This window comes from Phycisphaerales bacterium, from assembly GCA_029268515.1.
Taxonomy (GTDB): domain Bacteria; phylum Planctomycetota; class Phycisphaerae; order Phycisphaerales; family SM1A02; genus JAQWNP01.
In genome coordinates this window covers 1-175473 of sequence record JAQWNP010000014.1, presented here as the reverse complement: position 1 = coordinate 175473, position 175473 = coordinate 1, and the positions used below count along the sequence as shown (strand labels likewise).

At 50.9% G+C, this 175473-nt stretch carries 140 protein-coding genes, 4 tRNA genes and 1 other RNA gene; 71 read left to right on the top strand and 74 right to left on the bottom strand.

Annotated features, from left to right (window positions below):
* Window positions 1-77: 77 nt before the first annotated feature.
* Window positions 78-151, bottom strand: a tRNA-Val gene (locus tag P8J86_09930).
* A 275-nt stretch (window positions 152-426) separates the two neighbouring features.
* Here P8J86_09930 and P8J86_09925 point away from each other — a divergent pair.
* The gene (locus tag P8J86_09925; GenBank protein MDG2055013.1) at window positions 427-813 is read left to right on the top strand and encodes a hypothetical protein; all 387 of its coding nucleotides are present in this window, start codon (window positions 427-429) and stop codon (window positions 811-813) included.
* On the opposite strand, the gene P8J86_09920 is transcribed toward P8J86_09925, so the two are convergent.
* Both P8J86_09920 and P8J86_09915 read right to left on the bottom strand, forming a co-directional pair.
* Entirely contained in the window at window positions 810-1268 is a 459-nt protein-coding gene (locus P8J86_09920; protein ID MDG2055012.1) for an MOSC domain-containing protein, read from the bottom strand. The two genes, P8J86_09925 and P8J86_09920, sit on opposite strands and share 4 nt — an antisense overlap.
* A 111-nt stretch (window positions 1269-1379) precedes the next feature.
* Window positions 1380-1790, bottom strand: coding sequence for a hypothetical protein (locus P8J86_09915; protein ID MDG2055011.1), 411 nt, complete (start codon window positions 1788-1790; stop codon window positions 1380-1382).
* Between the two features lie 396 nt (window positions 1791-2186).
* Between P8J86_09915 and P8J86_09910 the strand changes: the two genes are divergently transcribed.
* From P8J86_09910 to rpmB, 7 genes are all read left to right on the top strand, one after another.
* Window positions 2187-2474 (top strand): MazG nucleotide pyrophosphohydrolase domain-containing protein, encoded by a 288-nt coding sequence (locus P8J86_09910; GenBank protein ID MDG2055010.1) that lies wholly within the window; start codon window positions 2187-2189, stop codon window positions 2472-2474.
* Window positions 2475-2548: 74 nt separating this feature from the next.
* Entirely contained in the window at window positions 2549-3346 is a 798-nt protein-coding gene (gene trpA, locus P8J86_09905) for a tryptophan synthase subunit alpha (GenBank protein ID MDG2055009.1), read from the top strand.
* A 233-nt stretch (window positions 3347-3579) separates the two neighbouring features.
* Window positions 3580-5736 carry a glutamine synthetase III gene (locus P8J86_09900; GenBank protein MDG2055008.1) on the top strand — a complete coding sequence of 719 codons (2157 nt, stop codon included), beginning with the start codon at window positions 3580-3582 and terminating at the stop codon, window positions 5734-5736.
* A gap of 177 nt (window positions 5737-5913) precedes the next feature.
* Complete coding sequence (gene tig, locus P8J86_09895) at window positions 5914-7461, top strand: trigger factor (protein ID MDG2055007.1); 1548 nt, start codon at window positions 5914-5916, stop codon at window positions 7459-7461.
* 28 nt (window positions 7462-7489) lie between these two features.
* Window positions 7490-7792 (top strand): SHOCT domain-containing protein, encoded by a 303-nt coding sequence (locus tag P8J86_09890; GenBank protein ID MDG2055006.1) that lies wholly within the window; start codon window positions 7490-7492, stop codon window positions 7790-7792.
* 347 nt (window positions 7793-8139) lie between these two features.
* Complete coding sequence (gene clpX / locus P8J86_09885) at window positions 8140-9597, top strand: ATP-dependent Clp protease ATP-binding subunit ClpX (GenBank protein ID MDG2055005.1); 1458 nt, start codon at window positions 8140-8142, stop codon at window positions 9595-9597.
* A gap of 107 nt (window positions 9598-9704) precedes the next feature.
* Complete coding sequence (rpmB, locus tag P8J86_09880; GenBank protein ID MDG2055004.1) at window positions 9705-9983, top strand: 50S ribosomal protein L28; 279 nt, start codon at window positions 9705-9707, stop codon at window positions 9981-9983.
* A 235-nt stretch (window positions 9984-10218) separates the two neighbouring features.
* Here rpmB and P8J86_09875 read toward each other — a convergent pair whose 3' ends face one another.
* Window positions 10219-10629 (bottom strand): hypothetical protein, encoded by a 411-nt coding sequence (locus tag P8J86_09875; GenBank protein ID MDG2055003.1) that lies wholly within the window; start codon window positions 10627-10629, stop codon window positions 10219-10221.
* On the opposite strand from P8J86_09875, the gene dnaG reads away from it, so the two are divergent.
* Complete coding sequence (dnaG, locus tag P8J86_09870; protein ID MDG2055002.1) at window positions 10548-12410, top strand: DNA primase; 1863 nt, start codon at window positions 10548-10550, stop codon at window positions 12408-12410. The genes P8J86_09875 and dnaG overlap by 82 nt on opposite strands.
* An 87-nt stretch (window positions 12411-12497) precedes the next feature.
* Complete coding sequence (rpoD, locus tag P8J86_09865) at window positions 12498-14336, top strand: RNA polymerase sigma factor RpoD (protein ID MDG2055001.1); 1839 nt, start codon at window positions 12498-12500, stop codon at window positions 14334-14336.
* Window positions 14337-14394: 58 nt separating this feature from the next.
* Here the strand turns inward: rpoD and P8J86_09860 are convergent, their stop codons facing one another.
* Window positions 14395-15516, bottom strand: a complete 1122-nt coding sequence (locus tag P8J86_09860) for a hypothetical protein (protein MDG2055000.1) — start codon at window positions 15514-15516, stop codon at window positions 14395-14397.
* A gap of 179 nt (window positions 15517-15695) precedes the next feature.
* Between P8J86_09860 and P8J86_09855 the strand changes: the two genes are divergently transcribed.
* The gene (locus P8J86_09855) at window positions 15696-16097 is read left to right on the top strand and encodes a hypothetical protein (protein MDG2054999.1); all 402 of its coding nucleotides are present in this window, start codon (window positions 15696-15698) and stop codon (window positions 16095-16097) included.
* On the opposite strand, the gene P8J86_09850 is transcribed toward P8J86_09855, so the two are convergent.
* Together P8J86_09850 and P8J86_09845 are read right to left on the bottom strand one after the other, a co-directional pair.
* The gene (locus P8J86_09850) at window positions 16094-16714 is read right to left on the bottom strand and encodes a flavoprotein (GenBank protein ID MDG2054998.1); all 621 of its coding nucleotides are present in this window, start codon (window positions 16712-16714) and stop codon (window positions 16094-16096) included. The two genes, P8J86_09855 and P8J86_09850, sit on opposite strands and share 4 nt — an antisense overlap.
* Before the next feature lie 5 nt (window positions 16715-16719).
* Complete coding sequence (locus tag P8J86_09845) at window positions 16720-16950, bottom strand: DNA-directed RNA polymerase subunit omega (GenBank protein ID MDG2054997.1); 231 nt, start codon at window positions 16948-16950, stop codon at window positions 16720-16722.
* A gap of 299 nt (window positions 16951-17249) precedes the next feature.
* On the opposite strand from P8J86_09845, the gene P8J86_09840 reads away from it, so the two are divergent.
* From P8J86_09840 to P8J86_09825, 4 genes are read left to right on the top strand one after another with little or no spacing between them, the layout of a single operon-like run.
* The gene (locus P8J86_09840; GenBank protein ID MDG2054996.1) at window positions 17250-19076 is read left to right on the top strand and encodes a chloride channel protein; all 1827 of its coding nucleotides are present in this window, start codon (window positions 17250-17252) and stop codon (window positions 19074-19076) included.
* A gap of 4 nt (window positions 19077-19080) precedes the next feature.
* Window positions 19081-19506 (top strand): ribonuclease P protein component, encoded by a 426-nt coding sequence (gene rnpA, locus P8J86_09835; protein ID MDG2054995.1) that lies wholly within the window; start codon window positions 19081-19083, stop codon window positions 19504-19506.
* Entirely contained in the window at window positions 19479-19841 is a 363-nt protein-coding gene (gene yidD, locus P8J86_09830) for a membrane protein insertion efficiency factor YidD (GenBank protein ID MDG2054994.1), read from the top strand. The genes rnpA and yidD overlap by 28 nt, the downstream gene beginning before the upstream one ends.
* Window positions 19838-20512, top strand: a complete 675-nt coding sequence (locus P8J86_09825) for a fumarylacetoacetate hydrolase family protein (protein MDG2054993.1) — start codon at window positions 19838-19840, stop codon at window positions 20510-20512. Before yidD ends, P8J86_09825 begins: the two co-directional genes overlap by 4 nt.
* A gap of 4 nt (window positions 20513-20516) precedes the next feature.
* Here the strand turns inward: P8J86_09825 and P8J86_09820 are convergent, their stop codons facing one another.
* From P8J86_09820 to P8J86_09795, 6 genes are all read right to left on the bottom strand, one after another.
* Entirely contained in the window at window positions 20517-22550 is a 2034-nt protein-coding gene (locus P8J86_09820) for a hypothetical protein (protein MDG2054992.1), read from the bottom strand.
* A 10-nt stretch (window positions 22551-22560) separates the two neighbouring features.
* Entirely contained in the window at window positions 22561-24612 is a 2052-nt protein-coding gene (locus tag P8J86_09815) for an ABC transporter permease subunit (GenBank protein MDG2054991.1), read from the bottom strand.
* Window positions 24612-25805, bottom strand: a complete 1194-nt coding sequence (locus P8J86_09810) for an ABC transporter ATP-binding protein (protein ID MDG2054990.1) — start codon at window positions 25803-25805, stop codon at window positions 24612-24614. The genes P8J86_09815 and P8J86_09810 overlap by 1 nt, the downstream gene beginning before the upstream one ends.
* A gap of 70 nt (window positions 25806-25875) precedes the next feature.
* Window positions 25876-27348 carry a hypothetical protein gene (locus tag P8J86_09805; protein ID MDG2054989.1) on the bottom strand — a complete coding sequence of 491 codons (1473 nt, stop codon included), beginning with the start codon at window positions 27346-27348 and terminating at the stop codon, window positions 25876-25878.
* On the bottom strand, window positions 27341-28336 hold the full coding sequence (locus tag P8J86_09800; protein ID MDG2054988.1) for an SPFH domain-containing protein: 996 nt from the start codon (window positions 28334-28336) through the stop codon (window positions 27341-27343). The genes P8J86_09805 and P8J86_09800 overlap by 8 nt, the downstream gene beginning before the upstream one ends.
* The gene (locus P8J86_09795) at window positions 28333-30573 is read right to left on the bottom strand and encodes an SPFH domain-containing protein (GenBank protein MDG2054987.1); all 2241 of its coding nucleotides are present in this window, start codon (window positions 30571-30573) and stop codon (window positions 28333-28335) included. The genes P8J86_09800 and P8J86_09795 overlap by 4 nt, the downstream gene beginning before the upstream one ends.
* Before the next feature lie 272 nt (window positions 30574-30845).
* Between P8J86_09795 and P8J86_09790 the strand changes: the two genes are divergently transcribed.
* Both P8J86_09790 and uvrA read left to right on the top strand, forming a co-directional pair.
* Entirely contained in the window at window positions 30846-31979 is a 1134-nt protein-coding gene (locus P8J86_09790; GenBank protein MDG2054986.1) for a hypothetical protein, read from the top strand.
* Window positions 31980-32046: 67 nt separating this feature from the next.
* Window positions 32047-34950, top strand: coding sequence for an excinuclease ABC subunit UvrA (gene uvrA, locus P8J86_09785; GenBank protein MDG2054985.1), 2904 nt, complete (start codon window positions 32047-32049; stop codon window positions 34948-34950).
* 7 nt (window positions 34951-34957) lie between these two features.
* On the opposite strand, the gene P8J86_09780 is transcribed toward uvrA, so the two are convergent.
* The 8 genes from P8J86_09780 to P8J86_09745 form a co-directional block, all read right to left on the bottom strand.
* A complete protein-coding gene (locus tag P8J86_09780; GenBank protein ID MDG2054984.1) occupies window positions 34958-35767 on the bottom strand; it encodes a WecB/TagA/CpsF family glycosyltransferase in 810 nt (269 codons plus the stop codon).
* Entirely contained in the window at window positions 35767-36723 is a 957-nt protein-coding gene (locus P8J86_09775; GenBank protein MDG2054983.1) for a glycosyltransferase family A protein, read from the bottom strand. The genes P8J86_09780 and P8J86_09775 overlap by 1 nt, the downstream gene beginning before the upstream one ends.
* Window positions 36720-37766 carry a glycosyltransferase gene (locus P8J86_09770; GenBank protein ID MDG2054982.1) on the bottom strand — a complete coding sequence of 349 codons (1047 nt, stop codon included), beginning with the start codon at window positions 37764-37766 and terminating at the stop codon, window positions 36720-36722. The genes P8J86_09775 and P8J86_09770 overlap by 4 nt, the downstream gene beginning before the upstream one ends.
* Window positions 37763-38740: a glycosyltransferase family 2 protein gene (locus P8J86_09765; protein ID MDG2054981.1), complete on the bottom strand. Its 978-nt coding sequence runs from the start codon at window positions 38738-38740 to the stop codon at window positions 37763-37765. Before P8J86_09765 ends, P8J86_09770 begins: the two co-directional genes overlap by 4 nt.
* 45 nt (window positions 38741-38785) lie before the next feature.
* On the bottom strand, window positions 38786-40144 hold the full coding sequence (locus P8J86_09760; protein MDG2054980.1) for a hypothetical protein: 1359 nt from the start codon (window positions 40142-40144) through the stop codon (window positions 38786-38788).
* Window positions 40129-41346 carry a glycosyltransferase family 4 protein gene (locus P8J86_09755; protein ID MDG2054979.1) on the bottom strand — a complete coding sequence of 406 codons (1218 nt, stop codon included), beginning with the start codon at window positions 41344-41346 and terminating at the stop codon, window positions 40129-40131. The genes P8J86_09760 and P8J86_09755 overlap by 16 nt, the downstream gene beginning before the upstream one ends.
* Window positions 41347-41535: 189 nt before the next feature.
* Window positions 41536-44643: a right-handed parallel beta-helix repeat-containing protein gene (locus P8J86_09750; protein ID MDG2054978.1), complete on the bottom strand. Its 3108-nt coding sequence runs from the start codon at window positions 44641-44643 to the stop codon at window positions 41536-41538.
* 177 nt (window positions 44644-44820) lie between these two features.
* A complete protein-coding gene (locus P8J86_09745; protein ID MDG2054977.1) occupies window positions 44821-45615 on the bottom strand; it encodes a 2-C-methyl-D-erythritol 4-phosphate cytidylyltransferase in 795 nt (264 codons plus the stop codon).
* 268 nt (window positions 45616-45883) lie between these two features.
* Here P8J86_09745 and P8J86_09740 point away from each other — a divergent pair, with 268 nt between their 5' ends.
* From P8J86_09740 to P8J86_09705, 8 genes are all read left to right on the top strand, one after another.
* Window positions 45884-46939: a hypothetical protein gene (locus P8J86_09740; GenBank protein MDG2054976.1), complete on the top strand. Its 1056-nt coding sequence runs from the start codon at window positions 45884-45886 to the stop codon at window positions 46937-46939.
* Between the two features lie 60 nt (window positions 46940-46999).
* A tRNA-Leu gene (locus P8J86_09735) sits at window positions 47000-47084 on the top strand.
* A 185-nt stretch (window positions 47085-47269) separates the two neighbouring features.
* Window positions 47270-49144 carry a hypothetical protein gene (locus P8J86_09730; protein ID MDG2054975.1) on the top strand — a complete coding sequence of 625 codons (1875 nt, stop codon included), beginning with the start codon at window positions 47270-47272 and terminating at the stop codon, window positions 49142-49144.
* Window positions 49145-49566: 422 nt separating this feature from the next.
* Window positions 49567-52161: a lamin tail domain-containing protein gene (locus P8J86_09725; GenBank protein ID MDG2054974.1), complete on the top strand. Its 2595-nt coding sequence runs from the start codon at window positions 49567-49569 to the stop codon at window positions 52159-52161.
* A 91-nt stretch (window positions 52162-52252) separates the two neighbouring features.
* On the top strand, window positions 52253-53947 hold the full coding sequence (locus P8J86_09720) for a hypothetical protein (protein ID MDG2054973.1): 1695 nt from the start codon (window positions 52253-52255) through the stop codon (window positions 53945-53947).
* Window positions 53948-54754: 807 nt separating this feature from the next.
* On the top strand, window positions 54755-57184 hold the full coding sequence (locus P8J86_09715; protein MDG2054972.1) for a hypothetical protein: 2430 nt from the start codon (window positions 54755-54757) through the stop codon (window positions 57182-57184).
* Between the two features lie 199 nt (window positions 57185-57383).
* On the top strand, window positions 57384-57827 hold the full coding sequence (locus P8J86_09710; protein MDG2054971.1) for a YtoQ family protein: 444 nt from the start codon (window positions 57384-57386) through the stop codon (window positions 57825-57827).
* An 87-nt stretch (window positions 57828-57914) separates the two neighbouring features.
* Window positions 57915-59126: a SpoIIE family protein phosphatase gene (locus P8J86_09705; protein MDG2054970.1), complete on the top strand. Its 1212-nt coding sequence runs from the start codon at window positions 57915-57917 to the stop codon at window positions 59124-59126.
* 49 nt (window positions 59127-59175) lie between these two features.
* Here the strand turns inward: P8J86_09705 and P8J86_09700 are convergent, their stop codons facing one another.
* The 6 genes from P8J86_09700 to P8J86_09675 all read right to left on the bottom strand — a co-directional run bounded on the left by P8J86_09700 (window position 59176) and on the right by P8J86_09675 (window position 69460).
* Window positions 59176-59565 carry a RidA family protein gene (locus P8J86_09700; protein ID MDG2054969.1) on the bottom strand — a complete coding sequence of 130 codons (390 nt, stop codon included), beginning with the start codon at window positions 59563-59565 and terminating at the stop codon, window positions 59176-59178.
* On the bottom strand, window positions 59562-61469 hold the full coding sequence (locus P8J86_09695; protein MDG2054968.1) for a CRTAC1 family protein: 1908 nt from the start codon (window positions 61467-61469) through the stop codon (window positions 59562-59564). Before P8J86_09695 ends, P8J86_09700 begins: the two co-directional genes overlap by 4 nt.
* Window positions 61470-61490: 21 nt before the next feature.
* Window positions 61491-64388 (bottom strand): multiheme c-type cytochrome, encoded by a 2898-nt coding sequence (locus P8J86_09690; protein ID MDG2054967.1) that lies wholly within the window; start codon window positions 64386-64388, stop codon window positions 61491-61493.
* A gap of 237 nt (window positions 64389-64625) precedes the next feature.
* Window positions 64626-65081 (bottom strand): hypothetical protein, encoded by a 456-nt coding sequence (locus P8J86_09685; GenBank protein MDG2054966.1) that lies wholly within the window; start codon window positions 65079-65081, stop codon window positions 64626-64628.
* A 21-nt stretch (window positions 65082-65102) separates the two neighbouring features.
* Window positions 65103-68474: an FG-GAP-like repeat-containing protein gene (locus tag P8J86_09680; protein ID MDG2054965.1), complete on the bottom strand. Its 3372-nt coding sequence runs from the start codon at window positions 68472-68474 to the stop codon at window positions 65103-65105.
* A 32-nt stretch (window positions 68475-68506) separates the two neighbouring features.
* A complete protein-coding gene (locus tag P8J86_09675; protein MDG2054964.1) occupies window positions 68507-69460 on the bottom strand; it encodes a nitrilase-related carbon-nitrogen hydrolase in 954 nt (317 codons plus the stop codon).
* A gap of 176 nt (window positions 69461-69636) precedes the next feature.
* Here P8J86_09675 and P8J86_09670 point away from each other — a divergent pair, with 176 nt between their 5' ends.
* The 8 genes from P8J86_09670 to P8J86_09635 all read left to right on the top strand — a co-directional run bounded on the left by P8J86_09670 (window position 69637) and on the right by P8J86_09635 (window position 78484).
* Window positions 69637-71061, top strand: a complete 1425-nt coding sequence (locus P8J86_09670; protein ID MDG2054963.1) for a tetratricopeptide repeat protein — start codon at window positions 69637-69639, stop codon at window positions 71059-71061.
* A 23-nt stretch (window positions 71062-71084) separates the two neighbouring features.
* Window positions 71085-72809: a CRTAC1 family protein gene (locus P8J86_09665; protein ID MDG2054962.1), complete on the top strand. Its 1725-nt coding sequence runs from the start codon at window positions 71085-71087 to the stop codon at window positions 72807-72809.
* 93 nt (window positions 72810-72902) lie between these two features.
* Window positions 72903-73472: an RNA polymerase sigma factor gene (locus P8J86_09660; protein ID MDG2054961.1), complete on the top strand. Its 570-nt coding sequence runs from the start codon at window positions 72903-72905 to the stop codon at window positions 73470-73472.
* Complete coding sequence (locus P8J86_09655) at window positions 73469-74296, top strand: hypothetical protein (protein MDG2054960.1); 828 nt, start codon at window positions 73469-73471, stop codon at window positions 74294-74296. The genes P8J86_09660 and P8J86_09655 overlap by 4 nt, the downstream gene beginning before the upstream one ends.
* 18 nt (window positions 74297-74314) lie before the next feature.
* Complete coding sequence (locus P8J86_09650; GenBank protein MDG2054959.1) at window positions 74315-75136, top strand: type II secretion system protein; 822 nt, start codon at window positions 74315-74317, stop codon at window positions 75134-75136.
* Between the two features lie 53 nt (window positions 75137-75189).
* The gene (locus P8J86_09645) at window positions 75190-76821 is read left to right on the top strand and encodes a glycosyltransferase (protein MDG2054958.1); all 1632 of its coding nucleotides are present in this window, start codon (window positions 75190-75192) and stop codon (window positions 76819-76821) included.
* Window positions 76776-78131, top strand: coding sequence for a hypothetical protein (locus P8J86_09640; GenBank protein ID MDG2054957.1), 1356 nt, complete (start codon window positions 76776-76778; stop codon window positions 78129-78131). The genes P8J86_09645 and P8J86_09640 overlap by 46 nt, the downstream gene beginning before the upstream one ends.
* Window positions 78132-78277: 146 nt before the next feature.
* Complete coding sequence (locus tag P8J86_09635) at window positions 78278-78484, top strand: hypothetical protein (protein MDG2054956.1); 207 nt, start codon at window positions 78278-78280, stop codon at window positions 78482-78484.
* A 28-nt stretch (window positions 78485-78512) separates the two neighbouring features.
* Here the strand turns inward: P8J86_09635 and P8J86_09630 are convergent, their stop codons facing one another.
* Together P8J86_09630 and P8J86_09625 are read right to left on the bottom strand one after the other, a co-directional pair.
* The gene (locus P8J86_09630) at window positions 78513-79031 is read right to left on the bottom strand and encodes a response regulator (GenBank protein MDG2054955.1); all 519 of its coding nucleotides are present in this window, start codon (window positions 79029-79031) and stop codon (window positions 78513-78515) included.
* An 11-nt stretch (window positions 79032-79042) separates the two neighbouring features.
* Window positions 79043-79843, bottom strand: a complete 801-nt coding sequence (locus tag P8J86_09625) for a DUF2064 domain-containing protein (GenBank protein MDG2054954.1) — start codon at window positions 79841-79843, stop codon at window positions 79043-79045.
* A gap of 175 nt (window positions 79844-80018) precedes the next feature.
* On the opposite strand from P8J86_09625, the gene P8J86_09620 reads away from it, so the two are divergent.
* Complete coding sequence (locus P8J86_09620; protein MDG2054953.1) at window positions 80019-80480, top strand: hypothetical protein; 462 nt, start codon at window positions 80019-80021, stop codon at window positions 80478-80480.
* Window positions 80481-80531: 51 nt separating this feature from the next.
* Here the strand turns inward: P8J86_09620 and P8J86_09615 are convergent, their stop codons facing one another.
* Genes P8J86_09615 through P8J86_09580 form a run of 8 tightly spaced genes read right to left on the bottom strand, consistent with a single transcriptional unit; the run spans window position 80532 to window position 90677 of the window.
* On the bottom strand, window positions 80532-81308 hold the full coding sequence (locus P8J86_09615) for a hypothetical protein (GenBank protein MDG2054952.1): 777 nt from the start codon (window positions 81306-81308) through the stop codon (window positions 80532-80534).
* Window positions 81301-84279, bottom strand: a complete 2979-nt coding sequence (locus P8J86_09610) for a hypothetical protein (GenBank protein ID MDG2054951.1) — start codon at window positions 84277-84279, stop codon at window positions 81301-81303. Before P8J86_09610 ends, P8J86_09615 begins: the two co-directional genes overlap by 8 nt.
* A complete protein-coding gene (locus P8J86_09605; protein MDG2054950.1) occupies window positions 84276-86924 on the bottom strand; it encodes a hypothetical protein in 2649 nt (882 codons plus the stop codon). Before P8J86_09605 ends, P8J86_09610 begins: the two co-directional genes overlap by 4 nt.
* Window positions 86908-87327, bottom strand: a complete 420-nt coding sequence (locus P8J86_09600) for a biopolymer transporter ExbD (GenBank protein MDG2054949.1) — start codon at window positions 87325-87327, stop codon at window positions 86908-86910. Before P8J86_09600 ends, P8J86_09605 begins: the two co-directional genes overlap by 17 nt.
* Entirely contained in the window at window positions 87324-87758 is a 435-nt protein-coding gene (locus tag P8J86_09595) for a biopolymer transporter ExbD (protein MDG2054948.1), read from the bottom strand. Before P8J86_09595 ends, P8J86_09600 begins: the two co-directional genes overlap by 4 nt.
* A complete protein-coding gene (locus tag P8J86_09590) occupies window positions 87755-88525 on the bottom strand; it encodes a MotA/TolQ/ExbB proton channel family protein (protein MDG2054947.1) in 771 nt (256 codons plus the stop codon). Before P8J86_09590 ends, P8J86_09595 begins: the two co-directional genes overlap by 4 nt.
* Window positions 88522-89664: a hypothetical protein gene (locus P8J86_09585; protein ID MDG2054946.1), complete on the bottom strand. Its 1143-nt coding sequence runs from the start codon at window positions 89662-89664 to the stop codon at window positions 88522-88524. The genes P8J86_09590 and P8J86_09585 overlap by 4 nt, the downstream gene beginning before the upstream one ends.
* Window positions 89661-90677, bottom strand: coding sequence for a VWA domain-containing protein (locus tag P8J86_09580; protein MDG2054945.1), 1017 nt, complete (start codon window positions 90675-90677; stop codon window positions 89661-89663). Before P8J86_09580 ends, P8J86_09585 begins: the two co-directional genes overlap by 4 nt.
* Window positions 90678-90852: 175 nt before the next feature.
* Between P8J86_09580 and pyrH the strand changes: the two genes are divergently transcribed.
* Entirely contained in the window at window positions 90853-91608 is a 756-nt protein-coding gene (pyrH, locus tag P8J86_09575; protein ID MDG2054944.1) for a UMP kinase, read from the top strand.
* A 109-nt stretch (window positions 91609-91717) separates the two neighbouring features.
* On the top strand, window positions 91718-92284 hold the full coding sequence (gene frr / locus P8J86_09570) for a ribosome recycling factor (protein ID MDG2054943.1): 567 nt from the start codon (window positions 91718-91720) through the stop codon (window positions 92282-92284).
* A 28-nt stretch (window positions 92285-92312) separates the two neighbouring features.
* Here the strand turns inward: frr and rpoN are convergent, their stop codons facing one another.
* From rpoN to ffs, 5 genes are all read right to left on the bottom strand, one after another.
* Entirely contained in the window at window positions 92313-93842 is a 1530-nt protein-coding gene (rpoN, locus tag P8J86_09565) for an RNA polymerase factor sigma-54 (GenBank protein MDG2054942.1), read from the bottom strand.
* 115 nt (window positions 93843-93957) lie between these two features.
* On the bottom strand, window positions 93958-94620 hold the full coding sequence (gene recR / locus P8J86_09560) for a recombination mediator RecR (GenBank protein MDG2054941.1): 663 nt from the start codon (window positions 94618-94620) through the stop codon (window positions 93958-93960).
* Window positions 94621-94636: 16 nt separating this feature from the next.
* On the bottom strand, window positions 94637-95044 hold the full coding sequence (locus P8J86_09555) for a YbaB/EbfC family nucleoid-associated protein (GenBank protein MDG2054940.1): 408 nt from the start codon (window positions 95042-95044) through the stop codon (window positions 94637-94639).
* Window positions 95041-96855, bottom strand: coding sequence for a DNA polymerase III subunit gamma/tau (gene dnaX / locus P8J86_09550; GenBank protein MDG2054939.1), 1815 nt, complete (start codon window positions 96853-96855; stop codon window positions 95041-95043). Before dnaX ends, P8J86_09555 begins: the two co-directional genes overlap by 4 nt.
* A gap of 45 nt (window positions 96856-96900) precedes the next feature.
* An RNA gene (ffs, locus tag P8J86_09545) (signal recognition particle sRNA small type) lies at window positions 96901-96997 on the bottom strand.
* A gap of 217 nt (window positions 96998-97214) precedes the next feature.
* Between ffs and P8J86_09540 the strand changes: the two genes are divergently transcribed.
* The gene (locus P8J86_09540; protein ID MDG2054938.1) at window positions 97215-98468 is read left to right on the top strand and encodes a hypothetical protein; all 1254 of its coding nucleotides are present in this window, start codon (window positions 97215-97217) and stop codon (window positions 98466-98468) included.
* Between the two features lie 231 nt (window positions 98469-98699).
* On the opposite strand, the gene P8J86_09535 is transcribed toward P8J86_09540, so the two are convergent.
* Both P8J86_09535 and guaA read right to left on the bottom strand, forming a co-directional pair.
* A complete protein-coding gene (locus P8J86_09535; protein MDG2054937.1) occupies window positions 98700-99668 on the bottom strand; it encodes a class I SAM-dependent methyltransferase in 969 nt (322 codons plus the stop codon).
* 66 nt (window positions 99669-99734) lie between these two features.
* On the bottom strand, window positions 99735-101351 hold the full coding sequence (guaA, locus tag P8J86_09530) for a glutamine-hydrolyzing GMP synthase (protein ID MDG2054936.1): 1617 nt from the start codon (window positions 101349-101351) through the stop codon (window positions 99735-99737).
* Between the two features lie 176 nt (window positions 101352-101527).
* On the opposite strand from guaA, the gene P8J86_09525 reads away from it, so the two are divergent.
* Genes P8J86_09525 through P8J86_09510 form a run of 4 tightly spaced genes read left to right on the top strand, consistent with a single transcriptional unit; the run spans window position 101528 to window position 103619 of the window.
* Complete coding sequence (locus P8J86_09525; protein ID MDG2054935.1) at window positions 101528-101845, top strand: hypothetical protein; 318 nt, start codon at window positions 101528-101530, stop codon at window positions 101843-101845.
* A gap of 37 nt (window positions 101846-101882) precedes the next feature.
* A complete protein-coding gene (locus tag P8J86_09520; GenBank protein MDG2054934.1) occupies window positions 101883-102392 on the top strand; it encodes an ATP-binding protein in 510 nt (169 codons plus the stop codon).
* Window positions 102385-102735 (top strand): STAS domain-containing protein, encoded by a 351-nt coding sequence (locus tag P8J86_09515; GenBank protein ID MDG2054933.1) that lies wholly within the window; start codon window positions 102385-102387, stop codon window positions 102733-102735. The genes P8J86_09520 and P8J86_09515 overlap by 8 nt, the downstream gene beginning before the upstream one ends.
* A 23-nt stretch (window positions 102736-102758) precedes the next feature.
* Window positions 102759-103619, top strand: a complete 861-nt coding sequence (locus P8J86_09510; GenBank protein MDG2054932.1) for an ABC transporter permease — start codon at window positions 102759-102761, stop codon at window positions 103617-103619.
* A 128-nt stretch (window positions 103620-103747) separates the two neighbouring features.
* Here the strand turns inward: P8J86_09510 and P8J86_09505 are convergent, their stop codons facing one another.
* The gene (locus P8J86_09505; protein MDG2054931.1) at window positions 103748-105469 is read right to left on the bottom strand and encodes a hypothetical protein; all 1722 of its coding nucleotides are present in this window, start codon (window positions 105467-105469) and stop codon (window positions 103748-103750) included.
* 81 nt (window positions 105470-105550) lie between these two features.
* The gene (locus P8J86_09500) at window positions 105551-106528 is read right to left on the bottom strand and encodes a trypsin-like peptidase domain-containing protein (protein MDG2054930.1); all 978 of its coding nucleotides are present in this window, start codon (window positions 106526-106528) and stop codon (window positions 105551-105553) included.
* Between the two features lie 149 nt (window positions 106529-106677).
* Between P8J86_09500 and P8J86_09495 the strand changes: the two genes are divergently transcribed.
* Complete coding sequence (locus tag P8J86_09495) at window positions 106678-108993, top strand: VCBS repeat-containing protein (GenBank protein ID MDG2054929.1); 2316 nt, start codon at window positions 106678-106680, stop codon at window positions 108991-108993.
* Between the two features lie 3 nt (window positions 108994-108996).
* Here P8J86_09495 and P8J86_09490 read toward each other — a convergent pair whose 3' ends face one another.
* A complete protein-coding gene (locus tag P8J86_09490) occupies window positions 108997-110151 on the bottom strand; it encodes a citrate/2-methylcitrate synthase (protein ID MDG2054928.1) in 1155 nt (384 codons plus the stop codon).
* A 250-nt stretch (window positions 110152-110401) separates the two neighbouring features.
* On the opposite strand from P8J86_09490, the gene P8J86_09485 reads away from it, so the two are divergent.
* The gene (locus tag P8J86_09485; protein ID MDG2054927.1) at window positions 110402-111619 is read left to right on the top strand and encodes a rhomboid family intramembrane serine protease; all 1218 of its coding nucleotides are present in this window, start codon (window positions 110402-110404) and stop codon (window positions 111617-111619) included.
* Entirely contained in the window at window positions 111619-112296 is a 678-nt protein-coding gene (locus P8J86_09480; GenBank protein ID MDG2054926.1) for a phosphoribosylanthranilate isomerase, read from the top strand. Before P8J86_09485 ends, P8J86_09480 begins: the two co-directional genes overlap by 1 nt.
* On the opposite strand, the gene moaC is transcribed toward P8J86_09480, so the two are convergent.
* Window positions 112293-112751, bottom strand: a complete 459-nt coding sequence (gene moaC / locus P8J86_09475) for a cyclic pyranopterin monophosphate synthase MoaC (protein MDG2054925.1) — start codon at window positions 112749-112751, stop codon at window positions 112293-112295. The two genes, P8J86_09480 and moaC, sit on opposite strands and share 4 nt — an antisense overlap.
* Window positions 112752-112757: 6 nt before the next feature.
* A complete protein-coding gene (locus P8J86_09470; GenBank protein MDG2054924.1) occupies window positions 112758-114287 on the bottom strand; it encodes an amidohydrolase family protein in 1530 nt (509 codons plus the stop codon).
* Between the two features lie 103 nt (window positions 114288-114390).
* On the opposite strand from P8J86_09470, the gene P8J86_09465 reads away from it, so the two are divergent.
* The gene (locus P8J86_09465; GenBank protein MDG2054923.1) at window positions 114391-115230 is read left to right on the top strand and encodes a hypothetical protein; all 840 of its coding nucleotides are present in this window, start codon (window positions 114391-114393) and stop codon (window positions 115228-115230) included.
* A 21-nt stretch (window positions 115231-115251) separates the two neighbouring features.
* On the opposite strand, the gene P8J86_09460 is transcribed toward P8J86_09465, so the two are convergent.
* From P8J86_09460 to P8J86_09445, 4 genes are all read right to left on the bottom strand, one after another.
* Complete coding sequence (locus tag P8J86_09460; GenBank protein MDG2054922.1) at window positions 115252-115704, bottom strand: hypothetical protein; 453 nt, start codon at window positions 115702-115704, stop codon at window positions 115252-115254.
* A 110-nt stretch (window positions 115705-115814) separates the two neighbouring features.
* A complete protein-coding gene (locus tag P8J86_09455) occupies window positions 115815-116903 on the bottom strand; it encodes an alpha/beta hydrolase (GenBank protein ID MDG2054921.1) in 1089 nt (362 codons plus the stop codon).
* A gap of 60 nt (window positions 116904-116963) precedes the next feature.
* Window positions 116964-117599, bottom strand: a complete 636-nt coding sequence (locus tag P8J86_09450) for an aminodeoxychorismate/anthranilate synthase component II (protein MDG2054920.1) — start codon at window positions 117597-117599, stop codon at window positions 116964-116966.
* A gap of 90 nt (window positions 117600-117689) precedes the next feature.
* Window positions 117690-118484, bottom strand: coding sequence for a DUF1444 family protein (locus tag P8J86_09445; protein ID MDG2054919.1), 795 nt, complete (start codon window positions 118482-118484; stop codon window positions 117690-117692).
* A gap of 391 nt (window positions 118485-118875) precedes the next feature.
* Here P8J86_09445 and P8J86_09440 point away from each other — a divergent pair, with 391 nt between their 5' ends.
* The 5 genes from P8J86_09440 to P8J86_09420 all read left to right on the top strand — a co-directional run bounded on the left by P8J86_09440 (window position 118876) and on the right by P8J86_09420 (window position 123530).
* Window positions 118876-120000: a sulfotransferase gene (locus P8J86_09440; GenBank protein ID MDG2054918.1), complete on the top strand. Its 1125-nt coding sequence runs from the start codon at window positions 118876-118878 to the stop codon at window positions 119998-120000.
* A 35-nt stretch (window positions 120001-120035) separates the two neighbouring features.
* Window positions 120036-120941 carry a hypothetical protein gene (locus tag P8J86_09435; GenBank protein ID MDG2054917.1) on the top strand — a complete coding sequence of 302 codons (906 nt, stop codon included), beginning with the start codon at window positions 120036-120038 and terminating at the stop codon, window positions 120939-120941.
* A 105-nt stretch (window positions 120942-121046) separates the two neighbouring features.
* Entirely contained in the window at window positions 121047-121877 is an 831-nt protein-coding gene (gene kdsA / locus P8J86_09430; protein ID MDG2054916.1) for a 3-deoxy-8-phosphooctulonate synthase, read from the top strand.
* Between the two features lie 92 nt (window positions 121878-121969).
* On the top strand, window positions 121970-122473 hold the full coding sequence (locus P8J86_09425; protein MDG2054915.1) for a UvrB/UvrC motif-containing protein: 504 nt from the start codon (window positions 121970-121972) through the stop codon (window positions 122471-122473).
* 1 nt (window position 122474) lies between these two features.
* Window positions 122475-123530 (top strand): protein arginine kinase, encoded by a 1056-nt coding sequence (locus tag P8J86_09420; GenBank protein MDG2054914.1) that lies wholly within the window; start codon window positions 122475-122477, stop codon window positions 123528-123530.
* Window positions 123531-123541: 11 nt separating this feature from the next.
* On the opposite strand, the gene P8J86_09415 is transcribed toward P8J86_09420, so the two are convergent.
* Complete coding sequence (locus P8J86_09415; protein ID MDG2054913.1) at window positions 123542-123829, bottom strand: 4a-hydroxytetrahydrobiopterin dehydratase; 288 nt, start codon at window positions 123827-123829, stop codon at window positions 123542-123544.
* A 107-nt stretch (window positions 123830-123936) separates the two neighbouring features.
* Here P8J86_09415 and P8J86_09410 point away from each other — a divergent pair, with 107 nt between their 5' ends.
* The 3 genes from P8J86_09410 to P8J86_09400 are packed head-to-tail and all read left to right on the top strand — an operon-like array spanning window position 123937 to window position 126665.
* Window positions 123937-124902: a glutamate--tRNA ligase family protein gene (locus tag P8J86_09410; GenBank protein ID MDG2054912.1), complete on the top strand. Its 966-nt coding sequence runs from the start codon at window positions 123937-123939 to the stop codon at window positions 124900-124902.
* On the top strand, window positions 124872-125372 hold the full coding sequence (locus P8J86_09405; GenBank protein ID MDG2054911.1) for a DUF192 domain-containing protein: 501 nt from the start codon (window positions 124872-124874) through the stop codon (window positions 125370-125372). Before P8J86_09410 ends, P8J86_09405 begins: the two co-directional genes overlap by 31 nt.
* A gap of 51 nt (window positions 125373-125423) precedes the next feature.
* A complete protein-coding gene (locus P8J86_09400; protein ID MDG2054910.1) occupies window positions 125424-126665 on the top strand; it encodes a PP2C family protein-serine/threonine phosphatase in 1242 nt (413 codons plus the stop codon).
* An 8-nt stretch (window positions 126666-126673) separates the two neighbouring features.
* Here the strand turns inward: P8J86_09400 and P8J86_09395 are convergent, their stop codons facing one another.
* Window positions 126674-127291, bottom strand: coding sequence for a riboflavin synthase (locus tag P8J86_09395; protein ID MDG2054909.1), 618 nt, complete (start codon window positions 127289-127291; stop codon window positions 126674-126676).
* A gap of 236 nt (window positions 127292-127527) precedes the next feature.
* Between P8J86_09395 and P8J86_09390 the strand changes: the two genes are divergently transcribed.
* The 3 genes from P8J86_09390 (at window position 127528) to P8J86_09380 (ending at window position 131129) form a co-directional block, all read left to right on the top strand.
* On the top strand, window positions 127528-128664 hold the full coding sequence (locus P8J86_09390; GenBank protein ID MDG2054908.1) for a PQQ-binding-like beta-propeller repeat protein: 1137 nt from the start codon (window positions 127528-127530) through the stop codon (window positions 128662-128664).
* A 116-nt stretch (window positions 128665-128780) separates the two neighbouring features.
* Window positions 128781-130367, top strand: a complete 1587-nt coding sequence (gene purH / locus P8J86_09385; protein MDG2054907.1) for a bifunctional phosphoribosylaminoimidazolecarboxamide formyltransferase/IMP cyclohydrolase — start codon at window positions 128781-128783, stop codon at window positions 130365-130367.
* A gap of 129 nt (window positions 130368-130496) precedes the next feature.
* The gene (locus tag P8J86_09380; protein MDG2054906.1) at window positions 130497-131129 is read left to right on the top strand and encodes an HNH endonuclease; all 633 of its coding nucleotides are present in this window, start codon (window positions 130497-130499) and stop codon (window positions 131127-131129) included.
* Window positions 131130-131149: 20 nt separating this feature from the next.
* On the opposite strand, the gene nuoB is transcribed toward P8J86_09380, so the two are convergent.
* Entirely contained in the window at window positions 131150-131719 is a 570-nt protein-coding gene (gene nuoB, locus P8J86_09375; GenBank protein MDG2054905.1) for an NADH-quinone oxidoreductase subunit NuoB, read from the bottom strand.
* 208 nt (window positions 131720-131927) lie between these two features.
* On the opposite strand from nuoB, the gene P8J86_09370 reads away from it, so the two are divergent.
* Window positions 131928-133130, top strand: coding sequence for a DUF1570 domain-containing protein (locus tag P8J86_09370; GenBank protein ID MDG2054904.1), 1203 nt, complete (start codon window positions 131928-131930; stop codon window positions 133128-133130).
* Window positions 133131-133137: 7 nt separating this feature from the next.
* Here P8J86_09370 and P8J86_09365 read toward each other — a convergent pair whose 3' ends face one another.
* Window positions 133138-134334: a hypothetical protein gene (locus tag P8J86_09365; protein ID MDG2054903.1), complete on the bottom strand. Its 1197-nt coding sequence runs from the start codon at window positions 134332-134334 to the stop codon at window positions 133138-133140.
* Between the two features lie 161 nt (window positions 134335-134495).
* Window positions 134496-135839: a YhjD/YihY/BrkB family envelope integrity protein gene (locus tag P8J86_09360; protein ID MDG2054902.1), complete on the bottom strand. Its 1344-nt coding sequence runs from the start codon at window positions 135837-135839 to the stop codon at window positions 134496-134498.
* Window positions 135840-136068: 229 nt separating this feature from the next.
* Here P8J86_09360 and P8J86_09355 point away from each other — a divergent pair, with 229 nt between their 5' ends.
* Entirely contained in the window at window positions 136069-136992 is a 924-nt protein-coding gene (locus P8J86_09355; GenBank protein MDG2054901.1) for a pseudouridine synthase, read from the top strand.
* Window positions 136993-137028: 36 nt separating this feature from the next.
* Here the strand turns inward: P8J86_09355 and P8J86_09350 are convergent, their stop codons facing one another.
* The gene (locus tag P8J86_09350; protein ID MDG2054900.1) at window positions 137029-137871 is read right to left on the bottom strand and encodes a segregation/condensation protein A; all 843 of its coding nucleotides are present in this window, start codon (window positions 137869-137871) and stop codon (window positions 137029-137031) included.
* Window positions 137872-138059: 188 nt separating this feature from the next.
* On the opposite strand from P8J86_09350, the gene P8J86_09345 reads away from it, so the two are divergent.
* From P8J86_09345 to P8J86_09330, 4 genes are read left to right on the top strand one after another with little or no spacing between them, the layout of a single operon-like run.
* The gene (locus P8J86_09345; protein MDG2054899.1) at window positions 138060-139148 is read left to right on the top strand and encodes a KpsF/GutQ family sugar-phosphate isomerase; all 1089 of its coding nucleotides are present in this window, start codon (window positions 138060-138062) and stop codon (window positions 139146-139148) included.
* 29 nt (window positions 139149-139177) lie between these two features.
* Complete coding sequence (locus P8J86_09340; GenBank protein MDG2054898.1) at window positions 139178-139744, top strand: hypothetical protein; 567 nt, start codon at window positions 139178-139180, stop codon at window positions 139742-139744.
* A 52-nt stretch (window positions 139745-139796) separates the two neighbouring features.
* Entirely contained in the window at window positions 139797-140336 is a 540-nt protein-coding gene (locus P8J86_09335; GenBank protein MDG2054897.1) for an HAD hydrolase family protein, read from the top strand.
* A complete protein-coding gene (locus tag P8J86_09330; GenBank protein ID MDG2054896.1) occupies window positions 140333-143680 on the top strand; it encodes a hypothetical protein in 3348 nt (1115 codons plus the stop codon). Before P8J86_09335 ends, P8J86_09330 begins: the two co-directional genes overlap by 4 nt.
* 22 nt (window positions 143681-143702) lie before the next feature.
* On the opposite strand, the gene P8J86_09325 is transcribed toward P8J86_09330, so the two are convergent.
* The 3 genes from P8J86_09325 to queD all read right to left on the bottom strand — a co-directional run bounded on the left by P8J86_09325 (window position 143703) and on the right by queD (window position 145389).
* Entirely contained in the window at window positions 143703-144281 is a 579-nt protein-coding gene (locus P8J86_09325; GenBank protein ID MDG2054895.1) for an NADH-quinone oxidoreductase subunit C, read from the bottom strand.
* Window positions 144282-144352: 71 nt separating this feature from the next.
* On the bottom strand, window positions 144353-145024 hold the full coding sequence (locus P8J86_09320) for a hypothetical protein (GenBank protein ID MDG2054894.1): 672 nt from the start codon (window positions 145022-145024) through the stop codon (window positions 144353-144355).
* Window positions 145021-145389, bottom strand: a complete 369-nt coding sequence (queD, locus tag P8J86_09315; protein MDG2054893.1) for a 6-carboxytetrahydropterin synthase QueD — start codon at window positions 145387-145389, stop codon at window positions 145021-145023. Before queD ends, P8J86_09320 begins: the two co-directional genes overlap by 4 nt.
* Window positions 145390-145526: 137 nt before the next feature.
* Between queD and P8J86_09310 the strand changes: the two genes are divergently transcribed.
* From P8J86_09310 to smpB, 3 genes are all read left to right on the top strand, one after another.
* Entirely contained in the window at window positions 145527-146213 is a 687-nt protein-coding gene (locus P8J86_09310; protein ID MDG2054892.1) for a radical SAM protein, read from the top strand.
* An 87-nt stretch (window positions 146214-146300) separates the two neighbouring features.
* Window positions 146301-146386, top strand: a tRNA-Leu gene (locus P8J86_09305).
* A gap of 83 nt (window positions 146387-146469) precedes the next feature.
* Window positions 146470-146958, top strand: a complete 489-nt coding sequence (gene smpB, locus P8J86_09300; GenBank protein ID MDG2054891.1) for an SsrA-binding protein SmpB — start codon at window positions 146470-146472, stop codon at window positions 146956-146958.
* A gap of 7 nt (window positions 146959-146965) precedes the next feature.
* Here smpB and P8J86_09295 read toward each other — a convergent pair whose 3' ends face one another.
* The 8 genes from P8J86_09295 to P8J86_09260 all read right to left on the bottom strand — a co-directional run bounded on the left by P8J86_09295 (window position 146966) and on the right by P8J86_09260 (window position 161189).
* The gene (locus P8J86_09295; GenBank protein ID MDG2054890.1) at window positions 146966-148150 is read right to left on the bottom strand and encodes a diguanylate cyclase; all 1185 of its coding nucleotides are present in this window, start codon (window positions 148148-148150) and stop codon (window positions 146966-146968) included.
* 6 nt (window positions 148151-148156) lie between these two features.
* A complete protein-coding gene (locus P8J86_09290) occupies window positions 148157-148318 on the bottom strand; it encodes a hypothetical protein (GenBank protein ID MDG2054889.1) in 162 nt (53 codons plus the stop codon).
* A 153-nt stretch (window positions 148319-148471) separates the two neighbouring features.
* Window positions 148472-150592 carry a site-2 protease family protein gene (locus tag P8J86_09285; protein ID MDG2054888.1) on the bottom strand — a complete coding sequence of 707 codons (2121 nt, stop codon included), beginning with the start codon at window positions 150590-150592 and terminating at the stop codon, window positions 148472-148474.
* 42 nt (window positions 150593-150634) lie between these two features.
* Window positions 150635-151822, bottom strand: a complete 1188-nt coding sequence (gene dxr / locus P8J86_09280) for a 1-deoxy-D-xylulose-5-phosphate reductoisomerase (protein ID MDG2054887.1) — start codon at window positions 151820-151822, stop codon at window positions 150635-150637.
* A gap of 3 nt (window positions 151823-151825) precedes the next feature.
* Window positions 151826-154261 (bottom strand): translation initiation factor IF-2 N-terminal domain-containing protein, encoded by a 2436-nt coding sequence (locus P8J86_09275; protein MDG2054886.1) that lies wholly within the window; start codon window positions 154259-154261, stop codon window positions 151826-151828.
* A gap of 380 nt (window positions 154262-154641) precedes the next feature.
* Window positions 154642-156402: a phosphoenolpyruvate--protein phosphotransferase gene (gene ptsP, locus P8J86_09270; protein ID MDG2054885.1), complete on the bottom strand. Its 1761-nt coding sequence runs from the start codon at window positions 156400-156402 to the stop codon at window positions 154642-154644.
* Window positions 156403-156489: 87 nt separating this feature from the next.
* Entirely contained in the window at window positions 156490-159768 is a 3279-nt protein-coding gene (locus tag P8J86_09265) for an efflux RND transporter permease subunit (GenBank protein ID MDG2054884.1), read from the bottom strand.
* Window positions 159765-161189 carry an HlyD family efflux transporter periplasmic adaptor subunit gene (locus tag P8J86_09260; GenBank protein ID MDG2054883.1) on the bottom strand — a complete coding sequence of 475 codons (1425 nt, stop codon included), beginning with the start codon at window positions 161187-161189 and terminating at the stop codon, window positions 159765-159767. Before P8J86_09260 ends, P8J86_09265 begins: the two co-directional genes overlap by 4 nt.
* Before the next feature lie 175 nt (window positions 161190-161364).
* On the opposite strand from P8J86_09260, the gene gatC reads away from it, so the two are divergent.
* Both gatC and gatA read left to right on the top strand, forming a co-directional pair.
* Window positions 161365-161700, top strand: coding sequence for an Asp-tRNA(Asn)/Glu-tRNA(Gln) amidotransferase subunit GatC (gene gatC / locus P8J86_09255; GenBank protein ID MDG2054882.1), 336 nt, complete (start codon window positions 161365-161367; stop codon window positions 161698-161700).
* Between the two features lie 18 nt (window positions 161701-161718).
* Entirely contained in the window at window positions 161719-163182 is a 1464-nt protein-coding gene (gatA, locus tag P8J86_09250) for an Asp-tRNA(Asn)/Glu-tRNA(Gln) amidotransferase subunit GatA (protein ID MDG2054881.1), read from the top strand.
* On the opposite strand, the gene P8J86_09245 is transcribed toward gatA, so the two are convergent.
* Window positions 163162-163845: a hypothetical protein gene (locus P8J86_09245; GenBank protein ID MDG2054880.1), complete on the bottom strand. Its 684-nt coding sequence runs from the start codon at window positions 163843-163845 to the stop codon at window positions 163162-163164. The genes gatA and P8J86_09245 overlap by 21 nt on opposite strands.
* 177 nt (window positions 163846-164022) lie before the next feature.
* Here P8J86_09245 and P8J86_09240 point away from each other — a divergent pair, with 177 nt between their 5' ends.
* Entirely contained in the window at window positions 164023-166362 is a 2340-nt protein-coding gene (locus tag P8J86_09240) for an HDIG domain-containing protein (GenBank protein MDG2054879.1), read from the top strand.
* Window positions 166363-166367: 5 nt separating this feature from the next.
* Here P8J86_09240 and mutY read toward each other — a convergent pair whose 3' ends face one another.
* Entirely contained in the window at window positions 166368-167435 is a 1068-nt protein-coding gene (mutY, locus tag P8J86_09235; protein ID MDG2054878.1) for an A/G-specific adenine glycosylase, read from the bottom strand.
* Window positions 167436-167542: 107 nt separating this feature from the next.
* Here mutY and P8J86_09230 point away from each other — a divergent pair, with 107 nt between their 5' ends.
* The 3 genes from P8J86_09230 (at window position 167543) to P8J86_09220 (ending at window position 172213) form a co-directional block, all read left to right on the top strand.
* Window positions 167543-171337 (top strand): S41 family peptidase, encoded by a 3795-nt coding sequence (locus P8J86_09230; GenBank protein MDG2054877.1) that lies wholly within the window; start codon window positions 167543-167545, stop codon window positions 171335-171337.
* A 124-nt stretch (window positions 171338-171461) separates the two neighbouring features.
* Window positions 171462-171980, top strand: a complete 519-nt coding sequence (locus P8J86_09225; protein MDG2054876.1) for a hypothetical protein — start codon at window positions 171462-171464, stop codon at window positions 171978-171980.
* Window positions 171981-172141: 161 nt separating this feature from the next.
* Window positions 172142-172213 (top strand) — tRNA-Gly (locus P8J86_09220).
* A gap of 415 nt (window positions 172214-172628) precedes the next feature.
* Here the strand turns inward: P8J86_09220 and P8J86_09215 are convergent.
* Both P8J86_09215 and P8J86_09210 read right to left on the bottom strand, forming a co-directional pair.
* Window positions 172629-174182, bottom strand: a complete 1554-nt coding sequence (locus P8J86_09215; GenBank protein ID MDG2054875.1) for an FAD-binding oxidoreductase — start codon at window positions 174180-174182, stop codon at window positions 172629-172631.
* A 474-nt stretch (window positions 174183-174656) separates the two neighbouring features.
* Entirely contained in the window at window positions 174657-175235 is a 579-nt protein-coding gene (locus P8J86_09210) for a hypothetical protein (GenBank protein MDG2054874.1), read from the bottom strand.
* Window positions 175236-175473 lie beyond the last annotated feature (238 nt).

The window sequence follows — 175473 nt, the reverse complement described above, 5'->3', positions numbered from 1 at the left end:
TCACATCGCTTGGGATGGGAAACATGGACCATGAAAAAAGCGGCGCTGGAATCGAAGATTCACAGCGCCGCTTTAAGTGGGCCATACTGGGCTCGAACCAGTGACCTCTTGTGTGTCATACAAGCGCGCTAGCCAACTGCGCCAATGGCCCTACAGGCAAGTAAAATAGAATATCCACTCCAGCCAGTGATGCAATGCCCCCACCCTGCCACAGTGACAGGCTTCTTAAGAATCGACTGGCTAAAGCTGCTCACTGAGCCACTCCTATCTTGTTTAAAACGGGATCAGCCCTTCTAAAGCATTGCGGCCTTTGGGCATAGCCATTGCAGCAATGAGGGGGACAAGCTTCTTGAGAGACTGTGGTTCTACCCAGGCCTCACAAGATGCAATAGAGATCTACCTATAGAGGATATAAGGAGCATTGGCATGGAAACGACCGAAAAAACAAACGCCGCTGAATTCTGCACATCTGGTCCTCGCAAGACACATACGCATGGCCCTCACTGCGGCCATACCGCGATTGGCCACCAAAATCATGTTGACTACCTTGTCGACGGCCGCCTTGAGCATCAGTTCGATAGTGGCTGCGTTGCACACCAGATTGAAGTATCAGAGCTCAATCCAGATGTTTGTTGCCCGCTCAATGACTGCCAGTTAGAAGAGCATATCCATGGACCTAGCTGCGGACACGAAATGGTGCCCCATGGCGATCACTTCGACTATCTCGTCAACGGCAACCTTCATCATCCACATGAAGACCACTGCGACGACCACGGCCCCGTCAAAATTGGCATGGACGAACAAGCCAACTAGTGACCGACAATTTGATCCCCGAGTTTGATGACACCAGCTGTTAAAATCTCTGCGCAGAGACCGCCACGGTTGAGATAGCCCTCAACCACTGGCAGACCAGTGAGTTGTTGGAGATACTTACAAGGCTCACACAACATGGTGCCGCGCATACGAACTGAGCCTACGCTGAACTCACGATCGACCAGATCGTTGAGTGAAATGCCCTGCGTGACCACATTGCGTCGGGTCTCGGCGGGTGTCATAGAGGCCCCATAGACCTCATTAAAACGATCGACTTGTTCCTTCTCGATCAATGTAATCTGACGAAGATAAGCGCCGGGGCTCTCCCCCGCTGCATCTTTAAGTTTGCGATCTCCATGAATACCCTGGCCAGGAACCACTTGGGCCTGTTCATAGGCAATGGCTGGAACCCCTTGATCTGAAGCGAGATTGATCTCAATGATCTGACCGGCCATGTCCTGACTCCGATATGTTGCGCCCATACGTGCAGACAGATGAGCTGAACGACAGCAGACCGACTGCAGACCGACTGCAAATCAAACAGATTTTATCATGAAAACAAGCTTTTAGAGCGCTGGCGAAGTGAGCTTATTGAGATCACCTAATGCCAGTTCAGGAGGCGGCGCAGCGTCTGAGCTCGGCGCTGGAGACATAATCTCAAGCAGTGGCTCAAGGTGGCAGATTCGAGCGACGGTCAGCACTGCGGCAGAAGCGTGTACTTCAATGGCCACGTGCTCGTCACGCCCCAGTTGATAAAGACCTGCCAAGCACGCGATGAGCTTTGTGTCAGCCCGGACCACCTCTGCGAGATCAATCACCAAGACGCTCGGCTTGGATTCCAGGGCCAATCGACATCGGCGCCAAAAACGCCGTACTGAAGCCTCACTCGTCATATCCTGATCACTTGATGCCCGCTGGCTTTGGCACGTTTTTTCAGTGACGCCTCTTGATTCTGATGCCCGAAATCGCACTTCCATGTGTCCTTACTTTTTACGCGTCATTGACCGATCTCAGCGACCAAGTCAAAATGAAATAGGCCGCACTGGCCATCGGCGCCGTACGTCTAATGTACTTTTCGGCAAGATGACCATTCCACGCCAAGAAAACTTGGAGCGCCTCGGTGACACAACTGATGAGCCGTGTATAAGACCCCGCCCAGATTCCCTGACCACGCTTCTAGTATGACAGCGAACTGAGCTGTTACCAATGTTCATCTCGGGAAATAGCAGAGTTGTTGTGCTGTTCTTTGTTATCACACGGACCAGATAGACAACAACCGCCATGGATGCGAACATACGCCCGTAGGCAAGGTCTTTTGGAGGCGTTCCTGCGCGACCAAGGCAAAGAAATCCTGACAGAAAGGCTCCTCCAATATGTTCACGCTTGAAACTTGGCAGGCCTATATCGATGAACGCTACGGCGCCACTGATCTGGCACGCGGCCCATCCAAGACGTTTCTGTGGTTTATGGAGGAGGTCGGCGAACTGGCTGAAGCGCTGGCCCGACTCGAGCGTGGCGAAGAGGTCGAGAGCCTCTTGAGTGAAGAATTTGCTGATGTATTGGCCTGGTTAACCACCCTGGCCAATATCACCGGAGTTGATTTGAACAAAGCTGTCACAGATAAGTACATTGAAGATGGTGGACCTCAGGGCGTGAAATAGTAGTGAGCCTGCCCCATCAACAGAAGCAAACCTTGACTTGTCGCACAAGTCACACAAATGAATCGAATCAATAAATGGGACTTAAGAAGATCCAAGCTACTTTCACCGAGCTGAATTCTCAGTCGCGTGGGGGATTAATTCCGTTCGTGACAGGTGGCTACCCCACACTAGACGTGACTTCCAAGGTACTCCCTGTACTCCAGCAGTCAGGAGCCAGTCTGATCGAAGTCGGATTCCCCTTTTCAGATCCGATCGCCGATGGCCCCACGATTGCGGCGACCATGGCCGAGGTCCTCGACGCAGGCGTTCGCATCAGCCAAATAATGGATGCGGTGGCCACCGCCCGTCCCCATGTCAGTTGCCCCATTATTGCGATGGTTTCTTCATCACTTGTCTATCGCCACGGTCCCGAACCATTTCTTGCCGACTTAGTTAAGGCTGGATTTGATGGCCTGATTGTTCCAGATCTCGATCTCACCCAAGCACCTCGCTTGCGAGCCATGACTGACCAACATGAACTGGGCCTGATTCTTCTTGCTTCGGCAACAACCAGTGAAAAGCGGCTAGAGCAGATTGCACGAAGTAGTACGGGGTTCATCTATCTCCTGGCAAGGACTGGACTAACTGGAGAGCAGACCGAGGCCCCTGATATCAAACAGCCTCTATTGCGCCTCAGAGCCATCACCAAGACCCCAATTGCTGCTGGATTTGGTATCAGCACGCCTGATCATGTCAGTGCTGTTGTTGAGCATGCGGATGCGGCGATTGTCGGCTCTTCTCTGGTGCGAAGAATGGCTGAGGCAGAAGACCCACTTGCTGAGTCCGCTCAATACATCACTTCCCTCGCTTTGGCCGCTGCTGCGAAACAATAGGCAAATCATGGCCTCAAAAATTGCCTGTGGCCTTCAAGTCGGTTGCCGCCAGGCCCTGCAGAACGTACAAATATCACATCGCCAGAAAATAGCTTCCCCAGGAATGAGTCGGGGGCCATTTGAGCGACTGATGCCTGATAGGGTAAGCCCTGGTATCTGAAATCTCGGGGGGTACTCAGACGGCATTTCAAAATAGCCCAGAGACCACCTGCAAATCAAGGAGAGAAGCGAAGGTGAACCAACAAACCATGACTGATCGACATACTTCATTCGAAAATTTCGGTGATCAATTCGGCGTACTTACCTTTACTGGCGATGTCATGCTCCGGTGCCTTGACGCCAAAGTATTCGAGAAGCTCAATCGCACCATGGAACATGGCACTGCCCTGGATCCCGCCATTGCTAATCAGGTTGCTGACTCGATGAAAGAGTGGGCCCTCGAACACGGCTGTACACATTATTGCCACTGGTTCCAACCACTCAACGGCGCGACGGCAGAAAAACATGACGCGTTCTTATCTCCTCGCGCTGGTGGCGGTGCCATTGCAGAATTCTCTGGCGATATGTTGATTCGCGGCGAACCAGATGCAAGTTCTTTTCCAACTGGAGGCATCAGAGATACCTACGAAGCACGCGGCTATACCGCCTGGGATGCGACCAGCCCAGCCTTCATTCGAAAAACCGACACCAATTCAACCCTTTATATTCCAACCGCCTTTGTGAGCTGGACTGGAGAGGCACTGGACGAAAAGACACCCCTGCTGCGATCGATTCAAGCCATCAACTTACAAGCCATGCGCCTACTGAAGATCTTCGGGAGCGACGAAGGCGTGAGCAATGTGATCACCACGCTTGGTTGTGAGCAAGAGTATTTTCTGGTGGATGCCGAGCTTGCAGCAATGCGACCAGACCTCGTGATCTGTGGGCGCACGCTCCTTGGCGCTGCCGCACCCAAAGGGCACCAGCTCGATGACCACTACTTCGCTCATATTCCAGAACATGTACTGGCATTCATGGCTGATGCTGAAGAGAAGCTTTATCAACTGGGAATCCCGGTCAAAACCCGGCATAACGAAGTCGCCCCCGGCCAATTCGAGGTCGCTCCCAGTTTTGAAAATGCCAATGTGGCCGCAGACCATCAGATGCTGTTGATGCAGGTTTTAGAACGCACTGCACTCCAACACGGCTATCTTTGCTTACTTCATGAAAAGCCCTTTGCGGGCGTCAATGGCTCTGGAAAGCATAACAATTGGGCTATTGCCACTGACACTGGTAAAAACCTGCTCAAACCACGTACTGAACCCCATGACCAGCTTCAGTTTCTGACATTCTTAACGGCCGTGATACGCGCTGTTGATCTTCATGCTGACATGCTTCGCGCATCAATTGCCTCTGCCGGCAACGACCTGCGACTCGGTGGCAACGAGGCACCCCCTGCAATCATCTCTGTCTTCTTAGGCGAGATGCTCACAACGCTTCTTGATGAACTTCAAGCCGAGAAACCGCTGACAATGATCGGCAAGGGCCTGCTTGATCTTGGGCCAACCACCATGCCCGATCTGCCTCGTGATTCCGGAGATCGCAATCGCACCAGCCCATTTGCCTTTACGGGAAACAGGTTTGAATTCCGAGCAGTGGGATCAAGTGCATCAGTTGCCTGGCCAAACACGATTCTCAATACCATTATTGCTGAATCACTTGACTACATGGCCACTGAGCTTAGTAATCGCGTTAGCGAGAATGCCTCAAAAGAAGAGCTTCACAAAGTAGCGCTGACACTTCTTCGCGAGGTTCTCAAAAAGCACCGCGGCGTGTGCTTTGACGGAGATAACTATTCCGAAAAGTGGCACAAGGAAGCGGCCAAACGAAACCTGCCTATTCTTGAGGGCACCGCCGATGCACTACCAGTCATCGCCTCGAAAAAGTCTAAAGATCTATTCAATAAATACGAGGTACTCACGCCCCGAGAAGTCGATGCTCGAGTCAATGTGCTCTACGAAAGATTCTGCGGAATCGTCAATATTGAAGCCCGCACGTTGCTCTCGATGCTTCGCACCATGGTCATTCCGACGGCCGTTCGCCAACAGGCTGAGATTGCAGAAGCCGTAGCTGCATGTAAGGCTGCAGGCGTTGATGCCGCTGCATCGTCCACCGCCTTGGAACGAATCACGAACCGGATGTCTGACTTGAACACAGCAATCGATGAACTCCATAAGGCTGAAGAGACTGAAATCAGTTCTTTGGATGCGTATGCTCGCCATATCCATGATGTCTTGCTGCCAGCCATGGAGAAGGCACGAATCATCTCAGATAGCCTGGAAGAAATCGTCTCATATGACCTGTGGCCCTTACCAACCTATGCACAGATGCTCTTGTCGCCGAATGCCTAAATAAGGATGAGCGTTTTTGAACCTGGCGATAGCAAGGCACACGTAGGGAGGCCTCAGGCTGGAAGTATTGGGCGTTTTTGATCCAAGATAGACTTTTCTGTTACTTTTCCCCATTCTTGATTGGGCGGCGTGCTCAGATCATGTCCGATTCATCTCTGTTAATAGCTGAAGAAAACTATGACCGACGCCCCAGCCACCGAGAGTACCACCGAGACCACTGACGCCTCTGTCCCCGAAGTAAAGATCGAGGATCAAGGCCCTGCTCGCAAACGTCTGACGATTACGGTTTCAGCAGAAGCCATCCAAGACAAGATGCAAGACTCGCTGTCAGCAATGTCTCAGCAAGCGCAAGTTCCTGGCTTCCGAAAAGGCCATGTTCCCGCCAAACTTCTTGAAAAGCGGTTTGGAACTGCGATGCGCGACGAAACCAAAAATCAGGTCATCGCTGATGCCTATTCGAAGGCATTAGAAGCCAATGAACTTGAGCCGGTTGGAGAACCAGAACCAGATGATGCGATGAAGGAGCTTGCCATAGAAGATGGCAAACCCTTGGTCTTTTCAGTCACGGTTGAAGTGACCCCTGACTTCACGCTTCCAGCAATTGATGGCCTGAAATTACAGCGACCACTTCTTGAAATCAATGACAAACACATCGATGAAGAGCTCGAACGTCAGGCACTTCAGTCTGGCAGCGCAGAGCAGATCAATGATGGCATTGGGCCTGGTGACCGCGTACTGGGTCGCGTCTCAGCGACAATCAAGGATGCTGAAAAACCGTTCTTCAGTCATGATTCAGTTCCTGTACTGCTTCCCCGTGATGAGAAAAATGGACCACTGCTTGGCTTGATGATTGAAAATCTGGTTGATTTGTTTGCTGGGAAGAAAACTGGTGACGAAGTCATTATTGAGACCATCGGCCCCGAAGCCCACGAACAGGAAGAGCTTCGAGGCGCCGCCATCATCATTACATTCAATATTAAGGATGCACATCGCATCCATCCTGCAGAGATACAACAGATTGTTGATGCTTATGGCCTGGCAAGCGAAGCTGTTCTACGTGAGCAGATCCAACTTGCCCTAGAGCAGCGTCGTGATCAACAACAAGCTGCCGCACTACGCGATCAGGCAACCAAACAGTTCAGCGAACAAGTTGACTTTGAATTGCCTGAGGCGATGGCTGGCCGCCAAGCCGCTCGCTTGCTTGAGCAACAAGAAATGGAATTGCTACATCGCGGCGTACCTCAGGATGAAGTAGACATACGCATTGCTGAGCTTCGTTCAGAAGCTCAAGAGGTTGCTCGCAAGCGGCTCAAAACCTACTTCCTGCTGCGTCGACTTTCGAAGGACCAGGGCGTTGAGGTGTCGGAGTCTGAAATAAATGGCCGGATCGCTTCAATTGCAATTCAGCGGGGTCACCGCCCAGATCAGCTTCGCACTGAGCTGACCAATGCGGGCCGAATGGGCGAACTCGAAGAGACGCTCCGCCATGAGAAGGCTGGTGATGTACTTGTTGAGAAGGCAGATATCACGGATGTGACCATCGAGCAATGGCGTGAAATGAACGCAGAAGATGGTGCCACCTCTACAAAGAAAAAGACATCCACAACTGCGAGCAAGAAAAAGACCTCCGCAACTGCGAGCAAGAAAAAGACCACCGCAACTGCAAGCAAGAAAAAGACCACCAAGAAGACCACAAAGAAGACCACCAAAAAAACTGCTGACTGATCTCCATTATCACTGAGTGCAGGCATCAATGATGGGAGCTGCTACATCTCCGACTCCACCACCAAATGACGCCAGTACGTTGATTGGTCAGATTGTGCCATGGGCAATTGTGCTCATCGTGCTCCTTGTGATCGCTTTTTTTGGCCTCACTTGGCTGAGCCGTAGATTGGGACCAGACGACAGCCCTACTGAAAACATCGGATTCACCCTTCAAGATCTCAGGGCCATGCGAGATCGTGGAGAGCTCACTGAGCAAGAATTCCTGAAGGCTCGTAGCCATATGATTGAACAAGTTGACCCCCCTGCTCCTGCATCGAAGGATCCTGAATAAAAATAGCCATAGCAGGCGCAACGCTTCTTGAGTTCTAAGGGGATCTCTTGCTCAACTAACCCCGGCTGATAACGTCTGCTTATGAGTCATTTCGGCCAATAAACCATGCTGTAAGGCCTCATCCCATGCAGAAAGCCACTTTCTAGGCACCCGATCTGCCGCTCCGAGTTGGACATAGGGCTTACCTGTGGCACAATGAGCTAGATACTGGTGAAAAACAGCGATCCAGCGGCGACAGAGGTAGACTACGGAACATTGAGTCAGACTTTCGAACTTGGCGCTAGCAGGCCAGGGTGAATTTGAGATATCAGCAGCTTGCTGCTGTGAAGTGAGAGGGCTATCTAAAAATGTCACATGAAGACCTACTAGAGGCGCTCAATCGCCTGTCTCCCGGTGGCGAAGCTGTCGAAGCGGAAGCTGCAGGAGGCGATGGCCCACTCGGCTCAGGTCTGAAACCGAGTGGAGGCGGCGGAGATTCAGGTGACTCAGGTGGTGCCGGGGGCGGCAATGATGGTGATGATGGTGGCTTCCGTGGCCGCAAGGTGACCACTTGCTCCTTCTGTGGCAAGACTTCTCGTGAAGTTGGGCCAATGGTCGAAGGCCCCAATGACATCTACATCTGTTCGAATTGCACAGATCTTTGCCAGAACATCTTCCGGCAAGAACGCCGCCGCGTCAGTAGCGCACGCCCGTTGTTCTCTGCGATCCCCGTGCCTCGTGAGATTAAAGAGTTCCTAGATCAGTATGTCATCGGACAGCATCATGCAAAGAAAGCACTGTCTGTCTCAGTACATAATCACTACAAGCGCCTGACCCAGCTTGAAAACGAAGATTGCACTGTTGAGCTAGACAAATCAAATGTGTTATTGATCGGCCCAACTGGGACGGGAAAGACACTTCTAGCCAAGACGCTCGCACGCATACTCAATGTGCCCTTTGCAATCGGTGATGCCACCACGCTGACCGAGGCTGGCTATGTCGGTGAAGACGTTGAGAATCTACTACTCAAGCTGCTGCAGGCAGCTGACTATGACCTTGAAGCCGCTCAGCGTGGCATTATTTACATCGATGAAATCGATAAGATTGGCAAGACCTCCCAAAATGTCTCAATCACGCGAGACGTGTCGGGCGAGGGCGTACAGCAATCCCTGCTTAAAATGTTGGAAGGCGTTGTTGCCAATGTCCCGCCTCAAGGTGGCAGAAAACATCCTGAGCAGCAGTATATTCAGATGGACACGACTCAAATCTTGTTCATCTGTGGCGGCTCTTTCGATGGACTCACCGATCTGATTAGTCGTCGATTAGGACGGCAACGGATTGGTTTCAAATCTCTTACCAATGATGACCGGCAAGTCTCACATGACGACAAGATCCTGCATGAATCTGAGCTACTTTCACAGGTCGCAACAGAGGATGTGCTTCAGTTTGGACTCATTCCCGAGCTGATTGGCCGCTTGCCAGTGATTACACCACTGATGCCCCTGTCTGATGATGCCTTGGTCAGAATCCTCACGGAGCCCAAGAATGCATTGATCCGGCAGTACTACCACCTCTTCCATATCGAGGGAGCTGAACTGGAGTTCACCGATGATGCCCTGACCCTCTTCGCCCGAAGAGCTGTCGAGAGAGGAATGGGGGCTCGAGCTTTGCGAGCGATCTTGGACGAATTCATGCTCGATCTGATGTATGACCTGCCCGAGACTGGCAATAGTGGCCAGCGCTATGTAATCGATGCTGCGGCAATAGAACGCGAAGCTGATCTAGCCTCGCTGGCCGTACCCACTAAAGCCAAGGAATCGGCCTAGGATTGCTGAGATCAGCGCCGGGCCTTGCTCCAGACCAATCTGCCCCTATACTGCCAAATCGCAGTCAACCGACCACCCGATCGCCTGGGTGACCTGAGGAGCATGCTATGCCACGCCGATGCCATTTTACGGGCCTAAAGACACAATCTGGTGGACGCCGCATCTACAGAGGTCGTCCCAAGTATCAGGGCGGTATCGGCCTGAATGTGACGTCACGCACCAAGAGAACATTTAAACCAAATTTACAAAATGTTCGTGCGATCGTTGATGGCAAGCCAATGCGAGTTAAGGCCTCCACAAGAGCCATAAAGGCGGGCCTGGTCATCAAGCCACTTCGCCGTAAATATGGCTACACCAGACAACAACAGCAACAAGCTGCCGACTAAAAGCCCGCTTTTAGAGGCACCTCTTCTACGCTAACTCAACAAGTAAACATCTGGCATTTTGGCCAAGGACCGATATTTCTGGGCCTAAGTGAAGAAGATGTTCAAAAAATACGCCTCCTCAAGTTGACCTGAGCCGTGTTGGGCGTACCGTTGGAGTAAGAAAACCGCAATCCGACCCTAGGAGTCTTTGCCTCGGTTCAGCTGGTAGTTGATCTACCCTTTCCGAATTGGCTGCTCAAATACGATCGACGGTGCGGTTTATCAATCGAACGAACAGGGAGAAGTAAGCGTCATTGACGCGTCCGTGGGTACCACTTAGGTGGCATGGTTCGCGTGGTTGGTTTGTTCGATACAAAGAGCGTACTTGTTTGTAAATGTGATGATCGGATTCATCAAAACTAGAAACAGGTGTGGGGCGAGTTGGAAGCAAGCATTGGCATGGATGGTACCGAGCATGTTCCAGGGTTCTTGGCCAGATGGCCATATCGAGGTAGCTAAGCGTTGAGTTCTGAAACGGCACAGTCGGACGTTGATCGGGTTCGGCAAGCCACTGACTTAGTCCAGTTGATTGGCGAGCACGTTGCACTGACCCCCAAAGGTCGTGAGCACGTTGGCCTATGCCCTTTTCACGAGGATTCACGTCCATCGATGGCTGTTGTTACGCACAAAGGCAATGCATTTTATAAGTGCCATGCCTGCGGCGCCTCGGGCGATGCATTTACCTTCGTGACAGAGTACCTTCGACAGGATTTCCGAACCGCGTTGAAGATGCTGGCCAGCCGTGCTGGAATTCCACTCACAGATCGAGCAACACACCGTACCGCAGACACTTCTGCTCGGGACATGAAAGATACGCTTGAGAAAGCAGCCAAATTCTTCCAACGCAACCTTCGCGATAAAGTCTCTGGCGAAACAGCAAGAAAACATCTTGAAGCCCGTAGTGTAAGCAACGAGATGATTGAACAGTTTGGCATCGGAGTTGCTCCAGATGCCTGGGACGGCTTGATAAAGGCGGCAACCAGAGATGGCGCCACCCCACAACAATTGGAAGCTGCTGGACTTATTCGTGCCCGCAAAACCGGCTCTTCAGGCGGCCACTACGACACTTTCCGAAATCGTCTGATGTTTCCTATTCGCGATGAACTCGGAAACGATATCGCTTTTGGCGGCCGAATTCTCAACAAAGATGACGAACCCAAATACGTCAACAGCCCTGAGACTTCACTATTCAAAAAGTCACGCACACTCTACGGACTTGATTTGGCTCGCCGCAACATCATCAATATGGGCCAGGCCATTGTCACAGAGGGATATACCGATGTCATCGCTTGCCACCAAGCAGGCCTCACGAATGCGGTTGGGACCCTTGGAACGGCGCTGACGACTGAGCATGCAACGACATTGGCTCGACTGGCACCTCGCGTCGTGCTTATTTTCGATGGAGACCAAGCCGGACAGCGAGCTGCTGACCGAGCCGTTGAGGTATTCTTCTCCGCACCGGTCGATGTCTTCGTGTGCGAGCTGCCATCAGGCATGGATCCAGCAGACCTTCTGGAAACACCAGGTGGACAAACTCAGTTCCAAAAGCTGATCGATGATGCACAAGATGCATTGTCATTCAAGCTCAACCGACTCGACCATGCACTGACCGACGAACAATCGCTCTCAGGAAAACAACAGCTCATTGAACGTTCTATTGATGAACTCGCCAATCTTGGGCTTGCAAAGATGGCAGGCGTGCGACGGCATCTGGTGCTTGAACGTCTGGCTGAAATCATTGGCCTACCGACCAAGTCAATTGATCAGATGCTCGCTCAAGGGATTTCGAAGATACGCCCGTCAAATAAATCTGCCATTGACGTCAATACACCCAAGTCTCTGCTCACTGAACCCACGGCCAATTCAATTGACAGACCCCTCTCTCGAGCCCGCCGCGTCGCTGAACGCGAGCTCATTGCCAACCTGCTCTTCGAAACAGAGCTTGGATTGGACCTGATTTCGATTGATGATCGTGAAGACCGCGCCTTAGCAATCTTCCCTCCTGAGACCTTTGGTGATGAGATTATGAGAAGAATTGCCAGTGCATTAGATCGACTACTGAAAGTAGGCGTGCCTACGATGCAGCAGATCCTTGCCGATCTCGCCGAACATGATGACGACGCGGGACGAGCATTCGCTTCAGAGCTCTACTTCGAAGGCCAGCTTCAAGCCGATAGTTTTGAAGGCACCAGTCAAGAGCGGCTCGCTGCATGTATTGAAGCACTGGCCATGAGAATCCAACGCGATCAGATCGACCAACGCGTTGAACAACTGCATAGCACAGCCACTGCTGGAGCCGATAGCCCAGCAATGGCTAGAGAAGTCCTTAAAGAACTCCGCCGTCGCGGCCCTGACGCGGCAGCTATTTCACGAGGTGTAAGAACCTGACCTTTGATCCTGCCGTTCCCTGCCCCGTTCCTTGTTGGACCGGGAGCATCCGGCTCACTCTAGTTCGAACAACAAGGGAGTGCCCACGTGTCCGTAACGATTCCCGCCTTACATCCATCGCTTGCTCTACTCATTCAACGAAGTGTTGATCGAAAATGGGTAAGCTACGAAGAGCTCAATACCAGCTTACCTGACGAAATGGTTGATCCAGATTCACTGGATGAGATGATTGTCATAATGGAAGCATTGGGTGTTGAGTTTGTCGATCAGGAAACTGTTCGACTCAAAAACCTGGACACTGTCCTGGCCCCACTTCAGACCAACTTGAAATTTAAGCGTGACGTGCCAAGCCGTATTGGCGAAGAAGAGCCCGCCGCTTCGAATGAAAGTGAGGATACTGATGAGTCTTCCACAAACGAAAATCGCAGCAGCGATGATCCTCTGGCTGCCGAAGAAGAAGCCGTAGAACTTCTTGATGAAGCCGAAACACGGGCTGTCATCGAAGAGGCGATAGGCGCCAGTGGATCCAAGCGCATTGACGATCCAATCCGAATGTATCTCACTCAGATGGGCACCATCCCACTCCTGACCAGAGAAGAAGAAATTCGACTGGCCAAGAAGATCGAAACAACTCGAATGATCTTCCGTCGTCGCGTTCTAGAGTCTGACTATTCTGTTCAGCAAGCAGTAGATACGCTACAGCAGGTCCATGAAGGCCAACTGCCCTTTGACCGAACAATGCGAATCTCAACTGCAGAAGCAAATGCAAAAGAGAAAATTGCACGCCGGATCCCCGTCAATCTCAAGACCATCCGTCGCCTCTTAGAGATCAACAGAGTGGCATGGGACAAATTGCAATCCGAGAGCCTAAGTGCTCGGCAACATTCGCAACTTGAAATGGAAATCTTGTCTAGACGACGACGCATGGCGGTACTTGTTGAAGAGTGCTACTTACGGACCGCACGAATTCAACCGTTGCTCAGGCGGCTTCAATCATTGAACCGAAAAATGCATCAGCTCAAACGAGATCTTGCTAAAGCTGAGCGATATCCAAATCGCTTTGATCCTGAAGATGTACTCGTGATGGAAGAGGAACTGGCTGGAATCAGCGATATGATTCTTGAGACGCCAACAACTCTTATCTCTCGAATTGCTCGCATCGAAAGTGTCTTTAATGAATATGAGCAAGCAAAGCGAGATCTTTCTGGCGGCAACCTTCGACTGGTTGTCTCTATTGCCAAGAAGTATCGCAACCGTGGCCTGCCCTTCCTTGACATTATCCAAGAGGGCAACACTGGACTGATGAGAGCTGTGGACAAGTATGAATACAGACGAGGCTATAAGTTCTCAACCTACGCAACATGGTGGATTCGCCAGGCAATTACACGAGCAATTGCAGATCACGCGCGAACGATTCGTGTTCCAGTACACATGATTGAAACCATGTCAAAGTTACGCACTATCCAGAAGCACCTGCTTCAGGAAATGGGCAGAGAACCAACCATAGAAGAACTTGCCCTGCGAGCGAAGATGAACGTTGACGAAACTCGTCGCGTTATGAAGATTTCTCGCCACCCGATCAGCCTTGATCGACCGGTGGGTGAAACAGAAGATTCACACTTTGGCGATTTCATTGAGGATGAGCGGCAAGAAACACCTTCTGATACAGCCACCAGCGAAATGCTACGTGAGCGAATCAACGATGTCCTCAAGACATTGACTTACCGTGAACGTGAGATTCTCAAGCTGCGTTATGGCATCGGCGATGGTTACACCTACACGCTAGAAGAGGTAGGCCGAATCTTTAAGGTCACCAGAGAACGCGTTCGACAGGTGGAATCAAAAGCGATCCGAAAGCTTCAACATCCGGTCCGAAAACGCCGTCTGGCAAACTTTCTTGGTGGGCCTGGAGAAGAAACCGAATAGATCCAGTGACAACTTTCATAAAAAAACGACGCCAACCGGCGTCGTTTTTTTTATGCCTTTAGCGAGATACAGGAATAGTGAGTACGGGCGCCGCACCTTGAACACTTCCTGATTGCAGATCCATAAAGAGATCAACTAACAAGAACGTGGTCTTCGAATCCAGATCATCATCTGCAATGTAGTACCAGTTACCTCGGTAAAAAACAGCCACATAGGCGTTTTCCGGCTTGGTCGGACTCCAACGAATATCTATCAAGTCTCCACTCAGTTGATCCCACTCAAATACTTCACCATCTAGGTTCCGCGTGACTGTCACAAGACCATCTTCAATCGCCTCTGGTGGCACCTCAACTGACTGAGACACGTAAAACAGAATGTCATTCATTGACCGAGTGACCATCGTAAGTGTCTGATTATCTGCATAACCCACGGCATAAATGACCGGTATATCAACGGCATCGCCAGAGATACCCAGAAGATCTCGCAGCATGCGCAATCGCTGAAGATCACCAGCCTTTTCATGATTAAGAACAAGTCGCAATTGAGCCTGCCCTTTTGTTCCGTAAGACCACTCAATCACACGATTACGCTGAAGTACTTCAAGCAGCTTTGACGCACGCAAGAAGTCCTCAAACGCTGGCTGAAGATCTGGCGTTGGCCCAGCTGCAGGCGAAGCATTTTGAAGATCATTGAGCTCTTGGACCGCCAAGCGCATAACTCGATCGACTGACCAGCCAGACTGCAAAAGAAGAAGCATCGTCTCGAGCGGAACCGGCGTTAACATCTGGCGAACAAAAGCCTCGCCAGAAAGTGGTGAGTAGGTAATGGTCGGATTCTCAGAATAGGTGCCACCCAAACTCAAAGGCACCAGGTTTCCGTTCACTGTTTGTGGTGAGGCGCCCGCTCGAAAATTGAGCCCCATGGTCCCTGAGAACTGTGGATTGGAAGAGATGCTGGTGATCTGCAGAAAACTGGGACGATCACGGTACCGCATCCTCACTAAGTTCAATAAGAGCATCGAAGACTGGCTATCACCGACTGCTCTGTTGAACTTCTCACGACCATCGGAGATCGCCCGGGGACCAAGTTCACAGCCCGCAAATAGTGCCAAGACGAAAACAACTACACCCGTTTTAAGGGCTGCCCCTGGTTTCCGGTGGCAATCTCTACTGCTACGCATAGATGGGTTCCTATTCCAGAAAAGTCTGTATGCTGCGAGGAAAGTCCCGACGCTAGGGCGAGATACGACCAGTCTAACCAGCCTTTCTAGCGGCCTGCAAGGCGATGAGACCCTCCAAACTCATGAAACTGAAAGACTGCTAGACTCTGGACAATACAGAACCCCCTGAGAACACGAATATGCCAGACTGGAAAATGCTTATCGACTTCAAGATCACCCTGGAGCACAAGCCCGGAGCGGTCGCCTCATTTGCTGCTCGGCTTCGTGAAGCGGATGTCATTTTACTTGGGCTCAGTGGGCATGCCGAGCAAGAATCAACGGCGGTTTTTCACTGTATTCCTGAGCGAGCTGATCAATTCCGCAGCTTCCTGCGATCAACTGATATTCCCCATGAAGAAGGATCTGTCCTTTTTATTGGTGGCGCCAACCGCGGCGATGCCATGATTCGGACACTCGAGATGATCGCCTCTGCAAACTTGAATCTCGTGGGGCTTGATGCCGTCACGATCGAGGGAGAGTTCGGATACTTTATCTGGGCTCAGCCACAAGATTGGGCGAAACTACGCGAGGTCCTTAGCTAGCAGGTTAAATCCATTGCCGCGAGCTGCTCAACAATGACCGAAACCAGTGACTCCGGCTCTGGCATCCGACCTGGGCCAACAGCACGGCAGGCCTGCCACCCAATTTCTGGCTCGATGACTATAAAACCATCCTCACGCAAGACCGCTAGATTCCGTTGAGTTGCAGGCTGATTGAGCATGACTTCATTCATTGATGGCGCAACAAGAACCCGCTGCTGCCTACGGTCAATAGCTGAACAAACAAGACTCACCACATCATCTGCCTGCCCATTTGCCAGACGCGAAAGCATATTCATGCTACACGGTGCAATCAACATCACCGCAGTTTCTCGAGCTAATGCAATGTGCTGTGGATCATGTGATTCGACTTGACTCCAAGGGTCGGTGTAAACAGCCCTACCCGAGAGCGCTTCGAAAGTCAGCGGACCAACAAAGTGGGTTGCTGCTGGCGTCATTAACACCGTGACATCTGCGCCGCCTTGTACAAGACGACTGACCAGAGCAGCGGTCTTATATGCTGCAATGCCACCACACACACCAACCAGTACACGACGGCCGATGAGCGACTCATCAATTTGAGCTGCAGTATGACTAGTAGTTCGACCAGCCGCTGCCATGAGGGCTACTCACTCACTGCCACTTCTATGACTTCGCCGGCCGACCAGTCCATCGTGATCTTGTCCTGCATAATCTCTTCGATCACGAGTTCTAGATCCGTGCGACCGTCGCGCTCGATCAAAGGCCGAGCCCCATCAATCACCAATTCACGGAGCCGTCGTTGGATGAGGGCGCAGAGTTTGAATCGGCCACCGACTTTTTTTACGATCTCATCGCTTTTGAGCGCTTCAATCATCGGAGATATCGCTCCAGTTAAGTTCCAAGGGACCGCTCAAAATGCCAATCAACAAACAGAAGATCAGCAGCCTTGGGCTATTGAGCCCGATAGCCCGGTCCAAAATAAAGAATTCAATTCAATCAAGAATCAAGCAGTGTATCGCCCAAATCCAGTTCAGTCGACCCCTACGGCCTCTCATGGCCTAAAAACGGATTTCTCAGAGTAACTCTCCACCCCCAGGCACCCCACCTGCCGATATCGTCAGCTGAGCCACAAAAGTGGCCAGGAACCACCCTTTTTCAGACTGCTAGCCAAACATGCATATCACCCTATCAAGCAGACTTCGCCGGATAGGTACGCGTCTCCATCTACGTCGCGATTGGTACCTAGTTCTCCTGGCCACGCTCATTGGCCTTCTGATGGCGTGTGTATCAACTGCCTTCATCTATCCGCTGAGAGTGGTTGAATCCTGGGGTAATCCCCTGACCAATGAGCACACGCTCAAGGAAGGCTTTAATACCGGACTCCTTTTGTTTGTCATCTTTGCACCAACCGTTGGCGGCCTTATTACAGGATGGCTCACCTGTGTCATCGTTCCCAGCCTTGCCGGACCTGGCGTACCAACAGTGCTCTATGCCATTCACCGCCGCAGAGCTCGGCTTGATCCGCGCCTCGCACTTCGCAAATGGTTAACCGCAACCAGTACCATCGCAAGCGGTGGCTCGGCAGGTGCTGAGGGTCCGATTGTCACGATTGGCTCTGCGATTGGATCCGGCATTGGAAGGTTGATGCGCATAGGCACCCAGAATACGACAACGCTTATCGGCTGCGCCGCTTCTGCCGGCATCGCCAGTGTATTTAATGCACCTATTGCAGGCATCTTCTTCGTGATGGAAATTCTGTTACGCGACTTCTCGCTCAGAACATTTACACCAATTGTCATTGCATCAGTAATGGCATCTGCGCTGACACAATACTGGTTTGGCACGGGGGCGCTATTCGATCCAGGTGAAGCCCTCAGTGAAGTACAGCTTGGCTTTGCAATGTGGGAACTGCCCAACTATCTCATTCTTGGTTGCCTTTGTGGCCTCATTGCATCCTGCTTTATCCGTGCATTGGTCTGGTCGGAGCAGAAGTTCGGAAAAGCACCCGTACCCGCCATGCTTCGTCCAGCCATTGGGGGAGCCTTGCTCAGCATTCTTGGAGTCACATACATCTTGGTCACTACCGAGAATGCTGAGATGCCACCATTTTTTGGCAATGGCTATCTTGTTATTGATGACGTGCTGAGTCACGCCTCCCAGGTGCCTTCCCTTATGTGGAAGGTGCTGGGACTCTTACTCGCATTAGGCGCCCTAAAATTCATCGCAACCTGTCTTACTGTCGGCTCTGGCGGTAGCGGCGGCCTCTTCGCTCCATCACTTCTGATTGGCGCTGCAATAGGCGCTGGCATCGGCATCCTCGTGAATCTACTTGGCTTATCTGAAATAGGCATTCCACCTGCCAACCCAGTGAATTATGCACTGGTAGGCATGGCGGCCATGCTCGCTGGAACGACCCATGCACCTTTGACCGCCATTCTCATCGTCTATGAACTCACACGTAGCTATGAGATTATTTTGCCACTCATGTTTGCGGCGGTCATTAGCACCATTATTGGAAGACTCTTGTTTAGCGAAAGCATGTATTCTGTTCGACTTACGCAGCGTGGCGTGCGCCTCGGACGCATGAGTGACCTGACGCTTTTAAGAAGACTCTGCGTCGATGACGTCGTCATACCAAAGGCAACAACAGTGCTCATCGACGATACAGCCCAAACGCTTATTGAGCTGACCGAGCAAGATGGCACCACTGACTTCATTATCACGGATAAAGATGGACACTATCGAGGCATTGTGACCGGAGACGACCTCCGTGAGACACTTGTATACCGAGAAGCCATTCCGCTCTTACAAGTCAGTGAAATCATGCGACGCGATCTACCCACTGTTGACCCTAGCGAGACGCTTGATGTAGTGATGGCTAAATTTGCCAGATATGAAGTGGATGCACTTGCCGTCATCGGCGATCATGAAGAGCCTCTTGGACTACTCTCTCGTGCCCAGCTCATGACGACTTACCAAACGGCGCTTAGCCAGGACTGATCTCATGGCCGCTTCACCACTCGATAATCTATCTGATACAGCGTCGTCGCCCCCCCACCGACCCTCGCCTTGCTTTCCTAAATCCAAGCGATTACTTCATAAGCGAGACTTTGATCGAATTTATAAAGAGGGGCAAGGCATGACCTGCCATCCCCTTCGCATCATCACTCAGCCTAACGAACACCCAGACAATCGCTTAGGGCTTGCCGTACCAAAACGAATCATTGGCGGCGCTGTTGCTCGCAACCGCATCCGTCGATGTCTTCGCGAGGCCTTTCGGCATCTCCAATGGGATTGCCAGACCCGGTATGATGTCATGATTATTGTTCAAGCCAACGAGACCTTGGCACCTCATGACTACCAAAGACTTATTATTCACGGCATGACCAAGCTGCATCAACGATGGAACAAGAAGAACAAGTCAATCTGACCAGTGGCAAGATTGTCTTACCAGAGCTTCAGCACAGCCAGAACACGACATCAACACCTGACGGGTGGTGTGCTCGCATGCTGATCTCGATGGTGCGAGCATACCAAGCAACATTTGCTAGTTTTATGGGTGGGCACTGCCGCTTCCAACCAACCTGCTCTGTGTATTCCATCGATGCCCTCAAGACGCATGGGGCAAGGCGGGGCGTTTGGCTCACGATCAAGCGGCTCTGCCGCTGCCATCCTCTTGGTGGATTTGGATATGATCCCGTCCCCCCCAACAAACAAACTTCTTCCGCTGATCTGAATTCTCACGAAGGAACAAACACACCATGACCTGGTCACTGCCTCCGGCTATATTTGCGATCGGAAAAAACTACGCCGAACATGCCAAAGAGATGGGCGGCACACCTCCAGACAAACCAACTGTGTTCATGAAGAACCCAGCATCTGTGATCTCAAATGGCGAAGATATTGTAATCCCATCAATCTGCCTCGAACCACACACACAAACTGATTATGAAGGCGAACTTGCTGTCATCATTGGAAGAGATACAAAAGACGTCAAAGAAGCTGACGCACTGGATTGCATAAGTGGCTATGCGGTCGCCAATGACGTGACCGCACGCTGGTGGCAAAAACAAGGGAGTGGTGGCCAATGGGTCCGTGGCAAAAGCTTTGATACATTCTGCCCACTCAGTGAACCGGTACCTGCCGCCCACATTGCACCCCAAGATCTGACGATTACAACGCGGGTGAATGGCGTCATGGTTCAGGACGATTCCACAAACAATATGATCTTCTCTGTGGCAGCACTGATTGCAACGCTTTCAACAGGAATCACGCTCCTCAAAGGCACCGTCATATTAACTGGCACACCAGCTGGCGTTGGCCATGCGAAGTCACCACCAAGCTATTTAGAAAACGGTGACGTTGTTGAGATTGAAATTAAAAAGATCGGACTTCTTCGAAATACCGTCCGCTCAGCCGCCAGCGTCAATAAATAGATCATCAGTTGCGCTGAATTGCCTGAATTTCACTTTCGGTTTCCCGCTTCTTCTTGCTCTCCGCAGCTATCTTAGCTCTTACAAAATCCAGATTAGGTGGCGCTGTAAAAGCCTCAACGAATGGGAATCTGTCCTTACCATTCTCATCAATCAATTGGCCCAAACGATAGTTCGCCCACTGCGATTCTATAACCGGCATAATTCTATCGTAGGTACGAGCACGCAATTCTGGTTGGTACTTATCGACCATTGACCATATCGACATTCTTTCTTCCATTGTAATACTGGGATCAGTCATCACTTGAGCGAAAGCAATGACGAGCGCATCTTCAAGCGGCCCAAGCAAGTCTGTAATGCGACCACCAAACTTTGTCTCATAGTCATACCACTCATTGGACTTAAAGAACTCTCTCACCTGATCCGCAAACGCCACCGAATCCTTGAACACCTGCGGTCGATCTCGGCCAATTCCTACTCGAATACCATATCGCAACGATTGGATGACTTCACCGGGCGCAATGTGAGGCTGAGCCTCGTACTGCTCCTTGGTTTCCCGCATGACGTAAACATCCAGAGGCAGATTATAAAAGTTGTTTGGATCCATTGCTCCGGCACCAAATAGGTCATTGAGACGGCTCAGGCATTGCTCTGCCTTCTCTCGTTCTCCCGAGCGATAATACATACGCACAGCGTCATCCATAAAGTTCACCATAAAGTTGATGAACGTCTCACCACCGCCGCCACGAGCATTAAAGTGCTTAATGTAAAGTTCTTCAAACGAGTTATCAATTGAATCGATCCAGCGCGGATCCGGAGCACGCGTCGGAAGCTCATTTGAAAAACGATCAATTGTCATGAGGCCCGTACGTGCAAGCCCAGACATAGCTTGCGTGAGAATTCGATCATTGTTCATGATCTTGTAGACATCCTCATCCGGGATACGCTTCTCATTCTTATATTCAAAAGAGATATTGCCGTTATCATCCTTCACTTCAATGCGATCACCAGAGCCCATTCTCGCCCAGTAATAGGCATGAGACTGTGGGTGACGCCAATCAAACGGGCCAATTTCCCGCGTCATCTCAGCCATCTTCTCTGGCTTCATGTTGTAACGATCAATTAGCTGGCGCTTTCGAATATGTGCCAGCAGAGGCTTCCATCCCGCATCGAGCGATGGATCTGCTCTCAATTTCTTGAAGATGCGTAATTCCAACGGCGCATGTTCAAATTTATTGGCCAGTCCAACCTGGCCCGCTAAAAAAGAGCCGCCAGTAACTGCTTCCCAACGCGCCGAAAGAGTCGTGAAGTCTGTATAGAGATCAATTTCCTGCCTCCCAGCAATCCCCAGTTCTTCCTTAAGTCGATCTACAATTTCACCGGCTTCTGGGGTCTGCACAATTAATTCAGCGTATCGATTGGGCGCATCCGCGATTTCTTGCATCCAATCAGCTCGCTCTTCTTGCTCTCGGGGTGGCTCGCCAAGAAGCTTATCCCATTCATCAGCAAATCTCTGCTTGTAATAGTTGTGAGCATCATCTGAAGTGCCGTCGATTTTATGAGCAAACCACCAGGCAAGTTCGCGATGCAAATTAAGGTCTTCTGGATTCGCGCGAATACCGTCCCCTCGGACGAGATCGATCCCAGCGTTGACCCACTCCCAACGTTCCTCGAGCGTATGTGTAGCAACCGAAATGTTGTAAGCCATGTTATGGCCATGAAATGCCCATACAGGCGCGAAGCGGGGTTGCAGTTTCGTAATGAGATCGGCATCAGCCATGACCTCATAGAACTGCCCTGCTTCCTTCATCATATTCACCCTCACCCAGAGAATATCAACGATCAGACCGCGTAACGCCCCCATCGCCGTACCCAACGCGACAAAGGGTGGAGCACCCTCTACCGAAATATCCGTATACCTCAATGATCGCTCTGCAGATTGCTTGAGAATCCCAGGCAACATCATTCCACCAATAGCCAAACATATGACTGTAAAGCCGACGGCTAGAAACTGAATTAGACGATCTCGCGTCACGCTCATTGCCCTTTCTTTATGAAGAACCGCTATACACAGCGAGCTGCCGTTGCCGCAACACAAGGAAGCCAAGCAAAAGGCTGATTCCACACCAAACAATACCGATGCGAAGAATTGAACTGCCTATCGACATCCAAGTGATATACCGTCCCTCAACTAAATCTTCTCGAGGCTGATACTCACCAAACCAACTGAGAGCAAAAACAATCGTATTGGCGATACCCTGAATTGTGCGATCAAATAGCCAATGTACCATCCCACCAATACTCGACGTATCAAAGGGAACAAATACCGAGGGGGCATAGGTCCACAGTGATCCCGCAAGGTAGGGTGTCATCACTGCTCCAAGAAAAATCGTGAATGACATGAGGCAAGCAACTGGAAAATTCAGGAAGGTTGCACAAGCCACAGCCAAAGCAGCGAGAAAACACAGCTTGATCCATGTCTGTAATACTGCTTTTAGAAAGTTAGGTTCAAAGTTTCCCACTTTATAGAGCAATCTGAGGTCATTTGGTGAGAAATTAATGGCACCGGTGCCCCGACTCCCTGGATTGGGCCTGTTGATATTCATGAGCTCAACCAAAAGCTCGCCCTCTGGACTGATGTAGTCACTTGGAATGTGCAACACATGAGTCTGAGCAGGCACATAGGTGACTGGCCGCAGCGTCCGATCATCGTTGTTAAATCGGAATGCAACCTGATAGGTTTTGTGCTCATCAACCGCATCAATAAGAAAACGAAACTGCACTGTCGCTGTTGGAGAGAGCCGCCTGGCGTCACCGAGTCCTGAGAACATATATGCACGAGCCAATCCTGGGGCGACCGATCGAAGGCCTCGTCCAAAGTTCTGAGAAATCTCGTATCGAATTCGTCGCATGTCACGAGGTGCCATTGCATCTTGATCACCCAAGGCTGGGTCAGTAGCAAACATCACATCAACTCGGTCTTGCACTTCCTGCGAGGACAACTTTGGGTAGTCAGGATAAGACGGAAGTCGCGCCGTTAAAATCTCGTCTGTAATGGCCAGTCGATCCAGTTCTCCCTGAAGTCCATCTGCAACAGGCTGACTTCGCAAATACTGAATGAAGATAAAAATCGACAACATCGCAACCATAACCAGAATCAAGTTTACAGTGATAATACCGAGCCATTTCCCGAGCAAGTAACGCCCTCGAGCGACTGGCTTAGACATCACCTGCCAGATCTGCCGATCTCGAATTTCAAAAGAAATGGTCGCACACCCAAGGATAAGTGTTAAGCATGCTGCAATTGCAAATGTCAGCTGCATACTATGACTAATAAATGTCTGAACCTGGTACCGCAGCGGGCTTTCCGAATCAAGTGCCATTGGAAGCAACGGCAACAACACCAAGAGAATAATGATGAAGAGCAAACTAAGCCTTGTTCGGCTCGCTTCTCGCAGTACCCCACTTGCAATCGCAGCCAGTGGGCCCTGCCCGCCCCAAAATAAGATCGCCAAACGCATGAGTAAGGCAAATGTAAATGTTAACAGCCCGATTCCGGCGAGGCCCACGACCATTGAGGGAAGTCCACATAGAGCCGCCAACAAAATGGCTGCCGCTGTGACGACAACGACCGTCAATAATTGGATCACTAACTCCAGCCAGATCACCAAAAGCAGCCAAAGAAAGATACAAAACAACAATAGCCAGGTCGTCCCCGGATTAACCAACAACCAACTAGGCATCCATTCGGGAATTGAGCGCGTCAGCAGAAAAGTAGCAAGAGAACCAGGATCTACAAACTCGCCTCCCGGCGTAAACTGCGTCTTTGCAAACTCAATAAACTCAGGCCCACCATAGGTGACCCCCTGAAACACGTACTCACCAGTCTCCAGGAAGATGGCCGGAGACTCATCCTCTGCAGTCGAGGAATACATTTCCTGCATCAAAGGAATCATTCGACCACGAAAAGAATATGACTCAACCAATATGGGAACAAAGATTGCAGCAGAAATACCTGCAACCAATATTGACAGCGTGAGCTTCACCCACAATTCAGACTGAAAGCGTGCAGCCCGTTTATATCCAGAGGAGAAACGACCCATTAACTATCCCGATCTTCTGCGTCATTCGAGCCCATCAACTCATCAATTAAACCACGATTGATATTGTCGTCGGCCTTGGCGGTTGGCTCTTTCTCTACAACTTCAGTGACTTGTTGGGGCGGCTGCTCATCCATCAAGTCCTCAAGCACATCTGGCTCCTTTGGCATCTCAGGCTGTTCATCAATCTCAGTCGAGAGTTCAACCGGAACCTCTGCCTGGCTTAAGGTATCAATCAAATCGTCGCCTTCAGCCTCACTATCTGCACGCAGAAATTCCGCTGTCGCACCACCCGATTGAGCCCCGGAAGTCTCCACCTGCTCAATGCGGGCTTTCTCAACAATTTCCATGAAGAGCGACTCAAGTCTCTGTCGCGGTGCATGAACCTTCTCAATGGCCTTGCCCTCACGTTCATTAATGACGGCGTCAATACGAGAAATCGTATCAACGCTCAATCGAGGCGACTGAATAACGGTTCGCTCGGTGTCACAGAGAAGTTCGTCGGCAGTTCCTTCAGCACGAATCTTGCCGCCATACAGGACAACCATCCTGTCACAAACATCTTCAACATCAGAGAGTAGGTGCGAGCTTAGGAGAATCGTCTTTCCTCTTCGCCCCAACTCGACAATAAGATCTTTAACCTGGCGTGTACCAATAGGATCCAACCCTGAGGTAGGCTCATCCAAAATCAGAAAATCTGGGTCGTTGATGAGCGCCTGCGCCAAACCAATGCGGCGCATCATGCCCTTAGAAAATTCACCGACAGCTCTGTAAGAAACCTGTGAGAGTCCAACCATCTCAAGCAGTTCTTCAGTACGCCGAACACGCGTACGTCGATCTTGACCAAAAAGCCGTCCGTAATAGTCAAGCGTCTCTCGTGGGTTCAAGAACCGATAAAGATATGACTCTTCTGGGAGAAATCCGATATGACGCTTGATACCCACATCGGTGGGCGCCCGACCAAATACCAACAGGCGACCTGAAGTGCGATAGAGAAGACCAAGCACCATCTTTATGATGGTGCTCTTACCAGAACCATTGGGCCCTAGCAGCCCAAAGATCTCTCCACGATTGATTTCAAGATCAACGTTGTCGACAGCGCGAGCCTTCGTGCGCATCCAAAAGTCCCGAAAGACCTTTGTCAATCCAATGGCCTCAACCAGCTTGTCTGTTGTTGGACCGACTGATGACTTCATGCTATCTCCCTGATCGCTTCAATTGTGGCTCACATTGCATCGATGCTCTGATTTCTACCCTGAGTCTATTTTATTTGTCACCAAGACCTTTGAGCTGACCTGTTTGACTGTCGATACGCAACTGACGGCCTGGACCGTCTATGTTCTGATCACTCGCACGAAGAATATAAGGAAAGTCGGTCTCAATACCATCGAACATAGATTCTGCAAATCTTCGTTCTAATAAGTTTTTACGGCGAAGTTCCTGAATGGCATCCAACCCTTTGATGTTTAGCTTCATCGTCTGAAGCGAATCGGGCACATAAACGATCTCGACATCCGGACGATCCATCACTTTCTCATAAGCATCTTGCCAAAGATTCCAGATCACAAGTTCAGGGCTCTCTTGATAGGCCGGAAGCAGGCTCATAAACCGCCGAGCTTCACTACCGACGGATGATTCGATATGTGATCGATAACCACGAGCAGCAGAAATGCTGCTTGCAACCACCCCAGCCATTTTGTCGCTTTCAAGCAGATCATTTACCTCGAGAATAATTGAATCTGCGGATTCTTCATCATAGGTATCGAGCGCATCTTCATAAGCTTCAATTAGGGATGTCACCTTGGCATGCTGACTACCAGCAACCCGAATAAGCATTTCTTGTGCGTCCTGTTTCGCCCTTTCAATCTCAACAGATGATTGAACCCGGTCTGCCTGAAACTGCTCAAAGTCCTTCTGCAGCACCATCGGCGCCTGCGGCGCATCAGTAAACTCCACTTTCACAATCTGAATGCCACTGCCCAGAGAGTTCAACATCTTTTGCATGTTCGATTGAATCTCTTCTTTCACCGTTTCTCGAACCACCTCGTCAGCGAGCGACTCCATATCGTAAAGCGCGTGAACCTGTATTGCTGCTCGGCGAAGTGCCAAGGCGACAATTGGAGAAGCGAGTGCATCTGATACTGAGTTGAGGTATTCCACTGGCTCCCTGATCACCCAATTAGCCTCAATTCGCATATGCACAATGTCCCCATCTGATGAAAGGACATACCCACCCTCACCTGGCCGCAAACGATTATGCGTCGACGCTTCAGAGAGCTGCTCAGAATCTGTCATGCCTGCCTTGCGTTTTATTGGCCAGAAATCTTCGTTAATGGCAACTTGCTTGGCAGTCTCTCCCAGCACAATAAAACGGCCAATAGGTTGGGGCCAGGCGACATGCACACCAGGGTCTAATGATGAATCTGTGATACGCCCCCATGTCGTAGCGACCCCGATATCTCCATCCCCAACTCGGGTAATGCCCGAGATCAGAAAAAGTGCGATCAAAATAATGATGACAAACTGAAGCACTCGGTAAGTAAGTCGCATTGCATCTGCAAGCGACTGGTTTGCCGGATCCATTGCTTCACGGAGAGCAGCTTCTGCACCGATGTCCGACTTGACTGAAAACTGAGCTGAGGCCTCTCTCCGCGGCGATTCCTTTTCAGTCTCCTCGATAAGAACGTCTTCGGATAGCACCGGTGAATCATTATTGTCATGATCTTTCGGATTAGTCATTCGTCACCCCACTGGATAACGCATTCGCACCCGAAGACGATGAATCTGCTGTACCACTCGCTTGTGGAAGCGTCGGTGTGTTCATGGGACGACTTGGCTGTGGAATTCCACCACCGGGTCCATCCATCAGATGCCACGGCGCAAAGTCTGTCTCTAAAATGACGGTTGTATTGTCAGACAGGGCTGTCTTAAGGGCATCCAGCCAGACCAAGAAGATTGCCAACTCTTCATCCTGACTCATCTGAGCCAGATACTCCGCGGCTCTCTCATTTGCCACAGCCTGAATTTCCTGAGCCCTCTGAAGCGCAAAAGCTCTGATCTTATCTGCCTTCGCTCTGGCCTCAGAACGAATGCGCTCTCCTTCAGCTTTACCGCGATTGCGTTCAGATTCCGAAAGTGCATCGCGTGATGCTTGCATACGTGTCAGAACAGCACGAGCTGTTTTGGTCGGCAGTGATATCTGATTAACACCAACGGCGACGGGAAGAATACCACCCTCTTTAAGGAAAGATAATTTTTCAAGTACCTCATTCTCTGCTTCCGCAAGCCTGCTATTTGAGCCAAGCAGTTCATCGTATTCATATTGGCTAATAACAGACAACGCATCACGAAACTGACTCTTGAGCATCTGCTTGGCAGTGTCCATGTTTCCGTCGTAATTCCGGAAGAAATTCAAAGGCCCATCCGGGTCTTCAGTATCAACCTTCCAGAGCAAAAACGCCTGGACAACAATTTGCTGACCATCACTGGTCTGAACCGTGTCGTGGGGTGCGTCATGAAGCTGAAGGCGGCGATCTATTTTCGTAACAGTGCTAAAAAAGGGAATCCGAAACTTTAGCCCTGGCTCAGTTTGAACACCTTTTGCATCGGATTGACCAAACTGTGTCTGCACTGCGACTTCGTGATACGAAACCTGATAGGTAATCGCATAGAGCACCAAGACAAGTACCAGTAGCACAGCAACACAAATTCCTATGATCTTGCTCATTCGCTGGATCCCTCTTCTGAATCTTCCCCTAATGCATCACTAAAGTTAAGTAAGGGGTTCATTTCTGTAAGTGACAGATCTACATTCAAGCGATCTGCTTCAAGCCCAATAACATATTTTCGGACACCACCAAGATTCTGTGTAAGCGCCCCCATCATTCCACGTTCTCTATAAAGCGACGGGGCTGCCGCATAGGCCTTCTGCTGCCCTTGAACGCGCGTCGCTTGCGTGCGGCTATCCATGAGGGCAACCCATCGCTCAGTTTCTGCGTCTGCAATCCGCTGAGCTGCTAAGCCTCCACCCTCAAAGAGAATCGCCTCGATCTCTTGACGGGCTTCAATAATGTCCTTCTTCGCCACAGGCAATTCTTCCTCATTGTTCCGAAGCGCGTCTTCATAGGCCATTTTGAGGTCGTTATATTTTTCGATTTTCTCAATGAGCTCATCAGCGAGATCAGAGCCACCTATCTGGTTAGTGAGCAATCGAGACGAGTCTCTACGAGCCAACGCAATCTGTTCCCGCTGTGCCTCGCGGCTCAATGCGAGTTCCTCAAATGCCTCACCGACTGTACCACTTGGGCGAACAAGTGCCATCGTCACATCAAGTACATTAATCCCTGCATGCAGTTCGTCTAGACGTTCCTGAATTCGGCGACGTAGTTCACTGGAAATGGCACCACGATTTCCAGAAAGCGCCTCATCTAACGTCTGGTCAGCAAAGAACCTGAATGCTTCACGCATTGCCACACGTCTCATAATTCGCTCACGTGTAGACAGCTTGGCATTGCCTTCGAATTTATCTGAGGCGAACATCAAGTAGTCAACCAGAGACGATTCGGATTCTGTTTCCAGCTTCTTTATCTGATATCGCATTTCGAGTTCAGCATCAACAAGCGCCCAATTATCGCCTAACTCGCTGCTCCGCTCATCTTCAGAATTACTGTCACTATTACCACTCGCGGCATCCTGAAGGTTAGAGCTACGCACAAGGAATGGTTCAAGCGGCTCTTCATAGTAATCACCGATCTTGTCGGACCATAGATTGACATAATTGAGATACTGCTGGCCATTCTTATCCATCTTGAGCCGAGGTGTTATCGAAAGGATTTGGACTTTATCAACGTTCCGCGACTCAGTTGATTCAAGGGGCCAGGGCAACTTCCAAAGAAGGCCAGAGTCAGCAACACGATCAGTGCCCTCACCCACAATGGCACCTGACCTCAGTCGAATAGCTTGATCTTGTGGACCCACAACAACAACCGTGTTTAGCACAATCAAGGCGCCAATCGCCAGTGCAATCAACCAAATGAAACTACGAATTAAAAGCTGGTAGCCCCAAGTACTCGATACATCGAAACCAAACTGATAATTGACTGCTTCGTTCATTGAACGAACGAGAGAATCGGGGGCAGCGAGCAGGCTATGTACTTTAGAATCGAATGCCGCGCGAGGTGTTTCACCGGGCATACGCGGCCGATATAAGTTCATTACGAAATTCAGGCAGATCTCGGCCGCCACCAAGAGCATGTAGATGGGGATCGCCCAGGCAATAGCAACAATAACGTCGACATCATTAAAGAAGCGAAACAGAATTCCAATAACAACGGCGGTAAGCACCAACCAGTTGCCCACCATATATGCAGCGCCACCCCGTAGGTTTTGCCATGCCTGCAATTTTGCCATACCCGCTACGAATCTAGAGAAGACAAAACCAATCGCGGTAAAAGCAATTGTGATTGCAATCGCCCAACCAGTATGCGCAGTGAGCTTTAGATTACTGGCAGTACCACCACCCAGACTTGGTTCGCTTAGGTAGAGAAGCATCCCCCAAGCAAGAAGTGCCAGAATAATTGCGAGTAAAATACTCACCGCTGGCATGAGCCATCGGTACATCTGTTTGAGTCGCCGTCCGGCAACACGAACTTCAGATCCCGCGGCGTCAAACACGGATGCCACACTGGGCCTGTTCGCAGTAAGCTCATCCTCTTCAAGCGCTTCAAGCCGTTCGAGCTTGTGCTGATAGAAAACAACTAAGAGCCCAAGCCAGACAATGATGCCTGCCAGCACGTAATACGATGTGAACAGAAACGCTGTATCACCTGCCACTAGGCCAAAAACCAGGAGCGTCACACCCATCCCAGCCTGCAAAAAGAAGCCCAGTGCACTGACACTTACTGCTCGCTGAAAAGAATGGTGGTCCACCCGAACCTGATTGGCGGCATTATTTGAATCAGCCATAGTTGTCTTAGCGACCTATAATTAGAGAGAAGAGGATGAACCGGATTTGATCCAGCGAGTGAGATGCTATCCAACGTTCTGGAGATGTATAGCCGATAGAACCATAGATGGAATATATACGTAAGAAGCGATATCGAATGTTCACGCCATCATCGTGATAATATCGGCTCTAATCCTTGGACTGGCGGGATACGTCACCAAGAAACAGGTATGGTTCTAAGTTCAGTACGTCACCTCCGCCTCCCATAATCCTCTTATTTGGCAGCTAAACCATGTTCTCACAGGCCTTTGCGATAACTCGCAACACCTTCTTCGAGAGCATTCGCCAGCCCATTGTGTTCATCCTTATTGTGATTGGAACACTATTGATTGTGGCCAGCGGCCCACTTTCAGCATTTACAATGGATGAGGACCAGCGAATGCTGGTTGATATCTCGCTTGCATCAGTTTTTCTGACTGGAACACTACTCAGTGCGTTCATCGCAACTTCGGTTCTCGGTCGAGAAATTGAGTCTGGCACAGTACTTACAGTCGTTTCAAAGCCCGTCAACCGGCCAATTTTTGTCATTGGCAAGTTCCTAGGCGTTGCTGGGGCGCTCATCATTACCACCCTTCTGCTCGGTCTGATCTTCCTGCTCATGGAGATCTACGGCACCCATCAAACTGTCCGCCATCCTGTACATGAGCCAATCGTCCTCTTCGGTGTTGGAGCTGCGGCCATTGGAATCTTGGCGGCTGTTTGGTGCAACTATTTCTATGGATTGGTATTTACGAGCACGGTGATATGCATCACTACCCCACTGATGATTTTGGCTTATATCCTCTGCCTCAACTTCAATCATGACTTTACCATCCAACCAATCAGTACCGACTTCAAAAGTAGCCTGTGGATCGCACTCATCGGAGTCATTGCCGCAGTCCTGGTGCTTAGCTCCGTCGCCATTGCATTATCAACTCGATTTGGCCAACTCCTGACCATCACACTGACAATCGCGATCTTTTTCTCGGGGATGATGTCGGACTGGGTCTTTGGACGGCATATAGAAGCCGTGCAGTCAGTTTGGATGGAACGCGCAGCGGCTGCTGGCAATACCACTGATGAGGTGAGTTTCCGAACTGTGGAATGGGTCACCGGCGAGGTGGAGCAAGTGGAGCATATCACCGAGGTCGCCACGGTGCCGCTCACAACCTATGCAGCATTATCTGAGCAGATTGATCTGGGCGCTACTTGGGTTGCCTATGCAATCATCCCTAATTTTCAGGTCATGTGGCTCGCTGATGCCCTGACGCAGGGGCGGCTCATACCCGGCAGCTATCTGGTGCGCATCCTCATCTATGGAGCCTTCTACATTCTTGCTGCACTTGGCCTAGCGACCATTCTCTTTCAGCGCCGCCAAGTCACGTAACTTCCAGCCCTTTGTTTTCCCAAGATGACGGCCGGCCCTATGATCTTTTCAGCAGGGGCCTATTTTTATGACAATACATCGCTCAATTAGAGTCCATGGCGCCCGAGAGCATAATCTCCGCAATGTTAATGTCGAGATCCCTCGCGATCAGTTGATCGTGATTACCGGTGTTTCTGGTTCTGGTAAAAGTTCACTTGCCTTCGACACCATTTTCGCTGAGGGCCAGCGCAAGTACATGGAGTCTCTGAGCGCCTACGCACGACAGTTCCTGAATCAGATGCACAAGCCTGATGTCGAGACAATAGACGGCCTACCTCCAACGATTGCCATCGCACAACGCTCTTCCGGACATAACCCCCGTTCCACAGTGGCAACGACCACTGAAATCTATGACTACCTTCGACTCATGTTCGCTCGCTGTGGCCAGCCTTACTGCTGGCATAGTCACGCCGGCAAAAAGAATGCCGTCTGTGGAAAGGCAATCGATGCCACGAGTGCAACACAAATTGTTGATTCACTCCTGAAATTCAAAAAAGACACCCGCGCGATTATCTGCGCTCCAGTCATACGTGGACGCAAGGGATACCACCGCAATGTCGCAGAAGACCTCCAGCGCCAAGGCTTTGTCCGCATTCGAGTAGATGGTGAAATCCAAGACTTACGAGATGCACTCAAAGAAGGCGGCGACAATCCGCTTCAACTCAAACGCTATGCAGCACACGACATTGAAGTGGTCATTGATCGTCTTTCGATTAATACAGAGTCACGCGACCGACTCGCTGATTCGATTGAAACTGCTTTACGAATTGGGGAAGGCAACTTACTGGCCTTGGTTGAGTCAGGAAAAAAATGGAAATCCCATAGCTACAACGAGCGGCTGGCATGCCCTGATCATCCAGACTGCAGTATTGAAGAAATGGAACCACGCCTCTTCTCATTCAACTCACCTTACGGCGCTTGCAAACATTGCGATGGGCTCGGCACGGTTGGCCAGTTCAGTGAGTCCCTGGTGATCCCTGATCCTGATGCAGGTGTCGCTACAGGCGCCATTCATCCATGGCGACGCAATGGGCGAAGGATGAACACCTACTACAGCCGGCAGCTTCGGCGCTTCTGCAGCAGCATGGAGATCGATCGCAACACTCCCTTTAAGACGCTCACCAAAACACAACGCCGCATACTTCTCGATGGAACGACCACTCAAGACACAACTAAATATGGCTTTAAGTTCGAAGGTGTTCTTCCGAACCTCATGCGAAGGTACCGCCAGTCGAAGAGTGAGTTGGTCAAACAACGAATGGCTGCTTACTTGCATCGCCAAACTTGCCCCACGTGTGACGGCAACCGCTTAAGAGTCGAAGCAAGCAATGTTCGACTAGAAGGTCCCGATGGGCCTCGTTCAATTGGTGATGTGTGCAATATGACTATTGAAGAAGCATCCGTGTTCTTCAATAAACTCAAACTCACGAAGGAGCGGATGCAAATTGCTGAACCTATGTTGCGTGAGATTAGCAGCAGACTCGGCTTTCTGGTTTCAGTTGGACTCTCCTATCTCACACTCAATCGAACGACATCCACCCTATCAGGTGGCGAAGCTCAGCGTATACGGCTTGCCACACAAGTTGGCGCTGGCCTTGTAGGTGTCTGCTATGTTCTTGATGAACCAACCATCGGCCTTCACCATCGCGACAACGCGCGGCTGATTAAGACACTTCGCCATCTTTCCGATATTGGCAATACCGTCATAGTTGTTGAACATGACGAGGGCATGATTAATGCCGCAGATCATATTGTCGACATTGGGCCTGGGCCAGGACGATTTGGCGGAACTGTCGTTGCTACTGGAACCATTGAAGATATCACCTCTGCCTCAGAGTCGATTACTGGCGCGTTCCTGAGCCGAAAAAGGAAGATTGAACTACCTCAATCACGTCGACCGTTAAAGCAAACTAAGGCGATTACAATTGTTGGCGCAGCTGAGCACAATCTCAAGAATATTGATGCAGCATTTCCAATTGGCGGACTCATCTGCGTAACTGGCGTCTCAGGATCAGGCAAATCTACATTGGTTAATGAGATATTACTGAAATCTGTTGAACGATCATTGGGCAGCACGCGATCGATACCTGGCAAGCACAAACGTATCAAAGGGCAAGATTTCTGCGACCGCGTGATTCAGGTCGACCAGTCACCTATCGGCCGCACCCCGCGTTCTAATCCCGCAACATACACAGGCATCTTCGACGCCATTCGGGCAGTGTTTGCAAAGACGAGCGAAGCTGGAATTCGTGGCTATCTGCCCGGCCGCTTCAGCTTTAACGTCAAAGGAGGTCGATGCGAATCATGCCAAGGCCAAGGCGTCAAGAAAATTGAGATGCACTTCTTGCCTGATGTTTTTGTTACCTGCGAATCTTGTCGAGGGACTCGATACAATCCTGAAACACTTGAAGTACGCTATCGAAGCAAGACTATTTCTGACGTCCTGCAAATGACTGTTGATCAGGCTGCCGAATTTTTTGAAGCGCATCCTAAAATTGCCAATATGCTCAATTGTCTTACTGCTGTGGGATTGGACTACATCCAATTAGGGCAGGCTTCTACAACACTCTCTGGCGGTGAAGCCCAGCGAATCAAGCTCGCTCGTGAACTTGGTGTGCCGACAAGATCGACTTCTTTATATGTACTAGATGAGCCAACAACTGGCCTTCACTTTGCTGACATTCAGAAGCTACTTGCAGTGCTTCAAAGACTAGCGGACCAAGGACATTCGGTTGTCGTGATTGAGCACAATCTGGACATTATTAAGTCGGCCGATTGGATTATTGACTTAGGCCCAGAAGGTGGCGCGGGCGGTGGAGAGATTATTGCACAGGGCACTCCGGAAGAAGTTGCTAAAAACCGGCATAGCCATACGGGAAAAGTGCTTAAGCCATTACTTCGAAAGAAGAGACCACTCGCCACCAAGCCATAACCATTAATCAACGTCGCCTCAATGCACGAGCGCCTGGCTTAAGCCAACAAAGCACTGACTGGGCCATGAGTACAACCGCAAATGGAAGGCCATGAATAATGTAGCGACGAAAGAGCCGACGAGGTTCTTGCACCAGTCGATGGACCCACTCCAAGCCACATCTTTGTACCCATTTTGGTGCGCGAGCCACATCACCAGTAATAAAGCTAAAACTAATACCAATGCCAATCCACCAGGCTTTGGGCAGTTGCGATCGAATTTCCTGGATAAGTTGCTCTTGCTTCGGAGAACCCAGAGCGACATAGACGATGTCGGGCTGCGCTTCTTCAAGCCGCTTTCGTATCGCCGTAACTTCCTTTTGATCATGCTCAAAACCAAACGGCGGACACTCCGTGCCCACAACTTCGAGCCCCGGATAGCGTTCCTGTAATATCGCTGAAGCTCGATCAGCTGTGCCAGGATCACCGCCTAGCAAGTAAATCGAACATCGCCCTGCCGAAGCGGCCGCCAAAGAGTAAACCAGATTAGAACCAGCCACTTGACCGGGAAGTGGCGTCCCCTGAAGCCGCGCTGCCCATAACAATGGAACACCATCACACACACAAAGAGATGCCTGCTCAGCAAGTACTTTGTAGACGGGGTCATTGGCTGCCCGTCTTAGATGATCAAGATTAACCGTGATGATCCAACCGCCCTCACCTCTTTGAATCGCTGACAACACGTAGTCCACAGCTTCTGATTCAGTGATGGCATCAAACCATAGTCCATGCAGAGCAACGCCGCGCAGGGATTGTGCTTCACTACGATGCACCTCCATCACGATAGTAAATCCCGCTGAGATAAAGTCCTTCTTTTTTCACTACTCCAAGTAACTACCTGACTCCGATCAATACTTTCGGTAGCGCGGCTCTTGCCCTGCCAAATACATCGACGCTGATACCGTCGCAAGAACTTCCGAAAACTAACATCGGGGTATCGAGGCTTTCTGCGAACAGAGGCTCCCAAATAACCCCTCACAGTTGCCAATGAGCCCCTGATCACTGGCGGCCACTTCAACCGATAAATGGCGCTTAGAAAAAGATAGACGAATCCTGTGCCCATAAAATACTGCCCAGCACCATGACGACGACGTCCTCTCAAAACACCTCGGTCACTTGAGCCCATTGGCCTCATATGCTGCACTTCCAAGTCTAAGCTCGGCAAACTGCAGGCGCGCCAGCCGAGCATACGACAACGATGGCAGTCAATTCCATCCCACATCACTTCAGGAACAAATCCACCAATCTGCTCGAAGCACTCCCGCCGATAAAACTTCACTGCACCTAACGACATTTCGTCGCCAACTTTCTCGCTCACCCGATAGCCTGCACTTGTTCGGTAATATGCTTTTCCGCTGCAAGTTCCGAGCTTTGGATCTGCTTCCATCTTTTGAACCATGATTTCGAAGTACTGCTCTGGCAAACTAATATCACCATCTAATTTGCATATATAGTCGTACTTAGTCCAATCAACTTGATCCAGTCCGTTATAGAAAGCATGAATAACGGCGGCTCCAAGAACCCGCCCACCCGATCGATTTATCTTATGTAGTTGAATCCAATCTAGACTTTGACACGATCGTTCAATGATAGGCAACGTGTTATCAATAGATCCATCGTCGACAATGATCCAACATGCTGCTTTCAGGGTCTGTGCGGCCATCGATCTAATCGTTTCACCAATGAAAGATGCCTCATTATGGCATGGTGTAATGACGAGGATTTTATGACTCACAGAGACGACCTACCTTCTGTGCAACTCGGGGATGGCTTATGCTCAATCAACGTCGGTCGCTGACCGCTTATTCGGCGCCAATGATACAAAGCAATGCCCAGGACTCCAGAAAACTTTGAAACCACGCACGCAACTGCATAGAGCATTGCCGCCTTTTTTCCAATGCCTCTAGCCCGCATCCTGCGACGAATGCGGTAGCCCAAGAGCGGGTACAACACCAACAAAACAACACCAATGCCAGCTGTTATGAGCGATAAGATAATGATAAAACAAGGTATAAAAAGCCCCCACAAGAGTGCGGACAGAACCGCGCGACGACGAAAATGGCCTGGTCGCCCACGATGCTTCCACTGGCTCGCTGCATCTGCATAGCCTCCTCGCAAACAACGCTTCCACCACTGTGAAAAGTGATGCATATCAGCATCATGGAGAACCATTTTTGCATCTATTCGCAGAATGGATCCACCTTGTGATCGTAAACGAAAACACAATTCCGGCTCTTCACCGGCAACCAATGTGGGGTCGAATCCCCCAACATGCTCGAATGAGCTGCGCCGAATCATCACGTTCCCCCCCGTCGCCTCAATGAGACCAACAGGACCATCCCACTCCATATCGCAGAGCTTGTTGTAGATTGAGGCCTCGGGATACATTTCCTGGCAGCGACCACAAACCCCCACCATATCTGGGCCATCCATTGCAGAGATGGCCCTGGGCAGCCATTGTGTATCCATCAGACAGTCACCATCTATGAACTGGAAAAACTCGACCTCTGGATACATCTCACTTGCCCACCTAGCGCCCGCATTCCGTGCCTTTGCAGCTGATAACCCCTGCGAAGAATCTAATTCAAGAACAGGAATACCCATCGCCGACGCGTCCTCAACGCTACTGTCGCTAGAGTCGGAATCAACATACACCACTGGACAACCAATACGCTTGAGCTGCTCTAAAGCCAAGGTGAGCCGCTGCCCTTCATTACGACCAATGACAACAACCACGCATCGAGCTAGGGCATGTTTTTGGCTTACTTGACTCATCATGTCGCACGGCCCTTGCTATGAATGCTTGGCGGTCGCAGAGGACGTAAGCTACGAATCCAAATATCTCTCGCTTCTGAACAACGACAGTGCGAGGGCCGACCTGAGGTAACCTGTCGAATCAAAGATAGTCCTTTACCAAGCGTCCAGAGTATATTGGCACACCACAGACCGGCAATGCCATAGTGCTTACAAAAGTATCGAGCCCTGGCCTCATAAAAATACCTTGGACCACGGGGCCGCGATCCCCCACCCGCCTGACCATCCGCAGAAGATCCACCGCCTAAATGCGTGACCTGCGACCTTTCGGCATAAGCAATCTCCCATTCTGCTGCCTCCACGCGATGGCCATAATCAATATCTTCAAAGTACATGAAGAAACCTTCATCCATCGGTCCGACTTGCTTGAATGTCTCTCCTCGCAATAGCACTGCCGCAAAACTGAGCCACATCCCACGAGTTGGCATACTCGAATCTGTGTCTGTAATCACATGTTGCCTAAACATGCGATCAATAACTGACAAATGGGCGCCACGAACCAGTTCCGAAAGCGGCCTAGGCATTCGGAATACGCTGTCATCCACACTTCCGTCGGGCTGCAGAATTTTTGGCCCAACCATACCTGCATGCGGACATTCATCTGCTCTTTTTAGTAGTTCTGACAAAGCGCCTGGATGGACGATCGTATCTGAATTCAATAACAGATAGAACGATGCCTCATAAAACTCCATACCCCTATTATTGCCAGCAGAAAAACCACCGTTGACCTTTGCTTCTCGAAGCTCACACCATGTAGACCATTCATGCTCTTCAATCGCACTCTGGATTTTCTGGCACGACTGATCGCCAGAGGCATTGTCTAGAACGACGACATGTACGCCGTCCATGAACAGCACTTCATCCACCATAGATGACAGGCAGTCAATCACCAATTCCGGAGTCCGGTAGTTTAATATCACAACAAGAAGCTGCATCATCACATTCCAAATTTAGGCTCTAGCGAACTCGACAATACCTCGTCATTATCTACCAGATCTTCGCAACGTTCGCCCCTTCGAATTCGCCTTCTGCCAACTCGGGTGCACCACAAAGCCGGCCACTGCACCAATCGCTAATACATAGATAGGATTAAACATTGCGTTCGAAATAGAATCAAATGTGAATGCAATGATCACAGTAACAAGAGCCAATCCACCAGCAGCCCAAGGCTCACGCCAGCAACGAACCCGCACCCGATACGCAAAACCATAAACGGGCACCACTAAGACCGCTAAAAATGCAACTAGACCAAGCAAGCCCTGCGAAGATAAGACAATAATCCAGTAGCTATCTGTGATCGACAAATCTCTGCCACTTTCAGAATAAATTCGACCCCGTCCCCACCCACCATATCCAAGCAGTGGCCGACTTCCCATCGTCTTATCAATCATCAGTCTTTCATTGTCTACCCGAAATTGAAATGAGCTGGCTCTTGCCGTACTCACATATTTATCAACTCCTTCAACGAACACCGTCGGCTCCCAAGAAAGAATCACACGAGCAAGCGTGTAAGTAGGTACCACTGACACCACTAACACCAGCACCATAGTCCACCTTGTGGCCCGCCCCAGAAGCACGGATGCGACAAGCCCAAGCAAAATGAGTAGTGATCCAAAAGAATTGCTCAGAAATACAAATAGAGCATCGGTAGCAGCGATAAGAATTGCTGGCACACCTGCTATTTGCCGCCTTGCCTTCCCCTGCCAGAGACAGAATGCCGCCAAACCTCCCGAAGTAATCCACAAAGAAACCATGAGCCCATGCTGCATGAACACCGCAGGTCGATACGCCCCCGAACCTCGACTCAACTGACTCCATCCAAGAGGGCTATACCCATACAACATTCGATGGAGCTGTGGGCTCATTCGAATTTCATACGCAACAAATGGCAGGTAAACGAGAACCCAGATAACTATTGACTTTGCAAGAAAACGCATCCCCTCTGGCGTCGAAAAATAAATCCGCCCAACAAAGTATGGAACCATCCAGATCATGAAATTGTTTTGAAGACCTGAAATACCGTCATATACACCAAGACCATTTGAGATTGATGACATGAAGGCCGAACAGGCATAGATAATGATCGGCGCATCGATCCATTTCAATCGAAAGGTCATGATACGCATTGAATCAAAAAGAACTACACCCAATAACACACCTAAAGAGGCAGAGTTGTACTTATTGAAATTAACGAATCCAGAGAACTCAATGCTTCCCATTGGAAGGAATAACACTGCAAAGAAAACAGATACAACCACTGCAGTCCGAGCCCGCAGCAACAAGAAAAACATGAGACATAAAACAGGCCAAGCCAGTAGCGAGGCTGTTACAAGACCGGCCATGATGAACTTTCCGTTACAGATTTGCCACGTAAATAGCTATAAACACCTTCCTCAAAGCGCTTGGCCGTCTCATCCCAACTAAACTCTGAGGCGCGTGCAGCACCAGCAGCACTCATCGTGGACCATTGGTCTGATGAAAACTCGATAACACAACCGATGGCACTCGCCATGGCAACTGGATCATCCACGGGGACCAAATAACCATTCACACCATCATCAATATAGTCCTCGGGGCCACCACAAGCGGTTGACACGATTGGACAACCACAAGCATTGGCCTCAAAGCCAGGAAGCCCGAACCCTTCTGAACGAGACGATGCTACCCAGCATGAACTCTGCTGATACAGCGAACGCAATTGAGAAATGCTCGGCAGAATAAAGTGGCGATGATTCCTCAGCTTTTTAGCATATTTTTTATTAAGGCCACGCATACCGTAAGAGATCACGCGAGTATCAGGATATCTTTGCTGCACAATTCGCAACGCGTCAAATGCAACTTCTGGAGCCTTAATATCCATCGCTGAATACAAGAAGCCAACGAGAGGGCACGCAGGCTTCTCACGCACTCCAGTAAAGAATTGCTTCGGGTCAATTGCATTAGGAACATAAGTAACATCTTTCGCTTGATACAATTCTTCAAGCAAAGAGACAAGCCATTTAGAAACCACAAATTTCTTTATCGGCAATCGATATATTTCGGAGATCCTATTGAGGATCTCGCCGCGCGAATTCTTATAGGCATCAGCTGCATATGCATCATGGCCCTGGACATAATGTGCCTTAAGACCCTTCGATGCAGGCCACCCATTAATCTCTTCTACTGACTGCCACCAGGTGCCTAAGACAAGATCTGCGTCAGGAACATCCCTGAAATCCACCGAATCCTCCTGTGAGATAAAGCAGGAAACACCAAGCGATTTCAAATGACCATCTCGCTTATTCAGACGTGCTATCAACTCTCGATATTTGGTTTTGATGTGAGCGGGGCGTTTAGGCCACCATTTGCTCCGCTTTTGTTTACCGGCAACAAGAACAACTTTGTGCCCCCGTTCAGTAAGAGCACGGGACAATTGACCAACACAACGGACTCCCCCAGACAGCCCCAGGCCACTCAAGACGATTGTGATACGCAATTGCCGATCGCCAGATGCAACTGGGCAATGGTCCGCCACCAACTGATCTTTTCTTTTCGTACCTCGCATCCTGAATATTGCTACTCCCTGAGACCTATCAACGATAACCATCAACCGATTTGCTGGATGCCGAGTACAAAGGCGGCGGGTTCAGGCGAATACTCCGAGAGGATCCGCCCAGCCACCATACTCTTCAATGACTCCATCGGCATGGGCGGCAGATAGGATCGAGAAGTTCTGCAAAACACTGCCGCTTCTTTAGTGGGATTGAATGATGCTAGCTCGCTCCTGAAAGAGGTAATCCAGTACAGCTTCAGGGGAATAACGATCGTCCCAAGATCCTTTTTGCTGATTACGCGCCTTTGAAATAAATGCATTAAGCGATGACGTCTTTCCAATAGAGGACTGATATGCCTCGATCGTTAGGCTGTCCCATCGACCGGCAAGGTGAGCTTCATTAACGCTACCAACATCATTCGCAGAGGCCTGCCACTGGCCATAATCTAGCCACTGGTTCCCAATCCAAGAGAAGACCGAAACGGAATCGACATAGTATGTGTTGTCCTGGAATGCAATCTCGCTTGCAAGTTCAGGCTCAGATAATCGCAGCATAAAGCTCTGGCCAGCGCCAGTTTGGTGACTCCCGGCAAAATGATTACGTTTGATTTTTAAATCATAATCGATCTCGTCATTCAAGTTAACTACCATCGCCATACCCAACCATTTAAGGACGTAGTTATCAATAATCTTCACATTGTCACAGGCAATTCCATCAGCGATTTCAATACTGATACCAAAGCCACTTTGTGATGTCATATTTGCAAGCACGTTGTCCTCAACAACCGTGTCTTTACAATTTGCAAGTTGAATACCATAGCCACGAGGCGTCGATGAATTGATTGGCTGACTACCAAGAATGGCATTGTTTCGAATCGTTGACGTCGTCGCGCCAGGGACAGGATTGTCACTGTAATATGCGAATGAAGCGTCTGAAATACCACAGAGCAGGTTCATTGGATTTTTCAAGAAGAGGCAATCCTCTACCATACCACCGCCAAGCAACTTCAGGGCATGACTACCTGCATTTGCGAAGATTGAATCACGAACGACAATATTTTTCGTGTTCAGCTGACAGTACACATTGTGACCATGTATGCCTGAGATATTTAGATTGGGATCCTGCGAACGACCATTGTGATCAAAGACACAGCGCTCAATCAATGCACCATCAATATGATTTAGAAACAGGCCCTGCGTCGTGGTGCCTGTGCCTTGGGTACCATCCTGTAACAATCGCACCGCATCGACACTCACCACGCCTCGTATTCTGAGATTCCTAAACACAAGGCTTTCGTTTACTGCAGACAAGCCAATGTTTGGATCAAATCCCGAGATATAAAGATCTTCGAGCAATAAATCTTCACCATCGCTACCACTTAAGTGCATATATACACCACTGCCATGCTGCGAGTATTCCGTTCTCGTAATGCGCAAACTCGTGATCCACAAGTGTTTTGGACTTCCCAGTAGATAGAACCCTTTACTTGGCGGCCGAAGATGGGGCCGCTCGGTTCCAGACCCGTAAGCGCCAACGATCATTGGCTCACTCTCAGACCGACCACACAATGTCCAAGCACCGAAACCTTCGTCCCAAACGTCACCTCGCTTAAGCAACAGCCAATCAGGAAAACCATCACGCATTCGCGACTCCGCTTTCTCAAGCGTACGCACAGCATCGTTTTCACTAAAACCACTGTTTGAGTCATCGCCCTCTGATGAGCTGACATAGACCACTCTGGTGTCTGCACTTGGTTCGGCCTCAGACCAGAAGCTCGCATTGTCATCTTGCCCTGCTTCATTGTCCTGATCAGAATCATCTGAATCGTCATCGTTGCCGGCTGAATCATCAGACGAATCATCACCAGAACTGTTCCCGCCACCACCATTCGTGTTACCGCCAGAACCATTGCCACCAGACGTATCAGAATCACCACTTGAGTCACCACTTGAGTCATCACTTGAATCATCACTTGAATCATCACCACTATCTGACTGCTCATCATCATCGCCAGATCCAGCATCTTCTTCAGAATCAATAATTTCTAAAGCATGCGAAATTGTCTCAACAACATCACCTTCAATACGCACTAAGGCCTGCGCAGTTACAAAACCTGGCTCAATCAGATCGATCGCTTCACTTGGATACTCAAAGGGTTTTTGATAATCAACATACAAGCCCTGCGATGCACTTATGCCTGACCTCGTTGATCGAAACACCACGGACATGCCTTGAGATTCATGCTGACCACTGACATCAAGGCGCAAATCTTCGCCATTTCCGATGATATGACTGGAAGGCGCATCTAAGAACATCGAAGGACTTGGATCCACGCAATCTGGAATACCGTTGCCATTGAGATCAACATCTTCGTTGCCGCAACCACAATCAGCTGGCTCGAACTTATTCTCATCCTTTGGGCAAAGATCCTTCCAATCAGGTCGCCCATCACCATCACGGTCCCGGTCTTTTAACTTTGGCCATCGCTTCCATTCAATAATAAACGCTGACCAGTCATCACTACTGACTACCCCATCGGCATCAAAATCCCAGAAACAATGATCACTGCCTATTGCTGATTCGTAATACGCTTCGACGCGATCTGAAATTTGTTTCTCAAACGCCTCGCTGGCATTGCGCTCAAAACGATCTTCCTGTCTCTGACGCTGCTCTTCTTTTGATGGATACCAACAGCGCCACTTATTGTTGACTTCGACCATAATGCCACGGTCTCCAGCAAGCTCCGTTGCATATCCCTTTTTATCAAGAAAGTAATTCCGCACACTTCTCGAGCCCGAACGAGCAGACGATGGGTGAGGAACAAATACGTCTAAAATTTTTATAGCTTTATGGAGCTTGTGATTGATCCGCGTCGCTGCAGCCTGAGACATCGAGCCTCTATCTTTCGCCGGCAAACCGTAGACACTTAGCTTTACGTTTCCAGCTTGAGCCTTGGTCTTTTCAAGCATGCTCACGAGATCGCGTTCTAATCGAGCTAATTTTTGCGTTGAGTAGTCTGCTGCAGCCAAAGGAAGTGCATCAACAAGAATTAATATAACGCGATCAGGATTGCTTGCTGCTGCTGCAGAAATCGTTTGCGCTGAAGTTGAAGTAGAAGTAGGATCTACTTGAACCATGATCGGCGATTTTACGTTCTTAACTGTTGACACGAAATCTTGGCCATGAACACTGCATGCCATGAAAGACACAGCCACAATCATTGCCACAACAGAACTTCTCGATAGACAGACATTTCGGCTTGCAAACCGCTGATGACCGCCTAAAAACAAAGACATTGGCAATAGCATCTTGCTGTTCCTCCCACAATGGAAACTTCAATAGAAAACTTATTCAGACAAATAGGAGTGTCGGCTTCACCAGCGATCACCTAAAGCGGGATGTCTTTAGGCTCCCATGTTTTTTAAAAATGGTGTTTTTTTGCCGATAAAAAGGCTTTTTAAGTCAATGCTAGACAGTGTTTGCCGCTAGAACCGCTTATGGGTCGGACGCTGAGCGTCTGGCTTTAAGCCCATCAGCGATATAACAAGATCAACATCTGCGCGGGTTGTGACTTTTAGATTTCTCGCCTCTCCATCGATCGTATAAACCCTTGCTCCAGCACGCTCAACGGCCTGAGCATCATCAGTTGTGTCTTGAGCATGCCCTTCGCTATAAGCTCGATGCAATAACGCTGCCTTAAACACCTGAGGCGTTTGAGCCAAAACAAGCCCAGTCCTGTCTACCGTCTCTTCAATTGCGGCCGCTTTGATTGAGCTATCTGAGGATCCACCAAGAATAGAATCCGCCAACACTTCAAGCTCATCTTCTCGTCCACCAACATCTTCTAATTGCCCAACTCGCTTAACGGTGGCATTAACTTTCAACACTGGAATGACCGCATCAACATACAATGCTGTTTCGAGAAGACGATTGAGCAACCCTTCAGTCAGCCCAGGGCGAGCCGCATCATGCACTCCAATATGAGTCGCATTTTCACTCACCGCCTTTAACCCTGCAGCAACACTCTGCCATCTACTCTCTCGCCCACCAGGAACAATTTGCACACCATGAAAACTCAGCGCAGGACCAAACCTCTCTCGAAATTCTGGCAAGTCATCTGGTGGCCCTACAACAATAATCTGATTAACAGCTGCGCTCGCTGCAAAAGTCTCAATGGTCCTCACCAATAGAGGTCGGCCACCTATTTCCTCACGAAGTTTGTCGCGGTTGCCAAAACGCGTACTGCTACCAGCCGCAGGAATGATGATTGACAAATTCATATCGCCAGATTCTCCATGTGATCCTGATACAATACTCAAACACTACCTGCCAAGACGGGTATAAGGATAACGGATCTACGCCCGTCGCCAGGCACACACCTCTCAACAAGGTCGAATCTTTCCACTAAAGTAAGCTGGGTTTTCTGGACGATGGGGCTTACTCGTTCAACCTGAAACAGCCCCGACACAAGTGTTTTTTACTGGTCAAATATGTAGGATTCAATTCACTTTGGAAGGAAAATATTCATCTCGATTTCGGCATGTCACCGTGAAGTTTGTCCGCGGCTTACTGCGAAAAGTGTTATCACCTTTGGTTAAGTGGGAACCTGTCGAGAATCCTGAGGAAGGCTACACAATACTCATTGGGGCGGTATCTAGACTTGCTCCAATTGCGACGGCCAACGTTAAAAATCTAGCGAAACAAAACTTTAAAAACCTCAATGAGATCATTGTCGTTTTTGATTCGGTCCGTAATTCCCAACATGTAAATATTGAAAATATAATTGCGGCGCAATTGCCTGATCTGCCTGTGCGGTTCTGTTATTACAGTGCATTACAGGCTCGTCTCGCCATGACCATCAATTGGGGCTGGGTTTATGCATGGATGTCATGGACCATTGGTTTGAGTAAATGCAAGAGTCGTTACGCCATACTCCATGATCTGGATGCGCTCTTAGTAAATCCTGATCTGATGGAACAAAGATTTCTCACCATTACAAAGAACAAAGACAAATTCGTTGGCATTCGCTGGTACTTTGGAAATGGAGTTAAGGAGGAGGATGAACTCGTCACAACCTTTGAAATGATCTTTGATGCAGCTCACGTCCGTGAACATTTCAAGCCCTTAGATGTATTCAATCATGTCACTCGTTACAAAGATCGTTCTGTTGACTTTGACACTTTTCTTCAAGTCCAGTCTCAGACACATGGACGATCGATCGCACCGATCGACGCCCGACAGATGCTGCATCCCAGTCAAATGCTTTGCCAATACACCTATTACATGAGTAAGAAAAACTGGGTGCCTGTAGAAAACAACACGCTGTTGATGATCCCCTACTACCTCTTCCTTGCTGGCGATGACATGGCCATGTTGGATCTCACTGCCGACATTCAAAACAGTGATTCCATTCGCCTGCCGCTTCTAGGCAAAACAATGGATGCCAGAAACATCACTGTTGTATGGGCAGCCTGGGTCAGGGAGCAGATAGAAAATTTTGAAACCAAAACCCGCCAAGAGCCTGATGAATCCGTGATGGAATATCTCAACGCGATCGATCTGTTGACTGAACGGGTCATAGGCCTTCAGAGCGGCAGCAGTTGACCTGCTCCATCTACATATAGACAATACGTCCCGCTGGTCGCCTCTAAGGAAGTCGACTAAGCCGAAGTGGCGGAATTGGCAGACGCGCCGGATTCAAAATCCGGTGCCCGTTTAGGGCGTGTGGGTTCGAGTCCCACCTTCGGTATTGCCCCTATTGTCGGGCCTCAACCAAAGCGAACCTATCCTCATTCTGGGAATTTGAGTGCCGATCTTCAAATACTGGTGGTAGTATTAAAGGGCTCCTGAGCGGTAGAAAGAGGACCTCGGCTGGTAGGTGATGGATGCGACAACAGGCCCACGGGCTCTTGTCGTGCCCTGGAGGCTGGATTGATGTATCGAATCCCCTGCTTCGGCAGGCTGATGAAGACGCTAGTTGTTACGTGCGCGATGCTTGTTGTGTCCCCAACAGCATGGTGCCAGGTTCGTGTTGCGAGCTACAACATCGCCCAGTTCAATGGCGACCAAAATGATATCCAGGCAGTCCTGGACGCGATCTCAAGTGATGATAGCCGTGGATTCCCCTCTGATTTGGGAATCATTGTCTTCCAAGAGGTCACCAATGACATGGTGAGCCCGATCCAGACCATGCTGGGGTCTTCCTACTCTCGGGGAACCTATTCCAATCAAGGCGAAAGTGCATTTGCTGGCGCTCAGTTGATGTTCTACCGCGCGGACATTTTTGTCGAGGATGTATCGGAACATAGAGACATCTACACCGCTGCCGGACGATATACGGACCGCTGGAAGCTCGATCTTATCAATTTTGATGATCCCGCCATCAGCATCTATGTATACAGCGCTCATCTAAAGTCGGGCTCAAGCACAGACAACAAAGAAGATCGAATTTTTGGAGCCAACCAGATCCGAGAGGATGCTGAAACGCTACCCGCTGGATCAAACATCATCTATGCGGGCGATTGGAACATCAGTACTTCATCCGAAGAGACCTATAGCATCTTTACTGATGGCGGGAATAGTGCCCAAGCAATTGACCCTTACGGTAATGGGAGTTGGTCAGGATCTTCCAACGCCTACAAACACACGCAATCCCCACGACAGGTCGCCGCTGGTGGCCTCATCGGGGGCTCAATGGATGATCGCTTTGACTTTTTACTACCCAATCTCAACCTCAGTAATGGTGGTGGCCTTGACATCATTCCCGGCACCTATCGACCGCTCGGGAACGATGGACAACACTATGACGTCGCCATCAATGACGGCAATAACTTCTATTTTTCAGGGGAGATAACGAGATCGAATCAATTAGCCGATGCGCTCCATGATGCATCAGATCACATTCCCGTAGTCCTCGACCTACAATTCCCCGCATCTTCACTCCTGTTTGCAATCGTTGATAACCCCCAAGTGATCCAGGGTGGATTAGCGACGGCCTCCGCATATATATCGAACGAAAGCCCTGTCACTGTTCCCGAGGGCGCTGCCCTTCTCCAATGCCAGGTCACGGGCAGTGGCGCATTGCTGGGGCGAACAACTGTGACAGATGAGGCGCTTGGTGGCTTTGGCATCACTTCACTGAGCTTTGATACCAGCACACCTGGCATTGCAAATGGAACTATTGCTATCACACCCCTTGGAGACGACGTACAAGGGAGCCCAATGACCCAATCGGTCTCAACCAACGTCCTACGGCCCGCTGAGCCATCATTGAGTGCAGACATGACAAGTACCGTCCGCACCATCGATGTGCCTGTCCAAGCAGATTCGGGCATCCATGAAGTTCATGTTGATGTCTTCAATCGAGCCTATGACAGCCAACAAGCCCTGCTGGATGTTGACTCCATCACTGGCATGACCACGCCGGTATCACTCCTGAGCAGTCCAGCTTCACAAATTGCGGCCTCAGCGGGCACCATTGTCTTTGCCGTCGACTCGGCCATGCTGCCATCGAGTGGAACTCAAGAAGTTCAAATTGTGGTGACGACCAGCGATGAAGATCTCCCTGGTGCAACAGCAACCAATCTCACTGTTGTGCTAGAGATCCGCGATGAGAATTCCCTGCCCTGTACGGCTGATTTCTTGCCAATAGGCGGCGATGGCCTGGTCAACTTATTCGACTTTTCAGGGTTTTTGGTCGGCTTTGGATCCTCTGACCCAACGTACGACATCGCGCCTTCAGGTGGCGATGGCATTGTTGACCTCCAAGATTTCTCCGAGTTTTTGGTTCAATATGGCCCCTGCCCTTGACCAAGCTGAGGCGTGTAGCTCGATCTCTACGACTGCCTCACCAGACCTTTTGAAGTCCTGGAGGCCCAAAGAAGGTATATGGGATATCCATGGTTTTGTACTACTCAGCCGCCCGAGATTGCCGTAAAGTGGTAGTGGAGAGAGGACTTGCAGGAAAGCTCACGCTTATTCTGCAGTCAGGAATTTGCCCACATACGCTGGTCAAGACAGAGAGAGGGAGGAACATCTGGCGATCGGTCATGAGAGTCTTCACATAAGCCAGAGAAGCCTTAACGAAAAATTTCACTATTTCTTGCTGTTGCAGAACATCGATCTGCCAGCATCAGTGAGTCGTACTTCATCGCACAGAATGTCCACGAAGCAATGCCCACAGTCACCGCCTATCAAAAATAGGTGGACCGGAGAGAAAGAGGAATCCAATCATGTTCAGCAAAGTTCGAGGCCACAAGAGCATCGTTAATCTCTGTTTGACATCAGCAACCGCTGCTAGCCTTTGTGTCATGCTCGGCGCAGCAGACAGAAGCAACAGCATCGGCCATCGCCACCAAGCCAACACTTACAAAAGCCTAGGCAGTGAACCATTTATCCTTAACGAAATTCACGCTGATCCGGCAAGTGGAATTACTGGCGATGCCAACAATGATGGCGTACGCGACTCTAGCCAAGACGAGTTCATTGAGATCGCGAACACAAGCTCCGTCGACCTAGATGTCAGTGGCTGGGTGATTTCTGATGCCGCTCAAGCTCGCCATGAATTTCCAGAGGGTTCGATTATCGCGGGGAACTGTGTAGCGGTCGTCTTTGGTGGCGGCTCACCCACTGGCCCATTTGGTAACGCGTTAGTACAAACAGCCAGTGGCAATAGCCTGGGCTTGACCAATGGCGGCGACACCGTCACGATTTCAGATGAAAATGGAATTATTCTTAGTTCAGTCTCCTATGGCTCAGAAGGTGGCCAAAACGCCTCTATAACGTTAGATCCGGATATCACCGGCTCCACCTATGTGATCCATACTGATGCAACCAATAGTGAAGGATCCTTATACAGCCCAGGAAAACTGGTCGATGGCCAACAATTCTCGGGTTGCGAGGCGATCGGCCTCGATACCGATGGTGATGGCATTCCCGATGACACGGATAACTGCCCCACCATCTTCAATACAAATCAAGCTGACTGCGATGAAAATTCCATCGGTGATGTGTGTGACATACAGGCAAATCCAAGCCTTGACTGCGACAACAACAGCGTCCTTGATAGCTGTGAGATTGCTGGCAATGACTGTAATAACAATAGCATTCTAGATAGCTGCGACATCGCTGCTGATCCAAGCCTAGATAGTGATGCCAATGGCATTCTCGACGGCTGCGAAGGCGTCTGGGTCATTAATGAGATTCTGGCCGATCCTGGCTCAGTCAATGATGCCAACAATGACGGGAACAACAGTTCAACTCAAGATGAGTTTATCGAGCTCGTCAATATCAGTGGCGTTGACCAAGATATCTCTGGCTACCAAATCACTGATGCTGTTTCTGTTCGTCATGTATTTGATGCAGGGACAATAGTGACTGCTGACTGCGCGGTTGTTGTCTTCGGCGGTGGATCACCTGTTGGACAATTTGGCGGCGCTACCGTGACAACTTCTTCCAGCGGTTCTTTGGGCTTCAATAATGGTGGCGACACTATCTCATTGAGTGATGCTGGCGGCGCTGTCCTGGCAACCTACGCTTATGGAGGCGAAGCTAACGGCGACCAATCCGTCACACGCGATCCAGATATCACGGGGCTCGATCCATTGGTCCAACATAGCTCTGCAAGCATGAGCAGCGGATCAACTCACTCCGCTGGCACGATGCAGGATGGCACTCCATTCGCTGGATGCTCCGTTGAAGCCGATGCTGATGGCGATGGTGTTCCTGATGCAACTGATAACTGCCCCACCATTCCCAATGCAGACCAAGCGGATTGTGACCAAGACTCTATTGGTGATGCTTGCCAAATTGATGCTGATCCGAGCCTTGACTGTGATGGCGATGGCAAGCTTGATAGCTGCCAACTCGCTGGCAATGACTGCAACCTCAACAACGTTCTGGACAGCTGTGACTTTGCCTCTGGAGTGCTGACCGATGGCAATGGCAATGGCCTGGCAGATCAGTGTGAAGTAACTCCGCCAGAAAGCTTGCAGCTCAGCGAGCTTCGTATCGATGAGCCAGGCAGTGGAGACCCACAGGAATTCTTCGAACTCCAAGCTGATTCAGGCACGTCACTCACAGGTATTGCCTTCATCGCCATTGGCGAAGGCACCAGCACGACCGGCAACGGCGTTGTTGAGTGTGTGGTCCGACTTGATGGCATCACTGTCCAGTCTGATGGCCTCGTCCTCGTAACTGAAGACACACATGACAGCGCCGGAATCGCTGACTTAGTACTGTCTTCAAACGACAATGAACTGAACTTCGAGAACTCTGACAACTTGACTTACTTCTTAGTCGCCAACTTGGTCACAAGTGTGGTGCCTGGTACGGATCTTGATGTCGATGAAGATGGCGTGATCGATATGATGATCGATTCAGATGGTGATGGCACCGCTGACATGGCCCCCTATACCGATATCGTCGACTGTATTTCAGTGGTTGAATCGCCAAATGGATCTGATCCACCTGGTGACTTTTACTACTGCGGAGTTGTGATCGGACCAGATGGTGATTTCATGCCCAGTCATGTCTACCGCTGTTCTGATACTGGAACTTGGGCTATTGGTCTTTATGACGTCAATGATCCAGCCAGTGTTGATACTCCTGGCAGTGTCAATCCTGAGTGCGATGGTGGACCAAACGATTGTCCTGGAGATTTCTCCGGGGATGGCGTCGTCAACCTGACTGACTTCTCGGGCTTCCTTGTTGCCTTTGGCTCAACCAATCCAGCCGATCTTCCAATCTATGATCTGGATGACAGCGGGATTGTGGATCTTGGAGACTTCTCAGCATTCTTAGTCGCATACGGCACCGTTTGCGATTGATGCCCAGCCTTACCTAAAGGTCTTTGCATTTAGATAAACAGAGCCCCTGTTGATACGGACACGTTCCACTATGCTTTATAGGAATCTATCGGTGACTCCCAACCCAACATTTCTCATTGCATCTGCATTGAGCTGCATGCTCAGTAGCGCTTCAATCTGCTTGGCAGCGGGCACGGCGCCTGTAATGGAACAAATTTCGGATCGTCCGATGACTGTTCCTGAAAATGGACCTCAATTCTCCAAGTCAAGCAGCGCATTTCGACATGCAAAACCGAAACGGGATACCCAAAACACTGCGTTTCGCTCCATGGGAACTTGCAGTGATTTTGTCTATACACAGAGCACTGATCCAACATCAGTAGAGGCAGACAACTCCGTCCTCTGTAGCACTGGGCTAGGCCACTATCAACACTGGTTTGGCCGCCATCATGATCTTTCCGTTGGCCCAGCTGCTGGACAACCAACACTTCTAGATTGTGTGACTCTTGGAGCTCAGTCAAACAATCAGGACATCACGCTTACAATCAACGCCTATCTTGATGACGATGGCATTGAAAGACCTAATACAGATAGTATGACACTCCTTGGCAGCACTGATCTCACCTTCCTAGAGGCTGATGGATTTCCCAAGATCAGTACTGCGACCTTCAATCCACCGGTGAGCCTACCTCCAGATACGCGGCTTTTCATCGAGATCATTGTCCCTGAACAACGAAGTCCCGAATTCCCAGTGCCAGGGTTTTTCCTCATTGGCAGCAACAGTGCTGGTGAATCTGACAACTCCTGGGTTCGCACAGAAGCCACACAGTGTGGCCTCACCGATTGGGCTACAACGTCAGAGATTGGTTTTTCATCGATGCATCTGGTTGAATCTGTTGGTATTTCGATTAACGATGACTTCGACCCCTGTGATCTGACAGTTGCCGAAGAATGTGGTGCTGATACTTCAGGAGATGGCCAACCTGGCGAGCCTGATGGAATCGTAAACCTTTCAGATTTCAGCTTACTCCTGGTTGAATTTGGCACTGCCGGCGACGGGACCTTCCGACCGCTTTCAGATTTCGCGCCCTTACCCAATGGTGATTGCCAAGTCGATCTCCAAGACTTCAGCGCTATGCTGGTCCAATGGGGCCAAGTATGTGAACCAGAAGTCACTGGAGCATGTTGCTATGTCGCCATTGGGGATACTGAAAACTCTTGCGATGTGATGACAGAAGCACAATGCGGCAGCTTGATAGGGTCATACCTCGGCGACGATGTCACTTGTGATGGCGACCCCTGCATCGAACCAGTCGAGCAGGCATGGCTCAATGAACTTCACTATGACAATGCCGGCGGTGACACAGGAGAGTTCCTAGAAATCTACATATCTGATGGCCTCAATCCTGCGGATGTAGAGGTCTACCTTTATAACGGAAGCGGCGGCACCACTTATCAAGGCCCCTGGACGCTCTCAAGCGACTTTATTGCTGGTGACAACGTGGGTGGCGGAAGGCTCTACCACCGCAACCAGGCAGGGATCCAAAATGGGAGCCCCGATGGCATCGCTATTCTGATAGATGGCGTTGTGTCACAGTTTTTAAGCTATGAGGGCCAATTTACGGCAACCGATGGCCCTGCGGATGGCCAAAATAGCATTGCTATACCAATTGCTGAATCGGGCTCAAGTGGACTGGGTTCATCTATTGGACTCACCGGCTCGGGCAGCGCCTATGAAGACTTCACCTGGACGACCTTTACAGCCAGCACACCCGGATCCCTCAATGATGGACAGACAAGTCCCTAGATGAGGCTCTATTTGGAGTCAGTAACCATATTGGCTCTCTTACCCAAAAGTGCATGCCTCAAACATTCTTTGGCCAGGGCGTGGCTAAGATATATCTCCCAGAACGGGCTATCTAGCTCCTAAACCTGATTTTATCGCTCAATAAGCCAAGGTACGGCTGCAAAGCGTCAAGAAAACACCCTCATGCCCCTTTAAAACGAAGAAGTGGACCAAATCTGCGTAGGCAGATCCGGCTCAGATGCGCGTAATAAGGCAGGTCTGAGAGATTTACCTGCATTTTTGTGCATGGTTTCTCTGGCCGGACCGCCTCATAGCGGTCATACTGAAGGCATAAGAAATCGTCTTAATTTAGCGGCATCTTTTCACTTGCAAGATGTGCCCCTAAAGGAAGATAATGCAAAGAGTGTTTCTGGGAGGGGACGTAGGTCCAGGAAGCTAAACATTCTTCCCTTTGCCTATAAGAACCATGGTACTTATCCCCTATGGTAAGGATCTGGCTAGGGTCTCGATAATAATGCTTCTCACAGTCGCATTATTGGGTAAGACGTTTGAGTAGGAGAGGTTGCGACTAGCTCATATCACCCCCATGCTGGTCGCTTGACAACTTAGGAAGTTTGCAACAAGCAAATGCTCCGCTAACGGTTTTGGAAGCTACGAGAGGAAGAAACTTCCAACACCAAAGAATCGAAGTTATCAGCACTCTATGCTCGTTGCATGGGTGCTCAACTTAGACGGATAGATCACATATCGGTACATCGTCCGCTTTTTTTGTTTGGAAACAGAAGAGAAGAAGGAGGCTGGAAAGCCATGAGAAATAAGACAGTGACTCTTGTTGCACCAGGAGTCGTGACAATTACTATGGTTCTCGGAAGTTCACTCGCTAGTGACCACAACGAGGACATGGCTGGTGCGGAATTCTGGGACGGCCAGGGTTCTACGAATAATGAAACTCGAAGTATTGACCTTGGCATAAACTCACTTGTGACGCATCTCGGTTACACCGATATCGTTCTATGCACAGAGAGCACTAGCTGGGTCAATGAGGCTACAGTCTTGTTTGGTAACAATGCTGAAGGAGGCCTGGTAACACTCGGCCTCTATGATGGCAGTTGGACCAATACTTCTGGTGACGGCAGTGGCTTGCAAGCACAATGCACCACTGGTGACCCAGCGGTAGACAATGGCCCTACGACTCCAATGAACCTTGCGTTGATTGAGCTTGAAGGCGCAGGCATTCCAGCTATTGCGTTGGCTGACGGCTTCTTGAACTTAGAGTTCTATGAAAGTTATGACGATGGCGTAGGCGCACTTGATGCGACTTGCGTTTCAGGAAGCTTGAACTTTCTATACCAAGCAGAGGGCGAAGAAGCACTTTGTGGCCCAAGCCTAAACCCTTTATGTACCATGGACCAAAGTGGTTCAGGCGCATATAGCAACGGCGATGGCCCAGATGGCTTGCCTGATACTGGCGACGAAATCAACATCCCAGACCGTGCTGACGGCAGTGTCGATCTTAGTGACTTCAGTGCGATGCTCGTTTCATTCGGCGCTGCTGTTGACCCAGAAACAGATCCTCGACCAGTAGGTGACGGTGCTCCATGTCCTGATCCTGATAACTCTGATGGCACCTTTGATTGCTCAGGTGACTGTGCTGTAGACCTGGCAGACTTCTCTGCCCTGCTCGTTGATTTTGGTAAGAGCGGCGCCAGCTGTGGCGATCTAGGCTTCTGCCTCTACGTAGATGGTTCTTGTGTTGAGCAAACATTCGATGAATGTTCTGCCCAAGCACAGCCTAATGATCCACTCATCGCTTCCTACTGGATCAATGCTTCAGCAGTAAACGATATTAACACTGATGGTGTTGTCGATTGCGCTGATGCATGGCCAGACTGGTCATGTTGCGATAGCTCAACAGGCACTTGCAGTGACACGAATCTTGCCTTGTGTGAAGCAAGTGGCGGAAACTTCTCAGACGGGCTTCCCTGCTCTGATCCTTCACTCGTTTGCGCAGCACTTCCAAATGACAATTGCGATGCAGACCTAAGTGCATATGCACTGACAATGGATTCGTCCACCTCATATGACACAACTGGTGCCACTACTGACGGCACAGCACTGTGTGATGAGTATGACGGTCAGACTTACCAAGACCTTTGGTACAAGACGACAGCAGTTGCAGATGGTGGCGTTCGCATAACAACCTGCGCAACTCCAGGCACAACAAGCTATGACACGGACCTCGTGGCATATGTCTTCTCAAGCGAAGCAGATTTCCTAGCTCGTGACTGTGCAACCATGGTTCCAGCAGGCTGCAATGACGATAGCGCAACCTGTGACGATGGCGTCGATGTCAGCAGCACGTATCACTCTGACCTCACAGTCGGAGCTGTTACTGGCGACGTTGTTCTTATCCGCGTCGGCGGTTGGAATGATGGCGATCAAGGTGCAGGCATACTTACTGTTGAAACGTTCCTATGCGATCCTGCATATGAGCGACCAAGTAGTTGTGGCAACGGTAGCCCTTCATACCCAACAAATGTTGTCAACAATGGCCTTCACGGCAACACTGCATTCTTCATGGATGACCGAGATCCCATCGACACCGATGGCGACGGCACCCCTGACATGCAGTACAACATGTCTGTTGAGTTCAACTCAGGCGCAACTGGCGTAACTTTCCAGCAAGCTCGTTTGATGTGGGCTGACCTTTCATCCGCACCCGGTTCCGGTACAGGAACTCCAGGTGTAGATGGACGAGTTCGTTTCTACGACATCACTGGAGTAGATCTTGAAACCATCAGCTGGTGTGATGCTTCAACACATCCAACACTGCTTCTGGAACAAGAATTATTCACTGGCCTGGGTACCCTAGGATTCCAGTGGACTGGCAATGCCTGGAATATTGGTGAAACAGTAGAGGTATCTTTGACTCTTGATACTGCTCTCACTGTTGCTCCTAATATTCAAGTTCTTATGGTTCCAGAATTCGATGATCTTCCATTTAGTGCTTACAACGACAACAATGGCGACGGCGTCATTGATACCTTGGATGACCAAGAGCACTTCCTTTGGAATGTTGAACTCGATGATTTCTGCGCAGCTTCTGCAGGTCCTTTCCACCGCGTGGGACCATATCTGGAAGACACTGATGGAGATGAGATTGGCGACACTTGTGCCAACATCCCTGATCTAGAACCAGATGGCTTTACTAGCTTTGCTTATCAGCTCTGCGACTAAGCAATCGCTGTACCGATTCCTTACTCCTTCTGGAGTAGGGCTCTCGTAAGAGAGATAACAAACCCCCCGGCCTTCTGGTCGGGGGGTTTTCTTTTTGCACTCGACAATTGAATACAGCCAGACGATGGATCGATGAACTCAACTCAAATAGCGAGCAGTACCCCTGCTCAGAAGTAGACAGAGTCACTACAATCAGTTCATGAATTGGACTATCTACCTCTCTGGCGAGATCCATACATCGTGGCGCAATGTGATCTTTGATGGCATCAACAGCCTAAAGCTACCCATCGATGTATGCACGCCTGTCACTGATCACGAAGCGAGTGATAACTGCGGCGAAGCAACGCTCGGCACTGAAACACAAACATTCTGGAAAGATCACAAGGCGGCTAAAATCAATGCGATGCGTACACGCAAAATGATTGATCATGCAGACGTTGTGGTCATACGGTTTGGTGAGCAATACAGACAGTGGAATGCAGCTTTTGATGCTGGCTATGCCGCTGCGAAGGGTAAAACGATCATTACCCTCCATCCAGAAGAACACGATCACGCACTCAAGGAAGTCGATGCTGCCGCTTTAGCGGTCGCCAGAACCCCTGAGCAAGTCGTCAAAATTCTCAAATATGTGACGAGTTCGTAGTGTATTCGCTTAGCTGATCATCGAATCAACCTCAATCTCAACCAAACTACCCTCTGGACCATTCAATGTGTTACCGGAAAAGCCAACATGCCTCCTGAAAACCACCCATTGCGTTCCGCCTTGAGTGACAAAAACGTCATGGAGCAACTGCTTTTAAAAGACCGCGCTTTTGATGCCGCAGCAGAGGGAATTACCATTGCCGACGCCCTGGCTGAAGACCGGCCACTGATTTACATCAATGAGGGTTTCTCACGCCTGACAGGGTACAGCGTGGAGGAAACTTTGGGTTCCAACTGTCGATTTCTTCAGGGGCCTAAAACAGATCCAGATGCGGTTCGGGCAATACGCAATGCGATTGAGGAAGATCGTAATTGCGAAGTCGAACTGATCAACTATCGCAAGGACGGAACCCCGTTTTGGAACCGTCTGTCTATTACGCCTATTCGGGATTCCTCCGGAAGAACGACTCATTTGATTGGAGTTCAATCAGATGTGAGTCGTCGCCGACGGGCAGAGCAAAACCTCATTGAATCCAATGCCAGCCTTGCTGCAGCCAATCTTCGCATGAAAAATGAGCTTATGGCAGCGGCCAAAATCCAGCAGGCTCTTTTGCCAACTTCCATTCCGCAACTCGACGACATCCAGGTTGCTTGGGCGTTCCGACCCTGTGACGAATTGGCCGGTGACATTCTGGATGTGCTGACAATGAAAAACAACCAGTTTGCTTTTTACCTTTTAGATGTCTGCGGGCATGGCGTTGCAGCCGCTCTTTTGTCCACGACCTTAAGTTGCTGGCTGTCCAGAATGCCGTTGGAATTGCGCCAAAATCCGGTCGCCGCGGTGGAACAATTGAACCAATCATTTCAAATGAATCGAGATTTTTCGAAATTTTTCACCTGTTGCTATGCGGTGCTGAACCCAAACAACCAAACGTTGCAATTTGTTTCCGCCGGCCATCCAGCACCGATCCTGGTACGGAACAATGAGGCGATAGAAATCAAGTCCACCGGCTTTCCGGTTGGAATCGTACCGGACCCCAATTACCATTTGCAGGAAATTTCTTATCAGCATGGCGACCGCATCTACCTCTACAGCGATGGTGCGATTGAACAGGCAGATACCAACGGCGAGATGTTTGGGATGAAGCGTCTTATGGCAGAATTGATACGTCACCGTGCGATCACTTTACAAGCAAGTATCGATGAAACGATGCAAGCAGTTCTCCAGACGGCCAGCAACAATAAAAATGATGATGATGTTTCCATCTTGGGGATACAAATTGGGAAGGACAGTTGTTGACATGTCATCCCCCTTCTTCCAGGAGGTGACGAGTTCGTAGTGCATTCGCTTAGCTAATCACCGAATCAACCTCGATCTCAACCACACTGCCCTCTCCCCAGAGCCCGCTTACACAGACCATTGTTGTGGCTGGCCGAATATCACCCAGCAATTCTTTGTGAGCCCGCCCCACTTCATCTGCGTAAGCCATATCGGTGATGTAGATTCGTGTTCGCACAACATCTTTTAAACAACTTCCAGCCTCAGTCAGGGCTGATTCAATTTTTCTTAGTGCATAGCAAGTCTGCTCAAACGCATCGCCTGGGGCATACACTTGACCATGCTCATCAGCGGCAAGGGTACCGGTAACAAAGACCATATGGCCAACACGAATCGCCCGCGAGTATCCGACCTGTTCTTCCCAAGGTGTACCAGATGAAATGTACTGCCGGTCCTTCATGATGCTGGCTCTTCTTTGGAGATCACATGAAAACGATCGATCTCCAGACCTTCGATGAACTGCTCATAACCGTCGGGCCATGTAATCAGAAGAGAGTCAATGTGATCCGCATCTTCTAGGCCAAAGGTAATAGGCAACTCTACTTGAGAGAGGTAGCTTCGGGTTGGCATGACTTGACGTCGCTGAGTGACACCATTGGCTGTCAGTTCAATGCGAGCACCAATTGCATCTGGATTCTTTCCATCACCGGCCAAACGCAGCCGAATCCAATGGTGCCCCAGTTCCTGGTCATTACGCATCAAGATTGGACGGTCACCAGTCTGCGTAATCAAAATATCTAGATCGCCATCCCCATCGATATCTGCATATGAAGCCGCTCGACCGACGGTCTTAATGGCCAGATCCCCTGTTTTCTCGGCAGGCACAATCTTGAATGTCGAACGTTGGCCAGGCCCCGAGTTCCAGAATAACTGACTTGGCTGCCGGTAAAACTGGCTTGCTTGAACTTCATTGATCGTCTCCTCCAAATGACCATTCGTCTGAAAGAGATCCAAGCGGCCATCCAGGTCATAATCAAAGAAGAAAAGACCAAATGACAAGAGCGGCCGCGTCGGCGATCCAATGCCCTCGCCAATGGCCTCATCAGCAAAGAAACCATCTTGCCCTTGCGTGACATACAGCGAGGTCATTTCGTTGGCAAAGTTTCCGATTCCAACTCCCAAAGACCCATCATTTCGATAATCTGCCGCGTCAATACCCATGGCTCCAGTCGCCTGGCCATCTGATGCAAATGCTAATCCTGATGCAGCACCACGTTCTAAAAAAGTGCCATCCCCTTGATTATCAAAAAGAAAGTTCTGAACCGTATCGTTCGCAACAATCAGATCGATATCCCCATCTAAATCATAATCAACTGGCATGACGGCTAACCCTTTTCCCATAGCACCACTGCCGTGCGGGCTGTCAACCTGGATTCCTGCTGCCTGCGAGACATCTACAAACGTGCCATCCCCGCTGTTCTGATAAAGATTTGAGTGGCTTCCCTTATAGAGGGTTGGCGGACCATAAGCTCGATCAACACCATTGAGTGAAAAATGAAGGGAGCGATCAATCTCCTCAGTCCATTGCACATAGTTTGTGACAAAGAGATCGAGATCTCCATCATTGTCATAGTCAACAAAGGCGCCACTGGTACTCCATGCATCTCCTGAACCTGACACACCCGCCTGTTCAGAGACATCCTCAAACTGACCATTCCCTCTATTACGAAAGAGGACATTTTGACCAAGAGATGAAACAAAGATGTCAATTTGGTTATCTCCGTCGTAGTCACCCGCAGTAACACCAACGCCATAAAGAGGGACGTTCAAACCACTGCCATCAGTAACATCTGAAAATTGGCCGGCACCATCATTCTCATAAAGAGCCATTATTGATGGCACTTCTGAAGAATCGCCTTGTGTATGGGGCCACGGCCGAGCATTAATGAGCAATAAATCTTGGTCTTCATCGCCGTCAAAATCAAAAAATGCTGCGCCACTTCCCATTGTCTCAGGAAGTAATTTCTCCCCACGAGCACCGCTGGTATGTATGAAGTCAATACCAGAGGCCGCTGTAACATCTTTAAATGCAACCTCAGGCAGAACAGTTACATCTGCAACTAATGGCTTGATAGCTCCAACGTCTTTGTCCTGAATAATCTCTTCAGGCGCTGGCCAAAAATTGATTACCAATACCACGATCACAATAACCAACCCGACACCTATAAAGCACGACAGTGACCACCAGAAAAACGTGCCAATAATGGCATCGTCTTCTGGCACATACTGCTGGCTGCCGTCTGTGTCAGGGGTATCTCTTGCCGATGACTCTTTGGGGTCAATAGAATTTTTGACATTGGTCATGAAAGTGCTCTGCCCAAGGGCTCAAGGCCCTGTTGATTCATCGTTCATGGTTTCTCTGTCAAGGTCATAGATGACTACTGATTCGGCCGCATGGTCCGCTGCTGGATACTTCATGCGAGCAGCAGTAATCGCTTGCTCTCGCGCATTATCATCAACCTTATAATATGCGTGCTTTTCAGCATGCACCATGGCTTGTTCATCATTGCCCAGATCGGTGTAGATCTGCTTCAGAAGATAGTGACTTGTTGCATTCTCTGGGTCATATTCCAAGGCTAAGAGCAGATAACCGAGCGCCCTGTCCATAAGTTTGACCCGCTGATCTCGACGGGCGGGACCCCGCTCCTGCTTTGCTCGCTCATAAAGTGTGCCAGCCAACTCGTTGAGCATCCGGTAATCTTTCGAAAAATCGAACCCACGGCCAGCCGCTTGTTCAAATCCCCCATCGACAATCTGTTGAAAATTGTTGATGGCCTCATCAAGATTCCCATTTTGCTTATTAACCAAACCACTAAACCAGAGCAGGGACCATTCACGTGCAGGTGGATCAAAATCTCTAGCCCGCTGTAGCGCTGCTGGTGCATCTTCTGTCACACGCCCCTCATTGAGATACACACGAGCCAAGTTGATAGGCCCATCAGGACGGCCTAGCGATTCTACTTGTTCGAACGCTTCTTCAGCTTGACGCAACTGACCTTGATCGGGCTTTCGCAGCAGGCCAATTCCATAGTCATTCCATCGTTGCCATGTTGGAATCAAGGGCTCGTCCTGAGATGCAATGTCGCCCTGGCCTGCGACCGGAAGCGTTATTCGATCAGTGGCGAGAACTGTAATTGGCAACTCATTGCGAAAATCATAATCGCCATGAATCAACGCCATGTATTCAGTATCAAACTTCCGGTACAAGAGCTTGACATCTAATTCAATGGCGCCGGTAGCATCTTCTGGAACATGCAAACGATAGTGAACCGTATCAGCAGCCCCTGGAGGTATCTGGTGATTGTATAGAGCAGTAAAAATATCCTCAGCATTTCGCCGATTAATCCTATTTCCTTCTCGGTCTAACACAAACGAATTCACGAAGTGCGACCATGGATCTACCGCATTGTTTACTGGATCCAGCGAACCACTTTGACCAATCACTTCTTCATCGATTGATGCCGTCACATCAAGCCAGACTTCATTCGAGTCCGCCGTCCCCTGTGTAAATGTATGACCCATTTTGACTGTACGTATGACAATCTCAAAGAGGTAATCTCTACCTGGCTCCAGTATTGGAATTTCAGGACGCAAGGGCGCCACAAGTTTTCCATCAATCTTGCCGTTCTCTCGCACACCAAAGATGTCCACTCGCAATACACCGTCTAAAAACTCTTGATGAGCTTTTATTGCTGCATCAGGGTCACGCATCTCCAGTCCCTGCGGATCCCGCGCTGCAATCATTGCAGGAATAGCGGTGTTCGCTGAGGGGAACATGTGGTCATGCACCTTCATCTCACCTGATTCATCTCGATCTGGCCGTGCACCAAAGTCATCTGAGGCTACCAAAGGCATATGACAGCTATTACAGTTGGTCTCCGCGACCTGTGGATAATAGAAACTGGAAACACCCTGGCCTGAGACACCACTGAGATAAAAGGCATCGTAGTGGTTCTGCCCACGCAGCCATTTGTAGTCATTGACTTCAGGCGGCAAGTGCACTTTATGACAGGTGCCACAAAACTCCGTCGAGCTATGCAATGGCTTAAGAAATGTCTTTTTATGAAATGCGGGCTTGGCTTTAATTAACTGCCTATTGACCCATTGTAGAAAACTATTCTTGGACGTTGCGAAGGGGTAGTGAACAGGTTCGTCGATCGTATAGTCAGCATTACCTTGCACAGAGTTCACATGAGAAATGCTATGACAGACTGTACATGTGATACCCGCTTGAGAGGTTGGATCGTTTTCATCGTCGTAGTTTGGATCGTTAAACGACCCCGAAAAGAAAGGCACAGGATCATGACAACCGGCACAAAAGCGGGAGCCATTGACCGTGCCATCACGTTCGAGCATATGCTCACGAGTTTGCCGAACTGAGAATAAGTAGGCCGGATTATTAAACGAGCTAAATCGATGAGCACTATGCGACCACGCATCATGAACATCAGCATGACATTCCAAACAATATTCATCATTCTGAAGTACTTCTTCATGAATAAAGTCGCCGCTCACGGTTCGAGCCAGAGACGGGAAGAAGTACTGATCTCCGTCAGGATTTCCCTCAACATTCCAAGCGCGCGGATCCTGTGCCTGAAAGATCAACACCAGTACAGCAAAACACGCCGCAACGGCAGCCACAACGCCACCGACCCTCCAGCGAATTCCACGACCCGCAAGACGATGTAACGTAAAGAGCCAAACAACCGCCAGCGGTGAAATGACATGAGCCCAATAGGCCACAGCGCGAATAGTGGGATTCTTGATGACAATGACGCCATCGATCCGCATGAGCACAATCCCACTGATCAGAAGCAACAGCGCTGTCGCAAACAACGCGTAACCAGCTCGGACCGCCCTACGATTGGGGCGATTGCGAGCATTCTTCATGTGAATGAGCCCAAAGACAATCACCGGCACCACAATGATCAAACCCAGGATCAGGTGGACCAGGAACATAATCAGGTAGAACCAATTCTCGTAGGACTGCCCTGTTGTCCAACCCAGAACTGAAACACTGACTAAATACACAGAATTGACTGCCAGGAGCGCAAAGAGCGCAAAGATGGCCATAAGGACGACCCGCAGCCGCGGCCCAACCACTGGCACGTATTTCCGACGAGCTCCAGTCGGCTTGCGTCCCACCGTTGGACTTCCTGCTGCCATATCAATCTCACCTTGTGTGGTGTTCTGTGGGCCTAAATTCCATGCCAACGATGACATCAAGGGCCATCACTAAGTTGCCCAAAAAGGCAGCTTCTCATCAGTTTGCTCGCCATTTTACTCAGATGAGCGAGCCCAAAGTGCTTATTCACTTCAAGTAAAACCAGATCGTCACCAGGACGGCTTATTCAAGAGATAATACGGCTAGACCCATTTTAGACGAGTTAAGTGAGCAAATTATGCATATATTCATGCTTTATCCACTTGAGAAACTGCTGTATTCAGCAATCAAAGGGCTTAAAGCCGATCCGCCCCCCAGCGGCTGAGATGACGGCATAAATCCAAGGCCTGGCCTGGCGAGGATGTCGCAATAAAGACGGTATCTTGCCCCGCAACAGTGCCGAGAACATCTGGGAGGCTGAGGCTATCAATTGCCTGCGCCAGGTCGCCAGCCTTGCCTGCCTCTGTCAACATGACCACCATCATTCCGGTAGTGCGGATGCTCTGGCAATGGCCCCTGAGCATTTTGGTGAGCTGCCGACGCTCGCCCCGCTCAAGCCGACTCAAACCACTGGCTGCATAGCCTCTCTCGCCCTTTCGGTACCCCAGTACCTCTAAGTCTCTGGATAAGGTGGCCTGAGCGATCTGAATGCCCTCAGTTTCAAGCAGTGACTGAAGCTGTTCTTGACTGTCAATCTGATTACGATCCAACAGGTCAGTCATTGTTTGATGTCGCTGTTCACGGGTGGTCATCAGCTCGGCTCCAGCTCCGTGTTATCGCCCTGAACGGTAACGCGAATTAAAACGCTCATGCAGACCATCAACGTGAGCGGCATCAAATTGCTCAAGTGATGGTAATGGCAGAACCGTTTCACCATCATGTGTATAGAGATCCATGTCTTTACACCAACCATCTGTCTCTACAACAAAGTATCTGTGATAACCATCGGGAACATCAGGCAGAAGATCGAAACACAGCTCAACCTCCTCACCTGTTCCGATGATCGCAACAGCACTATCTTTTGACTCCAGCAGAGGCTCGACTGACCCCAACTCGGTATACCAGCCGGCCTGCGCCTTCGTATCCCAAAATGGCACTCGCTTCATATCATCGTATCCAGGCAAACGCTGATCGCCTGTCGTTCTCTCTGGAAAACCACTGGACATCAAATCTGCACGACTAAGCAAGGCAGTATTTTGATCACAAGATTCGCAAGGCTCAGCCCAAACAACCTGAACTCGATCAAGATAGATCTCTTGTGTTGTACTGAGCCTAAGAGCAGTGCTCCCCTGAGGAATACCCATAAGTGGAATTGATGCTAGACGAGGCATACCTGCTGGATAACCAACTTTGTCATGCAACAGATACCACTGGCCATCAGCACCACGCGCCTCAATTGTCAATGACTCATATTTCAGTCCCGCTTGCCAGGCCGCAAAGTGTGTCTGTGAGTAAGGATATTCAATCCAGCCATCAATTAAGAGCCATGGATCACCGACCTGACCATCAAGCGGCTCACCGAACTCAATTGTGACACACGCTGGCTCCTGCAAAAGACCAATAAACCGATCATCGAGCGCACCTGGCGACACTGCCTGCTGATCGGCCTCTGCCAACAATGATGTGACTTCATCTCCATCTTTCGATGTCGCATGCACCGGCAACTGAGGGTGCTTGTAAAACAATGCCTTTCCTGTTGGCAATGGCTTACCCGTGCCCATTCGCTCATCCAGGAACATAGAGACACCATCGGGAACGTCATAGGCAACAAGGCGTACGGCATCTAAGTAACAAACTTCTTCCATTGGTTCACCGATTTTGATGCGATATCCTGATCCATCTGATTTCAACAGGTCTGGTGGAAGCAGAAAATTCTCGAATGAACGAAACGGTGCTGTTTGATTTGGCCCAACCCAGAAGCCCAAGCCAGCGACTCCCAGTACATCGCTTACAAATTGGTATGACTCACCATCAAACACAAAGAGAACTGGGCAAGATGCCAGCTGCCGCTGCGTTTCAACAATCTTGTGCTGCTTACCAGGCGCAAGATCAAGTTCCGTTTGATAGACCCCATCCGACCAATCAATAGACACAAAGTCCACGCGATCGGCACCACCAAGACCAATTGGAATCGGCTGGAGACTCTGGCCAGGCCCAGAACTCGAACGCAGTACATGGTTGATAATCCATGAACTTCCGACGCGAGCTGCCATAAGAGAGCCAATACCAGAGGCATTCGATCTCATCGAGCTGGCGGTATCTTCACGGCCACTCAGAGACACGGTGACAAATGGGAAGCGGCCTGGTCCCGGCGACCAGATGATCGGCTGGCCCTCAGCCGGTAAACCAATGATAGATGGGCCCTGAGAAGCATCAAGTACTGCCAATGTCCAACCAACTAACAAAGGCCCATGAGGTGTCCCTGCCAAAAGTCCCTGATTATCTGACTTCAGAAGACCACGCCCTTGCACACTCCATGCTCCACTGGCATCTGGCCCCACAATGTCCATCACGCCATCTCCATTGACATCGGCAATGGCTAATCGAAGTGGAGCAAGGTGGGTTTCGTCCAGTGGACCAGATCCGCCGCCAGCTCGCCAGACACCTGAGTCGTCGGGTTGCCAGCGACGCAAATTTCCCGAAACATCCATGGTAAGAAGATCAATTTCACCATCAGCATCAATATCACCGGCAACAGCTGCATCAACTGCTGATGACTCAAGATATTGAAAACCATCGGCAGGTCGATAAGACCACCCCAGATCATTGTAGAAGACCTCATGAGGCGGCTCGTCATAAAAGACTGCAATGTCTGTATCTCGATCTGCATCGAGATCTGCAATCAGCACCTGCCGGCCACCCTGCCCCCTACCTGCCAACTCCTGACTCTTACCCAGCGCTCGAAAAACACCCGTTCGATCATTGTTCAAAAGTTCACTGGGACCATCAACATTAACTAAGAAAAGATCGAGGTCTCCATCATGATCAGCATCAAACAGTGCACCATCGACCGTATTGAAATCACCACCTTCCGTCTTGGACTCTTCAGTCACATTCTCAAACACACCAGCGTTGACTTGTAACCAGAGTTGATTTGCGCCCTCGCGCAATAGATAAGCATCCGTGAGCCCATTACTGTCAACATCACCCCATAATGCCGCATTAACTTGATCAACATTGCTCAGTGGAGAGACACCAGGAGCCAGTGTCCCATCTGGCTGCTGCAGATAAACAAGATTGGTATTCGAATCAACACCGCGGGCGCCAGCAATAAACAGATCTACCCGACCATCTCCATTCATATCAGCAAGCGTCATACTGACACTAGGTCGACCGGGCAACACGGACCACTTCTGTATGTTGCCCTGATCCAAAGAGCCCAGAGCGACTGGTGACGCAAAGATATCGCCGGATGGCGCGGGCGCCTTCTCAAAACCCGAGAAATCGACGACCTCTGCTTCGGCCTTCGGACCCATCCGTGTGTATTTAATCTCAGCCAACATCGACCGTGGATTGTTCGCAAGGTCGTTAAAAATGACTAACGCCTGCGCAGCCTCATCAGTTTGACGCAGTCTCTGATAAGCCTGCACCTTTCCATAGTATGTACTTCTCAGGTATGGATCTGTTTGAGATGCGCGATCAAACCACTTAAGTGCCTCGCGGTAATTCCCTGCCTCCATCGCACACTGACCTAAGTAATACGCGGCAAAAGCATCTGATGGATCAGCGTTCACAACACGCTCGAAGTGTTCTTTCGCAATCTCAACATCTCCCACATACCATGCAAGAAGTGCTGCCGTGTACCGAGCACGAAGTAGTTTTGGATCATCCAACAACACCCGATCGAGTCGCTGTGAAGCTGCTTCTTCATCGCCTGGTGTCTGACGATTCATTTGGGCGATAGCCAAGTTAACCTCAACCTCTGGCCAACCTGGATACTGCTCAATCAGAGTAGCAAACTCGTCATAGGCAGCCTGATACTGATACTGCCCCATCAGCGCAACACCACGATTGTTTGCCGCTACTGCATCGGCATCTGCCTGCCCATTAATCGCCGACTTTTGAGAGCTGGGCGATTCTGATTGCTGCTGACTGTTTTTAGACGAGTCACAACTCGCTAGCAGCAATTGCCAAGAAAAAATCATTAAAAACAGCCCTAATGCGTGCACTGTCTCTTTCAAGTTGATTCTCCGATCACCTGTTCTTTGGTTGCGGCTGGGAAGACTGGTTTCTGCATGTATGTATGAACCTCTGAACGTAGGTGCTCATTCATGAGGTGACCGCGGCGACGAGCTCTCTCTTGACGCAAGACATCAATCGCAATTGGTGCCACCACAACACGCTCGCCCGGACCTGCCTCTGCCTGCTGCAAGATGCGCCCGTCATAATCTAAAATCATGCTGCCGCCAGGCCAACTAAAAGGCGGGTAACTTGACATCGATGCGCCTTGATTGGCGGCCACCACAAACGCTGTGTTTTCAGCAGCTCTTGCTCGATTAAAAAGAGTCCACCAATCCATCGGTGGCGATGCGCCCCAAGGATCCATGTATGCGGATACGCGGCATATGACTTCAGCGCCATTCGATGCAATCTGTCGAATGGTCTCTGGAAAGAGCCAGTCGTAACAAATGGCGACGCCCAATTTGCCCAGCGGTGTCTCAACCACTGGAAAAACACACTCCTCATAGGAAGCAAGATCATGTGGACTGGTATGAACTTCCCAGGGCAACCATGGATTTACTTTTCGATACTTTGACAGCACGCCATCAGGACCGATCAGAAGCGTCGTATTGAAAAGCACATCAGAACCATAATTGGGATCGATCTCAAGAAAAGTACCTGTCTGGATATAGCATCCCCAGCGGCGACAAACGTCTTCGTATTTTCGAGTGTGCTCGTTGGGTAACTCAACAGCTAGATGCTCTCTCAAACGAGCAATATCTGGGTAACAAGGCGGGGTGTGGGCAAATTCCGGAAAAACAAAGAGCCGCACATCAAAGAACGGTTCGTAGCCCGTAACCGTTTGCTCCACGATCTCACACATACGGTCGGTACGTACCGCAATCTCCTCTCTGCTTTTTGGTGATTCAAATGCAGTCTGGCATGCTGCTGCGTAGTAGAGCCCGGTCATGATAATTTACCCTTGCGTTCAAACAGTCCTGAAGCCCCTTGTATCTCATGATGATACCCCACTAGAACGATGAAAAGCTCAATATCGCGAGCGTTTTCATAAGCTCACACAACCCAAATCCTAAGCCACTCGCTGTCAGATTGGTCGCCAGAAGGTCGGCCTCGTATCATCGAAGCATGGACTGTCGCCTGACCATCCTCATTCTCTTCGTGCTGGCTGTACTCAATGGAGGCGGCTGCAGCGATGTAGGCCGATCCGACCCCTCAACACAGCTCCCCAAACTGACTTCAAACAAAACCTCAGCATTGCCCGCTGATACCCGTCTCGACCCCCAAGCGGCCGCACTGATCAAGCAATGCCTCAATGCGGTTAATACGAATGCTAAGGATCCATTCTTACGTCTTAGGCTGGCCCAAGCTTATAACGCCAACGGCTTTGATCGGCTCGCCATGGAGACCTATATCCAGACGCTTCACCTCGATGCCCAGATACCAGAGGCTTGGTATTTACTCGCACTACTTGATGCCGAGCAAGGCAAAACAAAACAAAGCTTAAGCTACCTCTCACAAGCCGAGCACTTAAGACCTGACTACCTACCGATCTACTATCGAAAGGCAATGATTAATCTTGATGCCGGCAATCCTGATGCGGCTGAGCGCGAGATTGCCAAGGCCCAGGCGCTTGACGACAAGAACCTTGAAGTACGAATGATGCGAGCGAGAATGGCACTGCAGACAGGGCAACCTCAATTGGCTCGTGACATTCTGGAGCAGCTCTGTGCCGATGGTGCCGACCATCCCTACATTCATCAGCTATTAGGCACCGCTTACCAGCGCACCGGCCAGCCTGAAAGAGCGCGCATGGAGCTGGCTCAGGCAAGCGGCGAAAAGATCAGATTGAATGATCCCTGGAAAAAGGAAATGCTTTCTCTAAAACGCGGCTTCGAAACTCAGTACACAGGCGCACTCAATCACCTATCCCGAGGTGAAGTCACGCAAGGCATTGATATTCTTCGTGCCCTCCAAGAAGAAGGCCAGCAACCTGTCGAAATAGCGAATGCACTTGCTGCAGCCTACGCTGCAACCAACCGTTTGAATGAGGCTATCGAGGTGCTTCGCACAAACGCTCGCGCTCATCCTGATGCAGGCGTTACCCATATCAATCTATCAGTCATGTACAGTAAACAGGATCGACTCCAGCCAGCACTTAACCATGCACAATTCGCAATCAAGCTCATGCCCCATCTGCCTGCCGCATATCTTCAGGCTGCCAGAGTTTATCTCCGCAGTGACCAACAACCCCAAGCCATTGATGCGCTTGACAGGGCGTTTTCACTGGGTGCTGACCAGAACAATGACAGAATCATGTATGGACAAGTACTTCTCACTAACGGACGCTTCGAAGAGGCTCGTAGCCAACTAAGAGCCGCTACTGATTCTGCTCCAGAATCATCCACTGCTTGGGCTGGCTTAGCACTTGCTGTCATCAATCTCGGTGATGAGCAAGAAGGCAGGGACTATCTCAAAAGAGCCCAGATGCTTCGTCCCAATGACCCGTTTGTTATTCAAGTTCAAGATATTCTCAATCGCAATAGAAGATGAGCTCAATTTTGTTAGCCCTATTAATGAAACTCATAAGAATGCGCCCTGCGTCGCTATGCTCAATCACACTTGCTCTTCTGTGCTGCCTTGGTGCGGGCTGTGACAAAAAAGATCCGATCCCCGCCACCCAACCACGCCCCACGAAAGCCGAAGTAGATTCTCCACCCTGGTTCGAAGAAGTGGCCAAAGCAAATGGACTTGACTTCACATGGCATTCGGGCCACAACGAAGATTTCTTGTTACCCGAAATCATTGGCGGCGGTGTCGCCGTATTCGACATGGAGGGAGATGGCGATCTCGATGTCTATTTCGTGCAAGGCGGCAATCTACGCGAAGGCCGTACGCAGTCAATTGGCAATGCGTTGTTCCAAAATGATGGGCACGGGAATTTTCAGAATGTCACGGCAAATAGTGGCGCTTCAGACACTGGTTATGGAATGGGCGTCGCCACCGGAGATTATGACCAAGACGGTGATATTGACCTCTATGTCTCAAATCTGGGCCCCAATGTGCTTCTCAATAATGATGGCACTGGACATTTCACAGACGTCACCGCACAAGCTCAAGTCGGGCATCCCGGCTGGGGCACAGGTGCCACTTTCTTTGATGCCGACAATGATGGTGACCTCGATCTATTTCAAGCCAACTATCTGAACTGGACCGTCGACGGTGAACGCGTCTGCTTCAATACTGCTGGCGCCGTGGACTTCTGCCTACCAGCCGAATACAACGCGCCTGCAATTGACACGCTTTACCTCAATCAAGGCGATGGCACCTTTGCAGATGTCACCAGCGAGGCAGGAATCCATATCAAGCCAGGCACTGGACTCGGCGTGGTCGCTGCTGACATCAATCATGATGGACTGATCGATCTGGCCGTTGCCAATGATGGCCTACCCGACCGCCTTTGGATGAATATGGGCAACGCACATTTCAAAGATGTCGCAATGCAACTTGGTACCGCACTGGACGAAGAAGGAAAAGCAAAGGCGGGCATGGGCATTGACATTAAAGATATTGATGCCGATGGTGATCTAGACTTACTCATTGGTAATCTCGGTGGAGAATCGGATTCCCTCTTTTTTAATCAGGGCGACTACTTCACTGATGCAACAGGCAAGACGGGACTGCGACCACTCACTCGCCCCTACACACGGTTTGGTCTTGGCCTGTTTGATTTCGACAATGATGGCTTGCTTGATCTCTACGAAGCCAATGGCACTGTCACTGCGACACCCGATTCGCTGGCTGATGATGTCTATGCAGAGCCAAATATGCTGCTTGCTGGCGATGGCAAAAGGTTCAAGCCTGTGATGCCCCTTGGCGGTACAGCAGAACCGATATACGCCACGAGTCGAGGGGCCGCATTCGGTGATCTAGATAATGATGGAGGCATTGATGTAATTGTGGTCAATCGTGATGCCCCAGCATCTTTTCTCCGTAATCAGGTGGCACAACGTGGCAACTGGGTCGATCTTGTCATCCTTGATCACAATGGTGCTCCAGCCCTAGGGGCTCAAATTCTTGCTTCAAGTGGCCGAGGAAAACAACTCATTTCGGTTCGCACCGACGGTAGCTATCTGGCTGCCAATACCCCCATTACACACCTGGGCTTAGGAGAAGAAACCGTTTTGAAAGAGGTCCAGATTCGCTGGCAAGATGGCTCGCAAGCGACCTTCGGCCCTCTCAAAGCCAACCAAGTGCATCGACTCAGGCAATCTGAAGCACCTGGAGATCAGAATAAGTGAAAAAGCCCTCTAAAAACTGCAAGGATCTAGCAACAAGGGCACATTTGCCTATGGAGGCCAGGTCTGGCCAGCAAAAACGCGGAGCCCACCTCCATGCCTAGGAGAGGAGTATTAAGTGAAGATGACTTTGCCACGCGGTTTCAGGAAGGAGCCAGATTTTTGTGGTGCATCGCCTATGGCATTCTCATGGACCGAAACCTCGCGGAAGACGCGGTCCAGGAAGCTGCATTGGTTGGATTGCGTAAGCTTAAACAATTCGATCCAGACACTGAATTCAAGGCCTGGATGGGCCAAATTGTACGGTTCTCAGCACTCAATATGGCACGTCGAAAGAAACGACAGAGAGCCTCAGCCGATGCTTTAGAATTCATCGAAGCGGATACTCATTCGAGTCACCTCCATCCGCATGCGATTATTAGTGGTAAGGGACAACTCTTTAGTGATATTGAATCATTTGATGATCAAACTCGAGCCGCCTTGCTGCGGCTGGAAAGCGATGCTCGGGCATGCCTTCTACTTCGGACCGTGGAAGACTATTCCTACCGGAAGATTGGACAAGTATTGAATATGGCGGAAGGAACTGTGATGAGCCATGTTCACCGTGCACGAAAACGAATGAGATCCTGGTTGACTGAAACATCAACCAAGGAGGCAACTGTATGACGCAAACACCTCAATCACCATCGAATCCTCCTCATGGCATGTCTGCTCACGAAGCCCGTGCTCTGATGGATGATTATCTTGATGGCTTGCTGAGTGCAGAGCAGGAATCAGCATTCTTACAGGTAGTCAGTGAAGACCAGACACTTCAAAATGAGATCGACATTCAAAATCAAGTGAATGTATCAATAAGGAGGATTGCTGAACCACCTTCGTCTGAGCATTTTGCGCTGATGTGCAAGAAGGCTCAGGATGAAGCGGCTGCTCCATTGAAATTCTCAATCTCAGCCGGAGGAGGTCGGCGTGCCATCATTGGAGCCGTTGCAGCCCTGCTCATGGCAGCAGTTGGAATTGCCCTGATATGGGATGCCTATTCCATCACTCAAACCAACAACAATACGTATCCCCCCCAAGCCTGGCGAAGCTTGGCCACGGTCTACACCGAGAGCCTCGATGAAGGCTTTGAACCGACCTGGATCTGTGCCGATGACGCAGAGTTTACGGACACCTTTGAGGACCGCTACGGCCAGGGACTGCTTATGGCGGCCCTTCCAGAGAATATGCAGGCACTGGGCCTGGCCTATTCCAACACCCTTTCGCCAGATACGATCCAGCTGCTTGCCCGGGTGGATGGAGAGCCTTTGCTCGTGTTTATAGACCGATCTGGCCAAACCGCAGAGATGCCGCCAGAGACGCTGACGGTCCAAAAACCCCTCCACCTCCATCGCCGCACCATCGATAACCTCGTTCTTTATGAACTATCACCCTTTGAGTCGCCCTACCTGCTGGACTCGTTCTACAATCCAGTAGAAGCCAGGGACCCCTGACTCTAAGGAATTAGCTCGATGAGACAACAACTGTTATTGGATCAGAAGCTCACCACCCATGTGAGCAGCTATCACGCAACCCGAAAAGCTTTCACACTTATTGAACTACTCATTGTGGTTGGCATCATTCTCCTGCTTGCCGGCATCACACTTCGAGTCGGTTCGGCTATTTGGCAGCAATCTGAAATCAGGCGAACACAAGCTGCCATGGAGCTACTTGAAACCGCGCTATTAGAGTGGGAAGTAGAGTCGGGCCGAAGCTTGACTTGGCAAAGTGCTGACTATGGTGCAAATGGCTCTAGAGATGACTTTGACATGAGTGATCCTTGGCTCAACTTTGGCCAGTGCGAAGACTCTACTGATGTTTACTTGATTAGTGACTTGCTGGAGGTACTCAACCGCAATCCCAAGTCACGAGCGATTCTTGCCAAGATCGATTCTGATCTTTTGTTTCGCTATCCTGAATCAGGACAACCCAGGCCAAATTGGATTACACCAAATTCACAGGCCGATTCAGAACTCAGTAACTATGGCGGCCGGCTGGCCTTGCTCGATGCATGGGGATCACCGATCTATACCACGCATCCTGGTGTTGCGCTTCCATCCACTGTTACACCAGTTGGCACAGTGGATACCGACGGTACTGAGCAAACACACTTAGAACTGAAGTATGGCCCAGCTCTCAATCGACGCATTCGTTTTGTATCAGCCGGACCAGATGGAAAATTTGGCCATCTCTCCCCTGCAGCGTCTGTGTGCGGACTTGATTCCAGCACACACGATGCGTTGATTGAAGCAACGAAAGACAATCTGCTGAGCGACGTCAATACAACGAACTGACAAAACATAACTGCGGTTGCTAAGACGCTCGTCGCCGGAAGATGATAGATCTGATGCAAGTAACACATCTGATCTTGGCTTGCCTTTATATTCCTCCAATGGTTGCAATATGCCTCTTTGGTGCGCATCGCCTCACTGTATTGCTGAGCCTACTGGCCAGACCAAAAGAGTCTCAAACCATTGACCCGCAATGGTGGGCATCCAAAAGACCAGCTGATTTACCACGGGTCACGGTACAGCTGCCAATGTACAACGAGGCGAACGTGGCGCAGCGCGTCATCAATGCTGCCTGCCAACTCGACTACCCAGCCCAGAGGCTTCAGATCCAGGTTCTTGATGACTCAAGTCAACAAGATGCACAACAGATCGCCGCCGCTGCAAATCACTTTGCTGCAAAAGGCCACCCCGTCAATTATCGACATCGTAATCACCGCCAGGGCTACAAAGCTGGCGCACTGGCAGATGGACTACAGCATGCCACTGGCGAGCTCGTGGTTATCTTCGATGCTGACTTTGTACCCAAGCCCGACTTCTTACATCAAATGCTTCCTGAGTTTGATGATCCAAAGGTTGGAATGGTTCAAGCTCGCTGGTCACACATCAACGCCGAGATGAACTGGCTGACAAGAGCCCAGGCAACATTGCTTGACGGTCACTTCTTACTCGAGCAACGATTCCGCGCAATGACTGGTCGATGGTTCAACTTCAACGGCACTGCTGGCATTTGGCGAAAAACTTGCATCGATGATGCTGGCGGATGGCAACAAGATACGCTGACAGAGGACACAGACCTTTCTTATCGTGCACAACTAAAGGGATGGAAGTTTATGTACCGGCCAGACGTCTCAGTGGCCGCTGAATTGCCTCCAACCGTCAGAGCCTTCTGCAACCAACAACGCCGCTGGAACAAGGGACTCACCCAAACAGCGATTAAACTTGTGAGGCAGATCGTTCTGTCTCCGGCGCCAATTCGTTGCAAAACTGAAGCAGTTCTACACCTCACATCACCAGTGCTTTACATCGCCATCGCCTTTCTAGCCTTGATTGCCATCCCAGCCACTGCCACACTTGCCACACTGTCAGAGATCCCTCAATGGCTGGCTTTGACCCTTGGGGTCGGCTCTCTCACTCTTGGCATGGGCGCTGTAGGCCTTTTCTATCTGGTGACCCAAGTCAAAAATCAGCAGCGAGGTCTGCGAGCTTTACTCAATCTACCGATCCTGCTCGGACTGGGCATCGGCATTTGTTTAATTGTTACCCGTGGTGTTTTTGAAGCGGTGGTTGGTCACGACACTCCGTTTGTGCGAACCCCAAAGTTCAATAGTCAGCACCCACTTACTTCAGCAAAGACCCATGCTCTCTCGACTCAAGGAATAAGTGAGATACTCTTAGGCACTCTCTTAATGGCCTGTTTTGTAGTCACTTGTATTTATCCCGGAACACTGGTGGGATCACCTTTTATCTTCTTGTTTTCAGTCAGTTTTTCAGCAATTGGAATCAGCCTTGTTCGAGAGACATTCTTGCAAAACCGGGCTTCCAGCCATAATCTACACCCGGAAGTTGCAATGGAAGAGAGAACGCTTTTGGCCGATAACGCCAAAGAACCAAATCTTAAAATTCAAAACCAATCGGATATCGAATGCCACACATCGACTTCTCACACAGAGCCGTTCTTGCAACGATAACGATGGCCGCGTTCTTGCTCTGCCACTGCTCTGACAAGAAAGAAAGCACGCAAAGGTCGCAGATTCTCTGGCCCGTTGATCAGATCAAGACGCAGCAGTACATTGAGAACCTTGACCCTACAGCGATGGAGCTGCGTGGATCTGATTTCTTAAATCCTCGCTTTGATCCCGAACGCATCGGCTATGAAGTCAATAAAGATGATGGCTGTGGATACGACTATGCCATGCTCGCCGAAGTTGAAGAAAAACTAGCGGGCGTAGATCGCCAACAAGCGCTCAAAGCTTTGTTTGAGCTTGTTACGAAAGACGCAGAAAATAACAAGCAACGACATCTGGCCATGCTGAAATTTCTTCATCGAGCCAGCTATCACTCTCATCTCCGTCCTATGTATGAAGACTGCACACGCTGCTGGGACCCATTGGTATTACTAGAAGTCAATGAAATGCATTGCACGCATGCAGCAAGAGTTGTTTACGATCTTTGGAAAGCTGCTGGATATGACGCCCGTCTAGTTCAATTCGGAATCAAGTGCAGCGCCGAGGTTTACTACGACGATGCATGGCACTATTTTGGGGCAGACTCGGTTGGTGGCAATGGCATCGTTTTGTTCAACGATGATGGGACCATTCCCTCGTGGAAGCAACTGAGTGAAAACCCCGGATGGATCGACGCCCTACCGTACCGATATGAACTTCGAGTCAATGGTGGCGTTCGCAAGAATGGTTCGCCATACCGCTCAATTCACTGTTTCCATAACAGTGGAGGCAATGGGCGCTACTATAAATTCAAAAAAGACGCACCTCTCTCCGGTGAGTTCAACTATGGCTGGGAAGATTATGCTGCCATTCCAGGAGACTGGACTTACAAGGACGCGCCCTACCTCTATCAGCCAGGCCCACCAAGTTTTGATCGCGTCAAGCTAGAGCCCTCGCAAGAAACCGGCTCAGTCAAAGCGACGATCAGCTGGTCTCCCTCGATCGACGTCGATGGCGACTTGATTGGTTATCGCGTCTACGTTGGCTCCAAGTCCCGCAATTGGAGTTATCAACGATGGTCGGGAAACAAAAAAGCCAAGCCATTTTGGACATCTGACGCTGGTTGGAAACCTGAGATGTATGACGCGTTGTATCAAATGCCCCCGCACGATGTGGACTTAATACAAACAGAAGATACCCAAGTCACACTTGAACTCGATCCGAGTGAGATCTACTACATCACAATTATGGCATTTGACGCCCATGGCGAAAAGATCAATAAGGAAATGTATCTTCAGTCCAATGAAATCAAAATTGAAACACCGAGCGTCTAACCGCCTGACAAGAGACAGAAACCTATTTTCGACAGGCGGCACTAACGTCTAGCGCAGTAACTGCAGGTCCCCATGCAGTTATCCATTCAATACAAAACACAGAACCAGCCGATGCTTCCTGTCCAATGAATGAGGGAGCCCAAGCAATGATCACAAAAACTCAGGCAATAGACTCAATACAAGCAATCAATCCGACCGCCCCAAAAAACTGGCTTCGTTCTTTTGATCTTGCTTCGCTTCGGGACTACCTGTCCCATCTTGAGCATGCCACACATCCCAAACAACCTTCAATGCCTGGATGGCAGCGACTGCATAACTTTTCAGCGACGACAACAAGGCGAGCATGTCATTGATATCTGTTACGTATGTGACACAAGAGAACTAATCTGCGTCAACAGATGACTCCGGACCACTTCCGCGTTGGTCGAGGCCAGCTCCCTGCTTGATAGCGATCAGCTTATCGTACTGCCGCTTCACCAAGGCAAGCTCTAACAATGATCGGACTCGAGTCAGCAATTCTAATTTGTTGACCGGCTTCGTTATAAAATCATTGGTACCACATTCGACAGCGCGCTCAAAATCCCCTACTTCATGAAGCGCTGTCACCATGATCACGATTATGTCGCGTGTTGATGGAGCAGATTTGATCCGCTGACAAACCTCAAAGCCACTCATGCGTGGCATCATGACATCAAGCAATACCATGTCAGGACAGTCAGCATCAACTGACTTAATCGCCTCGAGGCCATCATGAGCGGTACGAATGCTGCATGGCAACTCTTCCAAATAGGCCTGCATCAATTCGAGATTCTGGAGGTTGTCATCAACCAGCAGAATCGAAGACTCAGACAAATCGACGGCTTCGAGTTCAAGGGTCATATCAACAGGAAGATCTGGCACGCTGAAACTCCCTAAGATTCATCTGATTGCGGCTGTGAATGAAATGTAGCATCATCCGAAATCAGTCTGCCAATGCCTTTATGCAGGGACTCCATGACCCGCATCAGTGTCTCATCATAGCCACTCAGCCCCGGCTTGAAGCTCTTGTTGATACGGACACCTTCACCCTGGCTTTCTGAGAGCCGATGATAGAGCTTCTTCAGATCGTCAAAGGTATCGACATCTGGCCAATCAGGGAAAATGACGGGCTGATGGCCAAGCTGATGGATACGTTGGCAGGTGACCGAGAAGACCGCATCTGAAGACCAAGGAATACCCTCAAGGAGCTGTGGAGCATAGCGTTTAGATACCAAAGTCCAGTAGCCCCCATCGGGCGCACCGCCCAATGCCGCCAGGTCATCTTTTTCGTTAGACAAAAACGAGTCAACAAGATCAAAATAACGATCAGGGATATCAGGCGCATCACCACCAAAAAAGGCGATGCCCTGCTGGCCCCCATACGCTTCCCAAATGCGGTCCATGCGATGACCAAGTGTGCCTCGGCCTTGCCCAATCACTTCAACAGCGTTGGCTTGATCCAGATCCGCAAGTATCGACTCCATCGCAGGTAGCTCATCATCAGGACTGGTGGCAACGATGGTCGGCCATCGCCGAGAAACCCGTGTGACAACACAACGCAACATGAGCCTCGCCACATCAGCAGCCTCGACGGGCGTCAGTGCCCCACCCATACATAGCCGTGACTTTACCTGCCCCGGCGATGGGAACTTTGCCATCACGATGGCCACAGGTTGCTCCGCACTTTTGTTCATTCACGCCTTTCTGCTCAATAAAAGCCATCGCGGGCTCAAATAGGCCTCACGAAGACCAATCTAGTCGGTGCATTCTATCTGGCTATGCGATGCACCTCATCATCGCCTACAATGCCCCGCTTGATCTAACCACAGAAGCAACACCTGCATCCACCATGGCACGAGGAGCAAACGGGTGAACCATTGGAACGAAAAAAGGCTGCCTTGGAAAGACAGTTTTAATACACCATCTGTTCAGGAACTACGCAGCGACATTGAAGAAGCTGGGGAAGCGCCATTTGACACAATTCGCGCCTATCTACTTGAAACACCCGATGTCAGCGAGACGCTGATTTGGTTTGGCCCCTGTTGGCAATGGACTATTGCTTACATGCTCCCCGGACTTGAGGATCCAATGGCGATCCTCATTCCAGCACCTGAAGATGTACAGATGGCCATTCCTTTGCCACCTGGCTTCATTGAGTCCGTTCCATTCAAACGACTCAAGAGAGCGATTCGTGACGGCCTTGATCTGGGCGCCAGTCCATTTGATACGACGTGGGCTGTTTGGTCTATTCCAGCAGCGGGCCTACTGGATGATCTCAAGGAGATCATTCGTTACCGACTGCGCCACCTCGCTTCACTCGACTCAAAATAAGATTGCCTTCATCATGCGATGGGATGCATGCTCATAACCAACGACGACAAATCATGGTTGGTTAACCCATGCACCATCACGAAAGTAAGGCCGATTAATATCCACACCAAGGGTCTCAGCTAATCGAGATGGATCGGCCTCCACTAACGGCGCCCCCTGCGTAAGAAGCAACTCACTGCCCCAACTTCGTTGATCATTCACGAGCAATGCCAGCTCAAGTTCCAGAAGCTTATTAATTTCTTCCTGCGACAACAGTGGCCTTTTGCCCCGCTGATATCGTGCTGCCTCTGCAAGCAAACGATCAGTACCGCCTGGGATGAGATGCTCAACTTGTTTGAGCAGCGCTAGCCGAGCCGGCACTTTCAGAATCCTAATGGTGTCCTGGCCATTGCCATTTCGATAAGCCGAAATGGCTGTTGCAACTGCAAGCGCATCAGGACGATTTCGAGATAGTAATTCACCGGTCGAGCCGACCTGCGGCCGCAATGACTGCCTGTCCAGCATATTCGCAAGCATGATGAGTCGTTTTCTTCTCTGATGGTCTTCTTCTAATCCAGCCAATGCCAGACAACTACTTCTTCCTAAACGCTGAGGATCGAGTCCACCAGCCAATGCAAAAAGCTTCTTTGCTAATGCAGTGGGTTCCACTTCAGAGCTAAAATCGGCCACTTCTTCAGCAAGTTCAAAGTAGCGCATTGGAACCCTAGGATCTAGTTCACCGAGACGAACTTTGAGCCCATCGTCCACAAGTACAACCTGCGCAATCGACAAACTCGTCAAAGCCAATCCCAAAATAGCGACCCCAGCGATTCGCTTGATATTACCCATCGGTTTCCTCCTCAATTGACTCTAACCATGCAGCCAATCGAATTCGCCAAAGTGCTGCAATAGCGCGCTCAACCTCAACGAGCTGATGAAGAACGTGCTCATCACCACCTCGCTTTACCAGCGTGTTCGCAAGTAAAGCATCAACACGATCATGAGATGCTGGATGTTCTGTTTTTACGAAGAACGCGAGTATTTCTAAAACCCGAATCTGGTCAGCCACAAGAGTCTGAATTGGCCCCTGGGCCAATGCTCTTCGTGCAGCATCCCATCGCACTAAATCGGCTCGATTATCTTCTGAAATCGGCGGAAGACTGACGCCAGCAATCTTGTCGTCCCATCGCTGCACTAACATTTTGATCGCTTCGCCTGGATTGTTTGTGCTCAGCGTCGTATTTCGAGGCCCGACCAGCTGAGCCTGGGCCACATATGCCTTTGCCAGCTCTTCGGCGGCTTTATCAATCTGACTATTTTCTGGGCGACGCATCATTAAAATGTGCCTGAGCAGTGAAAATCTCACTTCTGATTCCCAGAGATCAGAATGCGACGCGGGCAGAATATGAAGTGTGTAGTTCTGAATAAAGACACTGGTTGAAGCTGAGCGAGGGGCATCAGACAACTCCTCCAAGAGCGCCATTGCTATTGAGTAGTCTGATTGATATCGAGATACCAAGAGTGCCTGAACTTCATCTCGGACCTCCTCTGGACGAGCAAAATAGGCTGCCTCGGCGAGTAATTGGGCGCCCTCCTCACCAACGTCAATGGTCTCGGGCGCTGCCCGAAGCACTCCGAGAAGATAAAGTCGCTCTTCTACCTCTTCTCTAGCCTTCCGAAATTTCGAGGCCCAAGCATCATCCAAAACGCCTGTAGTCACCGTAGGCGCAACCACCGGGGCCAGCGGCTGCTGAGCATACTCCGTCACACGTTGCATTCCCATTTGGGCCTCTGACTCCCGATTCCTAGCGATAGCCGCCGCTGCTTGGTTCAGCCATGCAAACGCCCAAGCTTGCCTCACAAGGTCCTCATGACGCATCAATTCGGGCTGCCTCATCAACTGCTCTGCCTGTACCAACCATTGCTCGGCTACAACTGCATCAATGGGTGCTTGCTCTCCCAATAGATTCCATCGCGGGCTGACACCAATTGCAAGTTCAGGCCATGCTTTTTCAATGGCTAATCGCAGTTGGCTACGCTGCTCTATCTTCGCATCTGGAGCAAGCACAAACTCCTGAGAAAACCAGGGCGCGTAATCAAACGTACTGAGAAGGCTCGTAAGAACCCAAAGATCGTTGGAAGTCACAGAATCATTTTCAAACAATGATAAAAGTCCCTGCTTCGCCTCAAGGCTACGGGACAAATCCAGTTCTTCAAGCAGCCGCCCCATGACATCTTGCGATGGGCCAGACCTACCCAAGTCCGTATTACTCGACATCAGCATGCGCAGTGCCTGCACAATTGAGAGCTGCTGAAGAGCGCCATGCTTGGTTCCAGATGGCGAGGCTAAGACAATGGCATCATGAGCCCTTAAGTAAGCGTCCCAACGATCTAAACCATCTTCGAGGAATTCGGTGCCATCACAAAGAGCCGTAATCTGTGAATCAAGCCACCACCTTGCCGTGTTTTCAAAGCTACGTTGAACACTCGGTGGCAAGCCATAGAGAGAAACCGACAGCTGACTCTGTGCCTCTTGGACAATACTGGGCGCAATGACATCGCTGCCAGATATCTCCCCGAGCATGCCTGCTCGCCAAGCACCAGACCACAAATCTAATGGCGTACTCGTACGTTTTTGAGAAGGCGCTATTCGAGCAATCAGCTGAGATACCATTTCTGGATCGCCACTGGCAGCAACCAATACTTCAATCACTGCATTACGAAGGCGATACTGACTGCGACGATCCATTAGCAGCCAGCCCCTCGAAATTTGATCCAGCGTTTCCGACCATGAGCCGACTACTTGAGAACGATCTTTTGACCCTTGCTCAAGTTTCTTCGCTAGATTATTTAAGTTCGATTCAAATATGGAAGCTTTATCAGCGGCTTCGGCTGCAGCTGGCGGCGACAGCCAGAAGCCCAGTGTTGGCCGTTGAGCAAATGTCGCTAACCACTTCGAAGGCGTTACATCAATCGCCCGCGTGTTCTGATTCGTCTCATCGACGCGCGTTATTGCCGGTTGAGGTTCTTTGTAACGAAGCTCAGCTTGCTGTTTGTCATCAGTTTTAACGAACCATTGCATCAAGAGGATGCCAATGAAGACAACGATCAAGGCAAAGAGTGTGATGAACCTCACTAAAGAGCCTGTATCAGTAGGTGAAAATGTTTTTAGGGTTATGTCTAAGGCGCGAGCCAGGAATCCCGACGGCTCCAACTTTCTGTTGGCATAAGGAGACCTTCCCTGCCCTGATAGAAGTGGATCAACGCGCCGCGAATCTTGAAGCGTCTGGGCCATGAGACCAGAACCTGATCGAGCATATTGACCGAGGCCAGTCACAATTTTCCCAAGCGCCTCCACCGGCACTCGGTTGGCTGATGCCAAGGCAATGAGACGACCTCGACTAACATTATTCCAACCTCCACTACTAATGAGTATCGCCATGACCGAACGATCAAATTCTGTCAATTGCGGCTGGCTTGCAACACTGCGCCGTGATTCCTTCATACGTCGCAAAGGCTCTCGCACGCGCGATGCCGCATCCTGAGCTTCTGCCGAAGCTGATTGTTGTATCTGTTCCTTTGTCGTGACATGACGTCTCAGAACCAACGCCGCTTGACGTAGTTTGTTTTTAACCAAATCAGCCTCAGGCGACCGCCCTTGCGGATGACGATAGACCGCCATAAGACGTTGCCGCAAAGCAAACTCGATCATATCCACCGTCATGACGCCACCGGCAAGGCCAAGCAGCGTCCTGTCATCAGCATCTTCACTGACACCAAGAAAGAACTGACAGGGACTTTTGCCCGACTTCTCTTTCATAAGGCACCACCTGAGATAGGTTGATCTGTGATCTGTAACTCTGCATCCAATTCTCGCATCAAATCGCCCCATGGCTCAGGCCCCATATCAAGATGGAGCACTTTGAATTGGCGCATCACGTCTTGCGCTGCCTTCGGGTCATGTTCTGCAAGAATTCTGATCTGTTGATACTTCGCCTCGTACCACCCATCACTATCCATTGGCAAGCCATTAACAAGACGGCGCCATGCTGCAATCGCAGCCCTCCAATCGCCCTGTGACTGCGACAGAACCGCAGATGCACGCAAGAAGGACCTATCTTTAGGGAATGCTTCCAGTAGCGATCCGAACAGCTTGCTCGCGAGCGCTCCCGCCTCCGGATCCTGGCTGCGCTCCCAGACTTCCAACGCACTACGCGCCACTTCAATTGTGTACTGCCGCACACTCGGACGCTTCAGCGATTCGTTCTCATTGGCATATTCATCAAGAATACGCACACCGTATTTCATGACATCCTGATCAATGTCACGATTGTCTGCGTTTTCCTTCCTACGAGCGATCGCCGCGCGGAAGATCAAACGAGCAGCCTGCCGAGACCAGAGCCCCTCCGGCTCCTTCTCATATAGTTGTTGAGCCAGTTTGCGTGCCGAATCAGCATCGTCACTAAACAACCTCTCCTTGAGGCGAAGGTAGATGAGCTCGTTGGCGATCTCTGAGGATTCCAACTGTTCGGCAATTTCCTCAATGTCCAGAACGCCCAACGCTTGCCGGGCCGCAGTCATTCGACGGACATCTTTGGTTAACGATACATCCAACACACGCCTACAGCGTGCAATCAAACGATCGACATCCAACTTACTGATCACATTCATTCGCTCCGCATCTTCTGTGATCAGCGGTAACGCTATCGCCAGATACTGTGCGGCAAAACCTAACCGCTCAGATCCTTCTGAGTCTCGAAACATTTGATAGAGCATCTGAGCGGCCCGCTGCTGTGCTTGATCGTAGACGTCACTTTCATAACTAATTTGAAGAAGACGATCAACGGCTTGCTGAGATACAGCGGTTTGATTCAATGCTTGATGCAATACCAGCTGACCAGCCCGCTGGTCCATTGGATACATTTGCAGGAATGACTCGACCAACCCGCCAAGATGCTCGGTATCCACCTGATCTGGCGCATCTTTGCGAAGTAAATCAAGACAAACGATTGTCATCCAATGAGCATCAGCCGATGCTGGAGGGCGTTGTTGATTTAATACTTTCTCAAAGAGTGTTGCCGCACGCTCCCAATGCCCCTGAAAATACTCTGACCAGGCGAGCAAACGCTCACCATCAATAATCGCTTCCGAATAGTTCAAACGATCGGGACTCTCCAATGCAGCCTGGAACTGTTCCGCCACTGTCGCATACAGCGCAAGAAGCTCAGGATCTTCAGTTGGTTCCTCCGCACCGTGCCTCTGTCGCAGGTCATAGTAGGCCATCACTGCATTGACATATTCAATAGCAAATCCAGATTTTCCCATGGCAGCACTGCCAAAGCGACGAGCCAACTCGAGAACCGATTGCATCTGCTCCTGAACAGCTAATTCGGTAATAGCCCATCGAGCAAACTGCCGGCTTGTTTCTGTTTGGGGCTCGCTAGATAGACCAGCAACCGCAGCCATACGCAGCCATGCGACCTGCGAGGCAACAGGATCATCAACTGCAGCGAGAGCCAGATCGCTCTCCTGCTGGACCAGCTTCTCTATCATTTTCCGCGCCAGATCATAATGCCCCTGCTCAAGCTGAATTGCCAATCGCCAGGTCGGCACTTGGTTACGAACACTCTCGAAGACATCATTTGCCTCCAGGAGCTCCAGCCATTGCAATGCTTTTTTTAGTTGACCGCTGCGGCTCGATATTAAAGCCAACCCAAGTACAGAACGAGCAAGATACTCGACCTCAAGTGAACTCTTGGCCACCTTATCAGGACTCGCAAAACTCTGATTCGGCTCAAGGAGTGACCAGAAAATGGCCCTTGCTTCGGGCAAGCGTTGCGATGGACCACCCAGCCAAGCAGCGTAATACTTGGACCAACCTAAAAGGAACTGCACCTCAATTCTTAATGAGCCAAGCTGTCGCACGCGGTCTACTTCAACCGCCGCTGCACTGCGAGATGAATTCTCCAGTCGCCGCTTCGCCGTCGATAGTTCGCGAGATATCTCATTACCCAACATTGAAAGATCTGTAATGACATCCTCAAAGAGAGCGCGAATGGAGGATTCATCTTGATCACTGACTGCTCGAAAACGCCAACGTTCTGACAAACGTTCCGCACCACGATAGGCGCCTCGAGCCAAGGCCAGTCGCAAGGTGAGCGCACTGGTCGTATTGGGCCCGATCTTTCTTAACAGCGCACGCCCTCTTCGCTCTAATTCCTCCCGCGACTGTGCCTCATTTTCAGACTCTAGAAGGAGACCATACAGTTCAGCCAGTCGGAGCAAAAATGCTGGGCGCTCGCTCGCTGGTAATGACGGCAATTGATCTTCAAGATGGATAGCAAGTTGCCTCACCAAGCCATGTCGTTCCAGCCAAGAAGAAACGGCGTCATGCGAGGCCGCTGGCTGCAACCCGGTCATACCCATCACAACCGAAATAAACAAGGTGCTACTCAGAAGGCACATATGTCACCTGGGCGAAACCTGCATCATTTGCTTCTTGCAGTGCAGCGACTGCAAATCCAACTGGAACACGATCATAAACCTTCACAAAAAGACCTTCGCTCTTAGGCAGTTGGCGGAGCAAATCACCAAGCTCTTGGCGCGATGCCATTGCCCTGGCACCAATTCGATAAACCGGTGTACCTTCGATATTGATTACCTCAATAATTTGAGGATCGAGCAACTGACTTCCAGCATTAGACTCACTACTTGTTTGCAGCTGAGGACGAAGACGATCCTCTGGCTCAATAATAATGGTTGTAATCATGAAGTAGAGCAAAAGTAGAAATGTCACATCGATCATGCTACTCAAGCTGATTGCGACTCGATCGACACGCCTTCGGCTCTTTTTTCTTCGGCGACTCATGGACCACGTCCTTGTGGCACCGCAGTGGCAATTCTCGCATTAACGATGCCTTGCTCTTTAAGTCGCTTAATAACTCGATTGAGTACGCCAGAAGTTGCATTGCGATCAACACGTATTGTCACATCAGTAAGACCTGCATCTTGAGTCATTGCTGCCAATAACACCATCTCAAAAGTATCAATGTTCATCGGCTCTTCCTGCGTAGACAGGATGATGCCACCATCTCTTGTGACATTGATAACAAGCCCAGATTCTTCCGGAAACTCAAGCTGCTCACCAACCTCTTCAGGCAAATCCAACTCAGCACGCGTCTCTTTCATAAACTGAGCAGTCAGCATAAAGAAAATAATAAGCAGGAATACCACATCGATCATGGGCGTAAGCTCCATCGCTGAAACACGAGACTGATCGTTGCGGGGTTGAAACCTCATTTAATAACTCTGCCTGGCGATGCCGGTGAAACTGGTCGATGCGGCTGCGCGCCCGGCGGCATCTGCTGCCCACCGCCAGTGCCAACACCAGATTCTAAATAGATGATCAAACGTTCAATTTCATTTGCTGCTTCTGAAGTCAAACTATCAATGCGATTCCTAAAGTAAGTAAAAAGAGCGACGCATGGAATCGCTAAAATGAGGCCAAGTAGAGTCGTCACTAATGCCAGAGAAATACTTCCCGCTAATTCCTCGTGCTGTCCACCAGCACCGCGGGAAATTGATTGGAATGCGCCAACCATGCCGAGTACCGTGCCAAGCAATCCCAATAAAGGTGCGATAGTCCCAATAAGCCCAAGGCCGTCAGTTGATCGATAGAGGCGAGCAGTCTGATCCTCACCCGTTTCTTCAATGGCATTCTTGATTTCGAAGGCACCGAATGCAGAACGCTGATACCGACCAAGGCCTGCTGCCATAATTCGGACCAAATAAGAATCATTCTCCGGCGCAAGACAATATTCGAGTGACCCGTTGACATCACCAGCAGCCAACATGGCATCGAGCGCCGCAACTTGATCTGGTGGCAACAAAGCAGTGCGACGAATCTGCACAAGGTGAATAATGACCAAAGCCAAAGCAACAACACTCAAGCCTAAAATAATAAAACCAACCAATCCGCCTGCAATAATGGTGTCAAACCAAGATGATGCTTCTGCTGAAGCAGGCGCGACCGTTCCGAGTAGATTCACAAACACAATAGAAGTCATTGGGTATCCTCTTGCGGCTCTTCTCGATCAGCCACTGTTCTTTTCAAAGGTGGAATTTGTTGTTGAATTGGGTGACGTGGCAGCTGCACCTGAAGTTCCCGACGCAAACTTAGAGAAGAATCCAACTGCCCATCTTGCTCGAGCTCCGTCGCCAAACGATCTAGCGCTAATCCCGTAATGTAAGGAAACTCATCTGCCCGGTTGGATGCGACGCTTGCTAACTGCACCAAACCGCGATCGCGATTTTGGAGATCGGAAGAGCCCATCTTCTGAACACCAAGGGCATACAAAGCCCAAATTTTCGCCCACTGCGGCAGCTCGTCAAGCTGCCCATCCAGGTCAGACTGAGATCGGAATGAACGTGATGGTGATTGAGCAGCGACCTTCCAGTGCGCGTCGATTACATCATCAATAAAGTGGCGATGGCCCTTCGTACGATCCTCTGTGGCCTGCCCGCTATACAGTGCTGCTTCAGCAGCTCGCCTATAGCTCTTTGCAAGATGCTCTACATATGTATCTCCCAGAGCATCATATGAATCAATCGCCTTAACCAATGACTGAAGACTCTCTGTCCGAGCAAACAGAGGCGGTAGTTGCACACACAATGATTCACCAGATACGACTTCATCGAACATGTCAGGCAGCATTGAAAAGCTATCAGAACGAATACCCGCTCGACGTAAGCGTATGACCTCTAGCATCGGTAAAACTGCCGCAGCATTCGCCCCACGAGCTAAGCGAGCGCGCATGAGGCCTTCAGCAACCATCAACGCGGTCTCATGATCTTGACCTCTCGTTTGCGTAAAGATCCGTGAAAAGATTGGTTCCGCAAGCGTACGATCACCTCGCTCAAGACGAGTACGAGCACGCCATAACGCCTCCGCCATGGGAAGAAAATCTTCAAGCCTTGGATCCCGATAGGTCATCTGCACATCACGAATTCGATCCCAAGGAATTGTGTGTGTCACTCCATTCTTATCACGAATCTGAACACCTGATTGCGTAATCTGCCTGATGTCTCCTTCGATCGGCGTACCGCCAGCACGTCGATCTACTGAGTCAGCCTTTACATCTGAACTCATCAGAACCACGGCCAACAGACATATGAGAATTTGCCCAACTTGAGAGTTCCAGATCATGGGCGTGCTCCAGTACTTACGAAGCGAAACTCGCCACCTGAGTCACGAGCCATATCCCGAAGCACTTTCTGCTCCGCATCAGAACCGAAAGCAATCGTATTGATCACGACGCGCTTCCCAGAGCTGTTAAGTTTTGCAAGCGCACCCGAAGTAAACCCCTGCAGCTTTCCATCCGTTAAGAAAAAGATCACATCTGGCCGCTCTTCCATTGCAAACAAGTGCTGGAAGGCGCCGCGCGGATGGGTCCCTCCGCCTGGTGCTACCTGATTGAGCCATCGAACGACATTGCGCACCGAATAGGGTGTTGCCGGCATCCAGTCCTTCTGCATGGGTGGTGCGGAAAATGTACTGTCGAAGAACAACAAGTAGAACTCTGCTGAATCAGGCAAGCTGGTAATTGAGCGAGCCAACTCCCTCAGTGCAACCGATATTTTTTGCATGCCACCCGTTGAATTACCACCCATTGAACCAGATCGATCAACAACATATGCAAACCGAGAGCCACGGCTGGTGACACCAAAGAAGGTTGTCGATGCGCCACCACCACCCATACCATTGCCCCAACCACCCCCACCACCGCCAGCACCGCCCAGTGCCGGCGCGATATTACTACTGTTCGTAGCAAGCTGTGTATCCACAGCATCCGCCTCAAGCTGGATAAATGGCTCCGCGTCAAGCACCACATCCGTAGTCATGGTGTCTTCCGACAGCTGGTCGTCTAAATCACTGTCCTCCAATTGAGAAAGCTCTTCCTGATCAAGAAAGGCGATTTCAATATCTTGGCTGATCCGCTCCGGCGCGCCTGCTTCATCTCGTGTGAGAAGATTGAGATAGACCATGATTCCAATGTGAACCACAATGGCCAAAGCCACCGCAAAAATGGCTAAATTGACCAACCGCCGTCGAGATGACTGAGCCTGCTCCTGTTGCAATTCATCGATCCTGGATCGCAAATCGTGGACCGCGCGCCTCAGATGGGTTGTGTCTTCAGTTTGGCGTGGTTCTTGGGTCACATGCCCTCCATCGACAGGATCATTGACCACCGTACTGACTTTCTGCCGGGGTCGGTATCATCATAGGTACCCTGGAGCCGGCTTTCAGGTAGTCTTGACGGGCTGGGTGAGGGTGAGTCCAATGCCCTTTATCAGGACCTAGATACTCCCACTGGGAAGGAAGATCGGAGCCGCAATGAGCAATATCCCATTTAGACGGGTCATTTTGAAGATTAGTGGCGAAACTTTCTGCCCTCCTGGATCTCGAGGGATTGATCCGTCTGAACTTTCTTTCATCGCCAATCAAGTGAAATTGGCTGCCTCCACTGGGTGCCAGGTGGCCGTCGTGGTGGGCGGCGGCAATATTGTCCGTGGATCGCACCTGGTATCGGAAACTGGGTTCGACCAGTCTACCGCCGACTATATGGGCATGATTGGCACCGTGGTCAATGGGCTTGCACTTCGCGAAGCGCTCAATGGGCTTGACTGCGATGTACGTCTTATGAGTGCTCTTGAGATCCCGGCAGTTGCCGAACCATTCATCAAGGCCAGAGCCATGCGGCATCTCGAAAAGGGACGCATTCTGGTTCTGGCTGCTGGCACCGGCAATCCCTTCTTCACCACCGACACATGCGCGGCCTTGCGAGGCGCTGAAATTGGTGCCGATGTACTGCTGAAAGCCACCAAGGTCGACGGCGTTTATGACGCTGATCCTGTCACCAACCCAAAAGCAATTCGTTACGACGAGATCACCTTCCATGAAGCCATTGAGCAACAGCTCGGGGTCATGGATTTGACAGCACTGACAATGTGCATGGAAAATAACCTCCCTGTCGTCATCTTTAACTTCAGAGCTGAGGGAGCTATTCATCGCGTGATCCTTGGGGATACTGATTATGGCACCTTGGTACATGTCGGAAAAAAGAAAACACAAACAGCATCCTCCTATTGAGTAATACGTCATCACGCAGTGATTTAGGGTGATATTTTTGCTTGAATCATGCCAGTTTCTTAAATCGATGAGCCAAATTTAATCAGCTAACCGCAGGAGCCCCATCGAAATGTCTATTGACCCGATTATCTCGGCTTGTGATTCAAAAATGAGCAAGAGTTTTGAGTATCTATCACGAGAACTTCGAGGCATTCGCACAGGACGAGCCACAACTGCTCTCATCGAATATCTCAAAGTTGATTATTACGGTAGCCCGACCGATCTTCGTGAGCTTGCAGCTATTAGTGTGGCTGATTCAACACAGCTGCTTGTCAAACCATTCGACCCATCTGCCAAAACCGAAATCATGCGTACCATCGAAACGGCTGATCTGGGGCTCAATCCTCGCGCCGATGGCGACAGTATCCGCGTTAGTATTCCTGCGCCCTCTTCGGAACGCCGCCAACAACTGGTAGCCCAAGTGCGCAAGCTTGCAGAAGACTCTAAGGTTGCAATGCGCAACGACCGCCGCGATACCAATAAACAGATCGATCAACTTGTTAAAGACAAAGAAAATTCAATCTCAGAAGATGATGGCAAGAGAGCCAAGAGCAAGATTGAAGATCTAACAAAGAAATGGTCAAGCGATATAGATGCGCTCAGCCAAGCAAAGGCAAACGAAGTCGAACAAGTCTAGGCAACAATACCGCCGAATAAAGATGCGATCACTTATCAGAAAATACCTTGCGCCTCCGTGCCGGCGGTATATCTAGTTGCTGACGATACTTCACAACTGTCCGCCGAGCGATATCAATCCCTCTCGACTTCAGCTCTTTCACGATTGACTCGTCACTCAGTGGAGATTGCTTATCTTCTTGATCAACAATATCTTTGAGCGTCTCCTTAACCGCACCCCAACTCATTTGCTCACCACTCTTGGTTTCCGTGCCGCCTGAGAAAAACATTCGCAATGGCAGAACCCCGCGTGGCGTTGCAATCCACTTCTCAGCCACAGCTCGACTGACTGTTCCCACGTGAATGTTGAGTTGATCTGCTACTTCGATCATTGGCAGCGGTTTGAGATGTTGCTTACCTTGATCAAAGAAGTCTCGCTGCCTGGCAAGAACAACACCAACAACCCGGAGCATCGTGTGCTTGCGCTGATTGATAGCATCAATAAGCCAGGACGCACGACGAACGCTGTCTCCAACAAAACGACGCGTTTCCTTTTCAACCTTCTTGTCTTTTGCCATGTTTTCATAGTCAGAAGACACTCTCACATGAGGCAAGGTGCCATCACTCATTCGTGCTGTGTAGACATCTTTTTGCTCGTCATACTCAACCATAATGTCAGGAATAATAGGTTGAACTTGTTCACTGACAAGCTCGCGACCAGGGCTCAACTTCAGGCGATGCATCAGTTCCATTGCTGCATGAATCCGATCCATTGAGATTTCGCTACTTTCACTAATGCGAGGCAGCCGGTTCTCCAGAAGATCTTCGAAGTGAGAGGTAATTAGAAGACGAACGTCCTGCCATGCCAAGCCGTGCTGTGGATCTTGACGATCCTGTGAATCAACTTGAATCAACAAGCACTCTTTAACGGAGCGGGCCGCCAAGCCAGGTGGATCCAGCCAGTGTTGCAGAGCCTCAATCGCCTCCGTCACAAGCTCCGGACTGATATCAAGATCAGGTATCGATGTAAGTTCTTCTAATATCTCAGACTCGGACGTGTGAAAGAGACCATCGTTTTCCAGATATCCAATAAGTCGTTTACCAAGAATCTGTACGGCTGGGCTCACCTCAGCAAATGTCCACTGATGCAGCAACTGCTCTTGCAAACTCTCAGAGCGAGCCTGAACATTGGCCATTGCATCCATCTTACGATCACGATCCTCACCGGAAGATGCACGATGAGCTGATGAGTATTGGTTTTCAAAACTATCGGGCATCGATGATTCAAGCGTGCTCAGTCGCTCAAAATCCTCAGCACCATCGGAGGTATTATCGCCAACCACCAACTCCTGGTCATCAAGTGGCTGGTCATTGGCAACCTCCCCAGCTGCTTCTTCAGCCCCCGATTGCTCCAGGTTCGAACCGGCCTCCTCAAGCGCCACATTCGATTCCAATTCTTGTTCAATGCGCTCCTGCAATTCTGCAAAAGGCATCTGGAGTATTTCCATTGACTGAATCATGCGGGGCGCCAGCTTCATCTGCTGGTTGAGACGCATATGTTGACTGGCATCGAAGCGCATAGACAGGCCTTCTCCCGATTATCTCATCCATCACCAACGCGAGCAGTCGGAGCATATTGCACCGCTGCAGACTTGGTCACGTCACAGTGTAATGCGTAACCGTTCTTACTGCTGTCTAACGGCCGCCCCCTTGCCCATCCTGCTGCATGGCACGCCTTCCCTCAATCGCATCTGCCAGCACTGCGGTAGATGCGAACTCCAATTGCGAACCAGCCGGTACGCCGCGAGCGAGCCTGGTGACTCGAACAGGCAGTTCTTTTAGTAACTCTGCCAAATAGAGAGCTGTTGCATCACCTTCTAGATTTGGATTCAGCCCCAAAATGACCTCTGCTACCTGAACTCCTCTGGCGTTACAGCTCGCATCAAGCAATCTTGAACGCAATTGCGCAATGGTTAGGTCAGCGGGCTCCACGCCCCCCAACGGATCAATCCGACCAGTTAAAACGTGATACACACCCCGATAGATTCCTGTTTGTTCAAAACTCAGTAGATCTCGGACCTGCTCAACGACCAACACTTGTGAGGCGTCACGTTCATCATTACTACATATTGGACAAGGGCTCGCGTCAGCCAAGTTGAAGCAAACCTGACAGCAGGTGACTTTTTCCACCAGATCCGAAATCGCTCGTGATAGCCCGATGACATGATCAGCAGGCTGCTTCAGTAAATGAAAGCAAATTCGCTCGGCACTGCGTCGGCCAATACCTGGAAGGCTAGAAAACGACTCTAAAAGCCGATCGATTGCCTGTGGATACCCTGAGCCTTGGCCTGACTTCACCAGCTACTACTCCTGTTTACATTGATGGATCGATCGCACCACCGAGATCACCAAAACCACGAATCATCTCATTTGATATTGGCAAGCCCATCTCACCGGCGGCGTCAGCGAATTTCTGCGCAGCCATCACACGTGCTTTTTCAAGCGCATTATTTGTGGCACCGGCAATGAGATCTTGAGCCATTGCCAAATCATCTGGATCAGTTGAGTCAACAAGGCCAGAAAGCAAAGCTTGATCGACTTCCACAGACTCAATTTTTAGGTGACCGTTGGCAATAACACGAACTGCACCGCCTCCACTCTCACCAGTGACGTGCATGCGACCGAGTTCCTCCTTGACTTCCTCGATCTGCGCTTTTATTCGCGGCATATCTTTGAGCATACCGGCCATGGAAGCCATATTTTTCAGATTGTCAAACATCATCTTTTTTCCTCTGACTCAACCCGAACAATCATTCCATCGAAGATCTCTCGTGCTAATCGCACAGGCCCAGAGTCCTCAAGGGACGCTCGAGAAGGCGCCTCTTTCTTAGGCTGCCGTTGCTCCACAACGACTGTAGCTTCCAGTTTAGAGTCTTTCTCTGAAGAAGACTCTATGGCCCTGGCACCCTCTGAATGAGACGATGCCACTTCATCAATCAATGCAAGTTCAACGCGAAGTGACTCTCCTGCAACGCGCCCCACCTGCTCTTCAATAACCGCAACTTGCGACAATAAGAACTTTGCTTGAGCCTCGCTACCATCCTGCAGCCTGAGCTGTAGTGTTCGGCCATCAAATGTCTGATAGGCCAGTTGGCTGGTACGAGCTTGTTCGGCGCTTGATTCTCGTGCAGCGTTGATGACCTGCGCCCAGATTTCTCTACCTCGCTCATGGGACTGGCTTGTGACATCCTGACTTGATGCGGTGGGCGCGGGACTCGGTACGTTTGATGCAGTCTTGACTTTGACTCGAATATTCCCTGAAGCCACGCGCTCGGGCATTGCGACATCAGGCGCCTTCTCAACAACCGCGGCCACCTTTTCTGGCGACGTGCCATCAGCCGAGCTGGCCATAGCTGCTGGCTTTTTCTGAGTAATGACGGGCGTACTAGTCTCTATTTTTTTTTTGAAAGTCGGCTCAGGAGATCGCTCCTGGCTACTTGCCAGCTGCACATCTGCGAATCGATGGGCATGAGCCATACGGACAATCGCCGCATCGAATTGTGCCCGAGCCACACTTGACCCACGAACACTGCGTGCAAGTGCATCACAGACTGCCATCTGGTAAACCAACCCCTCACTATCAAAATGGGCTGCTTGAGCAACGAGTGCCTGCCTTCGCTGTTCCGTCATTTCCAGCGTCTCAACATCAGCACCACAGGTGCAGAGGATGAGCATGGCATGCAAGTGCTCGATGAGCCCAGCGACAGCCTGATCGATTGAAATACCTGTCGCCAGCAAGTCTTGACCTCTTTTTAATGAGTCAGCAGCATCATTGGCAATAATGGCATCAACGAGAGAGCTGATCAACGTACGATCAGCAAGCCCCACGGATTCGGTTACGACACTAAGCGTCAATTCACCTGCACCCGCCAACAGACGATCAAGCAAGCTCAACGCATCGCGTACGGAACCATCACCCATCCGGGCTACTTCTATCAAGGCCTCTGCATCAGCCTTCAATCCCTCTGCCGCCACCACTTTGGCAAGATGTGCGGCAATATCATCCGCCGAAACAGGGCGAAAATCGAATCGCTGACATCGGCTTTGAATGGTTGCGGGCACTCGATGTGGCTCAGTTGTGCAGAGAATAAACTTCACATGTGATGGAGGCTCTTCCATCGTCTTAAGCAAGGCATTAAAGGCCTCGCGGGTCAGCATGTGGACCTCATCGATAATGTAGATTTTATATTGGCATCGTGCTGGAGCTAAGCCAGCTGAAGCAATTAAGTCACGCGCTTCGTTGATGCCACGGTTTGAGGCACCATCGATTTCAATGACATCAAGATCATTACCCTGCAGAATCGCGTTTTTGATATCGTCGGCAGCCTGTAAGTCATCTGTGACATTGAGGGCAATTGCAAGCAGCCGTGCCATGGAAGTCTTACCGACACCACGGGTACCACAGAATAAATAGGCATGCGCAGTTCGATCGTTATCGATGGCATGCCGCAACGTGCGAGCGACATGCTGCTGTCCAATCAACTCATCAAAGCTGCGCGACCGGTATCGGCGAGCAAGTACGGTATAGGACACGAGCGAGGCACCTTCATCATGAACTTACAAGAGATGTCCTGGGAAGACGGCCAGGACACCAGCGGCCCGGACTACACCGCTTATGGCTGCTGCGATCAAGCCCTGACCAGATTCACGAGCAGACCGTCCAATGGGCCCGGCCGTCATCCTGAGACACCTTAGAACGAGCATACTAGCTCACTCAGCAGGCAGACACCAATGCTGCCTTCCATTTTGCTCCAGATGTCCCCAGCCGTTGTCCGTAGGCAACCCGTGAGATCGCCCTACCAATCCCAATTTTCCCGTATCCCCCCCGTTCCCCCTGACTCAAGACCAAATCAAGTGAGACACTGGCATAACAGCGTTACACTAAACGAGCCATGAATGAAAAGTCCCACACCCAAGGCGACGCCTACCAGCAACAAGATGCTGAAATATCCGCGTTGAAAGTCGATGCACCATCACTCAACGCACAGGGAGCCAGGGAGCGCTCTAGCCATCTCGTCTTATTTACATTGAGAGCCATCTACCTCGGCCTGTTGCTCGCTGTGACCGTGGTCATTTTCCTTGGGGACAGCACCAGCCACCAACAAATCATTAGTGGAGAGCAATGGAACGGTGTTATCTCCGTCATGATTTTCGGAGCAGTCATTGTTGCATTTGACATTCTTACCCCTGACAAAAAACTTGCTTCCATTTTCAGTATTTTAGTCGGACTCATTACGGGGCTCTTAGCAACTGTTGCGGTAGGAGCACTTCTTGATCTGATAGCGATCTCTTGGACTGCCGAGGATGAATCCACTTCGCTGACCTTTCAGATCATCAAGATCGCTATTGGCATTAGCATCATCTACTTGTGTATTTCCATCGTGCTGACCACAAAAGATAGCTTTCGTTTAGTTGTGCCTTATATCGAATTCACAAAACAGTCACGCGGAAGTCGGCCACTCTTACTAGATTCATCAGCGTTCATAGATTCTAGAATCGAACCGCTTGTTTCAACCGGCATGATTGAAGTGCCTCTTGTGGCGCCGGAGTTTGTACTGATGGAACTGCAAACTCTTGCTGATTCAAGTGATTCAAGCAAGAGAGCCAAGGGACGAAAAGGCCTCGCCACAGCCAGCCGCCTTCAACAACTACCACACACTCAGTTCTCCATTGACAGTACCGACTTCCCAACGATTGGCGTCGACAACAAACTCATTGAACTTGCTGCCCAATCTCAATTCCGAATCGTTACGACAGATTACAACCTCGAAAAACTCGCCCGGATCAAGAACATTCCGATCCTTAATCTGAACGCTCTCTCGCATTCCCTACGACCGCAGGCAACGCCGGGCGAAAAATTGCAACTCACTGTCGTGCGCGTTGGCGAAGAACCATCTCAGGGAATTGGGTATCTTCCCGATGGAACGATGGTTGTCATCGACGGCGCTGGAGGTAGCGTTGGCCAGTCCATTATGGTCGATGTCAGCAACACGTTGCAGACTTCTGTGGGCCAGATGGTCTTTGCCGAATATGGACAGCCTGGTCAAAGTGAGACCCCGGCAGCCGAAGCCGATATTCCAAAAAAGAAGACGCCACCAACACACCCCAGACCACGCGGAAATTCTCATAGAAACCCACGCCGTTAATCTTTGCCATGACTTCGTTGTCTCAGGCTGGCCTTTTAGTACGGCCCAGCAGTAACGCATCGATGGCCTTCTCTACTCTATTTCTATACCACTCATAGTTCATGCGTGAGTCGTGTGTAACACCTTCGCTACTCTGCACATTTATCTACGCTTGCGTTCTTGCTGAAAGTCAATAGTCCACGCCATTCTAACTTGTACATGGTGCCGCTCATTGACAATACTCATGACCGCTTATCTGGACACTCTAAAGTAAAAAGAACCAGGCTCTCTCTCGCTTGTCAGATACTGACACACCTTCTTAAGATCTGAAAAATACTCATGTTTCAGCAGATTAAGAGCGGCTACAACTTCGTAAGAAGAGTTCTTACTAAGCATGGCCTCTAAAAGATATTGTTCATTCCAAAATATGACGTTCTCACGCAACCAAACATCTAAATAATCTCGTGGCGTAAATATATCATGCACATGAACAGTCACACCCTTTGATAACGTGGGAATAATTCGCAAGTACTCATGCAACACATCGCCCTGAGGACGAATGATGTGAGACGAGTCTATAAATAAGAAATCGCCTTCTTCAAGACTTTCAAATACCTCGCAATCAACGTCCTCTACTTTGCTTCGCATTAAACTAATTTTAGGATAGCCCTCAAGCCATGACTGTTCGTATGGCTCAATGCAAATGTGGTTACACATTTGACCTGTGTCTATTTCGTTTAACTGTGAAGCATGAGAAATGAGCTTTGTACTTGAACCGCATCCAATTTCTACAACCTTCCTTGGCTTGCTGTGCCGAATAAAATTGAACAAGAACTCGGCATCTCCAGACTCGAAAGCTCCATTACCTAAACAAAACGCCATTTCCGCAGGCTTTGTTTTCTCGCCCTCTAAAAACTCATCAAATTCATTTTGGAAAGTGAGCTCTTCTAACAATTTGAGCTGTTCATTTTCTCTGAAATCGAGACCTGGAAGAACTCTCTTGTCTGCCAAAGACTTGGTTAGATTGGCATCATTGAACATTGGCTCGTAGTACTGGTCTATGATCGGGAACACGCCCAATCTTTTTAGCATTTTGGTACTTGCTCTTAAGTGCTTCGACCCCAAACGCCTGTAAGCCTTGAGTAGCAATGCCGCCAAGAGAATAAATGGAAGAAATAAAATGTCTGCACAGGACAAAACTTTCGTAGTGAAGTTTTTCATTTCTTCTTACTACCTTCAGCCAAAACTGTTCGAAATCAAGGCGATCTATGGCCTACACCAGCAAAACTACTCCCACTCTATCGTAGCTGGTGGCTTACTTGAAATGTCATAGACGACACGATTTACACCTGGCACTTCATTGATGATCCGATTTGAGATGGTCGCCAGGATGTCATAAGGGATTCGCGCCCAGTCCGCGGTCATGAAGTCCTGAGTCTCCACTGCACGCACCGCCACCACAGACTCATAGGACCGGCCATCTCCCATCACCCCAACTGACTGGACTGGCAGCAGAACCGCAAAGACCTGGTCAGTCACACGATAAAGTTCGTTCGCAATAATTTCTTCCAGAACAATCTCATCACATTCTCGAAGCAGATCAAGACGTTCGGGTGTCACTTCACCAATAATACGCACCGCAAGGCCTGGGCCTGGAAACGGGTGACGCCAGATGATCCTACCGGGAAGCCCGAGCACCTCACCCAATTTTCGCACTTCATCTTTAAAGAGATCACGAAGTGGTTCCACCAACTCAAACCCAAGGTCCTCAGGCAATCCACCAACATTATGATGCAACTTAATATTGGCCGCTGTACCAGCATGACCATGCCCAGATTCAATGACATCCGGGTACAAAGTACCCTGCGCAAGAAACTGAGTCTTGCACGGGGAAGATCCTTCACGGTCTTGACCAGATAGGCCCTGAATCTTCTCAGACTCTTCCTTGAATACATCAATAAAACGATGCCCAATCAGACGCCGCTTCTCTTGCGGATCTGTGACACCTTCGAGGTCCTTTAAAAAACGAGCTGTCGCATCGACCACTTTAAGATCAATATTAAAGTGATCCCTAAATGTCGATTCAACCAGTTCTCGTTCATTTTTTCTAAGCAAACCATTATCGACAAAGATACAAGTCAGCTGATCATCGAGTGCTCGAGCCAGCAATGCAGCGACGACCGACGAATCAACACCCCCGCTGAGCCCGCAGATGACGTGGCCATTACCAACCTGCTCACGAACCTGATCACAAGCGGTCTCCAAGAAATTACTCATCTTCCAAGACCCGCGGCATCCGCAAATCTCGTATAGAAAATTACGGAAGATCTGAATTCCGTGTGGTGTATGTGTCACCTCAGGATGAAACTGAAGACCATAAAGAGGAAGCTCTTTATGGCGAACAGCTGCATACGCACAAGTATCCGTGCGGGCAAGCGTGTCAAAGTGCTTATCCAACTGCTGCACTTGATCGCCGTGGCTCATCCAAACAGTCGTCTTCTCTGGGAGCCCTTTTAGAAGTCCGCCTGACTGCATCACCTCAAGTCGCGCCCGACCATACTCACGAGCCTCAGCGGCATCGACTCGCCCACCCAAAATTTCGCATGCAAGCTGCATCCCATAGCAGATGCCCAAGATTGGAACGCCCAGCTCAAAGAGATGGTCATCACAGACTGGGGCATTCGCCGCCGACACACTTGATGGCCCACCAGACAAGATAATGCCCTTGGGATTAAGCTGGGCCAAAACATCAACCGGTGTGTCCGGCGCAAGCAGAATGCTGAAAGCCCCAGCTTCGCGCACCCGTCTAGCGATTAACTGCGCGTACTGACTTCCAAAATCCAGAATAGGCACTACGTCAGCCTGGGCCGCAGCAGCGTGGACATGAGCTAGATCAATCGTCATGCAATCCGTCACGAAGGAGAAATGCCTCTTGAGAGGCGACCAGGGAGTAAGGGGGCAAGTGTACCTCCCATGCCTGCTTGCAGCTAGGTCGATTGCTTTCTGGGGGCGATACGGCGTATCCTGAGCAGATGAACGGGAGAAGCCACTTACCACTCATTGCCCTTTTGAGCCTATTGATGGCCAGTTGCGCTGCACCCACTATTCCGGCCACGCTCACTGGCACCGATAGCGGCGCTCGTATTCGCGGAATCCTGGCCGCCCGCGGCACTGAGGACACCAAGACCCGGCTTTTGCTGATACAGCAGCTCGACGCTGGTGACCCAGCCGTTCGATTTGCAGCCATCAATGTGCTGAGCGAGATAACCGGCGATAGAATGGGTTATCAGTATGATGAACCTCGTCCCATCAGGAGGCCAGCCATGTTGCGTTGGATTAGTTGGGGCCAGACCTTAGCCCCACCGCCCACAGATCTGGCCTCAGGTATACAGAAGTAACCCTCGCAAAAAATGAACAGCAGGTTCATAGGTCAATATGAAAGCAAACCCAAAACAAGATGCTCAGTTATCCGTTCAGTTGATGAGCGATCCACGCTTGCTGGCTGGGGTACGTGCCATGATTTCGCATGCTGCTGGGCGTTTTGGGTTCTCTGAGCTGGAGTGCAATCAGATTGGACTGGCCATTGATGAGGCCCTCTGCAATGTCATTAATCATGGCTATGAGCGACGAATGGATGGCCCTATCTGGCTTTCAGCCATGTTCACAGAGACTCAAAACCAGACGCCGCCCTCAGCAGTCTTCCTGATCGAAGATCTGGCCAAACAGGTCGATCCAATTACGATCCGCTCTCGAGATCTCGCTGAGGTACGTCCAGGCGGCCTCGGCGTGTACATTATCAATGAAGTCATGGACGATGTGTCTTACGCTATGCGTTCAGAGGGTGGCATGAGCTTGACCATGTGTAAGCAAGGAATGGGCAATCAAGCCCAGAAAGTCTCACCATCAATGGAAAATCAAAAAGAAAGCCAGCACCAACATGAATGATGGGGTGGAACTCAATCTGAATATCGAAGTCAATGGCACAACCACGATTGTGATGCCAACTGGTGATATCGATCTATCCTGTGCTGCCTCGCTACGCACGCGGCTTGGAGAAGTTCAAGCCCAAATGCCTGAGCGGCTTGTCATCGATCTCACTAACGTGCCCTACATGGATTCATCAGGTGTTGCGACACTTGTGGAAGGCATGCAAGTGGCAAGGCGCAATGATTCAAAGCTTGTGCTGTGCAACTTACAAGAACGCGTCCGTTCAATCTTTGAGATCGCCAGACTTGATATGGTATTCACCATCGTCAATTGCATCGAAGAGGCATTGAACACTAAGTAAGCTCGCCACCCGAGACGGTTTTGATGACAGAGAATGCGACTACGACAAGACACTCGGTTCCCTATCGCATCATTGAGCGATGGGGCGCCATGTGGGTATCAATCTGGCATCTGATACGAGGCATCTTGGAATTGATCGGGGGCGTTGCCACCGTCATGTCAGCCGTCGCTATTTGGGTTTATCGATCAGCCACCAACCGTCGTGTTCGATTTGGCCGAGCTGCCCTCGTAACACAAATCATTCGAGTTGGCGTGCGATCGCTCCCCATCGTCTTATTAGTTTGTGCCTGCATTGGCCTCATACTCGCTTTGCAGATGGAAGGACCCCTTGCTGAATTTGGGCAGGTCGACAAAATCGCAAATATTGTCGGCATTGCCGTATTCAAGGAACTAGGGCCACTGATCTCTGCCATCGTACTCACTGGCTTTGCAGGTGCATCGATTGCCGCAGAACTGGGCACGATGGTTGTCGGCGAAGAAATCGAAGCACTGGAAGCTCATGCGCTTAATCCAATTCGCTTTCTTGTTGTACCACGCGTGCTGGCAACAACCCTGAGCCTTATTCTGCTCACGGTGTTCGGGGACGTCATAGCAGTGGTCGCCGCTGGCTTCATGGCTATTGAATTTATGGACGTACCATATGAAGTCTATAAGGCCAACACGCTGATGCAGCTCGATGTAGCAGACTTTGTCACAGGACTTGTCAAAGCAGGTGTCTTTGGCATCATTCTGGGGTGCATCGCTTGTTACAACGGCCTCTCGGTATCGGGAGGTGCCGCAGGCGTTGGTCGTGCCACAACCAACACTGTTGTTGAGACGATTGTTGCGGTTGTGATTGCAGATCTTTTCTTCACGTTCCTCTTTTACTGCTTCAGTTGGGCATAGACTGACAAGCCGTCGTCTATGAAGAGCTTCCAAGCTCACTATTGCCTGATCAAAAACGCACCAAAAATGAAACAGGGCCTCTGACGAATCAGAGGCCCTGCTATTTTTTCAACTGATGTTGTTACAAATTAGCCCTGCTGACGCTTGGTTCCTGGAAGTACATAGAACTTACCAACAAAGCCATTTTCAACAGACTTCGTCTCAGACACGACCGCACCAAAGTACTCGCGAAGAAGCTCCATATCCATATCCTTCATTGGAGAATCCAAGCCTTCAGCAGCCATCTCGTCGGCTGCATCAGGATCAAACTGCCTAATTTGCTCAAGCATTTCCTTATGCCCAGCTTCCATCTCCACGGCCGCAAGTTCAAGATATTCGACGATCTCGGTATAACTCCAGCTCACAAATGAGTCACCTGGCAGCGTGGCCATGGCAGTCCGGAAACTGGCGTTGGTTGAAAATGCTCCAACATCCCCAGCACCAGCACTCCGCAATCCTTGCTCAACTGACTGATCGGTGCCCATAAATACCCAGCCACCGCCGATACCGATTGAAAAGCTAGCGCCTGCCCCACCTGCGTTCATGGAGTAGATTCGATTGCCTACAAAATCGCGAGGCTGCATGCCTGCCATTGGAGCAATTTCTGCCAGCGCCGTCTCAAAGGCCTGAGCATCTTTGCACTCCAACGCATAGGTGCTGTGAATGGTCTCCATGGAGTAGGGCTTTGTCGCGGCGGTCACGTTGTAAACACGTGTGCCCATCGACCCAAACAACTTGGTCAGGCGAGGCTCCCACTCTGTCATCATTTCCTGTGCCTGCATGGCCAGCATTGGACTCGAGCGAATGATCTTCTGCATCATCGGCATAATGCCCGCAAAATCGACCGACATCTCGCTCACAGAGATCGTGTTACTTGATACGAAACTCGGCAGATCACCCACCGTTGCATTCTTGCCTATCAAAGACATCAAACCGGTCTTGCCCTCTGGCATATAAGCGGCCATTTGCGCCTCGATCATGGCTGATCCATGATTCATGCCCATGCTCATACCTACTGACTTCAGATCACCAAGAAGTGCACTGATCGTTGGTTGGACCATAAAGAACATGCCAGTGCTATCCGTACTGGCAACCATGTCCCAAACGGCAGGCATCATGACACAAACGTAAGCACCCTTATCTCCCATCAGCTCTTGCAGGCCTTGGTAGTTACTGTCGGCGCTGAGCATTTCTAAATCACCGCCACCGATAACTTCGATTGCCTGGGCGACGCTCTCGCTGTCGCTGCCAATAAGAAAGTGCCCATCCTTCTGGAACAGATACATCGCTGGGAAAGAATCCCATGGGCCTTCTTTGACTTTTGCTCGCAAAATACGGACATCTGCTCCAGCGAGATCACTTTCCTCAACCTCAATCTCACCTTCTGCCTCAGCCTTTTCGATCAGCTTGTCCAGAACATCTTTCGCCAATGCGATAGAGTCGCCGTCATACGAGGCATACGCGAGAACACCAGGATCTGTGAATCCTGTCTCAGGATCAGTCACACTGAAAACTGACATGCCCACGGGCCCGTTCGGCCAAGGTGGCATCTCCTCAATATCCAACTGTTCCTTGAACTCTTTCATTTGATCAAGCATCTGCTCGTTCATTTGATCTCGAACACCTTGGAGACGCTCGTCTTCCCAGATATCCATCAGACCACTCGCTTTTGCCTGCTCAACCATTTTTTCCATGTTGTTTGAACCAGCAACGACAATAGAGTTTTTCGGCGACAGCTCTGCCATCGTAATGTCTGCCTGAACCAGGCTTGCTGCACCCAATATTGTCGCACCAACCAATATGTACTTCATCAAAGAGTCATCCTTTCTCGGATTCGCTTCCAGCTAGTCAATAGACCCAATTCTCAACCTTCATAAGGAGGAAAGTCGCTCTTACTCTGCCACAGACGTCGAATCATCAAGACCCGGAGATGGCCCAAAAGCCTCACGGGAAGGCGGCGGATGATAACGATGCCCAGAATTGGGGTTGTCTTTGTCGTACGCAAATGCTTCGCGATTGCGAATAAAATCTTTCAAATACCTTGTTGGTATTGCAAAACCAAGTGCTTCACCACCAAGGATTCCCATGTTTGTAATTCCGACCACCTCACCTTTGGTGTTGAACAGTGGCCCGCCAGAGTTACCTGGATTAATCGCTGCATCAGTCTGAATGTAAGTGATTCCATCAAAACTTCGCTGCGTTGTTGAAATCACCCCTTGACTCATTGTTCGCTCTAAACCAAGCGGGTTTCCAATCGCAAAAACGGGCTGACCAATCTCCACTGACTCTGCAAGCTCCAGCGGAGCAAATGCGGTGCCTTTGGAATCAAGTTCCGGAATACGAAGAAGCGCAAGATCCAAGTGATTATTGACTGCAACGATCTCGATATCTTCCATGACGACTCGCTTGAGCGTGCCATCTGGCTGTGTGATCCAGACCGTTGCTCTTAGATTCGTTTCGCCTTGGATCACATGGGCATTCGTAATAGCGTTGCCCTTGTCGTTAATGATGACCCCTGATCCCAAGCCTCCAGGTGTAGAGACTTTGATGACCGCTGGACCAATGCGTTTTGCCTGCTCGCGTGGACTCAGCTCTGGCAGATCTGTTGCTGTGCGGAACAACGAATCAGACTTCACTTTCATGACGCCTTCTGATTCAGAAAGATCAACATTGCCAACGTCCTCGACGTTGAACATCAGAATTTCGGGCCCCACATCGATCCAGATCGCACGATCATTACGCTTGACGACTGTGCCCTTGACTTCAGCACCGCCATTAAGAGTAATGATGTCTGCTAATACACCCGCTGACAGCGTCGAGGCGATAGCCAAGGCCAGACAAAAGAACGATGAATTAATCCTATTTGGCATAACATTCTCCGGCATGAGCAGATCATAAAAATACACGCAGCGGCCCCAGATGGCCGAGACCGCATAGTGTAGTATATCCCTCTCTGGACTGCGTTCCACGTACGTCAGGAGCGTACTGACCATTGGCGAACCACTGAGGAGCTTGTTCTATGCCACGTTCTATTCTGTCATCATGCCTGCTACTGACTTTTTGCCTTCCCACCACACTCATGGGCCAGGAATCAGATCTGGCAGATCACTTTGGTTTTGGTGGCCTCGAAGTGATTAAAATTGGCAGAGACGCAGGACCCATCTATATCAGCGATATTAATAATGATGGCCTGAAAGACCTTATTGCAATCAACAACCGTGCAAGCCGAATTGATCTGCTCACGCAGAAAGAAAATGCAAGCCCCTCCTCTGAACAAGCCAATCCCAAACATGCCAACGAACTGCCCGAACACTGGCGGTTTAACCGTGAACAGATTTCAGTCATGCATAAGGTCATGGCCATTGCGATCCATGATTTTGACAATGATGGACTCAGTGACCTGATCTATGCTGGCAGCCCTGATGAGATTGTCTTCCTCAAACAGACATCACTGGGGAATTTTGAGACCAGCCGTCGCCACCGCGTCAAAAACCTCACCGCCAATCGAAGCGGGTTCGCTGTGGCAAATCTCATCGGTGATTCAGCACCAGAATTAGTGAGTCTCGTTGAAGGCGACATCTGGATTTGGCCCATGGATGGCGATCAGCTGGGCCAAGAGACGGTGCTGTCATCCGGTGAAGGTATCGCTGCATTTAGACTGTCAGATTTCACCGGCGATGGACAAACAGATGTCGCTGGAATCATTCCAGAAAGTTCAGCACCTGTCAGACTTTGGCTTGGCAGTACTGAACAAGGCATGAAGACGATAGGCAGTCAAATTCCATTTGAAATGCCCGCCCTACGCGAGTTCATCTCTGTGACACTTCCCGATGACCCCGCCGCGCGTATGGCCGTTATTGAGAAGGCCTCAAAACGTATCGTTTTGTATAAAGTGAGTAAAGAAGCCGTCGCCGAAACCGGCGATCGAGAAGCCTCGCTAAGAGTCCAGAGCTTTACCGACCCCTCTAATCGAGGCCGCCAACAAACAGTCATCGACACCGATGGTGATGGACTCTTAGATCTCGTTGCCACGGACACAGAAGCCAATGCCCTGGCCATCTACCGGCAAACCCCCGGTAAAGGTATGCAGGCTGGCGTTCTGCATCCCGGTCTTTCCGATGTCAAATCAGTCGTCGCTGGCAATGTTGATGATGATCCTCAGGCAGAGATTTTTGTGCTGAGCGAAAAAGAAGGCGTGGTTGGACGGAGCGATGTCACCGCCGATGGCAAGATCCCCTTCCCACGACCACTCAATCTTTCCGACGGGCACACGCCACTGGCGCTGAGTCTTGTCGAACTCAATGATGGAATGTCCGTCGCTGTCATTGGCAAGTCCACCCGTGATTACATGATCGATCTGATTGATATGGATGGCCAACGGCGCAGTTTTGAACTTGGCAAATTGACAAAGTCGCCAGAGGCCATTCTTGCTATTGATGCAGATCAGGATGGAAAGACCGACCTCCTACTGATGACCCCTGACCGGCCCATGATCATGATGCATGCAACTGATGATGGCTTTGAAATGGTTGAATCAGACAGCATGGGTCAATACGGCTTGGTCAAAGCAGCTGGAAGCGACAACACCGCCGTCAAAGACATCGACTTCGATGGAAAAGCAGAGCTCCTGATCGCAGATAAGAACTTTGTACGGGGTGTCCGCTACGAACCGAACCCGGGAAATGGCATTAGTCCTGGATGGCAGGTCATTGAGCAAATTAACGCCCATGATTCAACTGCCGATCTCGTCGCGATCGACCTCTTGCCCGATGGCAACTTGCTCGTTGCAGACAAAGAAAATGACCGTCTCCTGATTATGAACTCAGAAAATGACACCACGGGCCCCTGGAGCGAAAAAGAGGCCATCTCGGTCAGGAACTTTGATTTTGGCCCGATCTACTCAGGCTCATTTGCTGGGTCCGGCGATGCGGATGTGCTTGCCATCGGCAAGAGTGGTTTTGCCGTCATTCGCTTGAGTGGGGATCGTTATTCACTCAAGGAAGCAAACACTTGGCGAACCGATGAAGAACGCCGCATGCAACATGAGCTCTCTGTCGGTGATGTCAATGCCGACGGCTATACCGACATGGTGTCACTCGATAGTGGCGAACAGATGCTAGAGATCTTCACGTTTACCAAGAACGGCGATCTGAAATATGTCACAGGCTTCCAGGTCTTCGAGTCAAAGCTGTTCTCTGGTGGAGCGGGAAGAGAATACGAGCCTAGCCAGGTCATCATTACAGACATGACCAATGACGGCGCTCACGACATCATTTTACTGAGCCATGACCGGATACTCATGTACCCACAAATGACAGAAAAGAAAAGCGGCTAAGTACTAACCACGATTTTCGATTGGTGTATACGGTGCATCATGTGGTCCTGTGTAGGCACAACGTGGCCGCATAATACGATTGTCTGCCAGCTGCTCCATACAGTGACCTGCCCAACCAGCTACTCTGCTCATTGCAAACATAGGCGTGAACAAATCTATCTCAAGACCAAGTGATCGATAGGTGGTGGCGGAGAAGAAATCCACATTTGGATGGATGCCTCGATCACCAACTCGCTGTTCCATAATCTTTTCAATGGCATCACTCATCGCAAATAGCTTCTCGTTGCCTGTATCTGCTGCCAGATGCTCAGCAAAGCCGCGTAGATAGATGGCTCGTGGATCCCATACTTTATAAACACGATGCCCGAAGCCCATAATCTTCTCTTTTCGCTCCAATTTACCTTCGATGAAGGCTGGAACTTTGTCGAGCTCTCCAATTTCTTGGAGCATGCGCATCACGGCCTCGTTTGCACCACCATGCAGTGGCCCCTTCAATGTGCCAATGGCTGTGGTCACTGCTGAATACATATCGCTGAGTGTGGAAATTGTCACGATGGCTGCAAACGTAGATGCATTGAGACCGTGATCAACATGTAAAACCAAGCATGTATCAAGTGCGTTAGCCATACTGTCGGTAGGCTCTTTGCCAGTTAGCATTTTGATGAAACTCGCCGCAATCGATAAATTCTTGTCTGGCCGAATAAACTCGCGATGTTTGCGGTGCCGATCAAAGTTTGCAATCAAGGTTGGCATACTGGCAAGAATTCGTATGGATTTATTACGATTGGATTCCAAGGACTCCGACTCTGCATCTGCGTCGTAGAGACTGAGCGCCGAAACCATGGTCCGCAACGCTGACATCGGTGGCGCATCGACTGGTATCTGCTTGATAAAATCCCACATCTGTTCTGGCAAATCACTCGCATCACGAATTTCTTTGATGAATGATTCGAGCTCTGCAGATGTAGGTAGTTTCTTATTCCAAAGCAGGTAGACAACTTCCTCATAGGAGGAGTTTTGAGCAAGCTCACCAATTGGAATACCCACGTATTCAAGAATACCCTTCCCACCATCGATGAATGACATCTCTGATTCTGAGGCAATTGTGTGCTCAAGTCCCTTATCAACACCTGGCATACCGGTCGATACAGCAGTCAATAGTCAACTCCCGACTCCTTGCTGGAGCCTGCTAGTGATATCTCACAAAATAAACTGAGGGTCATTTGGCGAAGATCCGATTCGCCACCCGGACTAAGCTTCCATCATAGAGCCCCCCTACTTGCTGGGCAATCGCCAACCAGATGAATAGGATGAGCCTAAGAGATCCTCCGCATAGACTATGCAAAACCAGTAACCAAGCCATATTTGGTTCCAACCGCCCAAGAATGGCCTAGATTAATTTTCAACAATGCTTTTCCCACTCAAGACCGAAGTCAATCTCAAACGACGCCCAGTCGTCACCCAGGCACTCTTGGTGGCCAATATGTTGGTCTATTTGATCATGCTGCTGGGTGCTTTCTATAGCCTCTACACCACCGGCGACTTCACGGCTTGGGGCCGGTTCCATAGCGAGAACTTTGTCTGGTGGCAGCTCATCAGCTACCAGTTCTTGCATGCACCAGATGATCTTTTTCACCTGCTGTTCAACATGGTCTTTCTATGGATATTCGGATGTGCCGTCGAAGATCGAATGGGTCGCATCGGCTTCCTGGCCTTTTATCTGATCGGCGGCATTGTTGCTGCCATCGTCCATGGAGCCTGGTCCACGAGCCCTGTGATTGGCGCTAGCGGAAGTATTGCCGCTGTCACTGGGGCCTTTCTCGTCTTATTCCCTCGCAGTCGTGTTCGCGTGATCTTGGTCTTTTTCCTCATCGGTATTTATCAGATTCCCAGCCTGTGGCTCATCCTGTTGTATTTTGCCATTGATCTCTTTAGTCAGACCACTCAGCTCATTACAGGCAATGAAGCTCGTGTTGCTTACCTCGCCCATATTGCTGGGTACGTTTATGGCTTCACATTAGCGATGGTGCTTCTTGCCACGAAGTTTGTAAAGAGCAGCGATTTTGACCTGCTTTGGATCTGGAAGCAGTCTAGACGTCGCGCCATTTTCAGACGTGAGGTGAACAAGCAGAAGGGTGTGACCTGGGAAAAGCCTGACACCGATGTGCCGCCAGCGATGAAATCCAACAACAAGCCTCCCAGCAAACAATCGTCCTTCAACGCAGATCCCCTCACCCCCGCTCAGGAAGCCGCCGCTCGAGCGAAAGCTCAGATTGGGGTATTGATTCGGAAGCATGAACTCAACGAAGGCGCCGGTCGATACAAAGCCCTTCTCGAAGTCGATCCAGAAGCCACGTTGCCAGAAGCTCATCAAATGGATATTGCGAGTCAACTCTGCGCGGACAACGAAAATGAAACTGCTGCACGAGCCTACGAGCTCTTTTTACAAAAATATAAGCACTCTATACAGGTGCCTCAGGTCAAACTCATGCTCGCGGTACTTTACCTCAGACGATTACAACGGCCCGAGCGAGCCCGGGTTCTGCTCAAGGAGCTCCGCGGCAAACTCCGTCAATCTTCCCAGCAGAAGCTGGCTGATGATCTCACTCAAGAAATCGGCGATTAATGACACTCACACTTCCTCCAAAAACAATCGCTGACGGTCAACCGCGCGTCACACTGATAAAAATTTGTGGCGTATCCACTCCAGAGGCCATTGAGGTGGCTGCTCAAGAAGGTGCCAATGGTATTGGCTTTGTCCGAGCCAAGAACTCACCAAGATATGTTGATTTGGAGACTTCCAAGGCGTTGCTGGCACAGACGCCTTCAACTTTGACTTCGGTTGCCGTTTATGTTGACGCACCCAGCGAAGAGATCGCCAAATTACCAGTCGATGCAATTCAGCTGCATGGGCAAGAAAGTGAATCAGTCATTGCGTCTCTATCTGCTCAGATGCCCAAAACAATTGTCATCCGCGGCTTTCCTTTTAGTCGTTCACATCTCAACCGCTGGCAAGAGCACCCCGGGATTCATGCCGTCTTGGTTGATGGTGCCTCAGCTGGCGGTGGCGCCAGTTTCAATTATCAGCCCCTGGTTGATATACGCCACACGCTCACCAGTCCATTGATCCTGGCCGGTGGCTTAACGCCCGACAATGTCGGCGATGTCATCACACTCTTGCGGCCATGGGCCGTCGACATCAGCAGTGGTGTTGAATCAGCACCTGGCGTCAAGGACCACGGCGCCATCCGAGCATTCTGCCAAGCCGTACGGGCCGCCGATCGAATTCGCAGCCACGACTAGATTGGCGTCTTCTCTTTGCTCACCAGACGAATGTCCTGGAGATGCAGCTGGCGATCGACACCTTTCGTCATGTCGTAGAGCGTGAGACATGCGACACTTACAGCCGTTAACGCCTCCATCTCCACACCAGTGGGGCCAGTTGCGACCGCCTCAGCCCGCACGCGCAAACGGTCATCGCCAGCACGCTCAAAGTACACCGCTACCTGATCAAGGCGCAGTGAATGGGCCAGCGGAATGAGACTGTCACACTGTTTCGCAGCATTGATACCTGCAATGCGAGCCACCGCCAGAACTTCACCCTTGGGCAGATCGCCCTCCATCACGCGATCCAGTGTGGAAGCTTGGCAACAAAAGAATCCTTCTGCCTGGGCGCGACGGTGCATTGGTGGCTTCTTCGAGACATCCACCATCTGGGCTCGACCTGCTTGATCAAGATGTGTGAGTTCGTCATTCATATCTGCTCAACGTCCATCGTATACCACTTTACCACCCACGATCGTCAAAAGAATCTTGGGCCGCTGGCATGTCCAGTCCAGCTCGCGTGGATCTTGATCGATGACCGTAATGTCGCCAAAGTGCCCCAGCTTGAGTGCTCCAGATCGATCAAAACCACAGATCCTTGCTGCATCATGCGTATAAGCACGCCAACTCTCTTCAACGGTGAGTTGCTGCGTGCGATCAAATCCATCCAAACTCGGACAGATCATGGCTGCGGCCATGCCTTGCCAGGGATCACTGGTCACGACTGGCCAGTCCGAACCAAATGCTAAGACGGCACCGTGATCGACGAGTGAACGAAATGGAAAACTCTGCTGCATACGTGTGGCACCGAGCTTGTGAACCAGTGCGGCTGCATCGACACGTCGGTGCTCAGGTTGCATTGATACGAATCTGCCTGACAGTCGAGCCATATCATCACAGGCAATCTGCTGAGCATGCTCAAATGTTGGTGGCGTACGCCACTGATGCGATTCAACCATATCAATTGCTCGCGTCAGCGCCGCATCACCAATGACATGCATAACTGGGGTATACCCTTGCTCGGCCAAGAAGGCCCCCCACGCTTCAAAAGTGTTGTCGGTCGCCATCTCAACCCACTGCCCCAAAGCACTGGGCGCGTCAGTATATGGAGCATGCAATCTGGCAGTTCCTGAACCCATGGTGCCATCGACAAAGGCTTTGTGCCCTGCCATTGCAAGCATATCGTCATCTTTAAACGCTTCAGCAAAAGTTGTATCCAAAGGCCAGTCACGATCGAGTAAGACCACGCGCGTACGCAAGGTCAGATCATCGCGCATCGGCAGCAGCACCTCTTCTACTTCCCGTTGGTATTCCATGCTCCGTACGCCAGTCAGACCCTGGGCATTCAGCTGGCGCTGTGCAACGCGTAGCGCTTCCCGGCGCTCTTGTACCGTCAGTGGTGGAATGATTGGATTGACGAATTGCCAAGCAGCAGCTTCCAGTAGCAAGCCCGTTGCCGAACCTTGTTGGGGGCCAGTTGTCCATCGCACAATCTGACCACCATCTGGATCAGAACGCTGATCATCAATGCCAGCTCGCTCAAGTACGGCCTGATTGACCACCATGGCATGTAAATCAGCTCGGTGGCATACCACAGGTCGATTCCCTGCAACACGTAACCAGGATGCATTGGGTAGGACCTGCTGATCCCACTGGGTTTCATTCCAGCCTGTTGCGATGAGCCACTGTTCGTCAGGCAATAACTGATGGCGCTCAAAAACAGCTTGCTCGAATTCTTCTCGATTTCGCACACGACTTAGATCAAGCTGCCGCTGGGACTCGGCGCCGTACACAAGGTGTAGATGGCTATCAATCATCCCCGGAACCGCAAAACCACCGGCACCATCTATTTGCTGACCATCCTGACAAGAGCTGCTACTGGAGCGAATGACGCCGCTGTCAATAATGAGAGACCTACGCTCAGCTGGCATACCAGGCTCTGTCAGAAATACATTTTTCAATTCAGGCATGAGGCAATATTGACTCCCTGAGAACCACCTTTCCCGCAGAATGGCCGCCGCTCAATGATGCATGCTAAGGTGTTGGTATACATCTGTAACCTGGAGAGATGCCATGCGCCTGCCCTCACGTCCATTCTTTTTGATTGTTCCGGCTTTTGCCCTCTTATTCACGACCGCATGCTCAAAGGAACCCAGTGAGCACCCACTGGCTAGTACGCCACGGAGTGATGCCCCCAATCAAACAACGACACCAGCGTTGACCCAGGCCCCACCAAACACAACGACACCATCGGCACAGAACATTCCAGCACAACCTGGCCTGGCAGTCACGCCTGCTGGTCCCCCTAATGGTGCCGTGGCAACAAGCAGTCACACAGCAAGTAACTCTCACAGTGAACTAGCCACCCTCATCCCAGGCCTCCCTGGCCCAATTGAGAATGCCACCTGGGCGACCTCAATGACGCGACTAGATATGGTGACAGGCCCCGTGCCTGTTGGTTGGCAGCAAGTGAGCCAAACAAGTTCTGGCATGGAAAAAATCGCATTTAACATACTGGCTCCGGATGGCGGCATTCCAGCCCGACTTTCAGTCTTTAGCTTCCCAGAAGCCGCGGGCAATACAGTGGAAGCCAACATTAGACGTTGGCGTTCACAATTCCGAACGCAGGAAGGCGCACCCGCTGAGCCAAGTCGCCTTACGATTAAAACGACTGGTGGATTAGATAGCACAATCGTCTCTCTGGAAGGAAGCTACACGGGGATGGGCTCTAGCACCGCGAAGCCTCAGCAGATGATGCTTGTGGCAATTACCAAGACACCTTCTGGTACGGAGTTCATAAGACTCTTGGGCCCGAAGAAAGCAGTTTCAAGCGCCGCTGCGCAATACCGTTGGCTGATACAAAATCTAGCACTGGTGCCTTCCAACAGTTCCATTTCGAATACGACGAACTAAGACTGCTTTTGGTTGCCGAGACTACTTGCTTGTGTCAATCGCAAATGAAGTACCACTCTCTACATAACAATTGATCATCTGACCGGCTTCCCATTGGCCAGGATCATCGCTGCTATGGAGTTGGATCCAGAATGGCAAGACAGCCTCGACAAGCAGGCGTCTTGATTGTCTATCAACTCTACGAATTCGTCCGGCAACGATTCGAGGCGGCCCATCAAGAGGCTCAATAAAACATCCACCAGCTGTGGCTGGGTGGAGGCGAAGTGCTTGGGCGGTAATGCGCCCTTTCGCTCGCTTACCAACTTCCGGCATAGGCGCACTAGACTGTTCCTTGATCACCAAGTCAATACGGTAATCGGTACCAGTGGGCTGAAGTGAGCATATCGAATCATGCACTGCTAGAACTCGGCCACGGGCCAAATCTTCACCAGCATGTTCCTGTTCAACCGGGTTCTGTTCGGCAAATGTTGACACCGATGCTGCTCCTCTTATGCACCCTGTTCATTCTCAATCGTTCTGCCTTAGATGATAACGCCTGCCCCGACGATGACACGACGCTCGTTCAAATAGTCAACCCACGCTTCTTAGTTGGACCGTTCACGGCGTGGCTGATCGCGATTTCGCCGCTCTCTTGATTCCTCAGCAGGCATCGCAGACCGTTGTTTAGCAACAGTCAAAAGCTGGCCATTCAATTGAGCATCCAAGAATTCGGCCAATGGCATGAGCATGGAATCAGCCTTGAAACCGTGTCCAACGCCTTCGAGCGTCACCAGTACGACTTCAACGTTCTCTGATTCAAGTGCATGTGCCATGTCTCTTGACTGTTCAACTGGCACCACCTTGTCCGCCGTCCCATGCAGAAAAAGATAGGGAGGGTCATCGGCTGACACATAGCTCAATGGGCTGGCTTCACGTAGCACATGGTCAAGGTTTTCCGGTGCTGCCTCTATCCACCGATTCCCAGAACGTTGCGGAGGCTTCTTCGCCATAAACTTGACTAAGTCAGTTGTCCCTGCAATTGCTACAACGCAGGCCACTGCAGACGAATGTTCTTGGTTCGACTCAAAGATCGCTGCATCACTACTAGCGCCAATCATGGACGCCAGATGAGCACCCGCAGAAACACCAATAATCCCAATACGATTTGGATCAATACCAAGTGATTGGGCATTCTTTCGAAGAAAACGCACCGACTCTTTCACATCGAGCACCGCCGCTGGATAGGGCGCCACCCCGAGCAAACGGTAGTTGATACTCGCTGCCAAGTACCCGGCTCGCGCAAGAGACTCAATGAAGCGCCCACCTTGCTCTTTACTCCCGCTTCGAAATCCCCCTCCATGAACATAAATGACTGCGGGCAGGAGCTTTTCACTACTGCGCTGCGGCACGGCCACGTCCATGAGTAATTGAACGGTTACACCATCTCGACTTTTCGCTTCTCCGTAGACGACATCACGCACCATCTCAACACCTGAATTGCCAGATGCATTTGATGCCTGGGATCGCCGCTGGCGGCGCTCATCGCGCGCCTCGCGACTTGGAGGCGGCTGAGTTGTCTCAGGCTCAGCAGCTGGCCCTGGTGGCATTTCAGGCTGTGTCGTTTGCCCAAACGCGAACCCACTGATCAGCAGGACAGACAAGCCCAGAATCACCTGCGTCTTGCACTTATTCATGGCATGAACTCCTCTGGTGAATATTGCGCCAGAACGCGCTGACTTATACCCATTGTGTCTTTAAGTCGCAGGGGGGGACATCTTTCTGTCACTAGATGGCTCTACAGATTCAGTCATACCTATAAAGTTGCCCAGCAACTGAGGCCCCTCAACGGTCAAAAAGCTCTCTGGATGAAACTGAACGCCATCCATCGGTGCCAATTCGTGACCTGATCCCGTCCAGCGTAACCCCATGATCTCGCCTGTTTCAGTCCAAGCACTGCGCTCGAATGGGCCTGTCAGTGTCTGTGGATCCACAATCAAAGAATGATATCGGGTCGCCTCAAAAGGATTACTTAATCCGCGATACAACCCCTTACCATCATGATGAACCAATGAAGTCTTGCCATGCATCAGAACGTCATGCCGATCAACCCGCATGCCATGTTCTGCAGCGATGGTCTGATGACCAAGACAAACACCCAGAATTGGAATCTTCCCTCTGAATTCCGCAATCATTTGAGGACATACGCCCGTATCTGCTGGTGTACATGGCCCTGGCGATATCACGAGATGTGTCGGCTGTAGATCTTTCGCTTGCGCAACTGAAATTTTGTCGTTGCGGTACACGACGATTTCTAACCCCTGATCCAATTCGCCGAGGCGCTGGACTAGGTTGTACGTAAACGAATCATAGTTATCGATAATCAGCAGCATGAAGGCCTAAATCGTAGCCACTTACTGGCATCTTCGCTCAGTCGCCCAGAATCGCATATGGCCACTCAGTAAACCAGCATGAGCATCAGCTTATGCCGCCCGTTTTGTGCCCGCTACACCATCGCGCGTCACGAAGAAGAAGTCTGTTGTGATTGGATAAGGCAGCCGGCGGAAGTCACGCTCAATGCGAGATTGGAGCAAATTATGAAACTCGGGCGGACCAGCTGAAAATGCCACCAACATGTCTCTGGCAGGTGCCGCGGCATAAAAGTCACCGGACAGTTCAGGCGCCAGTTTTTCATGTAGACCATTGAGCAACAAACGCGCTGCGTCATAGCCATCTTGCACCGTCATGGTCGCAGCACGACCACCATCAGCTGTTGTAAACAACTTAAGGCTCACGCGTGGTGTATAGGTATCAAGATTTTGCCTTGCAATAAGGTCAACCTCTTCTGGTGTTAGGTTCCAACGCATCAACTGCTCGATGGTCAGACTAACCGTCATTTGCGGCATATCGATCACAAACACGATGCATGTGTCGTTCACAAACGGAACATGTGCAACCTGCTCGCGATCAAGGTGTTCAAAGATAGTCGTTGGTTGAATACGCGGCATGATGCGCGGCTTTGCCACAGAAAGAGGCAATGGGAGCGACCCAAGCGTATCACCTTCAATGAGCTTCTCTAGATAGTTCTCAACAATATCCACCCCACGGGTGGGATCGCTGTGGACCATTCGATAGAGATTACTAAGTGACAGATGGCGACCATTGAGTATGAGGTCCATTGGACCAGCAATCTCTACAGATCTATCGGGATACTGACGATGCAGAATCCGCGCCACTTGTTCTCCAAAGGCCTCTGGTTCTCGCGGCATATGGGTCATACTTGTTCCCCTTGGCCAGTTACTGCCTACTAGGACTGTCGTCTAGGAATACCCTTGAATCGAATAAAAATCACCTACTGACCGATTTTAAAAGCTTAAAATCTCATTTATTGGCATTCCGTAGCACTGAAGGCCTTTCTGACAACAGGTTATCCAAATTGATACGCTGATTTGGATGAACAGTTCATTTGAAATCGACCCCCACTCCATCAGTTTCGCATCGCCGCTGGCATGCTTCTATACACAGGCCAGCGTGGCTTCATCGCCTTGAGAAGGTGCGAATCTCTCAACAGCCATCCTGAGCCACGAACCGACCACATGCTCGCCAACAAAGAACGCCCATCATCCGATATAACATCACAACATTCGTATTCCAAGGAAAGAGCCTTTTATGAATACCCAAATTGATGGGCAACAAGCTGAACAATCGCCGTGTTCCGAAATGATTGCTGCACCAATCTTCGTATCTGGCCTTCGCAAGTCTGGAACTTCGATGACCCGGCTCCTGTTTGATGGGCATCCAGAATTATTCACCTATCCAACCAACGAGTTCCACTTCTTTCGATACACGGATATAAAACCACTTACAAGTAATAGAAAACCTGAGATCGGTCCGATGGAAAAACGGATTGAGTCGATCTGCAATGACCAGTGGTTTCAGAGTACGTCTCCGCGTGGCCGAGAGATAGCCTTGGATAGCAAGGTTTTTAAAGAACGAATCTGCGCGAGACTCAATCAAGGACTGATACAAAACGACAAGGGCTTGTTCGAGTCATTGATTGCCTCAGTCGTCGAGTCGACTTCCTACTATCAGGGACAACCTCTCAACGAGATGCGCGTAGTGGTCAAAGGCGTCCACCAAGCAGAGTTCCTACCAGAACTACTGTCATGGTTTCCCAACCTCAAGTTCATTTATGTTCTTCGTAATCCCTATGGACAGTTGAACTCGGCCATCAACAACATGCGGCATGGCAAAGTAGAAATCAAAGAGCGGGTTCGGATCGCCAATGACCATCGCAAACTAGACAAGAAGCATGGCTACCCATTTCTGGGCCAAAGGCTTCTTGAGATGCGCAACAGCTACTACTTCATGAAAAAGTGGTCCAGACTCTACCCGGAGAACTTTAGAACGGTGATCTATGATCGGCTGCTCTGTGATCCGGAAACGGAAATGCGATCGCTATCAGAATGGCTTGGGATTGAATATCACCCTTGCCTCCTTGAAGTCACGGAAAACCATGGGACACCGATGAAACGAGATGGCTGGTCAGTCTCCGGATCACATGAAGCTGGAAAACTGTCAACGGAGCCCCTGACCGCCTGGAAGCAACAACTCGCTCCAGGAGTGATGAGACTGGTCACCATGCAATTTAGAGATATTCTCGATGAATACGAATTCAAGATCAGCAATCCAAAGGTCTCCAAATGGCGGCGATTCGACCGAGCAGAAGACATCCGAACCTGGACTGCCAACAGGTTCCTCTTCACCAATGCTGCCAAGAGAATGCTGAAATGATTCGATCCGCCGCTCCAGGCTATGGGTGATTCGTAATGGCCATGTCAATACCAAAGACGATCGTACATATCGGGTATGCCAAGGCAGCAAGCAGCACGCTTCAAGCGTTCTTTAGCGCCTGCCCTTCTGTGCACCATGTCGATCGAGGTGTTGCATTCAAACTTCTGACTGCGCCCAATGCCTTCGACTATGACCAAACTGCTGCTGCTGATTTTTTTACGCAACAAGCCGAGCAAGCTGCATCCTCAGGAAACACGCTCGTAATCTCGCATGAGCGACTGTCAGGAAACCCCCACTCGGGTCACTATGACGACACACTCATCGCCCAACGCATTGCCAATGTGTTGCCAGGAGCGCACGTTCTCATCAGCATTCGAGAACAGCTCGCACTCATCAGTTCGATCTACAAGCAGTACCTACGGATCGGCGGAACCATGACGTTCAGGCAATACACAATGCCTATGAGAGATTACCGCGTACCTGGTTTTAATCATTCAAAGTATGAGTACCACCACCTGATCAAGCACTACCAAGATCTTCTTGGCAATGATCACGTCCATGTCAGCCTCGTCGAAGATCTCGCCTTGGATCCAGACTCGTACTTCCAGTCACTTTCAGAACTGCTTGAAAGCCCGATGCCTGAGCACTTTGATCCGTCCAGCGTGCATAACCCAGCAGAACCGAGCAGCAGCCTTGCATCATTGAGACGCACGAATCGATATCGGTCCGATCCGACGACCATTCGACCACCACAGCTAGAACCAGCTGAACCGCTACAGCGATTGAGCCGTCTCATTTCCAAACTCCGGCCATGTGAAGATCCACGCCCAGAGGATGAAGCCAGTGCGCTTTTCTCAGGTCATTTCAACGACAGTAATCGCCTGCTTTCTGCCATGCTCGGCAAGGATCTCGCTTCTCAGGGCTACAGCACCGATCCTTAAGTCCACAGATTTCACTTGATAAAGCCGATAGGCTCAGCGAGCAGCATTCTGAAACCTGGCATGATCTTCTGACATGCGGCCCTCCAAATTGATAGGCTGATCTTGATGAACAGTTCATTTCAACTCGGCCCTCACTTCGTCGGCGACGCAAAGCCCCTGCTGATCATTGCTGGGCCATGTAGCCTTGAAGCTCCCGAACTTAATCTCAGTATTGCAACAAGTCTCAGAGATCTGTGCGACTCACTCGGCCTGGGGTATGTTTTTAAGGCCAGCTTCGATAAAGCCAACCGCACAAGTGATCGCTCACCTCGCGGTGTTGGCTTCAATGATGGCCTCAAAGAACTCGCAAGAATCAAGCAAGAAGCAGGCGTGCCTATTTGCACTGATATTCATCATCCCGACCAAGCTCAGGCTGCCGCAGAAGTCGCCGATCTTTTGCAGATTCCTGCATTCCTCTGTCGCCAAACGGATCTTTTAAATGCGGCCGCGGAAACAAATGCCGCGATCAATGTTAAAAAAGGCCAGTTCCTTTCCCCCGCAGAGATGAAAAACGTCAGAGATAAACTTGATCGCGCCGGCGCTCGCAACATCATGTTGACTGAACGAGGCACGTTCTTCGGTTACCACCGGCTCGTCAATGACTTTATTGGTGTTGGCGATCTTATGGATTTGGAGGTGCCCGTCTGCTTCGACGTCACGCACTCCACCCAGCTCCCCGGGGGCGGCAATAATCAAACTGCCGGACGACCTGATCGGGCGGCACTGCTGATGAGAGCGGCTGTGGCCGCTGGCGTCCATGCACTGTTTATTGAATGCCACCCCAGACCGAAAGAGGCAATCTCAGACGCAGACACGATGCAGCCGATGGCGGCAATGCCCGAGCTCCTCGCGAGCGCCGTGGCGATTCGATCGGCACTGGAATCAACCCCCTGCTAAATGGAGCTGAGGCATGCCTGATGAGCTGATGATGGGAACATCCATAAAGACATCTTCCTACAACCTCATGAGATGCCTAAGATAGAACGCCTATGAAGTGCGACAAATGCGACAAACCAGCCGTGGTCCACGAAGTCGTCATTCGCGGGGGCGAAAAAAGAGAGCTCCATCTCTGCGCTGACCATGCCATGAAAGAGGGTATTGCGATGCCCCAACAGCAGCCCATCGATCAACTTCTTACAAAATTTGTGACCTCTAAGTCTGACTCAAAGCATCCCAGTGAACAACTTTCATGTGATGGCTGTGGACTCCCTTTCAAAGAATTCCGAAAACGTGGCATTCTTGGTTGTCCAGATTGCTACGAGATCTTTGTTGATCAATTAGAGCCACTGATTATGCGTGCACAAAATGGTGCCTGCCACCACACTGGAAGTATTCCCAGTCAAGCTGGCGCGAGTATTGATCGTCAACTGAGTATTCGCAGACTGGCAGATGAACTCGACTCTGCTGTCGCAGCAGAGCAATATGAGCGTGCCGCTGAATTACGAGATCAACTAGACCATATGAAGCTACACGGCCCAGATAAAGAGGACTGAAATGGCGTTCGATGATCTTGGAGCATGGCTTGATGTTGGCCCAGACAGTGATGTCGTCGTCAGTAGCCGCGTACGGATAGCACGCAATATGGCCTGCTTCCCATTTGTCAACCGGGCCACACAAGGACAGTGCCAAGAAATTGTTGCACTCACGCGACAAGCACTCGCCGAATGTGACCTCGGCAATCAGCCAACCAATGAAATGATTTGGGTTGATCTTAATCAGGCCTCAGACCGTGAGCGAATGCTTCTGGTCGAACGCCACCTCATTTCCCGCCACCATGCAGAAACACGAGCGAGCAAAGCGGTTGCTGTTGCACGCGACGAATCCATGAGCCTCATGGTCAACGAAGAAGATCATCTTCGTTTACAAGTACTCACAGCAGGACTTCAATTTGATCAAGCCTTTGATCGCATATGCCAGGTAGAACAAGGCCTCGAGTCGTCACTGGAATATGCTTTCTCGCCACGCTGGGGCTACCTCACGGCATGCCCAACCAATGTGGGTACTGGCGCTCGCTTTTCTGTCATGATGCATTTGCCAGGACTCTTGATTACACGTGAGATTGAACGAGTCAAGCGATCTGCGAAGGATCTGCACTTGGCAGTCCGTGGCCATTACGGAGAAGGATCAGAGTCAACAGGCGATCTTTTCCAGATCAGTAATCAGATTACGCTTGGCCAATCGGAAGATGAACTGATGGCTGAATTCCAACAGCGTGTTATTCCTCGGATCATTGACTATGAACGACAAGCTCGACAAATGCTTTTGAAGAAGAATCCCCTTCTTCTTGATGACCGCGTCCATCGAGCCTTGAATATCTTGCGTTCCGCACACCTCCTCGGTGTTGACGAAGCAATGAAGTACCTCAGTCGTGTCAGACTGGGGATTTTCCTCGAACGCATCACCGATATTGATCCCGCCCTGATTAATAAACTGTTTCTTTTGCTACAGCCTGGACACCTCTCACCTGAAGATGAGACGGTCGGAACGGAGAAACTTCGAGCGCGACGAGCCACGATCGTCCGACAGGCACTGAGAGCGGATGAGAAGTAGCCAGAATTTTCTTATGATTGAAGTGTGATTTCGTCGACGGATTTCGCGAGTCGAAAATCACGGTCTGTCAGACCACCAGCATCATGCGTCGTCACTGTCAGTGTTACTTTGTTGTATCGGATCATGATGTCTGGATGATGCTGTTGTTGCTCGGCAAGCGCAGCCACCTTCTTCACAAAGTCCATTGCCAGTTGAAAGTCGGCAAATGACAAAGTTCGCTGAAGTGCTTCGCCATTGAGGGCCCATTCTGTCATGACCTCAACCTGAGCTTGCACTTTTTCGGGGTCGATTCGATCCATCACACTATCTCCGCCTGAGCATCTCTCAAGAGCCTCTTATGAAACTTTGCTGAACTCATCTCTAAGCCTTCGCTTTGACGGGCTAGACTATATCGAGCAGCTCCAAAATGACAAAACCCCGCACCAGATTAGCTCCCTCACCCACCGGCGCACTCCATTTGGGAAATGCCCGCACTTTCTTGATTAATTGGGCATTGGCCAAGCAAAGGAACTGGACGGTTGCACTGCGAGTTGAAGATCTTGATACGCCTCGCACCAAACTCGGTGCTGACCAGCAAGCCATCGATATGCTTCATTGGTTGGGTATGACGGGCCTTGAGCCACCAATCGTCCAATCGGCACAGCTGGAACCCTATCAAACCGCCATGAGGACGCTTGCAGACCAACGGCTCATCTTCCGTTGCGATCTGACGCGACGTGAAATCGAAATGGCCGCATCAGCGCCTCAAGAAGGTGAGATCACTGGACAGTGCGAGAATCGTTTTCCCCCCAGCCTACGGCCGACTGATCCTGCTGCGTACCAATTCGATCCTGACTGCCGATCAAACTACAGATTTGTGACAAATGAAAAACCAATCAAGTTTCATGATCAAATTCACGGCCCCCAGAAAATCAATACCGCTGCTGATGTGGGCGACTTCGTTGTTTGGACACAACGCCAACAACCCGCCTACCAGCTCGCTGTGGTTGTTGATGACATTAGACAGGGTGTTACAGATGTGGTTCGCGGCGATGACCTCCTGTCGTCAGTCGCTCGACAGACCCTGATCTATCAGGCACTGGACGCACCGCCTCCAAAATGGTGGCACGTACCACTTGTGGTTGGCCCCGATGGAAGACGGCTCGCAAAAAGGCATGGTGACTCTCGACTGATCACCTATCGCAGGGCAGGCGTCTGCCCAGAACGAATCATCGGTCTCATTGCGTCATATAGTGGCATCTGCCCAGATCCGGTGCCGATGTGCCTGGAAGAATTCACACGCACTTTTTCATTCGATAGACTTCCTACTCAACAGGTTACATTTACCGAGGAGAGTCACCGATGGTTGCTTGCCGATTCTTTACCTTCTTGATTTCACTCACTGTCATGCAACTGACCTGCAGCAATCAAGTCGCCGATCCTGACCAAGAGCGCATTGTCCTCGCCGGTGAAATCTTTGACCTCGCTGTTGCTGATGATTTCTTTGAACGAAATCAGGGATTGATGGGCGTCCAAGAAATAGAACGAAATGGTGGCATGATCTTCATTTTCCCAGATATTGAGATCCGCAACTTCTGGATGGGTCACTGTATTACGGATATGGACATTGTCTTTCTGGATGGACGTGGCCGTGTCACCGCAATTCATACCATGAAGGCACAAGACCCAAAATTTGATCATGAGTCCGATAGCCAATATCGGAACCGACTTGGAACCTATTCGAGCCGGTTTCCAGCACAGTTTGCCATTGAACTCGCCCCTGGTAGAGCGGCCGAATTAGGGCTTACTTTCAATGATCGCCTAGATATCGACTTAGATCACCTTAAGAGCCGGGTCCGTTAGACCGATGACTCCTGTGGCTTAGTGGTCTAAGCTCACTTGAGACGTGCCACAATGACAATGGCATGCATGCGGGGCCTACGGATGGGGACGCCAGTCATTCTGATTAATTACGCTGATCGCCTGAAGATAGAGGCGAAGGCGATGGTCCATGCACTACGAGCTGCATGGCCTGGCATGCAAGTGCCTCAGTTCCGATTGCAGGCTCAGTCCAAACCAGTAAGCAAATTGACCTTTGATTCGGTGTCAGTGGCCATTGTCTTTGGCATCGACAGCCAGCACCAGACAGCGGCAAGCCTCTTGATGCATTGCCAAAGCGATCTTCGACCAACAATTGTGATCGCTGACACAGTGGAAAATGAACTCCGACACTGGAATCCGCTGATACTCAACCAATCAACCACTGCCGAAGTTCTGAGCGGTGTGATCAATGCCTTACTTCATGTGGCGAAACAAAATGATTGGATTGCTGGCGCACTGAATGACTCCAGAAACGTTCAAATGGGACTCACGGGCGAGATACAAAGGCTTCATGACGAGCTGGCATTAGCTGCCACCGTGCAACATGAACTCATGCCACACCAGCTACCAACAGTGGACGGCACTGAGTTTGATGTCCTTTGGCGCCCAGCTGAATTTGTCTCTGGCGATGTCTATGACGTCCGTCAGCTTGATAAAAACCACGTGGGCCTTTTGCTTGCCGATGCCATCGGACACGGTGTCCCTGCAGCAATTCTTGCCATGACCATTTCTCGCAGTCTGATCACGCATTGCCCAGAGACACGCAAGATACTCTCGCCTGGGCAGGTGCTCGCTCATCTCAACCAGAAATTACTTGAGCGATGCAGTGCTGAACATCGGTTTGCAACTGCGGTGTATGGCGTCTTGGACGTACGAACCAACGTCATTTGTATTGCTTCCGCAGGCCACCCACCCCCTCTTCACCTCTCCAGCGATGGCCAAATGGAGATGATCGAAACCTCAGGTGGCTTGCTAGGCGTCTTTGATCAGGAGACTTTCCAAGAGCGCACCATTGCGATGAAAATCAATGATCGCCTCCTCATTTATTCTGATGGTGTCGAATCTGCACTGAACACAGCTCAGGGAACAGATTGGTCTGGATTACTACCATTGCAGGATGCAATGTCGACCATCATGACCGCGCAGAAACTGATGGATAAACCGAATCCTGCAGCACATTGCCATGATGACATTACGCTGCTTTGTTTGAAGGTCAGACCAAAGAGCCAGGTTCAGAACAATCAACCGCGGCTCCCTTTGCACAAAGCTGCCTGAATCGGCAGTTAGCTCAATTTCATATTCTTGACCACTTGGGCAACAGTCTTTGCAACACTGTCTATCTCAACGTTAACACTTTGGCCAACGTTTAGCTGACCGAGGGTTGTTACCTTGCGAGTGATAGGTATGAGTACCACCTCGCAACCATCCTCATGGACGCTGGTCAGTGTCAAAGAAACACCGTCTATCGTGATTGAACCAAACGGGACCAATGCTGATCTGCACAGATCAGACCACTGATCGGCCAACTTAATCTCAATGGCATATCGTGCCGGATCCTCTGTGATGTTGACAACTTCACCAACCCCATCAACATGGCCCTGGACCAAGTGCCCTCCAAGATGATCACCAGCCCGAACCGCTGCTTCCAGATTGACCAACCCACCTGCGATCGCACCCCCAAAGGTGGTGAAGGCGGCAGTCTGCTGGGTCAGATCGAAGTGCAACTGCCCAGACCCATCCACCGACTGGGTCACGGTCAGGCAACATCCGTTAATGGCGATGGAATCACCCACCCCTGGCACATGATCCCAGCCAGAAGAATCGATCACGAGATGGCGACCATCATCAGTATCTTGGATGGCGGTTATTTCACCGATATGCTGGACCAGCCCAGTAAACATGCCCTGGTTCTCCAATCTGGAAGGAATCTAGCAGGCCAATAGGGTGCCTGAGAACGCGAAAGTGCCTGATCTACAGTAGCTGATCTTGACGGACCTTTTTAGCAAGCCGATACTGGATCATTCAAACAAGAGTTACTTATTAATACCAGGAGAGGGCAGTAAGAAGCGTGACCCATATGATGACCCCCCTATCCCTCCTCCGTACCCATAAACCATCCACGGCACTGATCCTGGCCATGCTCAGCATCAGTGCCCTATTGCTGCCGACAATCGCATGCCAAGGGCGAACAAAAGACAGCCAGAGGCTTGGGACCCAGTCCACAGGCCTCTCCAAGCTTGAACGCATTGCTTTGATCAGTCCGACCACCGCACGTGAGCTCGGCTATCGCATCATGTGGCAAATGCCCGGCGATGGACATGAGCTACAACAGATCAGACCTGACAATGATGCAATCTTCCTTTTGGATGATAAGAACTACTTAACCCGGATCAACCGTAAGACGGGCCAAAGACTATGGCAAAAGGAAGTCCTTGAACCAGCCACGCGGGTATTGGGACTGAACTACGTACCATCCCTTGGATTTGTCCATGTCATGACCCAAGGTGACATCTATGTCCTTAATGCTGGCACCGGAGGTGTCCTGAGGCGTGATGAGCTCGTTGCTATTGCAGCAACACCTGGAACAACGGCAGGCCCATTCCTTCTCTACGGTGCCCGAAGCGGCAGGTTGGTGTGGTACGGAGCTAAAGTTGGATACATCTGGAAGAGCTACCGAGTCTCTTCACATATGCATCTGAAACCACAACTGCATAAGGGCAAAGTCGTCGCGGTTGGTTCCGGCGGCGTGCTGATGTGCTTAGATGCAGCAAAAGCAATTCAACTGTGGTCGGTCAAAATGCTCGATGAGATTGCTGTTCCCCCAGCAGTTACAGACACCACGATCTTTGCGGCAAGTCTTGATCAACATCTCCGTGCCTTTGACCTCCAAAACGGTTCCGTGCTTTGGTCCAAGATCTTCGAGACACCTTTACGAAATCCACCAATCGTCATTGAAGGACAACTATTCATCACGATTCCTGGGCTCGGTTTAGTGAGTTACGACGCCCAGCCAGTCGGCAAAGGTGTGGGCAAAGAACTTTGGAATTCCAAGGACGTATCTGGAAACGTGATTGGCCAACGAGGCGGAAATGCCTTGGTCTGGGATGACCAAGCCCGTGTCCTCACACTCGTCGAGCGTGCCCATGGCACCGTCATTGACAAATTTGAGCTCCCTAATATTACAAAACTGATGATGGATGAACTGGTCAATGGCACGATCTATGCGACCAATCGCGAGGGTGCCGTGATCCGGCTTTCACCGCGATCCGAATAATATTTTCTGTCTGCAGGAAAATCTCTTCACGCTCGGCTTCAAATCTAAGGCCACTGAGTAGCGATCGTGCTCTCATCCCAAACAGCAACAAATGATTAGCAATCTACAGGACACTCATGAACCTCGTCTCCATTAAACGCGCCCTTATCTCTGTCAGTGACAAACGAGACCTCATTCCTTTTGCACGCGCATTAGAAGAAATGGGCACACAGATTATTTCAACTGGAGGCACGGCCAAGGCGCTCAAAGAAGCTGGTATTGCAGTTGTGCCAATTGAAGAAGTCACCGGTCTTCCAGAGATGATGGATGGACGGGTCAAAACACTTCACCCCGTCATCCATGGCGCTTTGCTTGCAAGACGCGATGAACCGAGTCATATGGCGGCATTGAGTGAGCTGGGCGGGCAACCCATTGACCTCGTCTGCGTCAACCTCTATCCCTTTGAACAGACCATTATGAAGGATGACATTTTACCTTCTGACGCCATTGAACAAATTGATATTGGCGGGCCCACCATTGTTCGCTCAGCTGCAAAGAACTTTGATTCCGTGGCTGTTCTGACCAGTCCCGAGCAGTATGACTTTGTTGTCAATGAGCTCACCACGAATGATGGACAAACCACACTGGAGTTACGGCGAAAGTTAGCAGCGGCGGCGTTCACCAGAACAGCACAGTACGACACTGCCATCAGTGGCTGGATGAGTGAAATTTCTCCCAAGCCAATGCCTGACACACTGCGTCTTGCCTATACGCTTGAGCAAACCCTCCGGTACGGTGAGAACCCACACCAAAAAGCCGCTCTCTACATCGATTCTTCTGCCCCGGAACCGGGTGTTGTCTCTGCCAAAAGTCGACATGGCAAGCCACTGAGTTACAACAACATGCTTGATGCTTCAGCTGCTCTTGAAGTGGTTCGTGACCTTAACAGTCTCAATGAAAACACAGCATCAGCGACAGTGGTCAAACATACCAACCCATGTGGCGCCGCAATTGCAAGCGATGGCCCCACAGCCATCGAGATGGCCTATAACTGTGATTCACTTGCTGCCTTCGGTGGCATTGTTGCAATTGACACTGTTGTCGACCAAGAAATCGCGACAGCTATGGCTGCTGGAAACAAATTCTTTGAAGTCATTGTTGCACCAGAATTCACTGAAGATGGCTTCAAGATTCTTGCAGACCGATGGAGTAATGTACGACTGCTTTCGGTCGGAAACATGAGTTACCACGGTCGCCGTCAACTCAATTGCCGGTCTATTCCGGGTGGCCTCCTCGTACAGGAACATGACACCAAAACGCCACGGGCTGAAAACTGGCAATTAGCCGCAGGCCCAGAGCCAACCAAACAGATGGTCGGTGATGCGGAAATTGCGATGATTGTGACCAAGCATCTCAAATCAAATGCCATCGCCATTGCCCATAGCGGCGCCCTCTTGGGTGCCGGACCAGGCCAAGTCGATCGCGTTTCAGCGTGCCACTTAGCCATCTCTAAAGCTGGCGACACACTCAAGAGCGCCGCTGCACCGGTTGCAGCATCAGATGCTTTCTTTCCCTTCGCCGATGGTCCAAAGATTCTGATCGATGCAGGCATCAAGTGCATTATTCAACCAGGCGGTTCACGCCGCGACGATGAGACAATTGCCTTGTGCGAAAAAGCAGGCATCACCTTGCTGATGACTGGTGTGCGGCATTTCCGGCATTAAGGTCGGATTACTCACCCGAAAAAAACGATTCTCACACAAAACCCACAATCTAATGTTTCGTCTTGCGCAACCTTGCTTGTACGATAGGTGTAGTTCAGCAACAAATTGCTGTGCGAAGGAGGGCAACGCTTGACAAGCCTCCCAGTCGGCCTCAATCAACAAGTTCTGGTTCTGAATAAGGCCTACGCTGCAATTCGCGTAGTCAGCGCTCGCCGGGCATTCACACTTTTAGCGAAACATGCCGCTGAGATCATTGCGCTTGAAGGTGACCGCTACATTAACTACGACTTCGCGACATGGACAGAGCTTTCAGAATTACAGCAACTCTTAGAGCCAGAGCAACACTCTTGGATCCGCACGCCTCGCTTGTCGATTGCAATTCCGAATATTGTCCGGCTTTATCGGTACGACAAGTTTCCGTCTATTCGCCCGACACTCAATCGCCGCAATATTTATGCGCGTGATCACAATCTCTGCCAATACTGCGGCATCCGGTTTACGACCCGTGAACTCACACTTGACCATGTGGTGCCTCGCGTTCAAGGCGGGGTTCATTCATGGGAAAATCTGGTCTGCGCGTGCGTTGACTGCAACCGACGCAAAGGTGGCCGAACGCCCCAACAAGCTAGGATGCGGCTCGTCAAAACACCAAGAGAACCAAGTCGCCCAACAGCACAATCGTTGCGCGTTGCTCCTCGCACCTACCGAAGCTGGCGTGCCTTCTTGAATGATGCTTATTGGAATGTGGAACTCAACGACTAAGACAGCGAACGCCAATACGCCTAGCTGGCACCGATCGTGACATCCAGTGGCTGAGCCGACGGCTTGTAGTTTGGTTCTAAAGCCAATGACAACGGCAGCCGGCGACCATCGCCATCGTAGGGAATGTTGTCTTGATCAATAATTCGCTGAATGGCCATGACACCCTCGATCAGCATTTCCGGTCGCGGCGGACAACCGGGCACATACACATCAACTGGGAAGAACTGATCGACGCCTTGCACCACCGCATAGGTATCAAACACGCCACCCGTTGAGGCGCAAGCGCCCATTGAAATGACCCACTTTGGCTCACACATCTGCACATAGATACGTTGCAATACGGGGAGCATCTTTACTGCAACCCGACCAGCAACGATCATCAGATCTGCTTGGCGGGGACTAAAGCGAAAGACTTCAGCACCAAAACGAGCGAGGTCAAACCGACTTGATGCGGTGGCCATCAACTCGATGCCACAGCATGCTGTGGCAAACGGCATTGGCCACACGCTGGATCGTCGTGACCAATTAATAACCCGATTCAATTGTGTGGTAAGCAATCCATCGACCGGTAGTGCTGCTTCGAGACCCATTGAGAAGTTCCATCCAGTATGAGAAGAGGCCATTATGCCGCCGACAAGGAGCGACGCCCCTTTCCATTGCACATAGTAGGCACCTGAGCCGGTTCCGGTAACCATCCAGCCCGCATAATCCAAATCATCGGCCTATTTATCCATCTGACAACACCCGCACTTTAGAAGCCGGCTTAACCCGGCCCAGAACCTTCCCGATGGTCCTGGAGTGAGGCAACTACTTGAAAATCCTTCCCGCAAGCTGCTCCTACTGGCCCTGATGCTGGCGACGCTGATTCTCAGCCAGAGCATCACCCAGGCCTATTCAGCCACTGCAAGCCAAGACGTACAGCCCAAGGGCAATGCGGCGCCCCTGCATCGTACGCTCGAATCGAAGTCACAAAGCTACCTGAAGGCAAGGCAACTTCTGGGAGAAACGTTTCGTCGATATGACACCGATCGATACATCCTGCTGTCCGATGCAGATCCTGACTGGACGCGCCAACAGGGCCGCTACCTTGAACGCACTTACCACCAGTTCCATCGATTCACAAAGTGGCTCGAGCTCCAGCCGCTACCACTTCAGCACAAATTAGTGTGCATTCTCTTCCAGAACCGTGCTTCATACCAGCGATTCGCTGCAACCCATGATGGCATCTCCGCTCCATGGATTGCCGGCTATTTCTCACCAAAGCATGACTGGACTGCATTTTACCACATCGAAGCAAGTCCCAGCCTGTCAGCAGCCCGCGAACAATTAAGCCGAATGAATACCGAGCTGCGTCGCTTAGAAGCCAAAGCCAAAGATGCTGCTGCAAACAACTCCGCTGATCTTACTGGGCTCAATGAGCGTGTCGCGTTGTATCGAGATCATCTCAAAAAACAACAGTTGCGTGTCAATGTATTTGCCACCGAGACAAGTACGGCCACCACCATTCATGAAGGTGTGCACCAGCTGATGTTTCATACACGAATTCAATCGCCACTGCGTGTCTATCCCCTATGGATCTCAGAAGGCCTGGCAATGAATTTCGAAACGACGACACCAAATCAGGCCTTTGGCCCACAGTTTGATTCACCACTTCGGCATGAACAATTCGAAGAAGTACTGCGAAATCAAGAGCTCATTTCTTTGTCCAAACTCATCGAGCTTGAAGTACACCCGCCGAATGAAGAAAAAACCATGCGTACAATCTATGCGCAGAGCTATGGACTGATTGCTTATCTGTCTCGCTTCCATCGACCAGAGCTACGCCACTATCTCGAGTCAATGCGTATCAACGCACCAATCCACTTGGGATCAGGTCAACAGCGTTCCATTTTTATTCAATGCTTTGGCGACCCAGATAAACTCGAAGCACGTTGGCTTCGCTATGAGCATGCACGGCTCGCTGCCAATGGACCGACCGCCTCTTCCACGACAAGCCATTGAGGGCCTTCTAGGGCTTTGTGATGGACTGCTCGAGCCGCCCAGAAACTTCTCTCAAAACCATCGAGACGCGGGCCACATCGGATGAGAGCTCTCGCTTGAGATGCGTCACCAAAGCCTGCACTGGTTCTGGTATGTCATTGGAATCTCGGTTTGTTTGATCACACCAGGATTCCCAGGGGCGTAATGCTTCACGAAGCTCCTGCAAGTCACCTCGCATCTGACTATTGACCTCGATGGCTCCCGCAAGTGACCCCACAAGCGCTTCACCCTGATCTAACTGCTCAGCCATCAGCTGCTGATGACTCTGCTGTTCAGCTGTCAAATTCACTAAGGACTGGCCTGCATGCTGAGCCCGAGCCTCAAGCTTTTGCAAACGATTCAAGGTTGCATCAGACTCAGACACCAAAGACTGCTTTGCTTGCTCACAAGCCGCAACCGTTGTCAATGCTCTTGCTGATTCTTCCCGAGCCATCAGCGTGGTCTCAACCGTTCGGAATGAGAGCGAAGCAATCGTTCGCTCCAACGAGTCCATAAGTTCTTCGAGTCCATTGCAACGCGTCGCCAATTCTTGAAGTTGCGACTGCTTGCCAGCGGCATCTTGACAGTGCCGTTCAATTGCATCATCCAATTGCTCGATTGCGAGATGTGTGGTCTCAGTCAGCGCACCAGCGGCGGCGGACGAAGCCTGCTCGAGGCCTGCTTCAACTTCTTTCTGAACTTGAGACAGTGAAACCGTGACTTGCTGAGCTGTTTGGCTCAAAGATCGTTCTGCCTCCTGCGCATCGGCCCCACTGCGACGAATAATTGCAGACTGTTCGCTCAATGCCTTGAGCAGCCGAGCCCCGACTTGCAAGCGATCCTGCAGACGCCCAGTTGCCTCTAATACTTCAGCCTTTTCCTGACGAATATCCCTAAGTAATTCACCCAGAGACGACCGGGCAGAAGTGGCTTGTTCAATTTGATCTGTGAGCGTATCGCTGAGCTCAGTAAATGCCTGCTGGTCTAACACCCGAGGCGTCATCATCACTGGCGCTTGCGTATCAATGTCCACATGCATCTGCCCCTCACTTGGTGATATGTCAGGCCTCAGAGAACCCGCAGGAGACACGCTCACCACCACTGGATTTGCATCATTGAGATGGCTGATCGAAGGGCGCGTCACAGGTTCATTGACAGACACAGACTTGCTCACAGGTATGGACATCTTGGCACCTAAGTAGACGATATGGTCAAGATTGAGATGGGAGCCCTTCGCGAGCACTTCCCGAACCATCAAGATTATCGGCCACTTGGCCCCCGGATGGTCAATTCTTGCGCCAAGTCAGGCGAGATCTCTCGCGTCTACCTTTGCATCCAGCTGTCTCATCAGGCATTACCCATGGTCTGCCTCAGAGATAAATGAGCACCAATGACGAGCTGTGCTTCCCGGAACTTCTGAAGCACCGGTGCTGTTTCACGGCCCCCATCGACCATTTCAAAGCCGATATCCATGAGATCCTTGATTGCAATCTGCTCTGGTGGCCGTGCCAGCGAGAAGCAGGCATCTTTGCCCTTCACTCGGAGCAGATGGCCCTTCATCGCCAATCGATCCAGTATTTGGTGCACGGGCTTAACCGGAAGACCTGTCTGCCGTGAAACCTGATCCACAAATACCGGAGAGCCCTCCTCAAATTCTTCTGCAATCATTCCCATGATCAGCAGAATTGACGCGGGATCGATAATGGCGGTCCCCTCCTCAAAAGGCTGAATCGCTGCCAGGTCATGCCCCTGAATCCGCTGGATGGTCGTGGTCACCTGAAGACCAAACAAGATCACCAACCACATCACATAGATCCAGAACATGAACAATGGAATTAATCCCAGCGAGCCATAGACCTGCTGGAATGAGACCGCGTTCGAGAGATAGACGCTCAAGGTGGCTTTCAGCGCCAGAATGAGAAATGAGGTCACCATCGCCCCAATAATGGTCGCCCTGACCCGCATATGTGTATTGGGAATGAGCTTAAATGCTAAAAATATAACCAACGAGTTGATAAAGAAGTCCCAGACAAAACGGCTCAACTGGATCCACCCGGGAGAATCAGAGGTGGTCGAGGTCAATGCGACGCCAAGCTGCCCCTCTAAATACAGCGTGGAAACAAGAAGCACCGGACTGAGTGTGAGCACTAACCAATAGGCCGGTATTCGACGCGTCCAAGACCGGCCACCTGGCGCCCGGCAAATCTGATTAAAGCTCTTCTCAATTGTCACCATGAGCGAAAGCGCTGCGTAGATGACCACAACAATGCCGACCCATGTCAGTGCAGTGAGATTTAAATCCAATGCAGACTGAATCATCCCAAACAACCATGAACCTAAGTCCTGCTGGGGTTGGCCCCCTTCGGCAGATGCCGCGCTCGAAATAGAAACATCGTCGAGGTTCAAACCCTCCACCAGTTTCTGGGCATACTGCAAAAAGCTATCTTTTCCTGCCACCGCCCGAATCAGAAGCGTGGTGACCACCAGGACAGGCAGCAACCCAAAAAGCGTGCGGAAAGACAATGCAGCAGCCATTTGCCCCGCGCGATCCTGCCGGAGCTGCCGCGTACCGAATCGAGCAATGTTATAGCCCATACGCGTACGCGTCTGCCAGAGCGTCAATTCGTCTTGAGGGCGCGTCAGCACACGACGCAACCAACTCGATACGATGTGGAACTGGTCTTTCAGCATAAATCCGTTCCCTGGTTTCAGACCAAGTATCAACTTCCTCCAAGGGATGGCCTGCAGCCCCTGTCAGGTTTTCACGAAGCACGCTATCGTAAGGTGTTCGTCGGCACTTCAGCACCCCTAATCGCTCATCCGGACTACCTCAATGACCAGGTCAGATAAAGACAGCCATTCCAATCAACGAGGGCCGATACCTGGGCCCTCTGGCAAACACACTGATGGACCACCTTCAGTGCCATCCAACTGGCGTGAAAAAAAGAAGCCTGACGCAGATGCGATCGCTTCAGAAAAGAAGTGGGCGTCAGATCAGGGGCCGACCCACAGGCCCGGCCCCAACCAATCAAGCGAAGATGGAATACGTCTTCAAAAAGTCATGGCGCAAGCGGGTGTCGGCTCACGTCGCCATTGTGAAGAACTTATTACAGCAGGTGATGTTTCCGTAAACGGACATATCATGAAGACCCTGCCAATCTGGGTACATCCTCACCGAGACCATGTTGCTGTTAATGGACGTCGCATTAACACACCACAATCACCTGTATACATCATGTTGTATAAACCACGCGGCATCGTCTCAACAACAAACGATGACGAAGGACGCCGATGTGTTACAGATCTTGTCCGTCATAAGACGCGACTGTATCCGGTCGGCCGACTTGATAGAGAATCCAGTGGTTTGCTTTTGCTCACAAATGATGGCCTGCTTGCCGCCAGACTGACGCACCCACGGCATGGTGTCAGTAAAACCTATGAGGTTGTTGTACGCGGCACACTTGATGAAAAAGCGATGGACAAAATTCGCAAAGGTGTTTTCCTGACTTCTCATCGATCAACGAAGTCACGAAGATCGAGAAACAGCGACTCTCCATCACAATCAAAGCGTATTGATGCCAAGAAAACAAAGCCTGCCCTGATCAAGTTCATCAAGCAGTCTCGTGATCGGGCAGCACTTCGAATACAGCTTCGTGAGGGCAAGAACAGGCAGATCCGCCGGGTACTCGCTCAGCTTGGACATCCTGTGCAACGCCTCAAACGCACAAAAATCGGCCCGCTCAACCTACGTGACTTACGTCCCGGCCAATGGCGTGAACTCGAACCAAGAGAAATTGAACAGCTGCACCGCTCTGCAAGCCTGGATCTCTACGGAGATCGATAGAGACGGCTTAAAAGTCGATCTCAACGAGCGAAAAATCTACTGTCCAATCACTGGCGGCTCGATGCTTACTTGTGTTTGCTCATCACGAGAGACGTCCTCAAGCACACTCAGCACAATGGTCCCAAAAGGTTCCTCTTGGTCAATATGAACCCGGCGTGTACGGACCAGCTCAAGCGTTGCAAGAAACAGCCCAATGCGCTCTTGCACCGCCCTCCCCTGGAAGACATGGTCAAGTTCAATCGAAGTATTTGCCTCACTCAAGTGATCCATGATGTCGGCTTCGAAGATCTCAATAGGCGTGTCATCAATTTCGATGCGATGGTCACCGAGTCGATCAAAGTCGATCGATGAGATAATCCGTTGATAGGGTTCTGAGAGACTCAGTAGATGAACGTCATCAAGTTCAACATTTAACTCATCTTCTTCTTCTTCCTGAGCACCTGACCGATTCGACAAGCATCGCACGGATGCCTGCTTACCAAATGCATCCCGCTGCTGAACGAGCTGTTCAGCCGCACTTCGAAAACGCTGGTAGTCCAATAGCTGCTGAACCAATGCCACACGCGGATCGAGGGTGATACCGCTGCTACTGGAATCACCACTTTGCCCTGTACCAGAACCGTCAAGATCGTCTGCTGCAGCGATCGGCGCAATCGTGCGACTCTTGATCTCCATGAGCGTCGCAGCCATGACTAAGAAATCGCCCGCCTGATCCATATCAATGGCCTCGGCATGCGAGATAATCTCTATGTACTGGTCCGCAATTTGTGCAATCGGGATTTCAACGATGTCCACCTCGGCCCGGCGAATCAACTCCAAGAGCAAATCAAGGGGGCCATTGAATGCCTCAAGCTCAAAACGATATCCATCTGCGACCATTGACTAGCTCTCCTAACCCAGAACGACCGAAAAAACCGCCCCTGAAACCCCCTGAGAGGCCTCTTGAGGCCTCGCTGCCTGAAACGCCCCCAGAACGATAGGGGCTACAATGAGGTGTTCAGATCCACATTACCTTGGATATCTCTCAACAAACCAAGAACGCTCATACGATTCCATCATAACTCACCATGACCGATTCCACTCGCCCAACCAAGACCACAACTTCAGACTGCCACGTCACTGAAAGCAGTTTCCTTGCTGAAGTCATGCGCGCGGAGGCTGAAGCAGTGCTTCAAGTTGCCGCGAGCCTCGATCCTGAAAACCCAAAATCTTCCGATACCATCCGTCAGCAGTGGACCACTGCTATTGACTTGATCGACCAATGCAAGGGTCGCGTTGTCATTTCTGGGATGGGAAAATCTGGGCTGATCGGCGCCAAGATTTCTGCCACCTTTGCAAGCCTTGGATTACCCTCCCATGTCCTGCATGCTGCAGAAGCGGTCCATGGTGATCTGGGGAGGCTTCGCCGCGACGATCTGGCCATCCTCCTGAGCTACTCAGGAAGCACTGAAGAAGTCGTCAATCTGGCTGCCATCTTACGCAGCGACGATATTCCCAGAATAGGTATCTCAGCAAACAGCAACACCAAACTGGCGAAGCTCTGTAGTGCCCACCTACCGCTTGGCGATATTATTGAAGCCTGCCCGCTGAACCTAGCCCCAACCGCCTCAACAACCGCTATGTTGGCCGTTGGTGACGCCCTGGCCTTGGCTGCCTCAAGAAGGCTCAACTTTAATGAAGATGATTTCCACAAACATCACCCGGGTGGCATGCTCGGCGTTGGACTACGACCAATCGTTGATGCGATACGCTTTAAAGTCGGCGAGAATCTGCCCGTTATTCGTGACGATATGACCGTCAACGAGGCATTGATTCAGGCTCGTCCTGAATCCCAAACAGCAAGCTCAAACCCTGTCAAAGGACGTCGCTCTGGTGCCCTGCTCTTAGTAGAGGCATCAGGCAAATTGACGGGCATTTTCACCGATGGTGATCTTCGTCGGCTCGTTATCGATTCACCAGCTGCTTTAGAAGGCCCCATCCGAGATGTCATGACCCATGCCCCCGCCCACCTTGTGGTCACAGATCTGGTTCGTGATGCCGTCCAACTCATTCGTGAAAGACGTCTTGATGAAATCCCGGTTCTTGACACTGATGGTCGGCCAGTCGGCCTTGTTGATGTCCAGGACCTTATCTCTTTGAAAGTTGTGAATGAGTAATGGCGTTCACGTTGTAAAGGAATCACCATATGTCCATCGTTGTCGCCATGCATAGAGACGGACGAACCGTCATGGGCGCAGACACCTTAACTGTTTTTGGAGACAGTGAGTGCGTACCTGCGGAAAACAACTCCTCAATCAAGTGCTTCAGACTTGGCAACTCCGTATTCGGTGGTACGGGCTGGGCACTCTATGATGACATTCTCATTGACTATCTCGCCGATAAGCCAGACCCCGATCTCACTACAAATGCGGCAATATTTGCATTCTTCATGGACTTTTGGCGAGCACTTCGCGAACGCTATACCCTTGTCAATGAACAGGCCGCAAATCGTGATGCTCCATTTGCCGATCTGGACTCCTCCTTTCTCATTGCAAATAAAGGCGGCATCTTCAAGATTTCGTCAGATATGGGTATCACCCGGTTCAATCATTACTATGCGATTGGTTCAGGCGCTGAATTTGCATTGGGGGCATTGCATGTGCTCAGGTCTCAACCTGGGTCGCTTGAGAACCTGGTTCGGCAGGCCGTTGAAACAGCAATGACCTTTGATCTCAATAGTGGCGGAACATGTGATATTCTCGCGGTGGAGTAAAGCACCGCTCTCACACAAACAGATAACACTGCCCAAGACAACGAGAAAAAGCATGTCCACTCCAAGCGATATCAAAGTTCTTTGTCTCGACATTGATGGCGTGCTTACCGATGGTCGACTCTGGCTCGATCAGGAAGGCACTGAACTCCGCACCTTCCATATTCGAGACGGCCAAGGCATCCGTCTTTGGCTCAATCTTGGCCTGGATGCGATTGCGATTTCAGGCAGGCCACTAAAAAGCGCTGAACAACGCCTCACCCATTTAGGGATGAAGCACGTCCAGGGCGGTGTCGACGATAAACCGGCCGTCCTCCTGGAAATGCTCCGTGAGATCGGTGCAGAACCACATGAAGTGGCGATGCTGGGCGATGATCTTCCTGATATACCACTTGCTCGAATGGTTGGATATCCTATGGCCGTCGCCGATGCCTGTACTGAGCTTCGCGAATTGGCTCAGTACACCACGGCAACACCCGGCGGATTTGGCGCTGCCCGCGAAGCGATCGAGCATCTGCTTAAGTCGATGAGACGCTGGGATGAAGCCTTGGCCACCGCAGGCTGCGCAGACATGGAGGTCCCAAAAGCGCAATGACGGAACACACCCCCCCACCCAATCCAGAAGATACCAAGGCAGCTGCGCAACAATCTCAGAGTCATGCTGTTCGCAATTCATTGCTTGATGAACCTCCACCAGCGCGCTCAAACCGTCCAGCCAAACAATCAATCCTTTTCAACTCACGTCGGCTCCTCGTCCTGGGCGTCACCATTGCTGTGGTACTTGGGCTCATCGTCGTTCTTCTTGATTCACCGCCAGAACAGATGGCCAATGAAGATGATGCCGTTCCAACCATCGAGATTAAGGCACCGAGCCAACTCACTGCATCTGAACTTGTTCATTCCAATGAAGAGTTAATGCAGCAGATGTCCGTTGACCTACCCAGTGGTGGGTGGATTCAAATTGCCGACAAGAAGGGGCGGCTGAGCCAGCAATATCGAACGGCGCATTTGAATCCAAATCCCAAAGGACTGCCAATGGGATGGATGGCCATGGATCAGCCCGAGATACAGATCATGCTTGGTCGTGGCCGAATTGTAACCATTACTGGTAATGAACTCATTGCCAATGCGCCCAATCGAGCATTAGAGAGCGGCTCCATACAGGGTGATGTTGTCATTGCCATGTATCAATCCCAAACACTGCTCTCGGAAGATAGACCTTCGATGCTGGTGATGACACCAGATGCAAGCTTTGATAACTTTCTCGGTGAACTTCGTTGCGACGGAGACATCCATCTTCAGACCTTAAGTGAAGAGATGGTTGGACGTCGCCTCACAATGCATATGAACGATGTCGACGACCGCATCCAAGATATGCGTATCGATGAACTTGACTACATCAGACTTGCTGCTGTGGACGCGCTAATGGGCGATTCCAAACAGAACAAGGAAGAAAAGCCCAAAGTCGCCAAACCAGATAAACCAAAGAAAGAAAAAAGCCCCGATAGGACGGAGAAGAGCAAGAAGAACAAAAAGAACGAGAAGAACGAGAAAAACAATAAGAACAAGAAGAACGACAAAGCCATCGACGATTCATCACCAGCAAAAAAGCCAGTAGATGAAAGCGACGAGGTTTATTACATTGCCACGCTCAATGACAACGTCAACATCGTTGAGAAACGGCGGGCGCCGCAGCGCAGCGCCCATGGGAATCGGCTAGATATGATCTTCGCGATGGGGTCTGGCCTACTGGGCGACAGCGTTGCCACCTTGCCAACCCAGCAAAAACGCGATGCCGGCTCAGGCCTGATACCCCTGTCTCACCGAGGCATTGCGGCGTCTCTCGTCACCTCCCTCTTCGGGCACCAATCTTCTCGAGTGCGGACGATCGTGACTCCACCCAGCCAAGATGACACCATTATCACATGCGAAGGCCCCCTCATCATGGTTCCCTTGCAAGATTTATCACGGGCGCCTCAATCATCTGATGAAACCATTATTGAGCTTATTGGCACACCTGTAACAATGACTGACGACATTGAAGGTGCACGGGCCACTTGCGCAACGATGCGTTTCACCGCACCAAGCAACCGCGCCGACCTGCTGGCTGGACCTGGCGCATCAGAGGTGTACCTGGCCACTGCTGATCTTGAGGCTGGTGGGCAACAACTCTGGCTTGATCGAGAAAGCTCGCAAGCTGGCATTGTGGGCCAAGGATGGGCGCGTTCAATTAAACGCGTAGCTCATGTGCCCGATGAACCACTGCCCTCTGCGATCACACTCACCTCAGATGGAAATCCTGACGATGCCATCGTTACACGCACAGAGATGCAACTGACATGGACAGGCGGCGCAGAAATCAACTTTGTTGAAAGCGACGCAGATGAACAAACCAACGGCGCTTTGAGAGCCGCTACTTTTGATGGCGAAGTCGCTGTTCGAAGCCAAGATGGCACACTCGACTGTGGACGATTGGAGCTCAAGTTCAATGTTGATGCATCAGGTGAGTCAACCCCTGAACAGATGATCGCTTCACAAGACGTCAAAGCCAAGAATCAAGAACAAACCCTCTGGGCAGATTCTGTTCGCGTTACTTTTGTTCCCAAAGATGAGCAAGTCATTGCTCCGAAAAAAGAGATCGACGATAACCAACCCGAGAGCATTCTCGGGCAGGATGCCCAAGTCGATCGGCTGCAAGCTGACGGAAACGTACAAGTATTGATGTCTGACGGCGCCCGAGCCTTTGCAGAACGCCTTGATGGAGATGCACGCCAAGAACGCGTGGTACTAACAGGTCCGCAAGTGATCATTGCCAGTGACAAACTGCTGATCGACCGTGGCACGCATGTCGAACTTGATCGTGATGCTGGCACTGCGCGTTGGAAGGGACCAGGGCAAGCACGCATGTTGACCAATGCACTTGATACAAAGGCTGATAAACGCATCGATCCACCAGCGATCAACGATGTCGATGAAACGCCTGATACGACGCTACGCACCCGCTGGAATGAATCCATGATGTACGACAGCACCTTCGCAGACGGCGCTGGCTCACTCTATGTCACTGGTGACGTACGCATTCGTTCACGCCCAACAGAAATCGAACTCAATACTATGACGGGCGATGCGCTCACGATGGAGTTTGAAAACGACCAGAGTGAAACAGAAGCCAAGACGACTCAACCCGCGACCGATGAAGCGGCCAACACCAGCCTCGGTGGCGACCTCTTTGGACAATCTGATCGGCGTCTGGCTAGGTTTATTGCCAAAGGCAATGCACGCATCGAAAACTGGATCTGGCAGCAACCAGATCAGAGCGACAACCCCCGGCGATACTTCATTGCCGGGCAACACATCACCTATGACGACCGGAGTTTAGAAGCAGAGGTGATTGGTGATGGCCAACTCTATATGCGAGATCTCACTGAGATCGACACTGGATCGATCTCAGAGGATGCCCCATTTGGGCGCAAAGGTGAAACAGGTATCAAGTGGTCACAGCACCTTAAGATGACGCGACTTCCAAACCAGCTCTGGAATATTGGTATCACCGGGGATGTTCAAGTTGGACATGTTGCACCCGATGGAGAAGTGTCCACCATGACTGCTGATCTGGTCGAGCTTGAGGTCGAGCGAAGCAACGCGCGTACGCCAGATAAGGCTGACGGCGACTTACTCAATCTTGGCGGCGACATGGAGGCCCAGCGGCTGGCCGCAAGCGGCAGCGTATTTATTGTCACACCCAATCGTGAAGTTGACTGCCATGCGTTCGACTACAACATGCGCACCAATATGGCAGTTGTTTCGGCACTACCTGGGCGGCGCGTGTCAATTGTGACTGCAGGCAATCCAGTGCCGATTAAATATCAAAAGCTGATCTGGAACATGGACCCCAGCAACGAACGAATCACTGTCTACCAAGGCTCTGGCGGCCAGTAGGCCGGGTCAGTTCAACCACAAGCTAGCTTGTTTCACGCTCCAGAATGCGGTATCGCTCACGCTCACCGCGTCCTCGCAATGGATAGTCCTTGCGTAATGGGAATGCTGGAAAATCTTTCCAGAGCAAAATACGTCTCATATCTGGGTGCCCACGGAAGCGGATCCCAAACATGTCATAGACTTCTCGCTCACGCCACTCGGCGCCAGGCCAGATATCAGTGACGGTGTCGACGATCAACTCAGGATCGTCTTCATTTCCCAAGGTATCAATTGAAGGGTCAAGATAAGTCTTGACTGTGAGCCGAGTCTTTAAGCTGACACTTGCCAATAGATAGACCACTGCAAATCGGCCCGGCTGCTTCGCTGGATATCCCAGGTAATCAACTGCGGTCACATCACTCAGGAAGTTCAGAGCACAGCGTGAGTCATCACGCAAAAACCGCATGACTGGATGCAGTGCTTCTCTAGAAAGCAGGAGTGTTGTTTGGTTACGGAAGATGGTGGCTTGTAGCCTTACATCTGGAAAGGCCTCTTTTACGGCCATCAGTACAGGGTGATCATGCCCCGCACTTTCTCCAGAAACCGATTGCTCATCTATCATTGCCGATGCCTTTCAAAGACCTTTGACATGTATTGCAGCCGATCATGGGGTGAGATGCAAGCGACCAAGCATCAGATTTCCTGCCCCAGCCAAGCCAACTGATTTGAGACATCCTCAGACGGGATTACAACAGGACATTTTGGAGAAATCCAGTCCCGCAAAAGGTCTCTGACGAGATCTTTACACAGCACCCCTTGCCCCAGAGGACATGGCACGAGCACCTCATCAACCTGGCGGCAGTCCGTCAGGTAAACGAGCCCACATCGCTGCCCCAACACTTCGAACATTCGAAGAAGATGGTCATTGATAGATGCCAGCATGGTGACAGTCAGCATCTGACTTGGCGCCAGAGCAACTGAAAGGTCTTCACGCCCACTCATCGCAATCCCGAGTGCGCCGGGCAAGTCACTGATGACATCTGAAGTGTTCGGCAACAGGCATAGCTTTTGATTGGTGTGTTTTTGATCCAAGGCGTTTTGGAGTGATTGGCCAAAAGCCTCATGACCAGCGTTTGACCATACTTGCCAAGGGGCCATTTCATTGTCACTTGCAAGACTTCCTGACCGAGCAAGCACCAGCCCCTCATGCTGGGGCCAAGTCCAATTCGGCGACAGCAATGGCTGTTTCGCACGGACTGCCCAAGTACAAGTGGTATTTTTCAGTGGCGTAATCGTGTCACTCAAACCACTTTGAGCTTCGGCTGTCACACACTGCTCAAGAAAGAGATTCAATTGAATACTCACATCTGTGGCCCAAGATAGGTGCACATCGAGCGACAAGTCTCGCGTACGACCACTTCGTTCAATAAGGGTAAATTCGGAGCCAAGCGATCCCAGATCCAACCTGCGAGTTGCTCACTGGTTGGATCTTCTAAGCCTTCAATCTCATTGAGTAAGTGATGATCGAGTCTTTCCTCAATAGGCGCAATAGCCTGCTTGACCTCACCAAAATCCAAAAGGTGCCCCTGCCCCTCAGGAATATCTCCAGCAACCGTCACCTCGACTTTAAAGGAGTGACCATGCATACGGCGACATTTATGCCCCTCAGGAAAATTAGGCAGAAAATGGGCCGCTTCAAATCCAAACGAGATAGTCAGTTTCACAAACATAAGGCGGACATCATACCGGACTTGAGAAGAACAGTGCATGCCTTCGGCCTGATCGTGGCCCAAACATTGGCCATCAGGACATGTTGAAGATTCTCAGGCGACAAGTAAGTCCAGTAGCCTGCTACGATCTACTACACATGAGCCGCGATAAACTTCGAATCTGCGAGACGTTTTTTTCGATCCAAGGTGAATCCAGCCACATGGGCCTCCCTTGTGTCTTTATTCGACTCACCGGTTGCCACCTGCGATGCACCTATTGCGATACTGCATACAGCTTCACAGAGGGTGAGCATCGACTTGTTGACGAAATCGTTTCAGAGACACTGGCATACCCCTGCAATTTGGTCGAGATCACTGGCGGCGAGCCGCTGCTACAACCGGGCGTACATACGCTGATGGAGCGCCTGGCCAATGCTGGAAAGACGGTCCTGATTGAAACCTCTGGAGCCTGTGATATCTCCAAGTGTGACCCACGCGTCATCCGAATCCTCGATCTCAAAACGCCAGGGAGTGGTGAAGCTCAACGGAATCTGTTGGATAACTTTCAGTACCTCACAAAACAAGATGAAGTCAAATTTGTCATTACAGACCACAGCGACTACCTGTGGTCTCGAGACATGATTCAAGAACACGATTTAGCCAACAAATGCGGATGCATTTTGATGTCACCTGTCTACGAACAGGCCGCCAATGAACACATTGCCGGCTGCCAGGGGTTGCCACTGGATTTGCTCGTTTCCTGGATACTTGAAGATGGGTTGCCGGTGCGGCTTCAGACCCAACTACACAAGCTGATCTGGGATCCACAGACCCGTGGCGTCTAAAGACCCACCTGCCCCACTTGCCTGCTCAGGCACGTTATACTCCCCGCCTTGATGGAGTGTGCTCTTCATGGCCCCTCCATGCATGAAGCCCAGGTGGCGGAATTGGCAGACGCGCCAGCTTGAGGTGCTGGTGGGATTTACATCCCGTGGAGGTTCGAGTCCTCTCCTGGGCATTGATACGCAACATAAGAAGTCTGGCCAGATACCCCTCCGTATGTGGCCCAGGGCAACGTTCCCTCGACTCTGACAAGCAAAGATGCCACCTCGCACAACCAAATCCAATGAACGTGAAGTCCTTAACCGCAAAGCTCGGCACGAATATTCTATTCACGAGACTTTGGAGTGTGGAATCAGACTCACGGGCACTGAAATCAAGTCAATCCGGGATGGCCAGATCAGTCTGGCCGAAGGCTATGTGCGAGCCTCTGAGAATCCTTGCGTACTGAAACTACACGGCGTCCACATCGCCGAGTATCCCCCGGCTGGACCTCATCGCCAACATGAACCAACACGAGCTCGCTCACTTCTCGCTCATCGCCGCGAGATAAAAAAGCTCTTCGCAAAAACACAGCAAAAAGGTTTCACCCTGGTGCCACTTAAACTCTACTTTGTCAGAGGGCGAGCCAAACTGCTGATTGGGCTTGGTGAGGGCATTCGTCGTGGTGACAAGCGACACAAAATTGATAAACGTGAAGCCCAACGAGACATCGAAAGAGCACTCAGCCGTTCTAAGAAATTCAACTAAAGCTCGCTCACCCCGCCTTACGGAGCTCGTTATCTTTTTCGACTAATGGCTCATTTGTTTTGGTGACAATAGCACTGCCTGTGTACGGCAAGACACACATTTCACTCTCAAGATGCCGATAGCGGACCATGACGCGCTTGGCGCCACCGAACTTTCCATTGGACTTGGCCACATACATTGCCTCGTCAGCATGCCGAACCAACTCGATCCCAGATACCGGCAGAGAGAGTGCAGAATGTGACAGACCCATTGACATTCCAACCACACAGTCCTTCTCGTCCAACTGCTCGACCATCTGCTGGAATGCCATCAATATGCGATCACCGACAATCATGGCTTCCTCGGGATCAGTATGAGGCATCAATATGCAAAATTCATCGCCTCCATAGCGAGCCGCAATATCGACATGGCGACAGTTGGCACTGATCACCTGCCCCGCCGTGCGAAGCATCGCATCGCCCACATGGTGACCACGGTCATCATTGAGCCTCTTGAACTGATCGAGATCAATCATCAAGCATGCCAAGGGAACATCATTACGAGCGGCCTCTGCCCAACGATCATCCAACATCAGATTCAGCCAACGACGATTCGCGAGTCCAGTGAGCTCATCTGTTCGACTCATCCGTTCTAAGCGCTCAATAACCTTCTGAAACTGACGATTCGCAACTGCTAATTCAGATAATGAGCGACTCAGGTTTTCATGCAGCTTACGGTTTTCGACACGCACGGCACGATGGGCAAAACACTTTGCAATGTTCAATGCCAACATCGATAGCGTCACCTTGTTTAGAACAAGGTAGTCAACCGCGCCTGCACGAATTGATTCAATCGCAAGCGAGCTTTGCTGATCATTTCCAGTAATAATGACGGGCAGATCCGGGGCCATGCCCTTGATAAATGCAAGTGCATCAAGACAATGAGCATCAGGCAAACATGATGCACAAAGTACGACGTCATAATGTTCTAGTTCAATATTATGAAGCTGCTCTAACGAAGAGATCACTTTGTATTCGGGCTTCATTTTCTGCGGGACTTTATTGAATTGAGCGGCATGGATATCGCCTGGTTCAATCTGCTTGCAATCCGGCAAATGCAGTTGCTCAATGGCGTCACCTAAACGTGCGGCCATTTGCTCATCAGGTTCAATGACAAGCAGTCGCCAACAAGTTTGTATCATTGAGCTTGACATACCCAATCACCGCCTCCAACGAATCAGATCACAACCAGACTCACTGACCAGCGACTTGCTGGAATCCATAGAGAGTCCCTTGTCAAACTGTCGGATGGCTGCGATGCCAAGACAAACGATGCTCAGCGAGATATGAGCTTTGCGTCCCAAATGCGTCTTTTGATCCATTTGGTGGACCTATGCACCCACTTCTCGGACCTCAGGCAGCCCAGGCATTGAAAACGCACCCGAGGCCAAAAACCCGCGTCTTGAGTACTTGCTTTCATCAGCCGAAGGCCACCAAACCGCTCCGATTTCAGGCACCGATTTGCGGCCAATCGGTCAGGTGCCCAGCAATCTTGCCATATCGTTGTAGAAGGTGACCACGAATACCGTCAGTATCAACGCAAGACCAACAAGTGTTGCGATATTCTGGAACCCAACTGATGGCGGCCGGCCTTTGAACTTTTCATAGATCAGAAAGAGAAAGAGCCCACCATCAAGAATTGGCAATGGCAGAAAATTAATGACTGCCAAGTTGACGCTAATCATTGCCAAGAAAAAGATCAGAAATGTATAACCACGGTCGGCAACCTTCGTGCCTAGGTGCACGATGCCAACTGGGCCATGAAGCTGATCAATTCCGATACTACGGCGGAACAAACGGTCAATCGTCAGATACGTCAACAAAATAAGCTTGTGTGTTTCTTCGACACCCATACCGATTGCCGTGATTGGATTTCCGGATGCAGATCGAACTACAAATACGGGCTCAAAGAGACCCGTCGGTAATTCACTGCGCCAGGTCAGCTGATGTAACGCTTCGACTTGACCTGCTGATAAAGCAACTTTGTCGGTATGAGCTTGTGCATCAATAGGGTTTTTTGTCTTGATCGTTAACTCAGCACCCTGCCCCAACCCACTTGCCTTTTTGGTCGCAAGCCTGACCGCAACCAAAATGTCGTTCCAATTACTCACCGGCGTGGACTCGATCTCCTCAATTTCTGTACCACCAAAGAGATCCAGTTTGACAAATGGTGAATCAACAATAACAGCATCTTCCTGAGGACCGGATCGAAGTTGCTTCATCGGATTCGCGATCAAAGGCAGGTCCGTGGCATAGCCGGGATTGACATTCAGCATTCCATTTTGATTGACGACACCGATCACTGCAATCTGCTTGCCGTCTCGCAAAATCGTCATTGGCAGGGACTGCCCGGCGTTGGATTTCACCAATTTCAAAAACTGTCCCATCCTAGGGGCACTTCCAGTGCCCGCATGCAGAATGACGTCACCTACTTCAAGTACATCACTGTTATGTGAGGTACTTGGAACACCAACCAGCTCTACAAGTGGCGTCAGTCCAAGCATGCCCATCTCTGGCATGGTGTTCTCGCCAGAATCACCTTCATATAAAAGCTGCTGCCCAAGCACTGGCGACGTATCCACATCAATTGATGTGTTCGTATTGCGAGGATCTACCCAGACCGTTGCAATTGCTGCACCATCGCTTTGCGCCACCAACTTTTGGTATTGCTGAAAAGTCTCGATCGGACGCCCAGCAGCTTGTGTCATGAGCATGCCAGGTTTAAGCCCCTGCTCACCAAGACCATTGCTTGCTAGGACGCGTGTGACGAGCCCCTCATCATCATCTTGAAACAACTGTGTCGATGCTGCGGGTGCAACACCAATCGTCAGGAGCCCACTACCCGCCTCATCTTTCTTTGGCGTCAACACGAATCTCAAAGGCGCTGATGCCTCTTCTCTTTCTACAGTGATTCGCAATGGCGTACCAGGCTTGCTCATGGCTGCAGCAATCTGTACGTCAGCAAACGTCACCACATCACTGCCATCAATTGCAGTGACACGATCACCAGGCTGAAGACCAATTGCAGTGATGTTCTGCGCTTCTGCGTTCTCTGCAACCGCAGTGGCGGCAGGAAAACCCTGAGCGACCGTTCCAATCACGGGCGCTTCGAAACGCACGCCAATCATAAATGCAATGAGGAAGAGTATTCCAGCCAAGATTAGATTCATCACCACACCGGCGGAAACCACAACCAGGCGTTTCCAGACCGGACAACGATTGTAACTGCGTGGATCATCTGATCGGTAAGACGGATCCGTGTCATCCTGGCCAAGCATCTTGACAAAACCACCGATGGGCAACCATCGCAACGAATATTCCGTCTCTCCAAGTCCATAATGAGCCAGCTCATCATCAGTCAGTGCTGCGGGCGCTTTCTTGGTGCGTTCTAAGATATCTGGCGCTGTAGAACTCGCCTTAAAACCAATGCCCTTGCGCCAGGCAATCATGATTGGCCCCATACCAACCGCGAAGCCCTCGGTGCGAATACCTGCCCACTTTGCTGCTAGAAAATGACCGAGTTCATGCACTAAAATTAACAGGCCAAAACCTGCAATCAGAAGCACGATGTTAAAGCCACTGGTCAGGTATTCCACTTTTTCAAACCTCTCCTACCAAAAGTCAACACAACCTCTCATCTAGTGAGTGGCTGCAGCAACCTCCAAATGTTGATTAACCACATCTCGAGCTTCTTGATCCGCTTTGAGACAATCGGCTAGATCCTCAATAGGCTTGACTGGAAGCTGCTGCATCGCATCTGCCACAAGCTGTGTGATCTGGCCGAAACGAATTCGCCCACTCAGAAATGCTTCAACGGCAACCTCATTGGCCGCGTTGAAAACTGCACCAGATGAACCACCTTGACGAATGACATCGTAGGCAAGATTGATCGATCCAAAGCGTTCTCGGTCGATCTGCTCAAAATCCATTTGGCCAATTGTTGCCCAGTCCATCGCCCGAGAATTACCCAAAAGACGATTCGGATAAGTCAATGTGTATTGAATTGGCGTGCGCATATCAGGTGGCCCCAATTGAGCAATGACAGAATTGTCGATGAACTCAACAAAGCTGTGAATCATTGACTGGGGATGGATCACGGCCTCAATCTTGTCTGCGGGCATATCAAATAGCCAGTGCGCCTCAATGATCTCGAGGGCCTTATTCATAAGCGTTGCTGAATCGATGGTGACCTTCCGACCCATTTTCCAGGTTGGATGATCAAGTGCCTGCTCAACCGTTGCTGAATCTGTTTGCTCACGCGTCGCCTGACGAAAAGGACCACCCGAAGCTGTAATGATAAGTCGCTTCACCTCGTCCAAAGAGCGTCCTGCTTGGACACACTGAAAAAGAGCACTATGTTCAGAATCAATAGGAAGCAGTTGCACCTGCTTTTCTCGAACAAGAGGCATCACTAAAGAGCCTGCTGCGACCAGGGTCTCTTTGTTTGCAAGGGCCACATCGCATCCACGATTAATAGCGGCCATGGTTGCTGGAAGGCCTGCTGATCCCACAATGGCACCAACGACGAGATCTCCCGGTTCGGCCACCGCTTCAATCAACGCTTGTGGTGCATCGGGACCTGTATAGACTTTGCATGATTTTGGAAGTGCTGCCGCCTGCTGGCTATCTGCCAATGCCACATGGCTGACTGAGAAGGCGCTGGCCTGCTCGGCAACGAGAGCGCCATTGCGACCTGCGGCCAGCCCCACCACATCGAATTCAAAAAGACCCTCGCGGCGCAGATGTGACACAACATCAAGTGTGTTGGTACCAATTGAACCAGTTGAGCCAAGCACAATCAGTCTTCTTTTTACAAGCCCCTTCACCGCCTACTCCTCATCCTGTAGTGCCGCTGCCTCAGATGCTGTCACCCTGCGATGACTGCGGTAGAGTGTACGTCGTTTTTTGTCTGCACTTGGCTCTTCTGTGGCCTTCGAAACTTCTACCGAAGCGGGCTCTGCAGCCGGCTTCTGATTCCTCGCCTCTGCCTCTTTTTGGTCGCCGTTGTTTGAGGCGTTCTCTGCACCCTCTTGGGACTCCGCTTTCTGCCCACCACGCCGCCTTCTTCGCCCCCCGCGCTTGCCACGACGGCGGCGTTTGGCTGGCTCAGGTGTTTCTTGATCGCCCTGCTCTGCCTTTGAGAACCACTCTTTGATCTGTGCAACCTGTTCAGCTGTCACCGCTGACATGTGGTTTTTGACAGCAATACCACCCTCAGTTCTACATCGCTCAAGAATGGTGCGAGATGTAATACCAAGCTCTGATGCCAGTTGATGAATACGCAGCGAGCTCCCCTCATTCTCTTTACTACGCCCACGCCCACGACGGCGCCCTGCCTTCTTACTGGGTGTCTCACTGCCTTTGTTCGCATCCGACGATTTTTCTGGAGGCGTTTCTGACGGCGCCTCTGAATCAACGCTGGCTTTCATATCAGTTGCAGCGGTTCGACTCCCTACCTTTTTACGGGACCGGCGGCGGCGACTCCGCTTCGGTGGATCCTCAGTTGAAGTTTCTGGATTGTCATCAGGCAGTGGGTCCATTAATGCAATTGCTGCTGCATCAGCAGGCTGCGGTGTACGCCGCCCACGTGAACGGGAACGCGAACGTTTTTTCTTGGTCTCAGTGGCCGGACTGCCCTTTGCCTCTTTGTCCAACTCGTCCACCGTTGGAGGCTCTGGGATTGGCAAATTCCTGATATCGATATCTGCGTTACGCACATCGTAGGCATAGAAGACCACCTTGTCGGTGGCAATTGCCTCACTGACCCGCACGATGATTTTCTTATTCGACTCATCCTCCAGCCGGTCTAAATCGCGACGTTTACTCGAAAGCAAAACCGATGCGACTCTTGGAGAGCAAACGGCTTCGACTCGTGCAACGCGATCATATTGAAGCAAATAACCGATCTGTCGAGTTGCATCAGCGCCAACGTAGTCCGGGCTGCGAATTTCCCCATGGCCTTCACAATTCGGACAAGCCATATAGTGGCTCATCTTCAAGCTCGGACGCATCCGTTGCCTGGTCATTTCAAGAATGCCAAGCTCACTAATCTTCAGCGGCAACGTCTTTGCTCTGTCACGCTTGAGGTTATCACGCATGCTATCTTCAACACGACGTCGATTACGCATGATGCGCATATCAATTAAATCGTTGATAATAATGCCACCAAGATCGCGCAGTCTCAGTTGCCGACAAATCTCTGCTACCGCCTCTAAGTTGGTGTTGAGCGCATTTGTTTCGCTATCACGCGCTGAGCGACTCCGTCCTGAATTGACATCAATCGCAACAAGTGCCTCAGTCTGATCAATCACCAACTGACCGCCAGATTTGAGCGGCACCTCTCGACTATGAATCAGCTCAATCTGACGTTCAATGTCAAAGGCGTGAAAGATGGGGGTGTTTCTTTTGTAGTGAACAACCTTGGCAGCACTACGAGGCGCCACCACACGAAGGAAGGTACTGACGCGATCGTAAGCGGACTCTGAATCAACCACAATTGCGGAAATTGACGGGCGCAATACATCACGAATGGTGCGAAGTAAGAGATCTGACTCAATATACAACTCGCTCGGCGCGCCGACTGCCTTAATTCGTTTTTCCATGACCTTCCAGAGCCGAGTGAGGTAAGCCACGTCTCGCTTGAGTTCGGTCTTACTCTGCCCCACTCCTGCAGTTCGAAGAATGAAACCAAAGTCTTCAGGCAGATCCAGGTCATCGAGGATCTTGCGCATCTCACGTCGCTCCTCCTCATCCTCGACACGGCGCGACACACCAACACGATCCATGTCTGGCATCATCACAAGTAATCTGCCAGGAATTGACAGGTAGCTTGTCAGCGTTGGCCCCTTCGTACCAATGCCTTCTTTCAGCACCTGCACAAGAATCTCATCGCCTCGTTTGAGGGCTTGCTGAATGGGTGGACGTTCACGTCGGGCAATTTTGCGACCAACATGCTCAGTCCGCTCTTTCCCAGGGAAATACCTGGGATGTAAGTCAGAAATGTGCAGAAAGCCACTTTGCCCCTGCCCATAATCAATGAAAGCAGCTTGAATTGCTGCCTCAACATTTGTGACGCGCCCTTTGTAGATGTTGCCGACCTTGGTCGCACTCACGACGTGTTCGGTATACAGCTCGTCCAGATGCCCCTCATCAAGGATGGCAATGCGACATTCCACCCCCGGCGAGTCATTAACAACCATCACTTCAGCCGCGGACTTCTTAGTCGCAACATCGCTATTTTTACTACTACTATTTTTATCAATCAAGGGTGTGGTTCTCCAAGTTCCAACACCCGGCATGTGCGATTACCGTGCAACCTTGCCGCCTCGCCTCAGGCTTCGTTTCATTGAGAAACCAGCCTAAGATCCTTCGCGAACGTCCACATCGTTGCCACCGCTTCAGGTGCGTGGGGCTTATCAATTGATTGCATTTGCAACCGAAAGACTCAAACCTCGCACACTGGCATGTCGCCAATGGGTCTATTCGAAAGAAGCGGACCATCCGTGTCACGCTGCATCACCGCACTTACCGGTGGCCGTCATCTTCGCCTTGGCACCCAGAGGTGCAATCGCGCCAACTAAAAAGCATAGTTTGCTGCGATCACTGGGGCGTTCAATGGCGGCCCATATCTATTTATCTCCTGACTCTATCCGCCGGTGGACCATCCACCGTCAAGATCAGGAAGTACTTCTCGTAGCTCTTCGCGAAGACATCTCATGATTCTCCGCTCGGAATCAAACGAACCAACCCGGCGGGCCAGCCGTTCGCACTGTGCGACGTCAACCGAGCGAATCACACGCTTGACGTCAGGAATCTGAGTGGGAACGAGCGAGAGCGTTCGTAATCCCAAACCGATCAATAGCATTGTATAGGTCACATCGCCGGCAATCTCACCACAAAGGCTCGTTTCGACCTCAAACCGCTTTCCTGCTCTCAAAACAGCCTTAACCAACTTAAGTACTGCTGGATTTGTTGCCGCGTAGAGGTTCGCCACCCGCTCATTTCCACGATCAACCGCCAATGTGTACTGGACAAGGTCGTTGGTGCCAATTGAAAAGAACGACACTTCTCGGGCAAAACTTGCTGCCATGAGGGCTGCCGAAGGCACCTCAATCATCATGCCAACAGGGATCTCTCTATCGAAATCAATGCTGTCTTCTGCAAGTTCCTCCATGACATCCTCAAGGATCATCCGAGCTTGGCGTAGCTCAAGCATGGTCGTCACTAAAGGAAACATCACCTTAACGTTGCCATGCGCTGAGGCTCTCAAAATGGCGCGAAGTTGAGTGCGAAACATCGGCAAGTTTTGAAGACAGTAACGAATTGAACGCAAGCCTAAGAATGGATTTCGTTCTGGCTCCTCGGCTTGGTGTTGTGTGTGTTTGTCAGCACCAAGATCCAGTGTACGAAGTGTGAGCGTGCGACCATTGAGGGTCTCTGCTGAAATTCGGTACGTCTCATACAGCTCTTCTTCAGTTGGCTCTGTTTTACTTGCTAGATACTGAAATTCCGTACGAAAGAGACCGACGCCCTCACCACCCTCTTCAAGCACACGGGCAATTTCATGAGGAAACTCAACATTACCAAGCAACGTAATTCGCTCGCCACAACGTGTGACCGCTTCGAGTTCTGCAAGGCCACGCACTTCAGCTCTTATCGAAGCTTGACGAGCTGCCCGTTGCGTATATTTTTCAAGCGTCTCTGCATCGGGACGAATGATGACAACACCTGTTTTGCCATCAATAATAGTCAAGTCACCTTCGTCAACATGTTCAGTAATTGACTGTGTACCAACAACCACGGGAACACCCATTGCTGCAGCAACGATCGATGCATGGCTTGTTCGACCACCAAGATCGGTACCGATGCCCAGCACCTTTGTGGTATCCAGCATGGCAACCTGCGTGGGTGTCATGTCGTGACTCACGAGCAAGACCGGAGATTCAATTTTAGAAAGACGATCGAGCGTACGGCCAACCAGATGGCCTAAGAGTCGACGCTCTAAATCGACAATATCATTCGCCTTCTGCCGAAACACATCACTACCCATGGCGCGGAATTTATCTGCCAATTCGGTAAAGGCCGCAGCCACAGCACTCGCTGCCGTGAGTTGCTCATCACTAATGCGCAAGCGAATGGGATCAATGAGCGATGCATCTGCGAGTAAACCCAGGTGAAACTCAAAGATCTTTGCAGGCTCTTCGCCGAGGGTTGCCGCGGCCTGATCGCGGTCTCGCTGCAGCCCAGCTTGAGCCTGAGCATGAGCCTCTTCAAGGCTTGCAAGCTCTTGAACCACGTCATTGCTACTCACCACATGATGCGCGACCCGATGACGAATGTCTTCGAGGATCAACGCATTTCCGATGGCGACACCGGGAGCGACCGGGATTCCTTTGATTACTTCCATAACATCGCTACTACGAAGGACGGGCCGACTCGGCCAGGTCCCGGAAGCGAAACATTCCATCTACGTAAGTTCAACTCAGATTATATCTTAGCTCAGCGAATTCTGCGCCATTTGTGGCTTCTGTCCGCCTGCTGGAGGCCCTGAACGCCTTCGGCCATGCCAGAGGTAATAGATTCCACGACGAATGTCATCGCCAATCATCAACATGGCTGGCAATAAGAACAGAATTAAGAAAGTGGCTGACATGAGACCAAATGAAATTGCGATCGCCATTGGAATCAGGAATCTTGCCTGAAACGACTGCTCTAACATCAGTGGCGTCAGTCCTAGAACAGTTGTCAGAGTCGTTAGAAAGATTGGTCGCAAACGGCGCATGCCCGCTTCTAATAGAGCGGCGCGAACAGAATGCCCCTTCTCTTTCATCTGGTTATAGAAGACGATCAGAATAAGAGAATCATTCACCACAATGCCAGACAAAGCAAAGAACCCAATAATACTTAAGAAAGTAATGTCATATCCAAGGAAGAAGTGACCCCAAATCACACCGATTAAGGCGAAAGGTATGGCTAACATCACGACAAACGGTTGAACATAGCTACCAAATAAACATGCCAAAATAATGTAGATCATGGCACCTGCCGCCAAGAAACCGATCGGGAGTGAAGCGAATGCCTCCGTTTCTTGTTGCTGACGACCAACCGTTGAGATTTTGAAGTCGGGATAGGCTGCTTGCAAAGACGCTAATGGAGAAAGACCATCGGGCCCTGGCGTGCGTAAATAGCTCGTGACTTTTTCTGGACTTAACCATGATGCGGTTGAAGCGGTGACACGAACCGCTCGCTCTCGGTCAACACGACGAATGGTCGAATACCCAGTTGCCTCCTTGAGCTGAGCGACTTCAATCAATGGCACGGAGACGCCCCCTGGCGTCATCACCCACATATTCTCAATCACTGCTTGACTCTCGCGCGCTGCCTCAGCATGGCGAACCCGCACATCAATTTCTTCTCCCTCCGCTGCATAGGTGTGCGCTTCAAGGCCAAACACGCTCGCTCGCACTTGTCGCGCAACATCGCTTACGCTCAATCCGAGCGGCGCGGCACTTCCACGAAGTTGAATCTGCAACTCTCGCTGCCCTAACGTATTGTCGTTTGAAATTTCATAGATCCCCTCAAAGCTTGAAAGCATTGATTCGATCTTGATCACCAACGCTCGAAGCCTCTCTGGGTCATTCCCAGTTGCCTGAATCGAAATATCCGAACCGCCAGGCCCACCACTCATCTCCGTAAACTGCAATCTATCAATTTGATCTGAGTAAGGTTGCATATGGTCTCGAATTGAGTCAATGACTTCATTGCTGGTTCGATTGCGAGACTCGGTTGGCGCCAGCTCAATGAACAACTGGGCAAGATGCTGTCCACTACTACTTGACTCCGTACCATCTGCTGAGGTGTAGTTGCCCACCGTGGCGCTAATACTGGTTACTTCAGATTGGTTACTGGCTGCTTCCTCCACATGATTTGCAATTTCATCGGTCATCTCAATGTTGGTACCAATAGGCATACGCAACGCAATCTCGACCATCTCACTGTCACTCGTGGTAAGGAATGTGTAGCCAACGCGATCTCCCCCAACCATTCCAAACGAGATCACCAACACACCAACACCAACACAAATACTGATGTAACGACGGCGTATCACGGCATCTAATGCCCGACCATAAGCAGGAATAATGCGTCCATTGATAGCCTTGTCTCGCCATGTCTCGAAACGATTCATGAAGCTCGCCTTACGCTTCGACATTCGGCGATCATGGGCCAGAAGGCTATGTCCCATATGACTTGGCAATATCAATAGAGATTCAATCAAACTCATCGCCAGCGCAAAAGAAACCACGATCGGCAGTGCGCCGAGCATGTCTCCTATGTTGCCCTTGATAAATGTCAGCGGCATAAATGCAACGATGCTGGTAAGCACCGTGGCGACAACTGGCCACATCACTTGATTACCACCCTTAACCGCAGCACCTAATGCTGGCTCCCCGCGATCATGTTTAGCTTGAATATTTTCTGCGACAACAATGGCATCATCAACTAACAAACCGAGCACGACGATCAGCCCAAACATGGTCAGAAAATTCAAAGTCATCTCAAAGATGCCCATCAAAACCATTGTTCCAGCCAGCGCCGTCGTAAGACCAATGCCCACCCAAAATGCGGCTCGCCAATTCAAGAAGACCAATAATGTGATAAAGACGAGAATAGCGCCGTAGAAGGCGTTTTTTGTCAACAGGTCGACACGCCCTTGAAGAAAGCGTGCCAGCTCAGCAAAAATTTCGAGCGAGATACCCGCCGGTAACGCCGGCGCGTTCGCACCAAGCTGCCAGGCGTCTTGCCTGTCCTTTCCGATTGCTTTTCGCATTCCAGTTGACTGAAATGGCTCGCCCATTCGGCCAGTGACATACGCCCGAACGTTTTCCGCAATATCGATAATATCCTGCGCCCCTGTGCGGAAGACAATTAAGGTCACATTCGGTGTTCCGTTGTATCGATTGTAAAAATCCTGATCGACAAACCCTTCCGCCACAGTGGCGATATCACCAACCCGGAGTGATTGCCCATCTGGCGTTGCTCTTAACACGATTTCTTCGATAGACGCTGCTTTCTCATCCACGCCCATGGTGCGAATCGTGACACTGCCGGTCTCCTCTTCCAAGGAACCACCTGGCATATCAGCCATCCACGCGGTAATGCGATCCGCGACTTCTGGCAGCCCTATTCCATACTCAGCGACCGCGAATTCAGAAACTGAAACCCCAATCTCATAATCACGGGTACCCGTGATAAAGACGTCACCCATTCCGGGTATTTTGCGAAGGTCATCGCGAACAGAGACCGCCGCTCGCTTTAATGTCGCCTCAGGAACATCACCTGCAATCGAGACCATTGTCACAGGCATGGAGTTTTCTGTTTCCATAACCTGCATTCGCTCAAGGTCTCTGGGAAGATCTTGTATCGAATCAACTTTCCGCTCAACCTCATCCACTGCCTTGTTGTATTGGTCTTCGGTGATCCCCTCCTGAAAGTAAACCATGACACCACCGCCTCCTTCAGAAAGCGTGGTGTGCACTTCGTCTACTTCATCAATGTCATAGATTGCATCCTCAACTTTAATGGCAATTGTTTCTTCCACTTCCTCTGGTGCCGCGCCGGGATAAACCATGAGTACCTGCGCACCAAATGGAGCCAGCTCTGGAAAAAACTCGCGGCGTAAAGAGAAGGCATAGAACGTGCCCGCAAGAAGAGCAGCAGCCATCAGAAGATTAACTGGAACCGGGTTCCGAACACCAAAGCGAGGAAGGCTCACTGGGGCGTATCCTCGACTTCTTGATTTTCATTGAGAGGCGTCGCACTTGTCGCCACCGCATCATTACTACCCGCCTGCCACGGCGTGGCTGGCATACCGTCGAGCAAACTTCGCTGCGAATTGACAACAACGAACATATCTTTCGGGAGCGGTTCTAAGAGCACTGCCCACTGATCATCGCCAAGACCAAAGACAGGAAACTCTTCGCTAATCGAATAGTCGACTTCGACGGGACGGCTCATCACAACATCATCTTTGACATATTGAATTCGGCCTTCTTGAATAGCCCGACGCGGCACCACCCAGCGATTTTCTGAACGGGCCACCTGTACAGTGCCTGCCAAAAAACTACCTGGTGCGAGCAAGTCCTTTGCGTCTGGCTCCTGTTCTAACTCCGCATAGACCGTCAGCGTCCGAGAGTCCAAAGCGTCTTCTGGAGATATCCGTGCAACAGAAGCATGCCAAACCCCGCGACCCGCACCGGCCGAGTTCAACCGCACTGGATCACCAACAGTAATACTACTTCGGCTACTGGCCGGAAGTCGCAAAGGCACTTCAATGCGTCTCAGATTAATAACGCGCGCTACCCGCGAACCAAGTTGAACATTCTCACCAATCTCGATATCAACTGACTGAATGACGCCATCCAACGGACTTTTGATCTTGCATCGGGCGACATCCAAATTTGCAAGACGAAGCTGCGCACTTTCGGCATCAAGGATTGATTGCAATCGGTCTCGGCGCGGATCGACCTGCACCATCGCTTCCTCGGCCTGCAACAAGAACTCTTGCTTTGCAAGAAGTGTTTGCATTCGACGATCAACTTCTGCCTTCACTGCCACGCCCTGGTCAAATGCATTGGTGGCACGTTCGAGCTCTTCTCTGGCTAATTGAACATCTTGTTTAAGAAGTTCAACACGACTGGCGATCGTACGCTGCTCAAGATCAAGGCTTGCTAACTGACTTTGGTGGTTCTTAATGTTTTGGCTAATCACTTCAGTCCGGTTCAAAAAGTCAGTGTCATCGAGCTGAACAAGTAACTGGTCGCCGGCAATCGCGGCACCCGGAAGCGTTGTCTTAGGAATACTTGCGACAGTCGCGCTAACGCGGGCAGGCACATCTGCACTGTCCATCGCTTCAGCAACACCGTAGCCATTAAATTGCCTCTGCACTGGCAACGACTGAGCGACCATGACTTGAACGCGACGCCCGGCATCGCCATCATCATTCTTGGCTGGATAAGTCTTGGTCGTGACCAACCAAAAGGTGACTAGGAAAGCGATCACTAAAATGGCTGCTGCCACCGTAATCCGTGTCATGAACGAAACCAGCTGGCCATTGCCCCGCAATGATGACTCAACACCATCATCCTGCCTGGAATGCTGAGCCTGATCTTCGTGCTGTGGGTTCGTTTCACTCATGATATATCAGTGTATCATTTGATCCAAGATTGACCATTCTCTTTTGACTGAGCCAGGATCCATCACCTGGCAATAGTATGCCTCGATTTTCTCCAGCGGATTCCTTGGATTGGCCGCCCCCGAGCAGCCACTATAGGGACCAGTGGGCGAGCATGCTTTTTGGTACCTTCAATTCATGTCCAACGACCAACATCTCGATCAAGCGGCAGTCGCCCATGTCGCCAAACTGGCCCGGCTGAACTTAGATACCAGTCAGCTCGATAGCTACCAACAGCAGCTTACACGGGTCCTTGACCATGTTGCAAAACTGACTGAACTTGATGTGACTGGGGTAGAACCGATGAACCACCCCCCGCCACCTCCAGGCGCTGAAGCTTCCTCAGTCAACCGGCTTGATGAAGATCAAGTTCAGCCTTCACTGACTGCTGAGCAGTTCCTTGCCAACGCGCCACAGAAACAAGGCCCCCTCCTGGCAGTTCCAAAGGTCCTCGGCGATGGAGGCGGGGCCTAAGCCCCAGACAAGAACGCCATGCATACACAGAGCCTTATATCCCTCGCAAATCAAATACGGTCTCGTAAAACATCTGCACTTGAGACCTGCCATCATTTCCTTGAGCGTATTGATGCGATCGACGGCACCATCAATGCTTATCACGAAACATATCCGGAAAGAGCAACTGAACAGGCCAAAGCGATTGATGCCGCCCTTGACGCTGGCGAGGATCCTGGCCCCTTGGCTGGTGTACCCATTGCAGTCAAAGACAACATTGTCACCGACTTTGGTTCTACCACTGCCGGCTCAAGAATACTTGAAAACTTCAATAGCCCTTACAGCGCAACTGCGGTTGAGAAACTTGAAGCAGCTGGTGCAATCATTCTCGGTAAAACAAATTGCGACGAATTTGCCATGGGCTCGTCGACAGAACACTGCGCCTGGGGCGCCACGTCCAACCCCTGGGACACATCCCGTGTACCAGGCGGCTCATCGGGTGGTAGCGCCGCCGCTGTGACTGCAGGTCTGTGCTGCGCATCGATTGGCTCAGATACTGGCGGATCAATCAGACAACCAGCTGCACTGTGTGGCGTGGTTGGCTGCAAGCCAAGTTATGGACGGGTCAGCCGCTGGGGCCTGATTGCATTCGGATCAAGTCTTGACCAGATTGGACCGTTTACTCATACCGTTGAAGACGCAGCTGCGATGCTTCAGATCATTGCTGGCCTTGACGCACATGACTCCACCTCTGCAAATGTGGCGGTGCCTGACTATAGCGCCGCACTGAAAGAACCAGATCAAACGTGGCGTATTGGTGTGCCCCGCCAATATTTTTCCAGTGACAATGATCCAACCGTGACCGCTGCGATCGAAGCAGCGATCGATGTCTACCGGCAAGCCGGATGTGAGATCATTGAAGTTGAGTTACCACTCACTGCGTATGGCATCTCAACCTACTACGTCCTGGCACCCGCTGAGGCTTCAAGCAATCTCGCTCGATACGATGGCATTCGCTTCGGGCATCGAGCAAAGCTTGAACCAGGAGAAGCTCTTTTTGAACTTTACGCGCGCAGCCGCGCCGAGGGGTTTGGGCCTGAAGTGCAACGGCGCATCATGCTTGGAACCTATGTACTGAGCGCTGGCTATTACGACGCCTACTACAAACGGGCATTACAGGTCAGACGTTTGATTAAGCAGGAGTATGATGAGGCCTTCAAAAAGTGTGATGCATTGATTGGGCCCACATCACCAACGCCGGCGTTCAAAAAGGGCGCTAAGAGTGATCCGATTTCCATGTACCTTTGCGATGTTTATACGGCAAACACCAATATCGCGGGCATCTGCGGCATCTCGGTCCCTGCTGGCTTTACTGACATTGACGGAAACAAACTTCCTATCGGCGTTCAAATTCAGTGCCAGTCTTACACAGAACCAACCATGTTCCGCATCGCACATCTGCTTGAGAAATCCATCGGCACGCTAACCAGAGCCATCCCCTAACGACTTTGATTCCTGATCCTTTTTTTCAATCGCCTCGAACGTTTCGGCTTGAGCATGCTCATGTGTCAAAAAACGACGGCGTTCGGCTGCGATCAATTCCATCTGCTTGCGTACATTCTTAATCAGCAGATCTGCGCTCGCTTGATTGGATACTAAGCCTGGGAACAATCCGATCTGACACTGCGCTGTGTAGGCACGATCATCATCTGTTCGCGTAATGACCAAGCTTCCAGGCAACCCAACAATATTCAACAAACCATATTGCATTCCCGTACCAGTGACGGACTTCGATGTTGTTGCGACTTCACTGTCATCACAAGCAAGTCGAACTGCGTCATCCATATCAACCCAGCGGAGTTTTCCAGGTGATGTCACCGGCAATTCTGTAACATGCCATTCAGCCGCAATAGAGCGCAGAATCTCTTCGACATTCTTCTCATCAGATTCACTTAAATACCGACGGGTTCGGTATCGATCAGTGCCATCGGCGCCCAGAATGGGACGAGCCCAATCGGCCTCATACACCAGCTTGGATTGATCAACCTCGTCCCCCTGCGAGCTGGCGCAGCCAGATCCGGCAACCCCCCCAAAAAGTGCGAAGGCACCCATGATTGAAGAACCGCTTAAAATCAAACTCAGGCCTGACTGCCAACGTACCATCATGTCGATACCCTGTTTTTTACCCCTCTAGAGGGGTTCTAGATCCATTGTCTTTGGATAATACCACTCTCGGCGCTTGCCCGACGCTTATCTGCCGATAAGGTTATCGACGAGAAGGCCAAAGGCGGGCGAGACCTCAGTCATCGTGATCGATGGCCGCCTTAGTTCCCCGGACGGCCAATGCGAAGCCACGGAGCAGGGATGCTTCCTGAAATGGGTAAATCAACCAAAGCCAACCCGACACGATCACAGGCTCGTCGCGAAGAACTTCGACGACAGCTTCTGCCGCGCCGTTCGAGTCGCTTCTGGCATGCCATTCGGCAACCAGCTTTGCTGACCACCGTGGTCACGCTTCTGGCATTTGCAATCGTCTCAAGCGCCCTGGTGATCTGGTCACGCGATCAGGTCAAGGTCCTGCATGGACAAATTATGCAGGACACCTATGTCAAACGCCTCGACTACACCGTTGAGGATGCCAAGGCGACGCAAGAAAGAAAACTTGAAGCACGCAAAAGCTCACCTCGAATCTATCAGCTAAACACCTCCTATCTCGATCGCCTTGAGGCAGCGCTGAACGGTTTGCCTACTGCAGTGGCAAGCAAGACATCACTTGCAGATATCGACCACCAACTGATCCAAGAATTCAAGCTTACCGATGCTGGCTTGGCCGCGTTGCAACAAATGTCAACAGATGGCGCCCCAACGCGCACCTGGCAGCGAATGGTCAATGCGCTCATCTCAGAAGAACTCACTGAGCACCCATTACTGACGGGCGAGCAATTTCAAATTTACTCGACCACGCCAGCCATTAATCGAGCCCTACTCCTTTCCAGTGGCGTCAGGCGTCGCAGCCTTGGCCGAGCAATCGACCTCAGCGAGGGCGCTGATTCACCAATGGCCAGTCGCGTTAACGAGCTGGTGCGTGAAGCCGGCTTCCCACCCAACGTGGCGCCGTTTGTTTCTGCGCGCGTCGCTGACGAAGCCCAGCCGACCATCATCTTCGATCCCGAGGCAACGCAAAGCGATGCAGATCAAGCTGAAGCAAGCGTTCAACCAACACGAATCGAACACCGTGCCGGCGAGGTCATCTACCGTCGAGGTGAAAAACTCACGCCACTTCAGTACGACGAACTTGTTCAAGAGAGCCAACAGTACTGGGCAACCAGCTCAGCCTTCCAAAAGTGGATACCGCGCCAGGGCGTGATTGGCCTCATGGTGATCTTTGCTGTGTTCATGGGCGCCTACTTTTACTCTGTATACCCCAAGATTCCGAAGAACCCACTGCGCATGTCCACGCTCTGTGTCCTAATGGTTTCGATGCTTGCGGTGACCGTCTTCATTACGGCCGAGATTCCGAACTTTCTGCTCCCTGCTGCCATCGCACCAATTCTCTTTGTAACGCTCATTGTGCTGCTTGCCTATGACCAGCGCCTTGCCTTCTTAATCTGCGCACTGCAAGTGGCCATGACAGCCATTGCGATCGAAATGGGCGTTGGCTTCTTCGTGCTCTTGCTTGCTGGCTGCGGCACAGCCATTGGCATGCTGAGTGATGTTCGAACGCGAAATACACTCATTCGCGCAACCGCAATGTCAGCCATTGTCTTCTTTATTGGCGCCATCCTCTTAGGCCTGGTGCTAACACCGACCGTCGACGGCTTCATATATGAAATTCTTGCCCGAGCTGTCTTCTCTGGACTCGCAGCCTTCGCTGTTGGTTTTGTGGTACTCGGCATCCTGCCAAGCATTGAACGACTATTCGATATTACGACAGGCATGACACTGGCTGAATTGCGTGATCCAAAACAACCATTACTCCGACAGTTGCAACAAAAAGCGCCGGGCACCTATCACCACTCATTACAAGTTGCCAACATTGCCGAAGCCGCTGCTGATTCAATCGGCGCTGATAGCCTCTTGGTTTATGTTGGTGCGCTCTATCACGACATTGGCAAAATCAATAAGCCTGAATACTTCATCGAAAACCAAGGCGGCGGCCAAAACAAACACGACAAGCTGAGCCCTGCCATGAGCCTACTTGTCATTATTGGTCACGTGAAAGACGGCGTTGAACTCGCCCGCGAATACAATCTGCCGCGCACCGTGCAACACTTTATTGGCAGCCACCATGGAACGACATTGGTGGAGTACTTCTATCATGCGGCAAAGACCCAAGCCGAGCATGAAGATCAAACAATCGATGAGTTTGAGTTCCGTTACCCCGGCCCGAAACCACATACCAAAGAAGCCGCCATACTCATGCTCTCTGATGCGGTCGAATCTGCCTCACGTGCTTTGCATGATCCCAACCCTGCTCGCATTGCCCACTTGGTGTCAGAACTGAGCCGCAAAAGATTACTCGACGGTCAGTTTGATGATTGTGGCCTGAGTTTTAGAGAGCTTGCCACGATTGAAAAGGCCATCACACATCGTGTCGCTGCGATTCACCACGGCCGCATTAACTACCCGGACCAGGTTCCGGTCGAATCAGAAGTGCAGCTCTCAACCACCGCAGCAGTGTAAATAGCTCAACTGGCTTGACTGCTTGCCATGGCAAGAGCCTTGCGCTGGGCATTACTCATTGGCAAATCATCAACATCACCAGGCCTCCGCCAGGTACCACTACGACCACCCGCTGAGGATGGCGTGATCTGGCCTTCCAAGACATGGAATCGGATACGGCGATGGGTGGTTTGATGATCAAAGCGACCGACCTGACAAAGCCCCGATACGGGCGCCGCAAAGGCCAGATCCTGGAGCTTGCGAACTTGATCTGACTCAATGGTGGGTAGTTGCCACATATTTGACCACAGCCCTTCTGGTGGCCGCTTTTGAAACAGAAGCTTCTTCCCCCATCTCACAATGACCACATAGTGATGCACCTGCTTGGGCTTCTTTCGAGACCGAGCCACCGGCACTTCTTCCTGTATACCCTGGCGACGCGCGCGGCAAAGACGTTTTAATTTGCACGCACCGCACCGTGGCGCCGATGGCGTGCACACAATCGCGCCCATTTCCATGAGCGCCTCATTGAAAACAGCAGGATCATCAGCCTGATTGACAAGGATCTCTGCCAAATGCCAGGCCTGTTCATCAGTCAGAGATTCGCCTTCGAGTCGACTGAGCACTCGCAACACATTGCCATCCACGATTGGTTGGGCCTGACCGAACAAGATTGAAGCCAGTGAACCTGCTGTAAACCGGCCAATTCCTGGCAGATCTATGAGTTGGTCAATCTCCCGAGGAAGACGCCCGCCATGTTCTGCCATGATCTGGCGAGCCGCTCGATGGAGATTCCGAGCCCGACGGTAATAGCCCAGCCCTTGCCAGGCCGCGAGCACCTCCTGCTCATCTGCCTCAGCCAATGACCGCATGGTTGGAAAACGCCTGATAAAGGATGGGAAGTATTCCAAGACACGGCTGACCTGGGTCTGTTGCAGCATGAACTCTGAGACCAACGCGTGATACGCCGTTCTCCGTTGTCGCCACGGCAGCTTGCGTGCTGATTCCCTAAACCAAAAACTCATCGAACGTGTCAGCCGACGGGCTCGGTCACGCTTCATCGGCGATTTTGCCATTTGTCTGTCACGGGCCATCCATCCTTTATAGAGAGCTAGAGCATAGCCTGCATTGACGAAGAGCTAGATCGTCATTTGAGCTAAGATGCCAAATCCAACTAGAAGCCCCAAACGGAGCCCCCATCATGCTGAGCCCAATGCTGGCACTGACCCTTACTTTGACTGCACCGGCCTTCCAAGACGCTGACCAAGCCCAAGGTGGCGCCTCGATGTATCGCTATCCAGATATCTCTTCTCAAGACATTGTCTTTGTTTATGGCAATGATCTCTGGCGTGTTCCTTTGGATGGCGGCACAGCTTTGCCACTTGCTTCGCCTGCTGGTGTTGAGCTCATGCCCCGCTTCAATCCAGATGGCTCCCAAGTCGCCTTTGTTGGCAACTACGATGGCGGCCGTGACATTTACACCGTGCCTGTCAGAGGTGGCGTCCCCCAAAGAATCACCCACCACCCCAGCGGCGAAGTCTTAAGTGACTGGACCAATGATGGCGACCTTCTCTTTAGTGCTCGCAGTATGGGCACCCTTCCCATGACCGAAAGCCCCTTCCAAGTCAATAGCGAAGGCGGCTTACCAAAACAATTACCAGTGCCTTACGGCGCTAATCCTGTGATGAATAAAAGTGGCACTTGGCTCGCCTATACACCAAACCAGCGCGACAATCGAACATGGAAACGTTATCGCGGTGGTATGGCCAGTGACATCTGGTTGGTCAACATGGAAACCGGTGAATCGAAACGCGTGACTGATTGGGAAGGCACCGACACAATTCCCATGTGGCATGACGATGAATTATTTTATCTTTCAGATGCAGGTGATGAGCACCGCTTGAATCTCTGGAAGTACAACACATCCAACGATCAGCATACGCAGCTGACACGCTTCAATGATTACGATGTCAAGTGGCCCGCGATTGGTCCTGACGATGCCGGCAAGGCAAAGATCGTTTTTCAGCGCGGCCCCGCCATTTGGGTGTACGACGATCAAACAAAGACCACAAAACCAATTGACATTGATGTACCAGGCGCCACCGCTTCGCTGCGACCAAAAATGGTGGACACTTCAGATTTCATCCAGCAAATGGGGATCTCACCGACTGCGAAACGCGCCGTCGCAGAAGCGCGAGGCGATATATGGACAATGCCTGCAAAGAAAGGCAGTCCACGCAACTTGACGCGTACTTCAGCGTTTGCTGAACGCACCCCATCTTGGAGCCCTGATGGAAAATGGATTGCGTACTTTTCAGATGAACCCGGCGAGTATGAAGTCTATGTGCGCAAGAGTGATGGCTCAGATGAACCACGCCGGCTCACCACAGACATGGGCCCCTACAAGAACAATATCTGGTGGCTACCGAACTCCGAATCACTGCTCTATAGCGACAAGACCGGAACGGCTTATTTGATTGATCTTGAAAGTGGCGAGCGCACGAAAATGGGCAAAAACCAGTGGGGCCTTTTTACCTCGCCTTCATTTTCAAATGACTCAAGATGGATTGCATGGTCCGCAGGTGATGACAACTCACCACAAGGACGCATCCACCTTTATGACACCGAATCAGGTGAAACAAATGTCGTCACCGACTCGATGTTCAGTGACAGTGCCCCCACCTTCGATCGCGCTGGTGATTATCTTTACTTCACTTCTCAGCGACAATTCTCACCGAGCTATTCTGACATTGACCTCTCGTGGATCTACGATGATTCTGGCGTATTAGTCGCCGTGCCCCTTCGTGATGATGTCGAACACCCGTGGCTTGAAGAAAGTGACGAAGAGGAATGGGAAGAAGACGAAGAAGAAGAGGAAGAGGAAGAAGAGCCCGCTGCAGATGATGATGCAGATGAAGAGAACACCGACGAGCAAACACCCGTTGACGAACAAACTGATGCGTTTTCGGGCACCTGGGATCTCTCAGTGAGCATGCCACAAGTCGGTGAAATTTCAATGGTTCTAAAAATTCAGCTGGCCAGTGACAATACACTCTCGGGCACCCTCACCAGTGACATGTTCAACGCCCAAGTAACCGGTACCTTTGATCCAGCCAGCGGCGACTTTCAGATGCAGGTGACCATGGATGGCGGCACAATCGTGATGGTCGAGGGATCGGTCAAAGATGGCCAGCTTGATGGCGTGGGTTCAGTCAATGGTGAAAATCCGGCGCCTGTCACCGGCACCCGTAGAGCCCCTGGAGCAGACAACGCAGAAGATGACGCAGAAGACGAAGAAGATACCGATCCCGTCGAGATTGATCTTGATGGTTTTGAAGCGCGTAGTTTCAAACTTCCAGTCAGCCCTGGAAACTTTTCAAACCTACGCGTCAATGACCGCAACCAACTGATGTACGTACGTCAAGGTGACAACGGTGGCATCAAGGTGATCGACATTTCTGATGAGGATCCCAGCGAAAGTTCTGCTGGTACCGGCCGAGCCTTTGCATTGAGTGCTGATGGCAAGAAGATTTTGGTGCCCAGCGGCAGTGGTGCTCGCATACGCACTGCTGGTGCGGGCAGTGGCGGCGATAGTGTTGTCATGGAACCAATGTTGGCAAACATCAACCCACGTGATGAATGGCGGCAGGTCACAAACGATGCTTGGCGAATTCAACGTGACTACTTCTACGATCCGAACTTGCACGGCGTTGACTGGGAGGCCGTAAGAGATCAATACGTACCTATGGTCGATCAGGCCATGACGCGTGAAGATGTCAGCTACATCATCGGAGAGATGATCGGCGAATTAAATGTTGGCCATGCTTACTACTGGGGCGGCGATGGCGAAAGTCAGCCATCACGCAACGTTGGCATGTTGGGTGTCGATTGGGAGGTTGCTTCCCGCGACCCACAAGAATGGGCCCAAGCGCGAACAGATCAAGCGACTGCTGAAGCTGCAGAAGAGACCGACAACGAAGAAAGCGAAGAGACGACCGACGAAGAACCGCGAGACTTCTTCGCTGATCTCCCTGAGTCATGGCCACCGGCCTATCGCGTTGCTCATGTGTATGGCGGCGGCTCTTGGGACGTCGATGCTCGTAATCCAATCAATGCCCAAGGACTCGATCTTTCTCAGGGCGATTTCATATTGGCCGTCAACGGTGTGCCGCTTGATACAACACGGGATCCTTGGTCATCGTTTATTGGCACTTCTGGCCGTACCATGGTTTTGACCGTCAGCGATAAGCCCGTCATGGATGATGATGCAAGAGACATTGTGGTCAAGCCGACGGGCAGTGAAAGACGTTTGCGTTACCGCGATTGGATCGAATCAAACCGAGCCAAAGTTGATGAGCTTTCAGATGGTCAAGTTGGTTACATCTATGTCCCCAACACTGGGCAAGATGGTCAATCTGATCTGATCAGACAGTTCTATGGCCAAGCTCATAAACCTGCATTGATCATTGACGAACGCTGGAACGGCGGCGGCCAGATTCCCACGCGCTTTATTGAAATGCTCAACCGCCCCGTCACAAATTACTGGGCGCGCCGCGACTCAAAAGACTGGAAGTGGCCGCCAGATTCACATCAAGGCCCCAAAGCAATGCTCATCAACGGCATGGCTGGCTCTGGCGGTGACATGTTCCCATGGCTGTTCCGCCGCAATAATCTGGGACCAATCATCGGCACCCGTACCTGGGGTGGCCTGGTTGGAATTTCTGGCAATCCCAGACTGATCGATGGAGGTTACACCGCCGTACCGACCTTCGGTTTCTACGAAGCCGATGGCACCTGGGGCGTTGAAGGCCATGGTGTTGATCCAGATATTGAAGTGATTGATGATCCTGCGCTGATGAAGGATGGTGGCGACCCTCAACTCGAACGTGCTGTCCAAGAGATGCTCAAGTCTCTGGAGACCGAGGCCTATGCACCCCCTCAGCGACCAGCATCCCCAGACCGCAGTGGCATGGGCATCACTGAAGAAGATAAATAAACACTTGGCCTTTGAGGCCATGACAAAAAATGCATTGACGATCCATCTCCAAAGGAGATGGTGTCTTTGCATGTCATGTCACGATGACTTCAGTACACAAATCAACTTAGGAAGGATCTGATCTATGTCAGATACATCAAGCTCAAAATCACTTGATAAGGGCACGTCGACAAAGCCAAAGTCGAACTTCGTACTTGAAGTTGTTCAACCAGGCTTAGCTGGTTTGATGGATGGTTCAGTTTCAACCTTGGCCCCTATCTTTGCCGCTGCTTATGCGACCGAAGATACCAACAAGGCTTTTCTTGTTGGTCTTGCCGCTGCTGTTGGCGCGGGCATCTCGATGGCCTTTGCTGAGGGGCTCTCTGACGATGGCAAGATCAGTGGGCGAGGGCGCCCCGTGGTTCGAGGTTTGACTTGTGGTGGTATGACCTTCCTTGGTGGCATTGGTCACACCCTGCCCTTCCTCATTCCCAACTTCCATACCGCCATGGTGGTGGCCATTATCGTGGTCATCATTGAGCTGATCTCAATTGCCTGGATCCGCAAGCGATATATGAAAACATCCTTCTGGAAGGCTTGTATTCAAGTCATTATTGGTGGCACCATTGTGCTCTTTGCGGGTGTCTTGATTGGGCAAAGCTAAGGGCCTTTCAGCGGCCTCGATCCTTGCCCCTTAAAGATGTTTCAGCAGATGCTTGCCCGGCTAGATGTGGAGTCGGTATACTCTGCCTCCTGGCTGATTCGGGCCTCCCCCCGAAAAAGCCTCCTGGTTCACCATGTGGTGAACCGACAATTGCATAGATTGCGGGTGTAGCTCAGTGGTAGAGCGTCACGTTGCCAACGTGAATGTCGGGCGTTCGAATCGCCTCACCCGCTTTCGCCACAAGGCGTGATCCACCCTCCGGGCGGGCACGCCTTGTTTCTTTCGCGGTTGTGCGTCCCCGCCTACGGCGGGCCCGCGCTGCGGCTACGCCGCAGCAGTCATTACGCATCTCGCCCGGGCTACCGCCCGGACTCGGCGTCGAATCGCCTCACCCGCTTTCAAAAATAACCCCTGCTTCGGCAGGGGTTATTCATTGATATAGTGACGCTCTGAGAAACTAGTCAGTTCTGTTACAAAACCACCTACTAGTCACTTTCACTAGTCACTTTGCTGTAGGCAATCGTGTATCTCGCAACATATGTTGTGACAAAAGTGACTAGTCAGAATCCGTCACAATCACCTAGGTAACTGTGCTTTACACTGATTCCAACTACACACCATCACGTTCCCAACGTGAATGTCGGGCGTTCATCCCACGAACTTCGAGAAGGGGTTGAACCTGAACCGATTGACGGGGTCCACCAGCTTCTTCTGAGTCTCGACGGCACGGGCCATCTCGGCCGATCCGAAGATCTCGGCGGCGATCGCGGATCTGTCGACATCGTCCGGTTGCGAATGGGTGCCGCTGAAATCGACGTCGAGTCCCGCAACCGCGCGGGACTTGTCGACGACCTGGTTTGTGAGATCCACGATCTCCTGCCGTTGGGCCAGGGACTTGGAACTGGCGTCGAAGAGCGTGACGAGATCGACGAAGAACGCGTGATCGCAGTTGCCGCTGGGAATCCGCGGCCCCCGCTGAGCCTGGCCACCGAGCGTCCGGATCTCGACGATCGACATCTCGGCCTCGTCGAGCGGCGCTTCGCCGACCACGACGTCGCCCACGAAGTCGAGCACGGCGTCTTCGGGAATACCGGTCGTGCCGGCGCAGTGGTAGCTGGTCGCGAGCGGATTCCCCTTCTGCTCGGCGATCACCGGCCACAGCGCGGCAGCGGCCTCGTACCACGAGGCCCAGTGCGCCCGCGCGAGCGTCGGCAGCTTCATGCCCGATGCCAGCTGCTCGAGCGGCTCGACGAACTCGGTGGTGCTGCCCTCGAAGGTGTCGTAGAAGACCATCGTGGCGACGATCGCCTTGGTGCCCGTCACGACGATCTCGAGCGAGACCGACTCGTTCGGCATGATCCGTTCCTTCATGAACCGCATCGCCTTCTTCGAGAACTCGACCGCCTGGGCCCGCGTCTCATATCCGAAGACGAGCTGCTCGGCACCCTTGACGGCGCTGGCGTCGGCCATCTCGAAGGTGATGTCGACGACGATGGCGAGCGCACTTCCCGCACCGAGCATCGCCGTGAACAGTTCGTCATCAGGCGTCAACACGCGGATCTCGCCTTCGGCGGTCACCACGGTCATCTTCACGGCACGCTGGCCGAGCAGACCGAGCCGCCTGGAGAAGTAGCCACTCAGCCCACCGTTGAGGGTGTACCCGGCCACGCCGACGCCGGGACCGGTGCCCACGGGCAACGCGCCGCCGTGGGCCTTGACCGCCTCGACGAGTTCGCGAAAGACCACTCCGGCCCCCACCGTGACCAGAGTCTCGTCGTCGGACGACTCGAAATCGATCGACTTGAGGCGACCGAGGTCGAGGATCACCGCATCGCGGTCCGCGACGAGCGCCGCGCCCGACGACTCGTGTCCACCGCATACGCAGGCGATCGGGGTGGTCGCTGGAAGCGACGTCACGATGGCGGCGATCTCCTCGGCAGATGCCGGAAACTCGATCCGTCTGGCCAGGGTGGTGACGTTGCCGGTCGCCCCATCCGCCTTCGGGAGCACCTTGTTGGCGCTCACGCTCCACGCGCGTTGCGCGAACCACTCTTCGTTTGATCCCAAGATGCCCTCCGGTGATGCTGCCACCTGCTTCGATAATTGTTCGGCGAAGAAGCTTCCGACGACGAGTCCGACACCGCTGACCGCCGCACCCTTGAGGGCGGTCCGCCGCGAGATCCTGTTCTTCGGGTCCTGCATCGCGCTGAGTCTCCATGTATCGGTTGGTATCGGTCGGTGTCGGGAATGCATGTACGGTCAGGTTCGCCGATCGTGGCGAGTCTTACTCAGACGTATCCTAGCCGATTAATCGAGAGGTCAGCCCGGTCTCGAGGGATCCGAAGTTCGTCTCGGGGAGACCGAAGGTGCGGGACGCGGCGCCGGCAATCGTCGGGGCAACGAGTCAAGGACCCGTGACGTTTCCAACCTGGATATCGGGGTGTGCTGCGCGGGACCTTCATTCAGCCTCGAATCGCCTCAGCAGCCTTCTAACCCTTGAACCCCTGTCACCGAGATGTGGCGGGGGTTTTTCGATGGTGTTGCGCTGACTTCTACCATCCACATTTCGCAGAAACCACCGACCATCCATTTGTTGGTTATTTCAGAAAGAAGACACCCCCCCTCGATGTGCAGCGGGGTTCCCCGTCCTTGCCTCGTAGCCCATAGGCAAGGTGATCACTTCGGAGCTGGCAGTCTTGACGTGATGGTCATTGCATCCAAGGCCCACGTGATGACATTCCCCCCGTCTTGACGCACTCCAAGTGCGACAACTCGATTCCCATCTTTGCTATTGACAGTAAGCCACCCGGCCCCAGTAGGACTTGAGCTGATGGCGGCAGAAGTCTTGCCAGTACTGTTGTTCACAAAGGCACTACCACCATTATTGATCGAAGATCCTAGTGCCACCACAGTTACTGAGTCTTTGTTGTTAATGCTCAGGCTTCCTCCTCCAAAGTCACCTGGCCCCAAACTTGCGTTCTGCTTGCCATCGTCGTTTTGCAAAATCAATTTGCCAGCAAAATGGCCCTCTTGATCTACACTGTCAAAGACTCGGCTTGCCTCAAGGACCACTACTGGTGTTCCGTTGTCACTGAGAATCTCAAGCCGCTTTGAGCGAAGTACATCTGGGGACGTTCGCGGTGTTGCCCAACCTAGTAGTACTCCAACAACAACCAATCCAAATACTCCCAAGAGCATTCGCTTCAGTGTGCGGACTTGAGTTTCAAGTGATTCGATACGAGTGTCGGTTGTCATTGTGGTGCTCCTCAGCAAAGTAGATGCACACAGAATATCGAATCAACCGTCCTGGAGAACACACTCATCAGACATCAACTGGATGGTAATCCCGTGGGTTATTCGGCTCATTTCGATATGAACAGTGGATAGTAGATTTGAGACGTATCCCGCTGGATTAAATCAACTTCCGACACACCTACCTACCCACCGTGACATTTCCAACGTGAATGTCGGGCGTTCGAATCGCCTCACCCGC

Bases quoted from the DNA above. Each gene is read 5' to 3' on its own strand.
- P8J86_09210 (MDG2054874.1), bottom strand. From the start codon at position 175,235: ATGACAACCGACACTCGTATCGAATCACTTGAAACTCAAGTCCGCACA.
- P8J86_09470 (MDG2054924.1), bottom strand. From the start codon at position 114,287: ATGCCTGAATTGAAAAATGTATTTCTGACAGAGCCTGGTATGCCAGCT.
- P8J86_09730 (MDG2054975.1), top strand. From the start codon at position 47,270: ATGTATCGAATCCCCTGCTTCGGCAGGCTGATGAAGACGCTAGTTGTT.
- moaC (MDG2054925.1), bottom strand. From the start codon at position 112,751: ATGAATGACGAACTCACACATCTTGATCAAGCAGGTCGAGCCCAGATG.
- P8J86_09855 (MDG2054999.1), top strand. From the start codon at position 15,696: ATGCCAGACTGGAAAATGCTTATCGACTTCAAGATCACCCTGGAGCAC.
- gatC (MDG2054882.1), top strand. From the start codon at position 161,365: ATGTCCAACGACCAACATCTCGATCAAGCGGCAGTCGCCCATGTCGCC.
- P8J86_09590 (MDG2054947.1), bottom strand. From the start codon at position 88,525: ATGACTTCTATTGTGTTTGTGAATCTACTCGGAACGGTCGCGCCTGCT.
- P8J86_09640 (MDG2054957.1), top strand. From the start codon at position 76,776: ATGCCACACATCGACTTCTCACACAGAGCCGTTCTTGCAACGATAACG.
- P8J86_09450 (MDG2054920.1), bottom strand. From the start codon at position 117,599: ATGCTGCTGATTATCGATAACTATGATTCGTTTACGTACAACCTAGTC.
- P8J86_09415 (MDG2054913.1), bottom strand. From the start codon at position 123,829: ATGGATCGAATCGACCCCGAAAAAGTGCAAGCTCAGGTTGAGGTCATG.
- P8J86_09695 (MDG2054968.1), bottom strand. From the start codon at position 61,469: ATGACCAATGTCAAAAATTCTATTGACCCCAAAGAGTCATCGGCAAGA.
- P8J86_09795 (MDG2054987.1), bottom strand. From the start codon at position 30,573: ATGGCTGATTCAAATAATGCCGCCAATCAGGTTCGGGTGGACCACCAT.
- yidD (MDG2054994.1), top strand. From the start codon at position 19,479: ATGGAACAAGAAGAACAAGTCAATCTGACCAGTGGCAAGATTGTCTTA.
- P8J86_09295 (MDG2054890.1), bottom strand. From the start codon at position 148,150: ATGTCAAGCTCAATGATACAAACTTGTTGGCGACTGCTTGTCATTGAA.
- P8J86_09790 (MDG2054986.1), top strand. From the start codon at position 30,846: ATGTTCTCACAGGCCTTTGCGATAACTCGCAACACCTTCTTCGAGAGC.
- P8J86_09910 (MDG2055010.1), top strand. From the start codon at position 2,187: ATGTTCACGCTTGAAACTTGGCAGGCCTATATCGATGAACGCTACGGC.
- P8J86_09915 (MDG2055011.1), bottom strand. From the start codon at position 1,790: ATGGAAGTGCGATTTCGGGCATCAGAATCAAGAGGCGTCACTGAAAAA.
- kdsA (MDG2054916.1), top strand. From the start codon at position 121,047: ATGAACAGTTCATTTCAACTCGGCCCTCACTTCGTCGGCGACGCAAAG.
- ptsP (MDG2054885.1), bottom strand. From the start codon at position 156,402: ATGGAAGTAATCAAAGGAATCCCGGTCGCTCCCGGTGTCGCCATCGGA.
- P8J86_09410 (MDG2054912.1), top strand. From the start codon at position 123,937: ATGACAAAACCCCGCACCAGATTAGCTCCCTCACCCACCGGCGCACTC.
- P8J86_09665 (MDG2054962.1), top strand. From the start codon at position 71,085: ATGAAACTCATAAGAATGCGCCCTGCGTCGCTATGCTCAATCACACTT.
- P8J86_09860 (MDG2055000.1), bottom strand. From the start codon at position 15,516: ATGCGTAGCAGTAGAGATTGCCACCGGAAACCAGGGGCAGCCCTTAAA.
- P8J86_09805 (MDG2054989.1), bottom strand. From the start codon at position 27,348: ATGACTAATCCGAAAGATCATGACAATAATGATTCACCGGTGCTATCC.
- P8J86_09515 (MDG2054933.1), top strand. From the start codon at position 102,385: ATGAATGATGGGGTGGAACTCAATCTGAATATCGAAGTCAATGGCACA.
- mutY (MDG2054878.1), bottom strand. From the start codon at position 167,435: ATGGCCCGTGACAGACAAATGGCAAAATCGCCGATGAAGCGTGACCGA.
- P8J86_09225 (MDG2054876.1), top strand. From the start codon at position 171,462: ATGTCAGATACATCAAGCTCAAAATCACTTGATAAGGGCACGTCGACA.
- P8J86_09890 (MDG2055006.1), top strand. From the start codon at position 7,490: ATGATGGGAGCTGCTACATCTCCGACTCCACCACCAAATGACGCCAGT.
- P8J86_09335 (MDG2054897.1), top strand. From the start codon at position 139,797: ATGTCCACTCCAAGCGATATCAAAGTTCTTTGTCTCGACATTGATGGC.
- P8J86_09555 (MDG2054940.1), bottom strand. From the start codon at position 95,044: ATGATGTTTGACAATCTGAAAAATATGGCTTCCATGGCCGGTATGCTC.
- P8J86_09920 (MDG2055012.1), bottom strand. From the start codon at position 1,268: ATGGCCGGTCAGATCATTGAGATCAATCTCGCTTCAGATCAAGGGGTT.
- P8J86_09340 (MDG2054898.1), top strand. From the start codon at position 139,178: ATGTCCATCGTTGTCGCCATGCATAGAGACGGACGAACCGTCATGGGC.
- P8J86_09925 (MDG2055013.1), top strand. From the start codon at position 427: ATGGAAACGACCGAAAAAACAAACGCCGCTGAATTCTGCACATCTGGT.
- P8J86_09610 (MDG2054951.1), bottom strand. From the start codon at position 84,279: ATGAAAGAGAAGTCGGGCAAAAGTCCCTGTCAGTTCTTTCTTGGTGTC.
- P8J86_09310 (MDG2054892.1), top strand. From the start codon at position 145,527: ATGAGCCGCGATAAACTTCGAATCTGCGAGACGTTTTTTTCGATCCAA.
- P8J86_09635 (MDG2054956.1), top strand. From the start codon at position 78,278: ATGATCACAAAAACTCAGGCAATAGACTCAATACAAGCAATCAATCCG.
- P8J86_09420 (MDG2054914.1), top strand. From the start codon at position 122,475: ATGGCGTTCGATGATCTTGGAGCATGGCTTGATGTTGGCCCAGACAGT.
- P8J86_09540 (MDG2054938.1), top strand. From the start codon at position 97,215: ATGAATGAAAAGTCCCACACCCAAGGCGACGCCTACCAGCAACAAGAT.
- P8J86_09770 (MDG2054982.1), bottom strand. From the start codon at position 37,766: ATGATGAGTCAAGTAAGCCAAAAACATGCCCTAGCTCGATGCGTGGTT.
- guaA (MDG2054936.1), bottom strand. From the start codon at position 101,351: ATGACGATTGATCTAGCTCATGTCCACGCTGCTGCGGCCCAGGCTGAC.
- gatA (MDG2054881.1), top strand. From the start codon at position 161,719: ATGCATACACAGAGCCTTATATCCCTCGCAAATCAAATACGGTCTCGT.
- P8J86_09510 (MDG2054932.1), top strand. From the start codon at position 102,759: ATGACAGAGAATGCGACTACGACAAGACACTCGGTTCCCTATCGCATC.
- P8J86_09815 (MDG2054991.1), bottom strand. From the start codon at position 24,612: ATGGGTCGTTTCTCCTCTGGATATAAACGGGCTGCACGCTTTCAGTCT.
- P8J86_09765 (MDG2054981.1), bottom strand. From the start codon at position 38,740: ATGATGCAGCTTCTTGTTGTGATATTAAACTACCGGACTCCGGAATTG.
- P8J86_09325 (MDG2054895.1), bottom strand. From the start codon at position 144,281: ATGATAGATGAGCAATCGGTTTCTGGAGAAAGTGCGGGGCATGATCAC.
- P8J86_09820 (MDG2054992.1), bottom strand. From the start codon at position 22,550: ATGAGCGTGACGCGAGATCGTCTAATTCAGTTTCTAGCCGTCGGCTTT.
- P8J86_09400 (MDG2054910.1), top strand. From the start codon at position 125,424: ATGACAATGGCATGCATGCGGGGCCTACGGATGGGGACGCCAGTCATT.
- P8J86_09780 (MDG2054984.1), bottom strand. From the start codon at position 35,767: ATGGAGGTGCATCGTAGTGAAGCACAATCCCTGCGCGGCGTTGCTCTG.
- P8J86_09345 (MDG2054899.1), top strand. From the start codon at position 138,060: ATGACCGATTCCACTCGCCCAACCAAGACCACAACTTCAGACTGCCAC.
- P8J86_09290 (MDG2054889.1), bottom strand. From the start codon at position 148,318: ATGGATCAAAAGACGCATTTGGGACGCAAAGCTCATATCTCGCTGAGC.
- P8J86_09505 (MDG2054931.1), bottom strand. From the start codon at position 105,469: ATGAAGTACATATTGGTTGGTGCGACAATATTGGGTGCAGCAAGCCTG.
- rpoN (MDG2054942.1), bottom strand. From the start codon at position 93,842: ATGCGCTTCGATGCCAGTCAACATATGCGTCTCAACCAGCAGATGAAG.
- P8J86_09705 (MDG2054970.1), top strand. From the start codon at position 57,915: ATGCCTCCTGAAAACCACCCATTGCGTTCCGCCTTGAGTGACAAAAAC.
- P8J86_09615 (MDG2054952.1), bottom strand. From the start codon at position 81,308: ATGGGTAATATCAAGCGAATCGCTGGGGTCGCTATTTTGGGATTGGCT.
- P8J86_09330 (MDG2054896.1), top strand. From the start codon at position 140,333: ATGACGGAACACACCCCCCCACCCAATCCAGAAGATACCAAGGCAGCT.
- P8J86_09395 (MDG2054909.1), bottom strand. From the start codon at position 127,291: ATGTTTACTGGGCTGGTCCAGCATATCGGTGAAATAACCGCCATCCAA.
- P8J86_09710 (MDG2054971.1), top strand. From the start codon at position 57,384: ATGAATTGGACTATCTACCTCTCTGGCGAGATCCATACATCGTGGCGC.
- P8J86_09480 (MDG2054926.1), top strand. From the start codon at position 111,619: ATGACACTCACACTTCCTCCAAAAACAATCGCTGACGGTCAACCGCGC.
- P8J86_09755 (MDG2054979.1), bottom strand. From the start codon at position 41,346: ATGCGAGGTACGAAAAGAAAAGATCAGTTGGTGGCGGACCATTGCCCA.
- P8J86_09350 (MDG2054900.1), bottom strand. From the start codon at position 137,871: ATGGTCGCAGATGGATATCGTTTTGAGCTTGAGGCATTCAATGGCCCC.
- P8J86_09660 (MDG2054961.1), top strand. From the start codon at position 72,903: ATGCCTAGGAGAGGAGTATTAAGTGAAGATGACTTTGCCACGCGGTTT.
- P8J86_09845 (MDG2054997.1), bottom strand. From the start codon at position 16,950: ATGATTGAAGCGCTCAAAAGCGATGAGATCGTAAAAAAAGTCGGTGGC.
- P8J86_09455 (MDG2054921.1), bottom strand. From the start codon at position 116,903: ATGAATAAGTGCAAGACGCAGGTGATTCTGGGCTTGTCTGTCCTGCTG.
- purH (MDG2054907.1), top strand. From the start codon at position 128,781: ATGAACCTCGTCTCCATTAAACGCGCCCTTATCTCTGTCAGTGACAAA.
- P8J86_09245 (MDG2054880.1), bottom strand. From the start codon at position 163,845: ATGATGGTACGTTGGCAGTCAGGCCTGAGTTTGATTTTAAGCGGTTCT.
- P8J86_09840 (MDG2054996.1), top strand. From the start codon at position 17,250: ATGCATATCACCCTATCAAGCAGACTTCGCCGGATAGGTACGCGTCTC.
- P8J86_09260 (MDG2054883.1), bottom strand. From the start codon at position 161,189: ATGAGTGAAACGAACCCACAGCACGAAGATCAGGCTCAGCATTCCAGG.
- P8J86_09645 (MDG2054958.1), top strand. From the start codon at position 75,190: ATGCAAGTAACACATCTGATCTTGGCTTGCCTTTATATTCCTCCAATG.
- P8J86_09655 (MDG2054960.1), top strand. From the start codon at position 73,469: ATGACGCAAACACCTCAATCACCATCGAATCCTCCTCATGGCATGTCT.
- P8J86_09230 (MDG2054877.1), top strand. From the start codon at position 167,543: ATGCTGAGCCCAATGCTGGCACTGACCCTTACTTTGACTGCACCGGCC.
- P8J86_09750 (MDG2054978.1), bottom strand. From the start codon at position 44,643: ATGCTATTGCCAATGTCTTTGTTTTTAGGCGGTCATCAGCGGTTTGCA.
- P8J86_09715 (MDG2054972.1), top strand. From the start codon at position 54,755: ATGAGAAATAAGACAGTGACTCTTGTTGCACCAGGAGTCGTGACAATT.
- P8J86_09495 (MDG2054929.1), top strand. From the start codon at position 106,678: ATGCCACGTTCTATTCTGTCATCATGCCTGCTACTGACTTTTTGCCTT.
- P8J86_09650 (MDG2054959.1), top strand. From the start codon at position 74,315: ATGAGACAACAACTGTTATTGGATCAGAAGCTCACCACCCATGTGAGC.
- rpmB (MDG2055004.1), top strand. From the start codon at position 9,705: ATGCCACGCCGATGCCATTTTACGGGCCTAAAGACACAATCTGGTGGA.
- P8J86_09760 (MDG2054980.1), bottom strand. From the start codon at position 40,144: ATGGCCGGTCTTGTAACAGCCTCGCTACTGGCTTGGCCTGTTTTATGT.
- nuoB (MDG2054905.1), bottom strand. From the start codon at position 131,719: ATGGGTCTCGAAGCAGCACTACCGGTCGATGGATTGCTTACCACACAA.
- P8J86_09360 (MDG2054902.1), bottom strand. From the start codon at position 135,839: ATGCTGAAAGACCAGTTCCACATCGTATCGAGTTGGTTGCGTCGTGTG.
- P8J86_09825 (MDG2054993.1), top strand. From the start codon at position 19,838: ATGACCTGGTCACTGCCTCCGGCTATATTTGCGATCGGAAAAAACTAC.
- P8J86_09670 (MDG2054963.1), top strand. From the start codon at position 69,637: ATGGACTGTCGCCTGACCATCCTCATTCTCTTCGTGCTGGCTGTACTC.
- smpB (MDG2054891.1), top strand. From the start codon at position 146,470: ATGCCACCTCGCACAACCAAATCCAATGAACGTGAAGTCCTTAACCGC.
- P8J86_09810 (MDG2054990.1), bottom strand. From the start codon at position 25,805: ATGAAGTCATCAGTCGGTCCAACAACAGACAAGCTGGTTGAGGCCATT.
- P8J86_09500 (MDG2054930.1), bottom strand. From the start codon at position 106,528: ATGCCAAATAGGATTAATTCATCGTTCTTTTGTCTGGCCTTGGCTATC.
- P8J86_09595 (MDG2054948.1), bottom strand. From the start codon at position 87,758: ATGAGGTTTCAACCCCGCAACGATCAGTCTCGTGTTTCAGCGATGGAG.
- frr (MDG2054943.1), top strand. From the start codon at position 91,718: ATGTCTATTGACCCGATTATCTCGGCTTGTGATTCAAAAATGAGCAAG.
- P8J86_09745 (MDG2054977.1), bottom strand. From the start codon at position 45,615: ATGAATTTGTCAATCATCATTCCTGCGGCTGGTAGCAGTACGCGTTTT.
- pyrH (MDG2054944.1), top strand. From the start codon at position 90,853: ATGAGCAATATCCCATTTAGACGGGTCATTTTGAAGATTAGTGGCGAA.
- rnpA (MDG2054995.1), top strand. From the start codon at position 19,081: ATGGCCGCTTCACCACTCGATAATCTATCTGATACAGCGTCGTCGCCC.
- queD (MDG2054893.1), bottom strand. From the start codon at position 145,389: ATGTTTGTGAAACTGACTATCTCGTTTGGATTTGAAGCGGCCCATTTT.
- P8J86_09365 (MDG2054903.1), bottom strand. From the start codon at position 134,334: ATGTCCATACCTGTGAGCAAGTCTGTGTCTGTCAATGAACCTGTGACG.
- P8J86_09485 (MDG2054927.1), top strand. From the start codon at position 110,402: ATGCTTTTCCCACTCAAGACCGAAGTCAATCTCAAACGACGCCCAGTC.
- P8J86_09675 (MDG2054964.1), bottom strand. From the start codon at position 69,460: ATGACCGGGCTCTACTACGCAGCAGCATGCCAGACTGCATTTGAATCA.
- P8J86_09425 (MDG2054915.1), top strand. From the start codon at position 121,970: ATGAAGTGCGACAAATGCGACAAACCAGCCGTGGTCCACGAAGTCGTC.
- P8J86_09690 (MDG2054967.1), bottom strand. From the start codon at position 64,388: ATGTCATCGTTGGCATGGAATTTAGGCCCACAGAACACCACACAAGGT.
- P8J86_09520 (MDG2054934.1), top strand. From the start codon at position 101,883: ATGAAAGCAAACCCAAAACAAGATGCTCAGTTATCCGTTCAGTTGATG.
- P8J86_09600 (MDG2054949.1), bottom strand. From the start codon at position 87,327: ATGAGTCGCCGAAGAAAAAAGAGCCGAAGGCGTGTCGATCGAGTCGCA.
- P8J86_09585 (MDG2054946.1), bottom strand. From the start codon at position 89,664: ATGATCTGGAACTCTCAAGTTGGGCAAATTCTCATATGTCTGTTGGCC.
- P8J86_09800 (MDG2054988.1), bottom strand. From the start codon at position 28,336: ATGAGCAAGATCATAGGAATTTGTGTTGCTGTGCTACTGGTACTTGTC.
- P8J86_09215 (MDG2054875.1), bottom strand. From the start codon at position 174,182: ATGCAGGACCCGAAGAACAGGATCTCGCGGCGGACCGCCCTCAAGGGT.
- P8J86_09875 (MDG2055003.1), bottom strand. From the start codon at position 10,629: ATGGACGTGAATCCTCGTGAAAAGGGCATAGGCCAACGTGCTCACGAC.
- P8J86_09850 (MDG2054998.1), bottom strand. From the start codon at position 16,714: ATGGCAGCGGCTGGTCGAACTACTAGTCATACTGCAGCTCAAATTGAT.
- P8J86_09625 (MDG2054954.1), bottom strand. From the start codon at position 79,843: ATGAACAAAAGTGCGGAGCAACCTGTGGCCATCGTGATGGCAAAGTTC.
- P8J86_09680 (MDG2054965.1), bottom strand. From the start codon at position 68,474: ATGATTTTTTCTTGGCAATTGCTGCTAGCGAGTTGTGACTCGTCTAAA.
- P8J86_09445 (MDG2054919.1), bottom strand. From the start codon at position 118,484: ATGACCCATATGCCGCGAGAACCAGAGGCCTTTGGAGAACAAGTGGCG.
- P8J86_09700 (MDG2054969.1), bottom strand. From the start codon at position 59,565: ATGAAGGACCGGCAGTACATTTCATCTGGTACACCTTGGGAAGAACAG.
- P8J86_09390 (MDG2054908.1), top strand. From the start codon at position 127,528: ATGCTCAGCATCAGTGCCCTATTGCTGCCGACAATCGCATGCCAAGGG.
- P8J86_09435 (MDG2054917.1), top strand. From the start codon at position 120,036: ATGGCCATGTCAATACCAAAGACGATCGTACATATCGGGTATGCCAAG.
- P8J86_09725 (MDG2054974.1), top strand. From the start codon at position 49,567: ATGTTCAGCAAAGTTCGAGGCCACAAGAGCATCGTTAATCTCTGTTTG.
- P8J86_09465 (MDG2054923.1), top strand. From the start codon at position 114,391: ATGCGCCTGCCCTCACGTCCATTCTTTTTGATTGTTCCGGCTTTTGCC.
- P8J86_09685 (MDG2054966.1), bottom strand. From the start codon at position 65,081: ATGACCACCCGTGAACAGCGACATCAAACAATGACTGACCTGTTGGAT.
- P8J86_09240 (MDG2054879.1), top strand. From the start codon at position 164,023: ATGCGAAGCCACGGAGCAGGGATGCTTCCTGAAATGGGTAAATCAACC.
- clpX (MDG2055005.1), top strand. From the start codon at position 8,140: ATGTCACATGAAGACCTACTAGAGGCGCTCAATCGCCTGTCTCCCGGT.
- P8J86_09605 (MDG2054950.1), bottom strand. From the start codon at position 86,924: ATGTGCCTTCTGAGTAGCACCTTGTTTATTTCGGTTGTGATGGGTATG.
- trpA (MDG2055009.1), top strand. From the start codon at position 2,549: ATGGGACTTAAGAAGATCCAAGCTACTTTCACCGAGCTGAATTCTCAG.
- uvrA (MDG2054985.1), top strand. From the start codon at position 32,047: ATGACAATACATCGCTCAATTAGAGTCCATGGCGCCCGAGAGCATAAT.
- P8J86_09535 (MDG2054937.1), bottom strand. From the start codon at position 99,668: ATGAAAAACTTCACTACGAAAGTTTTGTCCTGTGCAGACATTTTATTT.
- P8J86_09525 (MDG2054935.1), top strand. From the start codon at position 101,528: ATGGCCAGTTGCGCTGCACCCACTATTCCGGCCACGCTCACTGGCACC.
- tig (MDG2055007.1), top strand. From the start codon at position 5,914: ATGACCGACGCCCCAGCCACCGAGAGTACCACCGAGACCACTGACGCC.
- P8J86_09440 (MDG2054918.1), top strand. From the start codon at position 118,876: ATGAATACCCAAATTGATGGGCAACAAGCTGAACAATCGCCGTGTTCC.
- P8J86_09405 (MDG2054911.1), top strand. From the start codon at position 124,872: ATGGTTGCTTGCCGATTCTTTACCTTCTTGATTTCACTCACTGTCATG.